Genomic DNA, 230686 nt, shown 5'->3' with positions numbered 1-230686 from the left:
TGGTGGTCGTCTCGCGTCGGGCGGTGCCCCGACACCAGCTTCGGTCGGCACGACGCCGGCCGCAGGCAGGGGAAGCCCAGTAATGCGCGGAATGCCGGTTGGTGGAATGGTCCCCGGAGCCGGTGCTGGTCAACGTCGTGACGACGACAGCGAGCACAAGACGCCGAGCTATCTCATCAACGAGGAGAACGGCAATGAACTGATCGGGGCTATCCCGAAGACCGCGCCGCCCGTCATCGGAGTGTGGGACGACCGCAGGTGAAGTGGGTCTTCACCGCCGACGAGTTTGCGCACGTTTGGCGTGAGACCGGCCTCGATCGGTATCCGGCGCCGCTCCGAATCGTGGAAACTGCACCCACGGCCGACGCTGCTGCCCTGATCCGCGCCGAGTTCGATCGTCGAATGCCGTTGCGCGCCAATCCCGAACTGTCCGTCGCACTGCGGATAGCCGCGCAACCATCGTCGCGGGTCAAGGTGATCGCCGACCCGATTCGGGCACTCGGCTGCGTGGTCGGTACTGCTGGCGTCATCATTACGCAAGCACAGACGGTGAGCGTCGCGCTGGTCAAACCGAACGCATTGGCACGGACGATTGTCGCAGCGCTGCCGGTTACGAGACCGGGACGGCGTCCGCCGATGTCAGCCTCGGTCGAGGAACTCCGTGGCGACGGACCGACAGAAATCATGCGCGACCCTTCGCATCGTCCCGTCGTAGAACCGGTCCGAAAGTTACTTGCCGCCAGTCGAAGCCGAACGGGCCACGTTGGGATCGAATACGGCCTGACGCGGGATCACGCGGCGGTACCCAAGTTCTTCAGTTGGATCGACGTCATCGACGACGGTCGCTATCTGGTCCGAAATGGCCAGAACGTCGACATCACACCTATCGACGACGCCACGTTGGTCGGTGAACTCGAACGCGGCCTGCGCGTCCAACGCGAGACAGGCTTGCGCGATGGACCTACTTTAGCCAAATAGCTTGTGGCAGTGAATTATTAACCGTTTCGACGAACTTGTTGCCAGGCTGGAAAAGGTGGCGTAGTGTCGAAACTATGTTCGAGTCGGGGGGAACGGCTGAGGTCGCAGAGCGCATCGGTGCAGTCGTAATCGGGTTGGCGGGGATCGCGCGAGACCTGTCTGATGCGGCGCGGATCGACGTGCTGGGTGCCTTGGAGGATCTGAAATCTGCCTGCGCCGCGGCACAAGCGAAGGTGACAGCGGATTTCGATCGGTCGCGCAAAGCAGACCGCGCGAGTCGGGGCGTTCCGGTCGCTCAACAATGCCGCGGGATTGCCGCGGAAGTCGGTTTGGCGCGGCGAGATTCGCCGAAACTGGGTGGACGGCATCTTGGATTCGCGCGAGCGTTGACCGAGGAGATGCCGCACACGCTGGCGTTGCTGGAACGAGGACAGCTGACCGAATGGCGTGCGACGGTGCTGGTGCGGGAGACGGCTTGTCTGACAAGGGAAGACCGGGAGGCGATCGATCGGAACCTATGCGCGGACCCGAAGAGGTTGGCTGGGTTCGGTGACCGCGCGATCGCGGCAGCAGCGCGCAGGGAAGCGGCTTCGCTTGATCCGGAGGCGATGGTCCGTCGGGCGGGCAAGGCGGTCGCTGATCGTCGGGTCACCTCGCGGCCCGCACCGGACACTATGGCGTACGTGAGCGCGTTGCTTCCGATGAAAGACGCCGTCACCGTACATGCGACGTTGCTGCGGGACGCGGCAGCGATTGTGGCGGTCGGGGACGAGCGGACGAAGTCGCAGATCATGGCTGATCTGCTGGTACAACGCGTGACCGGTGTGGCGACCGCGACGGAGGCTCCGGTAACGGTGAATGTGGTGTTGTCCGACGAAGCGCTGCTCGCTGGCGGCGCGGAGCCCGCTGAGGTGGTCGGCTACGGACCTGTGCCGGCGGGTGTGGCGCGGCAGTGGATCCACGACGCCGCCGATCGGGAAGCGGTGGTCGAGCTGCGTCGCATCTACGCCAAACCTGGGACCGGGGCGTTGACTGCCATGGAGTCGAAGTCGCGCTACTTTCCAAAGACTCTGGCGCGATTGATCGATGCGCGGGATAGGACGTGTCGGACGCCGTGGTGCGATGCCCCGATCCGGCACCGCGACCACATCAAGTCACACGAAAGCGGCGGCAAGACAACGATCGAGAACGGCGCCGGCCTCTGCGAAGCGTGCAACTACGCCAAACAAGGCGCCGACTGGACGGCGGAACCGGAATCTCGAGCCCCAGGCCAGCGGCACCGCTATACCTTCACCACGCCGACCGGACACGTGCATCGGTCGACGGCACCGCCTTTGCCGAGACCACTGCCGTGCTTTAGGTCTTCGGCTTGGCAAGCGGGAAAGCGAGCGTCTCTCGAATGCTGCCGCCCGTGATGAGCATGACGACTCGGTCTACGCCCATGCCGAGTCCGCCGGTGGGTGGCATGGCATGTTCGAGTGCCTGGAGGAAGTCCTCGTCCAGTGACATGGCTTCCTCGTCGCCACCGGCCGCGAGCAGCGACTGCTCGGTGAGGCGTTGCCGCTGGTCGACTGGGTCGGTGAGTTCGCTGTACGCCGTCCCGAGCTCTATTCCCCATGCGACGAGGTCCCACTTCGCCGCGACGCCGGGGATCGTCGGATGAGGTCGGGTCAGGGGCGACATCGAGGTGGGGAAGTTGGTGTAGAACGTCGGAAACTCCGTGTAGTCCTCCACGAGGTGCTCGTACATTTCCTGCGCGATAGCGCCCGTGTCCCAAGCTGTCTGATACGGAATCTCGTTCTCGTCGCACAGGCGGCGCAGCTCGTCGAGCGACGTTTCCGGAGTGACATCGACGCCGAGTTTCTCGGCGACAGCGCCGTGCATGGTCTTCACCGGCCACTCGCCGGAGATATCGATCTCGACCATGGTGCCGTCCGGACCAGGCCGGTGGATGATCTCCCGACCGTGCGCCGCTACCGCCGCAGCCTGAATCAATTTGCGGCACAGGACCATCATGCGTTCGTAGTCACTGTGGGCCTCGTACGCCTCGAGGATCGTGAACTCGGGATTGTGTTTGAAGTCGACGCCTTCGTTGCGGAACACGCGACCGATCTCGAACACTTTCTCCATGCCTGCAACGCACAGCCGCTTCAAGTACAACTCCGGCGCGATCCGCAGGTAGAGGTCGAGGTTGTAGGCATTGATGTGAGTCACGAACGGCGCGGCGTTGGCACCGCCGTGGACTTGCTGCAGGATCGGCGTCTCGACCTCCAAGAAACCCTGCGCTCCAAGCGAATCGCGCAACGACTTCACGACGGCGCTGCGTTGAACGAGCAGTCGCCGGGCGTCCTTGTTGATCGCCATGTCGACATAGCGCTGGCGAACGCGAGCTTCCGGGTCGGAGAGGCCCTTCCACTTGTCGGGCAGCGGGTGCAGGCACTTTCCGGTCATGCGCCAATCGGCGGCAAGCAGCGACAGCTCGCCTTTGCGGCTGCGTCCGATGGTTCCACTGACTTCGATGAGGTCGCCGAGATCGAAGAAAGACGCGAACTGGTCGAGCTTCTCCGCTCCGGCGTGTTCGCGATCGATCAGGAGCTGGATGTCGTCCGTCCAGTCACGCAGAACCGCGAACGTCACGCCGCCATAGTCGCGGATTCGCAAGATGCGACCAGCGAGGCGAACTTTGGTCCCTACGGGGCACTCCCGTGCTTCGGCAACGGTGTGGGTCGGGGGATAAGCGACCGGGTAGGCGTCGATCCCCGCCTCCGTGAGCCGATCGAGCTTGGCAAGCCGCACCCGGACCTGATCGGGACGGCGCGGACCCACTGCGACTGGCACTGGCGGGAGGTCCGGGGCGCTGCCGTCGGAGTGGAGGAGTCCGCTGGAGGCGAAGTGGTCGGGTACGGATTCGTGAGTTCCCGTGTGCTTCTTGGTTTCTCGACCGAGTCGCGGCAGGAACCCCTCGGCGAGCGCCGACGCGATACCGGCCTTCGGGAGGGTGCGACTGTCTTCGAAACACATGAAGCGCGGCACCCAGTCGGGTTGGTACTTCACGTTGGAACGGTACAGCGCCTCGAGTTGCCAGAAGCGCGAAAAGAACAGCAGCACAGCGCGCCACGTCCGCAGCACCGGGCCCGCGCCGATGCGCTCGCCTTCCTCGAATACCGAGCGGAAGACCGCGAAGTTCAGCGAGATCTTGGTGATGCCGAACTGGTCGGACTGCAGGGCAAGTTCGGAGACCATGAACTCCATGACACCGTTGGGGCCCTTCGGGTCCCGCCGCATGAGGTCGAGCGACGCACCGGACCGCCCCCATGGCACCAGGGACAACATCGCAAGGACGTTTTCTTCGGAGTCGAGGCATTCGACGAGAAGGCATTCGCCGTCGAGACTGTCACCGAGCCGGTCCAACGCCATCGAGAACCCGCGTTCGGTCTCGGTTCCGCGCCAGTCTTCGGCCCGCCGGATGACCTGCTTCATCTCGTCCGCGGGGATGTCACGGTGGCGCCGGATTCGGGTGGTGTAGTTCAACTTCCGCAACCGGTTGACCGCCTGGCGGACCGGTTTCATATCGCTGCCGTTGAGGTTGAACTTGCGCGGGTAGAGGATCGCCTCGTCGCCGAGTTGCAGGACCGACAGCCCCGCGCGGTTGTAGGCCGTCGCACCCAGTTCGCTCGCGCCCATCACGGCAGGAGACCAGCCGTAATGCTCGGCCAGTTCCAGCCAGGCATCGATGGCGTGGGGCCACGCTTCCTTCATACCAATGGGGTCGCCGCTGGCTAGGCACACACCGACTTCGACGCGGTATGTGACCGCGGCCTTACCGCTCGGCGCGAACACGACGGCCTTGTCGCGGCGCGTCGCGAAGTAGCCGAGTGAGTCTTCGACGTCCGAGCGCTCGAGCAAACCGCGCAGCGCGGACTCGTCGTTACCGGTCAGGGCGTTCGTCGAACGCTGTGAACGGAACAGCGTGATGACCGCTCCGAGCAGGGCCAACGCCCCGAACAGGCCGAGCAGGGTGTTGACGAAACCGTGTGGGCGTCCATCGAACTGCTCGTTGTCGACGACGACGAGGGCAGTGACCCGGTTCAACGCCCACAGGCCACGTTGGGACTGTTCGAGGGTGCCGGGGAACAGCTCGACCAGACCCCAACCGAGCAGGGTCCCAGCGGCAAGCCCGGCGATGAGGACGCCGAGCGCCTTCCAGCCGGCCCCGCTGCGGACCCGTGTGTAGAACTCGGGCCGGGCGGCGATCAAGATGGCGACCACAGCGACGTGCACAGCGAGAGCGATCATTGCGTGGACGCTCTTGGTATCGATGATCTCTGCGACGTTTACGACGCCGTACACGGTCAGATAGGCGGTGAAGAGCCACCACGCGATCCGTTTCCGGCTGGCGAGGGCAGCCGCGAGCAGACCGAGGACGAGTGCCCACGCGAAGCTGGTGTCCGGCGCGTCGAAGTAATAGGTGTCGATATATTCGCGTGGCTTCTGCGTGACGCTCCGGATCACCGGCGAGATGCTCCAGGCCAGGCAGAGCAGGGTGAAGATGCCGACGATCAGTCCCGCAATATGGGGAACCTCGGACAGCTTGGTGCGCTTGCGTTTACGCGGCTGTTCGCGGTGCGGCTCGGCAACTTCGATGGCATCCGCCACGCTGCTGGTCACGATGTCGACCCTCCCTCAGGCAATGATGGTTAGACGGTAGTCCCCATGTGCCTGCAAAATCAGTGCCATGCCGCGCCGAAACGAAAAGGTCGACGAAGTACCCATACGAGACGAGGTAATTCGACTCGGTCAGTTCCTCAAACTTGCGAACTTGATCGAGAGTGGCGCCGAAGCGAAAGGTGTCATCGCGGACGGTCTTGTCGCGGTAAACGGCGAAGTCGAACTGCGCCGCGGTCGGCAACTACGCGCCGGCGACCTCGTTGAGGTCGGCGGTGTAAAGGTCCGTGTGGCCAGTCAGCGCACCACGACGCCGTCGTCGTCGGAGTAGACGGTCTCGCCGGGGTTGAACGTCACGCCACCGAATTCGACGGGCACATTCTTTTCGCCCGACCCGGTTTGCGTGCTCTTGCGCGGGTTGGTGCCGAGTGCTTTGATGCCGATTTCGAGCGTGCGCAGGATCGCCGAATCGCGAACCGCACCATTGACAATTACACCGGCCCAACCGTTGTCGACGCCCCGACCTGCAATGATGTCGCCCACGAGTGCGGTGTGCACGCTGGCGCCGCCGTCGACGACTAGGACGCCGCCGTTTCCGGGCTCGCTGAGGGTCTGCTTGACGAGCAAGTTGTCTTGGTGGCACTTGATCGTCGTGATGGTGCCCGAGAACACTGCACGTCCGCCGTACTGGGTGAACTGGGTGTCGCAGCTACGGATGTCTGGACCGATCTCGTCGGCGAGGTCGGCGGTTGCAATCGGCTCACTCATGCGCCCAGTAAATCAGCCACGCGCTGCAGAATAGAGGCGTGGTCTGGGAATGCCCGGAATGCGGCCGCCGCTTCGCCCGCCGCGCGCAGGGGCACGAGTGTGCGCCGGCGATGACATTGGCGGAGTACTTCTCGGTCGGTCCCGAACGGGAACGACCGATTTTCGACGCCGTCCACGCTCACGTCGAATCCCTCGGACCCGTGCACGTGGAGCCGCTGTCGGTCGGCATCTTTCTCAAGCACGAGGACGGAGCGAAGTTCGCGGAGTTGCGTCCGATGCAGCGTTGGGTCGCGCTGTCGTTCGCTCTGCGCCGCACGGTCGATCACCGACAGATCAGCCGCAAGCCGATCGCATACTCGGGGCTCTACTACCACGTCGTCAATTTGCGTTCTGCGGCCGACTTCGACGAAGAGGTCCGCGGCTGGCTCACCGAGGCATACCTCGGGTGAGTTGTCCATAGTTCTCTTCACGACAATTGGAAGAATTGTTAACGGCGTATTCCGATGCTTTCCTATTCGCGTTTCTTTGGCGGTGGGGAGTCGTACATTCGCCGTTAATTTTCGTTCACGCGGCGTTCACTTAGAAAATGGATGTCCGATTTATTCGTTGCACGTCCGAGATGTGACGGTGCTCACCGGATGGGTGTCAACTCGACCAGCTTGCGCCACGAAAGGCCAGCTCAGGGTGGGTTTAAATCACGATGAAAAAAAGAACTCACAGTTCGTCTGCTGACGATGTTAGTGAATGTAAATCAACCTGATACCTTCTCGTTGCTATCACGACTCGTTTCAATCGTTAGATCATCACGTCGAAGGCGGCAACCCCTTACGGGCTGTCGCATGCCATTCGAATCCGTCTAGCGAACGGGCCTTAGGTCACACAACGTAAAGGAAATCCGCACCATGAAGATCAGGAAACTTGCCGCTGTGTCGGCTCTGACCATCGGCGCACTGGGTGTCGCCGGCGGCACCGCCTACGCCGAGCCCGCAGTTGCCGACCCGTCACCAGTCGTGGCCCCGGCCGGCGATCCGTCCGCGTTCGTCAACTTCGTTGCCGCGCAGATCCTCAGCCCGTCCGAAAACTCTGCGACCGTGAACACGCCCCTCGGCTCGCTGACTGTCGTCGATGGCCAGATCCAGGCAAGCACGCCGACCGGTGAAGTTCTGGGAAGCGCCTCGTTGGCACCGGCCACCGACATCGCACGGACCTTGGGTCAGAGCCAGATACTCGACCAGGCATCCGACGCGCTGGTTACCGATCCGGTCGCGGCGACCCGTCCGGTTCCCGTCACCCCCGTGCTCGACTACGGCTGGAAGACCGAGGGTGAGCGCGAGCAGTGGGCGTTCAAGCGCGCCCAGGACACGATTGCCCTGACCGCAACGGTGTCGTCTTCGCTCGGCGCAGTCGGTGGCGCGGGCATCGGCTGCCTCGTCGGCGGCGCTGTCGGCGCTGGTGGCGGCGCCATCGCGCTTCCCGTCTTCGGCCTGCTCCCGGGTGCCCTCGCCGGCTGCCTCGTCGGTGCTCCGGTCGGTGCGGTCCTCGGTGGCTTCGTCACCGGTGCAGTCGTGACCATCCCGGTCGCAATCGCTTCGGGTGTCGGCTACTTCAACACGATCAACTCCCCGTTCGTCGCGCCGAAGTCCTCGCCGCAGAAGGTTCAGATCGTCGAGTGATCAACCTCCCGTACTGCTAGGGAACCTGAAGGGCCCGCCCTACCTGGGCGGGCCCTTTCGGCGCAATAACGATCGTGATTCGGCGAAGGTGCCGGGAAGTCGGAGAAACACGGATGGCAAAGCACAGCAACGACGTATTGGATCCGCCAGATAGCGAAGCTGTCGACGACTTGGCTTCTGACTCGACGGAGCCTGCCACGAAATCGAAGCTGCGGGCTCGGCTCCTCCCCGCGGTTGGAGTGCTGCTCCTCGCCGCGTCGACCGCGAGCGCTGTGTACTTCTATCTGCAGTACGACGAGAAACGCGACATCGTCGACGCTTCGGCCGCGGCCAGCGCTGCGGCGTGCGACTACGCGCAGGAGCTCGCAAACTTCGACTTCAACACCCTGGATCCGTACTTCGCCGGCGTTCTCGCAGGTGCGACCGGTGAATGGAAGACGCAGTTCGAAACGAGGCAGAACGACCTGCGGAATCTGTACACGCAGGGTCAGGTCACGTCGAAGGTGACAGAAGTCCAGTGCGCGACCGTATCCGGCGATTCGGACACCGCCCAGGCGCTCGTCGTGATCGGCGAGACGATCTCGAGCGTGGCAACGGAAGGTAAGCCGCAGGCCGGCCAACTGACGATGAAGGTAACCCTCGACAACGTCGATGGCCGCTGGCTTGTGAGCAAACTCAGCGCACCGCAGATGCTCTGATTCAGGCTGTACCGGCGAGGGCGGCAGCGAGCCCGAAAGCTGTTGCCATCAGCATTGTTTCGACTATCGCGCGTTGCAGGGAGGCGGCAGCGGTCATGCGATGACCGCTCGCCTCTCGTACCCAGGTCCGCCGCCAATACCAACCGAGGCCGACGAGCCCGGCGAGAACGACCGTCTTGGCAACGACGATTCGTCCGTACCCGGAGTCGAAAAACGGTGTGATGCCTTGGAGTCGGACGAAGGCATTCACGATGCCGCTGCCGGTGAGAATGACGACGCACCACAGCGCCCAGTTCGAGAACCGGGGTAACAGTTCGGCCCAACCGCCACGCGACTGGACGATCAGTCCCATGGCGACCAACAAGCCGAACCACAGTCCCGCCGCCAGCGCGTGCACGGCGCCGAGCAGCGGACCCAAAGTCTGCTGTGACATGTGACCCGTGATCGGCCGCAACACAAGTGCGAGTGCGGCAACGGCGAGCACCGGATCGGTGGACCAGTCGGCTCGTTGCCGGAACGCGACGCTCGCGTAGCCGACGACTGCCAGCGCACAGGCCACGGCCGCGAGGCCGACCTGGCCGTTGCTCGTTTCCAGGACGAAGGTCCGCAGCGCATCTGTTCCGACCTTCGCGACCGTCCGGCCGGACGCGCTCGAAGCCTCGAAAAGAAGCAGCGCGACCTCGGCGATCACCCACACGCCTGCGGCGGCGGCGATGGGTCGCCACAGATCGAGCGCCTTGATCGAACGCCGGCTACCCGGGCCTTGCAGCCGTAGCAGAGCCGCGAGGCCGAGGACCAGCGCAGCCATGCAGTCGGCGATGACGCGGACGAGTGCGGATAGGTCTGGATTCGCGGGATCGGACAGATTCCACGCGAGGCTTACACCAAGCGCTGCGGTGAGTACGGCCAGCAGCAGGGCCCACCTGCTCGCGGTGCCACCGGCCGTACTCGCCAACTCAGCGCTTCTTCGAGTTGGGATTACGCAGCGCGAACGCCAGACCCGCCGCGAACAGAACTGCCGCGCCGACTATGAAGACCCACGGCGGCACTCCGTCGCCGCCGTCGGAGGACGATTCGGCATCTGCCGGTGGTCCCGGCGTTCCGTTCCCCTGCTTTGTGAGCGTGAACGTGCGTGTGCCGGTCACGGTATGGCCGTCAGCCGACGTCACTCGGTAGGCGATCGTGTAATCGCCGGTCGGGCCCAACTCGCCTAGTTCAACGCTGACGGTGTCACCCTTGACTGTCGCGTCGCCCTTGGACCACAGATTCCCATCAGGCCCAACGACTTTCAACGATGGCGAATAGTCCTGCAGAGCCTCGTTGAAGGTGACGCTCGCGCGCGCCGGGCCCGCGTCGAGCGACGACCCGTCGGCGGGCGTGCTCGAGACCGGTTCCGAATGTGCCGCAGCCGAACCCGTGCTGAGCAGTACGAACAGGAGGACCGCCGCAGCGATTCCGAGCAGCCTCCTGATCACGAACGCCGGCTTCGGATGACAGCGCCGAGACCGAGCGCTGCGCCCAATGCACCGAGTGCGAGCCCGATTCCGCCGAGCCAGCGCGCAGTCGTGTCCTTCTCCGACGCGCTGCCCTCGTGGTTGTCTGCCTCGTGGTTGTTTGCAGTTGCGACGCTGTGGCCGTGGCCGCCCTCTTCGCTCGCTTCGGCGAGCATGATCGCCGGTGCGGGGTGTTCGGGCTCTTCGCCGTTCTCGGGAGTGGGCTGATCCCAGTTGACGACCTCGCCGTCGCTGTAGGTCTGAGTCGCGTTGAACGAGAGTTCCGCCTCGTCCGGCAACGGTCCGACCGACAGTGCGAAGCGCTGGAATTGCCCGGGCGGGACGGAAACGCCGGGATCGGCTGTCCACGTCACCGACGTCACTTCCGCGTCCTGATTCTTGACGACTTCGGACTTCCAGCCCGCGATCGGTTCTGTGCGAGCCGATTTGAAGCCGGGCAGGGTGACCGTGAGCTTTGTCGTTCCGGCAGTGTCCGACTCGGTCGGCACTTTGAAGGTGAGCACCGCGTAGCCGCCCTGCTGGGCCCCCGGCGCATCGACGGTGACGTGCGCCGCCGCAACTCCGCTCGCGAGTAGGGCGGCACCGGCAGTTGCGCCAACTGTGACGAAGGCGCGCGTGATGAAGCTGGTCATGATTGGTCCTGTATTCGTGTGTGCGGAAGGTGGTTTCAGAGAACACACAGAACAGGTGGGCCGCGTCGCGAAATGGGTTCGTGCGTGCGGTGGGTTGCCCGCAGCTCCGGCTCGCAGAACGGCGTGGCAAAGTCCTGCCACATCGGCCGATGGCTGATCCATTCCAGTGCCCGTAGCGTCGAGGCCGCGATGGCCATGAGCCGGTCCACCGCGACGATGAGAACCGCACAGAGCACGGTCGCGACCGAGTGCGCGAGGGTCATCAACCAGGGATCGGTTGCCGCATGCGCATGCTCGGCTCCGGCGGCGAGGGCGAAATGGCCCGCGAGCTGGGCTGCCGCAAGTAATCCGAGAACCGCGAGCGGTCCGCGGCCACGCACAGCACCGCAACCGAGCACTGCCGACATCGCGACGAGCAGAGTGAGAGCAGCCGCCGACGGCATTACGCCACCTGCGACACCGTGCGCAGCGATCGCAAGAACCGCCGCCGCCGCCCCGACCAGGCAGCCGCGTATGCGGTCTGTGGTCGGCCTCGTGAACACGAAGGGTCAGCGTACTCCGAGGCGTGCGAGGAGGTCTGCCTCGATGCCGGTGAGCTCGGTCGATATGGCCTGATGAGCGGTTCGGCGCCGCGGGGGTGGCATCTGTTCGGCAGCGTGGATGGCCGTGCTGAGGTCGTTGAGGCGACTGCGGGTCGCCGCCGCGAACTTCTCGGTTTCGGCGTCGTTCGCGTGCTGTGTGAGTGCTTCTGCGACCGAGTTTTCCGCGTTCGCGACACGAGCGCTCAGCTTTGCGCCATGACCGGTGAACTCGCCGAGCTGCTCGACGCCGACACCCAGCTGGGCCGCGCGCCGGCTGTCGATCTTCTCGCGTGCAAATGTCGCACCGCGATAGGCGAGGGGGGCAAGGACGGGAGTCAGCACACGCGCGACGCCGATGTACTTCTTGACCTCACTGACACTGAACCGATCCTTGGACGCCTTCTCGGCGACCTTCGCAGCAGCTTTCTCCTGCGCCTTGAAGGCGGAGACCTGTGCCTTCTCGACCTTCCGAAGCGACCGCTTCTCGGCTCGGAGACGCTTGTTGTCGGTCTTCGCGCCAAGCTTCGCTTCGAGTTTCGCCTTGTGCTTCAGCGCTTTGGCCTCGGCTTTTCGCGTGGAACGTCGCTTGCGCTTCTTGAACAACCCCATCGAGAAGGCCTCTCCGCATCACTGTTCGGGTTATCGCGTCCTAGCACTGAGGGCTCACCCTACTACGGGTGGTCAGCCCAGCCTGGCGAGATCCGTCGGTGGGCACATTTACTCTCATGGTGTGAACATCGACCAGGGCGAGCGGACTCGATCCGTCCTGATCGATGCCCGGACACTGCTCAGTTGCCGGCATCGCCTGCACCTGGATATCTCGAATCCGGCCTTGATCGAGGGGATTCCCGAGGACCCGGGTGTGCGGCAACGGCGCGACGCTGCGGCCGCACATCGCGAGTACGTCCGCACAACCCTGACCGGGCGGGGGACGGGCTGGGTCGACATCGATCCGCTGGGTTCCACCCGGGAGCGTGCCGAGGCAACGTTGGCTGCGTGCGAGTCGGGAGCGCAACGTATCTGGGGTGCCGTGCTGCCGTCGGAGATCGATACCGGGCGACGCGGCAAGGCGGAGCTGCTGATTCGCGACGAAGATCGTGGTGGCTACATCCCCGTCATCGTCGTCAATCACAAGGTGAGCGATCCACGCAACGGCGACATCGAGGGTGGCGCACTGACCTCCGATCTCGATGTGTGGGCGCCGCGCGACGACCCGACCCGGAAGGTCCGCCCGCAACCCCGGGACCAGATGCGATTGGCGCATCTGTACCGGATGCTGCAGCGGCACGGTTTGGCCAGCCCCGCCGTCGTCGGAGGTGCCATCGGGTTCGCGTTCGATTGCATCGTCGTCCACGACCTCACCGCTGTGCTCGACGAGTACGACCTCCGCTTCGCCGATCGCATCGCGGTGGCCCGCGGCGAATTGCCGACCGTTCCGTCGCAGGTTCCGGAATGCCGATCCTGCCCGTGGTGGACGCAGTGCAAGGAGTGGCTGACGGAAACGCGGGATGTGAGCCTGGTTGCGCCGGGTTCCCGCGCCGAAGTGCTGCGCCTCGCCGGGGTCGACACCATCGACGAGCTGTCACGCTGGACCGGCGACGCACCGGAGGATTGGCAGCACGGCGATTTCGCCGATGCAGTCGTCACCGCGCTTGCGTGGCTCCAGGACGTGCCGCTGGTCCGCCGCCGCGAAGAGGTCACAGTGCAGCGCGCAGACGTCGAGGTCGATGTCGACCTGGAAAGTTTTCAAGAGCACGGCGCATACCTCTGGGGAACACTGCTGGACGGTCGGTACCGGGCGTTCGCCACCTGGGATCCGCTGCCGACGCTGGACGAAGGCCGGTCCTTCGCCGAGTTCTGGACCTGGTTGATGGAGGTGCGCGCGAAAGCGGCGGCTGACGGCAAAACCTTTGCTGCATACTGCTATTCGCGACAGGCAGAAGACAAGTGGCTGCTCGATTCCGCACGCCGGTTCGCGGGGCACCCGAATGTGCCCCGGATCGAAGAGATCCGCGAGTTCATCAACGGACCGCAGTGGGTCGACATCTACCAGGCCGTCAGCGATCAGTTCATCTGCCCGAACGGCAAGGGGCTGAAGAAGATTGCCCCCGTCGCCGGGTTCGGCTGGCGCGATCCCGAGGCAGGCGGTGAAGCCTCGATGGGGTGGTACCGCGAGGCGGTCGGATACGACGGCGAGCCTGACGGAAGTCAGCGGACCCGGATCCTCGAATACAACGAGGACGACGTTCTCGCCACGAAGGCCCTACGGGAATGGATGACCTACCGAGCCGAGTCCGAGGTGCCTGACATTGCTTCCCTTCGCGGCACAAGGACCGCCGTAAACGGTTCGAACGAATATCGTTGACCTGTGAGTGTCGCGATCGTGGTCCTGCTGTCCGTCAACTTGATTGTGCTCGTGGTGCTGCTGTGGCGGGTGAGACGATTGCGGCAGCGCAACGCCGAATTGGCCGCTGTAGTCGCCGATACGACCGCCAAGGCTCTGCAGTCCGTCCCCGCCGAGCCTGCGTTCGTCGTACCGAAGAGCCGAATCATCACGATCGAGATCTTGAACCCCACCGAGCTTGCGGCGACACAGAGCAGGTTTTCCGGGTTCGCCGGAGCCGTGGCGCCCAACATGCTGCGCAAGATCGTGTACGACAAGGCCGTCGAGATCTTGCGCGAACAGTTGCGGCAGCAGGGAGTCGAAGCCGAGGTAGCGATCCGTGTCGGTGCTTGAGCTGTTGGTGGCGCTGCTGCTTCTGGCAGCGTCCGGAGGGCTGGCTTTCGCGCTCTACCTTTCATCGCGGCATATGACAGAGATCGACGACGCGAGCGATCGGCTGCTCGTCATCGCCCGGGAGAATGCGCGAATGGCGAAGGCTGCCCGCGACGTCACCCGGGCCGTCAACACGACAACTGCCGCCGTCGACATCGGCACCAATATCGTGCGCGCGAGCCACCAGGCGATCGCGGCGATTCCGTTCGGTGTCCTCGATTCCATCGCGGCAACGCGTGGCACGAGTCGCGTCGTCAGAGAGATCCACGATGGCACCGCTGCGGGCGTGTACCGCGCGATCTCGCAGGTCAACAAGGCGCTCGGCAATGCGGCGCGCAACTCGGTGAAGCCGCGTCCGCCACGGGTGGAGTCGGCAGTCACGCCACCGCTCGTCGAACCCCAGCCGCAGATCGCATTACCCAATCCGGTGGTCGAGGCCGAAGTGGTCGAGCCGGTGGACCTGGTCAAGCCCAAACCGGTCGATCTTGTGAAGCCGAGCAAGGTCGTGGACGCTGAGCTCGTCGTCGATCTTGTGAAGCCGGAAGCCGAGCAGGCGGGACAGGGCGAATGAACGAGGAGAAGACGACCGCGACCACGTTGCGCTTTGCGCTGGTGCTCACAGTCTCGAGTGGTTTTCTCGATTCCTACACATACATCTGCCGCGGCGGGGTGTTCGCGAACGCGCAGACGGGGAACGTGATCCTGCTCGGTGTCGACGTGTCGGAGCAGAAGTGGCATGCCGCGTTGGCACATTTGTGGCCGATCATCGCTTTCGTTGTCGGCATAGCCCTCGCCAATTACTTGAAGAGTCCGCGTGCGGAGCGATTCGTCTCCAGGCCGATTCGATGGGCGATGGTCCTACAGGTCGTGGTGCTCGTGGTCGTGGGATTCGTGCCGCTGAGCGTCCCCAACTTTTTCGTCACCATTCCCATCTCTTTCGTCGCGGCAATCCAGATGGGCCTCTTCCGGACCGTCAGATCGCTGTCCTACATCGCGATCGCGACCACGGGCAACCTCATGCGATTCACCGAAAGCGGATACGCGGGCTTCGTCGAACGCGATTCCGAAGCCCGCAGGAACATGGCCATCTACGCCGCGATCATCAGTTCGTTCGCGGGCGGTGCGATCATCGGGTCGATCGTGACGCGTCTGCTCGATGGTCCCGCGGCCTGGGTTCCCGCCGGCCTGCTGGCCATCACGTTCGTGCTGTTCTACCTGGACGAACGCTAGGCCGTCGGAGCCTCGGCCTATCATGTGCCGGATCGAAAAGTTTGCTGTGCTGAGAAAGGGATCGTGGTGACATCGCAAGTCGAGCAGTTGGAGTTCCAGGCGGAAACCCGTCAGCTGTTGGAGCTGATGATTCATTCCGTCTATTCGGAAAAGGACATCTTCCTGCGCGAGCTGATCTCCAACGCGTCTGATGCGCTGGACAAGCTGCGGCTGGAGGCCTTCCGCGACAAAGACCTGAACGTCGATACCTCGGATCTCCACATCGATATCGATGTGGACAAGGACGCACGCACGCTCACCGTGCGGGACAACGGCATCGGAATGTCGCGCGCCGAGGTGATCGATTTGATCGGCACGCTTGCGAAGTCGGGCACCGCTGATGTCCGCCGCAGGTTGGCCGAGGCCAAGGAGTCCGCAGCACCAGAAGAGCTGATCGGGCAATTCGGCATCGGTTTCTATTCGACGTTCATGGTTGCCGACCGTGTCACGCTGCTCACCCGGCGTGCAGGCGAAACCGAAGCCACCCGCTGGGAGTCGAGCGGCGAAGCGACGTACACGATCGAGACCGTCGAAGACGCACCACAGGGCACGTCGATCACGCTGCACCTCAAGCCCGCCGACACCGATGACGCCCTCTACGACTACACGCAGCCGTGGAAGATCAAGCAGATCGTGAAGCGGTATTCCGACTTCATCTCGTTCCCGATTCGCATGGAGGTTCCGCCCCCACCCGCGGAAGAGGGCGCGGAAGAAGAAGTGACTCGGCAGATCGAGACCGAGACGATCAACTCGATGAAAGCGCTGTGGACGCGACCACGCAGCGACGTCACCGACGAGGAGTACAAGGAGTTCTACAAGCACGTCAGCCACGCGTGGGACGATCCGCTCGAGATCATCTCGCTCAAGGCGGAAGGCACGTTCGAATACCAGGCGCTGCTGTTCATTCCGTCGCAGGCGCCGTTCGACACCTTCATGCGCGAGCACAAGCGCGGCGTTCAGCTCTACGTCAAACGCGTCTTCATCATGGAGGACTGCGAAGAGCTGATGCCGGAGTACCTGCGTTTCGTCAAGGGCGTGGTCGACGCACAAGACCTCTCGCTCAACGTCTCTCGTGAGATTCTGCAGCAGGATCGCCAGCTGAAGATGATCCAGAAGCGCTTGGTCAAGAAGGTGCTCTCGACGATTCAGAAGATCCAGTCCGACGAGGCCGAGAAGTACAAGACCCTGTGGGGCGAGTTCGGCAAGGTGCTGAAGGAAGGTCTGCTCGGCGATTTCGAGAATCGCGACGCGCTCCTCAAGCTTTCGTCGTTCGCTTCGACAGCGTCCGAGGACGAACTCACGACGTTGGCCGGGTATGTCGAGCGCATGCACGAAGGTCAAGAGCAGATCTACTACATGACCGGCGAAACCCGCCAGATGATCGAAAGCTCGCCGCATATGGAGGCTTTCAAGGCGAAGGGCCTCGAGGTTCTGCTGCTCACCGATCCGGTCGACGAGATGTGGGTCGGTTCGGTGCCCGAGTTCGACGGCAAGAAGTTCCAGTCGATCGCCAAGGGTGAGGTCGACCTCGACTCGCAAGAGGACAAGGACGCGACCGAAGCGCTGCGGACCGAGCAGGAAAAGGAATTCACCGACCTGCTCTCGTGGCTGACGACGTCGCTGGACGAGCACGTGAAGCAGGTCCGTTTGTCGACTCGACTGACGACCTCACCGGCGTGCATCGTCGGCGATACGAACGACTTCACGCCGATGCTCGAACGGATGTATCGCGCATCCGGCCAGGAACTGCCGACGGTCAAACGGATCCTCGAGCTGAACCCGACCCACCCGCTGGTCACCGGCCTCCGCGAAGCGCACGCGGCGCGCCCGGACGACGCCGGGCTGGTGGACACAGCCGAATTGCTCTATGGCACAGCGGTTCTGGCAGAGGGTGGCGAGCTGAGCGATCCGGCGAAGTTCGCGAAACTGCTCGCCGATCGGTTGGCAAAGACGCTCTGATTGCGGAGAAACGGCTGTCACGGGGAAACGGCTGTTACGGAGAAACGGCTGTTACGGAGATACGGCGACGCCCAAGGAATCCGCTGCGAGGAACTTGGGCGCGCCGTCTTCGTAGAAGACGTCGAGGTCGCGAATATCGAAGCCCGCGTTCGAGACCAGTGTGGTTATTTGGCGATTGAGGTTGCAACCACCGAAGAGGACGTTCTGCACCGGATTGAGCCGGTTCTGCCACTTGGCGACTCCGGCGTCCGGGGCCAGACCGTGCTCGACGAAATGAAATGTTCCCCCGGGCTTCAACACTCGCCGCACTTCGTGGAGCGCCGCCTCGACGTCGGGGATCGTGCACAGCGTCCAGGTGGAGATTGCGGAATCGAAGGTGTCGTCGTCGAAAGGCAGCTTCTGCCCGTCGAGGCCGGACCGTTCGACAGGAATGGGCGATGCGCCTACGCGCTTTGCCGCTAGCTTCCACCCGAGGTCGGCAGGCTCGACAGCGCTGACCTTCTCGACGACCGGCGGATAGAACGGGACGTTCAGGCCGGAACCGAAACCGATCTCGACGACCTGGCCGTGCAAGCCAGCACAGGTTCTTTGCCGCAGCGGGTCGGAGATCTTCATCCCGCAGACCACGTTGATGATGCGGGGAAGAACCTGGTCACCGTATAACCCCATGTCAGCAAGCTACCCGTGCGCGGTTGGAGAGTCTATGGACTCGCTGACCGCGCACGGGGCGCGAAGCGCCTTCTTACCTCGGCGCCATACGCAGCGCGCCGTCCATGCGGATGGTCTCGCCGTTGAGGTAGTCGTGCTCGACGATCATCTGGGCGAGCTGCGCGTACTCGGCCGGCTGGGCAAGGCGCGACGGGAACGGCACGCCGGCCTCGAGGCCCTTGCGGTACTCGGGGGTGACACCGGCGAGCATCGGGGTGTCGACGATTCCCGGCGCAATGGTGTTGACGCGGATACCGAACTGCGCGAGGTCACGCGCGGCAGGAATTGTCATACCGTGCACGCCGCCCTTGGACGCGGAGTATGCAATCTGGCCGATCTGGCCTTCGAACGCGGCGACGGATGCGGTGTTGATGATGACGCCGCGCTGGCCGGAGTCGTCGACGGTGTCGGTCTTCGAGATCGCATCGGCGGCGAGGCGCATGACGTTGAACGTGCCGAGCAGGTTGACCGTGATGACGGTCCGGAACAGCTCGAGGTCGTGCGGTCCGTTCTTCGACAGAATGCGCCCGGCCCAGCCCACGCCCGCACAGTTGACGACGATGCGCAGCGGCACACCCGATTCGACGATCTTCGCGATTGCCGCGGTGACTTCTTCGCCGTTTGTGACATCGGTCGGCAGCAGGGTCACACCGTCGGGCACGCTGTCGCCCGCGCGCTCGATCGACTGCGGAAGGTCGAGGCCGAACACCGTCGCACCGGCATCGGCGAGACGCTTCGCAGTTGCAGCGCCGAGGCCCGAGGCGCCTCCGGTGACAAGTGCAGCGCTTCCAGAGATTTCCACGTTTGCAACCTCTCTTCTGGCGACCCGTGTGGTCGCCGTTGGTCGCTAGCACCATAACGTCGTGAAGAGAAGGCCTGGTCGGCCGGTTCTTGTTACTCGGCGGTATGGCAGGCGCCTAGCGCACGACATCCAGTGGTTCGGCATAGACGGTTCTGCGGCTGCGGCCGCGCAATGTGGTCCGGCCACGAGACTTCCAGTGCGCGGCCTCGGCCGGATTTGCGGCCGAAACCACCTGTGCGGCGACAAGAATCCGGCTTCTGCGTGACTTCGCCAGTTCGGTCAGGCGCGCGGCCTCGTTCACGGGATCGCCGATGACCGTGTATTCGTACCGCTGCTCGGCACCGATGTTGCCTGCGAAAACCGGTCCGTACGAGACACCGATCCCGAAGTCGACCAGATCCAGCGAACTGAGGGACGAACGAAGTGTGCGTGCCGTCGCCAGCGCGGCGGCCGCGGGGTCGGTCACCGCCTCGGGTGCGCCGAAGATCGCAAGTGCAGCGTCACCGGTGAACTTGTTGATCAGCCCGCCGTGGTCGTCGACGGCGGTGACGACGATCCGGAAGAAGTCGTTGAGAACGGTTGCCACCTCGGTCGGCGGTCGGGTCGCGGCGAGGTTTGTCGACCCGACGAGGTCGATGAACAGAACCGCGACATAGCGGACGTCGCCGCCCAGTTCACCGTCTTGCTCCATCGCCCGGCTGGCGACGTCATGCCCGACGTGCCGGCCGAAGAGATCTTGCAGGCGCTCGCGTTCCGCGACACCGGCGACCATGCGATTGAAACCCATCTGCAGGCGCCCGATTTCCGATGAATCGTGCACCTCGACTCGCACATCGGTGTTTCCGCGTTCGACCTCTCCCATGGCCCTGCCGACGTCCTGAACCGGGTCGGACACCGACTTCGACACCAGAATCGTGCCGAGCAGACCGGTGCCGAGCGAGGTCATCGCGAGCAATAGAACCGGTGCCTGCACATTCGTGTCCTCCGGGATGACGAGCCTCGTGTACTGGTCGACGACGATGCCGCAGATGGCGGCGGTCGGAATCGCGGTACAGAGCATCCAGGTGAAAACGAGTCGCTGCATGACGCCGGGCGCTGGGCGCTCGACCGGCTCGGCGGCCATCGCCGCCGCAATGATCGGCCGGAGCGTGGCCTCGCTGACGAGATAGCCGATACACGCCATCGCCGCACCGCCGAACCCGACGGCGAGCGCGATCAGCAGGAGGGTCTTCTTGTTCTCGGTGATATTCAGAAGTACGAGAACGCAGCCGCCGACCGTCCACAAGCCGACGTGCACCAGGGTCTGGCGTCTGGTTATGTCGAGTGCCGACTGTTGCTGGTCGGGCGTCGGTACGTCCTGGCGTGCATACCAATCGAACGCGGGCTTGACGAACTTCGTCGTCGATACAGCTGCGATACACAGCGCGACGCCCAGCATGATGAAGCCTGCGGAAATGTTCTCGACGGTGAGCAGGCTCGGCGCATCGCGGTTGTTGCTCCGGCCGAGCAACGCAATGATGACGATGACCTCGACGCCGCCGATCGTGTAGGCGGTGATCAAGCCTGCCGAGTAGCGGACGCGCAGCAGAATTGCTGTGCGTTTCCAGTCGGCGGGCGAGGTCATAGCTCTGTCTAGCACTTGGATAGGCACCGAGAGTCGAGTCGGTCGAGCGAATGTGACTTTCGTAGCCATACTGCCGGATTCCCGTGTCGTGGTGGACACGAACGGCTCCCGCCTAGGCAACTTCGTTGTGACGTGGCACGATCGCGAAAGTGACCAGTAGCCCCGCCGACCAGCGCCTGGCCGACCTCGCACGGTTGCGCCGGGTCCGTGACCGCATCGACAGGGAGTACGCACAGCCGCTCGACGTCGAGGCGCTCGCTCGGGACGTCCACATGTCGGCCGGGCACCTCAGTAGACAGTTCCGTGCTGCCTACGGTGAGCCGCCCTACGCGTATCTGATGACGCGGCGCATCGAACGCGCCATGGCGCTGCTGCGGCGCGGCGATCTCAGCGTGACCGAGGTCTGCTTCGAGGTCGGCTGTTCGTCACTCGGCACCTTCAGTACCCGCTTCACCGAGTTGGTCGGCGTACCGCCGAGCGTCTACCGCCAGGAGTCAGCGGAGTCGACGGCAGGGATGCCCGCATGTGTGGCGAAACAAGTCACCAGACCGGTCAGGAATCGAGAAGCGCAGCCGACCGAGTCGCAATTAGCGTGAGCTCCATGACCATCACAATTCAAGCAAGCTTCCTTCCGCAGAACGACCCTGAAGCCGCACTCGCCTTCTACCGCGACACTCTCGGCTTCGAGGTCCGCAACGATGTCGGCTACAACGGCATGCGCTGGATCACGGTCGGCCCTGCCGACCAGCCCAGCATCTCGATCGTGCTGTACCCGCCGGCTGCTTCCCCCGGACTCACCGACGATGAGCGGAAGACCATCGACGAGATGATGGCCAAGGGGACATTCGGCAGCATCCTCCTGGCCACAAAGAACGTCGACGGGGAGTTCGAGCGATTGCAGGCAAGCGACGCCGAAGTCGTCCAAGAACCGACAGACCAGCCATACGGCGTGCGCGACTGCGCATTCCGAGATCCGGCGGGCAACATGGTCCGCCTTCAGGAAGTGCCCTGAGGGTCCCGCAACCGAACAACTGTGCAAGCCGAGTGAAGGGGAGACACACGATGAGCAGGGCCACGGGGAAGAACGCACGTACCGCGCAGGGACACCGGGCAGACAGCCACGATCTGATCCGGGTGCAGGGTGCGCGCGAGAACAACCTCAAGGACGTCAGCGTCGAGCTGCCCAAGCGGCGCCTGACGGTGTTCACCGGTGTCTCCGGCTCGGGCAAGAGCTCGCTGGTCTTCAGCACGATCGCCGCGGAGTCGCAGCGAATGATCAACGAGACCTACAGCGCGTTCGTCCAGGGCTTCATGCCGAACCTGGCGCGGCCCGAAGTCGACTATATGGACGGGCTGACGACCGCCATCATCGTCGATCAGGAGCGGATGGGCGCCAACCCCCGGTCCACGGTCGGTACCGCAACAGACGCCAATGCGATGCTGCGGATCCTCTACAGCCGACTCGGCAAGCCACACGTCGGTCCGCCGACGGCGTTCTCGTTCAACGTCCCGACGCGCAAGGCGAGCGGGGTGATGAGCACCGAGAAGGCCGCCGGCCGGGTCGAGAAGGCCGTCGTCCAGAACGTGGTCTACCTCGGCGGCATGTGCCCGCGATGCGAGGGCATGGGCTCGGTCAGCGATTTCGACCTGACGGCGCTGTACGACGAGGAGAAGACCCTCAACGAGGGTGCGCTCACGGTCCCCGGCTACAGCATGGAGGGCTGGTACGGCCGCATCTTCGCCGGCTTCGGCTTCGATATGGACAAGCCGATCAAGAAGTTTACCAAGAAGGAACTGGACAATCTCCTGTACAAGGAACCGACCAAGATCAAGGTCGAAGGAATCAACCTCACGTACGAGGGCGTGATCCCGAAGATCCAGAAGTCGATGCTCTCCAAGGACGTCGAGGCGATGCAGCCGCACATTCGTGCGTTCGTCGAGCGGGCTATCACCTTCCAGCGCTGTCCCGAGTGCGAGGGAACCAGACTCGCGAAAGAGGCGCTGGCGTCGAAGATCAAGGGCAAGAACATCGCCGACCTCTGCGCGATGCAGATCACGGACCTCGCGGACTGGATCAGGAATCTCGACGAGCCGTCGGTAGCGCCGCTGCTCGCCGGGCTGCAGCACCTGCTCGACTCCTTCGCCGAGATCGGGTTGGGCTACCTCTCGCTCGACCGGCCCGCGGGCACGCTGTCGGGTGGAGAGGCACAGCGCACCAAGATGATTCGTCACCTCGGGTCGGCGCTCACGGATGTCACCTACGTCTTCGACGAGCCGACCATCGGGCTTCATCCACACGACATCGCGCGGATGAACGAGCTACTGCTGCAACTGCGGGACAAGGGCAACACCGTGCTCGTCGTCGAGCACAAGCCCGAGGCAATCGCGATCGCCGACCACATCGTCGACCTCGGTCCCGGCGCGGGCACTGCCGGCGGCACCGTCTGTTTCGAGGGCACTGTCGAGGGGCTGCGGGCAAGTGACACCATCACCGGTCGGCATCTCGACGACCGGGCAACCGTCAAGGACTCGGTGCGAAAGTCCGCGGGCGCACTCGAAGTTCGCGGTGCATCGACCCACAACCTGCGGAAGGTGAACGTCGACATCCCGCTCGGTGTGCTCTGCGTGATCACCGGTGTCGCCGGGTCCGGCAAGAGTTCGCTGATCCACGGGTCGGTGGCCGGCCGCGACGGCGTGGTCGTGATCGACCAGTCCGGCATTCGTGGCTCACGCCGCAGCAACCCGGCAACCTACACCGGCCTGCTCGAACCGATCCGCAAGGCGTTCGCGAAGGTCAACGGCGTCAAGCCAGCGCTGTTCAGTTCCAACTCCGAGGGCGCCTGCCCGACATGCAACGGCGCGGGAGTCATCTACACGGAGCTCGGCGTGATGGCGACGGTCGAATCGACCTGCGAGGAATGCGAGGGCCGACGGTTTCAGGCCGCGGTCCTCGAATACACCCTCGGCGGTAAGAACATCGCCGAGGTCCTCGCGATGTCAGCGACCGAGGCCGAGGACTTTTTCGAACAGGGCGAAGCGAAAACGCCTGCCGCGCACAAGATCCTCGACCGGCTCGTCGACGTCGGGCTCGGCTACCTCTCGCTCGGTCAGCCGCTGACCACACTGTCCGGCGGCGAGCGGCAGCGCCTGAAGCTGGCGACCCAGATGGGCGACAAGGGCGACATCTACATCCTCGACGAGCCGACGACCGGCTTGCACCTTGCCGACGTCGAACAGTTGCTCGGTCTGCTCGACCGCCTCGTCGACTCCGGCAAGTCCGTCATCGTCATCGAGCACCACCAAGCCGTGATGGCGCACGCCGACTGGATCATCGACCTCGGACCGGGCGCCGGCCATGACGGCGGCAAGGTCGTCTTCGAAGGCACACCCGCGGCCCTCGTCCAGGACCGCAAGACCCTCACCGGCAAGCACTTGGCGGAGTACGTCGGCTAAACGTCGACGCCGAGGTTGATGGCGCCGAGGTAGCCGTTGGGTCCCTTCGCGAGGGTGACCAGTCCTGTCGGGTCGTAGATGTTGTCGTTCGAGTTCTGGACGTTCGATGCCCAACCCGCGTGGTCGCTGTAGGGGGAGTTCGCATAGATCTCGCCGACAGTCGTGGGGTCGAAGAAGAGTTGACTGGTGAGGACGGTCTTCTTGTCGATGTGCACTTTGAGGTGGATGTGCACGGCCCTGCCCATGTACCAGCCGGGGAAAATGGTCGTGAACGCGACGATGCCGGCGGCGTCCGTCGTCTGGGCGCCGCGCAGGTAGGTGCCGTCGTCGGTCGTGGTGGCCTCCTGGTCTCCGACGCTGTAGGTGCCGTCGGAGGTCTCGCCGCTACCGGCCGAACCTGGTCTTCCAGGTGGGCCACCGTTGCCCGACGACCCCGATTCGAAGCCGGAGTAGGACCCGCCCGCGTCGCAATGCCAGATCTCGACCACCGCATTCGCGATGCCGCCGCTCGTGCAATCGCCGACGTCCTGCACACGCAGCGCGAGATCGAACTGCAGGCCCGGCCGGTCCTCGCGGATGTCGCTGCGGATCGAGTCGACGTCGAACCAGTACGGACCCTGAGTTTCCTCCTTACTCAGGACGCACTGCGGAGCGGCGTCGAGGAGGGAAACCGCGTCACTTGCGACGGTCGATCCCGATGTTGTTCCGGCAGAGACCGCCGTCGAGGTGCTACTCGTGGAATTGCCTGAGCACGCTGCCAACACACCGCCCAACCCGACCGTTCCGCCGACGGCCAGCGCCCGGCGGCGACTGATGCGGAGCCTGCTGAATTCGATGTCCTTGTTCACGGTATCCATCGTCTGGGACTCAGCTGGGCGGGTGCCGGGTACGAGCTGTGTGGTTGCTGTGAACCTCGGTCAGGTTCGGCGCCGGCGAAAGAGTTTTCTGCGGGGCGGCGGTGGACCCGTCAGCTGGATCGTCGCGGTGCGGCGCAGGCCCTGTACGCCGTTGTCGACGCATGCGTGGTCGACCTCGACCTGCGCGTCGCGGCCGCGGATCACTACCGTCATCACGCCGTTCTCGAACCACGGTCCGTTGTCGATGTCCCAGTCGATGTCGACATCCTCGACGCGTGCGGACCGGGCAAGCAAGTGCATGAACCCCCGAACGCCCCGGGCCTTGAGCGCGCGATTGGCAAACCGGATCTGCGGCTCGAGCGGGTTGCGGAACGGCGACATCGTGAGCTGGTGCAGGGCCGGAACCGCGGGGTCTATCCCCGGCAACGTAGCTCGCGCTGTGTAGGAACAATGCACGTCGCCCGACAGGACAAGAACGCTTGCAGGCGTGTGTTCGAACTTCGCAATCGTGCGTAGGAGGTCGACGACGATGCCGAAGGATTTGCGGAAGGCCGGCCAGTGTTCGAGATCGACCTCCTGGCGGACCCACTCGCCGAAACGTTTGCCGCGGTTGGGGCCCCAGGCGCCGCCCGCGACAGCTTCGTTCCACCCTTCCATGTGGTGAATTCCCTTGGCGACCAGAAACGGCAGCGGTGAGGCGACGATGAGGTGGTCGAAGTTCTGCCCTTCCGCCGGATGAGTTGCCTTTTCCTGCAACCACTCCCGTTCGACGTGATCGACGATGCCCCGGTCGTCGGGATCCAGACGACGCGAACAGCGAGAGTCGATGGCAAGCATCCGGATACCGAGCTTTTCGCTTCCGAAGTCGCGGTAGTAACTCCAGCGCGCGCTGTCGGGTTCCGCATCAGATCGCCAGGCGAACGCGTCGAGGCGTTCCGACCGTTCGGCGTCAGAGATGTCCATCCGCACCATCGCCCAGGTGGTGTCGAGTTCGAGTTCGGACGGGGACAGATTGCCCAAATGCTGGTAGATCCAATACGACGCGAAAGCGCCCCGCACCCTGTCCGGCCACCACGCCTGCTTCGTGACCCAGTCACGCCACGTCTGCGAGGTGTTCCAGTCGTCGCGTAGGTCGTGGTCGTCGAGGAGCATGCAGGTCGGCACGGTCGAAAGGAGCCAGCGAATCGGCTCGGGCGTCCAGCTCTCGGAGTACAGCCAGGTGTACTCCTCGAAGTTGCCGATCTCGTCGCGGACCTCGTCCCAGTCCTCCGGTTTGCCTTCGTGCGCCGTCCGGATCCGTTCGAGCAACGCCTCCGACGGCGTATCGGCGTATACCTGGTCGCCGCCGAGGAAAATCGCATCCGGCCATTCCTCGATGGGCGCGTCGCGCATCTTGTTCGCCAGCCCTACCAGCGCGTCGGCGCCGAACTGCTTCAACCCGGCCTCGTCGAAAGGTGCTGAGCGTCTGCATGATCCGAATGCCAGCCGGAATTCGTCGTCGTCGCGGAACGTGCGCATCACGCTCGGGGGGAAAGTGGTGGCCGGCTCGGGCCAGACCTGGGTGTCGTCGAGCGCGACCGTGTACGGAATCACGCTGCCCGGCTGCAGTCCCTCGATCACCACGAGCGCGTAATGGTGACCGTGCACCGTCCACGTCGGAGCGTCTTGACCAAGAATTCGGACGGTGCATGGACGGTCGGTTTCGACCCAGACGGTTGCGCGCGTCGTGTCGACATAACGCAGCAACGGGCCGACGACCAACGACGCGGTTGTCATACCTCGCAGGTTAGCGGACTACGTCGATTTGCCCAGTGTGTCTCGGTAGGGTTGCTTATGGCATTCAGAGGACTTATGGGTGGCGGGGCGAAAGTCGACACTGTGCTGAGCAGTCCCCGGGTGTACCCCGGTGGAAACCTGCAGGGGACGGTCAACGTCGCGGGCGGCACCAAAGACGTCGAAGTCAACTTCATCGAACTGGCGCTCACCGCACGCGTCGAAGTGGAAACCGAAGACTCCGAATACAATTCGACGGTCGTGTTCAACAAGCGTCGAGTGAGTGGGCCGTTCCGGTTGCAAGCTGGAGCGAGATTCCCGGTCCCGTTCGCAATCGACATTCCGTGGGAGGCGCCCTTCAACGAGGTCGCTGGGACGAGCCTGCACGGCGTCCGGCTCGGGGTGCGGACCGAACTGGATATCGCGCGTTCGATCGACAAGGGCGACGTCGACCCGATCCAGATCCTCGCTCTGCCCGCGCAGGAGCGGGTAGTCGCGGGCTTCGCGCAAATCGGGTTCAGGCTCAAGGGATCCGACCTCGAGCGCGGCCGCCTGAGTGGCTCGCCGCTGCCGTTCTACCAGGAGGTCGAGTTCTACCCGGCCGACCATTTCCGCAGCAAGATGCAGGAGCTCGAGGTCAAGTTCGTGACTCGGGCAGGCAGCATGGACGTCGTTCTCGAGATAGACCGGCGGTCGGTGTTCGGCGGGAGCAGCGACAAGACGAACCGTTTCACCGTCGACTTCGCGACTGCCGATCACCAGGATTGGCCGACCGTCCTCAACGACCACCTGTCGCGAATCCTCGGCGGTGGTGGTCTTTTCGGTGGTGGAGTGGATCGGCACGCGTCGCCGTTGCTCAGCGCGCCACCTGCGCAGCATTACCCGCCGGCGCCGCCGGCGTACAACCCGCAGCCGACCTATCCGCCGCAGGCACCCGCTTACCAGCCGCCACCTGCAGCTCCTGCCTGGACCCCGCCGCCTGCGCCGCCCGCGTATTCGCCACCCGCGCAGGCGGCTCGGCCGGGTCATGGCGGCGGCATCAACCTCACCAAGGGCGGAAACGTCAACCTGAGTCAGCAGGCCCAAGGCTTGACGGCGGTGTCCGTCGGACTCGGTTGGGACGTGAGCGCTTTCGGCGGGGGCATCGATATCGATGCGTCGGCGCTGGTCATCGCGGCCTCGGGACGAATTCTGTCCGATCAGCACTTCGTGTTCTTCAACAATCTGAGCAGCCCCGACGGTGCTGTTCAGCACGCGGGCGACAACTCGACCGGCGCGGGCGCGGGGGATGACGAGCAGATTTTGGTCGATCTGAATCGGCTTGGGCCGGAAGCGGATCGGATTGCGTTCGCAGTATCGATCCACGATGGGGGACCGAAGGGCCAGAACTTCGGGCAGGTCCGCAACGCGTACATCAGGGTCGCGAACCGAGCGGACGGGCGCGAAATCGCGAGGTACGACCTGTCCCAGCAGGCCTACAGCGAAACAGCGATGATCTTCGGCGAGCTGTACCGGCACGGTGGTGACTGGAAGTTCCGCGCTGTCGGTCAGGGCTTCGCCGACGGACTTGCGGGCATCGCTCGAAGCTTCGGGCTGACGGTATAGCTGCTGTGCGCGGTTAGGGAGTCCAGTGACTCGCTAACCGCGCGCAGGGGCTAGGAACTGAAGAGCATCTTCGCGAAGCTCTTCTGCTTGTAATGCCCGTGGCTGCCGTAATGGCCACCGTGCACCGGTGCGCCCCATGCGGGCTGCGCGGGATACACGGGCTGTGCCGGGTAGACGGGTTGCGCGGGCGGGGCATAACCGGGCGCGGGCGGAGCCGGCGGGGGCGCGGCAGGCGTCGACCACTGGGACTCGGCGCGATTGACCTGCTCGAGCTCGCCGTAGTCCAGGAAGATCCCGCGGCAGTTGTCGCACTGTTCGATCTGAACTCCGGCACGGGTGTAGGTCCGCATGTAACCGGGGCACTTCGGACACTTGAATTGCTGACTCACGTGCGTCTCCCACCATCGTCGCATTTCGGTACTCAGGGGAGCTTACCCACGCGTGCTATGCCCCGGCAGCATTCGATCAACAGCTGCTCGACCTCGTCGAGCTCGCGTTCTTCCCGTGCGGCGGTGGTGATTGCGCGCGCCGCGGCCTGGACGGTGCAGGCGCGAGCTGGTCCGTCGAGTAGTAGCCACGGATCGACTCCCGTCGGAAGGGCGCTACCGCCCGCCACACGGTAGGCGTCAAGGAACTCGCCCCAGGTCTGTGGTGCCAGCATCCCGACCGCGAACCACGCCGCTGGCCGAGCCAGGTCCCACACCTGGGGTCCGGCGCCCAGCTCGTCGATGTCGATCAGCCGCCACCGCTCGCCGATCCGAACCATTTGCCCCAGATGCCAGTCACCGTGTGCGAGGCCATGTTTCAGAGTCGACGGCGCAGCCCCGTCGCCGACCGTCCACGGCGGCAGCTCTGCGCGAGCGCGCAATACGACATCGGCCGCGTCGGAGCGGATTGCCGAGAGCCTGTCGATCGCACCGGCGATGCGGGCGGGTCCACCGATGTAGGGGAGCGGGTCGCTGTGCACAACAGTGTTGTGCAACTGGGCGAGCAGGTGCGCGGCATGCAGCCAGGGCGCGCGGTCGGGATCTGTGGGATCCACGGGATCGCCGACCGGCCACACGGTCGCCAACCGGTCGGCAACCGGAACGGGGAACCCGGCCATGGGGGTCAGCAGAATTTCCGCAACCTCGGGAGCCGAGGCCATTGCGATCCGTGTGGCGAGTTCGCGGGGGTCGGTGCCGGGTGCGTGCAACTTGACCACGAGGTCCCCGACTCGCAGTACCGTCACATCGCGGCGGTCCGCGAGCAGCTCGGTGTCGGCGGTGGCGGCCGCTCCAGCAGTGCGGGCGATCGCGAGCAGGGCAGCTGTGCGATCGCTCATTTGCGACATTCTCGCAGACCAATTTTCGGGCCATCTGCGATGAACTTTCGATGTATCGACAAGACTGTGGCAATGGCTAAACGTGGGACCGGCTCGCTGCTCGTCGACAACGAACTCGCGGAACCGACCGGTCCGCTGCCGGATATCGCGGAGGCGCCGGAAGATTCGAGTCTGCCCCGGCGCAATCCGGTTCTGGCGCTGCAGCATCTCGAGGCCGCCCTTACCCGCGCGGATCTTGCGCATCCGGACGTCCTGACGCGCCAGGAATTCAGGCGCCTGCGCTACCTGATCAGTTTCGCGCGGCTCACCGTTTTCGAGCCGGGTGCCGCGGGTCCGGGTGGTACCCGAGGGCGTGGCGACGTCGACGTCTCCGGGGAGCTCGAAGATTTCCGCGTGCAGGTGGTCGCGGCATTGCACGGTCCGCTGCGGGAAGAGCAGGACCTGAAGCAGCGTCTGGTCGCGGCGAAGGCCGTTCTCGAGCAGTTCGTCGAACCGCTCGAGGAGTTGCGGCAGCAAATAGCGGAGCGCCATGCGAACGATTTCTCGCTCGACGAACTCGACGCCGAAGTTTGCTACAAGTCGCTGGTCTGCGTCCTCGGCGGTGGCGGCGGCGCAGGGTTCGTCTACGTCGGCGGCATCCAACGGCTGGTCGAAGAGGGGATGGTTCCCGACTACTTCATCACCTCGTCGATCGGCTCCGTCGTCGGCAGTGTCATCGCCCGCACCAATCCGATTCCGGTCGAGGACTACATCGACTGGGTCAAAACGGTCACCTACCGGGGGATCCTCGGACCCGAACTGCTGCGCCGCAAACACGGCCTGACGGGCGTGTTTTCACTGCGGTTCAACGTCTTCGCCGAAGAGATGTTCCGGCGGGAAGACGGCGAGCAGATGCGGATGACGGATATGGCGATCCCCTACGAAACCGTCGTGGCCGGCGTCCGCAAGCAGTCGTTCGACCGGCTGCCCGGACGATTCCGGCGTTCCGAGCTGGTCGGCTTGGGTATGCGCGCGTTGCCGAACATTCGGCTCGGGACCGGAACCGCGCTTGCGACGCGGTTATGGCAGGTCAGCGCCTTCATCGACACCCGGGTCGTGAAACCCATGGTCATCGGTGGCGACCCGCTGACCGAGCAGTTCAACGTGGTGGACGCGGCCAGCTTCTCGTCGGCGATACCGGGGGTGCTGCACCACGAGAGCACGGATCCGCGCATGCATCCGCTGCTCGACGAACTGATGGACCAGACCCAGGTAGCCGCCCTCGTCGACGGTGGAGCGGTCAGCAATGTGCCCGCCGAGCTCGCATGGCGGCGGATTCACGACGGCAAACTCGGCACCCGAAATGCCTGTTACTACGCGTGGGATTGCTTCCACCCGCAATGGAATCCGAAGCATCTGTGGTTGCAGCCGATCACGCAGGCAATTTCGGTGCAGATGGTTGCCAACGCACCCTTTGCCGACCGGATCGTCCGCTTCAGCCCGACACTCGCGGCGACGAACCTCGCACCCTCGGCGGCTTCGGTCGACAGCGCCGTCGAATGGGGGAGGGCATCCGTCGAGGAGTCGCTTCCGATCATGAAGCACCTGCTGGAACCGGTGTGGTGGGACGGCGACGGTCCGCCGCAGCGTCCGGTCGTCGTACCGCCGAAGAGTTCGTTCGTGCCCGAGTCGATGAGTGCGATCGTCGAAGCTGCTCGAGCCGCGGCGGAGTACGTGCCTGCGTGGAAGCAAGTGGCGCGACGGTTACCCCGGGTCAAGCGTTAGATCGGCGGACTTCGGCTTCGAACCGAGCCTGCCCAGGCCAACGGCGACAGCGCCGGAGACAAGAACGATCGGCGCGATCACGAGCAGTGCCGGCGCAGTCGGTGCTGCAATGTGCACTAGCATCCAGGCACCGAACGCGAGGAACAGCGCAGCCGCCGAGATGCGGATGAAGTTCTCCGGCAAATGCTTGCCGGCGATCGCTCCCACGACGATCGCGAGTGCGTCGGCCGCGACCATGCCGATCGTCGAGCCGATCCAGACGCCGACCCAATCGTTGTCCGCAGCCAGGGTGACCGTGGCGAGCATCGTCTTGTCGCCCAGTTCCGCCAACAGAAACGCCGACATGACCGCAAAGAATGCCGGCGCTTTGTTCTGCTCGGCGCGTGTGGTCTCGTCCTCGGTCAGCGAGTCGCCGCGCAGTGTCCACAGCCCGAAACCGATGAACGCAATGCCGCCGACGATGGCGATCGCAGTGGCCGGAAGCGCAGCTCCGGCATAGTGACCGACGCCGACGGACACGATGTGCACGAGCGTCGTAGCTGCGGTGATGCCGCCGAGGACGATCCACCACTTGTGGCGCAACGCGAACGTCATCGCCATCAACTGGGATTTGTCGCCCAACTCGGCAACGAAAATGACTCCGAAACTCAGGAGCAGGGCGGATATCACAGAAACCTCCGGTCAAGTCGACTGACCGAAGGTCTCGCCCACCGGCACGATCCGGTCCGGGAGCCGGGCTCGCGCATCTGTGCGCTGGCCAGTATGTCGACTCCGCGATTGTGGGCTACTCCCCTTCGCTACCGGTAACCATACGCCGCGCGGCTCGGCCACGCAAAGTCGGTGTAAGCCAAATCGCAATGCGCGCAATAAGTTTGGCGAAACTAGCGCGATTCTTCGGGTTCCCTCATGCCGCCAGGAGCATCGCCAAAACTGCGGTATCGGGGTCTCTTATCGGGTCGACACCGACCCTGCTGATCATGGACGTGACTGTGCCGTCCGCTTCGGTCTCCACCCATGCGGCCCGGTGCTCCAGTCCCAGGTGTGGCAGGCCTGGGAGCAATAGGCAACCCGACGCAGCGCCCACGCACTCAGGTAGCGAGGGGCGCGTCTCCGATGGCGGGTGCAGCATCAGGAGCGCTGGCGGCAGACAACCAGCAAATCGGCCCGGGCCCACAGCGGACGCGCCGATGACCGGTCCCTCGGCCACGACCAGCCCGACGGTCCCCGGTTCCGGGTCCTCCGGCAGCTCTTCGCGCGCACCGAACACCGTGGAAGTCGACAGCAACCCTGGCACGGTTGCGACGCGAACAGCCAGTACGAGCAGGTGGGCCCATTCCTTGGTCGTGTTCGGCCACCGACCGGAAATCACGAACCCGTGCAGCGTTCCCCCGGAATGGAACGGCGCAATGCCGATGTAGTCGTTTCCGTTCATCGTTGCCTCCTCTGCGGAGGGCCACGTTGCCCATGACTTGCTACTTATGCAGCTGATACAGAGGATGCGTCAAAGATGGGCTGGCACACAAGAGAGGTCGAGTGCCAGAAATGGCTGTGCGCGGTCAGTGAGTCCAGGGACTCGCTGACCGCGCACAGGGCACGAAGCCGGCTATCTCAGAAGATCAGGCCGTTCGCCTGCGTTGTGGCCTTCGCGAAGCGATCCTGCACATCGGCCCAGTTGACGACGTTCCAGAATGCCTTCACGTAGTCCGCCTTGACGTTCTTGTACTGCAGGTAGAAGGCGTGCTCCCACATGTCGACCTGCAGCAGCGGGATGATGCCGAGGGGGACGTTGGCCTGCTGGTCGTACAGCTGGAAGGTCAGCAGCTTCTTGCCGAGGGTGTCGTAACCCAAGACCGCCCAGCCCGAACCCTGCAGGCCGTTCGCGGCCGCGGTGAACTGCGCGCGGAACTTGTCGAACGAACCGAACTGGTCGTCGATTGCGGCCGCGAGGTCGCCTTCGGGCTTGTCGCCACCGTTGGGGGAGAGGTTCTTCCACCAGATCGAGTGGTTGACGTGGCCGCCGAGATGGAAGGCGAGGTTCTTCTCGTTCAGGAAGATGGCGCCGTGGTCTTCGGCTTCGCGCGCGGCGGCGAGCTTCTCGAGCGCCGTGTTCACGCCGGCGACGTACGCGGCGTGGTGCTTGGAGTGATGGATTTCGTTGATCTGGCCCGAGATGTGCGGCTCGAGAGCGGCATAGTCGTAGTCGAGATCCGGCAGGGTGTATTCAGACACGGATGTCCCTTCCTCCTGGGCTTTCCTGCCCATATAGATGTTGCCGTCAATGGGAGCGTTTCGTAGGTATAGCCACCTGTTTACATTCGTACACCCCCACCCCTGACGATGATCATGGAGGCCCGACAACAGGTGTGATAGGTGTAACCTCGTGAACTTTCGATTCGCGGTATCGGTGAACAGCGCCTTAACATAAGACGGCGTGGGGGTACTCCAGCGATTACTCAGAGGCTCCGCCGGGGTCGACGCGCCGCGTGTCGACGTTCCTGGCGTAGATGCGCTGCGCACATTCGCTGTTCTCGCCGTCCTCTACTGTCACATTTCGTATTACCTGGTAGATGCCCTGCAGGCGTCCTGGGTGCCGATCGGCCTGGTCGACGCAGTGCTCGTGGAAGGCGCCCGGCTCAATCGTCACCTCACCTTCATCGGTGTCGCGACCTTCATGATGATCACCGGTTTGCTGATCACCAGATCGGCTATCACCAACAGCCGCAGGCGCTTTTTGATCAACCGGATCGGAAGGTTGCTGCCCTCACTCTGGGTGGCGGTGTTCGTGGCGATCGTCCTGGTCCGCATCGGCGTCAACCACATGTTCACCGGCCAGGACGGCATCAGCAATTTCGAGGCCATTTCGAGCTTCTTCCTCGGCGGCTTCTGGGTGAAGCCGGAAGTCGCGGTCCTGCAGGTGACGTGGACGCTGGTTGTCCAGGTCCTCTTCTACTTCTTCTGTGTCGCCGCTCGTCCGCTGCTGCGCAGCACGCCGGTCGCAGTGCCGATTCTCGGCGCGCTGCTGTGTGAAGGGATGCTGCTCTACAACCAACTGGTTCCCGCGGACGCGACCGTGCCGATGCTGTCGAAGATCGCTGCGACGATGCCGGCCATTCTCCTCGGCCAAGTCTTCTACCTGTACTGGGCGCGGCTCGCGCCGTGGCCGTGGTTGGTCATCGCCGGATTGGCCCAGCTCGAAGTCCTGACGATGGCACAGGACATGCACGCCTACGGTCTCGACAAGCACTACGTGCGGACGATGATCCTCGTTGCGGTCTGCGTCGCCGTGCTAGCGAAGCGGAACGGCCCGGTCGCGCGGTCTGCTGTGGTCCGCTGGATCGGCACCCGCAGCTACGCGATCTACCTCGTCCACACCCTGATCCTGTACCGGACCTACGAGCTCACGGTCGGAAAACTCGGGACAACGGGTGCAATCGTGGCGTTCCTGATCGTCACTGCCGTGGTGTCGGAGATTCTGTATCGCTGGGTCGAACTGCCTGGCGGGCGGTGGATCTCACGGACGTTCCTCACCAAGGAGCGCATGATCGACGGCGTAACATCGAAACATGTCGTGGTACGAGGAACTGCTGGGGCGGGTCAGCCTGAAATCGACGATGGTCACGCCCGAACAGGCCCTGTCGGGCCGAACCGACCCGATTCGGCTACCTGACACCCATTACGTCAACGGACATCCGATCAAGCCACCGTTCCCGGACGGTCTGGCACGGGCGGTCGTCGCGATGGGGTGTTTCTGGGGCGCGGAGAAGGAATTCTGGGAGCTCGACGGCGTGTATACGACCGCGGTCGGATACGTCGGCGGCTTCACGCCGAACCCGAGCTACGAGGAAGTCTGCTCGGGCCGGACCGGTCACACCGAGGCGGTGCTCGTCGTTTTCGATCCCGCGGTGATCAGCTACGCCGAGGTGCTGCGCCACTTCTGGGAGAATCACGACCCGACGCAGGGGATGCGGCAGGGTAACGATCAAGGGACGCAGTACCGGTCTGCGATCTTCACGACCGACGACGAGCAGGCGCTCGTCGCCGCGGACACGGCGGCGTCGTTCGCTGAGAAACTCGGCGCGGCCGGCTACGGCAAGATCACGACCGAAATTGCGCCATTGCACGAATTCTTCTACGCCGAGGGCTACCACCAGCAGTACCTTGCGAAGAACCCGAACGGCTACTGCCCCATCCATGCGACTGGAGTAGTGCTCAACTAACGCGGGCTAGAGCGGCGGCGCGATGTCGTCGGCGAGGTGGTCGGCCTGCGTGCGCGGATCTCCGGCGTCGTGCGCGGTCCACCACCGCAGGCCACCCGCGATGAACTCTTCCAGCGCAATCGGGTCGCCGCTGGGGCTCGTGATCTCGATCGCGGTGAACCAGATCCGCAGGTCGAGTTCTCGTGGCGACGTGCCTTCCTCCTGAGAGAACTCGAGGACGTGCGGCGCTTCGTCGTTGCTCAACCGGGTATCGAGGCTGAGCAGGTGTCCCCACTGGGTCCAGCTGCTCTCCGGCAGGTCGAGGAACTCCCAGCCGTGCAGGTGACAGCCGCCGAAGCTTTCTACCGCGGTGCTCAGATCCTCCAGAGCCAGCTTTTCGACGGTGGGTGCGATCTGGTCCCAGCGCTGACTGCGCAGCGATGCCGCGAGTCTTGCAACGCCGGCAAGCGCGAGTACGACGGTCGGGTTCGGCGTGGGCTGTTCGGCCTCGCCTGGCAGTGCCAGCACGTCGAGGGTCAGCGACACTTTCCCACCGCGATCGTCCACCGTGATGCCCCGGCACGTCGCTTCCGAAAGTGCCGTATTCAGGCCGTGAAGTTGCCCCGCGCTCAAGTCCACGAAGTCAGGCTATCCGATACCCGTGGTTCCGGCCTCGCGTCGATGAATTTGGCTCGGCGACCCGGCCGGCCCGGCGAACGGTGGCCGGCGTTTGCTCGCAGGGCCGACACCTGTGGATTTGTGACCGTTGATAGGGCCGATCTGTGGATCAGCCTGTGGATACTGTGGATAACACACCCCCATGCCGTGATACGCATCACATTATTGTGACGAATATGGCGTATGCCATCGGAAACAAACCGTGGGTCCGAGTTCGCTGAAAGTTATCCGCATCGCGGATTAGGGACGGTTTGCACAACTTTGTGGCCGTGACAGGATCGAAGTGTGTCTGCCACCTCCACGACTGACAGGATCGAATCGTGAGCGTCGACGCTGAATCGGTTTCGGTGGCGGCCGTGCCCGCCGAGTCGAGTGAATCCGCCGTCCTGCTCGATGTGCGGGAGGACGACGAATGGGCGCTCGGGCACGCTCCCGGCGCACTGCACATTCCCATGGGTGATGTGCCCGCGCGCATGGACGAGATCGACTTGGACGCCGATTTGTACGTGATATGCCGCCAAGGTGGGCGGTCGATCCGCGTTGTCCAGTACCTTCGGCGAGTGGGATACGAGGCTGTCAATGTGTCGGGCGGAATGGTCGCCTGGCAGAAGGCAGGTCGGCCACTGGTACGCGATGGCGAGGGCGAGGCGAAAATCTACTGATGGACGGAACGGCGGCCCCGCGGACCACAATCCAGGTCTGCGGTCAGTGTGGGGTGCGGTGGCAGGTGCCGCGGCCCCCCGCGCAGCGGTGCCCGAAATGTCACGGCGCGCTCCTTCCGCCCTACACCGTCGACCCGCCCCGCCGCACGTTCCGCTGGGTTGCTCGCAAACCGAGCCGGGGCGACGGGCATGTGCTCCAGCCGCCGCAGGCAGCGACGCCCACGCCGCGCTACACGGAGACGCCCAGGTGGGGTCTGCACGATCCGGCGCCGGTGCCGACTCCCGTGCGCCAGGAAGGTATTTCCACGCTCGCCAGGCTCGCCGCCCCGACGCTCGCCGCGACAGCGATCATGTTCGGTCTTGCATCGATCGCCGAAATCGCACGGTACTGCGTGCTGTTGCGCAACCGCACCAGACTGATCGATCCCGCGCTGCTGGCCGGATCGGATTCGGCCGTCTGGTCCACGTCGCTGCTCGGCGCGCTGCTCCTCATCTCGTCGGCGATCGCGACAACAGGTTGGCTCATCGCGGCTCGTAGGAGAGCTTTTGCCAAGCAAGGCCGCCGGGATCCGCGCCGTCCTTGGACCATAGCGATCGGTTGCCTGGTCCCGATCGTCAACTGGGTTTATCCAGGTGTGTTTCTCACCGAGGTCGCCGCGGCCGAATTCGACGGCTCGCCGCCGGTACGGATTCGCAGGCTCGTCGTCGCGTGGTGGTGCGCCTGGGTGTTCTCGGTGGGGTTCGCGATCTTCAATGGGCTCTGGTGGCTGCGCGACTCGTTGCAGGACGAAGCGAACGGTGTTCTCTACAGTGCGACCGGCGATCTGATCGCCGCAGGTGTCGCCGTTCTGACAATCCTGGTCATCCGCACGCTCGACGGGGATGATGTGCTCGGACGTCAGCGAGTTCCGCGGCGATGGGTGGTTGCCACAGGACCGGTGACGCCGGTGATCGAGCCGATCAGGCCCATACCGCAGCCCGAGCCGCAGGAGGTAGTGGCCAAGTGAGCCCGGACAACCGCGCGCCCTTCGTGGTCGCGCATCGGGGCGCATCTGCCGCCAGGCAGGAGCACACGCTCGCCGCCTACGAGTTGGCGCTGGAAGAAGGCGCCGACGGACTCGAATGTGACGTCAGGCTGACTCGGGACGGCCACCTCGTCTGTGTCCACGACCGGACAGTCGACCGGACATCGTCGGGAACCGGACTCGTCAGCGAGTTGACGCTCGACGAACTGCGCGCGCTCGATTTCGGGCGCGACGAGGAACCTGCACAGGTCCTCACACTCGCCGAGCTGATCCAGCTGGTCCTGGACTGGAAGAGCCGGCCGATCAAGCTGTTCGTCGAGACAAAGCACCCGGTCCGCTACGGCGGGCTTGTCGAAAACAAAGTGCTCGCCGAGTTCCAGCGGTTCGGAATTGCGGCGCCGCCGTCCCCCGCACATTCGCGGGCAGTCGTCATGTCCTTTGCCGCAACCGCGGTGTGGCGGATCAGGCGGTCCGCGCCGCTGCTGCCGACCGTTCTGCTCGGCGACTCGTCTGTCTACCTCGGCGGCGGAGCTGCGACGACCGTCGGCGCAACAGCGGTCGGACCGTCGATCAAGACTCTTCGAGAGCATCCCGATTTCGTCGATCGCGCCGCGGCGGCAGGCCGCGCAACGTACTGCTGGACGGTCGACGATGCCGACGACGTCAAGCTGTGCCGCGAGCTGGGGGTCAGCTGGTTGGCGACCAACTATCCAGGCCGCACGAAAGAGCTACTCGCCGACTCGTCGGCTTAACAGTCGCAGCAGGCGTCCCCGGCGCAGCAACCGCAGCACGCGACTTCGCAGCAGCAGTCGTTGGAATTGCTGGAGCTGCTTTGACCTCGGCACCAGCCCTGCTTCTTCTTCCGGTCCCACGCGCCTTCGTAGGGGTCCCGGCAGCACAGCTGGCAGGTGCAGCACTGCCACGACCAGATGCCGCAACCGGTGAAGAAGTTGCGGCGTGGCGGGTCCGGCGGCTCGGGCGGCTGGCTGCCGGGTGCGGTCTGCGGATACTGGCCCTGGGCGCCCCCGAACGGTTGTTGCTCGATCGGCGGTGCTTCGTAGGGGCTGTTCTTGTCCCAGGGCTGGTTGGGATCCCACGGTGGCTGATTCGTCGCGCCGATCTCGTGACCGTGCGTACCGAATGCGCGGTCGACGGAGTGCTGCAGCTCGTGAGCGAGGAGCAGGTGGGTCAACCGCGGATCGACGAACTCGACGTCGCGCAGGGCCAGCGTGATGCCGGTCGTCGCGTCGTCGCACAGGCGGCGTGCCTCGGCGAGATCCGCGCCGGTTGCGGTGATCGGATTCCACGCGCCCGATGCGGCGTCGGCGCGGCGATCTTCGACGGCGTCGAGCAGATGTGCCAGCCGACCGAACAAGCGCCCCGCCTCTTGGAGCGGTCCGATGTTTCCAGGCCTGCCCGCGAGAATCGCCGTGTGCCCGAACGCGGCGGCGGTCGCGGTCTCGGTGGGCTCGGTGATCGTCAGAAGCGACGTGCCGACGCGCGCCGAGCTTTCGAGCACCGTTTGCCGGTCGACCGCATCGACCAGGACCGCGGTGTCGAAGCCCAGGTCAGAGCCGATACGTCCACCGGCGCGGTTCCAGTTCGTCGCAACGCGGCGTGCAGCAGCGGCGACCGGCTTGCGGCCGAGGATGCCGTCGTGATCGGCGATGTGGTCGCGCACCTTTGCCGACGCCAGGACGAGCGACACCGCAGCGGCCAAGCGCGCGCCCTCGCCCTGTGCGACCGAAGCAGTCCGCATGCCGCGCAACGGGCACGGTCCGGCCTTACGGCGCCACGCACCGGACTGTTCGGACTGCGCCTCCACGAGGAGCGAGATGATGAGCCCGTCGTAGTTGGTGGCCACTCGCGCGAACTGGCCGTGGTCATCCCGTAGTGCCAGACAGAGCCCGCACAGGTGGGACATCCACTGGGTCCGGAGGCCCTCGGACAGTCTGTGCCGACACGGCCGAACGATTCCGAACATTTGCCACCGCCACTTCGTGGTATCTACAGGTGCTGCACAGGAGGATATGGCCCATACCGGGACGAACGGAGTCGAACCGCGGGAGTTCGGAGAAACGACATGGGAATCCACGATGTGCGGGCCGGATCGGATCCGACGAACTCCGCGCCTAGCAGTCGCAGCCGCACCCGTCGCAGCAGCAGCCGTCGCAACTACAGCAGTCGCATTCACAGCATTCGCAACAATCCGAGCAGTCGCACTGGTGGCACCAACCCTGCTTCGGCTCACCGGTCCACGGGCTGTGATACGGGTCCCCGCAACAGATTTGGCAGGTGCAGCACAGTCCTAGCCAAACCCCGCAGCCGGCGACCACGCCGCGCCTGACGGGGGGAGTGCCGAAGTTGAGGTCCGGCGGCGGCGCCCACTGGGGTGGTTGCCGATTGGCGGTCGCGTGGTCGTGTCCGGTCCCGAAGACGCGGTCGACGGACTGCTGCAGCTCGTGTGCAAGCAGGACGTGCGCAAGTTTGCCGTCGACGAACTGCGCGTCTTTCAGCGCCAAGCGCACACCGCGGACCGCGTCGTCACAGAGTCGCCGAGCCTCGGTGAGGTCGGCGCCGGTCGCGGTGAGCGGGTTCCACGCGCCGGATGCGGTGTCTCTGCGCAGGTCCTCGACCGCGTCGAGCAGGTGTGCAAGGCGCCCGAACAACTGACCTGCTTCGGCCAGCGGCGCGACGTTCTGCGGCTTGCCCGCCAGCACCGCAGTGTGTGCGAATGCCGCGGCGGTGGCCGATTCGGTGGGCTCGGTGATCGTCAGAAGCGAGGTGCCGAAATGCGCCGAGCTTTCGAGCGCAGTCTGCCGGTCGACCGCGTCGACCAGCACCGCGGTATCGAATCCCAGATCGAGACCGGTCAGTGCGCCGCCACGATCCCAGTTGGCGGCGACCCGGCGCGCGGCGGCCGCCACCGGCTTGCGGCCGAGGATGCCGTCGCGGTCCGCGATGTGGTCGCGGACCTTCGCCGAGGCCAGCACCAGCGACACCGCTGCGGCGAGCCGTGCGCCCTCACCATCGGCGACAGACGCAGTTCGCATACCGCGCAACGGACACGGACCAGCCTTGCGCCGCCAGTCCGCCGACCGGGCCGATTGGGCTTCGACCAGGACCGACACGATAAGACCGTCGTAATTGGTTGCCACGCGTGCGAATTGGCCGTGGTCGTTGCGCAACGCGAGGCACAACCCGCAGAGGTGCGCCATCCATTCGGTCCGCATGCCCTCGGACAGCCTGTGCCGGCACGGCCGCACGATTCCGAACATCACATCTCCCTGCAGGTCGGGTCGACCGGAGCATCCTAACCGCGAGCGCGCCCTTCGGCGCGGTAGCTCGGCGCGCGGAGTGTAGGTTCTGGCGTCGTGGGCAAAAGCAAACGGAATACCCCGAAGCCAGGCAGTAATCGCGCGGAGCGGATCGCGGAACGTCGCGCGGCGGTGGCGGCGCCACCCGAGGAACATGTCCGGCCTTTCGCCGGGCTCGCGGCGGAGTGCGACCTGGTCGCGTTGCGTGAATTCGTGCCGTCAGCGACGGCGAAACTTCCCGTCACCGGGGATGCGACCGTCGTTCTCGCTACGGTGCTACCGGGAGCGGTTGCGGCGCTCGTGCGGGACGAGGACGGCGTCAAGACCGGATACGTCGGTGTCCAGGTTCAGGTGCAGTCCGAGGACCCTGCTGCCGACATCGGAGTCGCGGTCCGCTGGGCGATCGGTGCCGAACCGGGCGATTCGCTGCAGTCCGCTGAAATAACCGCGGACTCACCACGATTGGCCGATGTCATCGATCCTGCGGTGAACCTCGAGATCGCGGTGCACCGCGACTTCAATTGGTGGATTCCCGAAGGTGCCGAACCCGCCCCCGAGGTTGCCGCGACGGTCGCGAAAGCGAACGACGCGATCATGCCGTCGGCGAGGTTGGCCGGATTGCACGCGGCATGGTGGGTCGACGCCGGCGACAAAGCGCACCTGCGCTGGGTACGCCCCGAATCCGAAGACGACTTGATGCATGCCCTCTCGCGAGTCCACGCGGCCGGTGGCCTGCATCTGGGCGACGGTTCGCGGTTTGCGGGATCGTTCCGGACCCACGGGCTGCTCGTGCCTGTGTTCGATCTGGATCCGGAACGCCATCCCGACGAATGGGTCGCCGCCGCAACCGAGTTGGGCGAGCGCCTCGATGACGCACTGGCTGTCGATGGTCCCCTGACGTCCGCCGAGCGACGCGCGCGCGACGGCATCCGCGGTCGTCAGGTGACCTTGCGCTGACGTTCCTGCTGAGCGAGCCTTCTTAAACGCTGCCGCCTGCTGAGGGGGGTGCGCCCGTCGTGTCGGCTGGCGCACTCATCTCGCGGGCGACGAACTCCTCGAGGTCGAACAGGTTGCTTCCTGCGCGGTCGGCGATGGTCAGCAGGGTCGTCATGCTCGCGACTTCCTCGACCTGCTCCTTGAGGAACCACTGCATGAACTGCTCGCCGAGGTACTCGCCCTCCTCGCGTGCCGTGCTTGCGAGCTGCACGATCTGCTCGGTCACCGTCTTCTCCTGTGCCAACGCGAGCGCAATCGGCTCGCGGGCGTCCGCGAACTGCGTCTTGGCGCCGTCGACACCGGTGAGCTCGATGGACATATCGCGATCCAGGAAATATTGGACGATCATCATCGCGTGATTGCGCTCTTCGACCGACTGCTTGTAGAAGTGTTTGGCCAGTTGCGGGAGGTCGGCGTTGTCGAACCACACGGCGGTCGCGATGTATTGATGTTCGGCATTGAATTCGTGCCGAATCTGGTCGTGAAGTAATCCGTGAAATTTGCTCCGCTGTGCTTCAGTCGTCGTCATGAAACCAAAGATATCGCTGGTCAGAGGCCTTGTCATCCAAGTCCAACCTAATTAAGGGAATGGTGCCCTAATTAAGTCGACGCTAATTGCGAGTTGCATTTCAGCGGCGTGAAACTATTGCCTCGCAGCACCGGCAATGCGTGGTGCTGGTGCTGCGGCACGGGTCGGAGTGCGAAGTTCACGGGCGACGAATTCCTCGATATCGAACGTGTTTCCTGCCGCACGATCGATGACCGCGAGCAACGTATTCATGCTCGCGACCTCCTGAACCTGGGCCTCGAGGAACCAGCCCATGAATTGTTCGCCCAGGTAGTCGCCTGTCTCGCGGGCGGTGCGGGTCAGTTCGGTGATCTTGTCCGTTACGTCCTGTTCCTGGCTCCGCGCATGCTCGACCGCACCGCGAATGGACTCGAAGCTCGGCGTCACCTCGTCCAGTCCGCCGACGCTGACCTCGAGATCCCGGTCCAGAAGGTACTGCACCATCATCAGCGCATGCTCGCGCTCCTCGGTCGCCTGCAGGTAAAAGCGCTGCGCGAGTTGAGGGAGCCGACTCGTGTCGAAGTACACCGCGATGGCCACGTATTGCTGCGAAGCGGTGAACTCGTGGCGAATCTGCTCACGCAGAAGCTTGTGGAAAGCGCTGTCGCTCTGAGTAACCCGGTTCGGCATGGTTCGAAGGCTACTAGGCGAGCCAACGGGTGGGGTCAGTAGTAGTGAACTCGCGGACCGACCGGCCGACCCATCCTGCCGAGGGCCATCGTCGCGAGCCCTGCCAGAACGAGCACGATTCCGATCGCCCACAGAATGGCCGACTCGAAAAGCCAAGCACCCAGCATGAGGAGAATTCCAACGGCAATCATGAGCACGTGATTACCCGGCGAACGGGCAGGTCAAACCGCCGGGCGTGCTGGCGTGTTCTCCTCGCTGCGCGCCGAGGAGGCGGTTGGTGAGGTCCCTTCTCGGGCGATGGTCGGGCATCAGCCTGTTCGGCAGGCGAACCGGCGTGTTCTGCGGTGTGTCGCGTCGAGTGGGCCTGTGGGGCGGAATTCTTCGCCGAACCCCGCCCAGTAAGCCCGGCGGGTGGACTTGGGCGGGATTCTGCATGGCCCACCGAGGGGGCGGTTGTTGAGGTCCCTTCTCGGGCGATGGTCGGGCATCAGCCTGTTCGGCAGGCGTACCGGCGTGTTCGGCGGTGTGTCGCGTCGAGTGGGCCTGTGGGGCGGAATTCTTCGCCGAACCCCGCCCAGTAAGCCCGGCGGGTGGACTTGGGCGGGATTCTGCATGGCCCACCGAGGAGGCAGTTGTTGGGGTCCCTTCTCGGGCGATTGTCGGGCAACAGCCTGTTCGGCAGGCGAACCGGCGTGTCCGGCGGGTGTGTCGCGTCGAGTGGGCTTGTGGGGCGGGATTCTTCGCCGAATCCCGCCCAGTAAGCCCACTGGGCGGGCGGAGCCGGGCGGGATCCTGCACTGCCCACCGAGGAGGCAGTTGTTGAGGTCCTGACTCGCCAAATGCTCCGGCATCAGCCTGTTCGGCAGGCGTACCGGCGTGTCCGGCGGGAGTGTCGCGACGAGTGGGCTAACGCGGCATGGCCCACCGAGGAGGCGGTTGTTGAGGTCCTGACTCGCCAAATGCTCCGGCAACAGCCTGTTCGGCAGGCGAACCGGCGTGCCAGGCTCCGGTCGGGAAAGGCGGAATCAAGGTGTGGACGTGATCAGCGACTCGGGGATCTGTTCGTCCGCAGCCAGGGCCCCGAAGAATTCGGCGGACCGCTCGTCGTCCCAGATCACGACGTTTCCGACGTCGAGGTCCTGGGTGCTGCCGATCGGAATGGTCGTGGTGACCAGGTCGCCGCGTAGCGCCCAGCCGAGTAGTGCGATGTCCCAGACGTGGTCGCCGTTGTCGACTCGCATGGATTTGACGGCGTCGCGGGCCAGCGGCCACATCTTGAATGGATTGACGAGAGTCCCGAACGTTGTGGCCTGCTTCAGCAGTGCGCTGAGGAACAGTCGCTGATTCCGGATTCGGCCGAGGTCGTCGATTCCTTCGCGCGTGCGGACGAAGCCGAGTGCCTGTGCGCCGTCGAGCTTCTGGCAGCCCGGCTCGAGTTTGAGGCCCGCCTTCGGGTCGTCGATCGGTTGTTCCACGCAGATGTCGACGCCGCCGATCGAATCGACGAGTCCGGCGAACCCGCCGAACCCGATCTCGCCGTAATGGTCGATGTGCAAACCCGTCGCCTGTTCGATGGTCTCGACGAGCAACTGCGCGCCGCGCGCTTTGGAGACGGTCTCGTCTTGCTGGGACTCCTCGAGGCCGAAGGCGTAGGCCGCATTCACCTTGTCCTCGCCGTAGCCCGGAATCGGCAGGTAGGAATCGCGCGGAATGCTGATCATCGTCGACTTACCCGATTTCGGGATGTGGATCAGGATGATCGTGTCCGTCCGGCCATTACCGGAATCGCCGCCGGTCGCGAGTGTTTCCTGCTCCTCGGGGGTCAGGTCCTCGCGGCTGTCCGACCCGACGAGCAGCCAGTTCGTGCCCGGTGTGTCACCGACACGGCCGACGTAATCGGTGAGGGCGTCGATGCGATTGAGCTTGTTGTCCAGATAGAAGACGGCTCCGACTATCAGCAGGATCAGTATCAGCGGAAGCGACAGCGCTCGCCGGACCCATCGCCACGGGCTCTTGCGGCGCCGAACCCTGGGTGGTTTCGGCGGTCGCGAAGGTGGCGGTGGCGGTTGCTGACGGTAACCGCGCGGCGGGGGTGGCGGCGGCGGCGCGGACACGAAGCGCTGCTGGCGGTGCGGCTGGGGCGGCGGCGTGAATCGTTCCGGCTGCTGCGGGGGTGCGTGCTGAATGCCCTGATATTGCGGGGGTGGGCTCGGCCGCCGACCCTGCGGCGGCGGGCGATAGACAGGCGGTTGCGGCACTCGCGACCACGCCTGTTCGGGTTCGCCGGGTTTGGGTCGGCGCAGGATCTGAGTGCCTTCGGGTCCCTCGGGCGGCGGGGGCAGGGGTCTGTTACGCGGCGGCACGGGCGGTGGCGGAAGCGGCCGGCGCGGTGGCCGCCGACCGGCCTCGTCGTCTCCGAAATCGCCGTTCACGAGACACGACTTTACGCACTAGGGAAGCCAACCGACGTGGTCGTGGATCAGCGCGTATCCGATGTATGCGACGACGTCGATCGTCGCGTGCGCGATGAGGAGCGGCCACAGGCGGTTCGTACGCTGCCAGTAGCGGCCGAACACGAGTCCCATGACGAGGTTGCCGACCCCGCCGCCGAGGCCTTGATACAGGTGATAACTCCCGCGCAGGACCGCGGATGCGGCGAGCGACGCGTTCTCCGACCAGCCGAGTCGGCGCAGCCTCGTGATCAGATAGCCGACGACCAGAACCTCTTCGGCGACGGCGTTCGCGATTGCCGCGAGGACGAGTGTCGGGAATCGCCACCAGTGGTCGGCAAGCGCGCTCGCCGCGATGGTGACGTTCAGCCCGAGAGCATGCGCCCCGAGGTACAACGCGAGCCCCGGCAGACCGATCAACGCGGCCAGGCCGAGTCCGGGTACCACGTCGCCGCGCAGCACCGGCCGCGCAAGCCCGACCAGTCGCGGACCGATCCCACTGCGCCACAACAGATATAGGCCGAGTGCTGCCCAGCCGCACAGGCGCAGGATGCGAAGCAGTTGGTAGCAGAGGTCGATCAGCGAAATCGTCGACGCCGACCGGTTCAGCGCGATGGTCTGATCGGCCAGACTCCCCGGTGAAAGCTGCGCCTCGACCAACGAGATCGCCGCGCTCAACCCGCTCAACCCGAAGGTCACGATCAGGACGATGAGGATTTCGAGCTGAATTCCTCGTCGTTCACGCGCGTCGAGCGGTTCAGTCGTTACGGACACCCCGCGATTGTGCCTGTAACCGACTCAGGACCGGCTGCGCAGCCCGTTCAGAAAGGGGCATCCGACGAGCACGCGGACCGCTTTGGTCAGCGCCGGGAAATCGGAGACCGGCTCGTTGAACGACAGCCGGACGTCACGATCGCCGTCGGCGAGCTCGACTCGCAGGGTGATTCCGTAGCGATCGATGGCGAGGGGCCGCACGCGACCGCGCCGCAGCAGCGGCGGCAGCCGGCGGGCGAGGAGGTCGACCACGTCGGGGTGGTCGTCGGCCAGATGTTGCAACCAGGCGCCCTCGAGCTGCCAGAACGGGTCCGGACCTGCGAGCCGGAGTTCGTCGACATCCACCGGTTCGGCGCCTGAGGAGTCGGCGACAACGGCCGAACTCAGGCGGAGCCGCACGAGAGACAACGAGTGCCCGACATCGAGCAGTGCCTCCTGCGGGGATTCGGCAGCGACTTCCGCGGCGAGTGCGCGTTCGGCACTGGCCGGGACCGGATGCACCGTCCCGCGGAGCCAGACCAGCGATCGCACCCGTTCACGCAGCGGCAGCGGCGCGAGGTCGGTGAGCTCGAGCACCGCGGGCACACCGCCGTGCCCCGCCTGCCAGGCAAGCGCGAGCACCCGCGAGTCGTTGGGAACTCCGATGACGACGTCGCCGCAGGTCCGCACATGGTGCAGCGCGGTCTGGATGGGGTCGCTGGCGGGAATCGCCAGCACCGCATCCCCCGAGCGCGCAGAGGCGCTACGGACGCGTTCCGCCGTCGTCGGGCCCTGCTGTGTGGTCGCTCGCGCCATCCGTCGCCTCCATCGCTGTACTAAGGTAATCATTACTAAGGTAAACCTAAGCTAAATGATGGCGGCCGCGTTCGCAACACAATGGTCGAATACGGTTGGGTTGTGCCGATTCCGTTGACCCTGGGCGTACCGCGGCGCCGCGACGCGAAGCCCTTGCTTGCCGGCCTGCTCAACCCGCGGTGTACCGACATCGGGGCAGCACGCAGCGTTGTCCAGAACGACGCGATCGGTCCGGCAGTGCTGCTGGACGGCGAGAACGGGCTTTTGTCAGCCGTTAGTCCGACCTCGCTGCAGCCCGTGCGATTCCATCTCGACTGTGCGGGCAGTGACCTGCCGGAAGTCCTCTCGACACGCCTTGCGGCACCGCTCGTCGTGTTCGTCGACAGCATGACCCCCGACGTAACTCGTGAACTCGCCACCGCGGGCCACAGCGTGGGGTTGCGCTTGTCGGATCCGATCGACAACCTCGCCGATTGCCTCGCCGTCCTGGCGCACACCGACGTGGGTTTCGTAGCGCGAACAGACGACGGCGCCGGTGTGGTCGCGGCGCTTGCCGCAACGGTCGCTGCACTGTCCGGCGCCGACATTCGCGTGGCCTTGCGCGCACCTGACGTCGCGGCGCTGCTGTCCCTTCACCCCGACGCCGCAGATGCGGTTCGGCAGGTTCTGCTCGGTGTCGAGGTCACCGATCCAGCCGCGGTCATCGAGTACCTCGTTGGCGTAGGACTTCGCTGAGAGTCAACCGTTCGGTGGACGGGAAGTTCAACCGTCAGGGTGTTTCGGTCGACCGCGAAAGGGCGAACCATTCGAGGTATGACCACGACGGCTATTCGTAAGGATCAGGGCGAGCCCGAAATTCACAATCCCTACCTCGAAGGCAACTACGCACCGGTTGACCGTGAGGTGACGGCAACCCAGCTCGACGTCACAGGAACCATCCCCGACTACCTGGACGGCCGCTACCTGCGCAACGGTCCGAACCCGATCACCGTCGACCGGTCCACCTACGAGTGGTTCACGGGTGCCGGCATGGTGCACGGCCTGCGGATCCGGGATGGCAAGGCGGAGTGGTACCGGAACCGATGGGTCCGGTCGGGCGCGGTCGCGCGCGATTTCGGCGAGAAATGGCCCGGCGGACCGTTGCAGGGCGGGCTCGACTTCGCGTCCAACACCAACGTCATCGGCCATGCGGGTCGCACCCTCGCGATCACCGAAGCAGGCGTCACGCCCTACGAGTTGAACGACGAACTCGAGACCGTCGGACCGTTCGATTTCTGTGGCACCTTGCGCGGCGGCTACACCGCGCACCCGAAGCGCGATCCCGTCAGCGGCGAATTGCACGCCGTTTCCTACAGCCCTTTCCATGGGAACCGGGTGCAGTACACGGTGACCGGCACCGACGGACTCATCAAGCGCGCCATCGAGATTCCGCTCGGCCAGAGCCCGATGATGCACGACTTCTCGCTCACGGAGCGGTACGTGGTCCTCTACGATCTGCCGGTCGTCCTCGATCTCGCTGCCGTCTTCAAGGGCAAGACGATGCGCACGATCGCAACGCAATTGACCAAGTTCGCCACGAAATACCCAATGCCCGGGCCGATGGAGAGCGCGGTCCAGCGAGCTTCTCGGCTGCGGGCGCCCGATGTCCCGCTGCCGTACCACTGGGACCCGAAACATCGCGCACGGGTCGGCGTGCTGCCGCGCGACGGCGTTGCGAGCGATATTCGGTGGTTCGACGTCGGGCAGTGCTACGTCTACCACCCGCTTAATGCCTACGACGACGGTGACCGGATCGTGCTCGACGTTGTACGGCACACCAAGGTTTTCGACGGCACGGGTCCCATCGGCGGCCCGACCACGCTCGATCGCTGGACCGTGGACCTGACCGCCGGACAGGTGCGCGAGGAGCGCCTCGACGACCGGGTGCAAGAGTTTCCGCGGGTCGACGAGCGGCTCGTCGGCAAACGCCATCGGTACGGGTACGCAGTAGGCCACGATCGCGATCAAGAGGGCTTCCCGACCCCGGATTCGATCCTCAAGCACGACCTGACCACCCAGTCGACCGAGACGGTTCGTTTCGGCCGGAATTCGCAGCCGGGCGAATTCGTCTTTGCGCCGCGCACTGCTGACGCAGCGGAGGACGACGGTGTGCTCATGGGCTTCGTCTACAACGCCGACGCCGGCAAGAGCGATCTCGTCTTCCTCGACGCGGCAAGCCTCGAGACCGTCGCGACTGTGCACCTGCCGGCTCGCGTGCCCAACGGATTTCACGGTAACTGGATCGAATCCTGACCTATGGTCGTCCGATGAGCGGTCGGGCAGCGGATCGGCGGTGGGACAGTTCGTTCTGGTTGTGGGACCTCTACGTGGTCGGCGGCTGTGCAGCCATCGCAATCGGGTTGTTCTTCGTCGGTGATCCCGCCGCCCCGCACCCGCTCTGGGGAGCTCTCGCGCTGTGCGGCATAGCGGCCTGCCACCTGGTCGTCGGACGGCGGGTCATTCTTTCCCGCGAGCGCGGCTGGCGCGCGCAAGCCTTCGTTGCGGCGATCCTGGTGCTGTTCGTTGCGGCCGTGCTCTTCGCGCCTGCGAGCATGTCGGCGATTGTCGTGCTGTATCCGCTGACGTTCATGTCGCTGCCGTTGGGCAAAGCGCTGGCGGTCACGACTCTGGTCACTGCGATTCCGGTTGTCACGGTGGTCGTGAAGTTCGGGTGGGACGCAGCGCAAACGCGGATGGTGCTCAGCGTCGGGCTGATGGCGTTCGTCGTTGCGCCGTTGATCGGAACCTGGATCACCCGCACGGTGCTGCAGAGCGAGGAGCGCGCCGACCTCCTCGATGAACTCGCGGCGCGCAGAGCGGACGTCGAGCGACTCTCGCGAGACGCCGGCACCGCGGCCGAGCGCGCGCGGTTGGCGCGCGAAATACACGACACCCTCGCGCAGGGTTTCACCAGCATCGTGGCGCTCGCCCAAGCCATCGAATCAGAACTGGATAGTGCTCCTGAGCAGGCAAAACGGCACCTTGCGCTGGTCGCGTCGACTGCGCGGGAGAACCTCGTCGAAGCGCGGGCAATGGTCGCGACGCTGACACCGTCCGCGCTCGGCGCGGGAACGCTGGTCGACGCGGTCCGTAGGCAAGCGCAGCGGTTGGCGCTCGAGTCGGGCATCGCGGTCGAGGTCGAAGCGCCAGCGGACCTGCGCCGCCTGCCGACCGCGGCCGAGGTGGTGCTGCTGCGCTCGGCACAGGAAGCGTTGGCGAACGTCGGACGGCATGCGCATGCCACCAGGGTGACCGTGCACATCGAGGAAACGGCTGATGGGGTTCTGCTGCGAACCGTCGACGACGGGGCAGGTTTCGATGTCACCAGCGTCGAGGGCTACGGGCTCAGCGGTATGCGCGCCCGCGCCGAAGAAGCCGGCGGCAGTTGCAGGGTGTCGAGCACACCGGGTGCGGGGACAGCTGTGGAAGTGGAGGTTCCCGCATGATCACCGTCCTGCTCGTCGACGATCATCCGGTCGTTCGCGAAGGTCTGCGCGGAATGCTGGACGCGGAGCCCGACCTGCAGGTGGTCGGCCAGGCGGGATCGGGTGCCGAGGCGATCGCGCTTGCCGCGGCGCTACAACCCGACGTCACGATGATGGATCTGCGGATGCCCGGCATGGACGGCGTCGAGGCGACAGAGCTAATTCTTGCGCAGCGGCGTGATGCCAAGGTCGTCGTCGTCACGACGTACGAGACCGATGCCGACATCCTGCGCGCGGTCGAGGCCGGCGCGGCGGGCTACCTGCTGAAAGACGCGACCCGCACCGAACTGGCAGACGCGGTTCGTGCGGCCGTTCGGGGCGAAACGGTATTGGCACCGTCGGTCGCAACTCGACTGGTCCGCCGGGTGAGGACACCCCCGTCGGCCACTCTGACCGGTCGCGAAGTCGAAGTGCTCGGTCTCGTCGCGAAAGGTATGACGAACGTCGATATCGGTGCAGCCCTGCACATCGGGGAAGCCACGGTGAAGACGCACCTACTGCGCGCGTTCGCGAAGCTGGACGTATCGGACCGGACTGCCGCTGTCACCACGGCGATGGCACGCGGCCTGCTGGCCTAGTTCTTCAGCTGAATCCGGATCACGTTGCCGCGTGCCTGGTCGACAACCCACAATTCGTCGTCGACGACCGCCATGTCCGAAATGTCCTGCGCACTGCCGAGTCCGCCGATCGGTTTGCCAGTTTCTGCGCCGGTCGCAAGGTCGTACCTGCGAACCTCGCTGGTTATCGCGTCGACGACGAAGGCGTATTCGTCGGTCAGGGTTGCCGCGGTGAACTTCCCGACCTGCAACGGCGGCAACGGATCACCGTCGTCCGAATCGAAGCGCAGGATCTTGTCGAGCGAACTGTTCCAGGTGTAGATGACGCCGTCCCGGACGTCGATGATGCCGGCCGTCCCGCGGACCTCGAAGGGATCGCCGAGTGTTGTGCCCGTTGCGGTGTGGATCTTGACGATCTGCTCGCTGTCCTGCAGCAGCACGTAGACGGCACGGTCGTAGTAGGCGATCGAGGAAGGCTTCTCGCCAACCGTGATCGGGCTTCCGACGATGGTGCCGTCGGTCGCCTGGAAACGGGTAACTGTGCCCTCGGCGAGGTGGCTGGACCACACGATGTCGTCGCCGTAGATGAAGGCGGCAACGTTGCTCGTGAATTCGTGCGGCGGGCCGACGACCTTGGTATCCACATTGACGGGTGTGAGCCAGTTGGCGTAGTTCTGCACCCAGGCCTGCCCGCTGCCGACCGCGATGTTGCTCGGGCTGCCCTCGGGGAGCTTTATCTCCTCCGGCACACGCGTCGTCGGATCGATCCGGTAGACAGCACCGCCATCGAAGTCGGCGATCCAGGCGTACCGGTCGTCGAAGATCAGATCCCGCGGTGATAGGCCGACCTCCAACGGATCGCCCTCGATGGCACCGATGACCGGCTGTTCCGGCGGTGTGGGGTCCACCGGTTTGTCGTCGCGACCGAAGAACATCAGAGCGCCGACGACGACGGCGATCGAGACGACAGCTGCCGCGCCGCCGAGCCACCACTTCTTGCCGCGCCCGGTCGTCGGACTGGGGGTCGACGGTGGTGCGCCACCAGGGTCGGAGAAACCACCGGCGCCGGGTGGGAGCGACGGATGCTGTCCGGGGCCTGTGGGTGGCCAGCTGTGGGGTCCAGCAGGATTCGTGCCGGGTGGTAGCGACGTGACGACAGTGCGGGGCGCTGGTGCCGGCAGCGCGCGCTTGGCCGCGAATGCGAATTCGCCGGTCGAACCGAATCGATTCTCCGGTTGCAACGCCATCGACCGTTTCACGACGCGGTCCAGTTGCTCCGGCAGACCTGGGACGAGTGTCCTGATCGACGGCGAGTTCGTCGACATGTGGCCCCACATCTTGGCGGTGATTGTGTCCGTGGGGTATGGGACTTGACCGGTCAGGGTGTGGAACAGCACGCAACCGAGTTCGTACACATCGCAGCGGGCGTCGACACTGTAGCCCTGGATCTGCTCCGGAGCGATGTAGTCCATGCTGCCCATGACGATCCCGGTCTGGGTCAGGCCCGGTCCGTTGGCGGTGGTCGATTTGGTGAGGCCGAAATCGGTCAGATAGGCACGCGGTGTGCCTTGTACGTCCGCGATCAGAATGTTGGCCGGTTTCACATCTCGGTGGACGAGCCCGTGGGCGTGCGCCGCATCCAATGCGCTGCCGATTTGCGAGATGATCTCTATCGCGAGCTGCGCAGGCAGGCGCCCGCGCGTTTCCAGTAGGCGGCCGAGATCGGTGCCGTTGATGTAGCGCATCGTCACGTAGAGCAGATCGCCCTCTTGGCCGGCGTGATAGATCGGCACGATGTTGGGGTGCTCGAGCGCTGCCGCCAGCTCGGACTCGCGCTTGAAGCGTTCGCGGAAGGTGTACTCCCGCGCGAAATCCGGGGCGATCACCTTCATCGCGACCGGGCGGTTCAGGGCGAGATGCCGGGCGCGGTAGACCACACCCATTCCGCCTTGCCCTGCGATGCCTTCGATCCTGTGACCGGCGACGACAGAGCCGATCTCCAGTCCGCTCATCCTGCGATTGTCGCAGGACAGCGACTGCCCGGGAAACAGAATGTGAATCGCGCACGCCTCTCGGGCGTGACCCGAGTTGTGTTGCGTAACCTCGTTGTCGTGCCGCGTATCGCGTACTTCGGGCCATCCGGAACCTTCACCGAGATGGCACTTGCGAAGTTGGAATCCGAGGGTGCATTCGACGAACCCGTGGAACGGGTGTCGGCCCCGAGCCAGACCGCCGCGCTGGAGCTGGTCCGGGCAGGGGCGGTGCACGGCGCCGTCGTGCCGATCGAAAGTTCGGTCGAGGGCGGAATTCCCTCGACGCTCGACTCGCTGGCGCTGGGTTCGCGGTTGCAGATCATCGCCGAGGCAGAGCTCGACGTGACGTTCACGATCCTCGCGAGCGGGCCCATGGCGCTCGGCGACGTGCGGACGATCCGTGCGTATCCGGTCGCGGCCGCTCAGGTGCGGATGTGGTTGGAGGAGCACCTGCCGCAAGCGGAGGTCGCTGTCGCTGCATCGAATTCGGCTGCGGCGGTTGATGTCTCGAAAGGACTTGCCGACGCGGCCGTATCGACCAAGCTCGCCGGCGAGCGGCTCGGCTTGACCGAGCTTGCCGACGGTGTCGCCGATGTCGAGGGCGCCCGCACCCGCTTCGTCTTGGTGACTGCGCCGGGTCGAGCGCCGGAGCGGACGGGTGCGGACCGCACGTCGGTGGTTTTTGCATTGTCGAACGAGCCCGGTGCGCTGATGCGTGCGTTTGCCGAATTCGCAACGCGTGGAATCGATTTGACGCGCATCGAGTCGCGGCCGATGCGCACGCAGATGGGGACCTACCGCTTCTTCCTCGATTGCGTCGGGCACATCGACGACGTTGCCGTCGCAGAAGCGTTGAAGGCGCTGCACCGGACCACGTCGCTGCGGTTCCTCGGATCGTGGCCTGCGGCAACGCCGACCGGCACCCCGCCGCCCTCCGATGCGGAAGCCACGCAGTGGCTGCGCGACGTACGCGACGGGACCGCACGTTCATGAGCGGCAAGCTGATTCTCGTACGGCATGGCGAGACGGAAGGAAACGTCGCAAAGCGGCTCGACACCCGGCTGCCGGGCGCCCCGCTGACCGAACGCGGGATTTCGCAGGCACAGGCACTGAGCCGACGGCTCGCGGCGTCCGCGCCCGCCGCGTTGGTCTCGTCGCACGCCCTACGCGCGCGGCAGACAGCGAGCTACGTCGAGACGGCCACCGGTGTGGAGTTGCAGGTTCGGGACGGTCTGCACGAGGCGCAGGCAGGCGACCTCGAGGATCGGACCGACCAGGAAGCGCACGAGACCTTCAAGAAGGTCTTCCACTCGTGGCACATCGGTGACCTCGCCGTGCGCGTGCCCGGTGGGGAATCGGGCGAGGACGTGCTTGCGCGGTATCTCCCGGTCGTGGCGCAATTGCGGGCCGAGTACCTGGAGAGCGGTGACGGGGGTGACGTGATCGTGGTCAGCCACGGCGCAGCGATCAGGTTGGTCGGTCGGCACCTTGCGCAGGTGCCCGGCCTGTTCGCATCGAACAACCATCTGGACAACACGCAGACCGTGGAGTTGGCGCCCGTCGCGGACGGCTGGGAGTGCACGCGCTGGGGGAGGTTCGCGCCGCCGTTCACCAACGACGTAAGCCCCGTTCCCGACGACCCGATGGGCTGAAGTCAGTCGCTCACGCGGTGGTCTCGCCCGCGTACGCAGTCGCGACAGACGAAAGCCGCCGACGGCGCTCGTAGTCTAGGGAGCCGGATCGAACGCCGACCGGTCCGGCAGTCCCGCGATCAATCCGTTGAATGCCTGCCGCAGCCGCGGCACGGTTCCTGAGCTGAGCGCGGACCACTTGGTGCCGTCTGCGGCCACGCTCGCGGTTGCGATGACCCGGCCATCGCGAGTGTCGAAGACAGCGATGTGGTTCTCGGCCTGTTGTCTTGTGCCGTCGCCGTAGACGAGCGCAACGATTTCCGTGTGCGCGTAGCAGTGCAGCATCGCCGACACGATGACGTTCGAATCACGTTTGGGGACAGCGATTTCGGCGAGGCGGCGCATGCTCGCCGCCGCGTCACCGACGTTGTCGAAGACTTCGCCCAACTGTTGGGTCGGGGCGCTGAAGCCATCGAACACCAGCGGATCGGCCGCACCGAGGGCCGTGACGAGAATACCCGCCAGGTCGGCGCCGGCGTCATCGACGACATACGACTCAGGACCACGTAGCGCCAGCACAACGGTGTCGTCGCCTTTTGCAAGGCAGAGCCGAGACACTGTGTCGCCCACGAACAACCGCAGCGCGACCACCCAGTGCGGACGCCGCAAGATCTGCAACCGCTCGGCGAGGCCCCGGTGGACCTCGCCGTCCTCGATCAAGCCACGACCGGTCAGCGTTGTTTCGGCACTGTCGAATGCGGCGTTGCGAGCGGTCACGTCGTCGAATCTCGGAAATTGGTCGAGCACAACCGGAAGTTCGTCGATCTCGAGCCGGTCCAGCAGCAGGTCCATTTCGTCGGTCGAGAGCGTGACCCGCTCGATGGCGGCAGGTCCGCGATCGGTGCCGAGATCGATCACCGCACTGGCTCAGGTTCTGCACCGATCACCGATGGGATGACCGTCCGGCCGTCGGCGAAATGCTCGAACTTCTTGAGATAGGCGGGCGTTTCGTGCTGTTCGTCGGAATCCGACGAGCCGGCGCGTGGTTGCCCGACCATCGGGCCGAGCGCGCCGCGGTTCGGATCCACGGTGACGGGTGTCCCGACACCGGCAGACTGAGTGGCTACACCGCCGCCAGGAACGCCTGCCGCCACATTGTTGCCGGACCCGATCTGCGCGTTCTGGCCCCACCCCTCCGGCAGGAGGACACCGCCCGCGTTGCCGCCTGCGCCGCCGCCGTAGCCGACGGACCGGGTCGCGTAACTCGAATCGGGCCGGCCGGCCAGCATGGGCGCACCGATGAACGGCGCGCCCGAGGAGACGGAACCGCCTGTGCCGGCGCCGATCACGGACGTTCCGACGTTCACAGCGGTCGATGCGGCGGTCGAAACGACGGCTCCGGCGACCTGTCCGACCTGCGCGGCAGCAGTTTGTACGGCTGGGTTTTGGACGAAAGCGGCGGCTGCCATTCCAGCGGCGCGCACCGGATCTACGACGGCTTGCTCACCCGAGCGACCGGCCTGCGCCGCATCGCCGGCTTCGGGTGCACCGGCACCGTTGGCGAGCGGCGGTGGCGGTACGAATTCGGTCGGCGTCACGACGACCGTCGTCGTCGCTGCCTCGTAGGCTTCCATCACGATTGCTGCGCGAATGTCCATCGCTCGATCGGCCGCCTCGGCGGCTTCCGCTGTCCCATTGAGGACGCCACCGGTGGAGTACGCGACGACCTTCGCCGTCTGCACGGCTGCGATCTCCGGAAGGCTCGGCATGACGACTCGGGCCGTGGTCGACGCGACCGAATTAGCGGCGGTTTTCGTCGCCAGCGTTGCGGCGGTTGCGGCTGCCTGGTCGGCCCAGACTTTGAACTGCCCGAATCGGGTGAGAGCGGCTGCGGCGGTCACGCCCTGCCAACCCACCGCCAGTTCGGCCATCACGCGAGTGAGCGTGAGCGAGGCGTCGGCGTAGGCGGCGGAGATCTGCGTCCACGCAGGTGCCGCCGCGGACAGCGGAACCGGCCCGGCCCCTGCCCACAGAGTTGTGGAGTTCACGGTTGCGGTACGTGGCAGCCAGACGACGCCAGTGATGCCAAGAGTCATGATCGAAGTCCCCTCGATTTCGATGAATGTGGTGGCGAGAGCCTGGTCAGACGCCGCTCGCGGCGACCGACACCGCGTTCGTCAGGTCCTGTCCGACATAGCCCGCGACGTTCATGCGCAGCGTGTTCGCGGCGAAATGCAACTCGGCAATCGTCTTCGCGATCGCCGTGTCGTGAGTTGCGGCAGCGCGGTTGAAGTAGGACGCGGAGAGCACCGAGACTTCTTCGGTGCCGGCGGGCGCGACATGGGTCAGCGGACCACTGAGTCCGGCGGTTGCCTCGAGGCGAGCTGCCAAGGCATCCAGTTCCGCCGCGGCGGCGAGAACGACTTCTGGAACGACGGCAACGATCATGGCTATCAGGCCCCTTCCCGAACAGCGCTTCTTAGATCGATGCCCTACGGCGGCATCGACCCGCTATGGCGGAACCACCGAGAATTCCCCCTCGATCGGTTGGACGTCACGGTTGCCGAATCGGTTCCGTAGAACGCCAAGAAAATCCCCCGCCAGAAATCCCCCGCGGACAGACTAGCCCCAACCCAATCGGTGTAAGCGATCCTCGTCTATGCCGAAATAGTGAGCTATCTCATGTATGACCGTGACTGCGACCTCGTGTATTACTTCGGCCTCGGTCGAACAGATCGAGAGGATCGTGTCGCGGTAGATCGTGACCGTGTCCGGCAGTGAACCGCCGTAGTTGCTGTCCCGCTCGGTCAGCGCGATGCCGTGATAGAGCCCGAGGAGGTCGGGTTCCTCCTCGTTCTGCGCCTCGACCAGGACGACGACGTTGTCGATCGCCGCAGCCAGCTCGCGCGGAATGAGGTCGAGTGCTTCGCCGACCAATTCTTCGAATCGGTCGGCGTCCATCGAAACCGGCATCTGCGCGACTAGCCCGGGGGCTGCGGGAGCGGTGCGGCGCCCGGTAGCGGTGTCGGCAGTGCGCGACCCTCCGGCTCCGGCGGCGGGGGAACAGGCGCCTGACCGTCGATCAGGATGTCGCCCTTGGCGCTGCCGACGATCGGTGCAAACCCGTCGGCGTTGCTCTTACCGACGTGGCAATTGACCTTGCGGCTGCCGGACAGCCAGCTCATCGCGTTGAGCGGTTCGCCCGCGAACGCGGTCAGCGTCTTGTTGCGCAGTGCATCCGGTGAGCCGAGGTAGTCGTCGACGACCTTGCCGCAGGCTTCGTTGAGGAACTTCTGCTGATCCTCTTCCGACGGCGGGCCGCCGGGGAACTGCGTGCTGAGATCGACAAAGCCGGCGACCTCGAAGGCGTGCGGTTGCTTGCAATCGACCATGTCGGTCGCCTGGCTCTGACTGATTCCGAAGCACGTCCCGGTGTCCCAGATCTTCGATTGGTCCTGCCCGAGAACCGGCCCGCCCATCGGCATGAACACGCCGCTCGGCTTGACCAACTTGATACCGCAGAGCAGTGTGCGTTCGCCGGCATTCCAGCCGTCCTGGCCCGGGTTGATCGACCCGACCTCGTACTTGCCGTTCGGGTCGAACTTCATGCGCATGTAGTCGTTGACCGCACCGTCACAGTGCTCCTGCTGCAGTTCGGTGAACCGCAGCACGTCGGGATACGTCGAGCCGGGAGCGAACTCGGTGCCGGGGTACTGACTGAGGTCGATGACTGCCGCGACCTCGAACTTGTGCGGCTCGGCGCAGTCGATCTCACCGATGTCGGCGCCGTCGTTGGTCCACGTGAAGCACGAGCCGCTGCTCGCGCCGAGGAAGGTCTGGCCCTCCGCGCGGCCCGCACTTTCGCCCGGCGGAGTCACCGCGAGGTCGTTGTCCTTCTTGAAGCCGCCCGCGATGAAGATGGTGGCGATGGCCGCGACGATCGCACCGATGGCGACCGCGGCGAGCACTCGCCGTGTCGTTGCCGCAGACATGTGGCGCTTGGCGGCCGTCGGTCCGGCTGCCGGTTTCGCGTCCTTTTCGAGGCTGACCGGGGGATCCGGGATGACCGCGGGCTCCTCCGCCGGTGTCGGCTCGGGGACGGGAACCGGCTCGTCGGGCGTCTTGTCGTCGACGACCTCGACGGGCTCGTCGGCAGGCTTCGACTGTGGTGACTTGTGGTAGAACCGCGCGCCCAGGAAGCGACCGAGGACGGTGGGGGTCTCTGGTTTGGGCTCGTCGGGTGTGTCGTTGGTGCGCATCGGCTCCCATCATGCCCGGTCTCTGCCGCCATGTGGAGCGGACTTTTACAACACATGGGTGACGGACGTGTGCGGCCCCACGTATAACGGTGGTATCGAGAGTGACGGGGGCAACAGTGACGGATGTGCGCGCGATAGGGACGACCAGCGGTCCGAGCGCACGTGAGCGCATCCGCAGCTGGCGATCTCAGGACCGCGTTCGGGTTCCGTCGTCGACGGCCGGGTTGCCCCCGGGCCCGCGCACACCGCTCCCGCTGCAGACGTTCCGGTACTGGTCAGCCAGGGAAAAGTACCTGCCCGGGCTGCACGAACGCTACGGCGACACGTTCACGCTGCGGGTGGCGCCCGCCGGCTGCGTGATCGTCCTGCGCAACCCAGACCACATTCGGGAGATCTTTCGCGGTGATCCCGATGTCTTCCATGCAGGCGAAGGCAATGCGCTGCCGAAGCCTTTGGTCGGTGCGCGGTCTGTTCTCACCCTGGATGCGCCCGATCACAAAGCCGAGCGCCGCCGCATGATGCCGCCGTTCCACGGCGAGCGCATCGCCGCGGTCGCATCGCTGATGGCCGAGGCAGCCGAACGGGAGGTCGCCGGGTGGCCGTTGGATCGCGAGTTCCCGCTGTTGGAGCGAACCCATCAGCTCACGCTCGACATCATCGTGCGAGTTGTCCTCGGCGTCGACGATGCCGGTCGCGCGGCAGAACTCGGCCAGGCGCTGCGCACCGTGCTCGCGTTTCCGCTGCATCAGCTGGCGATGTGGTTGTGGCCGGACCTCGACCGGTTCGGGCCGTGGCGCCGCGCGGTTCGCGATCTGGACCGCGCCGACGCACTCATCTACGCCGAGATCGAACGTCGGCGGCGGGATCCGAACCGCGGGGAGCGGCCGGACGTGTTGTCGATGTTGCTCGCGGGCGATCCAGATTCGAACCTCGTCCGTGACGAGCTGGTCACCTTGCTGGTCGCGGGACACGAAACGACGGCGGTCGGGCTGGCGTGGACGTTCGAGCGGCTACTTCGCCATCCGGCGGCGCTCGCTCGCACGCGCGACGGACTCGACGATCCGGCAGACCCGTACCTGACCGCTGTCGTGAAGGAATCACTTCGCGTTCGGCCGGTGATCTTCAATATCGCACGGCGGCTCACCCAACCCGTCGACCTCGCCGGCTACCACCTGCCCGCGGGTCTGCTGCTTCTGCCTTCGATCGGTGCGGTCCATTCGGATCCGAGAATCTGGGGTGCCGATGTCGCAGACTTCCGGCCGCAGCGGTGGCTCGAATCGACGCCTCCGCCCAACCACGCTTGGCTGCCGTTCGGCGGTGGCACACGGCGTTGCCTGGGCGCGGCGTTCGCGCAGACCGAGATGGAGACCGTTGTCCGGACCGTGCTGCAGCACGTCGACCTCGTCGCGGACCGCCGCGAGGACGAAGGAACCAAAATGCACGGCGTGACGGTCAATCCTGCTCGCGGTGCTCGAGTCCGGGTACTCCGTCGGCTCCGGTAAGGGCGTCGAAGTAGGGTTTGTCACGTGATCGACCTCAAGTTTCTGCGCGAAAACCCTGATGCGGTCCGGACTTCCCAGCGCATGCGGGGTGAAGACCCGGCGCTGGTAGACGCATTGCTCGAGGCCGATGCCGCGCGGCGCAGTGCAGTCGCGACCGCCGACAACCTGCGCGCGGAGCAGAAAGTGCTCGGCAAATCGGTCGGCAAGGCGAGCCCGGAAGAACGGCCTGTGCTGCTCGCGGGTGCCCAGGAACTCGCGGCCAAAGTCAAGGAAGCCGAGGCGGTGCAGACTGCGGCCGACACCGCGATGGACGGCGCGCACCGCGCGATTTCGAATGTGGTCCAGGACGGTGCCCCCGCGGGTGGCGAAGCCGACTTCGTCGTGCTCGAGACGGTCGGCGACGTTCCGTCGTTCGATTTCGAGCCGAAGGACCACCTGGCGCTGAGCGAGGCCCTGAACCTCATCGATATGGAGCGCGGTGCCAAGGTCTCGGGCGCGCGGTTCTATTTCATGACCGGCTACGGCGCGTTGCTCCAGCTCGGGCTGTTGCAGCTGGCGGCGCAGCGCGCGGTTGCCAACGGCTTCCAGATGATGATCCCGCCGGTCTTGGTGCGGCCGGAGATCATGGCCGGTACAGGCTTCCTCGGCGCCCATTCCGACGAGATCTACCACCTCGAAGACGACGACCTCTATCTTGTCGGCACCTCGGAAGTTCCCCTTGCGGGCTACCATTCGGGCGAGATCATCGACCTCACCGCGGGGCCGAAGCGCTACGCGGGCTGGTCGTCCTGCTTCCGCCGCGAGGCCGGCAGCTATGGCAAGGACACGCGTGGCATCATCCGCGTCCACCAGTTCGACAAGGTCGAGATGTTCAGCTACTGCAAGCCGGAGGATGCCGACGCCGAGCATCAGCGCCTGCTCGGCTGGGAACGCGAGATGCTCGCAGCGATCGAGGTGCCGTACCGCGTGATCGATGTCGCCGCAGGCGATCTCGGCTCCTCCGCCGCGCGCAAGTTCGATTGCGAGGCATGGGTTCCCACGCAGCAGACCTATCGGGAGCTGACCTCGACGTCGAACTGCACGACGTTCCAGGCACGGCGTTTGTCGGTCCGGTACCGCGACGAGAACGGCAAGCCGCAGATCGCCGCCACACTGAACGGCACTTTGGCCACGACCCGCTGGATCGTCGCGATCCTGGAGAACCATCAGCAGGCCGACGGGTCAGTGCGCGTGCCGGCAGCGCTCGTGCCGTTCGTCGGCACCGACGTGCTGCGCGTTTAGGTCTTCGGTTCGTCCGAGAAGTCGAACGCCGTGCCCTCGATCCAGGGCTCCAGCGTCTCGACGCTGAACTCCCGGCCGTCGGCTTCGAGTCGGTCGAGGTGGTCTAGGTAGGCGCGCATCGCCTCGCGGGCCGACTTGGTGGACAGCGTCGACAGGAACGCCGACCGTTCGGCATGTAGGCCCTTCGCCAGCGCGGGGTCGCCGTTGACGGACCGTTTGACGGCCGCGACCGCGGCAGCTGAGCGGCGCGAAAGGCGGTGTGCGGTTTCGGTGACGAAGCCGTCGAACTCGGCAACGGGCACAACATGATTCACATAACCCATGTGCAGCGCGTCGGCCGGTGAGAGCGCGGTGCCGTCGAGCATCAATTCGAGTGCGCGCGCGGCGCCGACGGCGCGCGGGAGTCGCTGGGTGCCGCCGCCGCCCGGGATGATCCCGATCAGGATCTCGGGCTGCCCGATCTGGAACGGTCCGTCGGCCATGATCCGGATGTCACACGCGAGCGCGAGCTCGGAACCGCCGCCGAGCGAGCGGCCGTTGATCGCCGCGATGAGCACCTTGTCCATCCGCTGCATGAGCGCGCAGGTTTCGTGGAAGCGCAGCAGCCCGGACACTCCGCTGATCGGCGTTTTTCCGAGCGCAGCCCGCGCACCGGGTACGGCCTCGAGTGCGCTCTGCACACGCAGCGTGCCGCTGGCGAGCGCTTGCGGGAAGGCGATTCCGGCGAGTCCGTCTGTGCTGCCGACCAATTCGCTGACGTCGAAGTGCGAGATGAAGATGCCGTCGAGTGCGCTGGTGAGCACGATCGCGCCGACAGTTCTGTCGTCTTGCACCGAAACGAGCACGTCGTGCCACTCGTCCATGATGTCGGTGGTGAGGAAGTTGTGGGGCGGGTTGTCGATTGTGACTGTGAGAACGCGGCCATCTTGTTCGGTCCGGAGTTTCGGCACCCGTTTTGCTCCTCGGCTAGCCAGTCGGTCGTGCGGTCGCGCATGCGCGTTCCTACTATTCCACCCAAAGCGGGCGCGCCGGGTAATTCCCTTGACGGATGAACGGGCGAGTTGGAAGAGTTGGTGGCATGCGCTTCTCAGCCGGAGAGACTTGACAGTCCACTAATCGGTCGCTTGCCCTTCGCGCCATCGCCTATTCAGGTGTTGGCGACCTCATGCCGCTATACGCGTTGTACGCCTTGCTGTTCGCCGATCATGGGCTGAACACGGCCGAGATCTCGTCGCTGCTCTTCTTCTGGTCGGTGACCGCGTTCGTCTTCGAGGTCCCGTCGGGCGCGTGGGCCGACACGGTGTCGCGGCGCAAGCTGTTGATTCTCGGCCCGGTGCTGATTGCATTGGGCTTCGCGACGTGGACGGTGTTTCCCTCCTACGAAGGATTCGCGCTCGGCTTCGTGCTGTGGGGCATCGGCGGCTCGTTGCAGTCGGGGACGTTCCAGGCGTTGGTTTACGACGAACTCGCGGCTCGGTCCGCGGCCCGCGAATATCCGCGCATCATCGGTTTCGCCACCTCTGCTTCCGAGTTGGGCGCGCTACTCGGCATTCTGTCTGCGGCGCCGCTGTATGCATGGGGCGGATACGTTCTGGTCGGCTGGGTGAGCGTCGGCGTCGCGATTGTGCAGGCGCTGCTCGCGATCTCCCTGCCCGCGGCACCGAAGGCGGCATCAGTCGCGGCGGTTGCGGATATCGATGACGAGGAAGACCTCGAGGACGTCGAGGATGTGCCGAGCGGCGTCACAACCTATCTTCGGATGCTGCGGACGGGAATCTCGGAAGCCCTGCGGCACAAGACGGTCCGTCGCGGCGTGCTGCTGAGTTCGGTGCTGTTCGGCTTCACTGCGTTCGACGAGTACTTCGGGCTGCTGGCGGAGGAGAACGGCGCGGAAACCGGATTCATCCCGATCCTTATCGGTTTGACGGTTGCAGGTTCGCTCGTGGGTTCGGCGATTGCGGGCCGGACCGCCTCGATGAGTGCTCGCACGATGGCGTGGGCGCTGGTCGTGTCGGGTGCGGCCCTCGCGATCGGTGCGTCGATCGGCGGGTCCGGTTGGGCAGGTATTGCGGGTTTCGCGGCAATCGGCGTCGGCTACGGCATCATCAGCAACGCGATCGTCGTGAGCGACGCACGTCTGCAGGACGCGATCGACGGTCCGGCCCGCGCGACGGTGACGTCGGCATCGGGCCTCATGTCCGAGGTGGTCGGCCTGGCGATCTTCGGCTTCTTCGCGCTCGGTTCGGTGTGGCTGTCGGTCGCACCGTTGGTCGCCCTGTGCGGTGTTCCGGTCGTGCTTGCCGCGTTGGTTGTGCCGAGGTGGCTCCCCGCCGTGCGCACGGAACCTGTCGACGCGCGTCGATAGCGTCCCTTAGGCTGTCGGCGTTGCTGCACCGAGCGGTTCGATCCAACAGAGGTTTGACGGGCTTTGAAGAAAATCGACCACAGGCCATCGGTTGTGCTGACGGGTGCGCTGCTGGCGGTTATCGCGCTCGCGGGTTTGATCACGATTGCGCGGCTCTCCACCGATTCCGTCGGTGACCAGACGCCGACCGGTCAGCAGACACCACTGACGGACACCGTGCCCGCGGTGCAACTGCCCGGAACCGCCGCGCCGGCACAGGCGAATCCCGCGCCGATGGAAGATCCGCTGCTGTCGGCCGGCACGGTGACTCGACAGGATTGCCAACTGCCGGCGTGGTCGGACAATCCGAACTACGTGAAGGTGTTCGTGCTCGTCGCGCTGGGTTGCCTCAACAATGCGTGGCAGCCCGTCCTGACCGGATTGCACGTCCCGTTCGAACCCGCGCAGGTCGAGCTGACCGGCGATGTCACGACGATGGACTGTGGCCGTCCACCCGAGCGCAACAGCTTCTACTGCGACGGCACGATCTTCCTCGTGCCGGAAAGCTATCTCGGTACGAGCGCGGGTCCCGCGAGCATCCCGGCGGCAGCGGTCAGCATGCTCGCCCACGAATACGGTCATCACCTGCAACATTTGGCGGGGACGCTCGCGGAGTCGACGACGCGGATCACTGCCGCCGGCCGCCGCTCCGCGGCGGGGTTGGAGCTGGCGCGTCGAGTCGAGTTGCAGGCGCAATGTTTGTCGGGAATGTTCATGGGCGCGGCGTTCGACCCGCCGAGTATCGAACTCGCTCGGCAGGACAATTTCCTGCGGGGAGATTCGGCCGGTGCCGATCCCGATCATGGCACGCCGCAGAACTTCGGCACCTGGTTCATGACGGGTGTGACGCGAAACGTGTTGCAGGAGTGCGATACCTGGACGGCGTCGCCGGAGGCGGTGCGTTAGACGGGGTCGAATGTCCCGGCGCCGATTTCGCGCAGCACTTCCTTCATGGTGTCGTAGCGCTGCGGCCCGACCTCGGCACGCCACGCGTGCTCGACCGCCGCGATCTGGCGGTCGGCGGCCTCGACGAGGTTGTGGCCCAACGGCGTTCGGACGACGAGCCGAACCCGCCGGTCCGTCGCCAAACGCCGACTCGTCACCATCCCCTCGGTTTCCATCGCATCGACGAACTCGCCGAGGGATTGTTTGGTCATGCCGGAGAGCGCCGCGAAGTCGGTGATCCGAATGCCTTCCTCGGGGATCAATTGCAACAGGCGGACGTGGCTGCCCCGTGGCTGCGGTGCCGCCGAAAGGGCGGAGAGGTCCCGGCGCAGGCGCCGTCGCACTCCTTCGACCAGCGCGAACATGTGATCGGGTAGGAACTCGGAGGCCTTGCGCATATTTATCAGGTTACCTTACTATTCTCGAAAGGGAAGGTAACCTGACCTTTCTGTGGAGAAGGATGGTGCGATGAGTGCCGACTTGTTTTCGATTGCAGCACTCGAGCCGGACGAGTTGACCCGCGTCGTGTCGACCGCCGTGGGACGCACCGTCGCTGTGCGGTCTGTGCGCACGCAGTCCTTTCCGTATCAGTGGGGTTCGATCCCGACGGCTGGACTCTGGCGCGTCGACGTCGCGCACGATTCCGGCGAGTACAGCTTCTTCGTCAAACTGCTGCGCAATCCGCGACTGTGGCCTTTCGCGGACCGGATTCCCGAGCACCTGCGCGAGGAATTTATGGACTATCTGCCGTGGCGGTTCGAGCTCGACATGTACGACGCCGGTATTGCCGACGTACTGCCGGCCGGAATGCGGATGCCCACGCTGCACCACGTTCGGCGCGTCGCAGACGACTACGTAGTCCTGTGGTGGGAATTCGTCGAAACGTCCCAGCAGCCTTGGGTAATCGCAGATTTCGAGCGAACAGCATTTCTCCTCGGCGAGCTCGCTGCCCGGCGCCGCGTCGGCAATCCGGTCAACGATCGGTTGCCGCTGATCTGCCGAAGTTCCGAATATCAAGGGGCGCTTCGCTATTACACGGAGGGCCGGGTGCTGCACGGCGCCGTTTCCGAAATCCGTGACGACCAAATCTGGCGGTCGCCGTTGCTGGCGGAGGCGGTCGAGTACGTCGACGATCGGGACCTCCGCAACGACATGCTCGCAGTTGCCGACCGCATCCCGAAGATTCTGGATCGGCTCGAGGAACTACCGCAGACCTACGCGCACGGTGACGCGAGCCCGCAGAACCTGCTGATTCCTGCGGCCGACTCTTCCGAGCGGATCGTGATCGACTGGGGCTTCGGCACGCCCCTCGCGATCGGGTTCGACCTCGGGCAACTTCTGGTTGGCTTGGCGCACGCCGGTGAACTCGACCCGGAAGCCCTGGCGGGCATCGAAGCGGCGATCCTGCCCGCGTACTGCGCAGGTCTGACAGCGCAGGGATACGACCACGATGTCGCCGATGTGCGATACGGATTCGCCGGATCGCTGGTTGCGCGGTCCGCGCTGTGCGCGATTCCCACCGAAATGCTCGAGCAACCCGTCGACGACGCCGCCCGTGCGGTCATGATCGCGCGTCTGCGGCTAACTCGAAAACTCGTCGACATGGCACAGTCTCTGGAGTGATTGCGCAGCGTCGGCACCGAATCGGAGTGCTCGCCGCTATCGCGGTCGGGATGTCGGTTTCCGGTCAGGCGCGCATCAACGGTGCCCTTGGGCATGCGCTCGACGACGGTGTCGCGGCAGCGGCGCTCAGCTTCGGACTGGGGCTTGTACTGCTCAGCATCGGACTTGCCGCCAGCGCGCGTATGCGAGCCCAACTCTCCGCAGTCCGCGTCGCACTGCGGACACGAACGCTCGCGCCCTGGCAGTGTCTCGGTGGGTTGTGCGGCGCCTTCTACGTTGCCTGTCAGGGAATCACGATCGCTTTGATCGGCGTCGCAGTCTTCACGGTCGCAGTGGTCGGCGGGCAGTTGCTCAGCAGCCTGTGGGTCGACCGCGCCGGAATCGGCCCAGGTGCGCCCAGCCCGGTGACGTCGAACAGAATCTTCGGGGCCGTACTTGCCCTCGTCGCGGTTGCGATCGCGAGCTCGGGCCGGTTCGACGCGGGGTGGTCGGCGATCGGCTGGGCGATTCTGCCTGCGGTCGCAGGCGTCGGGCTGGCGTGGCAGCAGGCCGTGAACGGCCGGGTTGCGGCAGCGAGTGGACCGATGATGGCGACGTGGGTCAATTTCGTCGTCGGCACCGCGGCATTGCTCGCGATTCTTGTCGGCAAGGGCCTCGTCGCCGATTTCCCGGACGACCTCCCGACCGAGCCGTGGCTCTATGTCGGTGGTGCGCTGGGAGTTGCGCACATCGCCGCCGCAGCCGTGGTGGTTCGGTGGATCGGCGTTCTGCTGCTCGGCCTCGGCGCAATCGCAGGGCAATTGCTCGGCGCCGTTGCCCTCGACCTCCTGGCGCCAGCGGGCGCCGGGCTGTCTGCGACCGTCCTTGCCGGTTCGGTGCTGACGTTGGTCGCCGTCGCGATAGCAAGCGTGTCACGGCGTCCGATCGGTACGCCGAAGTAACTCGCGGTTTGCTGCGCGACGCGACGGGGTACAGGGATCCGGAGCGTCTGTGAACTGGCAGCGCACGGAGTACGAAAGAGCAGCTGATGGACGAGTTGAACACACGGGGTGGTCGCCGGCAGCAGGCATTCGGGCGGCGCATGAACGATTGGCTGAGCGCGACGGCTCCCCAGCTCGCGGTGGTCGGCACTATAGCGCTGACGATGTTCGTTTCGGTGGTGCCGATGCGGTGACACGCCGGAAACTCCGGATTTCCCCCAGATCAAGATCGCCGTTTGGTCACGGAACGGCTTCTGGTTCGGATACGATTTTTTTTCGGCATCCGCGGGGCTTTGCCGACCGTGGATGAATGGAGCGAAAAATGAAGCGATCGGCAGCACTGCTGGTCTCTATCTTGATCAGTGGCCTGATGTGGGCAAGCACGCCGACCGTGTCGGCCGCCCTGACGCCCGAGGCAGATCTCATCGCCCGCATCAACGAGTTCAGGGCCGGCGGCGGCGTACCCGACCTCGCACTCGATCCGGGGCTCAGCGCGGTCGCGCAATCTTGGGCAGAAACAATGGCGCGCAACGGCGCCGGCAGTCATAACCCGGCACTGTCGCAGGTCGTTCCGCCCGGCTGGCGGGCCATCGGCGAGAACGTCGGGTGGGGCGGCGATATCGCTGCCATCGACAACTTTCTCCGGAACTCCCCGGTGCATGCCGCCAACATGCTCAATGCCCAGTTCAATCGAATCGGCATCGGCGTCGTGAACGCCGGCGGCAAGCTCTGGGTCGTCGAGGACTTCGGGGCCTATTAGCCGAGCTTGCGCGACCGGAGTTCGTGACCTTTCGACGTCAGGCAGCGTCCCGTAGGCAGGTCCCACTGCCAACCGTGCAGGTTGCACGTCAGCTTCTCGCCTTCGACCACACCGAACTTGGAGAGGTCCGCCTTCAGGTGCGGGCAACGCCGCTGGACCTCCCAACCGGCAAGCTCGGCTGATGCGGAGTCGTCATGCGACTCGGAGAACCAGCCGTCGGCGTACGCGATCCGCTCGTCGGTGAGGCACTTGAAGAACGTGTACAAGAACTCGTTGTAGCCGCCGATGCGCCAGGCCTCGAAACGAGTCGACAGGAAGATGCTGTTGACCCAGTCGGGTTCGTTGTCGCGCAACACGGTTCGGACGAGCTCGGGCGCGATGCGGAATCCGTAGCGGTATTTTCCGTCGCCTTCGGCCTTCGCGCGGACGGTCCGAGCCGGAAAGTCGAGTACGACGGTCTCCTCGCCCATGACCAGCCCGACCGGATAGCCGATGCCGTCACAGATCAGATCGCTCTGCGCCATCAACGGCTCGAAGAACGCCTTCAAGGGTTCGAGTAGCGGTTCGCCTCCGGCGGGTGCCCACGAGGCTTTCTCTGCTGCGAGGACCGGCTCCATCCGCTGCGCCATGTCCTCGATGTAGGCAGCCTTGTTGTCGAAGATCGTCATCGGATCGACCGGATGCGTGAGCGTCAGCTCGGCGCCCTTCAGATCGGCCGTCGAGCCGGGGATCATCATGACGCCGCGATCGTTGCCGTGGATCCGCATCTGCTCGAGGAACACGATCTGATCCGGGAAGATGTTGCCCTCGTCGCCGTGATCGTCGTTGAGGTAGCGCAGCGCGGGATCGAGGAACACCGGCGGACCGGCGGACGGCACCACCCACGTCGCGTCGACCTGCTCGATGTAGCTGCGGCACCTGTCCATCCCGCGCTGGCGCTTCTGCTTGCCGAAGTTGGCCTTGGTGCGCTTGGGGATGTCGTAGACCATCGGGTACCAGATCGCGCCCGAGTACTGCAGGAGATGAATGTCGATCTTGCCGAACTGGTCGTGGAGCACGTCCATGTCGACCGGGCGAGCGTCGTTCATGTTGAAGCACGTCGTCTCGCCGTCGGAGACGACGAGACCCGAGTCACCGATGGGTCCGTCGGCGGGTGCGCGTAGCGCGATGATCATGATGTCCAGACCACCGACCGTGTGCTTCACGGAGTCTTCGGTCTCGAAGAACTTGGTGAAGCCCAGCGCCTCGAGCTCACGCTTCAGGTCTGGCACCGGGTAGTCCGGCAGCAGAACCGTCGCATCCTTGTTGACATGCTTGGCGAGATTGACGGGATCGAAGTGGTCTTTGTGCAGGTGGCTGACGTAGAGGTAATCGCAGTTGCCGAGGGTGTCCCAATCGAGCTGGGAGTTGTCCGGAAACGGGAACCAAGACGCGAAGTAGGCAGGATTCACCCAGGGGTCACAGAGGATCGACCCCGCTTCCGTCTGGATATGAAATCCCGCGTGCCCGACGCTGGTGACCTGCACAGTGCCTAACCTCCTGAGTATTCCGCGGGTACCAGCGTAGGCGGTGGGCGCTGACTACCAGAATCGATCGCCCCCAAAACGGGTCCTGTCGGCGTCGGTGGTCCTGTTAAGATCCCCGGGATTGAACCTAGGCGCGAAGGTGGCCATGCCGAACGTTGCGGGAATTCAGTTCATGCGTGGCATCGCGGCACTCGGGGTGGTCGTCTACCACGCCTGTTTCCTCAGCGTCGACTACGCGGCCGGCAGCGTCTACTACGTCGGTATGAGCGTCGGCATGGCCGGTGTCGACCTGTTCTTCGTCATCAGCGGCTTCGTCATGGTGATCAGTACGTACAGGGAATTCGACAATCCCAGCGAACCGAGCAGGTTCGCGGCCTATCGACTCAGCCGAATACTGCCGCCGTACTGGATTCTGACCACCGTCGTGCTCGCGTATTACCTGTACAACCCGGGTGGCGTGAATGCCGAACACGGCGGAGTCGACGTGGTCGCGTCGTACTTGCTGTTACCGAGCAACCTGTTGCCGCTCGTGCCGGTGGCCTGGACGCTCGTGTACGAGATGATGTTCTACGGAATCTTCTTCCTCCTGATCCTCTTCGTTGCTCGCAAGTACCTCGGTCCGGCGCTTCTAGCGTGGGCGCTTGCAATCGTCGCGAACGGAATCCTGCTCAGCTACACCACTTTCGGGCTGGACACGCTGCCACTGCACCCGTTCAATCTCGAATTCATCGGCGGTGCGCTCGTGGGCCTGCTGTTCATGACGAAGGGCATCCAGTCGGTCCGCTGGTCGGTCGCGGCGTTGACGGCCGGGGTGTGCGGGTACGTGGGCCTGGCGTTGCTGTTCCAGTTCGTCCACGCGGCCGACCTCAGTTCGTACTACGTTCGGATCGGCTTGTTCGGCATTCCGGCACTCTGCTTGGTATACGGCTGTGTCGCACCGGCATTCGCCGACCGTGGACCCGTCGGCTGGATTCTTCTCGTCGGCGAATTCTCGTACTCGCTGTACCTCGTCCACATCATCGTCATTCATGTCGGGTACCGCGTATTCACCAAAGTGCTCGGCGCCGATCTGGGGCTGGCCGCAAACGCCGCCCTTGCAGCTGTTCTCATCGCGAGTTCCGTAGCCGCGGGCTGGATCTTCTACCGACTGGTCGAACGCCCGAGTTGCGTTGCAGCCAAACGCTTACTGCTCAACCTGCGCGCGCGAAAGCACCTGGCCTTCCAGCAGACCTAGCTGCCTACTGCTCCCGCACGCACGCATCGACACCGTTGATGACGCCGTCGCGGTACGCCTCGACTCGCGTGAATCCTGCGCCCTGGCGGTCCGCGTCACCTGCGGCCCGGAAGATCAGCAGCGCCTTGATCGCTTCGTCGAGATCGCCTGGAGAGATGGTGTACGTGCTCGACTCGGCCCTGTTGCGCAGGACGACGCTCGCCGTCCAACTTCCGGCGAAGCAGTCCGCGCGAAGCGAGGCGATCTGTTCCTCCGATGTGTCACCCGCTCGCGACAGAGCTGCGAGTCCGTACTGGGTTGCGAGCAACGTTGCAACGGCGAAATCGCCGCCCTGGCGGTAGAAGCCGGGCATGGCGTCGACGTTGTCGAATCCGATGTAGTCGTCGGGCACGCAGTAGAACAGCACGTAGTCGGCGGTCGACTCGTCGCCGCACTTCGGCGCGCGATCGGGGTCGAACGCCTCGATTCCGCGCAAGGGCGTCCACGGCTTCCCGGTCAGCTCGGGGAACACCTTCGACCAGTAGTCCTCGAGGTCGTACGGCACGCCGTTGATGATTTGGTCGTACGGGGCGTCGCCGCCACGCTCGGCGTCGAGAGAGTCGGTGAACGGCAGCTCGATCACGGCGGGGGACCCGTCGCTGTAGTCCTTGCATGCCTCCACGCCGTTGTCGTAACCGGTCTGGAACGAGGAGACGCGGTCGAAACCGCTGCCGTGTGCAGAGGGGTCGTCAGCAGAGGTACCCGGTACGTCACGCAACTCGAGAATGCCGGCCAGGGCATCGTCGAGATCGGCCTCGCTGACGTCGAAGACCTTGTCCTCGACCGCGTGTGCGGCCCAGGCTCCCGCAAAGCAGTCGGCCTGGATCTCCCGCGTGACGGTGATCCCCTCGAACTGGGCTCGAGCCTGGACGGCGTGGCCCCATTCGTGCGCGAGCACGACCGGGATGACGAAGTCGCCGAACCGTTCTCGAAGACTCGGGAGCAGTCCTTCGACGTCCCATGCGACGACATCCTTGTTCGGGCAGTAGAAAGCGTTGCCGGAGATGTCCTGAGCCGAAGTCGCACACGGCGGAAGGTCGCCCGACGACGGTGTCACGGCATAGAAACCGCCGGTCACCGGTTCGTACGGGCTGCCGTACAGGGCGGGGTATTCGGTATCCCACCAGTCCTGCAGGTCGGAGATCGCGCTCACCACGATGTCGTTGACCGGGTCCGACGCGTCGCCGTTGATCTGAACATCCGACGCCGTCGGTTTGTCTGCGGAGCTGTCGTCCTGCGAATTTCCGCTCACGTCGTCCTTGCCGCTGCTGCACCCTGCGAGCAGTAGGACAGCCGCTACCGCAAGAACTTTCATCGTCCGCATCAGTGGATCGTACGGACTGCGCGCGGTCGATTCAGCGCGACACACGAAACCTCGGAGAGGCAGGGGACCTATGCGCTCATGTCGCCGATGCAGTAACCCTCGGAGCCGATGCGCAGGGTGAAGTCTTTCGTGGCAGTGACGCCTGCGGCGTTCGTGATCGGCACGGTGACAGAGAGGTAGTCGAGCTGTAGCGGAGTCGACTCGATGTCGTCGCCGGCGAACGCCTTCGTGCCGGTCAAGAGGTTGGAGTTCGTCGCGAACGGGGGTGCGATCGGGTTGCCCGTGCCCTCGGGATCCCAGGTCTGAGCTGCGGAACAGACGAGTGGGTACGCGCCCTCGACGTCGTCGGGGCTCAGCGGTGTGCCGACCAACCGCGACAGATAGCGGCGTACGACGTGCCGCGCGTCTGCGGGAGTGAAGTCGCCGTTCGACCCTGTCGCGTAGACCCGGGGGCAGGCGTAGCCAGATGCGATCTCGCTGCGTTTCACAGCGACGGTCACACCCGCACCCGTCCACGTGACCGCGTACTGACCGTCCACGCCCGGCTCGGCGAGCGCCGCCAGAACCGAATCCTTGTCGCCGTACATGGTCGGGATCTCGAGCGGCGGAACGGTCCAGCACTTGCGAGTCAGGACCTCGAGGTCCCCGGTGACGAGGTCGGCGGCCCAAGGTTGGAGGGCGGGCGCTGCGGCCGGGTTGGACGGCACCACGCCGATCGGAACCTGGGGTGCTGGCGTCGCAGCCGGGCTTTGCGACTGGGCGGGAGGCGGTGATGCCGTGGCGGATCGGGTCGTCGGCGCCTGGGTCGGAATCCCCGACTGACCATCGTCGGGAAGGCAGGATGCCAAGGTCAGGACCGATGCGGCGCCGGTCAGGCAGGCAAGGAGCGCTCTCCGGTGTCGGTACACGCTTGCAGCACCTTCCTGTTGACGACCAGTAACACTAAGTGTGCCCGGCAAACACGCACCGACTACGCTAGCCGACTGTGGAACCCGTCTATAAGACCATCATCGGTATCGCGCGAACGGTGTTCGCCGTCCAGGGCCTGAAGTTCACAGTCAAGGGCGACGAGAAAGTTCCCGCCGAGGGTGGCGCGGTAATTGCCGTCAACCACACCGGATACATGGATTTCACGTACGCCGGGCTGCCCGTGCGCACGCCCAAGCGGTACATCCGCTTCATGGCGAAGAAGGAAGTCTTCGACAACAAGATCTCCGGGCCGATCATGCGCACGCTGCGGCATATCCCGGTCGACCGTGTAGCCGGTGCGGAGTCCTACAAGTCGGCGGTGGACTCGCTGCGCCGCGGCGAACTGGTCGGCGTGTATCCGGAAGCGACGATCAGCCGCAGCTTCGAGATCAAGGAGTTCAAATCCGGCGCCGCGCGGATGGCGATCGAAGCCGATGTTCCCATCGTGCCGATCGTGATCTGGGGCGCACAGCGCGTCTGGACCAAGGGATTCCCCAAGCGCATGGGCCGGACCAACACTCCGATCTCGATCATCGTGGGCGATCCAATTCAGCCATTCGAGCCCGCGGTCGAACTGACGAACCTCCTCCGCAAGACCATGCAGGACCTGCTCCTGGAGATTCAGGAGAACTACGAGCACCCCGCGGGCGAGTATTGGGTTCCCAAGCGCCTGGGTGGCGGCGCGCCGACACTGGAGGAAGCAACCGCGCTCGACGACGCCGAGGCGCAAGCTCGGGTCGCGGCGCGCAAGAAGGAACAAGGCGACTCATAGGAGGCAGCTGTGCGGCGGGAGCCTGTCTACGACGTTCTGAATGCGCTGGCGCGCGGCATGCTGGCTGCGCAGGGACTTCGGATCGTGATCGCCGGCCAAGACAACATCCCCCGCTCCGGTGGTGCGGTGCTCGCCGTCAACCACACCGGCTACCTCGACTTCGTCGAAGTCGGCTTGATCGGCCGCAACAGGGGACGCAACGTCCGCTACATGATGAAGGCCGAGTTGCAGCAGAACCGGATCGTCGCGTTTCTCATGAAACATTGCAAGGCAATTCCGGTGGACCGATCAGCAGGCTCGGAGGCGTACAAGCTGGCAGTCGACGCGCTTCGCAACGGGGAAATCGTCGTGGTGTATCCCGAAGCGACGATAAGCCGGAGCTTCGAACTCAAGGAGTTCAAATCGGGCGCTGCGCGCATGGCTCTCGACGGCGACGTGCCGATCATTCCGGTCGCGATCTGGGGTATCCATCGCGTGTGGACGAAGGGATTCCCCCGCCGGCTGGGTCGGCACAGGTTCCCGGTGAATATTCGGATCGGTGAACCGATTCCGCCGACCGGCTCGCGTGATGAACTGACCGCGACGATGCGTTCGGCGATGGAGCTACTGCTGGCTCGTGCGCAGGAGGGTTACGCACACCCGGCCGGCGAACCGTGGGTCCCGGCGCGCCTCGGTGGCAGCGCGCCCGACCTCGCCGAGGCGCACCGGCTCGAGGAAGAAGAGCTGGCCGCGCGCCGCGCCAAGGCTGCGCGCGGCAAGTAGTCAGAAGGGTCGATTGGTCGGCACGTTGACGAAGCTCGGCACGTTGGGATCGAGCTGGATATGTTGCGGACGCAAGCCACTTTCGTTGAGCAGCGGACGCAGGGGGAGACCGCGCGGGATGTTGCTTGCGAACACGTCGACCCGGAGTCGGTGGCCCGGCTGGAGTACGGCGTCTGTTGCGGTGAGTCCGACGTCGAGGACGGTCGGCACGCCGGGGACCAAGGCCTGGCGCGTGGCGAGTGAGAGGTTCGGGTACGGATCGGTGTAGTCGCCGTTCGCGGACGTCGTCGCGCGTGAATCGTCGACGGCGCGCAGCGATGCGGTGAGCTGCCCCGAGGTCAGGACCGTCGACTTGCCGTCGGGTGCAACGTCGTTCAGCGTCGCGGTCCAGTAGCCGTCGGTCGCGTCGAGCACGGTGTTGAGATGCAGGTTCACTGGACCGGAAATTTCGGTCGGCACGCCGACCGGTGCGCTCGTGAATGTCAGACCGTTGAGTTCGTGTGCGCGAGCGTCTTCCGCGCAGAAGTCGAGACCGAGTACCCCGATTCCGGCAGTGATCTGAGAATTGTCGCGCGAGCAGAGGCTCATCACGCCGGGGCCGACGGTCAAGCGGGCAGGACCGCCCGGCTGGGTTGTGAGACTGCCGTCGTGCACGCTGAACATCGACGTTCCGCTGGGCGCTGCGTTGAGGTACAGCCGCTGGTAGTCCATGCCCGGACGCGGGAATGCGCTTGTCGTCGTCCAGGTTCCGCCCTGCTGGAAGAGAGTCACGGGACCGTAGGAATCGATACCGTTGTCGATTCCCTTGAGCCACTTGTCGAACCACGCGCGCTGCAGTACGTCGATGCGCGGCGGCTGTCCGGGCCGGCCGTAATCGCTTGCCGGCGTTGCGTGATAGGTGTCGCCCATGACGAGCTGCTTCTGCCCGGGCGGCAGGGGGATTGCGTTGTAGATGCGGGGCTCGGAGTAGGTGAAGATGTCGTGCCAGCCCCCGACGACGAACGTCGGGATCCGGATCTGGCTCGGGTCACCGCGCCAGGCTTCGCGTAGCGGGCTGCCTTCGTCGAGAACCGCATAGAGGTCCGGGGGTATCTCCGGGACCGATTGCACGGTGAACGCTTCGATGATCGTTTGGACGAAGACCATGGGGTTGGCCGCGCGGTCGGCGAGCCATTGCCAGTCGAAGTTGCCTGTGACGATCGACTGGACATCCGGAACCAACTTGAGCAGGTTGACGCCGAGCAGCCAGGGCGGGATGAAGCCGACGCCTATCGCGCCGCCCGTCGCGAGCACGTCGCGAGTCAGGTCACTGCCGGGTTCGACCGGAAAGATCGCTTTCAATGCCGGTGGGCGGTGCTCGGCCGCGTGTACCTGATTGATCGCCGAGTACGAGATGCCGTTCATCCCGATATCGCCGGTGGACCACGGCTGCCGGCTTGCCCAGTCGATGACTTCGACCGTGTCTGTCTGCTCGCGCTCCTGGAAGACCTGCCATTCACCTTGCGAGAACCCTGTGCCGCGCACATCGACCACGACCTGGGTGTAGCCGCTCTGGATCAGCTTGCGGTCGACCGCGAACGACCGCGCGATACCGCCCGGAAGTGTTCTGGTGAGGTCTGTCAGTCCGCCGAGGCCGATGCCGGACAGGTCGAAATCGCGGAAGAAGTTGATGAGGAAATCGGAGAGGACCGGGATGTTGGTTGCCGAGTCCGCGAAGACGGACGCGAGCTTCGTGTACGGCGTCATGTTGATGACGGTCGGCGTGGGGGTTTCGACCAGGCGGCCCGCGGCATCGACCGGGCGGTAGACATTCGCCTTCAGGACGGTGCCGTCGCTCATCACGATCGGTACGTCCCAGTCGATGTGGACCTGGCCGGGATAGAGCGGCGCGCCGTCCTGGGTTGCTGTCCACTGTCCGCCGAGTCCGCCGCCGTCCGGTGCCGCGGATGCCTGCGGCACGACGAGCGATGCCGTCACGACGAGAGCACAAGTGGCCGCGACCACGATCCGGCGCAGTCTCCTGGCGTAGACCTTCATACGACTCGACCCTCTCGTCCCGCAACGATGCGAACACACCCCGGCAACGAACGTATTACGCCGTACGAGCGAATGTGCCGGAATGTACAGAACGAGGGGTCGTGTCCAATCAGCTAGCTACCGATTGCGTGCAGGTTCTTCGCTGTCGGCGAGCTCGGGACGTCTTCGGGCTTCGGGCAGGTGCCAAGCACGCGGTCCGCGGTGCCGGAGCTGGTGACCGTGAACCAGTAGTGCTCGTTCTTGTAGTGGTGGTTGCGGTGATTGCGCCAAATTGCCTTGTAGATACGGCCTTTCGGCTTGTAGTCGCTGTGGATGAGGTAGTGGGTCCACTCGTAGACGATGCCGAGCGTCGCGACGAACGTGAGGTACGTCAGGCCGAGTCCGATGCGCGGGAACGCGAAGACCGAAATGGCCAGTGCCACCGGAAGAATCCAGAACAGCGCTTTCCACGGGATGAAGATCAGCGGTATGTCGCGCGGATTCACGTGGTGCTCGCGATGCTTTCGGGACAGTAAGGGATCCACGGTGAGCCCGGCGACGTGCCGCGGCTTCCAGTGCAGGATCGTCACGTGCACAACCCATTCGAAGAACGGGAACACCGCGAGCATGACGAGTGGCACGAGTGCATCGCTGATCTGCCAGTCGCCCACGATGATTCGTGCTGTGAGAGCTGCGACGAGTGTTCCGGAGATCATCCACGGCGAGGGATGGCGCCAGAATTCGCGGCGCGCGTCCTGCAGCGAGAAATTCTTTCGGATCGGTGTACGGGTGCTCATCGTTGAACCTCCAGGGCTGAAATTGCGGTGATCAAAGCCGAGGTCGCGGGTTCGAGCAACTGGTGCGCGGCGCGTCCTGCGGCCTGGGGTTTGCCGGCCGAGATGGCATCGGCAAGTTTTTGATAGGCCTCGGGGTGGCCCACTTCTTCGGACATGACGGTTGCCAATGCGGTGATCGCCGGCTCGTAGGCGGCGCGCAGAGTGTTGTACATCAGCCGGAAGGCAATGGAATCGGCGCCGTCGACGATGTCGTCCCAGAAGGTCATCGCGATCATTTGCAGCTCGACGGGATCGTTCTCGGTACGCAGCCGATCGATCGAATTCTGCAGCGGCGTCTTCAGTTTCGGGCCGCTGCGCTGCGCGGCTAGCTCGGCGATCTTGGGACCGTTGTGCAGCCGCGTCTCGAGGATGCTGCGCGCGACGTGCACGTCCAGCTCGCCTGCGCGGAGCAAAAGGCGCGGGAGGAGGTCGAGGCCGGCGGTCTTCTTGTAGTCGCGGACAGTCGTGGCGTCGCCCTGGCGTACCTCGACCAGGCCGGCGGCGGCAACGCGTTTGAGCGCTTCGCGGACGGCAGGTCGCGATACGCCGAGGACTTCCGCCAGCCGGCGTTCGCTCGGTAACGACTCGCCGGGGCTCAGCTCACCGCTGATTACATCCGCGAGAATCTGCTCGAAGACGTCTTCGGGTACCGAGCGCCGCGCGACGGGTGAGAGGGCCATGTATCCCAGGATGCGCCAGCAGATGGCCAGACGTCAAGTGGTCAGACCAGTTTGGTTGCCTCCCCGCCCCCGCCGAGAGTGCACTTGCTGTCGCAAACTTCGAGTGCGGGCGACGATAAGTGCACAGTCGCGGAGGGGGCGGGCTGGGTGGAGTGCCCCGACCTAGCTTTCGCATCCGACCCCGTCGTTGTCCGCATCGAAGCGGTGCGGATCGGGCGACTCGACGCGGAAGCCGCGCTCTGAGATCTCGCCGCAATCCAGGTCCGGACCCGACGGGATGCAGACGGTCGGATAAGCAGGGTCGCAACTGTCGGCCTGTGCCGCCGCTGTCGGCGCGGCGACGCCAAATCCCATGAGCGCGAATGCAATTGCGGGGACGATGGCACAAGCCTGCGTACGACGCAGGACACGGTTGGACATGATTTCGATTCCTCACAGTGGACGTCATTGTCGACTGCTCATGCCCGACTCACTTGCAGCTAGATAGGTTTATCACGGAGCGGTAACGGAAAGGAATCATTCATTCGAATGACCCCGCTAGGGAAACCAGCGGCTCCGGATCGTCCGCGTGAACGTCGCGTAGTGACCGGTCGCTTCGTCCAGGTAGAAGATCGGGCGCTTGCTTGTCGACGCAGGAATCGGTTTGTCGCGCAACGGCCCCGCGATCGGTCGGTGCCATTCCGTCATCGGAATCTCCTTGACGGTTCCCACGAGCTTGGGACGCTGGTCGATGTCGAGCCCCCCGAGCGCGCCGTCGAGGTCGGCGGCGGTCAACGTTGCGTCGGGTACGAGTGCCACAGCGGTCACCGCCATGTCAGCCCCTTCCGGCGCAGGCATCGAGTAGGTGAGCGCGAGGTCGACCGCCGGAATCTTGCCGACCGCTGCCGTGATCGGCAGTGAGAAGACGACGCCGCTGACAGTGCGGATGATCGTGCTGAGCGAATCGATCAGCCAGTAGTCGCCGTCACCGTCGCGTCTTGCGAGGCTCTCGCTCGAGAACCACCGATCGCCCCGCTCGAAGAGATTGCGTAGCGGCGGTGCCGATATCGCGGTTGCCGGGCCGATCTTCGCGAGCAGTAGACCGATCTCGTCGACGTCAGCCTCGATTGCATAACCGTCGTCACCCTCGCGGATCGTGCCCGTCGAACGGTCCCAGCGAACGACGCGAACCTCCGCACTGCCAGGCAACGGCCGGCCGAGGGAGCCAGGTTTCGTGGCGTCGATGTTCGCGAGGATCGCTTCGCCCTCGCTGGTTGCCCAGAAGTCGAGGACGGTTGCGGGTGCGAAGCGCTCGACGACCCGCCGCCACAGGCTGCGCGGCATACCGGATCCGACGAACAGCCGAATCGGATGGCTGATCTCGTTCGGGTGTGGATCGGCATTGACAACGTCACGCAGCTGCGCCCAGCTGTAGGAGACGATCGTGACGCCGTAGCGACGGACCTCCGACCAGAAGGTGTCCGGATCGAGCGTGCTCGCCATTGCGAGTCGAGCGCCACCGGCCACCGCGCCGCCGATGCTGGTCAGCAGGCCGGAGGGGTGGTAGATGGGATTGATGCTATAGACGGTGTCGGTCTTGGTGATCTGCCCCGAGGTCGCCGTGCCGAAGGCAGACAGCGCGTAGCGGCCGTTGGTGATCCGAATGAGCCGGGGGTTGTCGTAGTCGCCGCCGAAGAGGATGAACGCGAGATCGCTCGCCCTTCCCGGGTTCGGTTCGTACCAGTCCGGTAGTCGCTCGGAGCCGTCGGACGGTGGGAGGAAGCCGCCCTCCGGGTCGTTCCATGGCCGGAGCAGCAGCAACTCCTGGACCGGTCGCCCGCCGGCGTCGATGTCCGCATGATCGGGGTCGACGACCACGCGAGTGACCTCGCCGAGTTCGAGCTCGCGGGCGAGCGTCGCGCCGGGGCGCAGCAAAACCGCGACGGCGCCGATCCGGTTGAGCGCGGCCAGCACCGCGAGTGCAGTCGGTCGCGTGTGCATCAGCACGCCGACGTGCTCGCCGATCCGAACCTTCGACGCGAGCAGTTCGCCGACGGCTGCGTCGATGCCCTTCTTGGCGTCGGCATAGGTCACCACGTGATCTTCGAAGAGGAAGAAGGCGTTCTGCGGGGCGTGGCGTGCCTGTTCGTCGATCAGCAATGCCATCGACAGTCGGGTGTCGGCGTCGATCCGGCGGATTCGGCGCAGGCGGGGCGACTGTGTCCCAGTGACTTTCGCGAGTCGGCCGAGGTTGCGGGCCGAGCGTGCGGTCGAGTTCGCGAGTGACCGGATTGCCGCGCTACCTGCGGAAACGACCAGGTCGACCCGTTCTGCGGCGGCCGGTGGCTCCGGGTCGCTCGCTTCGCCCACGAGCGTCATCGCCTCGGGTTTGGGCGCTTCTTCATCGAGCCAGTGCATCCAGTCGGCGACGACGGGCCATGTCTTGGTCATGGCGGTCCGGCCGACGACAAGCCCGAAATGTCCTGCGGGCAAGGGAACTTCGTAGATCTCCGGACGCGGCGCGGCTTGGCGAATCGGGCGCACCGCCGCAGGCGGTGCGATGTCGTCGGATTCGCCGACGAACGTCAGGATCGGCGAGTCGATATCGGCCAGCGAGACCGACCGATCACCAACGGTGAACCCGCCCTTGAGCATCCGGTTGTGAATCAGGAACTGCTTGAGGAACTCGGCCAGTGCCGGGCCGGGCCAGGCTACCCAGCCGTCGCTCATGAGGTAACGCCGCTGACCCTCGCGCGGCAGGAGTGCCTCGCGGTCGTGCAACGCCATGAGGAAGTCCGCGCGTTGCTGCAGTGACTTCACCGGGTCGAGCATCCGGAAACCGGCCTTGGTCGCCCAGCCGGGGACCGATGTCTTCTTGAGGACCCGATCAGCAATCAGGCCAACACCTTTCACGGCAACGTCTTCGGGAATCCCGAGTGGAATCGCGCCGCGTAGGTCGACGGGGCTACCGAAAGTGATGAGGCTGGCGATGCCTGCACTTCGCCGGTACGCGGCGGTCTGGTAGCAGAACATGCCGCCCTGCGAGTACCCGGCGAGGTGGACGTCGTTGCCCGTCGCGTTGCAGACGAAGTCGACAGCTTCGTTCACGGCGAGGACGTGGTCGGTGAGGTTGCGCTCCAAGCCGCCCGGTTCGTGTTCGGGAGACCCGAAATCGACGAGCCAGGCATCGACGCCCAGTTCGTGCAGCGTGCGGACCGCACTGGTCTGGGGCGACACGTCGTAGACGTCCGCGGTCAGCATCAGCGGCGGAACGAGGAGTACCGGTCGCCCGGGTGTGTCGTCGCTGGGGAAATAGTGCCGCAGCCGGAAGATCCGGCCCTGCGTGGCCACGTCGAACGGCGCGGGTTTCTCGCCGGTTTCCAGGCCGCCGAGCCGCGCCACCTCGAGCGAGTTCTGTACGGTTCTGCCGATTCGGCGGGAGATCTTCTTGACTGGTTTCGCTGTCACTGTCCACTCACTCCTGGAACGACGGGGCCGACTCGCAACTGTGTAATCCCTGCGGAACGACTACATGCCATGCCGGCTCTTTCGACGTATGCCGCGACTGTGTCGTTCGGCGGATATACCCGAATCCCGTCATACTTTCCGTCCACGACCGTCAAAGTACGCCACGGTGAACTGCGCAAACCAGGGTTTCGGCGGATCGTCGGCCGCCTAGGTGTGCAGTGCGAAGAATCCGACCATCTCGTACCTATCGCTGGGTAGTCGATAGAGAATCTTGCCCAGATACGCGCCGGGAACGACTTGGACCAACTCGTCCCGGATACTCCTGATGACCAGTCCGGGGTTGTCCTCGACGTCCGCGTAGTCGATGACCATGACCTGCACGTCCGGATCGGCCTTGCCTGCCTCGTTGTAGGTTTTGAAGTCGAAGGCGAGCTTTCCGCCGACGGCATCCTTCATCTTGTACAGCGGCCAGAGCAGCTTCGACGGCAGCGCCGCACTCGAGACCATTCGGTTGTCGCCGGTCCCCGCGTCGGCGTCGAAACGCTTGCCCTGCCATGGCATCCAGAGGTTGGTGATCGCTCGGACCGCCGGATCGAGAACTGCGTTCGTGGTGGTCGTGACGAGAATGCCGTCGGTCGGTCCGTCGAGTTCGGTCGGTATTTCGCCCAGTCGGAACAGGGCGTCGAGTTCGGCTTCTGCGGCTTTACGGTCGGCGCCGGCCCGCTCTTTCAAACTCGAGATCCAATCCCACGCCTCGTTCTTCGCAACCTCGGCATCGGTGCGTGCCCGCAATTGCGCGACTCGTTCTTCGACGGATTTCGGCGCGGCTTCGGTGGACATGAACAGTCCTTTCACGGGGCGAGTCCTCAATGTAACGCAGGTCACACTTGGGCCGTGGGCAGTCCGCGGCTGAGCCTTGCCGACGGTGTGATCGAAAGCTTCGTCATTCCTGCTGTGCAGCAAGCTTGCTGCCTTCGATGTCGAGGTCGGGCATCGCCCGATCCAGCCACTTCGGCAGCCACCACGCGGAATGACCCAACAGCTTGAGACCCGCCGGAACAAGCGTCATCCGGACGATGAACGCGTCGATCGCGACGCCGACAGCCAGTGCGAGTCCGATTGATTTGATGACGGCGTCGTCGGCGAAGATGAACGATCCGAAGACGGAGATCATGATCAACGCCGCAGCCGTGACCACTCGCGCGCTGTGCGACATACCGTCCTCGATCGAGCCCGTCGGATCGTTGGTATGGACGTACTCCTCACGAATGCGCGTAACGAGGAAGACCTCGTAGTCCATCGCCAGTCCGAACAGGATGCCGACCAGCAAGACAGGTAGGAAGCTGACGATCGGCCCAGGCGTCTCCACTTTGAACAGCCAATCCAGATGTCCCCACTGGAAGACTGCGACGGTGAGGCCCATCGAGCCGCCGATCGACAAGAGGAAGCCGGCAATTGCCTTGGCGGGCACCAATATCGAGCGAAAAACCAGCGTCAGCAGCACGAGTGCGAGTCCGACGATCAGCACCAGAAACACGGGCAGTGCCGCACCGAGCTTGTCGGAAACGTCGATGTTCGACGCGGTCGGACCCGTCACGTACACCTGGGCGTCGCTCTGGTCGCGCACTTCCGCCGCAAGTTTGCGGAGGTCGTGGACGAGGTCGCTCGTTGCTTCCGTAGCGGGGCCCGAGCTCGGCACAACAGACACGATCGCGACGTCACCGGCCTGGTTCGGGACCGGGGGCGTGATCGCCGCGATGCCTTTGATTTCCTCCTTTGTCTGATCGATGCCCTGCTGCGTGAGTTGCGCGACGTCCGTTCGTCCCGGCACGTACACGACCAGGGTGAGCGGTCCGTTGAATCCTGGTCCGAAACCTTCGGCAAGGAGGTCGTATGCGCGCCGCTCGGTCGTGTCGGTGGATTTGCTGCTGTCGTCGGGGAGACCGAGTTCGAGGTCGAGCGCCGGGTAGGCGAGCGCGCCGACGGCGGCAACGCAGAGTAGTGCTGTGACAAGCGGTTTCGCTGTGACCCATTCAGCCCAGCGTCGGCCGAACCCCGCGGCCGGGTCCGCCTTGTCCTGCCGGCGCGCGAGCGGTCCTATGCGGCCGCTGTTGATGCGCGGTCCGAGCAGCGCAAGCAGAGCCGGGACCAGCGTGATCGAAATCAGCACCGCCACTGCGACGGTGCCCGCAGCCGCCACACCCATTGCCGTGAGGAACGGAATGCCGACGACCGACAGACCCGCCAACGCGATGACAACAGTGAGGCCGGCGAACACAACCGCGCCGCCGGCTGTCGCGGTCGCCATCTTGATCGACTCGGCGACGGGCATACCGTCGCGCAGCTGCTGGCGATGCCTGGAAACGATGAACAGCGCATAGTCGATACCGACGGCGAGCCCGAGCATGAGGGCGAGAGTGGGTGTAGTCGAGTTCACCTCGACGACGCTGCTCAGCGCTTGGATACCGAGTAGCCCGATGCCGACGCCGACGGCCGCGGTCAGCAGCGGCATCCCTGCCGCCACCAGTGCGCCGAAAGTGATTGCCAGGACGACGAACGCGATCACGATGCCGTAGAGCTCGCTGCTGTGTCCAGCCGCTTCGGTCGTCGAGATGACGCCGCCCGAGAACTCGACCTGAAGGCCCGCCGCCCGCGCCGGCTCGGCAGCGTCCTGCAGGGCGGCTTTGGCTTCGTCGCTGATCTTGTCGACCGTGACGGCATATTTGATGTCGCCGAACAGAATTCGCTTGTCGGGACTCAGCGTGCCCTGATCGAAACCGGTCACGGCAATGACCTGCGGTGCAGTCTTGGCCTGCTCCAACGCTTTCTGGCCGACATCGCGATACGCGGGCTCGTCGAGCGTGTGCCCGGGCGGGGCAGCGACAACGACCCGGGCGCTCGCACCGCCGGTGCCGGGGAACTTTTCCGAAAGGAGGTCGATGGCCTGCTGCGATTCCGTGCCCGGAATGGTGAACGAATTGCTGACGGGCCCCGAGAACGCGGCGGCCGATGCGCCGACCGCGACGAGAATCAGGAGCCAAATCGCCGTCACGGTCAACCGCCGACGAACGATCAGATTGCTCAACCTGTACAGAAAGTTCGCCACGCTGGACTCCTAGGTAGTCCCGGACCGATTCGGCCAATGCTAATCCGAGTGGGTGGTTGTCGGGGCGTTGTGCGAGTGGCCACCGCAAGATCAGCCTGGTCGGCGGGCGGGCAGGATGACACACCGTTGACACGCCGAGCGGCACGGTTTGGCAACCTCAGCTCGGATCCGACCCCCGAATCGCGGCCAACCACATGGCTACTGCTGCTGCGACGCAGGTTGCGCCTACGAACGCGGCAATCCCGCCACCGTCGATGTAGACCCAGAGCAACCCGACGAGGGGAGCTGCGACCGTTTGCTGCGCATCCAGGGTCAAGCGCCGCAACGGCCGCCCGACCTCGACGCCCACGGCAGCCGCATCGACGTCGGGCATGGACGGACTGTCGACCAGCCGCCCGACCGGTTCCGTATGCCGCACGGGCCCAGACGCATACAACCGATGGCCCTCCCACACGACCTGCGGACCCGCCACGACCGCAACGGTCGGCGCCGGCATCGACAGCAGCACAGGATCGAAAAAGACCGGCACCCAATATGTTCCGGAAGGAACCTGGACCTCGATCCACGACCTGCTCGTCAGGCGATGAACCTGGCGCACTCGCCGAACCCCGACGGGGACACCTTCGCCGCGCTTGCGGAACGCGGTGAACAATGTGTAGGCCGTGAACGCGTCGACGCCGATGAAGACGAGCGCAAGCGCGCTGATCTGGTCGAGTGCACGATCGCTGGATCCGGCAGCGGCGGCGATGCCGAACCCGACACACGCCGCCAGCACCACACCCGTCAGCGCGATCGGATACGCGAGCGGCGCGCTACTTCGTGAAGCCAATGGCGGTGTAGTCGTAGGACGCAAGGCCGGGCGCACCGAAGTTCGCAACGCTCGCACGGATTCCGACGTTTCCGGGCGACTGAACGAGCGGAATCGAGAAGCCCTCTTCGAAGACCAAGCGATCGACCTTGTTTGCGAGTTCGTTCGCTTTCACCGGGTCGAGTTCGGCGATTGCCTGCTCGATCAGCGCATTGATCTCGGGCGAACCGATGCGGCCGAAATTGCTCTGCAGGTCGTCCGGGTTGTACGCGTAGATCTGGGGCAGGGACGCCAGTGGGAACGCGTCACCGACCCACCGGAAGTTCGCCAAGTCGAAGCGACCCGGAATGACGACGTCCGGGAAGAAGCCTTCGCCCGGGAACGGGTCGATGATCAGGCGCACGCCGATGTCTGCGAGGTCCTGCTGAACGATCGACGAAACCTGTTGCCAGTAGTCCGATTTGTACATGACATTCCGGATCTCCAGCTGCCGCCCGTCTTTCTCGCGGACGTCACCGACGAGTTTCCAGCCGAGCTCGTCGAGTTCCGTCCGGGCTTGCTCGGGGTCGAATGCGATGGGTTGTGCGTTGTCCTCGTAGCCGACCTGACCTTCGAGGAAGATGTGATTGTTCAGCAGGGTGGGATCTTCGACGATGCCGTGGTGCACCGAGTCGGCGACCTCCTGTCGGTTGATCCCCTTCGAAATCGCCACGCGCAGTTTCGGATCGTTCAGAATCGACCCCGGCGCACCGTTGAACGTGATGTGCGTGAACTCGTTCTCGAGCGCGCATCTGACCTCGAGACCGGAGACGTCTTGCGTACCGCGCAGGTCGTCGACGGTGCGCAGGTCGGCCGCATCGATCTCGTCGTTCTGCAGCGACTGAACCAGCGCCGAGTCTTCGAGGACGATGAAGGTGATCGAGTCGAGCTTCGGCGTCGCGCCCCACCAGAGGGGGTTGCGGCCCAACGTGATCCGATTCTGCGTCTTGTCGATGTTCTTGACCACGAAAGGTCCCGCGGTGAGCGGAATGTCGTTGAGCAGCGACGTGTTGAACGCCTCGGGCGTCGCAGTGACGGCCTTCGGATACAGCATCGCGTTGCCGGAGAACTGGCCCCGCCACTCGGCGTAATGCTGCTTGAACGTGATGATCGCCTGCCGGTCGTCGACGCCGCGTTCGATCTTCTCCACGCGGTCGAAACCGTTGGTCGTCGCGAACCTGTATCCCTCGGTCGCGCCACTCAGCGCGGCACCTTGCGATTGCAGGTCTTCCCACGTGATCGGCGTCCCGTCGGACCACACCGCTTTCGGGTTGATCGTGTACGTGACCTGCTGCGGATTCTCGTTCGTCAGCGCAATGTCGGTGAAGTAGTCGGTATTGATCGTCAGTGCGGCGGTCGCGTCCACGCTGTATGCGCGCGGCATGATCGCCCACAGAATCTTGGCGATCTCGGCGTTGTTTCCGTCGACGTTGAGCGCATTGAAATTCTCTGGAAAGCCCGTCAGCGAGAGCCGCAGGTTTCCTCCGTCACGGATCTCGCTCCTGTCGAGGGGATTGATGTCGTTCTGACCGGCGACGACGTCGCAGCCGATCGTGTCATCGTTCGCGCTGCACGCTGGTAACAGCATGCAGAGCACCACAAGCGGTAGGGCGAGCCGCAGTCTCATTTCTCGAATCCGATCGACGTGTAGTCGAGCGATGCCAAACCCGCCGCGCCGTAGTTCGCCAGATTGCTACGGACGCCGACGATGCCCGTGGACTGCAGCAACGGCAGCGAGAAGCCTTCCGCGAAGACCAACTTGTCGATTTGGTTCGCCATCGCACGCGACTTCTCCTGGTCGAGTTCGGAGATGGTCTGTTCGATCAATGCGTTGATTTCGTCGCTGCCGATCCGGCCGTAGTTGCCCTCGACCTCTGGTTTCAACGCGTAGATCTGCGGCAACCCGGCGAGTGGGAACGCATTGCCGGCCCACGCGAAATTCGCGAGATCGAACCGTCCGGGATTGATCACGTCCTTGAACAAACCTTGTCCCGCTGTGGGTTCGACGATGAGCTTCACGCCGATCTGCTGCAGGTTGTCGAGCATGATCGCCGAGATCTGGTCCCACGATTGCGATTTGTACATGACGTTGCGGAGTTCGAGTCGACGGCCGTCCTTGACCCTAACGTCCCCTTCGAGCTTCCAGCCGAGTTCGTCGAGTTCCTTGTTGGCCTGGTCGGGGTCGTACGCGACGACGCCGGAGTTGTCCTGATACCCGAGCTGACCGTTGAGGTAGATGTGGTTGTTCAGCGGCTGCGGGTCGTCGACGAGCTGATTGAGGATCGCGTCGGCGATCTCCTGCCGATCGATACCTTTCGCGACTGCCACTCGCAGCTTCGGATCGGCCAGCAGCGAACCCTCGGCACCGTTGAACGTCACGTGCGAGAAGGAAAGCCCTGGGGCGCACCGGATCGAGATTCCCTCGTTGTCGTACACCACTTTGACGTCTTCGATCGTGCCGAGGCCGACGGCGTCGATTTCGTTGTTCTGCAGCCCCTGGACGCGTGCGGCATCGTCGAGAACGGAGTAGGTCACCGTGTCCAGCTTCGGAGCATCGCCCCACCACAGTGGATTTCGGCCCAGGGTGATGCGATTCTGCGCCTTGTCGATCGACGTGATCTTGAACGGTCCCGCGGTGACCGGGATGTTGTCGCGAAGCGAATCGTTGAAGGCAGCGGGGTCTGCGGTGACAGACTTCGGATAGAGCGGTCCGGCGAACTGGCCCTGCCATTCCGCGTACGGGCGGCTGAACGTGAACACGACCTGCTTGTCGTCGACACCGCGCTCGATCTTCTCGACGCGATCGAAACCGTCCTTGCCTGCGATCTTGAAATCGGGGTTGACGCCGCTCAGCGACTCGGCCTGGGACTTGACGTCCGCCCAGGTGATCGGCGAACCGTCCGACCACACCGCCGCAGGATTGAGCGTGTACGTGACGATCTGCGGATCGGTGCTGGTCAGCTGGACGTCGGTGAAGAAGTTCTTGTCGATAGTCAGCGCGCCCTTGGCGTCGGTGACGAACGCCCGGGGCATCATCCACCGCAACATGGACGTGGTTTCCCCGAGGTTCCCGTCCGCGTTCAGGTTGTTGAAGTTCTCCGGGAACGCGGACATCATCAGCCGCAGGTTGCCACCGTCGCGGACCTCGTCGCGAGGTTTCGCATTGAGGTCGCTCTCACCGCCGAGACTTGGGCAGCCGAGATCGATGTCTCCGCTGGAACCGCAGGCGGGCAACAACAATCCCACCGCTGCGACCGGCACGACGAGTAGCTTCGAGAACCGCATGGGCCAAGCCTTTCCGGAGAACAACCACACCGCGTTGGGGCAGCCTAGTTCACCGGAGGGCTCGACAGCTCACTTCAGAAACCCGATCTTGGTGTAGTCGTAGGACGCGAGCCCGGTCGCACCGTAGTTCGCAAGACTGTCCCGGACACCGACGTTGCCCGGAGACTGCATCAGTGGCAGCGAGTGCCCGATCGCGAAGACCTTTTTGTCGATCTCGTTCGCAATTTCGATGGCCTTCTGCGGATCCAGCTCCGCAATGTCCTGCTCGATGAGCGCGTTGATTTCGGGTGACCCGACCCGACCGTAGTTGCCCTGCTTGTCATCTGGGTTCAGGTAGTAGATCTGCGGCAGGCCCGAGAGCGGGAATGGATCGCCGACCCACGACCACAGTCCGAGATCGAAGTTTCCGGGGATGATGACGTCGTCGAAGTAGCCCTGCGACGGCTTCGCCTCGATGATGACGTTGACGCCGATTTCGCCGAGGTCGCCCTGGATGATCTTCGCGATGTCTTCGCCGGTGTTTGTCTGCGACGTGATCAGGCGGACGTCGAGCTTGCGCCCGTCCTTCTCACGGACGTTGCCGTTGAGCTTCCAGCCGAGGTCGTCGAGTTCCTGCCGGGCCTTGTCGGGGTCGTATGCGACGACAGCGGAGTTGTCCTGGTAGCCGTCCTGCCCCTTCAGATAGACGTGGTTGTTCAGCGGTTCCGGATTGTCGACGACGCCGTTCTGAATCGCATCGGCGACTTCCTGCCTGTCGATGCCCTTGCCGATCGCAAGGCGCAATGCGGGGTCGCTGAGAATCGCCCCCTCGGCTCCGTTGAACGTCACGTGTGAGAACTGGTAGCCGGGTGCACACCGGATGACGACGCCGGGTGATTCCGAGGCGGTCTGCAGTTCGTCGATGGTGCCCAGGCCGACAGCGTCGATTTCGTTGTTCTGCAGCGCCTGCACGCGCGCCGAATCGTCGAGCACGAGGTAGGTGACGGTATCGAGCTTCGGCTTGTCGCCCCACCACAATGGGTTGCGAGCCAGGGTAATTCGGTTCTGGCCCTTGTCGATCGACTGAATCAAGAACGGGCCGGCGGTAATGGGCAGGCCTTCGAGGAGTGAATTGTTGAACGCCTCGGGATTCTCGGTAGCCGACTTCGGGAACAGAAACGAGTTGCCCGCGAACTGCCCCTTCCATTCCGCATAATTGGACTTGAACGTCAGCACGGCCTGCTTGTCGTCGACACCGCGCTCGACCTTCTCGACGCGGTCGAAACCGTTGCTGATGGCGATCCGGAAATCGGGGTTCTGCGTGTTCAGCGCGTCGGCCTCCGACCGGATGTCTTCCCAGGTGATCGGCGTTCCGTCCGACCACACCGCTTCGGGCCGAATCGTGTATGTGACCTGCTGGGGGTTCTCGCCGGTCAACTCGACGTTCGTGAAGTAGTCCTTGTTGACGGAAGGTTCGCCGGCGGAGTTGGTCGTGAACGCGCGCGGCATCATCCAGCGCAGCATTCCGGCTGCTTCGGCTTCGTTTCCGTCGATGTGCAGAGCGTTGTAGTTCGCCGGGAGGCTGCCGAGCGACAGTCGTAGGTTCCCGCCGTCCTGTACCTCGCTCGGATCCTTCGGGTTGATGTCGTTCGCGCCGCCCAAGACGTCGCAGCCGACGCTCACGTCGCTATTGGAACTGCACGCGGGCAGCAGCAGCCCTAATGCAACGACCGGCACGACAAGCAGCTTCGTGAACCTCAAAGGACTTCGCCTCTCCGGAGAACAACGACCAACCGTTGCCAGCAGACTAGTTCAACTCAGCTCCGCGGTGGCGCAGGCGTGGGAATCGCTTCCAGCAGCGCCTGCGTATAGGAATGCTTCGGAGCGTTGAATACCTCACGCGCAGTGCCGGTTTCGACGATCATCCCGCGGTACATCACGGCGACGTCGTGTGCCAGGTTTCGGACGACGGACAGGTCGTGCGACACGAACAGATACGACAACTTGCTCTGGTCCTGCAGATCGCGCAACAGATTGAGGACGCCTGCCTGGATCGAGACGTCCAGCGACGAGACGGGTTCGTCGAGAACGAGCAACTCGGGCTGCAGCGCGAGCGCGCGGGCGATGCTGATGCGCTGCTTCTGGCCGCCGGAGAAATCGGCGGGGTAGCGGTCGGCATGCTCAGGGCGCAACCCGACGAGTTCGAGCAACTCGGGCACCCGCCGCCGGACCTCGGCGCGGGACCTCCCGTCGATACGCAGCGGCTCTGCGATGACGTCGAAAATCGGCAGCCGCGGATCCAGCGACGCCGTCGGGTCCTGGAAAACGATCTGCATCTTGCGCCGGATCGCGCGCCGCTGATGTTTCGTCAGGCCGGCGGCGTCGTGGCCCAGCACCTCGATCGAACCGGACTCCGGCTTCACGAGGTTCAAGATCTGCGTCAGCGCAGTCGACTTGCCGGAACCGGACTCGCCGACCAGTGCGAGCGTGCGTCCCGCACGCAGTTCGAAGCTGATGCCGTCGACCGCACGGACCTCGCCGTGCTTACGGCGGAAGACGACGCCACTCGTGAGCGGGTACGTCTTCACCAGATCGGTCACCTTCAAGACGACATCCGAGGTCGCCCGAACTTCCTCGGCGATCTCGATAGTGGTCTCCTGCTCCCGAAACGCATCGAGCAACGTGTCGCGCGTGACGTCGAGAGCGCGGATGCAGGCCGCGCTGTGTGCGGGCCCGATCGTCAGCAGCGCGGGCTCGGCTGTGTGGCAGTCGTCGATGGCGACCGGGCACCGCGGCGCGAACGAGCAGCCCGGTGGCAGGGCGTGCATTGCCGGCGGAGAGCCCATGATCGGAACGAGCGGCGCCCGGAACGGTCCGTCCATGCGCGGAATCGAGCCGAGCAGGCCGGCCGTGTAGGGCATCCGAGGCTTTGCGAAAAGCTCTGCCACGGGGGCAGATTCGACGATCCGGCCCGCGTACATGACGACCACGCGATTCGCCAGCGTCGCTGCGATGCCCATGTCGTGGGTGATCATCACGACGCCGGCGCCGGTGATGTCGCGCGCCTTGCGGAGCAAATTCAGGATCTGGGCCTGGACGGTGACGTCGAGTGCGGTCGTCGGCTCGTCGCAGATGATCAGCGCCGGATCGTTGGCGATCGCAATCGCGATGACGACGCGCTGCCGCATGCCGCCGGAGAACTCGTGCGGGAACGCCTTGGAGCGCGTTCGTGCGTCGGGGATGCCGACCAGATCGAGCAGGTCGATCGCGCGCTCGGTGGCTTCCTTGCGGTCCTTCGCAGTGCCGTGGACGAGCAGTGCCTCGGCGATCTGATCGCCGACCCGATAGACGGGCGTCAGCGCGGAGAGCGGGTCCTGGAACACCATGCTGATCGACTTGCCGCGCAGCTTCGACAATTCCTTGTCGCCCTTGCCGATCAGTTCCTGCCCGCGCAGTTTGATCGAACCCGTGACGCGTGCGTGGTCGGGCAGTAGTCCCATGATGGCAAGGGAGGCAACAGATTTGCCGGATCCCGACTCGCCGACCACACCGAGCACCTCCCCGTCGGTGACGCCGTAGGAGATTCCGCGGACCGCATCGATGCGGCCCTCCTCGCTGGCGAAACTTACTGTGAGGTCCGATATTTCGAGGAGCGGGTGCGAAGTGCCCGAGTCCTTGCTCAGGTCGGTCGTTGCCACTTACTTGACCTTCCGCTTCTTGCGGGCACGCTTGGAGCTCGGATCGAATGCGTCGCGCAGGCCGTCGCCGACGAGGTTCGCCGAGAGCACCGTGAGGACGAGCAGACCGCCGGCGAACAGGAACAGCCACGGGTAGGTCAACGCGGATTTGGTGCCGACGTCGATCAGCGAACCGAGGGAGACGTCCGGTGGCTGCACGCCGAAGCCGAGGTAGCTGAGTCCGGTTTCGGCGAGCACCGCGCTACCTACGCTCAGCGTTGCGTCGATGATCAGGATCGATGCGATGTTCGGAATGATGTGGCTGAGGATGATCTTCCAGGTCGGCGCACCCATGTACCGCGCCGCCTGGACGAACTCGCGATCTCGCAAGCTGAGCGTCATGCCGCGCACGATGCGGGCGGTGATCATCCAGCCGAAGACGGCGAGCAGCACGATGAGCAACACGATCGAGTCACTCGACTTCAGTCGCGGCGTGAAGATGGCGATGATGATCAGGCTCGGCACCACGAGCAGTAGGTCGACCACCCACATGATCGTCCGGTCGGTCCAGCCGCCGAGGTAGCCCGCGACCGAACCGACGATCGCGGCGATGGAGGTCGAAATCAAGGCGACCGCGAAGCCGATCAGCAGCGACTTCTGCAGTCCGCGAAGAGTCTGCGCGAGTACGTCCTGCCCGATCAGGGTGGTGCCGAAGGGATGTTCCGCGCTCGGCGGCTGCAGGCGCGCCCGGGGATCGCGCATCTGGTGATCCCACTCGAGGAAGTGCGGCAACACGAACGCGGCCACGAACAGGAGAATCAGAATTGTCAGCCCGACGATCGCCGGCTTGTTTCGGAGGAAGCGGCGCAGAATCAGCGAGCGCCGGCCCATGGGTGCAGTCGTGATGTCGACCTTCGTCGCAAGTTCGAATTCGGTCATCCGACACGCACCCTCGGGTCCAGGGCGGCGTAGACGATGTCGGACAAAAGGCCCGACAGCAGCACGACCATTCCGGTGAAGGTCGTGATCGCAACGACGATGTTGGTGTCCTGGGACTGGATGCCGATGATCGCCCATTCGCCGATGCCGTGCCAGCCGAAGATCTTCTCCGTGAACACGGCGCCGGTGACCAGCGCCCCGAAGCCGTAGGCGAAGAACGTCGCCATCGGAATCAGGGCCGTACGCAAGCCGTGTTTGAACAGGGCTTTGCGCCGGGTGAGACCTTTCGCGCGCGCAGTACGGATGAAGTCGCTCTGCAGGACGTCGAGCATCGCGTTGCGCTGGTACCGGCTGTACGCGGCGATTCCACCGAGAGCGAGCGAAAGGGTCGGCAGGACCAGATGCTGAGCGCGGTCGACCAGTTGTGGCCACAAGCCGTCGATCGCCGTCGCAGACGTCTGCCCGGTGAACAGAAATATCTGTTCACCCGTCGCGGAATTGACCTCGATCGCGCCGAACTTGAGAAGCGTCGCGAGCAGGAAGACAGGTGTACTGAGGATCAGTAGCGACAACGCGGTCGTGAAGTAATCGCTGAATTTGTATTGTCGGATCGCGCCCGCCGCCCCGACGAGTACGCCGACGACAGCGCCGATTATCGAGCCGAGTACGAGTAATTGCAGGCTCACGCCGATTCGGCGGCCGAGCTCCTCGGACACGGGATGGTTGGTGATCGTGTTCCCGAAGTCTCCGTGAATCGCGCCGCTGAACCACTTCACGTACCGCTCGGGAATCGGATCGTTCAGGTTGAGTTCGTCGGCGGTCGCGTCGATGACCGATTGCGGGGGCCGGGGATTCGTCTGCTCGAACCGTTCGAGCGGCCGGAACGTCAGTGAGGTGAGGCTGAACGTCAGAAACGACGCGAGCAGCAGGAGCACCAGATAGTTCAGCGCCCGCCGCAACAGGAAACCCGCCACCTGAGTCCCTTCGTCGTCGGAGTTTGCCGGGGAAGGCAGTTAGCCGGGAATGCTACGACAAACCGATCACGGTCACCGACTAAGTCCGACCTGACGTTTACGGCGCCGGGCTGGTGACGCTGACCAGGAGCGAAATGACCGTCTAGTTGGGGCGCGTCGTGTTGCGTCGGGCAGTATTGACCAGGTGATCAGCAGCCGACCCGACCGCAGTTCGATCAAGCCGCGTCTTGTCGCGAGTGATGTCGACGGCACGCTGATCGACCCCGACGAACACGTCAGCGCGCGCACCAGGGCTGTCGTCCAAGCGCTCGTCGCAGACGGGGTTACGTTCGTCCTGGCCACCGGTCGGCCACCGCGCTGGATTCCACCCATCGTCGACGGGCTCGGTTTCGCACCACTCGCAGTGTGCGGAAACGGCGCGGTGATCTACGACAGCGGTACGGATCGAGTGCTGAGCGCGCACTCACTCGACGTCGACACCCTGACCTGGGTGGCCGAACTGGCGACCGACATCCTGCCCGGCTGCGGACTGGCCGCCGAGCGAGTCGGTGCGACCGCGCACGATGCCGCGACTCCGCAATTCGTCAGCTCGCCGGGTTACGAGCATGCGTGGCTCAATCCGGACAACACCGAAACATCGCTCATCGACGTGCTGGCCGCGCCGGCGATCAAGTTGTTGATCCGGTTGTCCACGGCAACAAGCGAATCCATGCGCGCGGCGTTGGTGCCGATCGTCGGCGACCGCGCCGACATCACCTACTCGACCAACAATGGCCTGATCGAGGTTTCCGCACCGGGCGTCACCAAGGCAGCCGGTCTGGCGATGCTCGCGGAACGGTTGTCGACCCACCCCGACGACATCATGGCGTTCGGCGACATGCCCAACGACATTTCGATGCTGAAGATGGCAGGCCACGGCGTCGCAATGAAGAACGCGCACCCGCAAGCCCTCGCCGCTGCCGACGAAATTACGGCATCGAACAGCGAGGACGGCGTGGCGCGCGTTCTCGAACGCTGGTGGAGCTAGCCGGTATACGCCTCTTCGTAGGAGTTGTTGTACGTCTTCAGCATCGTCGTCACGAAGCCGGTCGCCTTGTTGAAGACCATGTAGCCGAGTTCGAAGTCGGCGCGCATGCCCTCAGGAACAGGGAACTCGTCCGTCAACGGCAGGCCGAGCAACCCGCTGTCGAGACCGGTCGCGACGAACTGCTGCATGATCTTGCCGAGAACGGTGACCACCTTGCCGCCGGGAGCGGTGTAGATGAAGCCGTTGGTGAACTTCACGAACTCGAAGCCGTCCTTGGCCCGGCTGATCGGCGTAAGCGGTGTGCCGACGTTGCTGTTCTCGCCGCCGTCGGCAAGCCACTTGTCGGAGATCGGGTGATTGACGCCGAGCCGGACCATCTCGGTGACCAGTCGGCGCAGGTCCTCGTTGGTTGCCGGTTCCGGGCGCGACTCGACCGGCGGGATGACCGCGGGCGCAGGCTCGGCGGGCACGACGTCGACCTGCAGTTCGGTGGCGGGGGGCTCGTCGGCAGGCGGTTCGGTTGCAGGCAACGCGTCCGCAGGAGCAGACGTTCCCGGATCGATCGGCTGCGATTGTCCTGATTCGCCGGAATCACCTGCGAGAGTGGCCGTCTCACCGTTCGAGGTGGCCTCCGCGATCTCGCGGATCGTGTCCAACTCGGCATACGCGGCATCGCCCGGGCATTCGGTGTTCCCGACGTCTCGATGCGCGAAGATCACCGGCAGGTCGACCTCTTCGCCCTCGGCGTAGGGCGTGAACTCGGTGCCCTCCGAGTACATCGTCGTCTCCGACAGTGGGTCGATTCCCGCGATCTTCAGGCGCCAGCCGATGAATTTGCCGATCGCCTCGAGCGTCGCATTCGTCGGTGCTTCCTCTTCGAAATTGCCCATCATCGCGACGCCGACGGTGTTCTCGTTGAAGCCGCCCGCGTGCGCACCCTGGACAGGTTCGTCCAGGCCGCCGTAACGACCCTCGAAGATCTGCCCGTACTTGTCGACGAGTGCGTTGTAGCCGATGTCGCACCAATCGAGTGTCTCCGCGTGGTACGCGTAGATCGCGCGCACAATCTCCGCAGATTCGGACCGGCTGTAGTCGTTGTTACCCGCGGTGTGGTGAACCGTTGCGCCACTGACGAAGTCGTCGTATTCCGGATCCTGGCAACGGATGTCTTCGTCGGCTCCCCACTTCGCCCTGCTGATCACCTTCGGGCCGCCGTCCGGTAGCGCGGACGCGACATCGGACAGGTTGGCGTCGTTGGGATTCGAGCCTGGGTCGATGAGGACGACCGACATGTCGTCGGACTGCGCCGGCGTCTCGTGCAACGGACGCGACATCGATGCGGGCGTGTAGCCCAGCGGCTGGCCGGCGTCTGCCGCGGGCGCATCGGGCACGGGAACGTGCGCAGGGTCGCTGCCCGGGACAGGTGCGGCGAGCGTCTTTCGCGCTATCAGAACCTGCGCGGCGTTGGTGTTGCCGACGTAGACCGGTTCGGTACCGCTCTTTCCGCCCGCGGGTGTTGCGTCGGTCTTGCGCGTATCGATCTGCTCGGTGGACCACCACGGACCCCACTCGCCGTTCGGCAGCTTGACGCGAACCTTCGCGTCCGCGTTCGCGAGGTCGCTCGCGGTGATCGCGATCATGCTGAACGGGGTGTCTCGGGACACCTCTTTGACTGTGGTGCCGTAGGTGTCGATGACGCCCGGCGGCAGTTGATCCGGCAGTAGTGAGCCCGGTCCGGTGAGCGCGTCGAGGTCTGGAATCGGCAGGCTCGGAAGGCCGTTGGGCAACGGGATCTCAGCCGGAATCGGCAGCTTCTTCAGATCGCCGAGATGCAGGTCGGGCAGGTCGAGGCCGGTCAATTGGCGGAGCGGGATGACGATGTCCGGTAGTGCTGCGAGCACGACGGAGGCGATCTGGGTGGGGATTGCGTCCGTCGTATCGTTCGTCTCGGTGACCCCGGACGGCGAAGATCCCAGCGTATAGGCCGCGAACGGACTCGCCACTGCAAGCGCTGCCACGGCGCCCAGAACGATCGAAGGCTTCGGTCGGCGGTGCGGCAAGAGAATCTCCCTGGTCTAGAGCGTCTGGTGCGGCGAACTGTTGTGTGTCGAACGATCTGCGTTTTCGGCTGACAGCAGTGCGTCGTCGTCGGCTGTTTTTCAGGACAACCGCCGTCAAGAACGACTGTGCGATCGGGGTCGGGCGCTGCTCGTGATGCAGTTGTTACGCGTATGACGATTGCTTTCGAATCGCCACATAAGTAACACTAGCCTCAATAACCCCAAGACTCAACCTCAACTAGAGAGTTATGTCGGGATCGTAGCGGTATCGGGGGCCGGTCGTGCGGCGACATGCCGAGCGGCCAAAATGGGCGCGATTCGTGCCCATGTCAGACCATGCGGGATCAGGGCAACAGCCTTGCCTCGCAACGAAATCCGGGTACCGAACGCCCCGAATGGCAAGGAGCATAGCTGATGCGGAGAGTCCCGCCACGCAACGCAACGCGGCAAAAATCGAATCGATGCACAGCGGTTTCGCTGACGCCCGTCCTGTTCATCGCCGGCGCCGTCGCGGCAGGTGCCTACTGGGCCTCCGGCGCCGATCCCGAGCTTGCGGCGCGGGGTGACGGGCACGGGCGTGGTCTCGGCCAGAACGGCGCATACGACTACGCCAAAGCCGGCTGGACCGTCGAACAAATTCTTGTGCACTACTACCCGGGCACGACGCTTGGCGCGCTGCCGCCGACGAAAATCAGTGTGCGGCTGCAAGATCGCGACGACGACACATTGGACGTCTATTCGAGCACCGGCCTGACTGTCGCGGGCAGGCAGGCGTCCGCGGGCGAAGCGGCCCACCTCACGCCGATCCCTGGCGGTGCAAAGGTCACGATCACGTCCGGCTGCAGCGGCAACGTCCTGTGGGAAGGCGAGACGGACAACGCGTGGGTCGACCCCGTCGACGCCGGCCCGGCGCGGCCTGGCGAAGAGCACTTGACGATGTGCGACGGCGACGACACCTACCGCGGATCGCTCGGTGTCGCACTGGAAGGCGACCGGTACCGAACCGTCAACTACGTCGACATAGAGGACTACCTGCTCGGCGTCGTTCCGCACGAGATGACGCCGAATTGGGCCGACGACGGCGGTGCGGAAGCCCTGCGGGCACAGGCGATCGCTGCGCGGTCCTACGCGGCGACCGAGGATCGCACCGATTACGCGCAGACCTGCGACACGACCGACTGCCAGATGTACGGCGGCTCGGCGGACGAAGACGAGCGAACAAACGAAGCGGTGCGGTCGACAGCGGGTTCGGTGTTGATGATGGACGGCAAGATCGTCCACTCCGAATACTCCGCATCGAGTGACCGCGACGGCGACGGTGAGGACGCACTTGCGACCCGTCCGCCCGAGACAGGCGCTCCGATCCTCGCGGCGCCTGCGCCCGATGCGACCGCCCCCGGCACGGAAGCGGCGCCCGACGGCGGTCTGTCGCTCGAGATCCCCATTGATCTGGATCCGAATGTCGTCGTCGCCGGGGCTTCCCCGATCGACGCGAAGTACCGGCAGCTCGGCGGGATGGCCAGCAGCATCGGGGCACCGATCGGCCCGGAGATGCGACTGCCGACAGGTGAGGGTACGTTCCGCGTCTTCAGCAACGGGGCAATAATCCACACCGAGGATCTCGGGGCGCAGGTCGTCGACTTGAGTTTCCTCGACGAAATTGTTGCGGCAGCCGAGGAGAACTGACCCCGTGCGCGGAGCACCATGAACGCTGAGAACCGAGGCGCCCGAACCGACGTCGACAAGGCGCTGCTCGGGCACGCGACCTACCGAAGTCTCGGCGAGCAGCAGCTCTCGCCGGCCGAAGAGCGGTTCGAGAAGGGCCGCCGCACAATCGGGCTGTTTCTCGCGCCGCTGCTCGCGATAATCTTCCTCGCCCTGCCCCTCGGCATACCGCCGCAACAGCAGACGTTGGCCGGCATCCTGATCGGCGTCATTGTCCTGTGGATTACCGAGGCGCTCCCGATTCCGATCGGCGGACTGCTCGGTGTGGCCGTCGTGGTGTTCATGGGAGTGGCACCGGCCGACGAGGTCCTCGCTGCCTTCGGGTCGTCGACGATCTTCACGTTCATCGGGGCGTTCATCCTCGCGCAGGCGATGCTCAAGCACGGTGTTGCCCGGCGGTTCGCATTCAGGATTCTGACCCTGCCGCGCGTCGGCGAGTCCACCACCGGCGTGATCATCGCGTTCGGCGCAATCACCTGCCTGCTGTCGGCATTCGTGTCGAACACGGCAACCGTCGCCATGCTGCTTCCGACAGCGCTCGGGATCCTCGGCGTCATCGCGAAAGTGATGCAGCACCGCGGGGTCGTCGAGGAGGATTTCGACCCGTTGCGGCTGCGCGTGGGCGCCGCGATCATGCTGATGCTCGCGTATGCAGCGAGCGTGGGCGGTCTGTTGACCCCGGTCGGGAGTCCGCCGAACCTGATCGGACGCGGTCTGATCGAGGAGGCAACGGGGGAGCGGATCAGCTTCGGTCAGTGGATGGTGATGGCCGTCCCGATCTGCCTACTGATGTTCATCTCCCTCTCCTTCATTCTGTTGCGCCTCAACAGGCCCGAGATCAAGCGCATCGAAGGCGTCTCGGAGTACCTCGCGCGTGAGCGGGAAGAGATGGGCTCGCTGTCGCGAGCGGAGAAGAACACGCTCGTCGCGTTCGGTGTCACAGTCACGCTGTGGATCCTTCCCGGCGTAGTCGCGGTGGTTGCCGGCAACGATTCCGATATCTACGCGACGGTCAGCGACCGGCTCGACGAGGGCATGGTCGCGGTCTTCGGTGCAGCGCTGCTATATCTCCTGCCGACCGATTGGGAAAGCCGCGAATTCACGCTGCGCTGGAAGGATGCCGCCGACATCGACTGGGGCACGATCGTGCTTTTCGGCAGCGGCATCATCTTCGGCGCTCTACTCGCTGACACCGGCCTCGCGGAGACGATCGGCCAATCGGTCGCCGACTCACTGGGCATGACCAGCGTCGTTCCGATTACGATCTTCGCTGTCTTGCTGGCGATCGTCGTTTCCGAGACGACGAGCAACACCGCCTCGGCCGCAGTGGTGGTGCCGATCGTGATTCCGGTGGCAGTGGCGGCCGGAATCAATCCGTTCGTGCCCGCGTTGGCAGCCACTTTCGCGGCGTCGTTCGGCTTCATGCTGCCGGTGTCGACACCGCAAAATGCGGTGGTGTACGGCTCCGGTGCGGTCCGGATCACCACCATGATTCGCAGCGGCCTGACCTTCGACGTCATCGGCGCGATCCTGATCATCGTCTTCCTGCCACTGATGATCGCAGTAGTCGGGCTTGGTGGCTGAGCGCGATTTCTTCCGCGATCCTGGTCAGCAGCGCACCGGTCAGTATCGGGTCGGCAGCGGTGTCACGCTCGGTGTAATCGTCGAGCGCATGGACGCTGGTGAATCCGGCCTGCTCCCAACGTGAGCGCGGGAGGGTGCTCCGACCTGCGACTGCAACGACCGGCACCGGGTGCGAACGGTGGGCGAGGACCGCGAGCAGTTTGCCATGTTCGGTCTGTTCGTCGATGCTGCCTTCGCCGGTGATGACCAGGTCCGTGCCCGCGAGAAAGCTGTCGAAGTCGACGAGATCCAGGAAGTACTCGGCGCCGGACACTACGCGGGCGCCGAGCAGCATCGCTGCGAAACCGATGCCGCCGGCACTGCCTGCGCCTGCCGAGTCCGCCAACGCCCTGGCCTGCGGGAACCCGCTGCGGGTGAACGCGTCGACCAGGTTCTCCAAGCCTGCATCGAGGTAGCGCACGGCGGCGGCGTCGGCGCCCTTTTGGGGTCCGTACACCGCCGCCGCGCCGCTCTGGCCGGTCAGCGGGTTTGTGACATCGCCGGCGACCACGATCTCGATTCCGGACAGGTCCACTGCGTGGGAGGATTCGATTCGGACGATCTGCGGGAGGGTGCGCCCACACGGCCTGACTCGACGGCCGCGCGAGTTGTAGAAGGTAAAGCCAAGTGCTGCAAGCATTCCCGTGCCGCCGTCGGTGCTCGCGCTACCGCCGAGGGCGAGCACCAACCGTGTCGGCCGGTGCCGGAGAGCACTACCGATCGCCTGGCCGAAGCCGAGGCTCGACGAATCGAGCGGGTAGAAGCGGCCTTTGGGGAGGGTGGCCAGCCCGCATGTACTGGCGACCTCGACGACGGCTGTGGTGGCGTCGACAGCGATTCGTGCGCGTTGCGGGGTGCCGGTCGCGCCGGCGACGGTCACTGCGTGGGGAGTGAAGCCGGCGGCGACGGCAGCAGCGACACTGCCGTCACCACCGTCGGCCAGCGGGAGTCCTGTGCTTTCGATGCCGGCGGAGGCCAAGCCGACGGCGAGGTGGTCGACGACGTCCGCCGCGGAGAGCGATCCCTTGAACTTGTCGGGCGCAACCAGAATCTTCATCGGATCAATGCCGTTTCGGGCTGTGCGATCTGCTCGTGCTCGAGGACCTCCATGTCGAAATCGTTCTCGACCGCTCCCTCCGGTGGCGGCAGCACCTCACCGGCGAAGATGCGACGGGCCCGGTCGACGTCGAGTTCGTGATTCCACTTCGCGACGAACAGCGTTGCTACGGCGTTACCGATGAAGTTCACGAGAGCACGGCACTCGGACATGAACTTGTCGATGCCGAAGATGAGCATGATGCCCGCCGCTGGAATGGTGCCGAGGGTGCTCAAAGTTGCTGTCAGAGCGATGAATCCACCGCCCGCCACGCCTGCTGCACCCTTGGAGGTCAGCAACATGACGCCGAGCAGTCCGAGCTGTTGGGGAATCGTCAGGTCGGTGTTCGTGGCCTGTGCGATATAGAGCGCGGCCAGGGAAAGGTAGATGGCAGCGCCGTCGAGATTGAAGCTGTAACCGGTCGGAACGACGAGTCCGACGGTGGTCTTCTTGACGCCGGCATATTCGAGTTTGCGCATCAATCCGGGCAGCGCGGGCTCGGCGGTGGAGGTGCCCAAGATGAGGAGAAGCTCTTCTTTGAAGAAGCCGAGCATGCGGAAGATGTTGAGCCGCAGGTACGCCATCACCGAGCCGAGTACCACGAAGACGAAGAACGCGGACGTCACGTAGAAGAGCAGGATCAAGCTGCCGAGGCTGGTCAGCGTCGAGACGCCGTACTTACCGATGGCGAACGCCATGGCACCGAACGCGCCGAGCGGTGCGAGCTTCATGATGAAGCCGAGGACCTTGAAGATCACCGCTGTCAGGCGCTCCACGCTGCCTTTGATCGGCTCGGCCACCTGCCCGACTGCGTTGATCGCAACGCCGAAGATCACGGCGAGGAAGATGACTTGCAGAATGTCGCCTTCGACGAATGGACCGAACACGCTGTCCGGGACCAGATGGGTGATGAACTCCCACCACTTCTTCTCTTCGCCGGCTTGAATGAGTTTGCTTGCGGATTCGGTTGTTTCGATGGCCGACGCGTCGGCGTTCACGCCGTCCCCGAGTCGGAAGATGTTGATGGCGACGAGGCCGGTGGTCATCGCGAGAATCGTGCCGACTTGGAAGTAGCTCAGCGCTTTGATCCCGGTCAACCCGACCTTCTTGAGGTCGGCGACGCTCGCGATGCCGCCGACGATCGTCAGGAAGACGATCGGCCCGATGAGCATCTTCATCGCGGTAATGAAGGTCGTGCCGATCGGCTCCATCGCCTCGCCGGTATCCGGCCAGAGCCAGCCGACGAGGACGCCGAGCACGATGGCGACGAGAACCCAGAAGTACAGTTGCCTGTACCACGGCTTTTTCACGGTCAACGGTACGAAACCTGCTGCGCTGCTGGGTGTTTGCATGACATCTACCTTTTGGGTTAGGCGGGGAGGAGGGCGGGCTGGAGTGCGTGCACGATTGCTTCTGTGACGGCGGCGGTGTCGGCCGTGCCGCCGATGTCGCGGGTCAGGACTCCGCTCGCGGTTGCCGCCTCGATTGCAGCTTCGACGCGACGGGCCTCGTCGTGCAGGCCGAAGTGGTCGAGCATCAGTGCCGCACTTGCGATTGCACCGATCGGGTTGCTGATGCCCTTGCCCGCGATATCGGGAGCGGAGCCGTGGACCGGTTCGAACATGCTGGGGAAGCGGCGCTCCGGATTGAGGTTCGCGCTTGCCGCGATGCCGAGGCTGCCTGCGAGCGCGGAGCCGAGGTCGGACAGGATGTCGGCGTTGAGGTTCGAGGCGACGACCACGGAGAGGTCTTCGGGACGCAGGATGAACTTCGCGCTCATCGCATCGACCAGAACGCTCTCGGTTGCCACATCCGGGTAGTCGAGTGAGACGCGCTTGAAGACGTCGTCCCACAGCACCATTCCGTACTGCTGGGCGTTGGACTTGGTGACGCTCGAGACCTTCTTCACGGTGCGGGTGCGGGCCAGCTCGAACGCGAATCGCATGATCCGCTCACAACCCTTTTCCGTGAAAAGCGCGGTCTGCAACGCGACCTCGTTGCCCGGGCCGCGCCCGCTCAGATTGCGGCCACCGAGCCCGGCGTACTCGCCTTCACTGTTCTCCCGGACCACGACCCAGTCGAGTTCGGTGTGGTCGGCCTTGCGCAACGGGGACTGCACGCCCGGCAAGAACTTCACAGGGCGCACGTTGGCCCACTGATCGAAGTTCTGCGTGACGTTCAGCCGCAGACCCCACAGGCTGATGTGGTCGGGGACGTTTTCCCAGCCGACCGCACCGAAGTAGATCGCGTCGAACGACTTCAAGGTCTCGAGGCCGTCGTCGGCCATCATCTTCCCGGTCTGCGCGTAGTACTCGCAGCCCCACGGGAATTCTTCCCACTCGAACGCAAACTGACCGCCGGACTGCGCTGCGAGCACGTCGAGCACGCGCCGACCGGCCGCGACGACCTCCTTGCCGACGCCATCGGCCGGGATCGATGCGATTTTGAATGTCTGCGGTGCCATCTGAGGTCCTCCATCGTGTTGTGCGGGTCACACTTCGTGATGGCTCTATTAGGGCGGTCAGGTGCGGTCGGCGTCCAAGACGAAGAGTCGATTCGCCTTATAGGTTCTGCCTAATCGAGGCGTATATTCGCAGGTAAGGCCAGTCTGGAGAGAGCATGGACGCGCGACAGTTGCGGTATTTCCTGGCGGTTGTCGACCAGGGCGGGATCAATCGCGCCGCCGAAACCCTGCTCATCGCCCAACCGTCGCTGTCGCAATCGATCGCTGCGCTGGAGCGGGAGCTGGGGGTGCCGCTCTTTCACCGAATCGGTCGCCGACTGGTCCTCAGCGAAGCCGGTGAAACGCTCGTCGGTCCCGCGCGGGTGGTGCTGCGCGACCTCGAGGATGCGAAAGCATCGGTCAAAGCGCTGAAAGGACTCCGTGCGGGCCGGGTGGATCTGATCACCATGCCCTCGCCGGGGATCGAGCCACTTACGACGATCCTCACCCGCTTCGGCCGGGCCTATCCGGCAGTGACCGTCAACGCCGAAGCGGCCTTCACCCCGGAGGAGGTTCTGCACGCGGTTCGGACGGGCGTGTGCGAGATCGGGATTCTCGGCTCGCCCGCAGTGGTTCGCGCCGCTGAGCTGGAGGTCGTCGCGCTCGAAAGTCAGCCGCTGATCCTCCTTTCCGGTCCGGATTCGGACACCCCCGCCGGCCCCGAGATTCAGCGTTCAGAGCTCAGTGGATTCCGTCTGATCGTTTCGCAGCGCGGGTCGCTGATGCGGACACTTGTCGACGAGGTATTGGCCAGCGGTGTCGACGCGACGATCGTCGCTGAGGTCGCGCACCGCACGTCGATCCTGCCGATGGTGCTCAGTGGTTTCGGCCAGGCGGTGATGCCCTCGTCGTGGGCACCGTCGGCGCGGCAGGCCGGTGCGACAGTGCACAGGATCGTTCCGGAGTCCTACCTCCACGTCGCCGCCGTCTGCAGGCAAGACCACCTCACGCCGCCGGCGCGGACCCTCATGGACGAGGCCCGGCGCTACGCCGAGCGGACCCCCGTCGCGTGGGACTAGATCTGGTGTCGTGCGTTCGGTGGATATTCGGCACTCTCTCCAAATGGCAACATCGAATTCGTTGAATCAGCCCGCCAACGAATTTCGAGGAAATGCGATGACCAAGTCGAATGCGCGGAATTCCTTCATTCGTAATATCGCGGCACTCGTCGCAACGGTGGGCGCGGTGACCGGTATTGCGCCGATTGACTGAGCGCCGAATAGGCGGTTGCGGGGGAGTCTTCTCGCGCGATGCCGCGGCAGCAGCCTGCTCGGCGGGTGTGGTCGCGGTTGCGGGGAGCCCACTCGGCGAGTGCTGGGATCAATCCCCGCCCAGTAGCTGGGTCGCTTCCAGCTGCCGCTTGGCGGCACCACTCAAATAGGTTGCGATGGTTCGGAGTTGATCGTCGTCGTACTCGTCGAGTTGCTCGCGCAGGAGGCGGAGGAGGCCGTCGAATCTGGGCAGGTTGTCGATCGCGAACTGGGGGTCGAACTCGACGAGAACTTTCCGCCCGTCGTCCGGGTGCGGGACGCGCCGGGCGGCGCCGACCGCTTCGAGGCGACCGATGAGCCCGGTGACGGACGCAGGCGCAAGGCCCGAGAGTTCGGACAGTTCGCCCGCCGTCAACGGACCTCGCCGGACGATGAGGTCGAGTGCCTTCGTGTCGGACGGATTGAGACCCTGTAGATTTGCCAGCCGCGTGTGGAAAAGCACTGCCGCCGTGCTCAATTCGCGACCGCCCAGCAGTACCTGCTGGATCAGGCCCTCCCGTGGGTCGTCGGCTTGCACGGCCCAACCCTAGCGTCAGGTTTTCTTTCGCCGCATCGAAAGAAGTGTGAAAATAACAACAAGACCGGTAGGTTTCTGACATGGTTGCGCACATGCGTCGCGCGTTCGCTTTGCTCCCGCTCGCGGCAGTGCTCGTTCTCGGCAGTGTTGCCGCCTCGACTGGCGTCGCTGCCGCCGACCTGTACTACCCGCAACCCAGTGGACCGTATTCGGTGGGCTCGACCCGTGCGGGCTTCGAAGATACCGGCCGGCCGAACCTCCTGTTCGGCGATCCGAACCGCAGCATCGAGACGACTGTGTGGTATCCGACATCGGCAACGAGCGGCCCACGCGCAAAATACCTGTCCGAGAACCCGTTCAACGACGCGATCATGGCAGCACGGATCGCGGAGATGTGGCGGCAACCGGCTCTTGCTGCGGAGATCGCCAATCAGGACACCTCGTCGTTTCGGAACGCGCCGATACGGACGGACCTCGGCAGGCTGCCCGTCGTGATCTGGCAGCCTGGCCTCGGAAACACTCGCGCCATGGGAACGTCGGTCGCGGAAGACCTTGCCTCCCACGGCTACATCGTGATCGCCGTCGATCCGCCGGACTCCACCATTGTCGAGTACCCGAACGGGCTGATCAACGGTATGCCGGTGCATTCGATGAACGACGCGGACTGGATGAACAGGACGCTGAACACGCGGGTGGGCGATACGCAGAAGGTGATCGGAAGCCTGTCCGAGCTCCCGCTGGGCATCGGAGCCGTCGCCGATCCCGAGCGGATCGGCGTGACCGGCCACAGCTACGGCGGGTATTCGGCGATGGCTGCCGCGTTCGAGGACGACCGCGTCGATGCGGCGATGGCCATCGACGGCGTCGCGGCGTGGCCGGGGACGGACACCCCGAAACCGGGCAGCGTCGTCGAGAACGGTCTGTCGATCCCGTCGATGATCTTCGGTGCGCTCGATGGCGGCGTCGGAATTTCGCAGGAGTCGTGGGACCAGTTCCGGCAGGTCACGCAGTCCTGGTTCGGCAACATCCGAATTTCCGGAGCGCTGCACCACGCGTTCACGGACGCGCGCATGCTCCTTCGCGACGTCTGCGGAGCGATTGCCCCCGACCTGGTCTTCACATTGACGACGCAGTACGTGAGGGCATTCTTCGACCAGTTTCTGCAGGGTTCGACGCAGCCGATCCTCGATCCGCCGACTCAGACCCTGCGGGCCGACTAGGCGTTTTCGCATTGCTCGGATACCGCGAACGTAGCGGTCCGTGCATCCTTGTCGAACCGTGACTTTCGTTATGGCGCGACTGTGATGACGACCTTCGCCGTCGCATGCTCGCTTTCCAGGTAGGCCATGGCTGCCGGCGTCTCCGCGAGCGGATAGGTGCGGTCGATGATCGGTGCGATCTGGCCTGCCTCTATAAGGTCGCGCAGCTCGGCCAACGCTTCCCTGCTCGGCTTGGCGAGCGGTGCTCGAATCGACTGCCGGACGAAGAGCCCGCGGATCTGACCGCCGACAATGAGCCGGACCGGACCGAGGACGCTGCCGCCGTCGTATGTCCCACCTCCGGACAGCAGGAGTGTTCCCTTCGGCTCGAGCAGTCGCCGCAGGTCCCGCAGCCGACGGTTGCCGACGAGGTCGAGCACGGTATCGAAGCGGCCGACCACCTCCTCGCGGGTGTAGTCGACGACGTGCTTCGCGCCGAGCGACCGAACCAGCTCCACGTTCCGTGTGCTGCACACCCCGGTCACCTCGGCCCCTGTGGCTGCTGCTATTTGCACGGCGAACGTGCCGACACCGCCTGACGCGCCGTTGATCAGCACCCGCTGACCTGCCGTTGTCCCACGCAGGCACGTCATCGCCGTCACCGCCGCCAGCGGTACGGCCGCTGCCTGCTCGAAGGTCAGGTTCGCGGGCTTCCGATCGAGTGCAGACCGCGGCGCGCACACGTAGTCGGCGAACGCGCCCGCGGACACTTCGCCGTACACGGCGTCACCGGGCGCGAGGTCGCGGACGCCGGAACCGACTGCCTCGACGGTTCCGGCGAAGTCGGCGCCATGGATCGGCTGCTTGGGTCCCCGCCGCCCGAAGATCTTTCGATCCATCCAGCGGGCAATTCGCGGGTCGCCGCGCATCACGTGCCAGTCGCGCGCGTTGAGCGATGCCGCGTGTACTCGCACCAACACTTCGTCCACCCCGGGCACCGGCTTCTCGACTTCCTGCATCGTCAGGGAATCCGGTGCTCCGTAGAGGGTTTGAACGATTGCTCTCATAGACATGGACAGTAGGGCGGTCTTGGGTCGGCCACATCGGGGACAACCCTGATTTCGATTCAGCTAGTCGAACACGTACCCCTGGCTGCCGACCGCATCGCGTATTCACGCTTTCTCGCAGCGTCGCTCTTGACGGGCCGAAGCCGGTCCAATAATGTTTCGTTCGTCCGAACGAAATAAATTGGAGGCTGGCGGGATGACTAAGGCGCTGATCATCGGAGGTGGGGTAGCAGGTCCGACCGCGGCAATGGCATTGCACCGCGCGGGCGTGGAATCGACTGTCTACGAACGGTATCCGCACGCGGCTGCGGATATCGGTGCGTTCCTGACCTTCGCCGTGAACGGGATGGATGCCTTGCGGGCAATCGAGGCGAACGGTGCGGTGATCGGGCTCGGCCACCCGACGCCGACGCTTGTCTTCCGGAGTGGGACGGGCCGGGTGCTCGGCGAAATACCCCTCGGCGGCAGCCTCTCCGACGGCACGGTCACGCACACGATCAAGCGCGCCGAGCTGTACGGCGCCCTCCAGGACGCAGCTGCCGGCCGCGGTATCCCCGTCGAGTACGGCAAGAATCTGATTGGCGTACAACACCTTTCCGGTGGTGGCGTGCGGGCGCTGTTCGACGACGACACCCACGCGGACGGCGACCTGCTCATCGGCGCCGACGGCATCCGGTCCACCGTTAGAACGCTCATCGACCCGAATGCCCCAGAGCCGCGCTACGTGCCGGTGCTCAACGTAGGCGGCTACGCCAAAGCAGCGGACGTCCCGAACGTGCCCGTCGGCCCCGGAACGTTCGAAATGACCTTCGGCAATAAGTGCTTCTTCGGCTACACGGTCCTCGCGAACGGCGAGATCTGGTGGTTCGCCAATCCGCCTCGGCGGAAGGGGCAAACGAGTCCGTCGACCGACACGGAGTGGCGGGCCGAACTGCGCGCGCTCTTCGCGCGCGACAACACGCCTGCGAACGACATCATCGACGCTACCCCGGGCGCGATCAGCGCCTGGTCGACCTTCGACATGCCGAGAGTGCCTGTCTGGCATAGGGATTCGATGATCATCATCGGCGACGCCGCACACGCGACTTCGCCGGCCTCGGGTCAGGGTGCGTCGATGGCGATCGAAGATGCTGTCATTCTCGCGAAGTGCATTCGCGACGGACGTGACATTCCTTCTTCATTCGAAACATTCGAGCGGCTTCGCCGCGACCGAGTCGAGAAGATCGTTGCGGCAGGCGCGCGGTCGAGCAACAGCAAAGCCGCCGGAGTCGTCGGCCGCGTCCTGCGTGACGCCTTTATGCCCATGTTTCTGAAGAAGATGGCAAAGGGCGGCGACAAGTCGGCGGGGTTCATGTTCGACCACCACATCGAGTGGGACGAGCGAGTCGCCGTCTAGCGGTCAGGCAGTCGGCTGGATCAACACGCGCTTGAGGATCTTCCCAGTTGCGTTGCGGGGCAACGCCGTCAGGAATGTCACGTCCCGCGGTACGGAGAAGCGGCTGAGCCGGTGATGGATGTAGGAGCGCACCATGTCCTGGTCGAGCCGCGCGCCTTCGCGGGGCACGACGAACGCCACGAGCCGCTGACCGTATTCGACGTCCGGGACGCCCACAACCGCGACCTCACTGACCTGCGGCAGATGCGCGAGTGCCTCTTCGACCGGCCGCGGGAAGACGTTCTCACCGCCCGAGATGATCATCTCGTCGTCACGACCGGAGACGAAGAGCCGTCCGTCCGCGTCGATATAGCCGAGGTCGCCGGTGTCCATCAGCTGACCGGCGATCGGTGGCGGCGCGGCGTCGGTGTAGCCGTCGAAAAGCATGTCGTTGCCGACGAAAATTCGTCCCACCGCGCCACACGGCAGCGGCGAACCGTGCTCGTCGAGAACGCTGATGCGAGTACCGAGCGGCGGCCGGCCCGCGGTCGTCGGCGCTGCACGGAGGTCGGTGGGGTCGGCGATCGTGCCCCACGAGACTTCGGTCGAACCGTAGAAGTTGTAGAGAATGTCCCCGAAGGTGTCCATGAAACTCGTGACGAGCTGACCGGACATCGGCGACCCGCTGCAGGCGACCACGCGCAGGCTGGAGGTGTCGTATCGGGCGCGGACCGCAGGCGGCAGGTCGAGAATTCGCTGGATCATCACGGGCACCGCGATCAGCGAGGTGCACCTGTGGACAGAGATGGCGCGCAGGCAATCCTCGGCGTCGAACCGGTCGGCGAGCACGACGGTCGACCGAATCGGTGTGCTGATTTGGAGTGCCGCGAGCCCCCAGCTGTGGAACAGCGGTGCGGCGATCAGCATCTTCTCGCCCATTTGCAGCGGCATCCGGCTGAGCATCGCCGCAACCGCCTGAAACCCCTTCGGGGTGGGCCGCTTGGCGCTCTTCGGGCTGCCGTTGGTGCCCGAGGTCAAGACGATGAGCCTGCCCGGCTCGGTCGCCTTCACGACGGTGCTCGGCGCGCCGAGGATGAGTCCTTCCAGCGTCGGCCGGTCGTTCGGCGCCGGTGCGGTGCTGATCCGCATGACGTTCGGGCGCAGGTACTGGATCACCGAGTCGAACTCGTCGTCGAGGAACACGACCTGCGGGTTGTGCCGCACCAGGAGCTCTTCGACCTGCCGGGCGCCCAGGCCGGTGTTGAGCAGCAGAAGGTGCGCGCCCAACTTTCCGCAGGCGACCATGCACTCGACCATCGCCGCGTGGTTGCGGGCCATGATCGCGACCGTCGAGCCGGGCGTGACGCCGACACCCGGCAGTGCCGCCGCGAGCCGGTTCGTACGCTCGTGCAGTTCGGCGAAGGTCAGGGATCCACGCCGGTCGGCGAGCGCGATCGTCTTGGGTTCCCGAGCTGCAGCGGCAGCAAAGCCGCCTGCCAGCGTGAAGCCCCACTTCGCGAGCGAGTTCAACTGCTTGATGCCGCGGTCGGGGCGGGCGGCTCGCACCACACCGGTCTTCACCATCGTCTTCGCGACACTTAGTTGGACCGAGCGATAGTCGCCGGAGTTCGACACAATCGACGTCGGTTTTCCGGTCAGAAAGTCTTCGATTCGCTGCAAGCCCTCGCGTGTCCACGCCGTCAAAGCAGCATTTTCGTTTTTCATCAGCGCGGGATGAATCTGGGCGGCCTTGAAGAATGTCGCGACGATTCGCGTCATGTTCTCGTTGACCTCGAAAAGGCGGACCGAGACAAAGCTGCTGCCATCGACGCTCTCGAGCGTGAAGTCGGAACCGTTGCGGCCGATTACCGCACGTAGACCTAGGTTGACGGCCTCGGCGTGCGGTGGTGCGACGCGGACCGCGTAGACGGCCGGCCGGTCGGGCTCGGCTTCGGTGAGTCGCTCGCAGGTACCCATTCCGCGGAAGAAGCGCGGATACCATTCGGGATCACTCAAGTATTCCCATATTGCGTGGCGTGGAAGTTCGAGAAGAACATCCACGTCTATTACGTCGGATAACACTCTGAGTTGTTCCCGTCAGGCTTGGCCCCCGGTTTGCGTTGGCATGTGTGAGTATTTGTACTGACTACGCTCACCCGGGGTCAAGAACTGTTGGTAACAGTTAGGTTGGCAATCGTGCGGGTACGGATTGTCGGCACGAAGTTGCCGGGGCGGAAGTTCGGCGCCGCCGAGAACGTCCATGTCGGCGTGCAGCGTGGTCGTGAGGTCGTGGATCAGGTGCCGGGGGACGCGGACTCGGCGGTGTTCGAGTTCGACGTGACGGTTGCCGAAACTGCGACCGGTCCCGATTTTCGGGGTCCGTACGTTCACGGCCGCAGGGGAGCCCGGTTCTTGTACCTGAGCTGGGGAAACCTGGAAGCCGACGGCAGTTGGTCGATGTTTCGGCGGGCGAAACTGCACATCTGCGAACTCCCGTCCGACATGGTCGGATGCGACACCGTGGAGGCCCAGCTCACATTGACCGACGAATGCGGCGGGCCGCGATGTGCGTCGGTTCGACCGCCGCTTCTGACGTGGGTCGCCGGAACGTAGCGCGGGCCTAGTCCGCGTACCGCGAGCGCGCGCCCGAGTGTGGCGAGGCTCTCACGATCGTCGGCACGATTCGACGCTCCAGCGCGTACAGTGTCGCGCCCGCGCGAGTGCCGACGCCGATGGTCGGGTAGATGCTCGCGAGCATGCCGTCGACCTGTTTCGCGGCGAGCCCCAGTGTGCGCCCGATCTCCTTGTTGTCGCGTCCGCGACCGACTTCGATCAAGACGCCGACCTCCGCGGCGGTCAGGCCGGGGATTGTCGGAAGGTCGGTCGGCACGGGATTGGCCACCGCTTCGAGCACTGCATCGACCGCGTTGCCGTCGAGGTGTCGAGCGCCGACTTCGGCGTGCAATTGGGTCGCCGCCGCCTGCGGGGTGAGAGCGGGGCGGTGTGGCCGACGTTCGCGCATCGCGTGGTAGACGTCGGCCGCGGCAAGAATGCGGGCCGGCTTCGGCATGCGCTCGATGCCCCGCGAGTAACCGCTGCCGTCGAGCCGCTCGTGGTGTTGCGAGGCGACCGCGGAAAGCTCGCGCAGAAACGGTGTCCGGTCGAGGACGCGGTCTGTGTAGTACGGGTGCAGCCGGACGAGCTCCCACTCGTCCGGTCGCAGTGGGCCCGGCCGTCCCCAAATGCTCGCGCTGATGCCGATTCGGCCGATGTCGTGCACGTACCCCGCACGGCGCAACAGGCACATGTATTCCGGTTCGAGCCCCGCAACTACCGCTGCGTGCGCCGCGAGTTCCGCGACGCCGGACGAATGACCGATCAGGTACGGCGATTTGAGGTCGGTGAAATCCGCGATTGCCCGCAGCGCGTCGTCGACCTCGTCGGGGGCCATCGGAGCGACCTCCGGCGCCGCCGCGACCACCGCGTCCCAGAGCGAACCGACCACCTGAATCGGTGCGAGGACCATGTCGGGGTCGGCGAGGAAGGCGACCGAGACGCTCGGGTCGAGGCCGCGCCCGGACCGTTCCCTGACCAGATCGGCGCCACCTCGAACCCCGCCGTGCCGGTGACCCGCGACGGCAAGCGAAGCCACTTGCACGACCCGCACCGGGAGTGGGATCGCCTCGCCCGCGGCTTTACCCGGGAAGCCGGAACCGTCCCAGTTCTCGTAGCTGCTCGCGAGGTCCGTGAGATGGTCCGGGTCGTACCCGCAGCGGCGGCCGAGAATTTGCGCGGCCTCGCATACGTCTTTGGAGATATCGCCGTATGCGCGGCCGAGCACGAGCAGTCGGGCGAGCGCCGCGGGCCGGGCGAGGGGTGCGTTGGTGCGGGCGACATGGCTCAACATGAACCGTAGTAATTGTCGTTGATCGCTGAAATCGAGCGTCGCAGAATGTTGGCGCATCACCATTTCGTCGCCGAGCACTGTCGCCATTTCTGCCGACGCCGCCGTGCAGCCGATGTGTTGCAGCAACGACAGGTAGTACACACGGCGTCGGACGTCCGGCGAAAGTGCCAATTGCGCACTCAATCGGTCGGCGACCAAACACGTCGCCAAGCCGCTTTCCAGTGGTTGTGCCATACCGGTATCGGCCGCGAGAGAAATTGCGGCCGCAAGCTCTGGCCAGGTCACCGCCGATGGCATGCCCGCATTGTGGCACTGCTTTCGAGCAAACTGGGGGTTTGTTTGTTTTGGCGTGTTGACATTGACGCAACGTCAAGATGCATCCTTGGAACATCGACGAGATCGAGACGAAAAGAGCAGGACGTGCAGAGCCGAACGCATCAGAGCCGGGTCGAGTGGTCGATCCAGGACCTGGCCAAAGCCGCAGGTACGACGAGTAGAACGCTGCGCCACTACGGGCACGTCGGGCTGCTGGCACCGGCCCGCATCGGCAGCAACGGTTATCGGTACTACGACCAGAACTCACTGGTGCGGCTGCAGCGAATTCTGTTGCTGCGCGAATTGGGGCTGGGGTTGCCGGTGATCGCCGATGTTCTGGAAGGCGAGAAGGACACGGCAACTGCTCTCCGGATTCACCTGGCACTGCTCGAACAGGAACAGGATCGAATTCGGCGGCAGATCGAATCGGTGAAAACGACACTACGAAAAACGAAAGGAGGTGAAGAACTGATGGCATCGGAAGTTTTCGACGGCTTCGATCACACGCAATACAAGGACGAGGTGATCGAGCGGTGGGGTAAGGACGCCTACGAAAGCGGCGACCGGTGGTGGCGCGGACTGAGTGCCGCGGAGAAAGCGGATTTCCAGCAGCGCCAGGTCGACATTGCAACCGCGTTCGCCGACGCGCACAAGGCGGGCCTGGATCCCGGCAGCGCCGAGGTTCAGGCGATCACCAGTCGCCACTACGCGTGGATGACGGGTGGCTGGCAGGGGCGCCGGCCGACGGCCGAAGCTTTTGCCGGGATCGGGCAGATGTACGTCGACGATCCGCGGTTCACTGCGAACTATGACGGGCACGGAGTCGGCACGGCTGTGTTCGTTCGTGACGCGATGAAGGTCTTCGCGGACCGGATGTAAGCAGGTGGGTGCGGTGCTGTGCGAGCAGCGCTGCACTCATCTTTCGTCAGGTGTGACGAAGATGATCGAGACGCTCGCGGACAGGTTCGGCACACGCGAGGAACTTCGCGAGAAGCAGCCCGATGAGAGTCGCGGTTACGGCGATGTAGAGCCTGCGGCGGTGCTGGTGGTGGGAAGGCATGCCAAGCCCCTTGACCTGCAACGAGATCGACGAGCGCCGCCAGCCTTCCGGCACGTTGGCGGCGCGGTGCGGATAATCACAGAATCATATCGATTCGATGGCGATTCGGCATCGGAGTTCGGCGCAGAAGTTTTCGTCGCAAACCCGGCACGGCCTTGCGCGGTAATCGCCGGGTCCGCGTCGGATACCCTGAGTTCCCGTGACCGCTGCTACTCCCGAAAGCCCGTCCCCGCGCACGTACGACCTGATCATCGTCGGTTCCGGATTCTTCGGGCTGACCATCGCGGAGCGCGCGGCGACGCAACTCGGCAAGCGGGTCCTCGTACTGGACCGCCGCCACCACATCGGCGGAAACGCCTACTCCGAGGCCGAGCCACAGACCGGCATCGAGGTGCACAAATACGGTGCGCACCTATTTCACACGTCCAACAAGCGGGTCTGGGACTACGTCACCCAGTTCACCGAGTTCACCGGTTACCAGCACCGCGTCTATGCGATGTACCAGGGCCAGTCCTACCAGTTCCCGATGGGCCTCGGTCTTATCTCGCAGTTCTTCGGCAAGTTCTACAGCCCGGACGACGCGCGTGCGCTCATCGCCGAGCAGGCGAGCGAGTTCGAATCCCAGGACGCGGCCAACCTGGAAGAGAAGGCGATCTCGCTGATCGGCCGACCGCTGTACGAGGCTTTCGTGCGCGGCTACACGGCCAAGCAGTGGCAGACCGATCCGTCCGAACTCCCGGCCGACATCATCAAGCGCCTGCCCGTTCGCTACAACTTCGACAACCGGTACTTCAACGACACCTACGAAGGCCTGCCCGTCGACGGTTACACCAAGTGGCTGGAAAACATGGCGGCCAACGAGCTCATCGAGGTCCGGCTCGAGACCGACTACTTCGACGTTCGTGACGAACTGCGCGCGACCTCGCCCGATGCTCCCGTTGTCTACACCGGACCGGTCGACCGCTACTTCGAGTACAGCGAAGGCGAACTCGGCTGGCGCACACTCGATTTCGAGACCGAAGTGCTCGATACCGGCGATTTCCAGGGCACTCCGGTGATGAACTACAACGACGCCGAGGTGCCGTTCACGCGCATTCACGAGTTCCGGCATTTTCATCCCGAGCGGTCGTACCCGACGGACAAGACGGTCATCATGCGGGAGTTCTCGCGGTTCGCCGAGTCCGGTGACGAGCCGTACTACCCCATCAACACGGGGGAGGACCGCGCGAAGCTGACTGCCTACCGCCGGCTCGCCAAGCAGGAAACCGCCGACGCGAAGGTGCTGTTCGGTGGTCGCCTCGGCACGTATCAGTACCTCGACATGCATATGGCAATTGCGAGCGCGCTCTCGATGTACGACAACGTGCTGCGTCCGTACTTCGAAGAGGGCGAGCCGCTGCATGAAGAGGCGCAAGCGTGAGCCCCAAACATCTGCTGGACGGCGTAGAGACGATCGAGGAACTCGCACCGCGCGGAAAGTCGTTGCTGCAGCGCATTCTGCTGCCGCGACCGGGTGAACCACTCGACGTCCGCACCCTGTATCTGGAAGAAGCTGCGACGAATGCCCGTCGGGCACATGCGACTTCGCGCACCTCGCTGCAGGTCGGCGCCGAGTCCGAAGTGTCGTTCTGTACCTATTTCAACGCGTTCCCCGCGAGCTACTGGCGGCGCTGGAGCGTTCTGCAGGCAGTCGTTCTACGTCTCGATCTCACGGGTCACGGCCGCGTCGACGTCTACCGCTCCAAGGCTGACGGCTCGCGAATTCACGTGTCGGGTCAGGAATTTCGAGACGAGGGCCTCGAGTTCGAAGTCGACCTCGGACCGTTCGAGGACGGCGGTTGGATCTGGTTCGACATCACGACCGACACAGATGTCGACCTGAGCGCAGCGGGTTGGTTCGCGCCCGTGGAAGCGCCGGGCGAAGGCAGCATCGCGGTCGGGATCCCGACGTTCAACCGGCCGACCGATTGTGTGAAGGCGCTCGCCGCGCTCGCGTCGGATCCGTTGGTGCTCGACAAGATCAAAGCCGTCATCGTCCCGGATCAGGGTACGAACAAGGCCCGCAACGATCCCGGCTTCGCGCCCGCGGCGGCAGCACTGGGTGACCGCCTCGTGGTCCACGACCAGCCGAACCTCGGTGGGTCCGGTGGCTACAGCCGGATCATGTACGAGGCGCTGAAGACGACCGACTGTCAGTTCATTCTTTTCATGGACGACGACATCGAGATCGAACCCGATTCGATTCTGCGAGCACTCGCCATGGCGCGGTTCGCGAAGAAGCCGACGCTGGTCGGTGGGCAGATGCTCAACCTGCAGGAGCGTTCGCACCTGCACACCATGGGTGAGGTCGTCAACCGCGGCATCTTCATGTGGACCGGCGCGCCGAACACCGAGTACGACCACGACTTCTCGAAATACCCACTCAGCGACCGCGACAATTCCAAACAGCTGCATCGCCGCATCGACGTCGATTTCAACGGCTGGTGGATGTGCATGATCCCGCGTGTGGTCGCCGAAGAACTCGGCCAGCCGCTGCCGCTGTTCATCAAATGGGACGACGCCGAGTACGGGCTGCGTGCCCGCGAAGCCGGCTACCCGACGATCACGATGCCTGGTGCCGCGATCTGGCACATGGCGTGGAGTGACAAGGACGACGCCATCGATTGGCAGGCGTACTTCCACCTCCGCAACCGCCTGGTGGTTGCCGCTCTGCACATGCCGGGCAACGGTCGCGGCCTGGTCGTGAATTCGATCAAGGCGACGCTCAAGCACATCCTCTGCCTCGAGTACTCGACGGTCGCCATTCAGAATCAGGCGATCCGGGACTTCATGGCAGGACCGTCGAAGCTGTTCGAGCTGCTGCCTACCGCGTTGGGCTCGGTGCATGCGATGCGCAAGGAATACCCGGACGCTGTCGTCGTACCGTCCTCGACCGAGCTGCCGCTCGCGTCGTACGCCGCAGTCGGTGCCGTCGGCGAGCCGGCGAATCCCGTCGCGAAGGTCGCTCGGCTCGGCAAGGGCATCCTGCACAACTTCCGTAAAGCAGACAGCAGCCATCACGAGCGGCCGCAGCTGAACGTTCCGACGCTCGACGCGCGCTGGTATCTGCTCTCGCAGGTCGACGGCGTGACCGTGACGACCGCAGACGGACGCGGCGTCGTCTATCGCAAGCGGGACCCACGCAAGGCGAAAGAGTTGCTCGACGAAGCAATGCGCCTGCGGCGTGAACTCGCGCGCCGCTTCCCGGAGCTCAAAGCCGAATACCAGGCAGCGCACGCGGAACTGACCAGCAAAGCGAGGTGGGAGCGTGTCTTCGGCATCGAGTCCTGACGAGCACGATCACACCGTCACCATCCCGGCGGCTCCGCCGGAGGTGGCGATCCTCGAAGCGATCCAGTCCGGCGCCGGTTCGCATCCGTCGGTGATTGCCACTGCGCGCGGCATGTCCCACTTCGGCGAGCACGCGCTCGGCTGGATCGGTTGCGCTGCAGTCGGCTATGCACTGGACAAGCCGCGGCGCCGCCAGTGGGCGGGTGTGGCGGTCGGTGCGGTCGGTGCGCACGCTGCTTCGATCGTGATCAAGCGGGTCGTCCGACGCCCGCGCCCCGACCACCCGAATGTGGCAATCAACGTTTCGACACCCAGTAAATTGAGCTTTCCGTCATCGCACGCGACGTCGACAACGGCAGCGGCGGTATTGATGGGCAGGTTGACCGGACTACCCTTGCCTGCGTTACTTGTGCCGCCGATGCTGCTCTCGCGAATGGTGCTCGGCGTCCACTACCCGACCGACGTGCTTGCCGGTGCTGCGCTGGGCGCTGCGTCGGCCGCTGCAGTCCTTGCGGCGGAGAAACAACTGGGAGAACGATGAGCTGCGCCAATGAGTGAAGAGCCGACGGGCCACGATCTCGAAGAAGCCGTCGTCAAGGGTCCGCCCAAGACGCTCGCAGGCGGCATCGTCAAAGCAATCCGCCCGCGCCAGTGGGTCAAGAACGTGCTCGTTCTCGCTGCACCGCTCGCAGCGGGGTCGGCCAACGAGGTAGAAGTCCTCGGGCCGGTCGGCATCGCTTTCGTCGCATTCTGTCTCGCAGCGTCCGGCATCTACCTGGTCAACGACGCGATGGACGTCGAAGCCGACCGCGCGCATCCGACGAAACGGTTCCGGCCGATCGCCGCGGGTGTACTCCCGGTCAACCTCGCCTTCGCGCTGTCGGTCGTGTTTCTAGTCGGCTCGATCGCACTCTCGTTCACCGCCAACTGGCATCTCGCCGTGGTGATGGCCGTATATATCGGCGTGCAGCTCGCCTACTGCTTCGGACTGAAGCACCAGCCCGTTCTCGACATCTGCATTGTCTCGTCCGGCTTCCTCCTGCGCGCGATCGCAGGCGGCGCGGCCGCAGACATCCCACTGTCGAAGTGGTTCCTCTTGATCATGGCCTTCGGGTCGTTGTTCATGGCCGCGGGCAAGCGGTATGCGGAGTTGCAGCTCGCGCTCGGGACGGGCGCGAAGATCCGAAAGTCGCTCGAGTACTACACCCCGACCTATCTACGCTTCGTGTGGACGCTTTCCGCGACCGCCGTCGTCATCTGCTACGGCCTGTGGGCCTTCGAGCAGGATGCCGAAAAGGGCTCGAACTGGTACGCCATATCGATGGTGCCGTTCACCGTCGCGATCCTCCGCTACGCGGTCGACGTCGACGGCGGCGAGGCAGGTGAGCCGGAGGAGATTGCACTCGGCGATCGGGTGCTGCAATTCCTGGCGGTGGCTTGGATCGGAGTGGTGGGTGTCGCTGTCTACCTCGTTTGATGAGGCGTCCTCGGCGCACAGGGCTCGGCGATCCGACGCGAAAGCGGTCGAACGCTCACGCGCCGCCGCGGACCGGACCCTGTACCGCGCGGTGTTCCCTGCGGGCATCGTCGTCACCGCGCTGTTCTTCCTCTGGGGTGGCTGGGAGCGGCGGTGGATCGCCGACGACGGACTCATCGTGCTGCGCACGGTCCGCAATTTGCTCGCCGGGAACGGTCCGGTGTTCAACATGGGCGAACGGGTCGAGACGAACACGAGTGCAGCCTGGACCTACATCGTTTATGCCTTCAGCTGGCTGAGCCAGGCGCGCCTCGAGTACGTCGTCCTTACGATTTCGCTGACCCTTTCGGTTGCCGCAATCGTGATCGGGATGATCGCGTCCGCAACGCTGTATCGCGCGCGGCTGTCGGGAAGCGGCGGTTTGCTTCTGGTTCCGGCGGGCGCGCTCGTCTACATCGCGCTGCCGCCCGCGCGTGACTATGCCTCGTCGGGCCTCGAAAGCTGTCTGGTCATCTTCTGGCTCGCGCTGATCTTCCTTTTGCTCGTCCGTTGGTCGGTGCGGCCGACTCCCAGCGTCGCATCGACACTGATACTTGCTTTCTTCGCCGGCCTGGGTCCGCTCGTCCGGCCCGAACTGGTGTTGATCTCGGTTCTCGCCCTCGGACTCGTATTCCTCTCGCCGCAGGACCGCTGGACCGTGCGCGCCGCGATGGTGGTCGTCGCCGGTGCGGTGCCGGTCGGGTACCAGATCTGGCGGATGGGCTACTACGCGCTGCCGTATCCGAACACCGCCGTCGCGAAGGATGCGGCGGGATCGAAATGGTCGCAAGGCTTCGCGTATCTGTGGAACCTCGTGTTGCCCTACCACCTGTATTTCGGCGTGCTGGTCGTCGCCATCGGCGGCGCCGCGGTCGTGTGGGGATCCGCGTCGCGCAAATCGGGCCGAAGGGCTGCGGCTCCTGCCGGAATTCGGGAGCGGGCACAGCGGGTGCAGTCCCGTTTGCGGGCACCCGGCACGGTCGTCGGGCTGATCCTGTTCAGCGGAGCGCTATTGCTGGTCTATTCGCTGCGCGTCGGCGGCGACTTCATGCACGGGCGAATGCTGCTGCCCGTCGTCTTCTGCTTTCTGTTGCCGGTGGCCGTCTTGCCGCTTCGGGTGCCGGAACGCCGATCGGCGTGGTCGTCGCGGGAGAAAACCAGCGCCCTCGTCGTCGCTGTCGCGTGGGTGGCGACCCTCGCCTGGGCATTCACCATCGTCACGATGACAGGCAGTGCTGCAGGCACGACGATCGGCAAGACGGGAATTGTCGACGAGCGCGCCTACTACGTGCTCAACACCGGTCACGAGCACCCGATTCTTGCGGAGGACTACCTCGACTATCCGCGGATGCGCCCGATGGTCGAAGCCATCGAGGAGACTCCCAACGGCGGCCTGCTGCTGAACACGCCTTCGTTCATGTACTGGGACGTCGTACCCCCGCCCTTGCCCATCCCGGAGGGTGGCGCCGGGCACACCGTCTATTTTCTGAACTTGGGAATGACGAGCATGAACGTGCCGCTCGATGTGCGCGTTCTCGACCCGATGGGCCTGGCGTATCCACTGGCAGCGCACAGCGACCGCCTGACGGACGGCCGCATCGGACACGACAAGAGTCTGTATCCGGACTGGGTGATCGCGGATCTCGGACTGGTCGGTATGCATCCCTGGTTGCCGTCCTACTTGGACGAAGACTGGATCGAGCAGGCACGGGTCGCGCTCACATGCCAGGAAACGCGAGACCTGCTCACTTCCTACCGATCGGAGCTGACATTCGATCGCTGGAAACAGAATTTGAAACGGGCGCTGCATTTCGCCGATTATCGATTCGACCGGGTGCCGCGGTACGAGATCGAGCGCTGTGAACTGATTCCGCCGCCGAAGGTGGTTGGCGGAAGCTGAGCGTTGCTAGTACGTTGCACAGGTTGGTGTAGACGTTTCAAGCGGGTCGAATTGGCCAGTTGTTTCCGAGTCGCAGCGGATCGGTATCGGTTCGCGTTACTTTGGTCACGGTTCGGTAACTGAAGACGCCAAATGGACGATCTACCTTGAAGATATGCCCCAGCGAGTCACATCAGTCACACAGGTCTCGGGAGCCTCAGTGATCGATGCAGTAACGCTGCGGACAAAGCGGCGACCGGCCGTGTGACAGGAAAGGCCGCCAGATGAGAGAGGCAGGGACGATGCGAGTAATCGCGCCCCGCAGGGAAAGAAAAACGGAAACGAGTCACCGGAGAAGCACGTCGTGGGTAAAGCGGGTCGCTGTAGCGCTCGCATTGTCGCTTCTGCTTCCGCTCGGTGTCGCGGTCACCAGTAACACGGCGCCCGCGTCTGCGGCCTTCAACCCCCGCGGCTTCGACTTCTGGGTAAACGATGCGAACGGCGTTCCGCTCAAGTCGCGCGTGTTCCGCGCCAACGACGGAAACACCAACCGGGTCGTCTACGCCCTGGACGGTTTGCGCGCTCGCAACGACCTCAACGGCTGGGAGATCGACACCAACGTCGTCCAGGCGCTGATGGACTGGAACATCAACGTTGTCATGCCGGTCGGCGGCGAGAACAGCTTCTACTCCGACTGGATCGCACCGAGCACGTTCTTCGGCACGGGATCCGCGGGTTCGTCGACGGGTTCGTCGCAGCGCTTCCCGTACCGCTGGGAATCGTTCATCACGAACCAGCTGCCGAGCGCACTGCAGGATCGCCTCGGCTTCAGCCGTACCCGTAACGGCATCTTCGGACTCTCCATGGGTGGCAGCGCGGCCCTGATGTTCGCTGCCTACTACCCGCAGCAGTTCTCCTACGCCGGTTCGTTCTCGGGCTACCTGAACGTCTCTGCGCCGGGCATGAAAGAGGGCATGCGACTCGCGATGCTGAGCCAGAACGGCTACAACATCGACGCCATGTGGGGACCCCCGTGGGATCCGCGCTGGCTGCGCAACGACCCGTTCGTCTTCGCACCGCGTCTGCGTGACAACGGCACCAGGCTCTACATCGCATCCGGCAGCGGCATTCCGGGCGTCTACGACCAGCCTCGCTCGTTCGTGGATCTCTACAACACCGCCAATGGCATGGGCCTCGAAGCGATCGCCCTCGTCAACACCAGGGCGTTCCAGGTGCGGCTCGCGACGCTCGGCTACAACAACGTCGTCTACGACTTCCCGCCGGTCGGAACGCACAGCTGGCCGTGGTGGGCGGACAACGTCTACCGCATGATTCCGGATATGAGCGCCAATATCGGATGACCTGTCAGGTCTCCCCCAGGTAACGAGAAATCTTTACACCTGGGGGAGACAACACGGGACGGACAAGATAGGGTCACCAACCAATAACGGGCCTAGCTCGATGTGAGCTGGGCCACTTATTTGCCACGATGGACCGGAGTCGAATATGGTCCAGCGAGCGAGTGTGACCTAGTCGTAATTGCACTGCAGCCTCGGGGCTCCGAGGCTGCAGTCTCTGTTTGTATGTGTCCGTTTTCAGGGTTGCGGGGCCCCGTTAAGTGGAAAGTGAGCCGTGTTGATGCGTCTTGGCAACACAACGTCGTCCGTCAGGGCTTCGTCCCGCAGCTGGCGGAAGCGGGTGCTGGCGCTCGGAGCGACGGCCCTTTTGCTCCCCATAGCGGCCGGCCTGACCGGTGGCACCGTCGCCGAGGCGGCACCGCTGAGCGGTCCCCTGCACGCCACTCCTGCCGGGGGCTTCGAGGATCTGATGGTCCCGTCGAGCATGGGCCCCATCAAGGTGCAGGTGCAGTGGGCCAAGCGCGGCGGTAATGCGGCGCTCTACCTGCTCGACGGCCTGCGTGCCCGAAGCGACCGCAACGCCTGGACTTTCGAGACCAACGCCCTCCAGCAGTTCGCTGACGACAACATCACCCTGGTGATGCCCGTCGGCGGGCAGTCCAGCTTCTACAGCGACTGGTACGGCCCGAGCAACTTCAACGGTCAGCGGTCGACGTACAAGTGGGAAACCTTCCTGACGTCCGAGCTGCCCGCGTTCCTCGAGAACTACGGCATCTCGCGCACGAACAATGCGATTGCCGGTCTCTCGATGGGCGGCAGCGCCGCCCTGACGCTGGCCGCCTACCACCGCGACCAGTTCAAGCAGGCCTCGGCGTTCTCCGGTTACCTGAACATCTCGGCACCCGGCATGCGTGAGGCCATCCGCGTCGCGATGCTCGATGCCGGGCGCTTCAACGTCGATTCCATGTGGGGTCCGCCGTGGAGCCCCGCGTGGCTGCGTAACGATCCGTTCGTGTTTGCTCCGCGCTTGCGCGACCTGCCGATGTACATCTCGGCGGCGAACGGCATCCCCGGACCGTACGACCGGCCCAACTCGGCGATCGGCGTCTACAACACCGCGAACGGTATGGCGCTCGAGGCGTTGTCACTCGCCAACACCCGTGCGTTCCAGGCCCGGTTGGCGACTCTCGGCATTGCGGCGAAGTTCGAGTTCCCGGCCGCTGGCACCCACTCGTGGCGCTACTGGGAGACCGAGCTCTGGAAAGCTCGCCCGATGATCTTGGATGCGCTCAACGCGCACTGATTGCACCTGCTTCCAACGCACCGCCCCGCGTGTCCTCGATGGCACGCGGGGCGGTGCTTTTTATTGGCCAGAACGCACCAATTGCAACATCAGTCACAATAGAATCTTGCGCCTCCCGCGCGTCGCCCAGAGGTTGCCCGACCGTCCGTGTAGAAAAGAGCGTGCACAGGGGCGCTTGTTGTCCGCACGCCCTGGAACGAAAGGCAGGCAATCGATGCTTCGCGCACCAGGATCACGGTCCCGAAGGCTCGGGCTGTGCGCAGCCCTGTTGGTGGTGCCGCTCGCTGCCGGACTGACGACGGCAACCGCTTCCGCAGTCCCCGCCCCGCACACCGCGCCCGGCTTCCACGCCGCACCCGCCGGTGGCGCAACGATCACCAGGGTCGATTGGCTCGACGACCGCCGCGTTGCGCTGTGGATCAACTCACCGTCCATGGCGACGCCCGTGCAGGTTCAGCTGCTGCTCGCGCGCGACTGGAACACCCGCCCCGATGCGAAGTTCCCCGCGCTGATCATGCTCGACGGACTGCGTGCCCAGGACGGCGAAAGCGGCTGGACGCTCGATGCCAAGGCGCAGCCCTTCTATGCGGACAAGAACGTCAACGTCGTCCTGCCGATCGGCGGGCAGTCCAGCTTCTACTCGGACTGGTTGCAGCCGGACAACGGCAAGAACTACAAGTGGGAGACCTTCCTGACTCAGGAGCTGCCGCCGCTCCTCGAAGGCCAATGGCGGACGACCGACGTGCGCGGAGTCGCGGGTCTCTCGATGGGCGGCACGTCCGCGATGTTCCTCGCCGCGCGAAACCCGGGTTTCGTGAAGTATGCGGCTTCCTACTCGGGCTTCCTGACGACCACGTCTCTGGGCATGCCGCAAGCGATCCAGTACGCGATGAACGACGCCGGCGGGTTCAACTCGGGCGCGATGTGGGGTCCGCCGACCAGTCCGCAGTGGGCTGCGCACGACCCGTTCCAGCTCGCCGAGAAACTGCGCGGCCTCAGCATCTATGTGTCGAGCGGCAGCGGCAGCACCGGACCGTACGACGCGCCGTCGGCAGTCCCGGGCATCAGCACCAATTTCGCCGGCATGGGGCTCGAAATTCTGTCCCGCCTCACCTCGCAGAACTTCGCGACCAAACTGAACAAGCTGTCGATTCCCGCGCAGATCAACTACCGGCCGTCGGGCACGCACTCGTGGCCGTACTGGGACTTCGAGATGCGGCAGTCCTGGCCGCAAGCGGCAACCGCGCTCGGCACCGAGGTCGAGAAGCCCGCGTGCGGTCAAGCGGGTGCGATCGGCGGTGTCGTCGGAGCCAACGGCTGGATCGGCGACTGCCTGACCGGTGAATACAGCGTCGCAGGCGGTATTGCCCAGGACTTCCGCTTCGGCCGAGTGTTCTTCTCGCAGGCGACCGGTCCGCAGATCGTTTCCGGGCGGATCGGTGGTGCCTATCAGGCCAACGGCGGACCGGCGGGTCCGTTGGGGTTGCCGGTCAGTGCCGAGCAGGGTGCGCCCGATGGCCGTGGCCGCTTCCAGCTCTTCCAGCACGGCTCTATCTATTGGACCCCGCAAACCGGTGCGCATGCGATCCGCGGCGCGATCCTCGACGAGTGGGGTAAGCAGGGCTTCGAAGCGGGACCGCTCGGCTACCCCGTCGCGGAAGAGGTCAAGACGCCGAACAAGGACGGCATCGTCCAGGGGTTCGAGATCGGTGCGATGTACTTCAATCAGGCGACCGGCGCAAAACGCGTGCAGGGCTTGATCTTCCAGAAGTACGGATCGCTCGGCTACGAGGACAGCTGGCTCGGGTTCCCGAAGTCGAACGAGGTCGCGGTCAAGGACTTCGGCAAGTTCAACGAATTCGAGGGCGGCAATATCTATTGGAGCCCGCTGTCGGGTGCGTGGTCGATCAAGAACGGCCCGATCTTCGAGGCCTGGAAGAGCGTCGGATACGAAAACGGCCGACTCGGCTTCCCGACCGGTGACCAGTTCGACATTCCCGGTGGCGTGCAACAGAACTTCCAGCTCGGCTACATCACGTTCAAGGACGGAAAAGCCGAGGTGCACTGAGGCGTGCCGCGGGCAGCTTTCGAATCGCTGAGCACATGACCGTCGTATGTAGCCTGGAGACAGGCCCGACAAGTAGGAAGAAGCCAATGCCGCGTCAGTACCTTGCCCGCGCCGCGTTCGTCTTGACCGCAGCGACTCTCTTCGGAGGGTTTGTCTCGGGCTGCGGGGACGACGATGCGACGGCATCGAGCACGCCTTCGACGGCCGAGGCGACCACCGCCGTGGACGGCACGCCCGTGCCGGGCGCGGGTGACAACCCGGTGAATCCGACGACCGAACCGGGCGCGGCAGCGACTGCGCCACCCGAGGTTCCGCAGACCGTGCCGCCGGGATTCCCCGGTCCGCAGACGCAGGCGCAGACCAACCCGCGCGATCAGGCCCTGGTCGCCGAGTTGGGTCGTGGTGGCATCACGCAGACGCCGGAAAGCGCGTCGGCCATCGGTGGCGCGATCTGCCGCGGGATTCAGGAAGGCACACCGGTCGAGGAGATCAACACGATCGTTCTCGCGGCCGTCGGAACCGACCCCGAGAGCACCAGGCTGTCGCCGGAAGACACTGTCCGCGTGTACGTAGACGCGGCGAAGAAGACATACTGCTGAAGGATATGTATTTGCCAACGGACACAGCATGATTGGACGCACGTCACGGCGACCGGCGCGTAGGAGGGTTCTTCCACTACTGGCGGCGGTCGTCGCGGCTGTCCTGGTTCTGATCGTCGCTGTGCTGGCGTGGATGATCTTCAAGGGCCGACCCGGTCCAGGTCCGGGACCCGGTCCGGGCGGTCCGGAAACCCGGCCCGATACGCAGAGCGCGTCGTGTCCCGATGTCCAGGTGGTCGCCGTCCCCGGAACGTGGGAATCGAGTTCCGGCGACGACCCGTACAACCCGCAGCCGCCGACGGGCGATTCGTTGTTGCTGCACGTGACGGGTCCGTTGGCGGCACAGTTCCCTGCTGAACGCGCCGATATCTACACGGTTCCGTATTTGGCGCAGTTCGCGCGCTTCCCACCCAACGGTGAACGGTCCTACGACGAAAGTCGCGCAGACGGCACAGCGCGGACGACGAAGATCCTGGCCGACCGGCATGCCGAATGCCCGCTGACGACCTACATAATCGCCGGCTTCTCGCAGGGGGCAGTGATCGCGGGAGACGTCGCGGCACAGATCGCGGCCGGCAACGGACCGGTGCCCGAAGACGAGGTGCTCGGCGTCATGCTCATCGCCGACGGGCGTCGAGCTTCCGAACAGTCGGTGCCGATCGGGCCGAACCCGGGCGGTGTCGGTGCCGAGGTAGCGCTGAGTGGGCTACGGGTGCCGGGCATCTCGATGACGGGGGTTCGCGGCGGATTCGGGCCGCTCGCGGACCGCACCTTTTCTATCTGTAGTCCGGGCGACATGATTTGCGATGCGCCCCGCGACGCGATGAAACCCGTCAACATGATCGGTAGCGCGATGACCCTCGTCGCGTCGATCGGTAATCCGGTTCACATGCTGTACAACGACTTCATCGTCGAGCCGGGTGTCACAGCCACACAGTGGACGGCGAACTGGGCTGCAGGACTCGTCAACGGTGCGCCACATCCCGCGCACCCCCCGAGCTGAGCGCCGAGTTGAGTGTAAGCCGCACTACAGGGCGGTAACGCAGATAGGTTCTGTAGGGGTATACCGGCTAGAGTGGCGCACTGGCCGACCGACCGAGACGGTATTCGAACTACGGACGTAGGAGAACGCGATCGATGAATGCTGCAGTCGAACCAGGGCAGCTTCGTAAGTTCCGATTCGCCGCTGGTGCCGAGGGAAACGCCGAAGAGGGCGGTGCACGCAAATTCATCAAGGTCGCACAGCAGGCCGAGGAGTACGGCTTCGACAGCGTCATGATTCCCGACCACCTGGGCAACCAGGTCGGACCGATCGCGGCGCTCGGCGCTCTTGCGGTTGCGACCGATCGGATTCGCCTCGGAACGGCCGTGTTGGCGAACGGCTTCCGGCACCCAGCGGTACTCGCGAAGGATGCGGCAACGATCGACGTGCTGTCGCGCGGTCGCCTCGAACTCGGTATCGGTGCCGGTTGGATGAAAGAAGAATTCGACAAGGGCGGCATCGCGTACGACAAGCCCTCGGTCCGCATCGAGAAACTGGACGAAACCCTCACCATCCTCGACGTGCTGCTGCGCGGCCAGGAATGCAACTTCGAGGGCAAGCACTACCAAATCAAGGGTCTGAAGGGCAGTCCGCGGCCACGCCAGGGTCCGCGTCCGCCGCTCGCCGTCGGCGGTGGCGGTCCGAAGATGCTTGCTCTCGCGGCCAAACATGCCGACATCATTTCGGTGGTTCCTGTCACAACCAAAGAGGGCAAGCTCCTGCTCTCCGGAATCACGATGGAGAAGACCGTCGAACGAATCGATCTGATTCGTAAGGCAGCGGGCGACCGTTTCTCCAGCATCGAGCTCAACTGGGCGATCACGACCATCGTCATCACCGACGATCGCGAGAAGATCGCCGAAATGGCGTTGCAGGCCTTGGACAAAGGCTTCCCGCCGAACATGGAGGTCGACGTCAAGCTCGGCGTCGAGGACATCCTGAACTCGCCGTACATCGCGATCGGGACTTTCGAGGAGATCGCCGACCAGATCCGCAACACGCGGGCGAAAACGACGATGTCCTACGTGGGAATTTTCCCGACACAGATGGATGCGTTCGCTCCTATCATTCCGCTGCTGCGGGATGAGTAGCATCAATGCGTCTGTAACATATTTCTGGTTTCCAAACATGTAGCCGATACCGCGGGCGCTGCGTCGCTTTACCGAACACAGCGTCCGTTAGCCAAATACATTGCATGACGAGAGAACACCCGCGGGCGAAGCAAAACGGGCAGCCGCTCTCAGTGAGAGTGGTTACGCAGGCGCTTCGGAGGAGAAGGAATGGACGACACTTTCGATGACTACCTCGACGACGAGGGGAACATCTTCATTCCCGAAGGGCGAACGCTTGTAGATCACGTCGAGAAGCACACCCGCAACGACGCGAACGACCTTGCGTACAGATATATCGACTATTCACGTGAGCGCGATGGCGAAGCTCACGAGCTGACCTGGAAAGAGTTCGGCAATCGGCTGCGCGCCGTCGCCGCTCGGCTGCAACAGGTCACCAAGCCCGGCGACCGCGTCGCCGTCCTCGCGCCGCAGGGTCTCGACTACGTCATCTCGTTCTTTGCTGCTATCTATGCAGGCACGATCGCGGTTCCGCTGTTCGATCCCGACGAGCCCGGCCATACGGACCGGCTGTATGCGGTTCTCGGCGACTGCGAACCGGCCGCGATCCTGACGGCGACGTCCTCTGCCGCGGGTGTCCGCCAGTTCTTCCGTTCGTTGCCTGCTGCGCAGCGCCCCCGCATCATCGCGGTCGACGCAATTCCCGACAGTGTCGGTGAGACGTGGGTCAGGCCCGATGTGCAGGTCGACGACATCGCCTACCTGCAGTACACGTCGGGATCGACCCGTACCCCTGCCGGCGTCGAGATCACGCACCGCGCGGTAGGCACCAACATCCTGCAGATGATCAATGCGCTCGAACTGACCGAGGATTCGCGCGGCGTCACCTGGCTACCTCTGTTCCACGACATGGGCCTGCTCACGGTGATCGTGCCTGCCGTCGGTGGCAAATACATCACGATCATGTCGCCGAGTGCCTTTGTGCGGCGGCCCTATCGGTGGATCAAAGAGCTTGCCGCAGTCTCCGACGGCGCAGGCACATTCGCCGCGGCCCCGAACTTTGCGTTCGAGCACGCCGCTGCGCGCGGCCTGCCGAAGAACGGCGAGTCGCTCGATCTGAGCAATGTGATCGGCCTGATCAACGGTAGCGAGCCGGTCACGACGTCGTCGATGAAGAAGTTCAACGAGGCGTTCGCGCCGTACGGACTCCCGAAGACTGCCATCAAGCCGTGCTACGGCATGGCCGAGGCAACGCTTTTCGTGTCGGCGACAAAGCACGAGGACGAAGCGAAGGTCATCTACGTCGACCGCAAAGAGCTCAACGCGGGCCGGATGGTCAAGGTCGATCAGAGCGCGGAGAATGCAATCCCGCAGGTCGCGTGCGGTTACGTCGGCCTGAGTCAGTGGGCCGCCATCGTCGATCCCGAGACCCGCGCGGAACAGCCGGACGAGCACGTCGGCGAGATCTGGTTGCACGGTGCCAACATGGGCATCGGCTATTGGGGTCGCGAAGAAGAAACGATCGAGACCTTCCGGAACAAGATCGCGGAAAAGCTTCCGACGGGCAGCCACACTGCCGGCGCGCCGGACGACGGTGTGTGGATGCGGACCGGCGATTACGGCGTGTATGTCGACGGCGAGCTGTACATCACCGGTCGCGTCAAGGACCTCGTGATCGTCGACGGCCGCAATCACTACCCGCAGGATCTGGAGTTCTCGGCGCAGGAAGCGAGCACCGCCTTGCGGCCAGGATTCGTCGCCGCTTTCGCTGTCCCCGCGAACGAATTGCCGCCGGAAGTTTTCGAGCACACAAGCCATTCCGGCCTGAAGTTCGACGCCGACGATTCGTCCGAGCAACTTGTCATCGTCGCCGAGCGTGGTCCGGGAGCGGGCAAGGCCGATCCGCAGCCCATTGCCGACACGGTTCGGGCGGCGATTTCGACTCGCCACGGCGTGACCGTGCGTGACGTCCTGCTGGTTCCGGCGGGTTCCATTCCGCGTACGTCGAGCGGCAAGATCGCGCGTCGTGCCTGCAAGGCGGCCTATCTCGAAGGCACACTCCGTGGTGGCTACACCCAGACCGCATTCCCGGACGCAGCCGTCAACTGAATAGCTGGACCATCCCTGCCCTCCTGGATGCCGCCGTCTGACCAGCTCCTACGGGCGAGTAACTTGGAGAACGATGACTGAACATGCAGAGACGCAGGCCAGCAGCACCGAGACAGCGGCTGCGACGGAATCCGGCGCGACCGAGCTGACCGTTGCGGAGCTTCGTGCCTGGTTGCGCAAATGGGTTGCCGACGCGACCGGGCAACCGGTGGAGAACATCTCCGACGATCGTCCGATGGAAGAGTTCGGGCTTTCGTCGCGCGACGCTATTGCGTTGAGCGGCGATGTCGAAGAGCTGACCGGCGTGATGCTGACGGCGACGGTTGCCTACCAGCATCCGACGATCGCCTCGCTCGCCGAACGCATCATCGAAGGCGAGCCGGAGACGCCGGAGGACACTGCTGACGACTCCTTCTATACCGACGAGCTCCCGGTGGGCGTGTCGCACGACATCGCCATCGTCGGCCTGTCGACTCGGTTCCCCGGGGCAGGCACGACGCCGACGGAGACGTGGGACTTCCTGATCGGCGGCGGCGACGGTATATCCGACCTGCCGCCGGGTCGCTGGGACGAATTCTTGTCCGACCCCGTGGCCGCCGCGGCGGTCGCTGCCGCGAATACCCGCGGCGGTTACCTCGACGACGTCAAGGGCTTCGACGCCGAGTTCTTCGCAATGTCGCCGACCGAGGTCGAGCGCGTGGACCCGCAGCAGCGTCTTGCGATGGAACTGACGTGGGAGGCGTTGGAGCACGCCCGCATCCCAGCGAGTTCACTGAAGGGTGCGCAGGTCGGTGTCTTCATCGGCACGTCGAGCCATGACTTCACGTTGCTTTCGGCTTTGGACCCGAAGAAGGGCGAAACTCCGTACGCCCTGACCGGTGCGGCAACGTCGATCGTTGCCAACCGGGTGTCCTACTTCTACGACTTCCGTGGTCCGTCGGTTGCGGTCGATACGGCGTGCTCGTCGTCGCTCGTCGCGGTGCACCAGGCGGTTCGTGCGCTGCGCGGCCATGAGGCCGATGTCGCTCTTGCCGGTGGCGTGAACATGTTGCTTGCTCCGCTCGTCACGTTGGGCTTCGACGGCGTGGGCGCGGTTGCGAAGGACGGCCACATCAAGGCCTTCTCATCCGATGCCGATGGCATGGTCCGTTCCGAAGGTGGCGGTCTCGTCGTGCTCAAGCGACTCGAGGATGCCGAGCGGGACGGTGACACAGTGCTCGCGGTGATCGCGGGAACCGCTGTCAACTCCGACGGCCGAAGCAACGGCATCTTTGCGCCGAACCCCGATGCGCAGGCAGACGTGCTGCGGCAGGCCTATCGCGATGCCCGACTCGTCCCGTCGACCGTCGACTACATCGAGGCGCACGGCACGGGCACGATCCTTGGTGACCCGATCGAGGCCGACGCGCTCGCGCGTGTGGTCGGTCGCGGTCGCGGTGAGGAAAACCCCGCGCTGCTCGGCTCGGCGAAGACGAACTTCGGTCACCTGGAGTCCGCCGCCGGTGCCGCCAGCCTCGCGAAGGTCGTGCTGGCGATGCAGGAGAACAAGCTGCCGCCGTCGATCAACTACGCAGGTCCGAACCCATACATCCCGTTCGACAAGGCCCACCTGAAGGTCATTCCGGAGGCGACGGATTGGCCGCGCTATTCCGGCCAGGCGACGGCCGGAGTGTCGGGCTTCGGCTTCGGCGGCACCAACGCGCACGTCGTGTTGCGTGAGGCACCGGTCCGTGAAGCCGTGGTCGAGGAGACCGAACCGTCTCACCTGCCGGTGCTGCTCGCCGTATCTGCCTACATGCCGTCGCGGCGCCGGCGCGCGGCAGCGGACCTCGCCGACTGGCTCGAATCCGAAGCCGGCCAGAACACTCCGCTCGCCGACGTCGGCAGGGCGCTCGCGAAACGCAACCACGGTCGTACTCGCTCGGTGATCCTTGCGACGACGCACGACGAGGCGATCACTGGATTGCGTGCGGTCGCCGCGGGCAAGCCCGCGCAGGGCGTCTTCAGCGCGGATTCCCCGTCGCCGCAGGGTGCGGTCTGGGTGCTGTCGGGATTCGGTGCGCAGCATCGCAAAATGGCCAAGCAGCTGTACGAGAACAACAAGGTATTTGCCGACGCGATCGACAACGTCGACGAGCTGATCCTCGACGAGGCCGGCTACTCGATCAAGGAAATGATCCTCGACGACGCGCAGGACTACGACGTCGGCACGTCGCAGGTCGGCATCTTCGCGATCCAGATCGGCCTGAACGCGTTGCTGCGCCACCACGGTGCCGAGCCGTCCGCGGTCGTCGGTCATTCGATGGGTGAGGTTGCGGGAGCCTTTATTTCGGGTGGTCTGCCGCTCGAAGACGCGGTGCGGGTCATCTGCTCGCGTTCGCGCCTGATGGGCGAGGGCGAGTCCATGCTGTCGGGCGACTCGATCCGCCTGATGGCGCTCGTCGAGTACAGCTCCGAGGACATCAAGGGCGTCCTCGTCGACTACCCGAACCTCGAGGAAGCCGTATACGCGGCGCCGAACCTCACGGTCATCGGCGGACCCGAGCCAGAGGTCAACGCGATCGTCGCGCGGGCCGAGGCGGAGGGCAAGATTGCCCGCGTACTTCAGACCAAGGGCGCGGGCCACACGTCGCAGATGGATCCGCTGCTCGGCGAGCTGGCCGCGGAACTGGCCGGTATCGAGCCGAAGAAACTGCAACACGGCCTGTACTCCACGGTCGACAAGGAGGAGTACTACCGGGCCGGTCATGCGCCGATCCACGACGTCGATTACTGGGTGAAGAACATGCGGCACAGCGTGTACTTCACGAACGCGATCAAGAAGGCAGTCGAAACCGGCCACACGACGTTCATCGAGCTCGCGCCCAACCCGGTCGCGTTGATGCAGGTTGCGGCAACGACTTTCGCCGCCGGTCTGCACGATGCTGCCCTCATCCCGACGCTGAAGCGCAAGGAAGACGAAGAACTCGGCGTCCTCACCGCGCTCGCGCAGCTGTACGTGCACGGCCACAAGGTCGACATCGCGTCGCTGTTCGAACCCGGCGGCTACGCGGAGATTCCGCGGACCGCGTTTCTGCGGAAGCCGCACTGGATCGATGCCCGCATCGACTCGGCAGGTAATACCCGTATTCCCGGTGCCCACGTTGCGCTGCCCGACGGCAAGCACGTGTGGGAGGTCCAGGCGAGTGCTGCTCCGGATCTGAACGCGCTCGTCGCCGCGGCCGCAGCGCAGGTTCTCGCAGATTCGTCTGTCGCGGCGTCTGTCGCTCATGGCGGCGCCGCAACGTCGGGGACTTTGACCACGACGCTCAGCCCGCATCTGGGCGGTGCATCCGTGCAGGTCCACGCGAAGGAGGGCGCGCAGTTCCGGCTCCTCTTCGACGCGGTCGTCGTCTCGGGCGCCGCACTGCCGGAGCTCGTTCCGACTCCTGTGCCCGAGGTCGTGGTCGACGAGACGGTCGGTCCGCATCTTCCGGAAATCGTCGAATCCTTCGGCGACAAATGGGACCCGAACGGCACTCAGACGCTCGAAGATCGGCTGTCCTACATCATCGCGGACTCCATGGGTTACGCCCAGGAAGATCTGCCGCTCGAGATTCCGCTGATCGAACTCGGTCTCGACTCGCTGATGGGTATGCGGATCAAGAACCGTGTCGAGTACGAATTCGACATTCCAACAGTGCAACTGCAGGCGGTGAAGGACGCGAGCGTCATCGACGTCGCGAAGTTCCTGCAATACGCCGTCGAGCACCGCGACGAGGTCGAAGCGCTTGCCGAGCAGCAAGAGGCCGAGCGCGCCGCCGGTGAGGGCGACGCAGAGGCACCGACTGCTGTCGAAGACACCACCGTGGTTGCCGAAGCCGAGGCGATCGTCGAGGAAGCCGCTGTCCATGAACCGGTGCTTGCCGATGGGCCGGTCGCTGAGCCTGCCGCGCCTGTGCTCGGCGACCAGCAGGCTTTCGCCGAGGCCGCGGGCTCCGACGTTCCGCCGCGCGACAACCCCGAGCGGTTGACGTACGCGGCCTGGACGACGATCACCGGGCAGTCTCCGAAGGGCATCTTCAACGTGCTGCCTGTGCTCGAAGAGGAGGTCGCCGAGAAATTGGCGGCACGCCTCACCGAGCGCGCCAAGGGCGAGATCACGGTCGACGACGTCCTCGATTGCGAAACGATCGAGGAGTTGGCGAACGTTGTCCGTGAGCACCTCGAGGGCGGATCGCTCGACGGGTTCGTACGCGTTCTGCGACCGCGTCCCGAGGGCTCGACAGCGATCCCGGTCTTCGTGTTCCACCCGTCGGGTGGCTCGACGATGGCCTACGAGCCGCTGATCAGGCGCATCCCAGCCGACACCCCGGTGTTCGGTATCGAACGCGTCGAAGGACAGATCGACGAGCGTGCGGCGCAATACATCCCGGAGCTGCGCAAGATTCAGGGTGACGGTCCGTACGTGCTGTACGGCTGGTCGCTGGGTGCGGTCCTCGCGTTCGCGGTCGCCAAGCAGCTGCGCGCCGAGGGTGCCGACGTGCGACTGGTCGGCATGATCGACCTCGCGCTCCCACTCGAGCGGCCAAAGGAAGGGCCCGAGGAAGCTCAGGCCCGGATCGAGCGGTACGCGGCGTTCGCCAAGAAGACCTACGGCGTCGACGCACCACTACCGGTCGAGCAACTCAAGGACGCCACCGAAGAAGAGCAGATCCAGATCATCATGGATCTGGTCAAGGTCAGCGGCGCCAAGATCCCCGGCGGCATCATCGAGCACCAGCGGACCTCCTGGATCGACGGTCGTGCGCTCGCCAACGCCGAGGCCTCGGAGTACGAGGGTGACGTCGTGCTCTATCTGGCCGATCGCTACCACGACGGCATGATCGAACTCGAGCCGGTGTACAAGCACCGCGCGCCGGAAGGTGGCTGGGGCGAATACGTTCCGAATCTCGAGGTCATCCACGTCGGTGGCGATCACCTGCAGATCATCGATGAACCGTATGTCGCGAAGATCGGGGCCGACTTGACGGCCAAACTGAAGGCAATGGCATGAGCGAGCAAAGTAAGCGGCGAAGCGAGGAGTCTGCATGACGACGACGGCGGAGAAGCTTGCGGAATTGCGCAGGCGGATGGCGCTGTCGCAGGAGCCGGGCGGTGACGCAGCGATCGCCAAGCGCGCGAAGAAGGGCATTCCGAGTGCGCGCGAGCGCATTCACATGCTGCTAGATCCGGGCAGCTTCATCGAGGTAGGCGCACTGGTTCGGCTGTCCAGCGACCCGAAGGCGTTGTACGGCGACGGAGTTGTGACGGGCCACGGCACCGTCGGCGGGCGTCCCGTCGCAGTGTTCTCGCACGATCAGACCGTGCACGGCGGCTCGGTCGGCGAGATGTTCGGCCGCAAGGTCGCAGCCCTGCTCGACTTCGCCGCGAAGGTCGGCATTCCGATCGTCGGCATCAACGACTCGGGCGGCGCCCGTATTCAGGACGCCGTCACCTCGCTGGCGTGGTATGCGGAGATGAGTCGCCGCCACGAGCCGCTGCTCGGAGTGGTCCCGCAGGTGTCGATGATCCTCGGCAAGTGCGCGGGTGGCGCGGTCTATGCACCCGTCACCGGGACCGAAACCCTTGTGGCAACCAAAGATTCGTATATGTTCGTGACGGGTCCGCAGGTGATCGCGGACGTCATGGGCGAAGATGTGACGCTCGAAGAACTCGGCAGCGCAACCAACCAGGCGCAGTACGGCAACCTGCAGCACGTCGCCGACGACGAGGCAGCCGCCTTTGCGTGGGTCCGCAATCACCTGAGCTTCCTGCCGTCGAGCTGCCAGGAAGTGGCGCCTGTCGTGAACCCGGGTCTCGAACCCGAGGTGACCGCGAGCGACCTCGAGCTGGACTCGTTCATTCCGGACGCCGACAACGCCGGCTACGACATGCACGACCTCCTGCTGCGGATCTTCGACGACGGCGACTTCCACGAGATTGCCTCGCAGTACGCGCAGAACATCATCACCGGCTTTGCCCGGGTCGACGGCCGGACGGTCGGCGTGGTCGCCAACCAGCCGCTCGTCCTGAGCGGTGCGATCGATGCGCGTTGCTCCGACAAGGCGTCGCGCTTCATCCGCATCTGCAACGCCTTCGAGATTCCGCTGGTCTTCGTCGTCGACACGCCGGGTGTGTTGCCGGGTGTCGAAGAGGAGAAGATCGGCGTCATTCGACGCGGTGGCCGCTTCTTCTTCGCGGTCGTCGAGGCGACGGTTCCCGTCGTCACCGTGATCGTCCGTAAGGCCTACGGCGGCGCGTACGCGGTCATGGGCTGCAAGCAGCTGGGCGCCGACATCAACCTCGCCTGGCCCACCGCCCGCATTGCCGTGATGGGCGCCGAGAGTGCGGTCAGCATTCTGTTCCGCAAGGCCGTCGAAGACGCGGGCGAGAACGGTCCGGCGGTGCGCAAGTACCTGATCGACCAGTACAACGCCACCGTCCCCTCACCCTGGGTCGCGGCCGAGCGTGGCTATATCGACGCGGTCATCGAGCCGTCCGCAACCCGCCTTGAACTGCGCAAAGCCCTGCACCTTCTGCGGGACAAGAAAGTCCTCCGCGTGACCCGGAAGCATCACCTGATCCCGATCTAGGTGCACTTGCGCCTCGGTTGCAACACGGCGCTCGGGGTTTTGCGCCGCGCTCGCGCAATAACGTGAGCGGGGCGCAAAGAGGCGAGCAAAACAGAGGCGAGCAAATCGGCATCGAGCCCGGTCCCACAAACAAAACACCCGCCCTGCGTGCGCAGGGCGGGTGCCTTGTTTCGGGTCTACTCGGCTTCGCAGTGGGGCGGGCAGTAGACGCGCAACTTTCCGGGCGTCCACCAGCCCCACCTGACGGCTTCACCGGTTTGGAGCTCGGCAGGCACCGCATTTGCGAAGTACTGGTCGTAGCGCTCGAGTGAGCCCCAGTCGCGTGCCCAGTCGTCCTTCAGGTAAGTCGGGACGGTGACCGCTTCGGCGAGCATCTCGGAGAAGCCGAGCGGTCCGCCGTTTTCGGCCGACTGCCAGGTGTCGGTCGAGCTGACGGCAAGTGGACGGTCGGGCAGGATCCGGTAGTTCGGGACGTCTGCAACACCGTAGCGGTGCAGGAACGGCTGCTGGCAGGGGAACTGCAAGCCGACGGCCCAGTCGAGAAGCACCGGCTGCTCGGTTCCGATTGCCTTGTTCAGCGTCTCGACCACCGGAACCCGAGGCGGAGTGAACGCGAGCCACTGCTCACCGGTGAGGTTCGGGTCGTTCGCGACGATCCGAACCGCGTCGGCGTCGCCCGGTAGCGCGCTGAACGGGATTCGCAAGTTGCGCCACGACGGCGCCGGACCGATGTCGCGCGGCAGGAAGGTGCCCTGCGCGACGACCGTGCCGTCGGGCTGACGCTTGCCGTACTCGAGCAGGAGCGACTGGCCGTAGTTGAAGTCACCCACGTCGTCGACCGACCAGATGCGGCCGGCGGCGGTGACCACGATCAGCGGCGAGTCGTCGCTGCGCGGTGGCAAGGCGTACCAGCTCGACTTGACGCTGGCCTGCCCCTGGCTGCCGGGCTGGTAGCTGCCGAGGACCGGGGTGGTCTTCGGATCGAGGCCGAACGGCAGTTTCGCGTTGCTGCCATTGGCGCCGCGCTCACCGATGCCGCCGCCGGTGCCTGCGCTCTCGCCCGTCTCGAAGGCGGGACCGACCGTCTGCGTGTCGGTGTTGCCCTGGCCGGGTTTCACTTCGACCGCGTCGGCGGACAGGTCGGACGGGATGCCGTCCGGCGTAAAGCCGTCCGGATCGGACCCGGCCAGCGGGTCTGCGGGATTCTTCAGCGGCGCCGACGGGTCGACGATCGGCTCGAGCCGTCCGGCGTTGACGTCGTTTTCGACGAGCACGTCGTTTGCAAGTCCGCAGGTCTTCCCTGTGAGCGCTTCGATGTTCGACCGCGCCAGCGAGTACGCGGGGTATTGCGACACCGCACCCTTGACCAATGACAGGACTTCGAACAGCACCATGAAGCCGGCGATGACGGTGAGCGGTATCGCGGCAAACTTGCGGATTCGTCTGCCGCGCTTCGTATTCGGGTCAGCCTGCGGCTGTGCATAGCCTTCGCGCAGATAGTGCCAGCCGACGACGAGCAAGGCCAGACCGAACAGGAGCAGGAAGGCCGTGTTGGACTGCGTTCCGGCAAGCGTGACGCGCTTGTCGAACCACGGCACACCGTAACTCGAGACGTACCAGTAGCCGTTGTAACCCGAGAACGCGAGTGCGAGGACGAACAACAGCGCAGCCGAGAATATCGTCCGGTTTCGCCGGGAACGTAGTGCGCTCGCAGACACCGCGACCGCCGTCAACGCCGCCAGTGAACCGGCGATGCCGGCGTAGGCGCCGAAGTGGTGGGTCCACTTGGTCGGGTTGAACATCATGAAGAAGATGGTTCCGAACACGACACCCATGAGCCGCCATGCCGGACCGTTCGGCACGCCCGGAATATGCCTGCGACGCAACAGGATCAGCATCGTCGTGACTAGGCAGAGCACCATCACGAGGAAGGCGAACCGGCGGGCTACCGAGCCGTCGACCGTTTGGACGAACAGGTAGTAGTAGCGCAGGAAGTCCTTGTACCACTGCAGGTTCGGGCCGATGAGCTGACGGACACGGTTGGCTTCCTGAATGCCCGCGAACGTCTGGTCGGAGTAGACGACGGTCAGGACGAGCGCTCCCGCCGCACCAATCGGCGCCAGCAGCGGCAACGTGCCGACCTCGCGGTGGCGCTTGACGACGATTCGGGTCAGGGGCCGGACGCCCGCGATCAGGGCGGCAACACACATGAGGCCGGTCGGTGCGGCGGCGAGGGTGAAGGCACCGACGAGACAGGCGATCGCGGCCGGGAGCAAGCGTCCCGTAGCGATGGCGCGCTCGATCGAGCACCAGGTCAGCAGGGCGCCGAGCGCAACGATCGGCTCCGAACGCAGACCGTTGTCGAACGGCATCCAGAAGGCGAGGAAGACGAAGCCGCCGGTCCACAGCGCGATCCGGTTGTTGCGGACCGCTCGGCCGAGACGAGGCACGACCTCGCGGCTGATGACGATCCAGCACAGGATTCCGCAGATCAGCGCCGGCAACCTGACCCACGGGCTGGCGGTGGAGACCCGCGCAAACAGTTCGATGACGTCGTAGTACCAGCCGAACGGTGCCTCGGGGACGCCGTACCAGCGGAAGTAGTTCGCCATGTAGCCGGCGTGGTCGGCGACGCGCGCCATGTTGAGTAGGTAGCCGTCGTCGGAGGTGTTCGCTCCGATGAAGTGCCAGACCACGAGCGTCCCGATGATCACCCCGTCGACCGGCGTGGGACGCAACCAGTGCGACGGCAGGAACCGGCGATGCCCGCGACCGTCGCTGCCGTCCAAAAGGGCGAGCGCAACGAGCGCGACGATCGTGCACAGAACGGCCGCGATCATGGAAAAGAGCTTGAGGAGAGTCGGTTTGGACGAGAACCGGGTGTCGACGGTGATCTGTACGGACAGACCTTCGGGGCTGGGTCCGCTCAGGTCGCTGAACACGCCGACCACCTGTGGCCGCAGATCGCCGCCCAGCTCGCCCCGCACGGGGTCGCCGGTCGGGTAGGTCAAGCCGGTGAAATCGACGGCCGTCCGGTTGATGTCCGAGTCGATCGTGATCGCGGAGCATTTCGACATGTCCGCCCGGTCGGCCGCTGCGACGACCACGTTTCTGTCGAGCACCTCGACGCGTGTCTCGGAGACGCGGATGATCATCGCTTCGAGCGGCGCACCTTCGCCCTGCGGCGGTGCCGTTGCAAACAGAATTCCGCCGCGCGGCGGCAACTTGTCGACCGTTGCGCAGGGGATCGTCGCATGCAGGTCGATCGGCGCCTGCGACATCAACGGCGCGTCGATGTTCTGCAGCATTCCGTTCTGTGGCCAGTTGACCACAGCTGTGGTTTGTACCACGGGCAGGAACGGCGTCGCGATGGCGAAAAGGACACCGAGGGTGCCCGCGATGAGCGCTATCCAGCGTGGATTACGCAGGGTAGAGCGCAGATCTTCACCGGCACGCTTGTGCCGCTTATCCGGGGGCGGAGGTGGCGGCAGGACGGCGTCCGGGGCTTCAACGAGGTCGGGCACGGTTGTGAATGCTATACGGCAAAGCTGTGCTGCCAGACCTGATGCGCCCTGCCTGTGTGTTGTGCGTCTCTCGTGTCGCTACCGCTCACGGATCGGTCCGGGGTTCCACATTCCGGATCGAACGCTTTCGGTCACCTCGACTTCGGCAGGCACGGCCGACTCGACATACGGTTCGAGTTTCTCCAATGCTCCCCAGTCGCGATCCCAGTCGTCCTTCAGGTAGGTAGCGACCGTGTCGGCCTGCAGCAGCAGGCCGGTCCACCCGAGCGGGCCACCGCCGTTGTCGTCCTGCCACTTGTTGGTCGAATCGGCACCGATGCGGTCGGGCAGGATGCGGTATTTCGGCACTTCCGCGACGCCGTAGCGGTGGTCGAACGGACGCTGGCAGGGGAACGCCAAGCCGACCGACCAGTCGAGCAGCGCCGGATCCGACGACCCGACGACGGTGTCGAGGGTCTGCAACTGCGGCACCCGCGGCGGTGTGACGGCGAGCCACTGGTTCTGGGTGATGTTGTTGTCCGTTGCCACGATGCGGACCGCGTTTGCGTCGGCCGGGAGGTCCTGCAGCGGCACGCGCATGTTGCGCCACGACGGAGCAGGTCCGATGTCGAGGGGGAGCACCGAACCGAGCGGGGTCACGTTGTCGCCGTCACGCTTGCCGTATTCGATGACGAGATCTTGGCCATAGGTTGCGATGCCGTCGGAATCGATCGACCGGATGCGACCGGCGGCCGTGACGACGAGGATGTCGTTGTTCTCGTCCTGCGGTGCTGTGCTGGCGGTCCTGTCGAGTCCATACCACTGGGAGGTCAGCTTCGACTGCTTCTGCTCGCCGCCGTCTTGATAACTGCCGAGGACCGGCGTGGTCTTCGGATCCAGTCCGAACGGCAGCGAGACGGTGCTGCCGTTGATGCCGGCATTCTCTTCGGATCCGCCCGCGGTACCCGAACTCGTCGTTTCGCTGGTCTTGTTCGTATCGGTGCGGATCGTGTTCGCCGCGCCGACGGTGGATTCCTCTTCGTCGGCGGTGAGGTCCTCGGCGACGCCGTTCGGCGTGAAGCCGGTGTCCTCGGCCGCGAGACCGTCGGCAACCGACCCGACCAGCGGCTTCAGCATCGACGCGTTCGGATCGGATTCGACGAGGACTTCGTCACCGAGCGCACACGGATTTCCGGCGAGGGATTCCATGTTCGACTTCGCCAACGAGTACGACGGCCATTGCGACAGGGCACCCTTCGCGAACGAGGCAACTTCGAAGAGCACGACGAATGCTGCCGCGATGGTCAGCGGAGCCGGCGTGAACCGTCGCAGCCGACCGTTCTCGGCCTTCACATACGGTTCGCGGAAGTGGTACCAGATCGCCAGGATCAGTAGTAGGACGGTCACTCCGAGGAACAGGGTCGCAAAGCCCTTACCTGCGATGGAGGGCGGCTTGTCCCACCACGGGATGCCGTAGCTCGAGACGTACCACCAGCCGTTCGAACTGGTGAATGCGAGGGCTGTGATGAACGTGACGGCCGCCGCGAACAAAGTCCGGTTTCGTGCGCCGCGCATGTTCTCGGCTCCGACGGCCACCGCGGCCAGCGCCGCGAGTGATCCGGCCAGGCCCGCGTACACGCCGAAGTGATGGGTCCACTTGGTCGGCGTGAACATCATCAGTAGCAGGGCGCCGAAGATGATGCCGAGGACGCGAGCCGACGGACCACGCGCGGTGCCCTGGATGCGACCACCCTTCCGGAGGACCTGCATCACGCAGACGATCAGGCAGAGCAACATCACGAACATGCCGAAACGCCTGGCCAGCGACCCGTCCGGCGAGATCGCGAGCAGCGAGTCCCAGCGGTAGTGCTCGTCGAACCACTTGACGTTCGGTCCGATCGAGGTGCGGACGCGCGTCGATTCGCGGACCGATGCCAGCGTCTGGTCGGCGAACATGGCGACGAGCACCAGCGTGCCCGCGGCCATGCCAGGTGCGAGCAGGCTGGTGTACCCGGCCCAGCCCTTGCCGCGCTTGACGATGATCTGCAGTACCGGGCGCGACCCCGCGATGAGCGCCGCGATGCAGATGAGGCCGGACGGACCTGCGGCGAGCGAGAAGGCCGCCACGAGGACGGCGACGGCTGCGGGCAACAGGCGTCCCGTCGCGATCGCACGTTCGATCGAGCACCAGGTGAGCAGTGCGCCGAGCGCGATGATCGGCTCCGGGCGCAGACCGTTGTTGTAGGGGAGCCAGAAGGCGAGGAAGACCAGGCCGGCGGTCCACAGCGCGATCTTGTGTCGCCGGACCAATACGCCCAACCGGGGGAGTACCTCGCGGCTGATCAGGAGCCAGCACAGAATTCCGGCGATAAGAGCAGGTAGGCGCATCCACGGGCTCGCGGTCGAGACCTTCGCGAACGCGGCGAGGACGTCGTAGTACCAGCCGAAGGGTGCTTCCGGTACGCCGAACCAGCGGAAGTAGTTCGCCATGTAGCCGGCATGGTCGGAGACCCTGGCCATGTTGAGCAGATAGCCGTCGTCGGACGTGTTGGCACCGATGATGTGCCAGAGAACGAGCGTGCCGATGACGACGCCGTCGACGATCGACACCTTCCACCACGACGACGGGAAGAAGCGCCGGGCCTTGCGGCCGTCGGTGCCGTCCAGGACGTGCAGCGCGATCAGCGCAACCACCGTCGAGATGATCGCGAGAATCATCACGATCAGCTTCAGCAACGTGGGGCTCGACGAGAAGCGCGAGTCCAGAGCCATATGGACGTGCAGACCCGCCGGTGCGGTCTTCAGGTCGGTGAAGAGCCCGACCACCTGCGGCCGGACATCGCCGCCGACCTCGTTGTGGTGCGTACTCCCGGCGTCGGCGATCGTGCGGGTCGCGGTCGACGACACCGTGATCGCGTCGCATTGCAGATCGCTCAGGGGGATCGAAAGCATCGGGATGTTGCGCAGCCGAACTTCGACAGGGCCGCCCTTGCCGACCTTTATTTCCAGGCCGACGTCGGTGGCCCGGCCGGATTGGCGCGGGATCGTCGAAACGAGGTCGCCGCCCTCGGCGCCCAGTTCGGTCGCCGCGCTGCACGGCACGGTCGCGTCGAGACTCTGCGGGGTGTAGGAAACAAGCGGTGCGGTAACGCTTTCCACGCCGGATTGCGGCCAATCGATGCTCGCCGAATCCTGCTCGACAGGAAGCAGCGGCGTCGCGAGGGCGAGGAGGAATCCGAGGAGTCCCGCGACAATCGCGATCAGTCGTGCTATTCGGAACCGAGAAACGTCAGCTGGCACACCGGCGATCGTATTGGACGGCACCGGGAGGTAGTCGTGCTGCCACGCGGTCGGCGCACAGTGTTAGCACGGTAAGGACCGTTCAGTGCAAGCACTGTGGCGCAGAAGGGGTTGCGCCAGGGATCCTGAATCCGATACCGGTACAGGAGGTCCAAGGTGAGCAGAGCCAGCGTTTTCGCAGTCGTGTCGACGACTGCTGCGCTCACCGCGGCAGTCGCGGGTCTGGTCGATTGGCCGGCGTTCACGTCTGTCAAGAACCCCTTGGAGTTCGTGCTGTTCGCAGCGGTCGGCTGGGCGTTCGCTGCCGCGGGGATCGCGGCGTGGCGGACACGCCCGCACGACAACACAGGCCGGTTGATGGTGCTGGCCGGTCAGCTGTGGCTGGTCCGCGGCCTGAACTTCTCGTCGAATCCGCTCGCGTTCACGATCGGCTGGGCGCTGATCGTGACCTACTTCGCGGTCCTCATCCACATCATTTTCGGTTTCCCGCTCGGCAGGCTGCGCAGCACGTGGGAGAAGTGGTTCGTCGGTGGTCTGTACTTCTACTACATCGGTTCTGCGATGGCGGAGTTGGCGTTCTCCGATCCCGGTCATGTGGGCGGCGAACGTGCGGCACCGATCAACCTGCTGCTGATTCGCGACGATCCCGCCGTCACCGAGACGCTTCAGACCATTTTCGGAGCAGTCGATCTATTGATCGGCATCGTCGTGATCGGCGTGCTGGCGCGGCGTTGGCGAAAGGGCACCGCGGCCTACCGTGCAGCGTTTCTCCCGCTGTGGATCGTGAGTCTGCTCGGGACGGCCGTCGTCGCAATTCTCTACTCGATCGACGTGAAATCCCCAGGTTCGCTGGAGCAATGGGGACCGGCGATCGGTTATGCGGCGACCGCGATGTCCCCGCTGGCGGTCGTCATCGGACTGTGGCGCTATCGCGTGGCTCGCGGTGCGGTCAGCGACGTGATGGTCGAGGTCGGTGCGGCACCGCTCGGCGACAGCTTCACGACCGCGCTGCGGCGGGCGTTGCGCGATCCCAGCCTCGTCCTGTGGTCGTGGGCACCGGAGTTGCAGGGATACGTCGACGGCGACGGGAGAGTGCAGGCGCTACCCGCCGACCACGAGGACCCGCGTGCGGCGACCGTGCTCGAGCGCGACGGACTGCCCGTCGGCGCGCTCGTCTACGACCGTTCGCTTCGCGATCAGCCGCAGTTGATCGCGGCCGTGCGCAGTGCGGCAACGGTCGCGTTGGACAACCACCGGTTGCAAGCCGAGTTGGAGGCCCAGCTCGACGAGGTCCGGCAGTCGCGCGGGCGCATCGTCGCTGCTGGGGATGCGCAGCGGCAGCGGCTCGAACGAGATCTGCACGACGGAGCGCAGCAGCGCCTTGTCGCGGCCGCGATTCTGTTGCGGCGGGCGCAGCGCACACCCAACGAGCAGCTCATGCGCGACCTCCTGGGACAGGGCGCGAAGGAACTCGACGCCGCGCTGGTCGAACTGCGTGAGCTTGCGCGCGGCGTGTATCCGCCTGTCCTGCAGGAGCGTGGACTCGGTTCGGCGTTGACTTCTCTTGCGGAGCGATCGCCGTTGCCGGTCGAGATCGACGACCAGTTGCCGATGCGGCCACCACCGCAGATCGAGCTGGCCGCGTACTTCATTGCAGCGGAAGCGGTCACGAACGCGTCGAAGCACGCAGACGCGACGCTCATCGAGATTGTGCTGCGGCGCAGCGGCGAAAACCTGGAACTTGTCGTGACGGACGACGGCTGCGGCGGGGCGACGATGAGTCCCGGCGGCGGCCTGAGTGGTCTGCGCGACCGTGCGTCGGCGCTCGCAGGCGACATGGCGCTGATCAGTCCGCGCGGTCACGGAACGGTCATCACCGTGACTTTGCCCTGGTGAACCCCCGTGCGCGGTCGGCGAGTCTATAGACTCTCTAAGCGCGCACAGGCGCGAAGCGCAAAGGCGGGTGACCATGGGGGCATACGACCTCGAGCCAGGTGCCGTCTTCGCCGGGTACACGATCGAGCGTGGTGTCGGCGTCGGCGGGATGGGGACGATTTACGTTGCCCGCCACCCGAATCTGCCGCGTCGCGTCGCGTTGAAACTGCTGCACGACAACCTCACGTCTGACGACTACGTCCGCTCGCGCTTCGAATACGAGGCCGACCACGCGGCGCGTCTCGAGCACCCGAACATCGTGGCGGTGTTCGACCGTGGCCGCGACGCGGATCAACTGTGGATCGCAATGCAGTTCGTCCAGGGAACCGATGCGTCGGAGATCGTTCGCGGCGGTCCGCTCGCCGTGGAGCGGGCGCTGCACATCGCGGGCGAGGTTGCGAAGGGCCTCGACTACGCCCACCATGCCGGGGTTTTCCATCGCGACGTCAAACCGGCGAACATCCTGCTTGCCGACCCGGGCGTACCCGGCGAGCGGGAACGGGTGCTGCTGACCGACTTCGGAATCGCCAAGGCGCTCGACGACACGGTTGCCCTCACCCAGGCGGGCATGATGGTCGCGACCCTGCGCTACGGTGCGCCGGAACAGATCGACGGCCGCGAGATCGATCACCGCGCGGACCAGTACTCGTTGGCCTGCACGCTCTTTCACTTCCTGACGGGCGAACCGCCCTATCCGGGACCGCACGCATCGACGATCATGAACGGCCATCTGAACGGCCCGATCCCACGCGTCACGTCGAAACGGCGGGAGCTTCCGAACGCCCTCGACTCGGTTTTCATGCGTGCGCTCGCGAAGCGGCGTGAGGACAGGTACGACTCCTGCGTCGACATGATCGAAGCGGCGCGCAGCGCGTTCATCGCGCCACCCGAAGACTTCGACATAACGATGCCCGGGGCCGTGGCAACATCGACGGGGCTGCGTGTGGTGCTCACCGACGACTCGGTTCTGCTGCGCGAGGGAATCGCGCGCTTGCTGCGCGACGAAGGAATCGACGTGGTCGGGCAAGCCGGCGACGCCGACGGACTGCTGCGGTTGGTCGCGAAGCACCGACCTGACGTCGCGGTCGTCGATATCCGTATGCCACCGACGCACACCATCGAAGGCATCGAAGCCGCGGTCGCAATTCGGCGTGATTACCCGGACACCGGAGTGCTGCTGCTGTCGCAGTACGTCGAGACCGAGAACGTCATGAACTTGCTCGGCGGCGGCGCGAAAAGCCTTGGCTACTTGTTGAAAGATCGCGTTGCCGACGTGGATGAGTTTGTCGACGCGCTGAACCGCGTCGCGGCGGGCGGATCAGCGATCGATCCGGATCTGGTGGGACGCTTGGTTTCCCGGCCGCACCGCGGTCGGCGCCCGCTCGACGAGCTGTCGGCACGTGAGCGAGAAGTGTTGCAGCTCATGGCAGAAGGTCGATCCAACAAGGCGATCGGCGCGGCGCTGTTCCTCGGTGAGCGGACGGTGGAAGCCCACGTCCGCAGCATCTTCGGCAAGCTCGGACTCGCGCCCGAACCCGAAGATCATCGACGTGTGCTGGCGGTTCTGACACACCTGCGCGAGACGTCGACGGCCTAGTCTCCTTCGGGTTCGCCTGCACCTTCCTTTTCGTCGCGGTCCGCCCATTCGAGAAGCTGAGAAATATCGAAGACGGCTTTGTCGATGTCTGCGTGCAGATCGCCGAGTTTCGCGAACCGATCGGGAACTGTCGCCATCGTGAAGTCCTGTGGCTCCACGTCGGCGACCTCATCCCAGGTGATGGGCGTCGAGACCGTCCCGGTCGGGTTGCCGCGCACCGAATACGCACTCGCAATCGTGTGATCGCGCGCGTTCTGGTTGTAGTCGACGAACAGCTTCTCGGGGGCGCGGTCCTTGCGCCACCACGTGGTCGTCACGTCGTCGGGTGCGCGCCGCTCGACCTCGCGCGCGAAAGCCAAAGCGGCCCTGCGCACGTCGGTGAACCCGTGCTCCGGCTTGATCCGAACGTAGATGTGAATGCCCTTGCCGCCGCTCGTCTTCGGCCAGCCGATCGCACCGAGGTCGTCGAGAACCTCGTGGGTAACCTCGGCCACGCGGCGTACACGGTCGAAAGAGCAGTCCGGCATCGGGTCCAGGTCGATGCGCCACTCGTCCGGAAATTCGACGGCTGTCCTGCGGGTATTCCAAGGATGAAACTCGACCGTCGACATCTGCACCGCCCAAATCACATGGGCGACTTCGGTAACGCACAGTTCGTCCGCATCACGGTTGTAGCGCGGGAAGTGCACCTTGACGGTCTCGAGCCACGGCGGCGCACCGTGCGGCACGCGCTTCTGGTGCACCTTGTCGCCGCTCAAACCCTCCGGGAAGCGGTGCATCATGCACGGTCGCTCGCGGAGCGCGTTGACGATGCCGTCTCCGACGGAGAGGTAGTAGTTGACGAGGTCCAACTTGGTCGCGCCCGTTTCGGGGAAGTACACACGGTCGGGGTTGGACACCCGAACTGTCCGGTCGCCGACTTCGAGCTCGATCGCGGGCGACTTCGACTTACCGGAGGTAGCCATGGTGGCCAAACTACCCGCGCGACTACCTAGCCGACCTGATACTCCTCGAGTGTGCGACGCAGCAGTTTGCCTGTGGCGTTACGGGGGAGGTCCTCGAGGAAGACGACGTCGCGCGGGACCTTGTAGCGCGCAAGGTTTCCCTTGATGTGCTGCTTGATTTCTTCGGGATCGAGCGTCACGCCGGGCTCGGGAACGACGAAGGCGCGCAGACGCTTTCCGAACTCGACGTCTGCTACGCCGACGACCGCCGCGTCGAAAATGTCGGTCCGTTCGAGCAGCAGGTTCTCGACCTCCTGCGGAAAGACGTTCTCGCCGCCGGAGACGATCATGTCGTCGTCGCGGCCGTCGACGAACAGCAGCCCCTCGTCGTCGAAGTGACCGGTATCGCCGCTGGACATGTAGCCGTCGATGATCTGTTTGTGCCGACCGTCGGTGTAGCCCTTGAAGGGCGCGCCACTGCGGATGAAGATGCGGCCCTGCTTGTTGTTGCCATAGAGCCGCTTGTCGTTCTCGTCGAAGAGGACGACCTCGCAGGTGATCGGTGACCTGCCCGCGGTACCGGGCGCGCGCAGCAGTTCTTCCGGTTGCGCGACTGTGGCGACGGCGCATTCGGTCGACCCGTAGAGGTTGTAGAGCACCGGCCCGAACGCCTCGTGCGTGCGAATGCACAGCTCGGGAGAAAGCGCGGACCCTGCAACGACGATCGCCTTCAAGGACGACGTGTCGTACTTCGCGCGAGTTTCGGCAGGTAGTTCGACCATGCGATGCAGCATCGTGGGAACGGCCACGAGCATGTCGGCCTTGTTGTCTGCGATCAGCTTCAGAGTGCCTTCTGCGCTGAAGCGACGCGCGACGACAGTCCTGGTGGCAAGCGCCGTACAGACCAACCACGTCCCCAGCCCGGTGCTGTGGAAGATCGGCGACACGATGACCGCAGTTCCCTTCTGCGGGAAGGGAATTCGGTCGACCAGCTGTGCCGTCGCGAGCGGGGACACCTTATCGCGGGGCGCACCCTTCGGAAGGCCCGTCGTGCCGCTGGTGAGGATCACGAAGCCACCGGCCTTCTTCGGCGCCGGCAGCTTTTTCGTCGAGCGACCCTCGATGAGGGACTCGATAGTCTTCGCACCTTCCGGCACCTGGTGGTCGTCGTCGACCCAGCTCAGAAAGCGTGGCAAGTCTGCGGGAAGGGCATCGAGCAGACCGAGGAACTCGCTGTCGTGCAGCACAGCCTTGACTTGCTCGCGCTTGCAGACCTCTGCGAACTGCGGCTTCGCGAATCCCGTGTTCATCAGAACGAGTCGAATGCCGGCTTTACCGGCCGCCGCCATCGACAGGATGAGGCCGCGGTGATCGCGTGCCAGAATGCCGGCTGCAGACCCCTCTGCCAGCCCTATCTCCTGCAGACCCCGCGCCAGAGCATTGGACTGCTCGTCGAGCTGGCGGAAGGTGAGCTCGCCGCGCTCGTCGACCAGTCCGCCGGAATCGGGCGCCCGCCCGACCGCCGACATGATCAGCGTTGCCGCCGGACCGAACTTGCCGACGCGCACCGCGTTTCGGACCGATTCGTCCAGGCGGCGCGGGTTCGACACCCCGCTCTCGCGAAGGGTGCCGAGCGCCTTGGCGACCTCGCCGATGTGTTCGAGACGCTTACGCAAGCTCATGATGCTTCCTCCGGGCGAGCGGCGACGATCGATGTCGATCGCACGGTAACAGCCGATCCGCGTTTTGCGCCACGAACGGGACAAAGCGGACGCAGAAACTCGCTCTACTTTCAGCGGCCGGTTGGAACATCGTCCTCTGGTCTGAGGCACAAGATGCGACCGGAGGAGGATGCGCGACCACGCCGGTGTCACTACCTTCGAAGGTGAACCGAGGTTCCCGACGACTGGGAGTAGTAATGGAGACGCGGAGTTGGCTGCGGTGGGTGGCGTTGCATGCGATTCCGCGTTTCTATCTGAAGGCGCAGGCGCGCAAGGGTGCGCCGCTGTCTCAGGTGTTGATGACCGAGCAGGGGCGAGTCGATCCGCGGCCGTTCGTCGAACAGATTCGGGGGCACGGTCCACTCGTCCACACGTCGCTCGCATGGATCAGCGCCGACCATCGGATCTGCCGGGACATCCTGCGCAACACAAGCTTCGGCGTGGCCAACGTGGATGCCATCACTCCCGACGGACTCGTCAAGCGGTTCGTCCAGGCAACGGACCTGAAACTTGCGGCAAACCCGGTGGAGCCGCCGTCGATGTTGATGGTCGATCCGCCCGACCACGATAGGTACCGCAAACCGGTTGCGCGGACGTTTACCCCCCGCGCAATCGGGAAGTTGCGCGACCGCGTGATCGACGTGACCGATGGCCTGCTCGACGATCTCGATGGCCGCTCGCGGGCCGACCTCGTCGACACGTTCGCCTCGCGGCTGCCCGTCGACATCATCGGCACGATCCTCGGGATGCCGGAGGAGATGCGCGGGGCCGCGCTCCAGTGGGGCGACAGCGGTGCAGCACTGCTGGACCTCGGGATCCCGTGGAAAGCGTTCCGGCGCGCGATCGTCGATATCCGGGCCGCCGACGCATTCTTGACCGGCCATATCGAGGAGTTGCGGCACAATCCGACCGATGACATCTTCAGCCGGCTGGTGTCGTCCGGCGACCTCACCGACTACGAGTTGCGTGCGACCGCCGCGCTGCTCCTGGGAGCGGGGTTCGAGACGACCGTCAACTTGATCGGGAACGGCATCGCGCTGCTGCTCGAGCACGACGATCAGCGGGAGCTGCTGCGCGCCGACCCGACCCTGTGGGCCAGCCCCGTTCAGCAGACCGCGCGGGTGGCATTGGCGGACGTCGAGGTGGGCGGCGAGACGATCAGGGCGGGCAACATCGTGGTCCTGCTGCTCGGCGGCGCCAACTACGACCCCGAGGTCTTCGCCGATCCGTTCACGTTCGACGTGACGAGAGCCAATGCTCGCGAACACCTTTCGTTCAGCAACGGCATACACGCCTGCCTGGGTGCGAGTCTGGCGAGAATGGAAGGCGAGATCGCGCTCAGGTCGCTTTTCGAGCGCTTTCCTGACCTGCGTCTCGATGGGAAACCCGCGCGCCGCGACCAAGTGATTCTCCGCGGTTACGAGACCATGCCCGTCGCGCTCGGCAAGTCTGTTGCCGAGAATCCGAGCCTGAGCGTCAGTTCCGGGTAACGAGGACGAACGGACCGATTTCGGTCACGGTGAAGCGAGGATCGTCGAACAGCGCCTCGGGGAAGGCGACTGTGTAGCGGCGCACATTCGGATCGTTCGGGTAGACGTCCTCCGCGAGGCGCAGCGAGTAGCCCTCGGTTCCGTGGCGGAACAGGAACGCGTCCGGTGCACGCCATGGGCTCGTGTCCATCGCCGCGATCAATTCGTCGGGCGTGGACAGCTCGCTCCAGGACTTGATCGCCGCAGCCCGACCGTTGAAGTCGGCGAGCGGGTTCGCGTAGTGCGAGGTCAGCGCTTGAAATCCGAGGTACGGGTAGTAGCTCAGGAAGCTGGTGTCGGCGGTGAGGACGACTGTGTCACCGGCCGGTCGCGGAACCAGCTCGGAAAGCTTGGAATCGATCTCGCCGTAGAACGCGGGCGCACCCGGCGGGCGTTTGTCGGCGCGTACCCCGTTGCCGTCGGTGTCGGTATACGCGACGTTGATCTCGGGGGCCAGCACGTCCGGGATGTCCTGCGCGAACGCGACTGCGCCGGCCACACCGACGGCGAGCACGCCGTAGCGGAAGGCACGTGGTTCGCCGAAATTCTGGTAGATCGCGCGGGCGCCCTCGACGACCCCGAAGAAGCCGGCCGCCGTCAGCAACAGCAGCAGGATGACTTCCAGCCGGAAGGACAACAGCGTGCTGCCGAGTGCCGTGAACGCCATCGAGGCCAGCGACCAGAGATAGATCGCGACAACGCCCAGCCCGAGCGACTGTGCCCTGCGCGACGAAGCGGCGCGGACGGCCAGCCAGATCGTGCCGACCAGGCATAGCGCGCCGAGCATAGAGAAGTGCAGCATCGGAAACGGCAGTTGTGAACCCGAGTCCGGGAGGTAGTGGAAGGCCGTTCCCGAGCTGGCAGGTCGGCCGTGGCGCAACTGCAGCAGATACGGCAGCCACACGACGAGTGCGATCACTACCGCGATACCACCCGCAACCGCCAGCCGCTGCGCTACGTAAACCGCAGCACGGACCGTGCGGCTCCGACGAAACGCAAGAAAAGCGGCGACCACGGCCATGCCCGTCACGGTGAACGCGCCGAGCGCCAAATAGAGGGTGTAGAACGTCGCCGCGAAACCGAGGAACAAGCCGGTGCCGACGATCGCGCCCCAGCCGCCGTGGTCGTCAGGCCTGTGCAGACCGCCCCATGCCAGCAGCAGCACCGGCGGCAGCAGGATTGCGATGACCGCGCCGTAAGGCTCGGGGGAGCCGTACGCGACGAGCACCGCTGTCGTCGCGAGCGTGACAACGACGGCCCAGTCGTCGCGAATCAGCTTGCTCCACAATACGAATGCGATTACCGCCGCCACTGCGATCGACCCGATCGCGTACGGCTTGAAGACTTCCCAGCCCTCCATGCCCGCAAGATTCGCGACGCGACCGCCGATCCAGAACCAGCCCGCGGGATAGAACGGCGGCAGATCGGCGTAGGTCATGTCGTGCAGCCCAGCCGAGTCGGTCAGCCGCGTGAGGTACTCGGTCCGAAATTCCTGGTCCACAGAAATGCCGAACAGATACAGCTTCGTCGCCGCCAGCGGCATGCCGAGAGTGACGGTCACGAAGGCGCTGAGACCTGCTCCGGAAAGCAACTTCGCCACGAGTGGAAAACGGCCCGAGCGAAACAGATACACCGCGAGTGCGAGCGCCGCCAGCGAGGCGAACTGGCCGACCGTCGTCAGCGCGCGCGTCACATTCGATGCGTTGAACGCGGGCCAATCGACCTGTGCGAAGGCGAACAGTCCAATGGTCGCGACAACCGCAGCAAGCAGTGCGGCCACCAGCATCTCGACGAGCGCCTGCGCCGCCCGCCGCGTCGAGGACGCCACCGCTTAGATCGGCAGTTTGCGGAAGATCGGTCGCGGTACGTGCCGCAGCGCAGACATCACGTACCGGAACTGCCCGGGTACCCAGATCAGATCCTTGCCCTTGCCGGACGCCTTCACGACGACGGTGGCGATGTAGTCCTTGTCGACCGTCATCGGGGCTTCCTTGACGTGCGCGCTGAACTTGGTGCGCACCATGCCCGGGCGGACGACGAGAACCCGGACGCCATATTCGCGAAGGGCTTCGCCGAGGCCGAGGTAGAAGCCGTCGAGTCCCGCTTTGGTCGAGCCGTAGACGAAGTTCGATCGACGGACCCGTTCGCCGGCGACCGACGACATCGCGATGATCCGGCCGAAGCCCTGCTCACGCATCTTCGTGCCGACGAGTACGCCGACCGAGACGGAGGCGGTGTAGTTCACCTCGGCGACTCGCACAGCCTTGCGCTGGTCGGTCCATAGTTCCTCGGGATCGCCGTCGAGCGCGAAGGCGACGATCGCCACGTCGACGTCGCCGTTCGCCCACGCCTGGTCGATGACCGCGGGGTGACTGTCGGTGTCGAGACCGTCGAAGTCGATAACGTCGACCTCGCTCGCGCCGGCGTCCTTCATCGCGGCGACGGACGCGTCGCGCAACGGGTCGTTCGGGAGGGCCGCGAGGATGACGCGAGCCGGGGCTTTGCTCAAGTACTCGGCACAGATCGCGAGGCCGATCTCGGACGTGCCTCCCAGCAGGAGAATCGTCTGGGGATTACCGACCGCATTGATCACTGGAGTTCCAACCTTCGGGCCATATCGGACATGAACACACCGTTCGGATCGACAGATCGTCGTATCTTGATCCACTCGTCGATCCGGGGGTACATCGCGTGGAAGGTCTCGGCGGTGGTCCGCGAGTCCTTGCCGGTGTACAGACGACCGCCGAATTCGAGTACGCGCTTGTCGAGTTCGGTCACGAACTCGTGCAGGCCCGGCTTGATCGGGAAGTCGACGCAGATGTTCCAACCCGGGATCGGGAAGCTCAACGGTGCCTTGTTGCCCTCACCGAACAGCTTGAACACATTGAGGAACGAGTAGTGACCGCTCGACTGAATGTCGACGATGATCTTCTTGAACTCGTCGACCGACTCGGGCGGTACGACGAACTGATACTGCAGGAAGCCCGCGGGACCGTAGCCGCGGTTCCACTCACCGAAGAGATCGAGCGGGTGATAGAACTGCGTCAAGTTCTGGACCTTGCCGCGGTAGTTCCCCGACTTCTTGTACCAAACCTCGCCGAGCAGGCTGAAGTTGAACTTGTTCGCCAGGCCGTTCGGGAAGATGTCCGGCAGGGTGAGCAGTGTCGGCGCATCGAACTTCAGCGGGTTCTTCTGCAGTTTCTTCGGCAGCTGATCGAGCTTGGCGAGCGACCCGCGAGATACCGCGGCCCGGCCGAGCTTCGGCAGCGGCGCGATCGCGTCGAACCACGCGGAGCTGTAGTCGTACTTGTCTTCGCTGCCGTCGCTGTGCAGCGCGATCGTCTCGTCGAGCGTTGCCGTGACATCACCGTCGGCGATGAAGTATGCCGTCTCGGTCGGCGTCATCTCGATGGTTGCCTCGAGGATGATGCCGGTCAGGCCGCAGCCGCCGACAGTCGCCCAGAACAGCTTCGAGTTCTTGCCCGCGGGGGTCAGCGTCTTCACGTCTCCGTCAGCGGTCAGCAACTGCATCGACCGGACGTGGTTACCGAAGCTGCCCGCGCTGTGATGGTTCTTGCCGTGGATGTCCGACCCGATCGCGCCACCGACGGTGACCTGCCGCGTGCCTGGGAGGACAGGCACCCACAGTCCGAAGGGGAGTGCGGCGCGCATCAGCTGGTCGAGGTTGACCCCTGCGTCGACCGTCACCATGCGGGAATCGGCGTCGATCTTGTGGATACGGCTGAGCGCAGTCATATCGACGACGAGACCGCCGGCGTTCTGCGCGTTGTCGCCGTAGGAGCGACCCAACCCACGCGCAATGACACCGCGCCGGAGGTGGGACGGCTTCGACTCGTTCTGCTCGGCAACCTGAGCGACCGCGCTCGCGATCAACTCCTTGTCCGGGGTCGACAGCACCTGTGCCGTCGTCGGAGCGGTGCGCGACCAGCCGGTCAATGAGCGGGGCTCTGTAGGAAGCGGCCCTGTGGGTATCGGTGTTGTCGTGGACATCGGTGTAGAGGCTACCGGAGCGATCCTACGTTCCCACTGATCATGGGCTTTCTCACGCAGCGGACGGCACACCCAAAAAGTTTTCGAAAAACTTCTGTCGAGCTTGTCGAAATCCGTCGAACTCGGGCGACGCGTTGGTGAGGCCGCAGACAGCGGCGATCAGAAACCGAGGAGACCGAGATGACCGCCACCATCGCCCACAACGCACACCGCACCGCTGCCGCTGCCGCGATCTCGACCAAGGCCCGCAACGCGGGACGAATCGTCAGCGGCCTTGTTGTTGCGTTCCTCCTGTTCGACGCGCTGTCGAAGCTCGCCGGCGTGCAAGCCGTGCGTGATGCGAGCGCCGAACTGGGCATTCCTTCCGGCCAGACTTCTGTCATCGGCGCCGTACTGCTCGCCTGCACCGCGCTCTATGTCTGGAAGCGCACTGCCGTCCTCGGCGCTGTGTTCCTGACCGGTTACCTCGGCGGCGCGGTCACGATCAACATGATCAACGAGAAGCCGCTGGTCAGCACCACCCTCTTTGCCGTCTACTTCGGCGTGGTGGTGTGGCTCGGCCTGTGGCTGCGCGACGCCCGCGTTCGTAACTTGGTCGACGACATCCTGGGGCGGTAGGGGCGGTGCCCCCGTGCGCGGTTGGAGAGTCCGTAGACTCTCCAACCGCGCACAGGCGCGTAGCGCTATCGTTTCGATTCGTGGCCGAATCAGCGCACCCGCAACCGCATCTGCCGTTGCCAGTCGAGTTGCCGCTGGTCGACGAGCCGGGTGGCACCGATGTAGACCTCAAAACCCAGATCGTCCGATTCGTTCTGACGGGCGGTCTTTCGGCAGTCGTGGACTTCGGTCTGTACGTGCTCATGCTCGCCATCGGCGTTCAGGTGAACATCGCGAAATCGCTCAGCTTTATCGCCGGTACAACCACGGCCTATCTGATCAATCGCCGGTGGACCTTCAACGCGCCGCCGAGCCGCAAACGATTCGTGGCCGTCATCGCGCTCTACGCCGTCACGTTTGCCGTGCAGGTCGGTATCAACTGGGTGCTCTATCACGCTCTGCCGCAGGAGTGGTGGCGCGTTCCGCTTGCATTCGTCATCGCGCAGGGAACCGCGACGGTGATCAACTTCGTGGTACAGCGCGGCGTTATCTTCCGGATTCAATAGCGATCGGGCGCGCTTGCGCCTTTGCGCCGAAGAAGTCGCCACCCTTGCTGGTGACGTTGTCCGTACCCCAGGACCGCACCCGATCGGCGGGGATCATGCGCGGGATGTGCTTGCGGCAGTGGATGTAGGCCTCTTCGATATCGACGACGACCCAGCGTTCCGGCTTACGACCCCGGACCTGTTCGTCGGGAAGATCTTTCACACTCGCGCGAATGACGTCGTCGTCGATAATTCGTGCGGATCCGTTGATGTGCAGGCCGATCAAATTTTCGACGAAGTCGATCAGCAAGATCCCGATGTGCGGGTTCTCCGACATGTTTCCCAGGCTGGCCAGCACGCCGTTCCCGCGGTATTCGGGATAGGCAACTGTGCGTTCGTCGATCACGTGGATGAATCCCGGACCGCCCGCCCGGAAGCTCGAATCGCATTCGCCGTGGCTGTCGGACGTGGCGATGAACGCCATGTCCTGCTCGCGGACGAACTCGATCATCGCGGCGTTCAGACGGTCGAGAACCTGATCCTCGTAGAACCGATCCGCCCGGTCCTCGGTCCCGAATGCATGTTGAAGCCGGTGCTCTCCGGCACTGCCCGGGCGCTTGTGCTCGGGCCGCTCCTGTTCGGGCCGCTCCTGCTCGGACATGGACCGCCTTAACGTCGTCGGAGCCGGTTTACTCGTGCACCGACTTGATTCATACCTCACAAACGGGACCTGTGGCGCATCCCATTAAAACGGAATTCTATCCGGCCAAAACGGTTCGAGCAGGCGAATCGCAGCGGCGCAGGTGAGGGCGCTTTGTCGTATTCGAGCTAATGTCTGGCAAGTTTTGCCAGCTTGGGCCTGTCGAGGACGGTAATCGTGCCGCGGCCGAGCGTCAGGATCCGCTTGTCTTCCAACTCGCGCAGGATCTTGTTCGCCGTCGCGCGGGTGGTTCCGGCCATCGATGCGAGATCATCCTGGGTCAGTTTGATCTCGGCAACACCGCCAGCGCCGGCGTAAACGTCGGCAAGTCGTGCGAGCCGCCGCACCACTCGCTCATCGACCGGTAGGTACAGCGCTTCGAGCACCATCGCGGAAAGTCGACGGACCTGAGCGGCGAGCGTGTCGGTGAGGATCCGGTCGATGTGCGGGTATCTCTGCCGCAGCCTCGTGAGCTGCTCGCGGCTCAGAGTCAGCGTCTCGGCGTTTTCGACCGCGACCACGGTCGCCGTCCGGCGTGCGTCGGGACCTAGCAAGGCCAGCTCGCCGAAGGTATCGCCCGCGCCCATGATCGACAGCGTCGCTTCGTGTCCGAGGGGCGTCGTCACGCGCACGATCAGCCGACCCGACTTGATGAGGTGCAGGCAGTCGCCGGGATCACCTTCGTGGCACACGATGTCGCGACGTTTGAAGCGCCGCGGCGTGCAGGTGGCCAGCAGTTGCCTGCGTTCGGTCTCGTCCAGGCCTTTCAGTAATTCGAAATCTGTCACAGCAGCCCCTCGAGGACGTAGCAGACCACCGGTTCGCGCCTGCCTTTCACTTGTATCTCACCGCGGCTGCGCACACGGGCGCGGTCGCCGAGTTGTGCGCGGGTCAGCGGCCCGATCACGACGGTTCCAGGTTCGGCGAGGCCCTCCAGCCGCGCGGCGAGGTTCGTCGTGTCGCCGATCGCGGTGAAGTTTCGCATCTGCGCGGAACCGACGTTGCCGACGAGCGCCGGACCGGTGTTGACCCCGACCCGGAAGCGCGGCCATTCGGCGCTCGTTGCCACCTGTTCGATCGCGCGGTGCAGGCCGAGCCCGGCGCGCGCGGCGCGCAGTGCGTGGTCGGGCTGGCGGGTCGGTGCGTTGAAGAGCGCCATTACGGCGTCGCCGACAAACTGCACGACCGTCCCGCCCTCGGCCAGAATCACCGGCACGATGGCGCCGTAGTACGTGTTCAACATGGCAACGACCTGGTCCGGCGTGGACCGCTCCGAAAACGGTGTGAACCCGCGCAAGTCGGCGAAAAGGATGCTGACCTCGGTGATCTCGCCACCGAGGCCGGCTTGCGACGGGTCGGCGAGCAGCGCTGTAGCGACCGCGGGTGACATGTACGAACGGAACAGGCCGTCGAGCTGCTGGTACAGGCGCGCATTCTCCAGCGCGACCGACGTCTGCGACGCGAACGAACGCAGCAGCGCCACTTCGGCATCGGTGAATTGGCCTGTGCGGCGGTGCACTTCGAGCACGCCCGCAGGCTTTCCCTTGACCAGGAGCGGAAGATGCAGTGCTGCGGGGTAGAACTTCATGGCGTCGTCGAATTCCATTCGCCCACTGCGAAGTACGCCGATTCGGACGATGTCGGGTTCGAATGCGGCTGCTGCGAGTCGGCGGATCTCCGCAAGAAGATCGGCTTCCCGCGCGATCACGCTCGACCGCTCGCCGACCGCGACGAGTGCACCCAGCCGGCGGACCTGCTCTCGCTCGTTCCCGAGCGCCCGACCGCTCTGGGCGAGAACAGCAACCTGTCTTTCGGTGAGCCCGAAGCGCTTCGACAATTCGACGCCGACCGCACCGAGCGGCTCCGACGCGGACACTCCGCCATCGGCACGTTGCCGCAACGCGTCGACCACCGCTTCGAGCGCGTGCGCATAATCGCGCTCCAGGGCCGCGACGGTCTGCCGCAACGTAACCGAGTCGAACAGGCCGAGAGCCGAACCCTCGCGCCGAAATTGCGTGTGGGCGCTCACGACGATCAACGTGAATGCCGCGACCATGAGAAGGTGCCATTCCCACCAGGAAGCCCGCCAACTGCGGCCGAAACCGACGGCGAACAAGGCCTCCGACAGCAGCACGAACGCAGTGAGCACGCTGAGCAGGACGATCCCGCGAGTTCGGATGTAGTTGCGCAGATAGCGGACGGCCGCAGTCAAATACAACGCTGACCCGACGAATGCGGCGACGACGAGCGGTCCGTGCGCTTCGGTTGGATCCGGCGCCCGGTCCAACGGTGGCAGTTGCGCCAGCGAAGTGATCGCCCACGCTGTGAGTGCAAGGAACGGAAGCGCCGCAATTGCCCAGTCGAAACGGTGAATTCGGCGTGCGGCGACCGGACCGTAATCGATCGCCGAGGCCAGCGCGGCAACACCGCCGAGGACGAGCCCAACCGGCGTTGCCGCAACGAAACCCGCGTTCGGAGTCTGCAAGATAATTCCGGGGGTCGCGAGCGCATGCAATGCGAGAAATCCCGCGTTGAACTGAAAGACCAGCGACACCAGGATCAATCGCGCGTCCGCACGGAGCCGCGCCGCCCGCAGCAGAATGATGCCCAGCACCATCGCTATCGACGCCGTCGCGAGCACGAGCCAGAAGTGGACGCCGTGGTGCTCGTAATGCGCATCGAGGGTGGGGTGGGAAACCAACAGCCACAATCCGATCGCAGGAAGTGTTACGTGCACGAGCCAAACGACGATACGGATCGCAGCACCCACTCCCATTCGTTCAGTCTGAAGCGTTATGGGTAGTTCGGCGCAATGAATTGGGTAGACGCTCCTGATGCGAGCGGTTGGGAACAGGCGTCCAATGGAGGTAGTTCGAGAAAGGAAGTCCGATGGCAGCAGATTTCGACCGCCGTTGTAACCAGCTTGCGCGCTTGCTGATCGAGCACGGCGTCGGCCCAGGGGTCTCTGTTGTGCTCGCGCTGGGTGGGTCGGGCGAGTCCGTTCTCGCGTACCGAGCGGTGGCACTCGTCGGTGCAGACGTCGTTCCTGTCGATCCGAGACTGCCGCGGGCGGCCATCATCGACCGGATCTCGCGTTCCCGTGCGGATCTCGGGCTGACGCTGGCCGAATTCTCGGCACCCTTGCCGGGCTCGGTGCACTGGATCGAACTCGACAACCCGGACGTCATCGCGGAGTGGTCGCAGGAATGGCCGGGTCCACTCACCGTCCGCGATCGCAGCGGTGCGTTGTGGGCGCGGTCGATGAACGAGTTGCGCCACACCGGCGCCTAGGGGGTCTATCCAACGGCGACCGGCGTAAGCGTGACCGGGACGCCATTGAAGACCGCGTTGCCGGACAAGGCATCAACCAGCGAATCGTCGGTCAGGATATTTGCGTTCACCCCGGCGTGCGCGGCCGCGACGGACTGAGTCGAGTCCTTGTGTCCCCAGCCGTGCGGCAGGCTGACTACCCCCGGCATGATCGTGTCGGTGGGCTCCAGCGGAACCACAAGCTCGCCGGCGGCCGACTTGATGATCGCCGACCCGTCCAGCCCAAGGCGCTCCGCATCAGCGGGGTTGATCAGCAAGGTGCACTTGTTCGATCCACCGACCAGCGCCGACACGTTGTGCATCCAGCTGTTGTTGGATCGCAGTTGCCGTCGACCGATCAGCACGACCTCCGCGGGTGCCTCCGCCAGACCTGCGCGCAGTCTTTCGACATCTTCCAGCAGCGGCTTGGGCGCGAGTTCGACCTTTCCCGACGCCGTGATGAGCCGTTCGTGAAGCCGCGGTTCGAGCGGTCCGAGATCGATTCCGTGCGGGTTGTCGAGGAGCTTCTGCAGCGAGAGTGCCTGCGTGTGACCGGTCCATTCGCCGAACGGTCCGAGTCGGACCATCATGTCCAGCCGCAGTTCCATCCCGTTCGCGCCTTGCAACTCTGCGCGCAGTTCATCAGGATTTCTGCCGGTCACGGGCAAGCCGGGCGTCGCGACTGCTTTTCGCAGGGCGTCGCTGATGATGAGTTCGTCGAGGAAGGCCGGATCCGCGTCTTGCCCCGACGCGATCACCGCAAGCGTGGCAAGGATTTCGGCTTCGGACGGGCGGTCGCCGAGCGGCACCACCGGCGGCGAGTACCGGGCGTAGTTGCGGACCGCGAAGCCGAGCAACGCGAAGTCGTAGTGGCCCGATTGCAACGAGGGTGGCGGCGGCAGGATGACGTCGGCATGCCGGGTCGTCTCGTTCAGATACCGGTCGACGCTCACCATGAAGTCCAGCGACGCGAACGCCGAATCCAGCCGCGAACCGCTCGGCGCCGACAACACCGGATTGCCCGCAACGGTGACCAGCGCCTTGACCTGGCCTTCACCCGGCGTTTCGATTTCGTCGGCGAGAGTGGCCACGGGCAGTTCGCCCATGGCTTCGGGCAATTCGCGGACCCGGCTGGTCCACCGGCCGACCGAGAACGGTCTACTCCGTTTCGGAGCAGGTGCCGCGGGGTTCGCGAACATCGCACCGCCACGACTGTCCAGATTGCCGGTCAGCACGTTGATGACGTCGACCAACCATTGGGCCAAGGTGCCGAATTCGGCGGTGCACGTCCCTATTCGGCCGTACACGGCTGCCGTGGGCGCTGCTGCAAGCTCGCGCGCAATCCGAACGATCACGTCGGCGTCGATCCCTGTGCGTTCCGCGACGGCGGCAGGACCGAAGGGCGCAGACGCGATCCGGATGTCGTCGAGTCCGTTTGCATCGACGTCGACGGTGTACAGGTTCTCGGCGAACAACGTGTGGACGATCGCGAACAGCAGGTACGCGTCTGAGCCGGGCCGGATGAAGATGTGCTCGTCGGCAAGTCCGGCGGTGCGCGTCCGACGGGGGTCGACAACGACGAATTTGCCGCCGCGCTTGCGGATCGCCTTCAATCGGCCGGGGAAATCCGGTGCCGTGCAGAGCGATCCGTTCGATTCCAGCGGGTTCGCGCCGAGCATCAGGAGGTAATCGGTGCGGTCGAGGTCGGGTACCGGAACCGCCAGCGGATCACCGAACAGCAGACCGCTGGACACATGCTTCGGCATCTGGTCGGCCGTACTCGCCGAGAAGACGTTCCGGGTTCCGAGCGCCCGGATCAACGGGACGCTGTACAGCGCACCAGCGACGCTGTGGGCGCTGGGATTGCCGAGGTAGATCGCGAGCGACTTACGTGTGTGTTCGGCGATCACGGCTCCCAAGCCCTCGCGCACCCGGGCGAAGGCCTCGTCCCACGTTGCCTCCCGCCAATTCTCGCCCTCGCGGATCATCGGCACCGTCAACCGGTCCGGGTCCTCGTCGAGCTTGCCGAAACTGGCGCCCTTGGGGCAGATGAAACCCTTGCTGAACGGGTCGTCGCGATCGCCTTTCACGGTTGTCACCAGGTTCTCGGCGTCGAGCGTGAGGGTCAGTCCGCAGACCGCTTCGCAAAGCGGGCAGGTGCGCAGCGCTGTCGTCATGCCTTTCATCATGCGCCTAGTTATATGTCGGCGTACCGACACTTCTGCTGTCGGCGCCGTGACAGACAGATGTCGCAGGGAGCGGGCATGCTTGATGCGGCGGACGAGGAAGGGGAACCGATGAACTCGACGGGCAGGCTGCTCGAGCGCACGCAGGTGCTCGCGGTCCTCGCCTCGGCCTGGGACGACGCGATCAAGGGCAACGGTTCGGTCGTCCTCGTGACCGGCGAAGCAGGTATTGGAAAGACGTCCGTCACAAAGGCTTTTCGTGAGTCGGCCGAACAGGGTTCGGCACGGGTCCTCGCCGGTGCCTGCGACGATCTGCACACCGCCCGCGCCTTCGGACCGCTTCGCGACGCCGCCACCGAAACGCGTGGGCCGCTGGCGGAAGCGCTCGCGGCAGGCGGCGGCGAAGGGGTCTTCGATGCCGCGCTCGCCGAACTCCACACTGCGCCGCCCACCTTGCTGCTGATCGAAGACCTGCACTGGTCCGACGACGCCACGCTGGACGTGCTCGCCTTCCTCGCCCGGCGAATCGAGAACGCAGAGGCGCTGATCGTCGTCACCATCAGAGACGGCGGCGCGCCCGCGTCCCATCCGGTCCATCGCTGGCTGGGCAGCCTCGCGGGCTTGCCCGTCCGGAAGTTGCAACTGCAGCCCCTGACCGCCGCCGCCGTCGCGCAGCTTGCCGAAGGCAGTGGGCGCGATGCCGCCGCGGTGTATCGGCTGACCGGTGGGAACCCCTTCTACGTCTCCGAGGCGCTTGCGTCGGCCGGGGACGACGTTCCCGCGACGGTTGCCGATGCAGTTCTCGCCAGGGTTCGCATGCTCGAACCACAGTGCCTCGACGCGATCGAACGGCTGTCCGTGGTGCCGAAGGTCGTCGAATTCGAGCTGGCCGACGCGCTGCTCGAGGCAGGTATCGGAGTGCTGGCCGGCGCTGAAGAGAGTGGCATCATCGACGTCAGCGACGACGGTCTGGCGTTTCGGCACGAGCTCGCGCGCCGGGCCGTCGAAGCGAGCCTCTCGGGTCTGCGTCGGAGGTCTTTGCACCGCAACGTGATCACAGCGCTGCAAGCCCATCCGCGCCCGGACCTCGCGAGGCTCGTGCACCACGGTTTGGCGGGCAACGACTCGGCGACGGTGTTGCGCTACGCGGCGCAGGCCGGTCGCGAATCCGCGGCAGCGGGATCTCACCGGCAGGCACTCGCGCACTTCGACGCGGCGCTGCGCTACCGCGAGTCGCTCGACGCCGTCGAGTCGGCGCGGCTGCTCGACAACTACGCATGGGAGCTCTATAACGCGCACCGCTTCGACGAAGCGGTCCAGGCGGGCACAGACGCTGTCACACGATTCGTCGCAATCGGGGATCCGGTGCTGCTCGGTGAAGCGCGAGTCAGGCTGTCGCGACATCTCTACATGCGGGGCAACACCGCACAGGCGACCCAGGTTGCGCGACACGCGCTCGCCGGACTGGAGCAAACCGGTTCGCCAACTTCGACTGCATATGCGGTGATGAACTACGGCGCGGTCCTGGCTCTGGCGGGAGACAGCGACGAGGCGGTCGACGTGCTGGCGCGCGCGATGCGGCTGGCGTCGGACTCCGACCGTGTGGACCTGATCGAACTCTGCCTCAATTACCAGGCCCTCGCACAGCCCGACCGCACGGAGGACGAACGAATCGCGACTCTGCGCGAAAGCCTGCGGTTGGCCCTTCACCACGGTCACTTCGAACACGCGGCGCGCGCGTATACAAACCTCACCGAAGTGCTCTATCGCAATTCGCGGCTCGACGAGTTGGATCGATGCCTCGCCGAGGCCCTACCGTTCGCCGCCGAACGTGGATTCGGTTCGCACGCGTACAACCTGGATGTGCATTCGGCGCTGCTACGGATGCGCCGCGGCGACTGGACGACGGCGCTCGGCGCGCTGACCGAGATCGTCGAGCGACCCGAGAACCCAGGCATGCTCCACGTCTACAGCGTCCCCACCCGCGCTCGGCTCCTCGCGCGCTGCGGCGCCGCGCTGCCCGCGGAGACCTTCCTTGCTGCATGGCAGTCGGCGGTCGAACAAGGATCGTTGCCGGCCGTGTCTTTCGCCGGTGCGGCTCTGGCCGAATACGCCTGGCTGACGCGGCGTACGGACCTCGCCGAGCTGGCCCTTGCCGGCTGGCTGAAGCACGCGCGGCGCCCAGGCGCGGGACCAGCATGGGGCGAGGTCCTGCGCTATTGCGCGCGGGCAGGTATCGACATCTCCGCGATCGACCACGACAACGTGCCGCAGCTGTGGGCCGCGGGTTTGCGAGGCGATTGGGAGACTGCCACCGAGACCTGGGAACTGATCGGCGACCCCTACGAACGGGCGCTCGAACTATCCGAGTCCGGCGTTCCCGAGAAAGCCCGGGAGGGTCTCGCGATACTCGACAGCCTCGGTGCGGAAGCAGCGAGCGCGGCGGTTCGCGCACAGTTGAAGGATCGAGGCGTCACCGCAGTGCCGCGCGGTCCGCAATCGTCCACGCGTGCCCATCCCGCAGGTTTGACCGCCCGGCAAGCCGACGTGCTGGACCTCGTTGCCGAAGGCCTGACCAACGCCGAGATTGCCGAGCGGCTGTTCCTGTCAGTGCGAACCGTCGACCACCACGTGTCGTCCATCCTCGGCAAGCTCGGTGTCGCCACTCGCCGTGACGCCGGCCTGGTCGCCCGTTCCTTCGTCGCCGCGCGGTAGCGGGGTCTCGAGGGTGGTGAGGTCGCCGGAAGCTTCCGCCGCCGTGAGGCGAGAGCGCCGCCACGCGACCGTGATCAGGGCGGCCCACAGCGCGAAGATCGTCACGTAAGCCACGGCGGTGACCGCACCGCGGATCTCGAACGACCTGAACAGCGTCCGTGCGTTGGTGAGGATGATGATGCCGCCGACCGCGGTGCCGAGAAGCGTTGCGGCGATTCGGCTCACCAGCCACGCGGCGACCGGTGCGGCGAGGATGCCGCCGATGGCGAGACCCGCAATGACCAGCAAGTTGTTGAAGAAGTCGCTGCCAAGGCCGAACAGGAAGCCGACGCTCGCCGATGCTGCCACCAGGAACTCCGACGCGCCGACCGAGCCGATCACGGTGCGGGGCGCAGTTTTGCCGCGCGAGAGCAGCGTGCTGGTCGAGACGGGTCCCCAACCGCCACCGCCGCTGGCATCGATGAACCCGCCGAAAAGTCCCAGCGGAGCGAGGAACTTCGCCGTGTGCGGCGAGGTCCGCGCCTCTGCGACCGCCGGGGGACGGATCGAGAACCGCAGCAGCACATAGATGCCGATGGCCAGGAGGATGCCGGCCGTGACGGGCGCCGCGGACTCGGTCGACAGGCTCGACAGCACGGTGGCACCGGCGAACGCACCGATCGCACCGGGGACGCCGAGCCGCAGCACGAGCTTCCAGTCGACGTTGCCGAACTTCCAGTGCGAGATACCGGACGCCAGCGTCGTTCCTACTTCGGCAAAGTGCACGGCGGCGCTGGCATGCGCCGGACCGACACCGCTGAAGACGAGCAACGTGGTCGCGGTGACGCCGAATGCCATACCGAGGGCGCCGTCGACAAGCTGCGCGCCGAATCCGACCAGCGAGAAAATGACGAGGTTGAACATCGGAGAACTCCAAGCAGGGGTGGGTTGGGGGTAGTCAGCGCAGAGCTACTGACAACAACACCTGAACGCCACCGACGACTGCATGCGCGGAACTATAGCTCACAACCGCGGATCGACGGGTTCCGACTCCAGTGCCAACACCGCGAACACCGGCTCGTGCACGCGCCACAGCGGGTCGCCGGCGGCCAATCTACTCAGCGCTTCCAGTCCCAACGCATGCTCGCGAAGTGCGAGTGAGCGCTTCCTGCCCAGCGATCGATTGCGCAACGCATCGAGGCTCGACGTGTAGTCGGGTCCGTAGATGATTCGTAAGTACTCCCTTCCGCGGACCTTCACTGCAGGTTGAATCCGACGCTCGGCGCACATGGTCGGCGTAACTCCGAGTGGTTTGACGACCATTCCTTCGCCGCCGTCTGTTGTCAGGTCGAGCCACCACGCCGTCGCCGCATCGCGGGCGGCGTCGGACGTGAGATCGACACGGATGTTGCGAGTCGGAGCGATCATCGGATCGTCGAGCAGTCCGAGTTTTTCGAGGTGCCATGTGTGCGGTTCGGCAACCGCGGGCGCTCGACCTTCGCTGGCCAGAATCTGGAACGGCGCGATCTGAATCCCTTCGAGACCGTCGACCGGCCAGCAATATCGGCGGTACGCGTCGCGGAACTTTCGCGCATTGTGGAGCCTGCCGCGCGTCGCTCGGAGCAGCGAATCGACGGGAAGACCTCGTGCAGTTGCCTTTTCGAGGACCTCGATCACGTCTGGCAGTGCTGCTTCGGCGGCGGCGCCGACGGATGCGTATTGGTGGCGGATCAGCGCGTCCGCCTTTGCCGACCACGGCAGGAGCTCGCAATCCAGCGCGAGCCAGTCGGAACCGAGGTCGTCGAGCAGCGGACCGCACACCTCGCGCAGCTTGCTGACCAGTTCGTTCGTCGTGTCGGCGGCAGCGAAGAAAGGTCGCCCCGTGCGGGTGTAAATCATGCCGGCGCTGCCGTCGGTGACTCCGAAACGCTGTGCGGCACTTCGTTCGTCGCGGGCGATCACAACAATTGCGCGCGAACCCATGTGCTTTTCTTCGCAGACGACCTCGGTGACACCCGCACCTGCGTACTCCGCGAAGGCCTTGTCCGGATACTCGAGAAAGTCTTCGCGAGTAGAGGTCGCACACGGCGACATCGTCGGCGGGAGGTACACGAGCCAGCGCGGATCGACGGCGAAGCGGCTCATGATCTCGAGTGCAGCGGCGCTGTTCTCTTCGCGAATCTTGATCTTGCCGTCGCCGTGGCGGACGTCGATGTGGCGCGTTCCGCTGACATCGTCGATCGAGAGCAATGCAGGGTCGCGTTCCTGAACCGGTGTATCGAGGAATGGGCGCGTCGACTCGTACCAGACTTGCTCCGCCTCGACGGACACGATGTCCTTACTCGGATAGCGGAGCGCAGTCAGTTTCCCGCCGAATACGACGCCCGTGTCGAGGCAGATCGTGTTGTTGACCCACTCGACGTCGGGTATCGGCGTATGGCCGTAGACAACCATCGCCTGGCCGCGGTAGTCGACTGCCCACGGATACCGAACCGGCAGGCCGTACTCGTCCGTCTCGCCGGTCGTGTCACCGAACAGCGCGAAGGAACGCACGCGGCCGGAGGCTCGCCCATGGTAGGCCTCCTTCAAGCCCGCGTGTGCGACAACAAGTTTGCCGTCATCGAACTGGTAATGGCTGATCAGGCCGGCCATGAATTCGAGCGCGGCCTTCCTGAAGTCCTCGGGCTCGGCAGCCAGTTGATCCAGCGACTCGCGAAGGCCGTTGGCTACCTTCACCTTCCGGCCGAGCAGTGCGCGCGACAGTTTCTGCTCGTGATTGCCGCAGACACACAGCGCCGTGCCCGCAGCGACCATCCCCATCACCAGGCGGAGTACGCCAGGAGTATCGGGGCCACGGTCGACGAGGTCGCCGACGAACACCGCTGTCCTGCCCTCCGGATGCTGCGCGCTGTCCTCACCCACCTGCCAGCCGAGCTTCTCCAGGAGTGCGACCAGTTCGGACTTGCAACCGTGCACGTCACCGATGATGTCGAACGGGCCTGTCAGATCCCGCCTATCGGTCCACGCCTTCTCTGTGCCGATAGTCGCGGAGTCGATCGCGTCGACGCCGCGCAGGATGTGGACCCGCCGGAAACCCTCACGCTCGATCGTTCCGACCGTGCGACGCAGATCCCTGTGCTGCCGGCCGATCACGTGGGTACCGAAATCGCGGTCCGGCCGGGTTTTGTTGCGTTCCAGCGCTACTCGCTCGGGAACTTCGAGGACTATCGCATCGACGAGCACGTCGCACGATTTGGCCAAGTCGACGAGCGATTTTCGGGCGTCGCGTTGGACGTTCGTTGCGTCGATCACGGTCAGCAGGCCGCGTTCGAGTCGTGTCTTCGCGATGTAGTGCAGAACGTCGAACGCGTCCGATGTGGCGGACTGATCGTTCTGGTCGTCGGAGACCAAGCCGCGGCAGAAATCCGACGAGAGGACCTGCGTCGGCGCAAAGTGCTTCGCTGCGAAGGACGATTTCCCGCTGCCGGAGATGCCGACCAACACGACCAACGACAGTGCGGGTACCGAAATTTCAGACATCGGCTCCTCGCTTCGTGAAAACCGCCATCTGAGTGGGTGATCCGAGGTCAGGGTCGTTGTCCCCAACGGCGCGGATATCCAGGCAATACCCGTATCTTTCCCCGACTCGGGTCGCCCACTGCTGGAACTCGGCACGATCCCATTCGAAGCGGTGGTCGGTGTGCCGCATTCCGTCGAGTCCTTCGTAGCGAATGTTGTACTCGCAGTTCGGTGTTGTGACGATGACGTGTTGCGGCGTGGCCCTACCGAAGACCACCTGTTCGAGCGCGGCCAGGCGTGGCGGGTCGATGTGTTCGATGACCTCCATGAGGACGGCCGCGTCGTAACCGCGAAATCGATCGTCTGTGTAGGTGAGCGAGCCCTGGAACAGTTCGGCCCGCTCTTTCACGCGGCGACCGGCAAGCGTGAGCGCCCGAGCGGACACGTCGACACCCGCCACCTTCGTGATCGCGGGGCGGTCGAGCAACGCCGAAATCAGCTGCCCCGAACCGCATCCGAGGTCGATCACCGTCGCCGCGCCGATCTCGTCGAGGGCGCCGACCACAGCCTCGCGCCGCAGCGCGTTCAGTGGAACCCTCGTCGGCTCTTCGTCCACGGCGGGGTCGAGCGCGGTTTCGAGGTCGTCGCCGAGCTCCGCGAGTCGTTCGAATGCCGCCCGTGTCAAGACCGACCGGTGCCGCAGGAAGCGGCGCGTGATCAGTTCCTTCTCCGGGTGTTCGGCGAGCCATGACGCACCCGCTCGGATGAGCTTGTCGACCTCGTCGGATGCGACCCAGTAGTGCTTGGCATCGTCGAGAACCGGTAGCAGAACGTATAAGTGGTTCAGCGCGTCGGCGAGCCTGATGTCGCCCCGCAACGTCAGTCGGAGGTATCGCGAGTCGCCCCACTCAGGGAACGTCTCGTCGAGCGTTATCGTGGCGGTGTCGACTGCCCAACCCATCGGTTCGAAGAGGCGACGGGCGAGGTCGGGCCCACCGCGACACGGTAGAGCGGGCAAGGTGATCTCGAGTGGGATCCGTGCTGCCGCGAGTTGGGGTCTGTTGTCGCACTTGCCTGTTCGAGCCGTCCGGAATACCGAGCCAATCGCAACGGCGAGCAGCGACGACGCCGCGTACGGGCGATCGTTGACGTACTGACCTAGGGCGTAATCGGGTGCGGACCGGTCGCGGGTCCGAGCGAGTTGCACGGAGTCGACGTCCAGCAGCAAGGCTGCGGTGCAACGGGTTTCGTCGGCCTCGGGATACACGACGCGGGCGATGCCGAACGACTGTCCGAAGTCCTGCACCCGGTCGGGATGCTTGTGCAGCAGGTAGCCGAGGTCGGTTGCCGGATTCGCTGTCGTCGATATGGTCAGCATCACCGGATTCAGTCTGCCGCAGCCTGACCCACCGGTCGATCGATTTTCGGCGCGTCTCGGGTCTTGGGCGTGTCACGGCCCTTGGCGTGGGCCACGCAACTTCGCACAAGTTCCCGTGACCTCACACAGGCTGCAGCCAGCTGTACCTTGTGCGAAGTCTCGAGAAGTTGTGCGAAGTACCCCACACCGCAGGGACGGGTGCGACCTACCGCCCATGCCGGTTGCGTCGAACGATTTCGATCTCGTGCTCACTGATTTCACGATCGAGGTCGGCGAGAGCGGTGGCATCGTAGGTGCGGACCGTGTCCGGCCGCCGTGCGCGGAGCGCGGGGAGGTCGCCCATCAACTGCAGGTAGTTCTTCTCGCTGGCTTTGGCCATCACTAACCGTACCCGCGATTGGCTATCCCTAGGGATAGAGAGGATGCTGCGTCTATGTCCTCAGAAAATGCAGGAGCAGGCGCGTTGTTCAGCCATAAGGATGCTCCGCTCGAAACCGATTCCACGGCGGCGAGCACCGAACCCGATAAGCACCCCGTATTCAGTCGCGCAGACGATAACTCGCAGACCAACTACGACAACTAGGACCCGCCGCCGGTTTCGTGTCGCTTGGGGGCAATGACCAACGGGGCGAAGATGAATGCCACGAGCCAGACTTGCGGCGTTGTCACATTCAAGACGAACAATGTGGCGAAAGCAGCGGCGATGACGGCTAGCAGCGGCCAACTCAGCCGGTACTGCGCAGGTGCGCGGTCAGTGGTGATTGTCGACATTTCTATACCGCCTCTATGCAGATGACGATCATTCGTTCGGAGTAGACGCCGCCGTCGGAGGCGCAGTGGCTAGTGTCGGTGCCTGTCGAGATGCTTGCGACGCGGACCGTGTCGGCGGGTGGGGCTGCGCAATCGACGCGGGTCGGCCAGTCGCCGCTGGTCTGGAAGCAATCGCCCGCGACCCAGTCGATGTCCAGGCAGAACGCCTCGGTTTCGGAGCCGTTGCGCGTGTTGGCGTACCACGCGTCGGCATCGGACACGCAGTCCAAGTGGTTGCCCGTCTTCTCGACGACCTTGAAATTCGCCGCTGCGGTCCCGCACGGTGCGTGCGCGATGGACGGTGCTCCGGCGTCGCCGCCGAGTTGCACGCAATCGCCGACCTCCGCGTCGAACGACCCCGCCGGCGCTGTCGTCGGACGTGCAACGGTTGTGCGCGGGGTCGTCGTTCGTGGTGCGATCCGCGTCGGTTCGGCTGCTGTCGTCGTCCGATCGGTCGTTCCGTTGTCGCCTGTTGCTGCGACGGCGGCGCCTGTCACGGCTGTTCCGCACGCAGACAGTAGGCCGACTGCGACAAGTGCTCCGAACGTCGATGCGCTCACTCGGCGACGGCGTCGTGCAATCGGGTCGGACATGGGTGCTCCTGCGGTTCGGGTTCGAGTCGGTATCACCAACTTTCGGGCCGAATCGTCGTCGGGCAAAGACACCCTGGGGTGTGAGGTCGACACCCCCGCCGTTACGAACTCAGGGAAAGCCCTGCTGCGTTGCGAGCGCCTGCAGCAGTTCGGCGACGACGTTTCCCGAGACAGAAGGGTCTGCCGCCCGTTGGAGTCCGACGCCGAGGCTGAGTCCGAGAAGCCCGATGGCCAGAACTTCGTGCGACACCGGGAGCGTGATTCCGGCTGCGTCTGCGGTCGATTCGATGAGTCGGCCCCAACGCTGCCTGATCCGCGTGTAGCGATCGGCCGTTGCCGCGCGTAGTTTGCCGTCGTCGGTGCTGAACGCAGCGACCTCGGTTTCCAGTCGCGCCCAACCGACGTCGCCGAGACTGCCGGTCCGCGTCCACTCGAGGATCGCGTCCTGCCAGCCGCGACCGTGCGCGACCGCGTTCGTGAACAGTTCCAGCAAGCGGCGTTCTTCGTCGTCGTACATCTGGTCGATGACGGCGATGCCGATCTCGGACTTGTTCCGGAAGTTCGAGTACACCGCACCCTGGGTATATCCGGCTTCCTGCGCAATCTGTTCCAGGGAAGTAGAGCGGAAACCGTTGCGTAAGAACAATTTATGTGCGGCCGAAAGAATGGCAGCTCGCGTGCGCAGCTGCGACTCCGCCCGGCTCAAACGTTGCACGATCCGATCGTATCAAGATAGTCTGAATTTTCGAATAGTTTGACTATCTCACTCAACGAGGAGTGGTGGCATGAGCACGTCGGTTTCGCCCGACCACGAAGTGATCATCGTCGGCGCCGGATTCTCCGGAATCGGGCTGGCGATCAAGCTTCAGGAGAACGGCTTCACGGACTATCTGATCGTCGACGAGGCAAGTGGCGTCGGCGGTACGTGGCACTGGAACACCTACCCCGGTGTCGCGGTGGATATCCCGTCGTTCAGCTACCAGTTCTCTTTCGAAAAGCTGCCCGACTGGACGCGGACCTACGCGCCCGGCCGAGAGCTCAAGGCCTATGCCGAGCATTGCGTCGACAAGTACGGCCTGCGCCGCCGAATCCGCTTCGGGACCACGATCGATGCCGCTGTCTACGACGAGGACGCGAACGTCTGGCGGTTGACCACGTCCGAAGGCGAAGAACTGACCGCTCGCTACGTCCTCAACGCCTCGGGCGCCCTGACCAGGCCGAAAGCGCCGGAGATTCCTGGTGTCGAGAACTTCCGGGGTGCAACGATGCACACCGCCCGCTGGGATCACACCCAGGATCTGAGTGGCAAGCGCGTCGGCATCATCGGTACGGGCGCGTCCGCCGTCCAGATCATTCCCGCGATCGCAGACAACGTCGACCACCTGACCGTCTTCCAGCGGACACCGATCTGGTGCCTGCCGAAGCTGGATCTGGCGCTGCCCGGTCCGGCCCGTTGGCTGATGGGCAGAATTCCGGGGGCGCAGTCCGTTACGCGGCTGCTCAGTCAGACCTTCGTCGAACTGACCTTCCCGATCTCGGCGCACTATCACGGCGTCGTGCCGACGGTCTCGCTCGCCGAGAAGGCCGTGCTGTCCTACCTCCGCTCGCAGGTCAAAGACCCCGTGGTGCAGGAGAAGCTGACGCCGCGTTATGCACTGGGCTGCAAGCGGCCGAGCTTCCACAACGAGTACCTCGCAACGTTCAATCGCGACAACGTCTACCTCGAAACCGATGCAATCAGCCATGTGACCGAGAATGCCGTCCACACCGCGGACGGCGCGGTCCACGAGATCGACGTGCTGATTCTGGCGACCGGATTCAAGGTGATGGAATCGGGCAGCATGCCGACCTACGCGCTGCGCGGCGTCGGCGGGCTGCTCCTCGAAGAATGGTGGGACGAGAACCGGCTGCAGGCCTTCCAGGGCGTCAGCGTTCCGAAGTTTCCCAATCACTTCAACGTGATGGGTCCGTACGGTTACAACGGGTCGTCGTACTTCGCGCTCATCGAATCACAGGCCGCGCACATCCTGCGTTGCCTCAAGCGCGCGCGGTCGCAAGGTGCGAACTACGTCGAGGTCACCAAGGAAGCGAACGACGCCTTCTTTGCCGAGGTGCTTTCGCGTCGCACGCACCAGGTGTTCTGGCAGGACAGTTGCGCCAACGCGAACAGCTACTACTTCGACAAGCACGGCGACGTGCCACTTCTGCCTACGACGACGATCGAGTCTGCCTTGCGTAGCAGACGATTCGATTTGGGCGCCTACAACTTCGAGAAGCGCGTAGCGAAGGTCCCCGTCGGCTAGGAGGCTGCGACCAGCGGACGCCGGACGGGTGTGTGCGTACGCAGCGCGGCCGACACGGCAACCAGCGGAGGCAGATGCGTGGCGACCGATCCCGGCGCCCAGCGGACCGGTCCGGTGAGCAGGTAGGTCGGCGGGAGCGGGATTCTTGCTCCCGCCGTATGCACGATCGCACCGAGGGACCGCAGCGCGACCACAGCGTTGGATCCCGACTTCGCGGTCGAGGCGAGGAAGACGTGCCTACCTGTGCCGGGCACTTCGAGCACCGGACCGGCCAGCATGTGAACCCGTAGGAACTGCTGAATTCGGGACGCGGTCCCGGCCGGCAGTTCGACGCCGCAGACGGTTGCGCTTGCGACGAGTTCCAGACCGATCGCAGTGGACTCGACGGTCCAGCCGCGGCTCGCGTATTCCTGGGCGAGAATTGCGCCGACGTTCGGCAGGTGGGTGACGGTGCCCATGTCGTGTCTCCTCGGTCGAATCGATTTCGTCAATCGTCGCCGGGATTGCAGTCCCCGTCTGTCGTCGCGCAGACGTTCGGTATGTGTCCACGCCGACACAACCGACGCACGACAAAAAGAACTGCCTCCCGTCACGAAACGTGGCGGGAGGCAGGTTAGAGAAAAGTTGGTGAAGAACCTCAGCAGGCTACAGCCGCCGGGCGCTGGGCCGGACGAGCCGTACGGATTGCGCGAACCGCGGCACCGAGAGCGACGACCGGGGGAACCCAGCGGACCTCGTCGGGGCTGATGGCCCAGCGAGCCGAACCGGCGCTCAGCTGGGTCGGCGGAAGCGGGATGCCTGCGCCGTCCATGTGGACGATCGCGCCGGCAGCCTTCAACGCGGTGATGGCCATCGATGCCTTGCGGACGCCGGTCAGCAGGTGGATCTGGCGACGCTCTGCACCGGGCAGCTCGACGACCGGACCGGTCAGGTTGTTGGCGCGCATGAATGCGTGCACACCTTCTGCAAGTTCGGCAGGAACCTCGACACCGCAAACGACGTCGTCAGTGATCAGCGTGATGCCGTTCGCTGTCGTCGAGACCATCCATCCGCGCTGGCCATAGCCATTTGCCGTGGCAGCCAAAACGCTAGGGGAGAGGGATGAGCCGGCGGTCGTGCGCACGTGTCGTCTCCTTGATCGAGTAGGGCAGTTGTCCAAGTTTGGCGGAGTTCGAAAGCTCTGCTGACTGACTCCACAGGGCGTATCGGCAGAAGATGGGGATTAGTTACAACAATCTTTGTGTGACCGGGGTCATTTTTTGTAGGGGTTGTGATAACCCCAGGTGCCGATGGCCTCGGACCACTCCGCGCCGGCTTCGGCGATGACATCGTTGTGCCCCACACCGTCGATCAGGTGCAGTTGCTTGGGCTCGGGGGCCGCAGCAAACAGCTGGCGTGCCTGTTCGACGGGGACGAGCTCGTCCTGCACCCCGTGGATCACCAACAGCGGCGACCGAAGCTGCGGAATCCGGCGAATCGTTGGGTAGGCGTCGGGGACCGCCAGGCGTGGGACGACCGGAAGCTGGCTTTGCGCGACGGCCCGGACGCTCGTGAACGTGGACGTCAGCACCACGCCAGCCGGGGGATGCTCGAGCGCCAACTCGACGACGACCGCGCCGCCGAGCGATTCGCCGAGATAGAAGATGCGTCCGGGGTCGACGCCGGCCTGGTCCAGCAGTACCGTGCGCGCTGCCCGCGCGTCGAGATAGGTGCCGGCCTCGTTGGGTCGACCTTGGCTGCGGCCGAAGCCGCGATAGTCGAACAGCAGGACGTCGAATCCGGCGGCGGTCAGCAGCCGCGCGTGGGCGACACGATCGCCGATGTTTCCCGCGTTCCCGTGCGCGAGCAGGACGTGGCCGATGCTGGGCTTCGGCGTCGGTATCCACCAGGCGTGCAGCGCGACCCCGTCGGTAGCGACGAAATCCAGGTCGGTGAAATCGAGTCCGGAAGCCGATGGCGTCCAAAGAAATTCGCGAGTCGGGTAGTAGAGCATGGCATTGAGCAGGCGGCGGCGCATGGTGTGAGACACCATACCGGCGACGCGCCGAATGGGTTCGCAAATCTGGCGCCGGAGGGGGAGGATGCCGTGGTGGCCGAGTCATACGACGAGTGGGACGAGTACGCGGAATTCTGGCAAGAGGAGGAACCCTCCCCGAGCCGGTTCGACGTCGTGCAGCGAGTCTTTGCATGGGTGAGCGCGGCCGCGAAGGGGTTGCTCGACGTCCGTTTCAAGCGGATCGCCACGAAGGACCTCCTGCCGATCGTTTACGTCGTCGCGTTGTTCGTTGCGGTCGTGATTCCGATCGCGCTGACCGTTGTCGCGTTCCAGTCGTCGGCCGCCGCGGGCGTCATCGCACTCGTCCTTGCGCCGGTCATCGCGCTGACCCTCGCCGCCACCGTCCGGCTGGTCTTCGAGTTGATTCTCAGCATGGCCAGGCTCGCCGGCAAGGTCGTCTTCCTGACCGAGATCGCGAGCGATATACATAAATCCATGGAGGAATTGTCCGAACCGATGCAACAGGTGTCCGCTGACCTGCGCTCGGTCCAATTCTGGCGGTTCAAAGACCGGCGCCAAGCGGTCGCACAACGGGCCGCGCGCCGCTGATTCGATCGGCTAGGCGCGCGGTAGCAAACCCTCTTCGCGGGCACGCGCGAAACTCGGAGCCATCGAGTCCTTGGCCGAAAGAACGTACTCGAGCGACTCGCCGTTTCGGCCCGTGGTCGGCCAGTCGATGCGGAGGTCGGGGTCCAGCGGGTTCACGTCGTGGTCGAACTCCGGCGTGTACTCGAGCGAGCACAGATACATCACCGTCGAACCGTCCTCCAGGGACAGGATCGCGTGACCGAGGCCTGCCGATAAATACACGGCCCGCCGGTCGACGTCGTCGATGAGTACCGAATCCCACGTACCGAACGTCGGCGATCCGACGCGGAGGTCCACGATCACGTCGAGAAACGCGCCCTTCACACAGGTCACGTACTTGGCCTGCCCGGGCGGGTTCGCGGTGTAGTGGATTCCACGCAATACGCCGGCGGCGGACACCGAACAGTTGGCCTGCGCGAGTTGCAGCGGCGCGCCGACGGCCGCCTCGAACTCCGAGGACTTGAACCACTCGAGGAAAACTCCGCGGTCGTCGCCGAATTGCTTGGGGGTGAACTCCCAGGCACCGGACATCGCCAGCTCGCGAACCTGCATCATCACCAATCCTTGCCGCGCTCGAGCAAGCCGAGCAGGTAAGTGCCGTAGCCGGACTTCACCAGCAACTCCGCGCGCTCGCGCAGTTCGTCGTCGGTGATGAAGCCATGCCGCCAGGAGACTTCTTCGGGAACGCCGATCTTCAGACCTTGACGTTCTTCGATCGTACGGACGTAGTTGGACGCGTCGAGCAGCGAATCGAACGTGCCGGTGTCGAGCCAGGCGGTGCCGCGCGGCAGCACCTCGACCTGCAACCGGCCGGCATCGAGGTAGACGCGGTTGACATCGGTGATCTCGAGCTCGCCACGATCGGACGGCGTCAAGTCGCGCGCGATCGCCACCACGTCGTTGTCGTAGAAGTACAGGCCGGGGATCGCGAAGTTCGACCGCGGCTTCTTCGGCTTCTCTGCCAGCGAGATCGCGCGACCGTCTCGGTCGAACTCGATGACGCCGTACGCGGTCGGGTCCGCAACCCAGTAGGCGAAGACGGCGCCACCCTGGATGTCGCGGAACCGCTTCAACCGCGAACCGAGACCGGGCCCGTAGAAAATGTTGTCGCCGAGAACCAGGGCCACCGATTCGTTGCCGATGTGCTCGGCGCCGAGGACGAACGCCTGCGCCAGTCCGTCCGGCGAAGGCTGCTGGGTATAGGTGATCGACACGCCGAAGCGGGAGCCGTCACCGAGCAGCCGCTCGAACGGTTCCGCATCACCCGGTGTGGTGATGACCAGGATGTCGCGAATACCCGCGAGGATCAGCGTGGACAACGGGTAGTAGATCATCGGCTTGTCGTAGACGGGAACGAGTTGCTTGCTCACACCGAGGGTGATGGGGTGCAGCCGCGACCCGGTTCCGCCCGCCAGAATGATTCCGCGCATGATCAGAAGTTTCCGGGGGGATCACTCCGGAAGCAAATTGACCCAGCTCGTAATAGCGCCGGATCCGAAGCCGACAACTGTAGGGTCGGGCCTGGCAGACGGAGGTAAGGGATGCGGTTGCTCGTGACCGGTGGCGCTGGCTTCATCGGTGCGAATTTCGTCCATCGCACTATCGCCGACCATCCGGAATCGACGATTACCGTGCTCGACTCGCTGACGTACGCGGGCGACCGAACGTCCCTGGATCCGGTCGCCGACAGGATCGACTTCGTGCACGGCGATATCGCCGACCTCGATCTGGTCGACGAGTTGGTCAGCGGCGTCGACGCGGTCGTCCACTTTGCAGCCGAATCCCACAACGACAATTCGCTCAACGACCCGTGGCCGTTCGTGCAGACCAACATCGTCGGGACGTTCTCGCTGCTCCAGGCGGTCCGTCGTTACGACGTGCGGTACCACCACATTTCGACCGACGAGGTCTACGGCGATCTCTCGCTGACCGATCCGGAACGCTTTCACGAGCAGACCCCGTACAACCCGTCGAGTCCGTACTCGGCGACCAAGGCGTCCAGCGACATGCTGGTCCGCGCCTGGACCCGCTCCTTCGGTGTCCGCGCCACCATTTCCAATTGCTCGAACAATTACGGCCCCTACCAGCACGTCGAGAAGTTCATCCCGCGTCAGATCACCAACCTCATCGACGGAATCCGCCCGCGGCTCTACGGCGAAGGCCGCAATGTGCGCGACTGGATCCACGTCGACGATCACAACACCGCCGTGTGGGCGATCCTCGAACGCGGTCGCATCGGTCAGACCTACCTCATCGGTGCAGACGGCGAACTCGACAACCGGACGGTCGTCGGTCTACTCCTCGAGGAATTCGGTCGACCCGCCGACGACTTCGACTTCGTCACCGACCGCGCAGGCCACGACCTGCGATACGCGATCGATTCGACGCTGTTACGAACCGAACTCGGCTGGACGCCGCAGTACGGAGACTTCCGGTCCGGCCTGGCCGCGACCGTGCAGTGGTATCGCGACAACGAGTCGTGGTGGCGCCCACGCAAAGCCGCTACCGAGCAGATGTACGTGTCGCAGGGGGAAAAGCGGTTGTAGTTATCCGTAGACGACGACGTTGTACTTCCACACCGCGCAGAGCAGCGAGATCAGGGTCGCGACGACGATGGCGATGGCAGGTCCGCGCATGTTCAGCTGACCGGTCGGGGCCTGCAGGCGCAGCGGCATCCAGCGCAGCAGAGCCGCGAAGAACAGGATCGCGAGCGGCACGAAGTACCGGCCCTGCACGCCGTCGATGATGTAGAAGTCGACGGGGGAGAAGGACAGATACAGGGTCACGTAGATCATCGCGACGGTGGCTGCGATCACGACGGCAACGATCGCGGTCCGCCGATGGGTGGCAACCATCTGCTCGGCCGTGCCGACAGCGATCGCGAGCGCGAGCAGGCAGGCGACGATCGAGGTAGCGGGCACGTTGATATATGCGAAGCCGAGTTCGCCGAAGAACTCGGTGAACCACTCCTGATCGCGGCGCATCACGCTGTCGCCGAACACATCGATGAAGCCGATCGGATTCGTCAGGATGCCGCGCAACTGGTCGCCGGGGACAACGGAGTGCCACTGCGAGGGCTTACGCATCAGACCCATGCCTGCGGTCGTCGGCGAAGAGATTTTGGTCCAGATCAGGAACAGCACGCCACCGACACCTGCGAAGGCCCATGGCACGAGTCGGAATCGTGCCGGCAACCCGTAGCGCGCGATGGGGACGACCACCACGAGCATCGCAAGTAACACATAGGTCGGTTTGCAGAGCGGCAGCACGATCGCCGACGCGAGCAGAGCCGCGCTTTCCGGCCTGCTGAGGTCCTTACCGAGGAACAGGGCTTTGACCAGCAGCGCAGAGACCATGATTGCCAGAGCGTTGGTCAAGGTGTCGGCCGTGATCGTCCCGGCTTGGAAGACGGCTATCGGTAGCAACGCCACCGTGAAGGCAAGCCATTGCACACGGCTGTCCCGTAAGGCACGGAGTCCGAAGAACACGACTCCGACATATGCGACGAGTCCCGCCAGGCGGGTCAGCAGCAGCAGGTTGCCGACGTCCAAGTTGAGGACCGTCGCGACTCTGATGCCGATCGCCGCTGGGATGTAGGGGACGGGCGAGTACGCAGCGGTGTTGGTGAACCAGACGACGTGATGATTCTCGGTGAGCGGTTTGTCGAGCAGTTGGTCGTAGTGCTTTTCCGACGCGACCATCGGCGCAGGCTCTTGGGGATTGTTGACGTAGTCACGCATCGCGTAACCCATGACGCTGTCGATGGTCTGCGGCACAGTTCCGCCGTACGCAACACCGCGGTCGTCCTTGATCTTCAGCGGCAGTATGCCGCCGTGCGCGACCTGGTACGCCCGCCCGAACTGCGTGATCTCGTCGTGGCCCCAGAAGGGCGGAGTGGCGACCGCGAAGATCCCGCCGAAGACCGTGGCCAGGATCGCGAATGCGACCGCCGCAACGCCGACCCGCGCAACGCCCGACGTGATCCGCTGTGTCTTTTTCGGTCCGGTGGGGACGTCCTCGACGGGTTCGGTGACAGCTGTTGTGGAACTCATGTCGACTTTCCGGCGGCGGAGTAGCGGAGATAGACGAGTCGGGCGGCCTCGTGTCGCGAGCGCCGGATGCCGTCGAGGATGAGGCCCGCGGTCCACGCGAGACAGCCGAGCAGGATGAGTGTGAATGCAAGAAAGAGCGTGGGAAAGCGCGGAACCAGATGCGTCTCGTAGAACTCGACGATGATCGGAACAGTGAGAATCACTGCGATCAGCCAGCTCAGTCCGCCCAGCAGACCGTAGAACGCGACCGGACGTTCGTGGCGCGCGAGGCCGAGAATCAGCCACAGGATCTTGAAGCCGTCGTGGTAGGTCCGCAGCTTGGACTCGCTCCCGGCGGGCCGATCCCGGAAGCCGACCTCCACTGAGGACTGCGGAACCCGCAGGTGCAGCGAGTGCACGGTGAGTTCCGTCTCGATCTCGAACTCACGCGAGACGGCGGGGAAGCTCTTGACGAAGCGGCGCGAGAACACGCGGAAGCCGCTGAGCATGTCTTGGACGTTCTCGCCGAAGACCCTGCCGACCAGGTCGTTGAGCACCCTGTTGCCGGTCTCGTGGCCCGCGCGATAGGCGGAATCGGCCGTGTCGATCTGGTTTCGGACGCCCAGAATGTGGTCGTACGGACCGTCGAGCAGCTTCGCGATCATCTCGGGGGCTGCGGCGGCTTCGTAGGTGTCGTCGCCGTCGATCATCACGTAGACGTCGGCGTCGATATCGGCGAACGCGCGGCGCACGACGTTGCCCTTGCCTTTTGCCAACTCGCGACGCACGATCGCACCGGCTTCCGCCGCGCGCTCTGCCGTGGCATCGGTGCTGAGGTTGTCGTAGACGTACACGTCGATGCCGGGCACCGCTGCTTTGAGGTCCGTCACGACCTTCGCGACCGCGGCTTCCTCGTTATGGCAGGGCACCACCGCTGCAATGCGAAGCTCGGTGAAATCCACCCCGGAAGGTCCTCGGTGTTTAGGTGCGAATAGGTGCACAGGCAGGGTACAGGCTTTCTGTAGCCTCACCGTGTGAGGGATACAGGACAGGATGCCCGTGACTGCTGCTGATTCCTTGGTTACCAAGGCGACCACAGCACTGCGACGGGGAAGCGCATTCCTCGTTGTCGGTGGCATCGGGTTTCTCGTCGATGCTGGTCTGTACAACATTCTGGTCTTCTGGGGCGGCGAGGGCCCGCTGTTCCACGCGCCCCTGCCGGCCAAGATCATTGCCATCGTCGGTGCGACAGCCGTGACGTACTTCGGCAACAAATGGTGGACCTTCGGCCACAAGCCGCGCGGCAACGCGATGCGTGAATTCGCCGTTTACGTAGTAGTCAACGTCATAGCGATCGGTCTGCAGCTGTCGTGCCTGGCTTTCTCGCGGTACGTGCTGGATCTGTCCACTCCCATGTCGGACAACATTTCTGGAACGCTCGTCGGTCAAATCGTCGCGATCGGCTTCCGCTACTGGGCCTACGACAAGTTCGTATTCACCGGCAGGGAGCGTTAGTGGAAGCGTTTTCGTTGGTATCCTCGCCGCAGTCGCGGCCTGACTCTGCGTACGGTCGCTGCACTCGACCGTCGCCTATCGCCTGAGGAATTCATGGACCAGCCTGCAGCCCAGGCCGCCACGACCGACACCGCGACCGAAGACGCTCCGACAAGTCTCTTGTCGGACCATCGGCCGCCGGACCGGTTGGTCGTTGCGCGCGGAGTGTTCACCGGACCGTCGGCGATCATCAACGACAATTTGTACGCCGTCGCCAAGGGTGAAGCCTCGCGCACCCGGGGATCGTTGCAGCTCGCAAAGGGTGGCAAGGCGAATCTGAACACCTACTTCGGGCGCTTCGCTGCGAGCTACTGGCAGCGGTGGACGACTGCGAAAGCGGTCCGGGTGAGCGTCGCACTCGATGTGGAGAAGCGTGCCCGCGTCCGGCTCGTCGCGTCCGATATCGCAGGCCACCACCGGACCGTCCACACCGCCGAAGTGACCGCATCGGGCACGCTTGCGATCGACACCGCGCTCGACCGGTTCGTCGACGGCGGTGCGCTGTGGCTCGAGGTCGACGCGCGCGGCGGTGCCGTGGGCATTTCCAATCTCGAATGGACCGTCGACGCGCCCGACCATGTCCGGCCCGTTGCGATCGCGATCTGCACGTTCAACCGCGCCGACGACTGCGCGAACACAGTCGCCGCGCTCGCCTCCGACCCAACCGTGCTTGCCTCGATCGATGCGGTCTTCGTCGTGGATCAGGGCACCGATCTGGTCCGTGATCGAGAGGTCTACCAGGCCACTGCGGCGACACTCGGCGACAAGTTGCGCTACATCCAGCAGCCGAATCTCGGCGGTGCGGGTGGGTTCACCCGTGGCCTGTACGAGGTGTCGCTCGTGAACGAGCACGCCGACGTGATCCTGATGGACGACGACATTCTGTGCGAGCCCGAGACGGTCCTGCGGCTCAACGCGTTTGCGAACATGACGGTGGAACCGACGCTCGTCGGTGCGCAGATGATGTTCCTGCTCAATCCGGATTACCTGAACGTCGGCGCCGAGTACGTCAACCTCAACGAGTTGACGCACGGCCAGAAAGTCCCGAAGGCCTTACGTAACACCAGCATGCTGACGCGTAAGCAGGAGCGTCGCGTCGACGCCGGCTACAACGCGTGGTGGACGTGTCTGATCCCCGCCGAAGTCACCGCGAAGATCGGGCTGCCCCTGCCGATCTTCTTCCAGTGGGACGACGTCGAGTACGGCGTGCGTGCGCGCGAGGCTGGCTTCGTGACCGTCACGCTGCCGAATGCCGCTGTGTGGCATGCCGACTTCTATTGGAAGGACTTCGACGATTGGGCGCGCTACTTCAGCACGCGCAACTCGTTGATCGTCGGTTCGCTTCACACCGAGCTCGACGGCAAGGCGTTGTCGAAGACGTTCTTCAGGCAGCTGTCCGAGCATTTGGTCGCGATGCAGTACGGCTTGGTGCACACGACATTGCAGGGCATCGAGGACTTCCTGGAAGGCCCGAAGATTCTCGCGGACGGTGGGATCGAGGCGATGGCCGAGATTCGCCGGACCCGTGCCGAGTACCCGGAGACGATCAAACACGAAGCCGCGACCGCTCCTGTGCCGTCGGCGCACATGCACACCCGCCGGGCGTCCGGCGAACCGAGCCACATGAAGCTGATCCTGATCAAACGTGCGATCGGGCAGTGGTTCGGGCGGACTCAGCACGGCCTCATCGGAGTTACTCGCGAGGACGCACATTGGTGGCACGTCTCGCTGTTCGACCACGTTGTCGTCACCGATGCATCGCAGTCCGGAGTGCGAATTCGTCAGCGAGACAAGGCAACTGCCCGTGCTCTGCTGCTTCGTACGGTCAAGGTGCTGCGCCGGCTGCGCACGGAACTGCCCGAGGTTTCACGCGCATACCGGGAAGCTGTGCCTGCCCTGACTAGCCGGGAGAACTGGGATCGGTTGTATGGCGGCAAGCCGCACTCGCGGGATCGGTAGCGCCCTCTCTGTCGGCTTACTAGCAGCCCTCCTGGGCTCGGCTTTCTCGTGGCGGCCCTCGTACTGGTACGACGAGGCAGCAACGGTTTTCGCTTCGCAGCGCCGACTGCCCGATCTGTGGCGTCTGCTCGATCACCAAGACGCGGTACATGGCCTGTACTACCTCGGGATGCATCTCTGGTTCCGGCTCGTCGGCGAGTCGGAGTTCACCGCGCGCCTGCCCAGTGCCATTGCGGTCGGGGCCGCTGCCGCGGGGGTGGTGGTCCTCGGGCGGGAACTCGCGAATCCCCGTGTCGGCCTACTCGCCGGTCTCGCCTTCGCGATTCTGCCTCGCGTCACGTGGGCCGCCGTCGAGGTTCGATCGTTCGCAGCGACGACGACCGCGGCGGTGTGGCTGACCGTCGCCATGCTTGTTGCGGTGCGGCGTGGTCGGTGGTGGTGGCTGCTGTACGCGGTCGGTGTTGCGCTGTCGCTCCTGTTGTTCCTCGACCTCGCCGCGCTGGTCGCCGCGCACGGCGTGACCGTTGCGCTGATTGCGCGCAGGGCTTCGATCATGTGGGCGGTCGCCGCGCTGGGTGGTGCGATCGTGGCGCTGCCGGCCGTGCGTCTGATCACCAGCCAGTCCGGTCAGGTGGCGTGGATTCCACCGCTCGACCGCCACTTCGTCAGGGCGCTCGCCGAATATCAGTGGTTCGTAGGCGCACCGCTGTTCGCACTTTCTGCCGCGATCCTCTTGGTCGGCGCGGTCTATGTCGCACGTAGTGTCCGCAGCGACTTGGTCGCGGTGGCGCTTCCGTGGGCGCTGGTCCCGACAGCCCTGATCGCGTGCTATTCGCTGTTCGTCGAGCCGATCTATCTCGACCGGTATCTGACATTCACGGCACCCGCGGTCGCCCTCCTGCTCGGGTCGGCGATCGCGGTGCTCGCCCGTGCCCGATGGGTCGCGCCAGCGGTGCTCGCCGTCTTGGTCGCCACCGCCGCACCGGCGTACGTCGCGCAGCGCGGCGAATGGTCGAAACCGAGCCAGATGGATTTCAGCGCCGTGCTCAGGTTCTTCGAGGAGCACGGTGAACCCGGTGATTGCGTGCTGTTCGCGAACCGCGTCGATTGGAATCCGACGTCGGCGCGGGTCCCGCTCAACATTCGGCCGGCCGCATTCGCCGGGCTGCGCGATCCCGGTGCCGGTCGCTCGGCAACGGCGAACGGGTGGTTATGGGATGAGAACCTGCCGGTCGCGCTGGTGCGGCTCGACGATTGCGACGTGGTGTGGTTCGTCGGCGACGGGGAACGAGAGTCCGCAAGTACGGTCCGTCATACATCGAACGAGGTCTGGCACCTCGATCCATACCATTTCGAATCCTCGGCGGACGGCCGGCTGCTCGCTGCCGCAGGATTCGTCGTCGACGAGCGCTGGCAGCTGCATGTCTCGCAGGTGGTCCGGCTCACCCGCGCGGTGCCCTGAGCAAAATCCTCGCGTCCTCGGCGACCGCGTCGACCAGCCAATCCGGCACGTACATGCCGTAGCGCCGGACCGCTGAGTACGGCAGGTCGATGATCGCGCGCAGGACAATATCGACGTGCTGGGCTTCGCGGTCGCCGAACAGTCCCTCGGTGACTCGGAACATCTGCGCGAAGACTGGCTCGTTCATGTGCGCGCGCTGCGTGGTGAACGATTCTTCGGGCTCGCCGTCGAGCAGGTGCGCCGGCCGGAAGTTGAGGAGCTGGGCGTCTTCGGGAACTTCGCGCGCGAACAACACGACGGCCTTGGCCATCGTGGCGCCCGCTTCCACCGGGTCTTCGACGTCGACTGCCGCGAGCGCCCTGGAATGAAATCGCTCCAGCGACCGTAGCCAGGCGGCAGCGAGTATGCCGTTGCGGTTGCCGAAGCGGTGGTAGAGAGTCCCGGCGGGTGCGCCACTTGCGGCCGAAATGGCGGCGACGCTGGCAGCGCGGGGTCCTTCACTCAAAACCAATGTGCGGGCAGCGTCGAGGATCACGTCGCTGGCGTGCTTGCGGGGCGGAGCCATGATCTAGTACAGTCCTTCTATATGGAACGTTTACCCTATATCGATGAGCATGCCACAACTGTCAACTCCGACCGGCAACGGGCATGGGCTGCGGTCGTGAAAACGGTGTGTAGAAATCCGGCCGACCCGAGCACTGTTCCGCCCGGATTCGTGCTGGATATCGCAACGCCGCCAGAACGGTTCGCGCTCAAAGGACGGCATCCGTTTTCCCGGTATGCATTGATCTTCGAACTCGACGAGGACGGACCGGGCAGGACGGTCGTCCGCGCCCAGACCTGGGCAGAGTTCCCGGGAATCCACGGTCGCATCTACAAGGCGCTGGTCATCGGCAGCGGCGGACACAAGATCGTCGTCCGGCGAATGCTGCGCCGAATCGCAGCGGTGGCGTGATGTTCGGAGCGAACTGGCGCGCAACCGCAACGGAGTGCGTCACGGAACAACCGTGTGACGCGCTGTTTCCCGACGGCCTGAGCGTCGATCGCGCAATCTCGATCGCCGCACCGCCGGCCACCGTGTTCGGCTGGTTCTGCCAGTTGCGAGTCGCGCCGTACAGCTATGACCTGCTCGACAATTGGGGCAAATCGAGCCCGCGCGAACGCGACCGAGCGCTCGCCGACCTCGCCGTCGGACAGCGGTTCATGAACCTGTTCACCCTGCAGTCCTACGTCGCCGATCGGCACATCACGCTCCGCACGCCGTCCGTATCGGTGACGTATGCGGTGGCGCCGGAAGCGGCGGGATCCCGGGTTCACGTCCGTGTGCGGTTCGGTGGACCGAGACTTGTGGGCCACCTCATCGCAATCGGCGACCTGGTCATGATGCGCAAGCAGTTACTGACGCTCAAAGAGTTGGCCGAGGGGGAGCACTCGGCACAGCGAATCGGTTAGAACGTGCCGACCAGCGCAACAGCATGTTGCTGGGGCATAGGTTTCGCGAAGTGCCAGCCCTGCCCGTAGCGGCAGCCGAGTGCGCGCAACGCTGCCAATTGCTCGGCGTCCTCGATGCCTTCCGCGACGGCGTACACGCCGAGTGAATTGGTCATCGTGACGAACATCGTCAACAGCGTTTTCGCGCGGTCGGTGGGCAGGTCGGCGACGAAGGTCTGGTCGATCTTGACGCCGTCGAGGATGCCGGCGGTCGACAGATCGCCGAGACGTGCCATGTTCGAGTAGCCGACGCCGTAGTCGTCGATGACGACCCCACGCCCGCGTCGCGCAGCACGCTCAGCAGCGTCGTCGTTCGCTCGGAATCTTCCATCAGTGCAGTCTCCGTGAGCTCGAGGACGATGCATGACGGCGGCAGCCCCGCGGATTCTGCAGCGCTGATGATGCGGGTCGGCAGTACCGGATCGCGTAGCTGGCGGGCAGCGACGTTGATGCTGACCGTCAAGAGGTCGCCGCCATGGCTGCGCGGAGTCGACGACGACGAGGTTCGCCGGATGCCGGCGTTGCATGCCACCGCCATATCGATGGCCTGCGAAAGGACGAGTTCGAAGAGGTCGTCGATCAGCGGTGAATTCTCTGCGAACGCAATGAATTCACCGGGACTGACCGAGCCGAGTTCGGCGTCGTTCCAGCGCGCGAGCGCTTCGAAGCCGACGATGGACGAGTCGCGCAAGTCGATCACCGGTTGATACTCGACTTCGATCGCCCGGGCGTTGATCGCACCCCGCAGCCGGGTCGAGACCTTGAGGCGGCGGCTTGCACGGTCGGCGTCCGCTCGATAGAACCGATGCGACGCGCGGCCGGATCGCTTCGCTGCATACATCGCGCTGTCGGCACGGGTCATCAGCACGGACGTCGTGACGCCGTCTTCCGGCGCGACCGCGATACCGATGCTCGCCGTCACACAGATGTCGAGGTCGAGTGCGTCCCGTGCGTCCGAACCGCGGATACGCATCGGTTTGGAGACCGCTTTCAATATGGCATCGGCAATTCGCGACGCGTATTCGACGTTCCCGCTGGACAGCCCGACGACCAACTCGTCGCCACCGAGGCGGCCGACGATCGCACCGGCCGGAACGGCCCGCCGCAGGCGCTTTCCGATGCGCGCGAGGACGAGGTCCCCGATGGCGTGGCCGTGCGAGTCGTTGATGTCCTTGAAGTCGTCGAGATCGATCAGCATCAGGGCCAGCGGATCGTTCGCTGCGAGAATGCGGGCAAGGCAGGCGTCGGTATGTCGGCGGCTTGCCAGACCCGTCACCGTATCGGTCTCGGCCAAGAGTCGCAGGGCCTGTTCGCTGACGATCTGCGCGGTCACGTCGACGCTGACACCCAGAGAGCCGATGACTTCCCTGTCCGGCCCGAGCATCGGCTGGAATTGCGTATCCCACACCGAACCGTCGAGCTCCACGAAGGCGCGAAACTTCTCGCCGGCAACGGCGCGCGCAAAGATTCTTCTGAGGTCGGGCCGGTTCGGTCGGAGTGCGTAGATACTGCGTCCGACCAGTTCGGACTGCTGGACGCCGATCCGGGCGAGCCCGCCACCGAGTGAAACCTCGATGTTTCCTTCATGATCGAGCGCGAAAACGATCAAGGGCGCGGACACGAGCAGTTCGGCAACCTGCTCAGGTGAGCCGGGAACGCCCTGAATACGTGCATCCAGGTGGGGGACAGTTGCTTGGTCCGCGACCGGCGACGGCGATCGCGCACGGATGAACGAGACCGCGAGGTCCGACCCTCGACCGGTATCGGGGGTACACAGCGCGATGTCCAGTGGAATTGCCGACCCGTCCGCATGCAGGCCCAACGTGCCGAAACGCATCGAGCCGGACATCGGCACCGGACGGGCACGTTGCCGGGCTATTCCAGCGAGGTGGGCATCGCGCAGAGGTGGTGGGACGAGGATGTCGACCATTTTCTGGCCGACAACCTCAGCCCGAGACCGTCCGAAGATCTTTTCGGCGACGACATTGAACTCGAGAATCGTGCCGTCGGCATCGGAAACGATGACACCGTCTGTCGCCGCGCGAGAGATCGCTTCGAGAATATTCAGATCGTGACGCCGCGAGTCGTCGTTCACCGCGTCCTCCTCGATCAGACGCCCAAACACTACCGATCTCTAGTCGAGGAAGAGGTCCAACTGGAGTTCTGTATTGGGGTCGCCTGCGCGGTACTGCTCCAGGTCCGTGACGCCCGCGGCGGCGAGCACCTCGTCGTCGAGGTAGAAGTTTCCGGTCGCGGTCGTGCCCGGCGAGGTCAACACGGCGTATGCGGCATCCGCGTAGATGGCCGGCGTACGCGAGGAGTTCATTACCTGATCGCCACCGAGCAGATTCTGTACGGCAGCGGTCGCAATCGTGGTGCGCGGCCACAGCGAGTTGACGCCGATGCCGTCCTTCTTCAGCTCCTCGGCGAGGCCGAGGGTCGTCATGCTCATGCCGTACTTGGCGATGGTGTACGCCAAGCTCGCACCGGCCCAGCGCGGGTTCAGGTTCAGCGGCGGCGACAGAGTGAGGATGTGCGGGTTGCGACCGGCCTTCGCCGATTCGCGCAGCGAGGGGATCGACAACTTGGACAGCAGGAAACTGCCGCGGCAGTTGATGTCCTGCATCAGGTCGTACTTCTTCATCGAGATGGTGTCGGTCGGCGAGAGGTCGATCGCGCTCGCATTGTTGACGACGATGTCGATACCGCCGAACTTTGCGATGGTCTGCGCGACCGCCTCTGCAACGGAGTCGTCGTTGCGAACGTCACCGAGGAACGGCAGCACCTGACCGCCCGCCGCTTCCAATTCAGCTGCGGCAGTGTGGATCGTGCCGGGCAGCTTGGGATGCGGCTGGTCGGTCTTGGCGATCAGGGTGATGTTCGCGCCGTCAGCGGCAGCCTTGAGGGCGATCGCGAGACCGATCCCGCGGCTGCCGCCCGACATGATCATCGTCCTACCGGCAAGCGGCTTTTCTCCAGGTCCCGTCATCGCGGCTCCTTATCGATAGCTGTGTGTACGGGACACGCTAGTCCCGTGCTACCGACGGCTGCGATAGACCTCCCGCATCGCCCTGGTCTGCACCTTGAACTCGCGAGTGCGCTCAGCGCGCATGCGAGCGTCGGTACGAGACGCGACCCATTCGTTTTCGCGGACGAGCTTGCGGTAGCTCTCGAGCCGGCGCGGCGCGAGCAGTCCACGATCGATGGCATCGACGACCGCGCAGCCGGGTTCGGCGTTGTGCGCGCAGTCGTTGAAACGGCAGAGTTCCGCGAAACCCTCGACATCGCTGAAGACCTTCTCGATGCCGGCTGTCGCGTCCCACAGCCCGACGCCCCGCAGTCCCGGAGTGTCGATCAGCGTGCCACCGGAAGGCAATGGGAACAGCTCGCGATGGACCGTCGTATGCCGGCCCTTGCCGTCGACGTCACGAACCGCGTTGGTTGCCAACCGATCCTCGCCGAGCAGTGCGTTGGCCAGTGTCGACTTGCCCGCGCCGGACGGTCCGATCAGCACGACGGTGCCGTCGAGAACAGCGGTCAGTATCTCGAGGCCTTCGCCGGTTGCCGCGCTGACGGCGAGGACGGTCGCACCTGGTGCGACCGAACGGACATCGACGAGCGCGTCGTCGATGTCCTCGGCCGCGTCCGCCTTGGTCAGTACGACGACAGGTTGTGCGCCGCCTTCCCAGGCCAGAGCCAGCATGCGCTCGATGCGACCGAGGTCGACGTCGCCGTCGAGAGCGGTCACGACAAGGACGGTGTCGACGTTTGCGGCCAGCACCTGCGCCTCCGAGCGAGCCGAAGCTGAGGACCGCGTAATTGCCGTGTGCCGCGGGACAAGCTGTACGACGGTCGGGGCGCCGCCGCGGTCACCGATGGTGACCCAGTCGCCGGTGCACAGTTGGAGGTCGAGCACGCGGGCACGGACCTGACCGGTCGGGGTGATTGCGTCGCACTCGCCACGGTCGACGCGGAGCACGCGTGCGGGGACGAGTTCGTCGTGGAGGAGGTGGATGAAGCGAGTAGAAACAGCATCGGTCCAGCCGTAGCGGCCGAGCTGGTTTGTTTCCAGCACTTGGGGGTTCCTTCGTCGAGGATATTGCCGACCTCGACGCGGATACAGGCGTGAGAGTCAGCTGGGAATGGAGGTGGAATGCGGCAGGCGCACAACAAAGACAGCCACGAACTCCACCTCCTTTCAGATCTCTTCGAACGACTGCAATGACGATGACATGCGAGCGCGAAACCGCGCAACTGATTTAAATGCCGTTGCGCCTACGGCCTGACAAAAAGCTCCTTGCGCCCCAACTTGCGCAAGCGAAGCCATTCCCGCAGGCCGGCGGGGTCGCGGCGGGTGATGAGGAAAAACCAGCCGAAGCGGATCCACTCCTGGGGCAGCAGTCGCCGCATCCCGGGCTGCGACATCACGTAGCCGCGGTTGCGGTATGTGAAGTAGCGCTTGGTCTCGTCGTCGGGATATTGCGTGTGCATTCGGCCACCGAGGATCGGCTTGAATTCCGCCGCGCCGTTCGGGTGCAGGTAGGCGGTCTGCAGGCAGGTGCCGAACGGCAATCCCGAGCGGACGAGCCTCCGGTGGATTTCGACTTCGTCGCCGCGGACGAACAGCCGGAGGTCCGGGACACCGATGGCGTCGATGGCCTTCGACGACACAAGCGCGCCGTTGAAGAGGGACGCGATGCCGGGCAGGAAGTCCTCGTCGCCCAGCTCGGACCGATGCCGCCGCCAGACGACCCCGCGGCGGAGCGGGAAGGCCAGGTCGTCCGGAGAGTCGATATCGCACACGACCGGCGACACTTCTGCCAGCCCGTGGCGCTGCGCGCAATCCAGCAGGGTTGCCAGCACTTCCGGACCGTCGGGTCGACCGTCGTCGTCGGCCAACCACACCCAGTCGGCACCCAGCGAAAGCGCGTACAGCATGCCGAGCGCGAATCCGCCTGCGCCGCCGAGGTTATGGCGAGAACCGAGGTACGTCGTCGCCACGGGTTGGCTCGTCACCACCTGGCGAACGTCCGGTTCGTTGCCGTTGTCGACGACGATCAGGTGGTCGACCGGTCGCGACTGCGAGGAGACCGCCCGTAGCGACTCGACGAGCAGCTCGCGGCGCTTGTGTGTCACCACCACCGCAATTACCGAGTCAGCCTTCACGGGCTTTTTCCGCTTCGAGTTCGAGCAGGGTCCGTGCGACGTGCTGGCCGGCTTCCGGACCCTCGTATGCGGTCACGACGTCTTCGATTTCGCCGTGCATCCGAATCGTGCCGTGATCAATCCACATCGCGGTGTCGCAGAGTTGGGCGAGGAACTCGTTGGAGTGGCTGGCGAAGACCAGAATTCCGGATCGCGCCACGAGCGCCTGCAGCCGTTTGCGCGCCTTCTTCATGAACTCGGCGTCGACGGCACCGATGCCTTCGTCGAGCAGCAGGATCTCGGGATCGATACTGGTCACCACGCCCATGGCGAGACGAACCCGCATGCCGGTCGAGTAGGTCCGCAGGGGCATCTCGAGGTAGTCGCCGAGTTCGGTGAAATCGGCGATCTCGTCGATCTTGCTGAGCATCTGCTTGCGCGTCTGACCGAGAAACAGGCCACGGATCAGGATGTTCTCGTACCCGGAGATCTCGGGGTCCATGCCGACGCCGAGGTCGAAGACCGGTGCGACGCGACCGCGGATCTGGGCGCTGCCGCGCGAGGGTTCGTAAATTCCGGAGAGCAGGCGCAGCAGCGTGGACTTGCCCGCACCGTTGTGGCCCACCAACCCGATCCGGTCGCCCTCTTTGAGGTTCAGCGATATGTCGCGCAATGCTTCGACGACGACGACCTTCGAGCTGTTGCGCCCGATCGCGCCGCCGGCCTTGCCGAGGAACGCCTTCTTGAGCGACCGCGATTTCGCGTCGAAGATCGGGAATTCGACCCACGCGCCGTGTGTCTCGATGCTGACAGTCATGTGTGGCAGGCCCCTAAACCCAGTAAGGCACGCGTGAGCGGAACTTGCGCAGCGACAGTATGGCCACGATCCAGCCGACGACGGTGATGCCGATGACGATGTACCAGTGATAGGCCTGTTGGTCCTCGCCGAGCAACGGCGCGCGCACGATGTCGAGGTAGTGGAACGTCGGAATCAGCTCGGCCAGCTTTGCGCGCTCGGCGACGTTGCCGCCCTGGGCTTCCAGCGTTTTGGTCGTCCACATCACCGGTGTGAGCACGAACAGCATCAGCGTCATGCTGCCGAGGATCGGTGCGATGTCGCGATAACGGGTGGAGAAGATGCCGAACACGATCGACACCCACATCGCGTTGAGCATCAGCAGGACCAGCGCCGGAATCGCGAAGACGGCCGTCCAGTGCAGGTCGCGCCACACCCCGAACGCCACGAGCATCACAACGTAGATGAGGCAGTTGTGGGCGAAGAACAGCATCTGCCGCCAGACCAGGCGGTAGACGTGCACGCTCAACGCCGACGGCAACTGCTTGATCAGGCCTTCGTTGGCGATGAAGACCTCGGAGCCCTCGAGGATGCTCGCACTGATCAGGTTCCACACGATCAGCCCGACCGTGACGTACGGCAGGAACTCGGTCAGCGGAATATCGAGCAGCGCCGAGTACAGGACACCCATCGCGGCGGCTTGCAGGCCGGTCGCGATGGTGATCCAGAACGGGCCGAGCACCGAGCGGCGGTAGCGCTGCTTGATGTCCTGCCAGCCCAGCGACAACCACAGTTCGCGTTGGTGAAACCCGTCGCGGAGGTCTTTGAACGCTCGCCGGAACGTTTGCGAGTCGGAGACAGGCACGATCGCATCGTCGGTATCCGGGGAAGCAGTTGACACGGGGGTCGAGCCTACCTGTGTCGCGGGGCCCCGCGGGCCAGGTGCCTGTTCCGGTCGCTATAGGTACTGACCGGTTCCGCCGGTGAGGTTGGTGCCGTGCTGGCGTGCTTCCGCCGCATGTATTCCTGGCGGCAGCGCGCCCTGTCGCATTTGCTCGAGCTGCGCGCGGGCGGCCATCTGCTGCGCGAACAGCGCCGTCTGGATGCCGTGGAACAGTCCTTCGAGCCAGCCGACGAGTTGCGCCTGCGCGATGCGGAGTTCGGCATCCGACGGCACAGAGTCGTTGTTGAAGGGCAAAGTCAGCCGTTCGAGTTCCTCGCGCAGCTCTGGTGCGAGTCCCGCTTCGAGCTCGGTGATCGACGAGCGATGAATCTCCTTGAGCCGCGCGCGACTTGCGTCGTCGAGCGGGGCGGCGCGGACTTCCTCGAGCAATTGTTTGATCATCGTGCCGATACGCATGACCTTTGCGGGCTGCTCGACCATGTCCGCGAGCGATTCGCTGGAATCGCCGTCACCTTGCGTCCCGTCGCTGGGCGGGGCAATGTTCAGTGCAAGCGGCTGCCCGTCGGGGCCGATTACGACAACTTGTTCATTGTCCGATTGCGTCATAACCCCTATCTTGTCGGTTCGCACGGGATTGCGCTAAAGGTGCCCGGAACTATCGTCGTCCGGGCGAGCAGGTACTGCACGGTGACCGAGCGGTCACTCGTTCGAGGAGAGGGATCTGCGTCACTATGGCGTACGAGGACCATTTAGAGTGTCGGGCATGACTTACGACGTCGCCCGGGTTCGGGGTTTGATCCCGTCCCTGGGCGATGGTTGGACGCACCTGGATCCGCAGGCCGGCATGCTCGTTCCGGACTCCGTTTCACGCTCCGTTTCCACTGGATTTCGGACGTCGTCGTTCTCTCATGCCGGGCGCCACGTGTCCGCTCAGCGCAGTGCCGCGATCCTGGAGCGCGCCCGCGAAGCCGTTGCGGATCTCGTCGGCGGCGATCCCGCGGGTGTCGTGCTCGGGCCCGATCGTGCGCTGCTGCTCGCGTGGCTGGCAGAGTCCCTGAGCTCGCGCCTCGGGCTCGGTACCGGCATCGTATTGTCGCGCCTGGACGACGAGGCCAACGTCGCGCCGTGGCTGCGGATCGCGAATCGGTACGGCGCACACGTGCGTTGGGCCGAGGTCGAGATCGATACCTGCGAGCTGCCGTCGTGGCAGTTCGAGGAGTTGATCGGTCCGACGGCTCGCCTGGTGGCGCTCACTGCCGCATCGCCGATCGTCGGTTCGGCGCCGGACGTGCGTGTCGCTGCCGACCGGGTCCACGAGGTCGGCGGCCTGCTGGTCGTCGACGCCATCGGTGCGGCACCGTACGCACATATCGACATCGACGAACTCGGGGCCGATGTCGTCGCGGTCAGTGGTCCGTCGTGGGGCGGTCCACAGGTCGGCGCGCTCGTCTTCCGCGACCCGGCGTTTCTCGACCGGATTCCCGCGATGTCGCTGAACCCGTACGCCAAGGGTGCCGAGCGCCTCGAGGTCGGCGGCCATTCCTACGCGATGCTCGCGGGCTTGACCACGTCGATCGACTATCTAGCCTCGCTCGACGAATCGGCGACGGGCACGCGCCGCGAGCGGCTGGAAGCTTCGATCAGTTCGCTGCAGGCCTACCACGACGAGCTGTTCGACTACCTGATGGAAACGCTTCAGCAAATCCCGAACGTCACCGTCATCGGCAAGGCTTCGACGCGCATTCCGACCGTGAGCTTCACCGTCGGCGGAATGCAGTCCGACAGGGTCGCGGGGAAGCTCGCCGATGACCGAATCGGCACGCTGAGCGGCAGCCACGGTGGTAGCCGTCTACTCGACGCGCTCGGTGTCAACGACGAGGGCGGCGCGGTCACGATCGGGCTCGCGCCGTACACGATCAAATACGACATCGACCAGCTCGGCCGGTCGCTCGTCCGGATTCAGCAGACCGAGCTGGCCGACACCCCGTAACGCTGCCTATCCGTGCTTGGTGAACCGGTCGAGTATCGAATGCGCTGACCGGATGACCGTGCGGTGCTCGTAGGAGACGACGTACTCGAATTCGCGGTTGCGTTCCGGGTTCCCACGGTGGAGGTCGCGAGCGCTGAGGACAGCACCGAACAGCGGCGCGATGACTACGACGCTCCATTCGTGCACGAGCCGGTCGCCGGCATCCAGCGGTGCGAAATGGATGCCGCTCGAGGTATTCGCCCCTGGTACCAGGCCGACGCCGGAAACGCCGGCGTATGCGGCGCGTTCGGCAAGGGCCTCCCACACGACGCGCGTTGCTGCGGTGAACTGGTGCGCCTGTTGAAAAGTACCGAGCACAATTGCTTCCGGACCCGCCGTCATGGCGTGGGCCTCGAGCATCCGGCTCATCATGACGAGCAAATCCTTGCGGGTGATCGTCGGCCGGCGGCGTGCGGCGACGATTTCGAACGGAGTTGCCGATCGCAAGTATTCGGCACGCGGTCCACGGGTGGCGGGCGCGAGAGATTCGGCGGGCCAGTCGTCGTGGTCCTGCTCTAGCGGCGCGTTTGCTGCGAAGAGCTGGCCCTGCCCGAATTGTGCGCCGATGGCCAACGCGCGTCTACGCGCCTGTTCGGAGTCGACGCCGGTGGCGACGACTGCGGCCAGCGTGCGTTCCACGTGCGCGTTCACCGCGTGTACCACACGCGCCGTTTCGGGGTTCGCCGGTCGTGCGAGCAGATGCGGCGCAAGGAAGATGATGTCGGGTTCGATCAGCGGCAGCATCGCCAGGGCTTCCGGGCGCGCGCCGATGTGGTCGATCGCGATGAGGTGTCCGTCCCGCCGAACCTGGCGGATCGTCCGCAGCGTCGCCGCGGGCTCGCCGGCGATCGGGTCGATACCGAGTAGCACCACGTGGCGGCGCTGGTCTGTCGAATGTCCGATGCCGGCGGGCAAGCCTGTGACGGCATCCATTTCGAGCACAACCAACACTGGGCTCGTCCCGTAGCCGGTGACCGAGTGTCCGCTGACCGCGTCATCGACCACGTTCGGTGGTTGGCCGCCGTTCGCGTCGATCGCGGTTCCGGTGACCACGGTCTGAACCTCGCTGACACCGCGCAGCCTGACCTCGAGCGCGACCATTCGGCCGGTGTCGAGCCGGCAGATCGGTACTACGAGCGGATCGATCGCGCGCCACCTCTCTCTGGGTGCAGGTCTCTGGGTGCAGGCCGTCGCTGGAACTCATTATCTACCGAATGCGCAGGACAACCTTTCCGACCGTCTCTGCTGAATCGAGCAGGCCGTGCGCCTGTGCCGCATCGGTGATCGGAAGTTCCGCGTGCACCACCGGGCGGACGGTGCCATCGGCGACGAGCGGCCACAGATGCTCACGGACGTCGGCGACGATCGCCGCTTTGCTCGAGCGTCCGGTCGCGGGGCGTCCACGCAGGCTTGCCGCATGCACGGTTCCGCGCTTCATGAGCAGCTTCCCGAGCTCCAGTTCGCCCTTCATGCCGCCCTGCATGCCTATGACGATCAGCCGGCCGTCGTTGGCGAGCGCATCGACGTTGCGGCTCAGGTACTTCGCGCCCATGTTGTCGAGAATGATGTCTGCGCCTTTGTGATTCGGCGCGTTCCGGACAGCTTCGACGAAGTCGTCGTTGTGGTAGTCGACGAGAATCGACGCGCCGAGTTCGCGGCAGCGATCCAGCTTGAACTCGGAACCCGCGGTCACCGCGACCGTTGCGCCCCGCGCGACCGCGACCTGAATTGCGTGGGTGCCGATGCCGCTGCCGCCGCCGTGCACAAGCAACAGCTGGCCGGAGTGCAGTCCGCCGTTCATCACGACGTTCGACCAGACTGTGCACGCGACCTCGGGCAACGATGCGGCCGCGTACAGGTCGAGAGACTCCGGCACGGGCAGCAGTTGAGTTGCCGGCGCAACGACTTCTTCGGCGTAGCCGCCGCCGGAGAGCAGAGCACACACGCGGTCGCCGACCTGCCAGCCCGTCACGCCGTCACCGATTTCGGAGATCACACCGGAGCACTCGAGCCCGATGACGTCGCTCGCGCCGGGTGGTGGCGGGTAGTGGCCCTGGCGTTGCAGGAGGTCGGCGCGATTGACCCCGGCTGCGACCGTGTCGATGAGTACTTCGCCGTGCCCGGGTCGCAGGCTCGGAACCTCGGTCCACGCCATGACATCGGGTCCGCCGAATTCGGTCAGAGTGATCGCGCGCATGACCTGACGCTACCGCTAGCGGACGCTGCGACCCGGCACCGTGAACGGGAGCTTCGCACCGGCTTCCTGCGCGGCCAGCGAACCGCAGTATGCGAGCACCGCAGCTGCGATCAACGCGATGTAGATCCCGAACGACGGACCCCACGCAATCGGTGCTTCCTTCGGAATTTCCGACAGGTCGACGCCGTCGAACGTGTTCTTCAGCAGTGTATGGACAAGTGCCAGCAACGTGACGACAAAGGTCGCCAGGCTTGCATATGCGACAACGAGCGGGAGCGGAACGTCGACCTTGAACTCGACGACTTCGAAGACGATCAATGCGTACGCGACGGCGGCGACTACCGCCAATACGACTCCGATCCACCAGAACGCGAACCAACCGCTCTCGGACCTGGATTCGCCTGGCGTTTCGATGGTCCACCATGGCAGGAAACTCACGACGAGCAGAAGTCCGGCCGAGCCGAGCAGACCCCACCCTGCGAGGGTGATGTTCTGCACAGGACTCGCCTGTGAATTCGACATGCGAATTACCTTTCTCGAGTTCGACCGAGCGCGGTCCGAGCGATAAGGACCACCGTGCTGATTACGACCGCAATTCCACCAGCTGAAGAAACGCGGATGCGGTTCGCTGCTGCGCAAATGTTGCGCCGGGAACGACATTACGGGCTCACATTCTGTTGCCGCATGGTGAGAGGGGCGTGAAGTGCGAATGGGGTTGCTCGTCGCCGAATACGATGGCGTTGTGCAGCAGAATTTGTCGGATGAGCCGGTAGCGCCCCCGCGCTGGCTCAGCGCTGAGGAACAGCGAGCGTGGCGCGCCTACGTTGCCGGCGATCATCTGCTGCTGGAAGCCCTGAACCGGGACCTCCAAATCCATCACGATCTGTCGCTCGCGGAGTACCGGATTCTCGTGCTGCTGTCCGAGGCTCCCGAAAACTCGATGCGAATGAGCGATCTCGCCGACGGTGTCCTTTCCTCCCGCAGTCGGCTGACCCATCAGATCAGGCGCATGGAATCCCAGGGCATGGTGCGCCGGAGTACGTGCGTCGACGACGGCCGCGGCGTGCTGGCCGTGCTCACCGACGAGGGCCGTCGTAGACATACCGAGGCGGCGCCTACGCATGTCGAAGGCGTGCGGCGAAACTTCATCGATCTGCTGACCCCGGAACAGGTTCGGGCATTCGGCGAAATCTTCGCGAAGGTGGAGAAAGCGATCCTCGAAGGCAACGAGGGTGAGGCCTGCGACGAACCTGCCGTCGATTACGACTAGTATCTGCGACGGAAGCGTGGCAGAGCGGCCGAATGCACTCGCCTTGAAAGCGAGCGTCGTGAGAACGACCGGGGGTTCAAATCCCTCCGCTTCCGCCAAACTTCGGGAAGTCGACTCGGAGGCCGGCTGTGGGAACTGACGTTCTGACCGTCCAGCTCGCGGATGGGTCAACCGTGGGCTATTGCGCCTACGGCGATCCCCGGGGCCGCCCCGTATTCGCTTTGCATGGCGTTCCGGCCTGCGGCGCTGGGTTCGCGTGGGCAGACGAACCAGCGGCGGCTCGCAACATTCGAGTTCTTGCGCCGAATCGACCCGGCATCGGCTTCTCTAGTCCGCGTCCCGGCGGGTGGACCGTCGCCGAATACGCCCGCAGCCTTGCGGCTTTCGCCGACGCCATGGACATCGACAGGTTCGGCGTGTGGGGCTATTCCGGCGGCGGACCGTACGCGCTGGCAAGCGCGGCCGTATCGCCGGACCGCGTCGACGGTGTCGTGGTCGCCGCGGGCATGGGCCAGATCGGGGTCTGGGCCACGCGTGAGCAATTCGAGAAGACCGACCGTCAGATGCTCGACCTCGCCGTCCGGCGTCCGTGGCTCGCGCGCAGGATCATGGGCATCACCGGTTTCGCAGCGCGGGTTGCGCCGAGCCGTGCGGTCGATTCCTTCGCCGGCGAGCTGGCCGAGTCGGATCGCGAAGTGATCGCTGACCTCGGCACCCCTGCCGACGCGATGCTGATGTTCACGGGCGCGTTCGTGACCGGTCCGGGCGGCGTGGTCGACGACTATGCTGCGCTTGCGCGGCCATGGGGTTTCGACGTTGCGGGCATCACGAAGTCCGTCGAGGTCATGCACGGTTCCGACGACACGATGGTTCCGCTCGCGCAGGCTCGATCGCTCATCGAACTATTGCCGAATGCCACTCTCACGGTGTGGCCCGGTGCCGGTCACCTGGGTACGATCCGGCACGTCGGCGAGGTCCTCGACCGGTTCGTCTAGCTCGAACCGAACAGGCACGAGGATCCCGAGCACTGCCCGTTGCCGGAAACTCCGCGAGCAACCAACCCGACCGGGGTGTCCCAGTCCTGGCCGATCGTGGTCTGCGCGCTGCCGTCACCCGGGACTTCCACGATCCGGTGATTGCCGGTATCGGCTATGTACACATTGTTCGCGCTGTCGATCGTCACGCCGCTCGGGTGATTGAGTCCGACGCCGACGACCGTCTGTACGCTGCCGTCGGCCGGCACCTTCACGACGCGGTGGTTGCCGCTGTCGGCTATATAGACGTTGCCTGCGGAATCGACGCCGAGGCCGAGCGGTACGTTCAGGCCTGTCGCTGCGATCGGCGTCCCCGTCGTCGAACCGGTGGTGACTTTGAAGACCTGGTGGTTGTAGGCGTCGGCGAAATACACGTTGCCGCCGGAATCGACCGCGACGCCGGTCGGGTAGATGACGCCGGGTGCGGCGAGGGTGGACTGCGTCCCACCGGCGATTTTGAGGACGCGGTGGTTGCCGCTGTCGGCTATGTAGAGGTTGCCCGACCCGTCGACTGCGACGCCTTTGGGGCTGTTGAGCGCGAACCCGATGTCGACCTGTTCGCTGCCGTCGGCAGGAACCTTGAGGATGCGGTGATTGCCGCTGTCGGCGATGTAGACGTTTCCTTTGCCGTCGACCGCGACACCTTCGGGGTCTTTGACGCCCTTGGTGAATACCGCTTCCTGCTTGCCGGTGCCGGCCTCGGACTTGATCACCTTGTCGAGGGCGAGGTCGGCAACCCAGAGGTTGACCGGGGCGGGTACAGCGACCGATGGTCCGGTGCCCAGGAATGCAAAGCTCACTGCGATCCCGATTGCGAGTGTGACGGTGAGCGCGCGGCCGCGACGTTGGGAACGAACACACGTCGATGCTCTGGGCGGCGCACTGCTGCGCAGGTCTGCCAGCACTGTCGGAGCTCCTTTCGAGCCATGATCACGAAAATCGGTGCGCACAACAGGAGTTCTCGCGGTGCAACCGCGCGGACCGTGCCCGACCGATTTGCAGCATGTCATCATCGCTGTGGCGAAAGTTGCCAATGTTGCAATTGTTACTCGATGGATTAGCTGTCGTTATTTCCGAGTCTCGGCGATCCTTCGCGCTCGACTGGTACGGTCGCGCCATGATTCTGGCGCCGGAAGAGCACGTCGACGTCGATACGCCAACCGGCCCGATGCGGACCTACATCCTCCGGCCCGCGGGCGAAAAACGGTACCCGGGCGTCGTGTTCTATTCCGAGATCTTCCAGGTCACAGGCCCGATCCGGCGCGTCGCCGCGTACCTCGCGGGCCACGGCTACGTGGTCGCCGTTCCGGAGATCTTCCACGAGTTGGAAGGTGAACCCGGCGTGGTCCTCGAGTACGACCAAGCGGGTGCCGACAGGGGGAACGCACACAAGTTCACGAAAACGCTGGCGTCCTACGACGCCGATGTGCGCGCCGCCCTCGACCTCCTCGCTGGGCATTCGGCGTGCAACGGTGCCCTGGGATCGATGGGTATCTGTATCGGCGGGCACCTCGCGTGGCGGACAGCGTTTCAACCGGACGTGCAGGCCACCGCGAGCTTCTACGCGACCGATATTCATTCGCGCACGCTCGGCGAAGGCAAGAACGACGACACCATCACTCGCTTCGGCGACATTCGCGGCGAGCTGCTCGCGATCTGGGGGCGGCAGGACCCGCACGTGCCGCAGGAAGGCCGCGACGAAATTCGCGCGGCGCTGGTAGCGGCGGACACGAACTTCACCTGGCTGGAGGTCAACGGCCAGCACGCGTTCCTGCGTGACGAGGGTGCCCGTTACGACGCCGAACTCGCCGACCAGTGCCTAGGCCTTGCCCTCGATCTGTTCCACAGGGCGCTGCGCTGACCCAGGGTGGCTGACCCAGGGTGCGAGTTACTCGCCCGATGCCATGCCCATGGGAGGCGCAACGGCGGTCTGCGGTGTTGCTGTCGTCATTGCGACGTCGACGACGGCCTCGACTCCCGCTGCCGCGAGCTCCTGGCGCATCATCTTTGCGGCGGTGTCGTAGACCGTCTTCGTGACCAGGGACGGCGCAAGGCTGCTCGCGATTCCAGCGAACCAGCTCTGGCCCGAAGCGACCTCGAGGGGGTTCAGAATTTCGATCGTGATGATGCGACCGCGGCCGATATTTCGCGCGCTCTGCACAATGGCAGGCGAAGGTCTGGGCGTCGCGCGCTGCGCCGATTGCCGCACCGAAACGATCAGGACGCCGAGTGCGCCGAGGATCGCCAACGCAAGGATGAGCAACAGAACCAGTATGGCTAGTTCCACTGTCGAAGTCCTCCTGTTGTCGGGTGCACCCGTCTATTGTGCCTGCGGAAGTGTTGTCCACTCCGAAAGTGTGAGGTCCGGCGCGTTCCCCAGGTTCCCGATTGCGGCGGACCATCATTGGGCATACCACTTGCGCAACGTTGGGATACGCGACAGCTTTGTCGCAGAGGAGTTGAGTGTATGCGCTGGCACGTAACAGTTGCCGCAAGCCTGGCGCTGGCGGTGGCACTGGCCTGCGGTGAAACGGCCGTCGCCGATCCACCACCGGTGCCACGGGAGGCTGCTGCGCGCGTGGTCTCGACAAACGTGATCAGTGCAAGTCAGACCAATATTTTCGTGGAGTCGCCTGCGATGCAGCGGGTGGTCCAGATCCAGATCCTGCACCCGGCGGGCGGTGGCCCGCGCCCGTCGTATTACCTGCTCGATGGAGTCGACAGCGAGAACGACAACAGCGACTGGCTGCAGAAGACCGATGCGGCGCAGTTCTTCGCGAACAAGAACGTGAACGTCGTGATGCCGGTCGGCGGCAAGGCGAGCTACTACACCGACTGGCAGAAGCCCGATCCGGTGCTCGGCATCAATATGTGGGAGACGTTCCTGACGCGCGAACTTCCGCCGATCATCGACGGTCAGTTCGACGGCAACGGCGTCAACGCGATCGGCGGCCTCTCGATGGGCGGTCAGGCCGCGCTGATTCTCGCCGCGCGCAATCCGGAGTTGTATCGCGCGATATCGGCGTTCAGCGCGTGCCCGGACACCGGTCGCGAGGAAGCCAAGCAGTTGGTCCGCGTCACCGTCGCCTCGCGCGGCGGCGACGCGACGAACATGTGGGGACCGGACAGCGATCCCGATTGGCGCGAGCACGACCCGGGAACTCTCGCCGAGAACCTGCGCGGGAAGGCGATGTACATCTCGGTCGGCAACGGGGTCCTCGGACCGCCCGATTTCGTGCTCGGAAACGATTTCGGCACGTTGTTGTCCACCGGTGCACCTTTGGAAATCGGTGCGAACATGTGCACGAGCGACTTTCAGACCAGGCTCGATTCTTTGAGCATTCCAGCCCAGTTCGTCTATCGGTTCTACGGCACGCACTCGTGGCCCTACTGGCAGGGCGACCTGCACGATTCGTGGCCGACGTTGGCGGCCGCCCTCGGCACTGCCTAATCGAGCACGCGGATCCGGTCGGTAGCAGGCGGGCCGACCGGACCGTTCGCTGCCAAGTAGGCGACCAGGGCGTCGATGTCCGTGCCCGCATCCACCGGGTCCTGACCGTTCCGGAAGGCCGCGAAGCCGTCGCCGCCGTCCGCCAGAGACGAATTGACCGCAACGCGATACGCCGCGGCGTCGTCGACGGGTACGCCGTCGATCGTCAGGTCCACGATGCGCTCCCCGGGCGGAGCGCTGCCTCGCATTGCGTAACGGAGGTTGCCGGACGGCGCGAGGATCTCGCGCCGAACAGTGCCGTCGCCCGGCTGGAACTGCTGCTCGAGGACCTCGCGTACCTGCTGACCGGTCAGCGACACGACGCGGACCTGGTTTCCGAACGGCTGGGTGGCGAAGGCATCGGCGTAGGTCAGGAACCCGTCGGCGGACCCCAGATCACCGCGTAGGCCGCCCGGATTGGTGAAAGCGACCTGCGCTCCGGCGGATCGTGCGAAGGCCAGCTGGGCGTCGGCGACCAGGTTGCCCAGCGGAGATTCACCACTTGGCGCCTTGTCGCGAACGATGTCTGAAACGGCCGTTCCGACGACGGGTTCGCCGATCGCGGACGCCGCCGAACGAGCGCGGTCGACAAGTTGCTCGACCTCACGGTCCGGCGCGATGTCACGGGTGACGACTTGATTGAACGTGCTCGTCTGGTCGCGAACGACGTCCCGCGTGTTGCGATCGATGACGACGTCCGCAACTGCCACCGCACGACCGTCCGACGCGCCCTGCATGAAGACGCGCGGTTTACCCATCGGGTCGGTGACGGTGCAGTCGTACTGGCGGTTGCCTGCGGCGGTGAAGACGACGTCGATCTTCGCGTCGGCACGCTCGGCGATCCGCCGCGCAGAGCCGGTCGTCAGATTGCATGCGTCCGGTCCGCCGGGTCCCGAGTCGTCGCCCTTGTGCAGGAGTACGGCGATGGCTTTGACGCCGAAGAAGTCGAGGAGGTCGGCAGTTCTGTCGATAGCTTCGAGTTCGTCGCCGAAGGACAGGCCGGCGCTGCGATCCGCGGCGATGGTTCGCCCGGCGTCGCTGGGCAGTACGCCGATGACGCCGATCGGGATGCCGTCGACGAAATCGACATCGAACGGGACGGTCGCCGGGACGCCGTCGACCATGAGGTTCGACGCCAGCAGAGGAAATTCGGCGCCGCCGTACGTGGTGTCGAACGTGCAGCCGTCGACCGGATGGCAGCCGCCTCGTTCCAGTCGTTGCAGCTCGGCGAGGCCGCCGGCAAGCTCGAGGTTGCCGATACCGGACGCGGCGACACCCATGTGGTTGAGCAGGTCGACGACGGGTTCGCCGTGGAAGAGAGTCGATTCCAGCGACGACGGTCCCCAGTTGTCGCCGACCGAGTACAGCAGCGAGTGCTGCGCCTGCCCGCGCATTTGCTTGACGTATGCGGCGAGAAAGGCTGCACCGCCCGCGGGCACCGAGTTGCCGTCGACCTGTTCGACGACGCCGGCCCGACCCTCCGGTGGGGTGAGGTTGCCGCGAAAGTCGTTGAGCGCGAGCAGCCGTACGTCGATCGTGTCGTCGTTGTCTGCGGCCGCCATCGGCAGGCCGACCGTTCCGCAGGCCAGGAGGACGCAGGCGAGCGTCAGCGCCCGGACCGGCTGACGACGTCCGGTCGGCCTCCGTGCGAGCACAGCCACCACCTTTCCAACCGATCGAAGTCTGCCAACGAACGAGCCGTCAGTGAACGGCGCGGCAGTTACGTTTGGGTTTCCGACCGAGTTGCCGCGGCGAAACCGGCACTGCCGGGCCCGGTGGTCGCGAACTCGAGGAACGCGTCGTTTTCGTGCGGGTCCGCGACGGTCACGCGCACGCCGTCGACGCCGTACGGGCGGACCAGGACGCCCGCCTCGGCGGACTCGGTGCTGAACCGAGCCGCTTGGGTGCCCAACGGGAGCCAGACGAAGTTTGCCTGAGACTCCGGAACCGCGTACCCCGCTGCCAACAGACCGTCCCGCACGCGGGCACGCTCGCCGATGATCGCGTCTGTTCGGTCCAGCAGTTCGGCCTGCGCGTCGAGCGATGCGATTGCGGCAGCTTGCGCAGCGACGTTGACACTGAAGGGCACGTGAACCTTCCCCAGCACGCTGATGACGGATGGATCCCCGACCGCGTATCCCACGCGCAGGCCCGCCAGTCCGTACGCTTTCGAGAACGTCCGCAGCACGACCACGTTGGGCCGGGTGCGCCCGATGGCGACGCCGTCCGGAAAGTCGTCGGCGGGGAATCGCATGTACTCGAAGTAGGCCTCGTCCAGCACGACGAGGATGTGTGCGGGCACCGCGTCCAGGAACTTTTCGAGCGCGCGGCGACCCACTGCCGTGCCTGTCGGGTTGTTCGGGTTGCAGACGAAGATGAGCCGCGTCCGGTCCGTGACGGCCGCGGCCAGCGCGTCGAGGTCGTGGACGTGCCCGCTCGTGAGCGGAGCAGTAACGGCAACCGCGCCGGAGACCTGCGTGACGATCGGATACATCTCGAACGAACGCCACGCGTACAGGACCTCGTCACCCGCGTTGCACGTGATCTGCGCCAGCTCCTGGCACAGTGCGACGCTGCCGCAGCCGACGGCAACGTGGTCGGCCGCTACGCCGACCGAGGCCGCAAGCGCAGCAACAAGTTCCGTCGAGCGGTTGTCGGGGTAGCGGTGGGCCAGTTCGACGGCCTCGGCGACGGCCTTCGCGACGGACGGCAACGGTCCGAGAGTGGTTTCGTTGCTCGCGAGCTTGATCGCACCCGGAAAGTTCCGACCGGGGACATAGGTCGGGATCGATTCGAGGTCAGGACGGGTGCGTGCGGTCACCGTTCAAGTATGCGGCGGAAACAATGTCGAGCACGCGGCGGGCTTGGCCCCTACGCTTGTTTCTATGTCGGGATTCTTCGAGGACTTTGCACGTCTGCGGGATGCGGACGGCGGTTCCACCACATCGGATGGGGATGTTCCAGTCCGGGCGATCGAGCCCGACGGCCACGCGCGCGGCGGGATCGTGGTTCTGCACGAGGCGCGTGAATTCACCGGCGCGCTCGTCGGTTTGATGCGTGCCCTGTCCGACGAGGGTTGGATTGCCGTTGCGCCCAACCTGTTCCATCGGTCTACGACCGAAACCACCGCGGAGGTGTTCGGCGACAACCTCTTTGCCGACTTCGATGCCTGCTTCGACTGGCTGGTCGGCCGCGGGGTGCTGGCGGATTGCGTGGGGGTTCTCGGATTCGACGATGCCGGCACAGCTGCGATGCTCGTCGCGACCAACCGTCCGATCGGCGCTGCGGTGAGCGTGGCCGCGCGCGGCATCGTCTCGCCGATCACCGACGACGCGCCACGACTTCTCGATGCGGCGCCCAACCTGCAGGCGCCGTGGCTGGGGTTGTACGGCGTCGACGACCCCGAAACGCCGCACGACCATGTCGAGCAGCTCAGCGACGCCGTCGCCAAGGCGGTGGTCGCGACCAACGTCGTCAGTTATGAGGGTCTGGGGCATCGTCCGGACGCCGCATCGGCGTCCGGTGACGACGGTGCAGACGTGCTGATCGATGCCCAGACGAGGATCTTCGACTGGTTCGACAGCAACCTCCGATAGGGCGTTTTGCGTCGCGGGGAGTGGCTGTGTAACCTTTCCCCTCGGCGGTTCGAAAGGACCGGCTCCTCTTCAAGGAAGCTCGGGAGGCGTGCCAGAGCGGCCGAATGGGACTCACTGCTAATGAGTTGTCCCCTTTACGGGGGACCGGAGGTTCAAATCCTCTCGCCTCCGCCAAATTTGAATAGTTTTACTTGCGCCCGTAGCTCAACGGATAGAGCACCTGACTACGGATCAGGAGGTTAGGGGTTCGAATCCCTTCGGGCGCACACCACGAAAGGCCCCGACCGTCAGGTCGGGGCCTTTCGCTATGTGTTCGAACGCCGCACCGGACGGTGCGTTGCGTGGGTCTTGCGCGCCATTGCCGCTAGTGGTACAAAAAATCTATGGCAGACCACACAGGTTTTCTGCCCTCACATAGAAAGATTGGAGTGTTCGGAGGTGGCCACAATGTTGATGCGTACTGATCCGTTCCGCGACCTGGACCGCCTTACGCAGCATGCGTTCGGCACTGCTGCGCGACCGGCGGTGATGCCGATGGATGCCTGGCGTGACGGTGACAGATTTGTTGTCGAGCTCGATCTGCCTGGTATCGATGCGGATTCGCTGGATCTCGACATCGAGCGAAACGTCATCACGGTGCGCGCGCAGCGTCCGGGAGTAGATTCGAGTCGGGAGATGTTGGCGTCGGAGCGTCCCGCCGGAGTGTTCAGCCGACAGCTGTTCCTCGGCGAGAATCTCGACACCGACCGGATCGAAGCCGAGTACACCGACGGCGTGCTGCGGTTGACGATCCCGGTCGCGGAGAAGGCGAAGCCACGCAAGATCGAAATCGGGCGTGGCAACGGCCATCGATCGATCGACGTCTGACGGAGCCCGAACCGGTGGGTGCCGGGCGGCGCCCACCGGAACTCACGAACATGCACCGATCAGATCGCCACAGTCGAGGAGTGCGCCTGATGACCGAAACCTTTCCGAACGCCGACGACGCCGATCGCGCCGAACAGTCGATTCTGATCGACGACGATGTGCCGACCGTTGTGGTCGATCACAAATGGGACGCCGACGACGCCGATCTGCTCGAACAAGCTGTTCCGGTGCCGATTTCGCACGACGAGTACCCTTCGGGCTGACCAGCGCAATGACGGCGGCAATGATGACTCGTGACGGCCGCGACGATGCGGCGCTACTACGGTGCGGGCACTGTGAGCGACGGTTCAGCTCAGCGGCGGTGGGCGGGGACCCGATCGGTGCTGCGCGAGTGAACGGCTGGCACGTCAGCCACGATTCCGTCCTCTGTCCCAGCTGCGCGAATGCGCGTTCGGCGCGCTCGTAGAGCGGTCCGGTTATCGATTCGGGCCTCGCGTCCGATATGAACGTTGGGGGCCTTTCCTTCAGGCCTCGATCTACGACGCGCAAAGGATGGCTCATGACGGCACGGCTTTCGGAACTACCGACCGCTCCCGGTCGATTGCCGTTGCTCGGTCACAGCTTGTCGATTCTCCGAAATCCGCTCGAGTTCATCGGCTCACTGTCCGGGTGCGGGGAGGTCGTACGGATCTATCTGGGGCCCAAGCCTGCCTACCTGGTGACGACCGCTGAGCTGATTCGATACGTCAGCCTCAACGAGGACCTCTGGCGCCGCGACGAGCTCGCCGAGTCCATCAAAGAGATCTGCTTGAACTCGGTGAACATTCTCACCGGCAAGGAGCACGAGCTGCGCCGGCGAATGATCGCGCCGGCATTCAAGCAGGCCAGGCTTGCCGATTACGCGGTCGTTACCGCCGAGATCGCGAACAAGTGGGCCGCTGAACTGCCAGGTGGGCAGGACGTCAACCTGATGGAGTCGATCCACGGACTTGTGCTCGAGACCGTCTCCTCGACGCTTTTTCGCGGCGACTTCACCGAGCACGCCAAGGAGCAGATCCGCATCGACATCCCGTGGTTGCTCACCGAGGTGGTGCGCCGTGGGTCACTGCCGGCGGCGGTGCGCAAGAGCAGGCTGATCGCGAACTCGCGGTTCGCCCGCAGGTCACGACGGCTTCGCGCGGCAATTCGTGAGGTCGTCGTGCAGTACCGGCTCGACGATCAGGACCGCGGCGACGTGCTGTCTGCCCTGATCCGGCATACCGACAAGGAGACCGGGGCCACTCTGTCGGACGAGGAGATCATCGACGAGCTGATCCTCGTGATGGCGGGCGGAGTTGGTTCGCAGGCCTCGTTGCTCGGCTGGATCATCTACGAGACGCTCGCGAACCCGGCTGTTGCGGCCCAGGTGTACGAGGAGATCGATGCTGTCGTCGGCTTCGATGCCGTTCGCGCAGAACATGTTCCGGAGCTGCCATACCTGCGGACGGTGCTGCTGGAGACGCTGCGAATGTGGGCGCCGTGGGTCAGCACGCGTACCGCGAACGGTCCGGTGTCGCTCGGCGGCTTCACGCTTCCGGACGGCGCGACCATCGCCTACAGCCCGTACATGATTCACCGCGACGACACGTACTACGAGAACGCGAACCGCCACGATCCCGAACGGTGGTCGCCCGAGAACATCGCGCGCGTCGAGAAGCGCACGTCGCTGACGTTCGGGATCGGTCCCCGTCGGTGCCCGGGCAATCACTACTCGGTATTGGCGATCACGCTGCAGGCCGCCGCGTTCTTCGCTTACTGGCGGCCAGAACTCGATACCACTGCCACCGTCAGCCCGTCGAACAAGGACTTCGTGCTGTCGCCGTCGCAGGTTCCGCTGCACCTCGTGCGGCGTTGATCGGCGCGCGGTCGAATGATGTGGCTCGACGCTCACACGAGCGCGCGGTCGAACCGGATTCGCAGCCGCAGGTCGGTCAGGTACAGGTTGAACGGAAACCGGCGCAGGGGTCCGGGCAGCCGACGGTTGACCGCACCGATCACGCGTAGGAGTCGATCGAAGCGCCGCTGGTCGCTTTCGGAAAACGTCAGGTGCATTTCGTCGCGGAAGCGCTGCGGCAGGAATCCGGTCACGATGAAGGTCTGCGGTTTTCCGAAGAGTTTGTGAATCGGCCACGGCATGAACTCGAGGGTCATCAGTGCGGTGAGGTACTTGCGCACGGTCGGGTCGATGGACACCTCGTCGAGTGAGCGCTCCCATGCGACGTCGAAGGCTGCGCGGTTGGGCGGCCACATGTACGCGGGCACCTGCAACGTGGTCCCGAGCCGTTCGCAGTGTGCGTACAGGGCATCGGCCGTTGCGTCGTCGAGCGGGCCGTCCATCGCCTCCAGTGTGTCGACGACGCCCCGGTACAGGCACATCGCGACCCACAGTTGGAGCTTCTTGTCGAAGGCGTTGTATTTGACAGGGCTGTCCGGGCCCGAGTGAACGGGCCGATGCGAGACGTTCACCGCCTCGCGGTAGCGAATGCGTTCCTCTTCGGAACCCATCAGCGCCACCGCGAGGTAGGTCAACGTCGTCCGCATCCGTTTGATCGGGTGCTTGGTGACCTTGCCGCTGTCGACCGTGCTCTCGACAACGCCGTAGCCCACCGGCGCCTGGCTGAGCTGCATGATCACGTTCGCCGTGCCGCCGAGGAATGCAGTAATGCCGTAGACGTAATCGGCTATCTGAAAGTCGACGTGCGTAGAAGCGTCGGGAACGACCTGGACGGGAGCGGCCATCGTTGTCCTATTCCTGGACGCGCGCACGCGCAACGCCCGCATCGGCGGTGATGCAATGATACACAAACACTCTCAATGACTGCAGGGTTTGTCAATGCCCGCCGACGCGCTGGACTCAGGCTGTCTTGGACGCCGCGTACTTCGCTTCGATCTTTTTGCGCAGCGTGTTGTCGGAATGGCGAACGGCGATCGCGACGAAGGGTTCGATGATCTTGCCGAGGGCGCGGCCCGCCATGCCGCCCGGCAAGACGTATTCGAGGTTGAGTTCGAGCTCCGAAACTTCGTCGCCGATCGCGCGGAACTCCCACAGCGAGCGGACTTCGAAGCCCGACACGTAATCGAAGTGGAACACGTTCGGCGGTTCGAACCGGTCCATGTTGAACACGGCGCCAAGTGTCTTCGGTCCGAGCTTCATGCCACCCTCGTACACCGTGCCGAGGCCGTATTCGATCTCGCTCTTCAGTTCGAGCTTCGTGATCCCGAACAGCCACTCGGTGGCGTTGCGGAAGTCGGAGACGTAGTCGAACAGATACTGCTGTGGAACGGCTGCCTCGCCCTTGTGGTGGATGTGGACCATCGCACTTCCTCTCGATCGCTATGACGACTGCACAGATTGTGGTCGATCTGCATACGCTGAGCGAATTACGAGTGGGGAGGGACCGTGAAACGCTCGACGCAGAGAGTTCGCGACGAGGACGTTGCGTCGATCCAACAGACAATCGCCGAGTTGGCGCGGATCTTTCATGCGCGAGACGTCGCCGGGATCATGTCGCACTTCCGCGAGGACGCGGTGTACGTCGACATTTTCGGCGTTCCCAACGTCGGATCCGATTCCATCTTGGCCGCAGCGACCCTCTACCTGATCGAGGCACCCGAGGACGCGGCGTTGCGATTCGACGTCGTCAACATCGCCTTTGTTCGCAATGACGTTGCGGCGGTGACGGTTCGCCACGATCCGATCACTACGGACGGCGAAATCCTCGTCGGGGAGCCGGTCGGTCAGTCGATGTTCGTCATGAGCCACGAGAAGGCGGACTGGAAGATCGCGGTATGGCAATTGACCGTCATCGGTCGTCGCTGACGCTCTTCCACACGGCGAATCCCAACGTCACGACCCACAGTGACATCGTGCCGACCTGAATGCGCTGGGCAATCCCGAGGGCGTATTCACCGGGCAGGTTGTCCGCGATCAGCATCCACACTGTGGTTGCGGACGCGACGACGAAGAGCGCCAGACCGATCGCGCGCACGACGGGCAGAATTCGGTAGCGGAACGCCGCCCAGGTGAACGCGATCATTGCCACGAAGATCGCGTTGACCGCAATGGTGCTGGTCAGCGCGTGAATGTGATGCAGTTGCGGGAACAGTCCGCTCGGCGAGCTGGGGCACGGGTGCATCGGCGTCGGCACGCAACTGATGGGCAGTTGCGCGTCGGCGATGGTCGCGGCACCGAAAACGAAGAGCGCGCTCCAGCCGACGGTGGTCAGGCGACGACGCCGTAATCCGAACAGCGCAATGACGGCGGCGACAGCGAGGACGGTCCCGGATGCGGTGTCCGCCGTCGAGAAGACATCGCGATACCGCTGCCCGACCGCGTCGAGCTCGCTGAGAAACGTTTCACTCGGGTCGAGGCCGGTGTGGAGGACGTTTTCCAGTACCCACGAGGAGTACGCGACACCGCCGATCATGATCGCCAGTGCGAGGGCACGGCGTGCAGACGCGGTCATCGCGGTTCAGCGTAGTAGTTGGGCCACCCTGTCAGCCGCAACGGTCGGTAACTCGTGTTCCCACACCCGGACGACCTGCCAGCCGGCTTCGGCGAGCCTGGCGTCGGTATCGCGGTCGCGGCGCACATTCGTGGCCAGTTTCGTGGCCCACCATTCGGCGTTGTTCTTCGGATCGGTCGCGTGGATCGGGCAGCGATGCCAGAAGCAACCGTCCACATAGACGGCCACTCGGCGCCGCGGGAACACCAGATCGGCACGGCGCCGCAAGCCAGGCAGGGGAGCGCGGTCGACGAAGAAACGCAGTCCGCGCCGGTGCAGCTCGCGCCGCAGCGCGATCTCCGGGGCCGTGTCACGCCGGCGCTGCTTACTGAGCCGCGCGCTGGTGACCGGATCGGTAGCGGGCACACTGCAACGTTAGTCGTCCTCTTCGTCGGACCACGTCGGAGCGAACCGGTTGCGGCGTTCGACCTCGCCATGGACGGCGGCGACGAATTCGTCGAAAGACAGGGTTCGAGAATCCGGCGGCCGGCCGTTGCGCGGCGGTGCCTCCTCGACGTCGAAGAAGCGGACCGACCCGTCCTCGTCGTACAGCCCGATGAAGACCTTCTCGAACAGGTCGTACCTGGTGTCTTCGGCGCCGAGATCCACCCACAGTCGTTCCGGACCACCGTGCACCGGTCGTTTACCGCGGCCGGTCCGCTTTGCCAGAGTCGTAACATGGTGTGCGAAAGACGATTTCGCGATGTCGCTCGTCTTGGTCGGGTCGCCGTCGTCGCACGTCGCGATCGGCTCGAACATCACCGCGACCAGCACGCTGTAGGGCTGACGCTGATGCACGACCATCGCTTCGCCGCGCAGTTCGTGGTCGTTGCGGACGATGTTCTTGGTCCACCGGCCAAGCCGTCCAGTGGTCGGGCTGTAGTCCTGAAAGCTGTACGTCTTGATCGACACGCAGAGGATCAGCCCGAGCATCGGGTCGATTGCCTTGACGTCCAACCGCTTTCGACCTTTGGCGACGTCGATCGCAGCTTCCTGCCCGGCGCCGCTGGCCGTTGGTGTGATGTCCGGATACAGCGTGCGGAGGGAATCGGCGACTGTCTGGGCGAGGTGATTCGACAGGCGCTGGGCGTAGTTCTTCTTGTCGCCGCGTTCTGCGTCGGGCGTCGGTTTGGCGCCACTCAGCATGAGGGCGCGCGCCAGCGGTGGAGGCGGTGCGGGCAGGGGAAAGAGCGCGTCCGTCATGCCGCCACGTCGGGGTAGCCACCCATGCGATCGAGATGGTTCTCGATGTCGTCGAGGAAGCCGGGTGGAAAACGCAAGTTGCCCAACCGAGTTCGACGCAAGAATCCGGCTGTTGCCCTGGCCGACAGCAGCCTGCTGTCGTCCAGGAAGCCTGCGAGATCTTCGTACGGTTCCTGCACCGGCCAGGTCGACAGCGGCACGGCATGCGTGACTCGGTTGCGGCCCCACGCCGCGGTCGGCCAGCGCTGGCCGGGTAGCAACAGCGTTTCCTGATCGTTCGAGTACGACTGCGGGTTCGCGAGCTTGTGACCGACCCACGACGCCATCCGCACGCTCACGGCATTGCCGACCAGCTTCCAGCGGTGGCCGGGGCGGACACCGGGGGCGTTGATCGCCGGGGCTGTCCAATCCGGATCGAACCCCTGGAGTCGTTCGGCACCAACGATTCCCGGGGTCACGATCTCGCCCGACGGCAGGCGAACCGCCGGGGGACTCGCGATACCGATCGTCGAACCGCCCTTCAACGTCGGCACGGCATTGACTGCCCAGCCGAGACCGCGGACCCCCTCAGTCCAGTAGAAACCGCACGGGTGCAATGCGGGGTCTCCGGATTCGTCAGGTCCGGCGTCGTCGGTGAACAGCACCTCGCGCGGATCTTCCGTTCGCGAAGCGAGCATGAGGACGCGCTGGCGGCGCTGTGGCAGGCCGAACGCGCGGGCGTCGACAACCCGATATGCCCACGTGTAGCCCATGTCTTCGAGTGCGTCGGTGATGTGGCGCATCGCCGCCCCGCGTCCGAGTTGCAGCATGAAGGGCACGTTCTCGATGAGCAACCAGCGCGGACCGCGTTTGCGCTTCACGAGTCGGAACACTTCGTCGACCAAACCTGAACGTGCACCGGTGATTCCGGCCGTCCGTCCGGCTTGTGACAGGTCCTGGCAGGGGAAGCCGGCGGCGACCAGTTCGGTACCCGCCGGGATACCGCGCAACGCCGTCACGTCCGCTGTGATGGGGACGTCGCCGAACCTCGCTCTGAGCACTGCCTGTGCGCCGGTGTCTATTTCGCAGAGCAGTTCGGTCCGCCAACCGTGTTCGCTCAAGCCGAGTTCCAACCCGCCGATTCCGGCGAACAGCCCGGCCATGCTTCCGCCAGCGGTCACTGTTCCCCTTCTTCTTTCGCGCGTCCTCGATGACGCGGCCCGATCGTGCACTCTCGCAAGGGAACGTTACTCGAGTTCACCGACAGGTTTTGCGATCGACGCAAAGCGAAGTTGTGTGCTACCGCTCGTGCCACCGATCTGCGCGTCGCATAACGTAGACGGGTGACATCCCCAGCCTCCGGATCCGCCGGGTCAGCGGACGTTCCGGCTTCGCCGTGGCCAGCGATGCTTACCTGGCGTGCGCACAATGCGCCACGCATGGAATCGGTACGGGTGCAGCTCAATGGCAACCGGATCAAGGCAACCGGCCGAATCGTCGGCGGTGATTGTCCCGAGCATGCGGCGTTCAGCACGTGGTACTCGTTGCTGACCGACGAGAACGGTGCGACGCGCAGACTTTCGCTGTTGACCCAGGTCGCCGCAGGCGAACGGCAGCTGTCGATCGTCCGCGACGAAGAGGGCTACTGGATGGTCGAGAGCGCGAGCACGCACGTCCGATCGTTGTTCGGTGGCGCGCTGGATGTCGACGTGGTCCTCAGCCCGTTCTTCAACACGCTCCCGATCCGCCGGTTCGGACTGCAGACGGAGTCGGAAGATCTCCAGATTCCGGTCGTCTACGTGAGCTTGCCCGATCTCACGGTCCAAGAGGCCGGCCTGACCTACAGCAGCGGTGCCGATGGAATTCACGTGCTGTCGCCGGTGTCGAGTTCGACGCTGAAGGTCGACGCCGAGGGTTTCGTGCTCGACTACCCGGGCTTGGCCGAGAGAATCTGACCCCTCACAACGCGCGCAGTACACCGCCGCGCCGGCCGGCATCGCGGAGCCGCTCGACCCAGTCGGGACTACCCGGCTCGATACCCGTGATTTCCCACCGCTCGACGTTCTCGTAGCGGAGGCGGGCGTCGTAGCCGGCCTCGACGAGTTCCGCGGTGGACGCGAAGTCGGCCAAAGCGGTCCGGGCCGTGCTCAATACGGTCAACGTCTCGTCCAAAGCGGCGAGCAAGGCGTCCGCGTTCGCCTCACACATCGCGCGGACCAGCGCAGGCGCCGATCCGGCAACCCGGGTGCCGTCGCGGAAGGAGCCGGCGGCGAGCCCGAGGGCGAGGTCGCCACCTGCTGCGCCCGACAACGCGAGAGCTTCGGCCAGCAGATGCGGCAGGTGCGAGATGCGGGCGACCGCACCGTCGTGTTCGACGGACTCGGCGGGCACGACGACCGAACCGCAAGCCAGCGCCAGCCGGGCGACCGCCGACCAGATGGCGGGATCGACACCGTTGTCGGTCGCGACGACCCATACAGCGTCTCGGAAGAGGTTCGCGTCGGACGCGGTCCAGCCGGATTCGGCAGTGCCTGCCATCGGATGCCCACCGACGTACCTGGCGGCGAGTCCATGTGCGGCGACCGCTGCCGACACCGGCGCTTTGACGCTCACCACGTCGGTCAGCGGACAGCCTGGCGCGAACTCGGCGACCGCCGCGAGTACGCCGTCGACAGCGGGCATCGGCACACCGACCACGACGAGGGCGCGTCGTGCCTGGGCTTTTCCGAGGACTTCGGCGAGGTCCGCACTGGCGTCGAAGCCGTCGGCGCGGGCCTGTTCGACGGCCGAAACGGAACGGTTGTAACCCCACGCTTCGCGTCCCGCAGCCACGGCGGCACGCAGAAGCGATCCGCCGATCAAACCGAGACCGAGCACGCACACTGGCGGTTCGACATGTGCTGACACATGCTCAGGGTGGCACACGGCGGGCGAATGCCTACCGCGACTTCAACAAAACGGGAGCGGCGGACTACCGTTGCGCGCATGGCTGCACAGGGTTCGCGCAACAGCAGTTCGAGCACAAACCGCGCTACCTCGGACGACTACGACGATCTGGAGGGATTCGGCGTCGCCGTTGTTCGCGAAGAGGGCAAATGGCGTTGTACGCCGATGACGAGTGCGGCGCTCACGAGTTTGTCGGTCGCGGAGACCGAGCTCCGGGAACTGCGCAGCGCGGGCGCCGTCTTCGGGCTGCTCGACGTCGACGACGAGTTTTTCGTCGTCCTGCGTCCCGCCCCCTCCGGCACGCGGCTGCTGATTTCGGACGCAACCGCAGCGATCGATTACGACATTGCCGCCGAGGTCCTCGACGCGATCAACGTCGAAATTCCCGACATCGACCCTGACGAACTAGACGACGTCGAACCGTGGGAAGAGGGCGACCTCGGCGTGCTCGCCGACCTCGGACTGCCAGAGCCGGTCCTCGCTGTCATCGTCGCGGAGACCGATCTGTACCCGGACGAGCAACTCGGCATGATCGCCGCGCGGCTCGGTTTCGCGAACGAGCTTTCGGCAGTTCTCGACAAGCTGCCGCGGTAATTGAACGACGAGGCCCTCATGCGGGCGGCGATCGCGGCCGCGGGGCTTGCCGGGGCAGACGATGTGCCGGTCGGCGCTGTTGTCGTCGCAGCCGACGGCACAGTGCTTGCACGAGCGGCCAACGCGCGGGAAGCCACCGGTGATCCGACCGCCCACGCCGAGATTCTCGCCCTCCGCGAAGCGGCCCGCGTGCACGGCGACGGTTGGCGCCTCGAAGGCGCAACGCTCGTCGTCACTCTGGAACCCTGCACGATGTGCGCCGGCGCCCTGGTCCTCGCTCGGGTGGGCCGGGTCGTGTTCGGGGCGTGGGAACCGAAGACGGGCGCGGTCGGTTCGCTGTGGGATGTGGTCCGCGACCGGCGGCTCAATCACCGGCCCGACGTTGTCGGCGGGGTGCTCGCCGACGAGTGCGCGGCGCTACTGGATGACTTCTTCGGACCAAGACGCTGACTTCTGTTGTTTCCCGCATCGATAACCCCAGGTGGTGCGAACATTAGGCCGTGCGCCGGACGGTCGGCGTAAACACTTCGAGGGAGGAACCTCATGGGTATTGCTGACGACGCGAAAGCCACCGCAGAAAACGTCGCGGGCCAAGCCAAAGACGCCGCCGAGGCTGCACTCGGGAAGGCCGAGGAACTCGCCAACGCGGCCAAGGACGCGTTGCAACCGGTCATCGACAAGGCCGTCGACGCTGCTACGGACCTCAAGGACAAGGTAACCGGCGGCTCATAGCTTCCTGTGCAGGCGATTTAGCACCGCCGCAGATCTCCGGTAGAGTCTGCGGCGGTGGCGTGTCCGAGCGGCCTAAGGAGCACGCCTCGAAAGCGTGTGACGGGTAACCCCCGTCCGAGGGTTCAAATCCCTCCGCCACCGCCAAAAACTCCCCGCCTGATCAGTCAGGCGGGGAGTTTTTTTGTGCGAGGAGTCGACGACGGCGGGCAGCGAGCACGAGACCGCCACCGATAAGCGCGTAACCCAGCGCCGCGCCGATCAGGGTGAACTTCACGACCGCCGCACCGAAGGCGACCTGCGGGTAAGGGCTGTCGGGTCCGTCGTAGACGATCGCGAGCAGGTTGGCGTTCTCGATGCAGTCGGCGGCGGCGGCGATGACGGCGCCCGAAGCGAAGATTTGCCCGAGTCGTGCGAATTGTGGCCGCGTTGTCGCGAGCGCGTTGCGAACGGTCAGGCAGGCCAGGACCGCGAACGTTGTATAGGCAACGATGAACGCGAAGTCGCCCCACAGCGACCACAGCACCGCTTGCCGACCTTCGTCGCCCCAATCGGCAAGGATTCGTGCGGCGGTCTCGGGCGTTCGCGCAAGTTCGAAGTCGAGAATTCCAGCGCCCAGCCTTTGCATCGTGAGCTCAGGGATCCCGAGAATCACCATGATCGACAAGGCGGCGGCTGCCGAGATTGCGAGCGTGCGTCCTGATATCGCAGGTGTCCTGGTCACGGTGCGGAGCCTAGCCGGGGCGCGGTGCGTCGCCGGCCGAGTGGGCCGTGCCGGGGGGTGTCGGCGCGTCCTGCCGCTCAGATAGCCCACTCACCGGACCCGCCGGGCCGAAACTCGCCTCGAACCCCTTCAGTCGCACCGACTTTAGGGATCCGCACCGAAATTTTGGCCCTATTTTCGGTGCGACGCCCGAGCCGGGGTGCGACGAAAAGTGCGGTGGGAGCAGTGACCGCCGTCACAGCCAAGGAACCACTGTGTCGAACATCGCAAACTTGCATTTGTCTGCAAACTTGCAGACCTCTGCAATTTTCTGCCACTCTTGAACGCATGACCAGTTCGACCGGACTTCGGGAACGTAAGAAGGCCGCCACCAAAGAGGCGCTCAGCAAAGCGGCCATCAAGTTGGCTTCTGCCAACGGCCTCGCTGCTGCTACTGCCGACGCAATTGCCGCGGAGGTAGGGGTCTCGACCCGCACGTTCCACAACTACTTTCCATCCAAGGAAGACGCGATCTTGTACGGCGCGGAGTCCTCGGTGGATGTGTGGGTGGCAGCGCTGCGGGCGCGACCGGCCGACGAGCCGATCTGGGAATCGCTCCAAAACCTTGCCGTCGCTTATGTCTCGGATCCGGCAAACGATCCGCACGAGATGAGCGCAGTGTCTCGACTCATCGAGGAGTCGCCGGCGTTGATGGCGAAGACGCACCGCATGCACGAAAACATCGGGCGCCATCTCGGCGTCGCGATCGCCGAGCGGACCGGGACCGACGTGGATTCCGACCTTTATCCCAACCTGCTCCAGATGGTCGTCGGCTGTGCCATCAAGACCTCTCTGGAGCTCTGGCTGAGCGGTAACGCAGCCGGACGGGCACCGCATGAGCTGGTGTCCGAGGCGTTCGACCTCCTTCGCCGCGGCTTGCCCCAGCCCGGCTGCAACTGACCCACACCGATCCCACAAGGAGTTCTCGTGGCCACCTATCTGTACCGAATCGGAAGATTCGCGTATCGGCGAAAAGGCGTCGTCCTTTCCGCCTGGTTGATCTTGCTCGTCCTGTTCGGCGTCGGCGCCGCAACGCTTTCCGGACCTACGTCGGAATCGTTCTCGATTCCGGGTACGCCTGCTCAGCAGGCGCAGGACCTCATGGCCGAGCGTTTCCCCGGCGCAGCCGATCCGATGAACTCGCTCTCCGCGCGGATCGTCTTTGCTGCGCCGGACGGCCAAACGCTCGACACGCCGCCAAACGAGGCGGCAATGGATGCCGTCATCGACAAGCTGAAGACCATGTCGCAGGTCAAGGAAGAGGCGAAGGCGAACCTCGCCGACCCGGTCGCTGCTAATCAGCAGATGATCGCCGCTGCATCCGAGCGCGGCGGTACCGCCGTCGCCGACACGCAGGCCGTGTCGCCGCTCAGCCCGGACAAGACCGTGGGCTACGTGGAGGTGCCGTTCAGCGGTGGCTTCAGCGACGTGACGGACGAGTTGCGCAGCGAGATCAACGCCGCGGCGGATCTCGGTCGTGACGCCGGCTTGACCGTCGAGGTCAGCGGTAGCGCAGCGTCCGAGCAGGAGCCCCCGGGTGGGGCCACTGAGTTGGTCGGCATCGCCGTTGCGGCGATCGTTCTGATGATCACGTTCGGTTCGCTTGTTGCAGCTGGACTTCCGCTGATCACCGCGATCATCGGCATCGCGATCGGCAGCATGGGCATCACGATCGCGACCGGATTCATCGACCTCAGTTCGATGACGCCGACGCTCGCCATCATGATCGGTTTGGCGGTCGCAATCGACTATTCGTTGTTCATCGTCTCGCGTTATCGCCATGAGCTGACGAAGACGGAAGATCGTTCCGAGGCTGCCGGACGCGCTGTCGGCACCGCGGGATCGGCAGTCGTGTTCGCCGGTCTGACAGTGATCATCGCCCTGGTCGCGCTGCGCGTCGTCGGAATTCCTTTCCTCTCCGACATGGGTGCTGCGGCGGCCTTTACCGTCCTGATCGCGGTACTGATCGCCCTGACGTTGCTGCCGGCCATTCTCGGTCTGTTCGGCGCAAAGGCTTTCGCAGGCAAGGTGCCGTTCCTGAAATCGGGTGACACCGAGGACGGAAAGGCAACGCGGGCAGAGCGTTTCGCCCAGTTCATCACGCGGATGCCTGCGGTCACGCTGGTCGGCGGCGTCCTGCTGCTCGGCCTGCTGGCGATCCCGGCCGCAAACCTGGCGTTGTCGCTGCCCAACGAAGGGACCGGCGATCCGGCGACGAGTGCTCGCAAGGCATACGACCTGGTCAACGACAGCTTCGGCCCGGGTAAGAACGGACCGCTCCTTGTCGTGGTCGACGCCCAAACGGCAACGGTTGCACCGGAAGAGGCATTCGGCGAGGTCGTCAAGACGATCGAAGCCCAGTCCGACGTTGCAAATGCCCAGGTCGTGGGTGTGAATGAAGCGGGCGATACCGCGCAGATTCTGGTCACGCCGAAGAGTTCACCGAGTAGCGACGCGACCAAGGCTCTCGTCGAGAACCTGCGCAATGCAGAGAGTGATCTGACGGCGAGCATCGGCGTCGACTACGGCGTCACCGGTCAGACCGCGCTGGAGAACGACGTGTCAGACCGACTGCAGAGCGCGCTGATTCCGTACCTCGCGGTGGTCGTCGGCCTGGCATTCGTGCTGCTGATGCTCGTGTTCCGGTCGATTCTGGTGCCGCTCACGGCAACATTGGGCTTCCTGCTCAGCGTCGCTGCGACCTTCGGTGCAACGGTCGCCATCTTCCAGGAGGGCTGGGGCGGAATCATCGCAAACCCGCAGCCGATCGTCAGCTTCATGCCGATCTTCCTGATCGGCGTCGTGTTCGGGCTCGCGATGGACTACCAGGTGTTCCTGGTGACCCGGATGCGTGAGGAATACATGCACGGTGCGTCCGCGAAGGAAGCGATCGTGAGCGGCTTCAACCACGGCGCACGGGTCGTGACAGCCGCGGCGATCATCATGATCTCGGTGTTCGCGGCCTTCATGGCAGAGCCCGGAACCTTCATCAAGGCAATGGGATTCGCCCTTGCGGTGGCTGTATTCTTCGACGCCTTCGTGGTGCGAATGGTGATCATCCCATCGGTCATGGCGCTCCTCGGTGACAAGGCCTGGTACCTGCCCAAGTGGCTGGACCGGATCCTGCCGAACGTCGACATCGAGGGTGCGAAGCTCGAGCGCGAATTGCCTCGCTCGGAGGACAAGGAGCTGGTGACAGTTTCCTAACAGGACAGTCACAGCCCGTCATCTGCATTTACGCAGGTGGCGGGCTTGTTCTACGTTGGGCCACGGTCATACTTCCAAACTGATGGGTCGACTATGCGGCTGAAAAGATCGGCAACAGTAGTTGTGACGGCAGGAATAATCGCAATTGTGCACCCCGGAACTGCCTCGGCAGCGGGACTCGATATCAACGCGGTCGACAACGGCGCCTGCAAGGTGACGTTCTCGATGGAAAATCGCACGAACACAACCGCGTACACCATGGACTACTGGATCGACGACGAACCGCTGACCGGGCAGGACTACGGTACCGGTCCGACCGGTCGTCGCCCACCGCTGACGTCCGGCGTGGATCCCAGCGTTCCGCAATGGCCAGGGAATCTGTATCGCAACAACGTAGAACCGCCGTTTCACACGGAGCAGCAGGTCAACCTGGCCGAAGTCGCCAACCTGCCGAACCCGGGTGCTGCCACCCACGAGGTGCACTACCGAGTGATTCTCGGACCGGAGGCGAACGATCGCATACCGGTCGCGAAGACGACGACCGTTACCGGTTGTGGTGGCGGCGGTACGGGTTCGGCGGGATCGTCCAACTTCCCACCGTTGTTCGGTAGCTGAGCGGGGCTGTTGCTCCACGAATCGCGATTCCTGATCGGATCCCCGCGGAAACGTTGATTTGTGGCGGTTGAGCCCCATATGTTCGGGCGATGATCATCGTCACGAGCAACGACATCCCCGGCTACCAGATCGTCCACACCTTCGGCGAGTGCTTCGGCCTCACCGTGCGGTCGCGCAACATCGGGTCGAACATCGGCGCGGGGTTCAAGGCGATGGCGGGTGGTGAGCTCAAGGGCATCACGCAACTGTTGCACGATTGTCGCCAGGAAGCGTTGCAGCGCTTGGCAACCGAGGCGACGAACCGCGGCGCGAATGCCGTTGTTGCATTCCGATTCGAGACGACGGAGTTCGGCGGCACCGGTATCGAGGTGTGCGCCTATGGCACTGCCGTAGGCATCCAGCCGAACCCGAGCTAGAAACGACGAAGGGACACCCGCAGCGGGTGTCCCTTCGCCAGTTCCGGGTCAGCTGACGCTGACGGGTTCCAAATCTTCCTTCACCGGATGGCGGGGGCCCAGTTTCTCGCCCTCGACATCGATGTTGGGCACGATCCGGTCGAGCCACTTCGGGATCCACCACGCCTTCTCGCCCAGCAACGCGAGCAGCGCCGGGATGATCACCATTCGAACGATGAACGCATCCAGGAAGACACCCGCAGCGAGGGCGAAGCCCATCGTCTTCGCTGTCGGGTCGGATTCCAGCATGAATGCGCTGAACACCGAGATCATGATGATCGCCGCCGACGTCACGACGCGAGCACCGTGGTGATAGCCCTTCACCATCGCATCGAGCGGCGTCGCCCCGTGGACGTATTCCTCCCGCATACGGGTCACCAGGAAGACCTGGTAGTCCATCGCGAGTCCGAACACCAAGCCGATCAACATGATCGGCAAGAAGCTCACAATCGGGTGCGGATCACTGATCAGCCCGAACGTCCCTTCCTGGAAGATCAGCACCGTCGCGCCGAAGGTTGCACCCATCGACAGCAGGAAGCCGAGTGCACCGATCAGCGGAACCAGGATCGACCGGAACACCAGGATCAGCAGGATGAACGCGGCACCTGCGACGATCGCCATGTAGGGCACGATCGATCGCAACAGCACGTTGTCGACATCCGCATAGATCGCGGTCGTGCCGGTGATGCCGTATTCGATGCCGTACTCGCTCTTGAGCTTGTCCTCGGCCTGGCGGGCTTCCTTGACCAGCTCCTTGGTCTCCTGATTGTTCGGACCTGACTTCGGCACGGCCTCGAATGTGGCGCCTGCGCCGTCGTCGCTCTTCGTCGGTCCGACCACGTAATCCATGTCGGAGTACGACTGCAGCTCGGTCTTCAATGCATCGAGCGCAGCATCGCGGCGATCCGGTGCAACGCTCGCGAGGTCGACGGCCACCGAGAGTGTGCCGTTGCTGCCTTCGCCGAAGCCGTCGGTGCGCAGCTCGTAGGCCTTGCGAACGGTCGACGTGGTCGGCAGGCTGTCCTCGCCCGGCAGGCCGAGGTTCAGGTTGACCGCCGGGATAGCAAGCAGGCCGAGCACGATGACGCCGGCAGCCAGTGTGATCGCCGGGTACCGACCGATGACCTTCGCAACCCGCATGCCGTTGGTGACGTGTGTGTCGTCCTCGGGGTCGTACTTGGCGATGCCGGGAATCTTCGGCTTGAACAGGAACCTGCCGAACGCTCCGAGCAGGGCCGGCATGAGCGTCAGCGCGACAAGCACGGCGAACGCTGCGGCCAGTGCGCCGCCCAAGCCCATCCAGGTCAGGAACGACACGCCGACGACGCTCAGCCCGGTCAGCGCGATGATCACCGTCAGACCGGCGAACACGACGGCCGATCCGGCGGTACCGAGCGCTCTACCTGCAGCTTCTTCGGGTGAGGACGAGACGGAGAGCTCGTGTTTGTACCGCGAGACGATGAACAGGGCGTAGTCGATCGACAACGCGATACCGATCATCGAGGCGAGGAACGTCGTGAAGGTCGGAATAGACGTGATCGCCGTACCCGCCATGATCAGCATCGTTGCGGCGCTCAGGCCCACGACGGCTGTCACGATCGGGACGAACGCCGCGACGATGGCGCCGAAAGCGACGATCATGACGATGAGCGCGACGCCCATACCGATCAGCTCGGCCGACCCACCGGGGCCTTCGTTCTCTTGCGCAATCGAGCCGCTCAGTTCGACCTCGAGACCTGCGGCGCGGGCCTCGTCAGCGACGTCGTATGCCTGCGTGCGGTCTTCCTCGGTGATGTCCTGCCACTTCTCGATGCTGAACTTGACCGGCAGGATCGCGACTGAATCAGGCGTTTCCTTGTTGAGCACGTTCACGGGCGCACCACTGCAGTCGGACGTGAAGTTGGGTCCGCTCCGATCGGGAATCAGGCAGCCCTGCTCGTCGGCCGTCTTGATCGGGCTCTCGAGTGGCTTCTCGTGATCGACGATGCCGAGGTTGTTCAACTTGGCCACGAGCGCGTCGACCGACGCCTGGTTCTTCGGATCGGTGAGCTTCGTGCCCGCCGGTGCACCGATCACGTAGGTCCCGGTGACGGCGTCGAAGTTGAATGCATCCGAGGCGCCCGGGAAGTGCTTGTCCAGGATCTCGGTCGCCCTCTCCGAGGGCAAGTTGGGCATGGTGAAGTCGTCTTCCATCGGCTTCGAGATCGCCTGGGAGACGGATCCGAGGATGACGAGCAACAGCAGCCAGACGGGTAGAACGAACCACTTTCGACGGAACGCGAACTTCCCCCACCGATAGAGGTATACCGACACAGTTTCTCCTTGATTCGAAGCTGGTTGTAGACCACGAAATTCGCAGGCGTTGCGACACCGGTCCCTCCAAACCGGATGTGCCTGCCTAGTGGTGAGTAGACTACCTACCGCACGGTAGGCGGACAATCGAGATTTATGTGGGTTCGACGACAGTTCACGTGAGGTCTGACCAACTGTGAGAACGAGAGATACGAAATCGGAGATTCGCGATACCGCGATCCGGCTGATCGCCGCAAAAGGCTTCGATCAGACGAGCCTGCGCGAAGTTGCCGACGAAGTCGGCATCACCAAGGCGTCCCTCTACTACCACTACGCGTCGAAGGTAGACCTTCTCGTTGCGATCGTCTCGCCCATTTTCGACGAGATGCGCTCGGTAGCAAGCGATTTGAATACGACTCCGTTCTCCGAAGGTGCTGTGCGGGTATTGCTTCGCGACTACATCGCCGCCCTCGTCGCGCATCGCCACGAAGGCGCGCTGTTCGTCCGTGATGCAGTCGCGATCGTGAACGCGCTCGGCGACCGGTTTCCGGAAATTCTCCGGATCAACGAACAGTTGCGCATCTGGCTCGCCGGTCCGGATCCGACGGTCGAAGCGCAATTGCGTGCTGCGGCCACGATCGAAGTTTTGGGTGTTGCCCTGACTGCGAACGAAATGGTCGAGGCCGCCTCCCCTGCGGAAATCGAACACGTTCTGCTCAAAGTGGCGATGTCTGTTCTGGGTTGCGAGTCTGCCTCGTAAGCAATTAAAAGACGAATTATTCGAATTGTTCGGTGCGATTCGGAAAGCCGAATTCGGCTCGCTCTAGTGTCGGGAATTCTGATACGTCCGTACCGTTCCGGGTGCCCGAAGAGTGCCACATACGTCACATGTGTCGCTTTCACAACATTGGTAACGAACCAGCCAAGGTTGCGTATCGGTTCGGATGGATTGTCGCGCGGGCGTTTTGGGTCGTGCGACTCTCGATCCTCGTCAGGGATTTGTCCGGACGCGCGTGACGCCAAACTCACGCCAATTCGAAATGGAGTTTTCTATGTCTCGGTCTCGATTCACCCGTTCTGTGGCAATAGCAGGCGCGGGAATTACATTGGTGTTATCCACTGCTCTATTGACGCCAGGTACCGCGAGCGCGGGCACCGGCAAATGCATTTCTGTCGACGGAACCACGTCCTGCATGGTGATCGACGAGCCCGAAGTGGGCGAAGGCCTCTGCCTCTTCGGGTCCCTGTGCGGCCTGTTCGGTTCTAGCTAGCGGTCACGACAAATCCCTTGCGGATTCGGGTGGCGCGAGCTGTGTCTGTGGCTCGCGCACCCGACTCCCAACCGACCAAACCTCGAGAGGCAACAGTGATCGACCCGAAACCCGGCCGCTGGGTGTGCATGACTGCGCTGGTCGCCGCCGCGCTTGCGGTCGGACCGATGACTGTTGGATCTATCGCGAACGCTGAACCGAACGACGTCGTCTCTACGCTCGAAATGACCGAGGAGATCGACGCGCGTCACGTGAACTTGTATGTCCACTCGGCTTCGATGGATCGAAACATCAAGATCCAGGTCCTTCGTCCCGCGGACACCTCGGTGCCCCGCCCGGTCCTCTATCTGCTCCACGGCGCCGGTGGCGGCGTCGACGGCGCGAACTGGACCGCACAGACCGATGTCGATTCGTTCTTCGCAGACAAGAACGTCAACGTCGTGATCCCGCTCGGGGGCGCCTTCAGCTACTACACGGACTGGAAACGCGACGATCCCAAGCTCGGTCGCGTCAAATGGGCGACCTTCTTGACGAAGGAACTGCCGCCGATCATCGATCAGGCTCTCGGTGCGAACGGTGTCAATGCGATCGCCGGCGTCTCGATGTCGGGCAGTTCGGCGCTTGCGCTGGCGCAGGAGGCTCCCGATCTGTACCGCGCAGTCGGCGCATACAGCGGATGTGCTGAAACCAGTACGCCCATCGGGCGGCAGCTGGTGAAGCTCGTGGTGGAAACACGCGGTGGCGGCAAAACGGCCAACATGTGGGGACCGACTGGTGATCCCGCGTGGTCGGCGGCCGACCCGTACGTCAACGCGGAGAAGTTGCGCGGAAAGTTCCTCTACATCACGACCGGTACGGGCCTACCGGGTGAGCACGAGTCGCTGGACAACCCCAGGCTCGACGGGAACCCCACCGCACTGCTGAACCAGACGATGACCGGTGGGGTCATCGAGGCTGCGACCAACGCCTGCACCATCCATCTGGCTCAGCGCCTCGGCGAGCTGGATATCCCGGCGACGTTCGATTTCCGGTCCACGGGCACGCACTCGTGGGGCTACTGGCAGGACGATCTGCACAAATCCTGGCCGGGGATCGCGACCGCCATCGGTGCCTAGTGCTCGAGGCCTGTCCGTCGCGCCCGCATAATCAGCAGGGCGGATTCGACGGACTGGGACGGAGCGAGCAGTGCACATCACCGCGAAGGTGGACTACGCAGTGCGCGCCCTGCTGGAGCTGGCACATAGCCCCGACGCGCCGGCCAAGGCTGAGCCGCTCGCGGCATCGCAGGCAATTCCGCCGAAGTTTCTCGAGTCGGTTCTCGCCGATCTGCGTCGTGGCGGACTGGTCAGCAGCCGCCGCGGCCCGGACGGCGGTTACTGGCTGACCC

206 protein-coding genes, 4 tRNA genes and 2 pseudogenes (2 of these 212 only partly in view) are annotated in these 230686 nt (G+C 64.7%); 103 read left to right on the top strand and 109 right to left on the bottom strand.

Annotation, left to right across the window (positions count from 1 at the left end):
- The 3 genes from JGU72_RS16930 to JGU72_RS16920 all read left to right on the top strand — a co-directional run.
- A protein-coding gene (locus JGU72_RS16930; RefSeq protein WP_199685104.1) for a hypothetical protein crosses the window boundary here: on the top strand, positions 1 to 262 show its end. Its footprint begins 1016 nt before the window's first position; only the last 262 of its 1278 coding nucleotides appear in the window; its start codon lies beyond the left edge, outside the window; it ends in the stop codon at positions 260 to 262.
- Positions 244 to 978, top strand: a complete 735-nt coding sequence (locus JGU72_RS16925) for an ESX secretion-associated protein EspG (RefSeq protein WP_199685103.1) — start codon at positions 244 to 246, stop codon at positions 976 to 978. The genes JGU72_RS16930 and JGU72_RS16925 overlap by 19 nt, the downstream gene beginning before the upstream one ends.
- A 74-nt stretch (positions 979 to 1052) precedes the next feature.
- On the top strand, positions 1053 to 2393 hold the full coding sequence (locus JGU72_RS16920) for an HNH endonuclease (RefSeq protein WP_199685102.1): 1341 nt from the start codon (positions 1053 to 1055) through the stop codon (positions 2391 to 2393).
- Here the strand turns inward: JGU72_RS16920 and lysX are convergent.
- Entirely contained in the window at positions 2335 to 5646 is a 3312-nt protein-coding gene (gene lysX / locus JGU72_RS16915) for a bifunctional lysylphosphatidylglycerol synthetase/lysine--tRNA ligase LysX (RefSeq protein ID WP_374101122.1), read from the bottom strand. The genes JGU72_RS16920 and lysX overlap by 59 nt on opposite strands.
- A 67-nt stretch (positions 5647 to 5713) precedes the next feature.
- Here lysX and JGU72_RS16910 point away from each other — a divergent pair, with 67 nt between their 5' ends.
- Entirely contained in the window at positions 5714 to 5974 is a 261-nt protein-coding gene (locus tag JGU72_RS16910) for an RNA-binding S4 domain-containing protein (protein ID WP_199685101.1), read from the top strand.
- Here JGU72_RS16910 and rraA read toward each other — a convergent pair.
- The gene (gene rraA, locus JGU72_RS16905; RefSeq protein ID WP_199685100.1) at positions 5941 to 6411 is read right to left on the bottom strand and encodes a ribonuclease E activity regulator RraA; all 471 of its coding nucleotides are present in this window, start codon (positions 6409 to 6411) and stop codon (positions 5941 to 5943) included. The two genes, JGU72_RS16910 and rraA, sit on opposite strands and share 34 nt — an antisense overlap.
- A 38-nt stretch (positions 6412 to 6449) precedes the next feature.
- Here rraA and JGU72_RS16900 point away from each other — a divergent pair, with 38 nt between their 5' ends.
- The 3 genes from JGU72_RS16900 to JGU72_RS16890 all read left to right on the top strand — a co-directional run bounded on the left by JGU72_RS16900 (position 6450) and on the right by JGU72_RS16890 (position 8782).
- A complete protein-coding gene (locus JGU72_RS16900) occupies positions 6450 to 6860 on the top strand; it encodes a DUF5655 domain-containing protein (protein WP_199685099.1) in 411 nt (136 codons plus the stop codon).
- A gap of 453 nt (positions 6861 to 7313) precedes the next feature.
- A complete protein-coding gene (locus JGU72_RS16895) occupies positions 7314 to 8084 on the top strand; it encodes a hypothetical protein (RefSeq protein WP_199685098.1) in 771 nt (256 codons plus the stop codon).
- Between the two features lie 113 nt (positions 8085 to 8197).
- Positions 8198 to 8782: a hypothetical protein gene (locus JGU72_RS16890; protein WP_199685097.1), complete on the top strand. Its 585-nt coding sequence runs from the start codon at positions 8198 to 8200 to the stop codon at positions 8780 to 8782.
- A gap of 1 nt (position 8783) precedes the next feature.
- Here JGU72_RS16890 and JGU72_RS16885 read toward each other — a convergent pair whose 3' ends face one another.
- The 5 genes from JGU72_RS16885 to JGU72_RS16865 are packed head-to-tail and all read right to left on the bottom strand — an operon-like array spanning position 8784 to position 12118.
- On the bottom strand, positions 8784 to 9737 hold the full coding sequence (locus JGU72_RS16885; RefSeq protein ID WP_199685096.1) for a copper resistance D family protein: 954 nt from the start codon (positions 9735 to 9737) through the stop codon (positions 8784 to 8786).
- 1 nt (position 9738) lies between these two features.
- Complete coding sequence (locus JGU72_RS16880; protein ID WP_307828479.1) at positions 9739 to 10257, bottom strand: copper resistance CopC family protein; 519 nt, start codon at positions 10255 to 10257, stop codon at positions 9739 to 9741.
- Positions 10254 to 10928 carry a YcnI family copper-binding membrane protein gene (locus tag JGU72_RS16875; RefSeq protein WP_199685095.1) on the bottom strand — a complete coding sequence of 225 codons (675 nt, stop codon included), beginning with the start codon at positions 10926 to 10928 and terminating at the stop codon, positions 10254 to 10256. Before JGU72_RS16875 ends, JGU72_RS16880 begins: the two co-directional genes overlap by 4 nt.
- Before the next feature lie 35 nt (positions 10929 to 10963).
- Positions 10964 to 11470, bottom strand: a complete 507-nt coding sequence (locus tag JGU72_RS16870; RefSeq protein WP_199685094.1) for a hypothetical protein — start codon at positions 11468 to 11470, stop codon at positions 10964 to 10966.
- Positions 11471 to 11476: 6 nt separating this feature from the next.
- Positions 11477 to 12118 carry a DUF6474 family protein gene (locus JGU72_RS16865; RefSeq protein WP_199685093.1) on the bottom strand — a complete coding sequence of 214 codons (642 nt, stop codon included), beginning with the start codon at positions 12116 to 12118 and terminating at the stop codon, positions 11477 to 11479.
- 157 nt (positions 12119 to 12275) lie between these two features.
- On the opposite strand from JGU72_RS16865, the gene JGU72_RS16860 reads away from it, so the two are divergent.
- The 5 genes from JGU72_RS16860 to htpG all read left to right on the top strand — a co-directional run bounded on the left by JGU72_RS16860 (position 12276) and on the right by htpG (position 17513).
- Positions 12276 to 13874, top strand: a complete 1599-nt coding sequence (locus tag JGU72_RS16860) for a TM0106 family RecB-like putative nuclease (RefSeq protein WP_199685385.1) — start codon at positions 12276 to 12278, stop codon at positions 13872 to 13874.
- 3 nt (positions 13875 to 13877) lie between these two features.
- Positions 13878 to 14246: a hypothetical protein gene (locus JGU72_RS16855; protein ID WP_199685092.1), complete on the top strand. Its 369-nt coding sequence runs from the start codon at positions 13878 to 13880 to the stop codon at positions 14244 to 14246.
- Positions 14233 to 14856: a hypothetical protein gene (locus JGU72_RS16850; RefSeq protein ID WP_199685091.1), complete on the top strand. Its 624-nt coding sequence runs from the start codon at positions 14233 to 14235 to the stop codon at positions 14854 to 14856. Before JGU72_RS16855 ends, JGU72_RS16850 begins: the two co-directional genes overlap by 14 nt.
- Positions 14853 to 15515, top strand: coding sequence for a YoaK family protein (locus tag JGU72_RS16845; protein WP_199685090.1), 663 nt, complete (start codon positions 14853 to 14855; stop codon positions 15513 to 15515). The genes JGU72_RS16850 and JGU72_RS16845 overlap by 4 nt, the downstream gene beginning before the upstream one ends.
- Positions 15516 to 15581: 66 nt before the next feature.
- Complete coding sequence (gene htpG, locus JGU72_RS16840; RefSeq protein WP_199685089.1) at positions 15582 to 17513, top strand: molecular chaperone HtpG; 1932 nt, start codon at positions 15582 to 15584, stop codon at positions 17511 to 17513.
- A gap of 51 nt (positions 17514 to 17564) precedes the next feature.
- On the opposite strand, the gene JGU72_RS16835 is transcribed toward htpG, so the two are convergent.
- From JGU72_RS16835 to JGU72_RS16825, 3 genes are all read right to left on the bottom strand, one after another.
- On the bottom strand, positions 17565 to 18182 hold the full coding sequence (locus tag JGU72_RS16835) for a class I SAM-dependent methyltransferase (protein ID WP_199685088.1): 618 nt from the start codon (positions 18180 to 18182) through the stop codon (positions 17565 to 17567).
- Positions 18183 to 18255: 73 nt separating this feature from the next.
- On the bottom strand, positions 18256 to 19023 hold the full coding sequence (locus JGU72_RS16830) for an SDR family NAD(P)-dependent oxidoreductase (protein ID WP_199685087.1): 768 nt from the start codon (positions 19021 to 19023) through the stop codon (positions 18256 to 18258).
- A 115-nt stretch (positions 19024 to 19138) separates the two neighbouring features.
- Entirely contained in the window at positions 19139 to 20647 is a 1509-nt protein-coding gene (locus JGU72_RS16825) for an adenylate/guanylate cyclase domain-containing protein (protein WP_199685086.1), read from the bottom strand.
- Between the two features lie 149 nt (positions 20648 to 20796).
- On the opposite strand from JGU72_RS16825, the gene JGU72_RS16820 reads away from it, so the two are divergent.
- Genes JGU72_RS16820 through JGU72_RS16810 form a run of 3 tightly spaced genes read left to right on the top strand, consistent with a single transcriptional unit; the run spans position 20797 to position 24100 of the window.
- Positions 20797 to 21243, top strand: a complete 447-nt coding sequence (locus JGU72_RS16820) for a helix-turn-helix transcriptional regulator (protein ID WP_199685085.1) — start codon at positions 20797 to 20799, stop codon at positions 21241 to 21243.
- A gap of 5 nt (positions 21244 to 21248) precedes the next feature.
- Positions 21249 to 21659, top strand: coding sequence for a VOC family protein (locus JGU72_RS16815; protein ID WP_199685084.1), 411 nt, complete (start codon positions 21249 to 21251; stop codon positions 21657 to 21659).
- A 50-nt stretch (positions 21660 to 21709) separates the two neighbouring features.
- Positions 21710 to 24100 (top strand): ATP-binding cassette domain-containing protein, encoded by a 2391-nt coding sequence (locus JGU72_RS16810; RefSeq protein ID WP_199685083.1) that lies wholly within the window; start codon positions 21710 to 21712, stop codon positions 24098 to 24100.
- Here JGU72_RS16810 and JGU72_RS16805 read toward each other — a convergent pair.
- Together JGU72_RS16805 and JGU72_RS16800 are read right to left on the bottom strand one after the other, a co-directional pair.
- Entirely contained in the window at positions 24097 to 24948 is an 852-nt protein-coding gene (locus JGU72_RS16805; protein WP_199685082.1) for a peptidase associated/transthyretin-like domain-containing protein, read from the bottom strand. The two genes, JGU72_RS16810 and JGU72_RS16805, sit on opposite strands and share 4 nt — an antisense overlap.
- Positions 24949 to 25017: 69 nt before the next feature.
- Complete coding sequence (locus JGU72_RS16800; protein ID WP_233532502.1) at positions 25018 to 26733, bottom strand: DUF7800 domain-containing protein; 1716 nt, start codon at positions 26731 to 26733, stop codon at positions 25018 to 25020.
- 57 nt (positions 26734 to 26790) lie between these two features.
- Here JGU72_RS16800 and JGU72_RS30740 point away from each other — a divergent pair.
- Together JGU72_RS30740 and JGU72_RS30735 are read left to right on the top strand one after the other, a co-directional pair.
- Positions 26791 to 27411, top strand: a pseudogene (locus tag JGU72_RS30740) (sporulation protein); the annotation flags it as partial.
- 357 nt (positions 27412 to 27768) lie between these two features.
- Positions 27769 to 28335 carry a TerD family protein gene (locus JGU72_RS30735; RefSeq protein ID WP_307828500.1) on the top strand — a complete coding sequence of 189 codons (567 nt, stop codon included), beginning with the start codon at positions 27769 to 27771 and terminating at the stop codon, positions 28333 to 28335.
- Positions 28336 to 28385: 50 nt separating this feature from the next.
- On the opposite strand, the gene JGU72_RS16790 is transcribed toward JGU72_RS30735, so the two are convergent.
- Together JGU72_RS16790 and JGU72_RS16785 are read right to left on the bottom strand one after the other, a co-directional pair.
- On the bottom strand, positions 28386 to 28724 hold the full coding sequence (locus JGU72_RS16790; RefSeq protein WP_307828478.1) for a TFIIB-type zinc ribbon-containing protein: 339 nt from the start codon (positions 28722 to 28724) through the stop codon (positions 28386 to 28388).
- Between the two features lie 32 nt (positions 28725 to 28756).
- Positions 28757 to 29659 (bottom strand): aminoglycoside phosphotransferase family protein, encoded by a 903-nt coding sequence (locus JGU72_RS16785; RefSeq protein WP_199685079.1) that lies wholly within the window; start codon positions 29657 to 29659, stop codon positions 28757 to 28759.
- A 72-nt stretch (positions 29660 to 29731) separates the two neighbouring features.
- Between JGU72_RS16785 and JGU72_RS16780 the strand changes: the two genes are divergently transcribed.
- Positions 29732 to 31423 (top strand): patatin-like phospholipase family protein, encoded by a 1692-nt coding sequence (locus tag JGU72_RS16780; RefSeq protein WP_199685078.1) that lies wholly within the window; start codon positions 29732 to 29734, stop codon positions 31421 to 31423.
- On the opposite strand, the gene JGU72_RS16775 is transcribed toward JGU72_RS16780, so the two are convergent.
- From JGU72_RS16775 to JGU72_RS16765, 3 genes are all read right to left on the bottom strand, one after another.
- The gene (locus tag JGU72_RS16775; protein ID WP_199685077.1) at positions 31403 to 32092 is read right to left on the bottom strand and encodes a TMEM165/GDT1 family protein; all 690 of its coding nucleotides are present in this window, start codon (positions 32090 to 32092) and stop codon (positions 31403 to 31405) included. The two genes, JGU72_RS16780 and JGU72_RS16775, sit on opposite strands and share 21 nt — an antisense overlap.
- A gap of 235 nt (positions 32093 to 32327) precedes the next feature.
- Positions 32328 to 32855 carry a peptidase gene (locus tag JGU72_RS16770; protein ID WP_199685076.1) on the bottom strand — a complete coding sequence of 176 codons (528 nt, stop codon included), beginning with the start codon at positions 32853 to 32855 and terminating at the stop codon, positions 32328 to 32330.
- A gap of 176 nt (positions 32856 to 33031) precedes the next feature.
- Complete coding sequence (locus JGU72_RS16765) at positions 33032 to 33652, bottom strand: superoxide dismutase (protein ID WP_199685075.1); 621 nt, start codon at positions 33650 to 33652, stop codon at positions 33032 to 33034.
- Positions 33653 to 33854: 202 nt separating this feature from the next.
- Here JGU72_RS16765 and JGU72_RS16760 point away from each other — a divergent pair, with 202 nt between their 5' ends.
- The gene (locus JGU72_RS16760; RefSeq protein WP_199685074.1) at positions 33855 to 35090 is read left to right on the top strand and encodes an acyltransferase family protein; all 1236 of its coding nucleotides are present in this window, start codon (positions 33855 to 33857) and stop codon (positions 35088 to 35090) included.
- Positions 34987 to 35640 carry a peptide-methionine (S)-S-oxide reductase MsrA gene (gene msrA, locus JGU72_RS16755; RefSeq protein ID WP_199685073.1) on the top strand — a complete coding sequence of 218 codons (654 nt, stop codon included), beginning with the start codon at positions 34987 to 34989 and terminating at the stop codon, positions 35638 to 35640. Before JGU72_RS16760 ends, msrA begins: the two co-directional genes overlap by 104 nt.
- Before the next feature lie 6 nt (positions 35641 to 35646).
- Here the strand turns inward: msrA and JGU72_RS16750 are convergent, their stop codons facing one another.
- The gene (locus JGU72_RS16750; RefSeq protein WP_199685072.1) at positions 35647 to 36258 is read right to left on the bottom strand and encodes a hypothetical protein; all 612 of its coding nucleotides are present in this window, start codon (positions 36256 to 36258) and stop codon (positions 35647 to 35649) included.
- A gap of 359 nt (positions 36259 to 36617) precedes the next feature.
- Between JGU72_RS16750 and JGU72_RS16745 the strand changes: the two genes are divergently transcribed.
- From JGU72_RS16745 to JGU72_RS16735, 3 genes are read left to right on the top strand one after another with little or no spacing between them, the layout of a single operon-like run.
- Positions 36618 to 36959 (top strand): rhodanese-like domain-containing protein, encoded by a 342-nt coding sequence (locus tag JGU72_RS16745; protein ID WP_199685071.1) that lies wholly within the window; start codon positions 36618 to 36620, stop codon positions 36957 to 36959.
- Positions 36959 to 37966, top strand: a complete 1008-nt coding sequence (locus tag JGU72_RS16740; RefSeq protein ID WP_199685070.1) for a DUF4328 domain-containing protein — start codon at positions 36959 to 36961, stop codon at positions 37964 to 37966. Before JGU72_RS16745 ends, JGU72_RS16740 begins: the two co-directional genes overlap by 1 nt.
- Positions 37963 to 38736: a glycerophosphodiester phosphodiesterase gene (locus JGU72_RS16735; protein WP_199685069.1), complete on the top strand. Its 774-nt coding sequence runs from the start codon at positions 37963 to 37965 to the stop codon at positions 38734 to 38736. The genes JGU72_RS16740 and JGU72_RS16735 overlap by 4 nt, the downstream gene beginning before the upstream one ends.
- On the opposite strand, the gene JGU72_RS16730 is transcribed toward JGU72_RS16735, so the two are convergent.
- Both JGU72_RS16730 and JGU72_RS16725 read right to left on the bottom strand, forming a co-directional pair.
- Entirely contained in the window at positions 38733 to 39968 is a 1236-nt protein-coding gene (locus tag JGU72_RS16730) for a DUF5685 family protein (protein WP_199685068.1), read from the bottom strand. The two genes, JGU72_RS16735 and JGU72_RS16730, sit on opposite strands and share 4 nt — an antisense overlap.
- 148 nt (positions 39969 to 40116) lie before the next feature.
- Positions 40117 to 41262 carry a DUF5685 family protein gene (locus JGU72_RS16725; RefSeq protein ID WP_199685067.1) on the bottom strand — a complete coding sequence of 382 codons (1146 nt, stop codon included), beginning with the start codon at positions 41260 to 41262 and terminating at the stop codon, positions 40117 to 40119.
- A gap of 96 nt (positions 41263 to 41358) precedes the next feature.
- Here JGU72_RS16725 and JGU72_RS16720 point away from each other — a divergent pair, with 96 nt between their 5' ends.
- Positions 41359 to 42258 (top strand): DUF5926 family protein, encoded by a 900-nt coding sequence (locus JGU72_RS16720; RefSeq protein WP_199685066.1) that lies wholly within the window; start codon positions 41359 to 41361, stop codon positions 42256 to 42258.
- 22 nt (positions 42259 to 42280) lie between these two features.
- Here the strand turns inward: JGU72_RS16720 and JGU72_RS16715 are convergent, their stop codons facing one another.
- The 6 genes from JGU72_RS16715 to JGU72_RS16690 form a co-directional block, all read right to left on the bottom strand.
- Entirely contained in the window at positions 42281 to 42826 is a 546-nt protein-coding gene (locus JGU72_RS16715; RefSeq protein ID WP_199685065.1) for a ferritin, read from the bottom strand.
- 114 nt (positions 42827 to 42940) lie between these two features.
- Positions 42941 to 43495, bottom strand: coding sequence for a ferritin (locus JGU72_RS16710; protein ID WP_199685064.1), 555 nt, complete (start codon positions 43493 to 43495; stop codon positions 42941 to 42943).
- A gap of 35 nt (positions 43496 to 43530) precedes the next feature.
- Positions 43531 to 43686, bottom strand: a complete 156-nt coding sequence (locus tag JGU72_RS16705) for a DUF6131 family protein (RefSeq protein WP_199685063.1) — start codon at positions 43684 to 43686, stop codon at positions 43531 to 43533.
- An 834-nt stretch (positions 43687 to 44520) separates the two neighbouring features.
- Complete coding sequence (locus tag JGU72_RS16700) at positions 44521 to 45801, bottom strand: LCP family protein (RefSeq protein ID WP_199685383.1); 1281 nt, start codon at positions 45799 to 45801, stop codon at positions 44521 to 44523.
- A gap of 144 nt (positions 45802 to 45945) precedes the next feature.
- Positions 45946 to 46719 carry a CPBP family intramembrane glutamic endopeptidase gene (locus tag JGU72_RS16695; RefSeq protein WP_199685062.1) on the bottom strand — a complete coding sequence of 258 codons (774 nt, stop codon included), beginning with the start codon at positions 46717 to 46719 and terminating at the stop codon, positions 45946 to 45948.
- A 24-nt stretch (positions 46720 to 46743) separates the two neighbouring features.
- Complete coding sequence (locus JGU72_RS16690) at positions 46744 to 47514, bottom strand: DUF2470 domain-containing protein (RefSeq protein ID WP_199685061.1); 771 nt, start codon at positions 47512 to 47514, stop codon at positions 46744 to 46746.
- A 102-nt stretch (positions 47515 to 47616) separates the two neighbouring features.
- Here JGU72_RS16690 and JGU72_RS16685 point away from each other — a divergent pair, with 102 nt between their 5' ends.
- The 4 genes from JGU72_RS16685 (at position 47617) to JGU72_RS16670 (ending at position 51616) form a co-directional block, all read left to right on the top strand.
- A complete protein-coding gene (locus JGU72_RS16685) occupies positions 47617 to 48249 on the top strand; it encodes a hypothetical protein (protein ID WP_199685060.1) in 633 nt (210 codons plus the stop codon).
- Positions 48250 to 48327: 78 nt separating this feature from the next.
- Positions 48328 to 49806: a carotenoid oxygenase family protein gene (locus JGU72_RS16680; protein WP_199685059.1), complete on the top strand. Its 1479-nt coding sequence runs from the start codon at positions 48328 to 48330 to the stop codon at positions 49804 to 49806.
- Between the two features lie 14 nt (positions 49807 to 49820).
- Positions 49821 to 50999 carry a sensor histidine kinase gene (locus JGU72_RS16675; protein ID WP_199685058.1) on the top strand — a complete coding sequence of 393 codons (1179 nt, stop codon included), beginning with the start codon at positions 49821 to 49823 and terminating at the stop codon, positions 50997 to 50999.
- Positions 50996 to 51616, top strand: coding sequence for a response regulator (locus tag JGU72_RS16670; RefSeq protein ID WP_199685057.1), 621 nt, complete (start codon positions 50996 to 50998; stop codon positions 51614 to 51616). Before JGU72_RS16675 ends, JGU72_RS16670 begins: the two co-directional genes overlap by 4 nt.
- On the opposite strand, the gene JGU72_RS16665 is transcribed toward JGU72_RS16670, so the two are convergent.
- Positions 51613 to 53607 carry a serine/threonine-protein kinase gene (locus JGU72_RS16665; protein WP_199685056.1) on the bottom strand — a complete coding sequence of 665 codons (1995 nt, stop codon included), beginning with the start codon at positions 53605 to 53607 and terminating at the stop codon, positions 51613 to 51615. The genes JGU72_RS16670 and JGU72_RS16665 overlap by 4 nt on opposite strands.
- 99 nt (positions 53608 to 53706) lie before the next feature.
- Here JGU72_RS16665 and pheA point away from each other — a divergent pair, with 99 nt between their 5' ends.
- Positions 53707 to 54621, top strand: coding sequence for a prephenate dehydratase (gene pheA, locus JGU72_RS16660; protein WP_199685382.1), 915 nt, complete (start codon positions 53707 to 53709; stop codon positions 54619 to 54621).
- Positions 54618 to 55280: a histidine phosphatase family protein gene (locus tag JGU72_RS16655; RefSeq protein ID WP_199685055.1), complete on the top strand. Its 663-nt coding sequence runs from the start codon at positions 54618 to 54620 to the stop codon at positions 55278 to 55280. Before pheA ends, JGU72_RS16655 begins: the two co-directional genes overlap by 4 nt.
- Before the next feature lie 75 nt (positions 55281 to 55355).
- Here the strand turns inward: JGU72_RS16655 and JGU72_RS16650 are convergent, their stop codons facing one another.
- The 5 genes from JGU72_RS16650 to JGU72_RS16630 form a co-directional block, all read right to left on the bottom strand.
- Positions 55356 to 56177, bottom strand: coding sequence for an ESX secretion-associated protein EspG (locus JGU72_RS16650; protein WP_199685054.1), 822 nt, complete (start codon positions 56175 to 56177; stop codon positions 55356 to 55358).
- Positions 56174 to 57355 carry a PPE domain-containing protein gene (locus JGU72_RS16645; protein WP_199685053.1) on the bottom strand — a complete coding sequence of 394 codons (1182 nt, stop codon included), beginning with the start codon at positions 57353 to 57355 and terminating at the stop codon, positions 56174 to 56176. The genes JGU72_RS16650 and JGU72_RS16645 overlap by 4 nt, the downstream gene beginning before the upstream one ends.
- A gap of 46 nt (positions 57356 to 57401) precedes the next feature.
- Positions 57402 to 57707, bottom strand: coding sequence for a PE domain-containing protein (locus tag JGU72_RS16640; protein ID WP_199685052.1), 306 nt, complete (start codon positions 57705 to 57707; stop codon positions 57402 to 57404).
- A 174-nt stretch (positions 57708 to 57881) separates the two neighbouring features.
- Positions 57882 to 58232 carry a metallopeptidase family protein gene (locus JGU72_RS16635; protein ID WP_199685051.1) on the bottom strand — a complete coding sequence of 117 codons (351 nt, stop codon included), beginning with the start codon at positions 58230 to 58232 and terminating at the stop codon, positions 57882 to 57884.
- 8 nt (positions 58233 to 58240) lie between these two features.
- The gene (locus JGU72_RS16630) at positions 58241 to 59251 is read right to left on the bottom strand and encodes a septum formation family protein (RefSeq protein ID WP_199685380.1); all 1011 of its coding nucleotides are present in this window, start codon (positions 59249 to 59251) and stop codon (positions 58241 to 58243) included.
- Positions 59252 to 59619: 368 nt separating this feature from the next.
- Between JGU72_RS16630 and JGU72_RS16625 the strand changes: the two genes are divergently transcribed.
- Complete coding sequence (locus tag JGU72_RS16625) at positions 59620 to 61020, top strand: cytochrome P450 (protein WP_199685050.1); 1401 nt, start codon at positions 59620 to 59622, stop codon at positions 61018 to 61020.
- A gap of 24 nt (positions 61021 to 61044) precedes the next feature.
- Positions 61045 to 62301 (top strand): serine--tRNA ligase, encoded by a 1257-nt coding sequence (serS, locus tag JGU72_RS16620; RefSeq protein ID WP_199685049.1) that lies wholly within the window; start codon positions 61045 to 61047, stop codon positions 62299 to 62301.
- On the opposite strand, the gene JGU72_RS16615 is transcribed toward serS, so the two are convergent.
- Positions 62298 to 63251, bottom strand: a complete 954-nt coding sequence (locus JGU72_RS16615) for an enoyl-CoA hydratase/isomerase family protein (protein WP_199685048.1) — start codon at positions 63249 to 63251, stop codon at positions 62298 to 62300. The two genes, serS and JGU72_RS16615, sit on opposite strands and share 4 nt — an antisense overlap.
- A gap of 215 nt (positions 63252 to 63466) precedes the next feature.
- Between JGU72_RS16615 and JGU72_RS16610 the strand changes: the two genes are divergently transcribed.
- Positions 63467 to 64666: an MFS transporter gene (locus JGU72_RS16610; RefSeq protein WP_199685047.1), complete on the top strand. Its 1200-nt coding sequence runs from the start codon at positions 63467 to 63469 to the stop codon at positions 64664 to 64666.
- Positions 64667 to 64729: 63 nt separating this feature from the next.
- Positions 64730 to 65611: a neutral zinc metallopeptidase gene (locus tag JGU72_RS16605; RefSeq protein WP_199685046.1), complete on the top strand. Its 882-nt coding sequence runs from the start codon at positions 64730 to 64732 to the stop codon at positions 65609 to 65611.
- Here the strand turns inward: JGU72_RS16605 and JGU72_RS16600 are convergent.
- Positions 65608 to 66048 (bottom strand): MarR family winged helix-turn-helix transcriptional regulator, encoded by a 441-nt coding sequence (locus JGU72_RS16600; protein ID WP_199685045.1) that lies wholly within the window; start codon positions 66046 to 66048, stop codon positions 65608 to 65610. The two genes, JGU72_RS16605 and JGU72_RS16600, sit on opposite strands and share 4 nt — an antisense overlap.
- A gap of 70 nt (positions 66049 to 66118) precedes the next feature.
- Between JGU72_RS16600 and JGU72_RS16595 the strand changes: the two genes are divergently transcribed.
- The 4 genes from JGU72_RS16595 (at position 66119) to JGU72_RS16580 (ending at position 69013) form a co-directional block, all read left to right on the top strand.
- Positions 66119 to 67273 (top strand): phosphotransferase, encoded by a 1155-nt coding sequence (locus tag JGU72_RS16595; RefSeq protein ID WP_199685044.1) that lies wholly within the window; start codon positions 66119 to 66121, stop codon positions 67271 to 67273.
- Complete coding sequence (locus tag JGU72_RS31250; protein ID WP_307828476.1) at positions 67270 to 68214, top strand: DMT family transporter; 945 nt, start codon at positions 67270 to 67272, stop codon at positions 68212 to 68214. Before JGU72_RS16595 ends, JGU72_RS31250 begins: the two co-directional genes overlap by 4 nt.
- 86 nt (positions 68215 to 68300) lie before the next feature.
- Positions 68301 to 68447: a hypothetical protein gene (locus JGU72_RS16585; protein ID WP_199685043.1), complete on the top strand. Its 147-nt coding sequence runs from the start codon at positions 68301 to 68303 to the stop codon at positions 68445 to 68447.
- A 128-nt stretch (positions 68448 to 68575) separates the two neighbouring features.
- Entirely contained in the window at positions 68576 to 69013 is a 438-nt protein-coding gene (locus JGU72_RS16580) for a CAP domain-containing protein (protein WP_199685042.1), read from the top strand.
- On the opposite strand, the gene JGU72_RS16575 is transcribed toward JGU72_RS16580, so the two are convergent.
- On the bottom strand, positions 69010 to 70539 hold the full coding sequence (locus tag JGU72_RS16575; RefSeq protein WP_199685041.1) for a Rieske 2Fe-2S domain-containing protein: 1530 nt from the start codon (positions 70537 to 70539) through the stop codon (positions 69010 to 69012). The two genes, JGU72_RS16580 and JGU72_RS16575, sit on opposite strands and share 4 nt — an antisense overlap.
- 145 nt (positions 70540 to 70684) lie before the next feature.
- Between JGU72_RS16575 and JGU72_RS16570 the strand changes: the two genes are divergently transcribed.
- On the top strand, positions 70685 to 71773 hold the full coding sequence (locus JGU72_RS16570; protein WP_199685040.1) for an acyltransferase family protein: 1089 nt from the start codon (positions 70685 to 70687) through the stop codon (positions 71771 to 71773).
- A gap of 4 nt (positions 71774 to 71777) precedes the next feature.
- On the opposite strand, the gene JGU72_RS16565 is transcribed toward JGU72_RS16570, so the two are convergent.
- Positions 71778 to 73136, bottom strand: coding sequence for a neutral zinc metallopeptidase (locus tag JGU72_RS16565; RefSeq protein WP_199685039.1), 1359 nt, complete (start codon positions 73134 to 73136; stop codon positions 71778 to 71780).
- 68 nt (positions 73137 to 73204) lie between these two features.
- The gene (locus tag JGU72_RS16560; RefSeq protein ID WP_233532499.1) at positions 73205 to 73843 is read right to left on the bottom strand and encodes a hypothetical protein; all 639 of its coding nucleotides are present in this window, start codon (positions 73841 to 73843) and stop codon (positions 73205 to 73207) included.
- Positions 73844 to 74121: 278 nt separating this feature from the next.
- Here JGU72_RS16560 and JGU72_RS16555 point away from each other — a divergent pair, with 278 nt between their 5' ends.
- A complete protein-coding gene (locus JGU72_RS16555; protein ID WP_199685037.1) occupies positions 74122 to 74877 on the top strand; it encodes a lysophospholipid acyltransferase family protein in 756 nt (251 codons plus the stop codon).
- A 9-nt stretch (positions 74878 to 74886) separates the two neighbouring features.
- Complete coding sequence (locus JGU72_RS16550; protein ID WP_199685036.1) at positions 74887 to 75639, top strand: lysophospholipid acyltransferase family protein; 753 nt, start codon at positions 74887 to 74889, stop codon at positions 75637 to 75639.
- Here the strand turns inward: JGU72_RS16550 and JGU72_RS16545 are convergent, their stop codons facing one another.
- The 14 genes from JGU72_RS16545 to JGU72_RS16480 form a co-directional block, all read right to left on the bottom strand.
- Complete coding sequence (locus JGU72_RS16545; protein ID WP_199685035.1) at positions 75640 to 77676, bottom strand: CocE/NonD family hydrolase; 2037 nt, start codon at positions 77674 to 77676, stop codon at positions 75640 to 75642.
- 113 nt (positions 77677 to 77789) lie between these two features.
- Positions 77790 to 78452: a sterol desaturase family protein gene (locus tag JGU72_RS16540; protein WP_199685034.1), complete on the bottom strand. Its 663-nt coding sequence runs from the start codon at positions 78450 to 78452 to the stop codon at positions 77790 to 77792.
- On the bottom strand, positions 78449 to 79171 hold the full coding sequence (locus JGU72_RS16535) for a FadR/GntR family transcriptional regulator (protein WP_199685033.1): 723 nt from the start codon (positions 79169 to 79171) through the stop codon (positions 78449 to 78451). The genes JGU72_RS16540 and JGU72_RS16535 overlap by 4 nt, the downstream gene beginning before the upstream one ends.
- Before the next feature lie 162 nt (positions 79172 to 79333).
- Positions 79334 to 79591, bottom strand: coding sequence for an excalibur calcium-binding domain-containing protein (locus JGU72_RS16530; RefSeq protein ID WP_199685032.1), 258 nt, complete (start codon positions 79589 to 79591; stop codon positions 79334 to 79336).
- 117 nt (positions 79592 to 79708) lie between these two features.
- On the bottom strand, positions 79709 to 82618 hold the full coding sequence (locus JGU72_RS16525; protein ID WP_199685031.1) for an alpha/beta fold hydrolase: 2910 nt from the start codon (positions 82616 to 82618) through the stop codon (positions 79709 to 79711).
- 207 nt (positions 82619 to 82825) lie between these two features.
- Positions 82826 to 83458 (bottom strand): hypothetical protein, encoded by a 633-nt coding sequence (locus tag JGU72_RS16520; protein WP_199685030.1) that lies wholly within the window; start codon positions 83456 to 83458, stop codon positions 82826 to 82828.
- A 103-nt stretch (positions 83459 to 83561) separates the two neighbouring features.
- Positions 83562 to 85724: an MMPL family transporter gene (locus JGU72_RS16515; protein ID WP_199685029.1), complete on the bottom strand. Its 2163-nt coding sequence runs from the start codon at positions 85722 to 85724 to the stop codon at positions 83562 to 83564.
- Between the two features lie 157 nt (positions 85725 to 85881).
- Positions 85882 to 86553: a hypothetical protein gene (locus JGU72_RS16510; protein WP_233532498.1), complete on the bottom strand. Its 672-nt coding sequence runs from the start codon at positions 86551 to 86553 to the stop codon at positions 85882 to 85884.
- On the bottom strand, positions 86537 to 88198 hold the full coding sequence (locus tag JGU72_RS16505) for an ABC transporter family substrate-binding protein (protein WP_199685028.1): 1662 nt from the start codon (positions 88196 to 88198) through the stop codon (positions 86537 to 86539). The genes JGU72_RS16510 and JGU72_RS16505 overlap by 17 nt, the downstream gene beginning before the upstream one ends.
- Positions 88195 to 89856 (bottom strand): ABC transporter family substrate-binding protein, encoded by a 1662-nt coding sequence (locus JGU72_RS16500; protein WP_199685027.1) that lies wholly within the window; start codon positions 89854 to 89856, stop codon positions 88195 to 88197. The genes JGU72_RS16505 and JGU72_RS16500 overlap by 4 nt, the downstream gene beginning before the upstream one ends.
- Positions 89857 to 89925: 69 nt before the next feature.
- The gene (locus tag JGU72_RS16495) at positions 89926 to 91596 is read right to left on the bottom strand and encodes an ABC transporter family substrate-binding protein (protein ID WP_199685026.1); all 1671 of its coding nucleotides are present in this window, start codon (positions 91594 to 91596) and stop codon (positions 89926 to 89928) included.
- A gap of 56 nt (positions 91597 to 91652) precedes the next feature.
- Positions 91653 to 93533 carry an ABC transporter ATP-binding protein gene (locus JGU72_RS16490; protein ID WP_307828475.1) on the bottom strand — a complete coding sequence of 627 codons (1881 nt, stop codon included), beginning with the start codon at positions 93531 to 93533 and terminating at the stop codon, positions 91653 to 91655.
- Complete coding sequence (locus tag JGU72_RS16485) at positions 93534 to 94451, bottom strand: ABC transporter permease (RefSeq protein ID WP_199685025.1); 918 nt, start codon at positions 94449 to 94451, stop codon at positions 93534 to 93536.
- Positions 94448 to 95425 (bottom strand): ABC transporter permease, encoded by a 978-nt coding sequence (locus tag JGU72_RS16480; RefSeq protein WP_199685024.1) that lies wholly within the window; start codon positions 95423 to 95425, stop codon positions 94448 to 94450. The genes JGU72_RS16485 and JGU72_RS16480 overlap by 4 nt, the downstream gene beginning before the upstream one ends.
- 184 nt (positions 95426 to 95609) lie before the next feature.
- Between JGU72_RS16480 and JGU72_RS16475 the strand changes: the two genes are divergently transcribed.
- A complete protein-coding gene (locus JGU72_RS16475; protein WP_374101121.1) occupies positions 95610 to 96452 on the top strand; it encodes an HAD family hydrolase in 843 nt (280 codons plus the stop codon).
- Here JGU72_RS16475 and JGU72_RS16470 read toward each other — a convergent pair.
- A complete protein-coding gene (locus JGU72_RS16470) occupies positions 96449 to 98512 on the bottom strand; it encodes an N-acetylmuramoyl-L-alanine amidase (protein ID WP_199685023.1) in 2064 nt (687 codons plus the stop codon). The genes JGU72_RS16475 and JGU72_RS16470 overlap by 4 nt on opposite strands.
- Before the next feature lie 414 nt (positions 98513 to 98926).
- Between JGU72_RS16470 and JGU72_RS16465 the strand changes: the two genes are divergently transcribed.
- Complete coding sequence (locus tag JGU72_RS16465; RefSeq protein WP_199685022.1) at positions 98927 to 100198, top strand: SpoIID/LytB domain-containing protein; 1272 nt, start codon at positions 98927 to 98929, stop codon at positions 100196 to 100198.
- Positions 100199 to 100216: 18 nt separating this feature from the next.
- A complete protein-coding gene (locus JGU72_RS16460) occupies positions 100217 to 101821 on the top strand; it encodes an SLC13 family permease (RefSeq protein ID WP_199685021.1) in 1605 nt (534 codons plus the stop codon).
- Here JGU72_RS16460 and JGU72_RS16455 read toward each other — a convergent pair.
- Genes JGU72_RS16455 through JGU72_RS16445 form a run of 3 tightly spaced genes read right to left on the bottom strand, consistent with a single transcriptional unit; the run spans position 101772 to position 105420 of the window.
- Positions 101772 to 102917, bottom strand: coding sequence for a glycerate kinase (locus JGU72_RS16455; RefSeq protein ID WP_199685020.1), 1146 nt, complete (start codon positions 102915 to 102917; stop codon positions 101772 to 101774). The genes JGU72_RS16460 and JGU72_RS16455 overlap by 50 nt on opposite strands.
- Positions 102914 to 104308 (bottom strand): C4-dicarboxylate transporter DctA, encoded by a 1395-nt coding sequence (dctA, locus tag JGU72_RS16450; RefSeq protein ID WP_199685019.1) that lies wholly within the window; start codon positions 104306 to 104308, stop codon positions 102914 to 102916. The genes JGU72_RS16455 and dctA overlap by 4 nt, the downstream gene beginning before the upstream one ends.
- A gap of 17 nt (positions 104309 to 104325) precedes the next feature.
- Positions 104326 to 105420, bottom strand: coding sequence for a tartrate dehydrogenase (locus JGU72_RS16445; RefSeq protein ID WP_199685018.1), 1095 nt, complete (start codon positions 105418 to 105420; stop codon positions 104326 to 104328).
- Between the two features lie 155 nt (positions 105421 to 105575).
- Between JGU72_RS16445 and JGU72_RS16440 the strand changes: the two genes are divergently transcribed.
- Positions 105576 to 106478, top strand: a complete 903-nt coding sequence (locus JGU72_RS16440; RefSeq protein WP_199685017.1) for a LysR family transcriptional regulator — start codon at positions 105576 to 105578, stop codon at positions 106476 to 106478.
- Positions 106479 to 106779: 301 nt separating this feature from the next.
- On the opposite strand, the gene JGU72_RS16435 is transcribed toward JGU72_RS16440, so the two are convergent.
- Entirely contained in the window at positions 106780 to 107247 is a 468-nt protein-coding gene (locus JGU72_RS16435; RefSeq protein WP_199685016.1) for a MarR family transcriptional regulator, read from the bottom strand.
- A gap of 80 nt (positions 107248 to 107327) precedes the next feature.
- Between JGU72_RS16435 and JGU72_RS16430 the strand changes: the two genes are divergently transcribed.
- Positions 107328 to 108467: an alpha/beta hydrolase family protein gene (locus JGU72_RS16430; RefSeq protein WP_199685015.1), complete on the top strand. Its 1140-nt coding sequence runs from the start codon at positions 107328 to 107330 to the stop codon at positions 108465 to 108467.
- A 68-nt stretch (positions 108468 to 108535) separates the two neighbouring features.
- On the opposite strand, the gene JGU72_RS16425 is transcribed toward JGU72_RS16430, so the two are convergent.
- Positions 108536 to 109513: an NAD(P)-dependent alcohol dehydrogenase gene (locus JGU72_RS16425; protein WP_199685014.1), complete on the bottom strand. Its 978-nt coding sequence runs from the start codon at positions 109511 to 109513 to the stop codon at positions 108536 to 108538.
- 196 nt (positions 109514 to 109709) lie between these two features.
- Between JGU72_RS16425 and JGU72_RS16420 the strand changes: the two genes are divergently transcribed.
- Positions 109710 to 110909 (top strand): FAD-dependent oxidoreductase, encoded by a 1200-nt coding sequence (locus JGU72_RS16420; RefSeq protein ID WP_199685013.1) that lies wholly within the window; start codon positions 109710 to 109712, stop codon positions 110907 to 110909.
- 3 nt (positions 110910 to 110912) lie between these two features.
- On the opposite strand, the gene JGU72_RS16415 is transcribed toward JGU72_RS16420, so the two are convergent.
- Entirely contained in the window at positions 110913 to 112970 is a 2058-nt protein-coding gene (locus tag JGU72_RS16415) for an AMP-binding protein (RefSeq protein ID WP_199685012.1), read from the bottom strand.
- A gap of 114 nt (positions 112971 to 113084) precedes the next feature.
- On the opposite strand from JGU72_RS16415, the gene JGU72_RS16410 reads away from it, so the two are divergent.
- Positions 113085 to 113501 carry a DUF5990 family protein gene (locus tag JGU72_RS16410; RefSeq protein WP_199685011.1) on the top strand — a complete coding sequence of 139 codons (417 nt, stop codon included), beginning with the start codon at positions 113085 to 113087 and terminating at the stop codon, positions 113499 to 113501.
- Positions 113502 to 113508: 7 nt separating this feature from the next.
- Here JGU72_RS16410 and JGU72_RS16405 read toward each other — a convergent pair whose 3' ends face one another.
- Entirely contained in the window at positions 113509 to 115092 is a 1584-nt protein-coding gene (locus JGU72_RS16405; protein WP_233532497.1) for an HD domain-containing phosphohydrolase, read from the bottom strand.
- 123 nt (positions 115093 to 115215) lie between these two features.
- Between JGU72_RS16405 and JGU72_RS30730 the strand changes: the two genes are divergently transcribed.
- Positions 115216 to 115989, top strand: coding sequence for a MerR family transcriptional regulator (locus JGU72_RS30730; RefSeq protein WP_307828474.1), 774 nt, complete (start codon positions 115216 to 115218; stop codon positions 115987 to 115989).
- A gap of 46 nt (positions 115990 to 116035) precedes the next feature.
- Here the strand turns inward: JGU72_RS30730 and JGU72_RS31055 are convergent, their stop codons facing one another.
- A complete protein-coding gene (locus tag JGU72_RS31055; protein WP_267909226.1) occupies positions 116036 to 116170 on the bottom strand; it encodes a hypothetical protein in 135 nt (44 codons plus the stop codon).
- Positions 116171 to 116369: 199 nt separating this feature from the next.
- On the opposite strand from JGU72_RS31055, the gene glf reads away from it, so the two are divergent.
- From glf to JGU72_RS16330, 14 genes are all read left to right on the top strand, one after another.
- Entirely contained in the window at positions 116370 to 117590 is a 1221-nt protein-coding gene (gene glf, locus JGU72_RS16395) for a UDP-galactopyranose mutase (protein ID WP_199685008.1), read from the top strand.
- Positions 117587 to 119500, top strand: a complete 1914-nt coding sequence (locus JGU72_RS16390) for a glycosyltransferase (protein WP_199685007.1) — start codon at positions 117587 to 117589, stop codon at positions 119498 to 119500. Before glf ends, JGU72_RS16390 begins: the two co-directional genes overlap by 4 nt.
- A gap of 22 nt (positions 119501 to 119522) precedes the next feature.
- On the top strand, positions 119523 to 120041 hold the full coding sequence (locus JGU72_RS16385; protein ID WP_199685372.1) for a phosphatase PAP2 family protein: 519 nt from the start codon (positions 119523 to 119525) through the stop codon (positions 120039 to 120041).
- 9 nt (positions 120042 to 120050) lie between these two features.
- Positions 120051 to 120977: a decaprenyl-phosphate phosphoribosyltransferase gene (locus tag JGU72_RS16380; protein ID WP_199685006.1), complete on the top strand. Its 927-nt coding sequence runs from the start codon at positions 120051 to 120053 to the stop codon at positions 120975 to 120977.
- Positions 120955 to 122916, top strand: coding sequence for a flagellar motor control protein ZomB (zomB, locus tag JGU72_RS16375; RefSeq protein WP_307828473.1), 1962 nt, complete (start codon positions 120955 to 120957; stop codon positions 122914 to 122916). Before JGU72_RS16380 ends, zomB begins: the two co-directional genes overlap by 23 nt.
- Positions 122917 to 123197: 281 nt before the next feature.
- Positions 123198 to 124256, top strand: a complete 1059-nt coding sequence (locus JGU72_RS16370; RefSeq protein WP_199685368.1) for an alpha/beta hydrolase — start codon at positions 123198 to 123200, stop codon at positions 124254 to 124256.
- A 277-nt stretch (positions 124257 to 124533) separates the two neighbouring features.
- Complete coding sequence (locus JGU72_RS16365) at positions 124534 to 125556, top strand: alpha/beta hydrolase (RefSeq protein ID WP_199685367.1); 1023 nt, start codon at positions 124534 to 124536, stop codon at positions 125554 to 125556.
- Positions 125557 to 125770: 214 nt separating this feature from the next.
- Positions 125771 to 127624: an alpha/beta hydrolase-fold protein gene (locus tag JGU72_RS16360; protein ID WP_199685005.1), complete on the top strand. Its 1854-nt coding sequence runs from the start codon at positions 125771 to 125773 to the stop codon at positions 127622 to 127624.
- Positions 127625 to 127710: 86 nt separating this feature from the next.
- On the top strand, positions 127711 to 128223 hold the full coding sequence (locus JGU72_RS16355; protein ID WP_199685004.1) for a DUF732 domain-containing protein: 513 nt from the start codon (positions 127711 to 127713) through the stop codon (positions 128221 to 128223).
- A 28-nt stretch (positions 128224 to 128251) separates the two neighbouring features.
- Positions 128252 to 129226, top strand: coding sequence for a cutinase family protein (locus JGU72_RS16350; protein ID WP_233532495.1), 975 nt, complete (start codon positions 128252 to 128254; stop codon positions 129224 to 129226).
- Between the two features lie 134 nt (positions 129227 to 129360).
- On the top strand, positions 129361 to 130356 hold the full coding sequence (locus JGU72_RS16345) for an LLM class F420-dependent oxidoreductase (protein ID WP_199685003.1): 996 nt from the start codon (positions 129361 to 129363) through the stop codon (positions 130354 to 130356).
- 189 nt (positions 130357 to 130545) lie between these two features.
- On the top strand, positions 130546 to 132444 hold the full coding sequence (gene fadD32 / locus JGU72_RS16340; protein ID WP_199685002.1) for a long-chain-fatty-acid--AMP ligase FadD32: 1899 nt from the start codon (positions 130546 to 130548) through the stop codon (positions 132442 to 132444).
- A gap of 73 nt (positions 132445 to 132517) precedes the next feature.
- Complete coding sequence (gene pks13 / locus JGU72_RS16335; RefSeq protein WP_199685001.1) at positions 132518 to 137479, top strand: polyketide synthase Pks13; 4962 nt, start codon at positions 132518 to 132520, stop codon at positions 137477 to 137479.
- A 34-nt stretch (positions 137480 to 137513) separates the two neighbouring features.
- Positions 137514 to 139058: an acyl-CoA carboxylase subunit beta gene (locus tag JGU72_RS16330; protein ID WP_199685000.1), complete on the top strand. Its 1545-nt coding sequence runs from the start codon at positions 137514 to 137516 to the stop codon at positions 139056 to 139058.
- Positions 139059 to 139234: 176 nt separating this feature from the next.
- Here the strand turns inward: JGU72_RS16330 and JGU72_RS16325 are convergent, their stop codons facing one another.
- A complete protein-coding gene (locus tag JGU72_RS16325; protein WP_463315441.1) occupies positions 139235 to 142582 on the bottom strand; it encodes an arabinosyltransferase domain-containing protein in 3348 nt (1115 codons plus the stop codon).
- A 78-nt stretch (positions 142583 to 142660) separates the two neighbouring features.
- The gene (locus tag JGU72_RS16320) at positions 142661 to 145861 is read right to left on the bottom strand and encodes an arabinosyltransferase domain-containing protein (protein WP_307828472.1); all 3201 of its coding nucleotides are present in this window, start codon (positions 145859 to 145861) and stop codon (positions 142661 to 142663) included.
- 156 nt (positions 145862 to 146017) lie between these two features.
- Here JGU72_RS16320 and JGU72_RS16315 point away from each other — a divergent pair, with 156 nt between their 5' ends.
- Both JGU72_RS16315 and JGU72_RS16310 read left to right on the top strand, forming a co-directional pair.
- Positions 146018 to 147757, top strand: coding sequence for a sensor histidine kinase (locus JGU72_RS16315; RefSeq protein WP_199684999.1), 1740 nt, complete (start codon positions 146018 to 146020; stop codon positions 147755 to 147757).
- A 73-nt stretch (positions 147758 to 147830) separates the two neighbouring features.
- Positions 147831 to 149393 (top strand): protein kinase domain-containing protein, encoded by a 1563-nt coding sequence (locus tag JGU72_RS16310; RefSeq protein WP_199684998.1) that lies wholly within the window; start codon positions 147831 to 147833, stop codon positions 149391 to 149393.
- Here JGU72_RS16310 and ligD read toward each other — a convergent pair.
- A complete protein-coding gene (gene ligD, locus JGU72_RS16305; protein WP_199684997.1) occupies positions 149390 to 150358 on the bottom strand; it encodes a non-homologous end-joining DNA ligase in 969 nt (322 codons plus the stop codon). The two genes, JGU72_RS16310 and ligD, sit on opposite strands and share 4 nt — an antisense overlap.
- Positions 150359 to 150384: 26 nt before the next feature.
- Entirely contained in the window at positions 150385 to 152019 is a 1635-nt protein-coding gene (locus tag JGU72_RS16300; RefSeq protein WP_199684996.1) for an acyl-CoA synthetase, read from the bottom strand.
- A 236-nt stretch (positions 152020 to 152255) separates the two neighbouring features.
- On the opposite strand from JGU72_RS16300, the gene JGU72_RS16295 reads away from it, so the two are divergent.
- The gene (locus JGU72_RS16295) at positions 152256 to 153548 is read left to right on the top strand and encodes a cytochrome P450 (protein WP_199684995.1); all 1293 of its coding nucleotides are present in this window, start codon (positions 152256 to 152258) and stop codon (positions 153546 to 153548) included.
- Here the strand turns inward: JGU72_RS16295 and JGU72_RS16290 are convergent.
- From JGU72_RS16290 to JGU72_RS16280, 3 genes are read right to left on the bottom strand one after another with little or no spacing between them, the layout of a single operon-like run.
- Positions 153535 to 155373, bottom strand: a complete 1839-nt coding sequence (locus JGU72_RS16290) for a galactan 5-O-arabinofuranosyltransferase (RefSeq protein WP_199685358.1) — start codon at positions 155371 to 155373, stop codon at positions 153535 to 153537. The two genes, JGU72_RS16295 and JGU72_RS16290, sit on opposite strands and share 14 nt — an antisense overlap.
- 45 nt (positions 155374 to 155418) lie before the next feature.
- The gene (locus JGU72_RS16285) at positions 155419 to 156180 is read right to left on the bottom strand and encodes a decaprenylphospho-beta-D-erythro-pentofuranosid-2-ulose 2-reductase (RefSeq protein ID WP_199684994.1); all 762 of its coding nucleotides are present in this window, start codon (positions 156178 to 156180) and stop codon (positions 155419 to 155421) included.
- Positions 156177 to 157598, bottom strand: coding sequence for an FAD-binding oxidoreductase (locus tag JGU72_RS16280; protein ID WP_199684993.1), 1422 nt, complete (start codon positions 157596 to 157598; stop codon positions 156177 to 156179). The genes JGU72_RS16285 and JGU72_RS16280 overlap by 4 nt, the downstream gene beginning before the upstream one ends.
- A gap of 180 nt (positions 157599 to 157778) precedes the next feature.
- On the opposite strand from JGU72_RS16280, the gene JGU72_RS16275 reads away from it, so the two are divergent.
- Both JGU72_RS16275 and JGU72_RS16270 read left to right on the top strand, forming a co-directional pair.
- Entirely contained in the window at positions 157779 to 158216 is a 438-nt protein-coding gene (locus JGU72_RS16275) for a DoxX family protein (RefSeq protein WP_199684992.1), read from the top strand.
- 80 nt (positions 158217 to 158296) lie between these two features.
- Entirely contained in the window at positions 158297 to 158761 is a 465-nt protein-coding gene (locus tag JGU72_RS16270; RefSeq protein ID WP_307828471.1) for a GtrA family protein, read from the top strand.
- On the opposite strand, the gene JGU72_RS16265 is transcribed toward JGU72_RS16270, so the two are convergent.
- From JGU72_RS16265 to JGU72_RS16255, 3 genes are all read right to left on the bottom strand, one after another.
- A complete protein-coding gene (locus JGU72_RS16265; RefSeq protein WP_199684991.1) occupies positions 158742 to 159401 on the bottom strand; it encodes a pyridoxamine 5'-phosphate oxidase family protein in 660 nt (219 codons plus the stop codon). The two genes, JGU72_RS16270 and JGU72_RS16265, sit on opposite strands and share 20 nt — an antisense overlap.
- Positions 159402 to 159568: 167 nt before the next feature.
- Entirely contained in the window at positions 159569 to 160228 is a 660-nt protein-coding gene (locus tag JGU72_RS16260; RefSeq protein ID WP_199684990.1) for a Crp/Fnr family transcriptional regulator, read from the bottom strand.
- Positions 160225 to 162216, bottom strand: a complete 1992-nt coding sequence (locus tag JGU72_RS16255; protein WP_199684989.1) for an adenylate/guanylate cyclase domain-containing protein — start codon at positions 162214 to 162216, stop codon at positions 160225 to 160227. Before JGU72_RS16255 ends, JGU72_RS16260 begins: the two co-directional genes overlap by 4 nt.
- Positions 162217 to 162329: 113 nt before the next feature.
- Between JGU72_RS16255 and JGU72_RS16250 the strand changes: the two genes are divergently transcribed.
- On the top strand, positions 162330 to 162731 hold the full coding sequence (locus JGU72_RS16250) for an AMP-binding protein (RefSeq protein WP_199684988.1): 402 nt from the start codon (positions 162330 to 162332) through the stop codon (positions 162729 to 162731).
- Positions 162732 to 162736: 5 nt separating this feature from the next.
- Here JGU72_RS16250 and JGU72_RS16245 read toward each other — a convergent pair whose 3' ends face one another.
- Positions 162737 to 164926 carry a molybdopterin-dependent oxidoreductase gene (locus JGU72_RS16245; RefSeq protein WP_233532494.1) on the bottom strand — a complete coding sequence of 730 codons (2190 nt, stop codon included), beginning with the start codon at positions 164924 to 164926 and terminating at the stop codon, positions 162737 to 162739.
- A gap of 87 nt (positions 164927 to 165013) precedes the next feature.
- Here JGU72_RS16245 and JGU72_RS16240 point away from each other — a divergent pair, with 87 nt between their 5' ends.
- Positions 165014 to 167650, top strand: coding sequence for an ATP-binding protein (locus JGU72_RS16240; RefSeq protein ID WP_199684986.1), 2637 nt, complete (start codon positions 165014 to 165016; stop codon positions 167648 to 167650).
- On the opposite strand, the gene JGU72_RS16235 is transcribed toward JGU72_RS16240, so the two are convergent.
- The 7 genes from JGU72_RS16235 to JGU72_RS16205 all read right to left on the bottom strand — a co-directional run bounded on the left by JGU72_RS16235 (position 167543) and on the right by JGU72_RS16205 (position 174644).
- Positions 167543 to 168553 carry a sulfite exporter TauE/SafE family protein gene (locus JGU72_RS16235; protein WP_199684985.1) on the bottom strand — a complete coding sequence of 337 codons (1011 nt, stop codon included), beginning with the start codon at positions 168551 to 168553 and terminating at the stop codon, positions 167543 to 167545. The two genes, JGU72_RS16240 and JGU72_RS16235, sit on opposite strands and share 108 nt — an antisense overlap.
- Before the next feature lie 99 nt (positions 168554 to 168652).
- A complete protein-coding gene (locus tag JGU72_RS16230) occupies positions 168653 to 171169 on the bottom strand; it encodes a polynucleotide kinase-phosphatase (protein WP_199684984.1) in 2517 nt (838 codons plus the stop codon).
- Positions 171162 to 172529 carry a 3' terminal RNA ribose 2'-O-methyltransferase Hen1 gene (locus JGU72_RS16225; protein ID WP_374101120.1) on the bottom strand — a complete coding sequence of 456 codons (1368 nt, stop codon included), beginning with the start codon at positions 172527 to 172529 and terminating at the stop codon, positions 171162 to 171164. The genes JGU72_RS16230 and JGU72_RS16225 overlap by 8 nt, the downstream gene beginning before the upstream one ends.
- A 202-nt stretch (positions 172530 to 172731) precedes the next feature.
- Positions 172732 to 172905 (bottom strand): hypothetical protein, encoded by a 174-nt coding sequence (locus JGU72_RS16220; protein WP_199684983.1) that lies wholly within the window; start codon positions 172903 to 172905, stop codon positions 172732 to 172734.
- 200 nt (positions 172906 to 173105) lie between these two features.
- Positions 173106 to 173297 carry a hypothetical protein gene (locus JGU72_RS16215; protein WP_199684982.1) on the bottom strand — a complete coding sequence of 64 codons (192 nt, stop codon included), beginning with the start codon at positions 173295 to 173297 and terminating at the stop codon, positions 173106 to 173108.
- A 2-nt stretch (positions 173298 to 173299) separates the two neighbouring features.
- Positions 173300 to 173929, bottom strand: a complete 630-nt coding sequence (gene lppU / locus JGU72_RS16210) for an LppU family putative lipoprotein (RefSeq protein ID WP_199684981.1) — start codon at positions 173927 to 173929, stop codon at positions 173300 to 173302.
- 109 nt (positions 173930 to 174038) lie between these two features.
- Positions 174039 to 174644 carry a TetR/AcrR family transcriptional regulator gene (locus JGU72_RS16205; RefSeq protein ID WP_199684980.1) on the bottom strand — a complete coding sequence of 202 codons (606 nt, stop codon included), beginning with the start codon at positions 174642 to 174644 and terminating at the stop codon, positions 174039 to 174041.
- A 70-nt stretch (positions 174645 to 174714) separates the two neighbouring features.
- Between JGU72_RS16205 and JGU72_RS16200 the strand changes: the two genes are divergently transcribed.
- The gene (locus tag JGU72_RS16200; RefSeq protein WP_199684979.1) at positions 174715 to 176232 is read left to right on the top strand and encodes a flavin-containing monooxygenase; all 1518 of its coding nucleotides are present in this window, start codon (positions 174715 to 174717) and stop codon (positions 176230 to 176232) included.
- Here JGU72_RS16200 and JGU72_RS16195 read toward each other — a convergent pair.
- The 3 genes from JGU72_RS16195 to JGU72_RS16185 form a co-directional block, all read right to left on the bottom strand.
- On the bottom strand, positions 176229 to 176690 hold the full coding sequence (locus tag JGU72_RS16195) for a hypothetical protein (protein ID WP_199684978.1): 462 nt from the start codon (positions 176688 to 176690) through the stop codon (positions 176229 to 176231). The genes JGU72_RS16200 and JGU72_RS16195 overlap by 4 nt on opposite strands.
- Before the next feature lie 179 nt (positions 176691 to 176869).
- The gene (locus tag JGU72_RS16190) at positions 176870 to 177277 is read right to left on the bottom strand and encodes a hypothetical protein (RefSeq protein WP_233532493.1); all 408 of its coding nucleotides are present in this window, start codon (positions 177275 to 177277) and stop codon (positions 176870 to 176872) included.
- Positions 177278 to 177484: 207 nt separating this feature from the next.
- On the bottom strand, positions 177485 to 178249 hold the full coding sequence (locus JGU72_RS16185; RefSeq protein ID WP_199684976.1) for an alpha/beta hydrolase: 765 nt from the start codon (positions 178247 to 178249) through the stop codon (positions 177485 to 177487).
- Positions 178250 to 178321: 72 nt separating this feature from the next.
- On the opposite strand from JGU72_RS16185, the gene JGU72_RS16180 reads away from it, so the two are divergent.
- A complete protein-coding gene (locus JGU72_RS16180) occupies positions 178322 to 178837 on the top strand; it encodes a DUF4282 domain-containing protein (RefSeq protein WP_199684975.1) in 516 nt (171 codons plus the stop codon).
- A 9-nt stretch (positions 178838 to 178846) separates the two neighbouring features.
- Here JGU72_RS16180 and JGU72_RS16175 read toward each other — a convergent pair whose 3' ends face one another.
- Positions 178847 to 179428, bottom strand: a complete 582-nt coding sequence (locus tag JGU72_RS16175; RefSeq protein WP_199685355.1) for a dTDP-4-dehydrorhamnose 3,5-epimerase family protein — start codon at positions 179426 to 179428, stop codon at positions 178847 to 178849.
- A gap of 2 nt (positions 179429 to 179430) precedes the next feature.
- Positions 179431 to 180306: a glucose-1-phosphate thymidylyltransferase RfbA gene (gene rfbA, locus JGU72_RS16170; RefSeq protein WP_199684974.1), complete on the bottom strand. Its 876-nt coding sequence runs from the start codon at positions 180304 to 180306 to the stop codon at positions 179431 to 179433.
- A 111-nt stretch (positions 180307 to 180417) separates the two neighbouring features.
- On the opposite strand from rfbA, the gene rfbB reads away from it, so the two are divergent.
- Positions 180418 to 181422 (top strand): dTDP-glucose 4,6-dehydratase, encoded by a 1005-nt coding sequence (rfbB, locus tag JGU72_RS16165; RefSeq protein ID WP_199684973.1) that lies wholly within the window; start codon positions 180418 to 180420, stop codon positions 181420 to 181422.
- Here the strand turns inward: rfbB and JGU72_RS16160 are convergent, their stop codons facing one another.
- Positions 181423 to 182928, bottom strand: coding sequence for a DUF2142 domain-containing protein (locus JGU72_RS16160; RefSeq protein WP_199684972.1), 1506 nt, complete (start codon positions 182926 to 182928; stop codon positions 181423 to 181425). It abuts the gene before it with no gap.
- A complete protein-coding gene (locus JGU72_RS16155) occupies positions 182925 to 183869 on the bottom strand; it encodes a glycosyltransferase family 2 protein (RefSeq protein ID WP_199684971.1) in 945 nt (314 codons plus the stop codon). The genes JGU72_RS16160 and JGU72_RS16155 overlap by 4 nt, the downstream gene beginning before the upstream one ends.
- Positions 183870 to 183960: 91 nt before the next feature.
- On the opposite strand from JGU72_RS16155, the gene JGU72_RS16150 reads away from it, so the two are divergent.
- From JGU72_RS16150 to JGU72_RS16140, 3 genes are all read left to right on the top strand, one after another.
- Positions 183961 to 184422 carry a GtrA family protein gene (locus JGU72_RS16150; protein WP_199684970.1) on the top strand — a complete coding sequence of 154 codons (462 nt, stop codon included), beginning with the start codon at positions 183961 to 183963 and terminating at the stop codon, positions 184420 to 184422.
- Between the two features lie 93 nt (positions 184423 to 184515).
- The gene (locus JGU72_RS16145) at positions 184516 to 186420 is read left to right on the top strand and encodes a glycosyltransferase (RefSeq protein ID WP_199684969.1); all 1905 of its coding nucleotides are present in this window, start codon (positions 184516 to 184518) and stop codon (positions 186418 to 186420) included.
- Positions 186389 to 187882, top strand: a complete 1494-nt coding sequence (locus JGU72_RS16140) for a glycosyltransferase family 39 protein (RefSeq protein ID WP_199684968.1) — start codon at positions 186389 to 186391, stop codon at positions 187880 to 187882. The genes JGU72_RS16145 and JGU72_RS16140 overlap by 32 nt, the downstream gene beginning before the upstream one ends.
- On the opposite strand, the gene JGU72_RS16135 is transcribed toward JGU72_RS16140, so the two are convergent.
- Positions 187863 to 188447 (bottom strand): TetR/AcrR family transcriptional regulator, encoded by a 585-nt coding sequence (locus JGU72_RS16135; RefSeq protein ID WP_199684967.1) that lies wholly within the window; start codon positions 188445 to 188447, stop codon positions 187863 to 187865. The two genes, JGU72_RS16140 and JGU72_RS16135, sit on opposite strands and share 20 nt — an antisense overlap.
- Positions 188448 to 188468: 21 nt before the next feature.
- Between JGU72_RS16135 and JGU72_RS16130 the strand changes: the two genes are divergently transcribed.
- On the top strand, positions 188469 to 188837 hold the full coding sequence (locus tag JGU72_RS16130) for a hypothetical protein (protein ID WP_199684966.1): 369 nt from the start codon (positions 188469 to 188471) through the stop codon (positions 188835 to 188837).
- Positions 188837 to 189334 carry an SRPBCC family protein gene (locus JGU72_RS16125; RefSeq protein WP_199684965.1) on the top strand — a complete coding sequence of 166 codons (498 nt, stop codon included), beginning with the start codon at positions 188837 to 188839 and terminating at the stop codon, positions 189332 to 189334. Before JGU72_RS16130 ends, JGU72_RS16125 begins: the two co-directional genes overlap by 1 nt.
- Here JGU72_RS16125 and JGU72_RS16115 read toward each other — a convergent pair.
- The 7 genes and pseudogenes from JGU72_RS16115 to JGU72_RS16085 all read right to left on the bottom strand — a co-directional run bounded on the left by JGU72_RS16115 (position 189331) and on the right by JGU72_RS16085 (position 196824).
- Positions 189331 to 191468, bottom strand: a pseudogene (locus JGU72_RS16115) (putative bifunctional diguanylate cyclase/phosphodiesterase). The gene JGU72_RS16125 and the pseudogene JGU72_RS16115 sit on opposite strands and share 4 nt — an antisense overlap.
- A gap of 39 nt (positions 191469 to 191507) precedes the next feature.
- Positions 191508 to 192362 carry an SDR family oxidoreductase gene (locus JGU72_RS16110; RefSeq protein ID WP_199684962.1) on the bottom strand — a complete coding sequence of 285 codons (855 nt, stop codon included), beginning with the start codon at positions 192360 to 192362 and terminating at the stop codon, positions 191508 to 191510.
- A gap of 48 nt (positions 192363 to 192410) precedes the next feature.
- The gene (rsgA, locus tag JGU72_RS16105) at positions 192411 to 193448 is read right to left on the bottom strand and encodes a ribosome small subunit-dependent GTPase A (protein ID WP_199684961.1); all 1038 of its coding nucleotides are present in this window, start codon (positions 193446 to 193448) and stop codon (positions 192411 to 192413) included.
- 200 nt (positions 193449 to 193648) lie between these two features.
- The gene (glfT1, locus tag JGU72_RS16100; protein WP_199684960.1) at positions 193649 to 194539 is read right to left on the bottom strand and encodes a galactofuranosyltransferase GlfT1; all 891 of its coding nucleotides are present in this window, start codon (positions 194537 to 194539) and stop codon (positions 193649 to 193651) included.
- Positions 194529 to 195335, bottom strand: a complete 807-nt coding sequence (gene wzt, locus JGU72_RS16095; RefSeq protein ID WP_199684959.1) for a galactan export ABC transporter ATP-binding subunit Wzt/RfbE — start codon at positions 195333 to 195335, stop codon at positions 194529 to 194531. The genes glfT1 and wzt overlap by 11 nt, the downstream gene beginning before the upstream one ends.
- 13 nt (positions 195336 to 195348) lie before the next feature.
- Positions 195349 to 196215, bottom strand: a complete 867-nt coding sequence (gene wzm, locus JGU72_RS16090; RefSeq protein ID WP_199684958.1) for a galactan export ABC transporter permease subunit Wzm/RfbD — start codon at positions 196213 to 196215, stop codon at positions 195349 to 195351.
- A 57-nt stretch (positions 196216 to 196272) separates the two neighbouring features.
- Positions 196273 to 196824, bottom strand: a complete 552-nt coding sequence (locus JGU72_RS16085; RefSeq protein WP_199684957.1) for a bacterial proteasome activator family protein — start codon at positions 196822 to 196824, stop codon at positions 196273 to 196275.
- 157 nt (positions 196825 to 196981) lie between these two features.
- Here JGU72_RS16085 and JGU72_RS16080 point away from each other — a divergent pair, with 157 nt between their 5' ends.
- The gene (locus tag JGU72_RS16080; protein ID WP_199684956.1) at positions 196982 to 198208 is read left to right on the top strand and encodes a cysteine desulfurase-like protein; all 1227 of its coding nucleotides are present in this window, start codon (positions 196982 to 196984) and stop codon (positions 198206 to 198208) included.
- Positions 198209 to 198214: 6 nt separating this feature from the next.
- Here JGU72_RS16080 and JGU72_RS16075 read toward each other — a convergent pair whose 3' ends face one another.
- The 3 genes from JGU72_RS16075 to JGU72_RS16065 all read right to left on the bottom strand — a co-directional run bounded on the left by JGU72_RS16075 (position 198215) and on the right by JGU72_RS16065 (position 200966).
- Complete coding sequence (locus JGU72_RS16075; RefSeq protein ID WP_199684955.1) at positions 198215 to 199348, bottom strand: EAL domain-containing protein; 1134 nt, start codon at positions 199346 to 199348, stop codon at positions 198215 to 198217.
- 106 nt (positions 199349 to 199454) lie between these two features.
- On the bottom strand, positions 199455 to 200444 hold the full coding sequence (locus JGU72_RS16070) for an NAD(P)H-quinone oxidoreductase (RefSeq protein WP_199684954.1): 990 nt from the start codon (positions 200442 to 200444) through the stop codon (positions 199455 to 199457).
- Between the two features lie 15 nt (positions 200445 to 200459).
- Positions 200460 to 200966 (bottom strand): hypothetical protein, encoded by a 507-nt coding sequence (locus tag JGU72_RS16065; RefSeq protein ID WP_199684953.1) that lies wholly within the window; start codon positions 200964 to 200966, stop codon positions 200460 to 200462.
- A gap of 232 nt (positions 200967 to 201198) precedes the next feature.
- Here JGU72_RS16065 and JGU72_RS16060 point away from each other — a divergent pair, with 232 nt between their 5' ends.
- From JGU72_RS16060 to JGU72_RS16050, 3 genes are all read left to right on the top strand, one after another.
- Positions 201199 to 201714 (top strand): MarR family winged helix-turn-helix transcriptional regulator, encoded by a 516-nt coding sequence (locus JGU72_RS16060; RefSeq protein WP_233532591.1) that lies wholly within the window; start codon positions 201199 to 201201, stop codon positions 201712 to 201714.
- A gap of 10 nt (positions 201715 to 201724) precedes the next feature.
- Positions 201725 to 201812 (top strand) — tRNA-Ser (locus JGU72_RS16055).
- 30 nt (positions 201813 to 201842) lie between these two features.
- Positions 201843 to 202709 (top strand): alpha/beta fold hydrolase, encoded by an 867-nt coding sequence (locus JGU72_RS16050; protein WP_199684952.1) that lies wholly within the window; start codon positions 201843 to 201845, stop codon positions 202707 to 202709.
- Here JGU72_RS16050 and JGU72_RS16045 read toward each other — a convergent pair.
- Complete coding sequence (locus tag JGU72_RS16045; RefSeq protein WP_199684951.1) at positions 202706 to 203653, bottom strand: NHL repeat-containing protein; 948 nt, start codon at positions 203651 to 203653, stop codon at positions 202706 to 202708. The two genes, JGU72_RS16050 and JGU72_RS16045, sit on opposite strands and share 4 nt — an antisense overlap.
- Positions 203654 to 203865: 212 nt before the next feature.
- Between JGU72_RS16045 and JGU72_RS16040 the strand changes: the two genes are divergently transcribed.
- A complete protein-coding gene (locus JGU72_RS16040) occupies positions 203866 to 204609 on the top strand; it encodes a dienelactone hydrolase family protein (RefSeq protein ID WP_199684950.1) in 744 nt (247 codons plus the stop codon).
- Positions 204610 to 204636: 27 nt separating this feature from the next.
- Here the strand turns inward: JGU72_RS16040 and JGU72_RS16035 are convergent, their stop codons facing one another.
- The gene (locus tag JGU72_RS16035; RefSeq protein ID WP_199684949.1) at positions 204637 to 205035 is read right to left on the bottom strand and encodes a hypothetical protein; all 399 of its coding nucleotides are present in this window, start codon (positions 205033 to 205035) and stop codon (positions 204637 to 204639) included.
- A 180-nt stretch (positions 205036 to 205215) separates the two neighbouring features.
- On the opposite strand from JGU72_RS16035, the gene JGU72_RS16030 reads away from it, so the two are divergent.
- Complete coding sequence (locus tag JGU72_RS16030; protein WP_199684948.1) at positions 205216 to 206199, top strand: alpha/beta hydrolase; 984 nt, start codon at positions 205216 to 205218, stop codon at positions 206197 to 206199.
- On the opposite strand, the gene JGU72_RS16025 is transcribed toward JGU72_RS16030, so the two are convergent.
- Together JGU72_RS16025 and hisC are read right to left on the bottom strand one after the other, a co-directional pair.
- Positions 206196 to 207800 (bottom strand): bifunctional metallophosphatase/5'-nucleotidase, encoded by a 1605-nt coding sequence (locus JGU72_RS16025; RefSeq protein WP_199685353.1) that lies wholly within the window; start codon positions 207798 to 207800, stop codon positions 206196 to 206198. The two genes, JGU72_RS16030 and JGU72_RS16025, sit on opposite strands and share 4 nt — an antisense overlap.
- A 158-nt stretch (positions 207801 to 207958) precedes the next feature.
- Positions 207959 to 209059, bottom strand: coding sequence for a histidinol-phosphate transaminase (gene hisC, locus JGU72_RS16020; protein ID WP_199684947.1), 1101 nt, complete (start codon positions 209057 to 209059; stop codon positions 207959 to 207961).
- A gap of 64 nt (positions 209060 to 209123) precedes the next feature.
- Here hisC and JGU72_RS16015 point away from each other — a divergent pair, with 64 nt between their 5' ends.
- The 6 genes from JGU72_RS16015 (at position 209124) to JGU72_RS15990 (ending at position 212595) form a co-directional block, all read left to right on the top strand.
- Positions 209124 to 209834: a dienelactone hydrolase family protein gene (locus JGU72_RS16015; protein WP_199684946.1), complete on the top strand. Its 711-nt coding sequence runs from the start codon at positions 209124 to 209126 to the stop codon at positions 209832 to 209834.
- A gap of 82 nt (positions 209835 to 209916) precedes the next feature.
- A tRNA-Ser gene (locus tag JGU72_RS16010) sits at positions 209917 to 210008 on the top strand.
- Positions 210009 to 210027: 19 nt separating this feature from the next.
- Positions 210028 to 210100: transfer RNA gene (locus JGU72_RS16005), tRNA-Arg, on the top strand.
- Between the two features lie 181 nt (positions 210101 to 210281).
- Entirely contained in the window at positions 210282 to 210701 is a 420-nt protein-coding gene (locus tag JGU72_RS16000) for an Hsp20/alpha crystallin family protein (protein WP_199684945.1), read from the top strand.
- An 89-nt stretch (positions 210702 to 210790) separates the two neighbouring features.
- Positions 210791 to 210964, top strand: a complete 174-nt coding sequence (locus JGU72_RS15995) for a hypothetical protein (protein ID WP_233532491.1) — start codon at positions 210791 to 210793, stop codon at positions 210962 to 210964.
- 296 nt (positions 210965 to 211260) lie between these two features.
- On the top strand, positions 211261 to 212595 hold the full coding sequence (locus JGU72_RS15990) for a cytochrome P450 (RefSeq protein WP_199684943.1): 1335 nt from the start codon (positions 211261 to 211263) through the stop codon (positions 212593 to 212595).
- 32 nt (positions 212596 to 212627) lie between these two features.
- Here the strand turns inward: JGU72_RS15990 and JGU72_RS15985 are convergent, their stop codons facing one another.
- Both JGU72_RS15985 and JGU72_RS15980 read right to left on the bottom strand, forming a co-directional pair.
- Positions 212628 to 213479: an oxygenase MpaB family protein gene (locus JGU72_RS15985; protein ID WP_199684942.1), complete on the bottom strand. Its 852-nt coding sequence runs from the start codon at positions 213477 to 213479 to the stop codon at positions 212628 to 212630.
- A 115-nt stretch (positions 213480 to 213594) separates the two neighbouring features.
- Positions 213595 to 214056, bottom strand: a complete 462-nt coding sequence (locus JGU72_RS15980; protein WP_199684941.1) for an SRPBCC family protein — start codon at positions 214054 to 214056, stop codon at positions 213595 to 213597.
- Between the two features lie 84 nt (positions 214057 to 214140).
- On the opposite strand from JGU72_RS15980, the gene JGU72_RS15975 reads away from it, so the two are divergent.
- Positions 214141 to 214560, top strand: a complete 420-nt coding sequence (locus tag JGU72_RS15975; RefSeq protein ID WP_199684940.1) for an SgcJ/EcaC family oxidoreductase — start codon at positions 214141 to 214143, stop codon at positions 214558 to 214560.
- Here the strand turns inward: JGU72_RS15975 and JGU72_RS15970 are convergent.
- The 4 genes from JGU72_RS15970 to JGU72_RS15955 are packed head-to-tail and all read right to left on the bottom strand — an operon-like array spanning position 214544 to position 217590.
- Positions 214544 to 215206 (bottom strand): DUF998 domain-containing protein, encoded by a 663-nt coding sequence (locus tag JGU72_RS15970; protein WP_199684939.1) that lies wholly within the window; start codon positions 215204 to 215206, stop codon positions 214544 to 214546. The genes JGU72_RS15975 and JGU72_RS15970 overlap by 17 nt on opposite strands.
- Positions 215207 to 215212: 6 nt before the next feature.
- Positions 215213 to 215611 (bottom strand): very short patch repair endonuclease, encoded by a 399-nt coding sequence (locus tag JGU72_RS15965; protein ID WP_199684938.1) that lies wholly within the window; start codon positions 215609 to 215611, stop codon positions 215213 to 215215.
- A 9-nt stretch (positions 215612 to 215620) separates the two neighbouring features.
- Positions 215621 to 216448 carry a hypothetical protein gene (locus JGU72_RS15960; RefSeq protein WP_199684937.1) on the bottom strand — a complete coding sequence of 276 codons (828 nt, stop codon included), beginning with the start codon at positions 216446 to 216448 and terminating at the stop codon, positions 215621 to 215623.
- Positions 216445 to 217590 carry a DNA cytosine methyltransferase gene (locus JGU72_RS15955; protein ID WP_199685352.1) on the bottom strand — a complete coding sequence of 382 codons (1146 nt, stop codon included), beginning with the start codon at positions 217588 to 217590 and terminating at the stop codon, positions 216445 to 216447. Before JGU72_RS15955 ends, JGU72_RS15960 begins: the two co-directional genes overlap by 4 nt.
- 243 nt (positions 217591 to 217833) lie before the next feature.
- On the opposite strand from JGU72_RS15955, the gene JGU72_RS15950 reads away from it, so the two are divergent.
- Positions 217834 to 218382: a putative glycolipid-binding domain-containing protein gene (locus tag JGU72_RS15950; RefSeq protein WP_199685351.1), complete on the top strand. Its 549-nt coding sequence runs from the start codon at positions 217834 to 217836 to the stop codon at positions 218380 to 218382.
- Positions 218383 to 218386: 4 nt separating this feature from the next.
- On the opposite strand, the gene JGU72_RS15945 is transcribed toward JGU72_RS15950, so the two are convergent.
- A complete protein-coding gene (locus JGU72_RS15945) occupies positions 218387 to 219352 on the bottom strand; it encodes a prephenate dehydrogenase (RefSeq protein WP_199684936.1) in 966 nt (321 codons plus the stop codon).
- 60 nt (positions 219353 to 219412) lie between these two features.
- On the opposite strand from JGU72_RS15945, the gene JGU72_RS15940 reads away from it, so the two are divergent.
- The 4 genes from JGU72_RS15940 to JGU72_RS15925 all read left to right on the top strand — a co-directional run bounded on the left by JGU72_RS15940 (position 219413) and on the right by JGU72_RS15925 (position 220843).
- Positions 219413 to 219967 (top strand): tRNA adenosine deaminase-associated protein, encoded by a 555-nt coding sequence (locus tag JGU72_RS15940; RefSeq protein ID WP_199684935.1) that lies wholly within the window; start codon positions 219413 to 219415, stop codon positions 219965 to 219967.
- A complete protein-coding gene (tadA, locus tag JGU72_RS15935; protein ID WP_267909225.1) occupies positions 219968 to 220417 on the top strand; it encodes a tRNA adenosine(34) deaminase TadA in 450 nt (149 codons plus the stop codon).
- Positions 220418 to 220510: 93 nt separating this feature from the next.
- Positions 220511 to 220699 carry a CsbD family protein gene (locus tag JGU72_RS15930; protein WP_199684933.1) on the top strand — a complete coding sequence of 63 codons (189 nt, stop codon included), beginning with the start codon at positions 220511 to 220513 and terminating at the stop codon, positions 220697 to 220699.
- Positions 220700 to 220752: 53 nt separating this feature from the next.
- Positions 220753 to 220843: transfer RNA gene (locus tag JGU72_RS15925), tRNA-Ser, on the top strand.
- Positions 220844 to 220859: 16 nt separating this feature from the next.
- On the opposite strand, the gene JGU72_RS15920 is transcribed toward JGU72_RS15925, so the two are convergent.
- On the bottom strand, positions 220860 to 221420 hold the full coding sequence (locus JGU72_RS15920; protein ID WP_199684932.1) for a hypothetical protein: 561 nt from the start codon (positions 221418 to 221420) through the stop codon (positions 220860 to 220862).
- Between the two features lie 327 nt (positions 221421 to 221747).
- Here JGU72_RS15920 and JGU72_RS15915 point away from each other — a divergent pair, with 327 nt between their 5' ends.
- The 4 genes from JGU72_RS15915 (at position 221748) to JGU72_RS15900 (ending at position 225697) form a co-directional block, all read left to right on the top strand.
- Positions 221748 to 222359, top strand: a complete 612-nt coding sequence (locus JGU72_RS15915; protein WP_199684931.1) for an acyl-CoA-like ligand-binding transcription factor — start codon at positions 221748 to 221750, stop codon at positions 222357 to 222359.
- Between the two features lie 27 nt (positions 222360 to 222386).
- Entirely contained in the window at positions 222387 to 224666 is a 2280-nt protein-coding gene (locus JGU72_RS15910; protein WP_199684930.1) for an MMPL family transporter, read from the top strand.
- 123 nt (positions 224667 to 224789) lie between these two features.
- Positions 224790 to 225281, top strand: coding sequence for a hypothetical protein (locus JGU72_RS15905; RefSeq protein WP_199684929.1), 492 nt, complete (start codon positions 224790 to 224792; stop codon positions 225279 to 225281).
- Between the two features lie 89 nt (positions 225282 to 225370).
- Positions 225371 to 225697, top strand: a complete 327-nt coding sequence (locus JGU72_RS15900) for a YbjQ family protein (RefSeq protein ID WP_199684928.1) — start codon at positions 225371 to 225373, stop codon at positions 225695 to 225697.
- Between the two features lie 48 nt (positions 225698 to 225745).
- Here JGU72_RS15900 and JGU72_RS15895 read toward each other — a convergent pair whose 3' ends face one another.
- Positions 225746 to 228049 (bottom strand): MMPL family transporter, encoded by a 2304-nt coding sequence (locus JGU72_RS15895; RefSeq protein WP_199684927.1) that lies wholly within the window; start codon positions 228047 to 228049, stop codon positions 225746 to 225748.
- A 175-nt stretch (positions 228050 to 228224) separates the two neighbouring features.
- Between JGU72_RS15895 and JGU72_RS15890 the strand changes: the two genes are divergently transcribed.
- The 3 genes from JGU72_RS15890 to JGU72_RS15880 all read left to right on the top strand — a co-directional run.
- Positions 228225 to 228788 carry a TetR/AcrR family transcriptional regulator gene (locus JGU72_RS15890; protein ID WP_199684926.1) on the top strand — a complete coding sequence of 188 codons (564 nt, stop codon included), beginning with the start codon at positions 228225 to 228227 and terminating at the stop codon, positions 228786 to 228788.
- A 639-nt stretch (positions 228789 to 229427) separates the two neighbouring features.
- The gene (locus tag JGU72_RS15885) at positions 229428 to 230414 is read left to right on the top strand and encodes an alpha/beta hydrolase (RefSeq protein WP_199685350.1); all 987 of its coding nucleotides are present in this window, start codon (positions 229428 to 229430) and stop codon (positions 230412 to 230414) included.
- A 70-nt stretch (positions 230415 to 230484) separates the two neighbouring features.
- Positions 230485 to 230686: the 5' end (the start) of an RrF2 family transcriptional regulator gene (locus JGU72_RS15880; RefSeq protein WP_199684925.1), read on the top strand. The gene runs 254 nt beyond the window's last position; 202 of the gene's 456 nt are visible here — the first part of the coding sequence; its start codon is at positions 230485 to 230487; the stop codon falls past the right edge of the window.

Origin of the sequence: Antrihabitans auranticaus (assembly GCF_016481275.1) — a bacterium.
In the GTDB taxonomy this organism is placed as follows: domain Bacteria; phylum Actinomycetota; class Actinomycetes; order Mycobacteriales; family Mycobacteriaceae; genus Antrihabitans.
This window is presented reverse-complemented; position numbering and strand designations above follow the sequence as displayed.

Bases quoted from the DNA above. Each gene is read 5' to 3' on its own strand.
- JGU72_RS16600 (WP_199685045.1), bottom strand. From the start codon at position 66,048: ATGCGCAAGGCCTCCGAGTTCCTACCCGATCACATGTTCGCGCTGGTC.
- JGU72_RS16295 (WP_199684995.1), top strand. From the start codon at position 152,256: ATGGAGACGCGGAGTTGGCTGCGGTGGGTGGCGTTGCATGCGATTCCG.
- JGU72_RS16185 (WP_199684976.1), bottom strand. From the start codon at position 178,249: ATGCGCCGCCGCCTGCTCAATGCCATGCTCTACTACCCGACTCGCGAA.
- JGU72_RS15985 (WP_199684942.1), bottom strand. From the start codon at position 213,479: ATGGCCGCTCCCGTCCAGGTCGTTCCCGACGCTTCTACGCACGTCGAC.
- JGU72_RS16710 (WP_199685064.1), bottom strand. From the start codon at position 43,495: ATGCCGAACCGGGTTACTCAGAGCGACAGCGCTTTCCACAAGCTTCTG.
- JGU72_RS15915 (WP_199684931.1), top strand. From the start codon at position 221,748: ATGACCAGTTCGACCGGACTTCGGGAACGTAAGAAGGCCGCCACCAAA.
- JGU72_RS15885 (WP_199685350.1), top strand. From the start codon at position 229,428: ATGACTGCGCTGGTCGCCGCCGCGCTTGCGGTCGGACCGATGACTGTT.
- JGU72_RS16135 (WP_199684967.1), bottom strand. From the start codon at position 188,447: ATGGCTCCGCCCCGCAAGCACGCCAGCGACGTGATCCTCGACGCTGCC.
- JGU72_RS16250 (WP_199684988.1), top strand. From the start codon at position 162,330: ATGGCAGCAGATTTCGACCGCCGTTGTAACCAGCTTGCGCGCTTGCTG.
- JGU72_RS16255 (WP_199684989.1), bottom strand. From the start codon at position 162,216: ATGGGAGTGGGTGCTGCGATCCGTATCGTCGTTTGGCTCGTGCACGTA.
- JGU72_RS16570 (WP_199685040.1), top strand. From the start codon at position 70,685: ATGCCGAACGTTGCGGGAATTCAGTTCATGCGTGGCATCGCGGCACTC.
- JGU72_RS16740 (WP_199685070.1), top strand. From the start codon at position 36,959: ATGGACGGAACGGCGGCCCCGCGGACCACAATCCAGGTCTGCGGTCAG.
- JGU72_RS16630 (WP_199685380.1), bottom strand. From the start codon at position 59,251: ATGTCTGCGGCAACGACACGGCGAGTGCTCGCCGCGGTCGCCATCGGT.
- JGU72_RS16725 (WP_199685067.1), bottom strand. From the start codon at position 41,262: ATGTTCGGAATCGTGCGGCCGTGCCGGCACAGGCTGTCCGAGGGCATG.
- JGU72_RS15930 (WP_199684933.1), top strand. From the start codon at position 220,511: ATGGGTATTGCTGACGACGCGAAAGCCACCGCAGAAAACGTCGCGGGC.
- JGU72_RS16845 (WP_199685090.1), top strand. From the start codon at position 14,853: ATGAACGAGGAGAAGACGACCGCGACCACGTTGCGCTTTGCGCTGGTG.
- JGU72_RS16430 (WP_199685015.1), top strand. From the start codon at position 107,328: ATGGTTGCGCACATGCGTCGCGCGTTCGCTTTGCTCCCGCTCGCGGCA.
- JGU72_RS16675 (WP_199685058.1), top strand. From the start codon at position 49,821: ATGAGCGGTCGGGCAGCGGATCGGCGGTGGGACAGTTCGTTCTGGTTG.
- JGU72_RS16635 (WP_199685051.1), bottom strand. From the start codon at position 58,232: ATGCCGGTTTCGATGGACGCCGACCGATTCGAAGAATTGGTCGGCGAA.
- JGU72_RS16530 (WP_199685032.1), bottom strand. From the start codon at position 79,591: ATGTCCAACCGTGTCCTGCGTCGTACGCAGGCTTGTGCCATCGTCCCC.
- JGU72_RS16640 (WP_199685052.1), bottom strand. From the start codon at position 57,707: ATGATCGTTGCCGTCGTTCCAGAAGTCGTTCTCGCCGCCGCGGCGGAA.
- JGU72_RS16195 (WP_199684978.1), bottom strand. From the start codon at position 176,690: ATGGGCACCGTCACCCACCTGCCGAACGTCGGCGCAATTCTCGCCCAG.
- JGU72_RS16535 (WP_199685033.1), bottom strand. From the start codon at position 79,171: ATGGCCCTCTCACCCGTCGCGCGGCGCTCGGTACCCGAAGACGTCTTC.
- fadD32 (WP_199685002.1), top strand. From the start codon at position 130,546: ATGGACGACACTTTCGATGACTACCTCGACGACGAGGGGAACATCTTC.
- JGU72_RS15940 (WP_199684935.1), top strand. From the start codon at position 219,413: ATGGCTGCACAGGGTTCGCGCAACAGCAGTTCGAGCACAAACCGCGCT.
- JGU72_RS16910 (WP_199685101.1), top strand. From the start codon at position 5,714: ATGCCGCGCCGAAACGAAAAGGTCGACGAAGTACCCATACGAGACGAG.
- JGU72_RS16540 (WP_199685034.1), bottom strand. From the start codon at position 78,452: ATGAGCACCCGTACACCGATCCGAAAGAATTTCTCGCTGCAGGACGCG.
- pks13 (WP_199685001.1), top strand. From the start codon at position 132,518: ATGACTGAACATGCAGAGACGCAGGCCAGCAGCACCGAGACAGCGGCT.
- JGU72_RS15960 (WP_199684937.1), bottom strand. From the start codon at position 216,448: ATGACGGACGCGCTCTTTCCCCTGCCCGCACCGCCTCCACCGCTGGCG.
- JGU72_RS16145 (WP_199684969.1), top strand. From the start codon at position 184,516: ATGGACCAGCCTGCAGCCCAGGCCGCCACGACCGACACCGCGACCGAA.
- rfbB (WP_199684973.1), top strand. From the start codon at position 180,418: ATGCGGTTGCTCGTGACCGGTGGCGCTGGCTTCATCGGTGCGAATTTC.
- JGU72_RS15970 (WP_199684939.1), bottom strand. From the start codon at position 215,206: ATGACCGCGTCTGCACGCCGTGCCCTCGCACTGGCGATCATGATCGGC.
- JGU72_RS16235 (WP_199684985.1), bottom strand. From the start codon at position 168,553: ATGTTCAACCTCGTCATTTTCTCGCTGGTCGGATTCGGCGCGCAGCTT.
- dctA (WP_199685019.1), bottom strand. From the start codon at position 104,308: ATGCAAACACCCAGCAGCGCAGCAGGTTTCGTACCGTTGACCGTGAAA.
- JGU72_RS16585 (WP_199685043.1), top strand. From the start codon at position 68,301: ATGGACGAGTTGAACACACGGGGTGGTCGCCGGCAGCAGGCATTCGGG.
- JGU72_RS16065 (WP_199684953.1), bottom strand. From the start codon at position 200,966: ATGTCGAATTCACAGGCGAGTCCTGTGCAGAACATCACCCTCGCAGGG.
- JGU72_RS16350 (WP_233532495.1), top strand. From the start codon at position 128,252: ATGATTGGACGCACGTCACGGCGACCGGCGCGTAGGAGGGTTCTTCCA.
- JGU72_RS15955 (WP_199685352.1), bottom strand. From the start codon at position 217,590: ATGGCCGGGCTGTTCGCCGGAATCGGCGGGTTGGAACTCGGCTTGAGC.
- JGU72_RS16085 (WP_199684957.1), bottom strand. From the start codon at position 196,824: ATGACGCAATCGGACAATGAACAAGTTGTCGTAATCGGCCCCGACGGG.
- JGU72_RS16505 (WP_199685028.1), bottom strand. From the start codon at position 88,198: ATGAGACTGCGGCTCGCCCTACCGCTTGTGGTGCTCTGCATGCTGTTA.
- JGU72_RS16030 (WP_199684948.1), top strand. From the start codon at position 205,216: ATGCGCTGGCACGTAACAGTTGCCGCAAGCCTGGCGCTGGCGGTGGCA.
- JGU72_RS16215 (WP_199684982.1), bottom strand. From the start codon at position 173,297: ATGTCGACAATCACCACTGACCGCGCACCTGCGCAGTACCGGCTGAGT.
- JGU72_RS16245 (WP_233532494.1), bottom strand. From the start codon at position 164,926: ATGACGACAGCGCTGCGCACCTGCCCGCTTTGCGAAGCGGTCTGCGGA.
- JGU72_RS16360 (WP_199685005.1), top strand. From the start codon at position 125,771: ATGCTTCGCGCACCAGGATCACGGTCCCGAAGGCTCGGGCTGTGCGCA.
- JGU72_RS16595 (WP_199685044.1), top strand. From the start codon at position 66,119: ATGAGTGCCGACTTGTTTTCGATTGCAGCACTCGAGCCGGACGAGTTG.
- JGU72_RS16500 (WP_199685027.1), bottom strand. From the start codon at position 89,856: ATGCGGTTCTCGAAGCTACTCGTCGTGCCGGTCGCAGCGGTGGGATTG.
- JGU72_RS16130 (WP_199684966.1), top strand. From the start codon at position 188,469: ATGGAACGTTTACCCTATATCGATGAGCATGCCACAACTGTCAACTCC.
- JGU72_RS16545 (WP_199685035.1), bottom strand. From the start codon at position 77,676: ATGAAGGTCTACGCCAGGAGACTGCGCCGGATCGTGGTCGCGGCCACT.
- JGU72_RS16715 (WP_199685065.1), bottom strand. From the start codon at position 42,826: ATGACGACGACTGAAGCACAGCGGAGCAAATTTCACGGATTACTTCAC.
- JGU72_RS16015 (WP_199684946.1), top strand. From the start codon at position 209,124: ATGTCGGGATTCTTCGAGGACTTTGCACGTCTGCGGGATGCGGACGGC.
- JGU72_RS16890 (WP_199685097.1), top strand. From the start codon at position 8,198: ATGGCAAAGCACAGCAACGACGTATTGGATCCGCCAGATAGCGAAGCT.
- JGU72_RS15995 (WP_233532491.1), top strand. From the start codon at position 210,791: ATGACCGAAACCTTTCCGAACGCCGACGACGCCGATCGCGCCGAACAG.
- JGU72_RS16920 (WP_199685102.1), top strand. From the start codon at position 1,053: ATGTTCGAGTCGGGGGGAACGGCTGAGGTCGCAGAGCGCATCGGTGCA.
- JGU72_RS31055 (WP_267909226.1), bottom strand. From the start codon at position 116,170: ATGCCTTCCCACCACCAGCACCGCCGCAGGCTCTACATCGCCGTAACC.
- JGU72_RS16370 (WP_199685368.1), top strand. From the start codon at position 123,198: ATGCGAGTAATCGCGCCCCGCAGGGAAAGAAAAACGGAAACGAGTCAC.
- JGU72_RS16355 (WP_199685004.1), top strand. From the start codon at position 127,711: ATGCCGCGTCAGTACCTTGCCCGCGCCGCGTTCGTCTTGACCGCAGCG.
- JGU72_RS16220 (WP_199684983.1), bottom strand. From the start codon at position 172,905: ATGGCCAAAGCCAGCGAGAAGAACTACCTGCAGTTGATGGGCGACCTC.
- JGU72_RS16665 (WP_199685056.1), bottom strand. From the start codon at position 53,607: ATGAGCGGACTGGAGATCGGCTCTGTCGTCGCCGGTCACAGGATCGAA.
- JGU72_RS16420 (WP_199685013.1), top strand. From the start codon at position 109,710: ATGACTAAGGCGCTGATCATCGGAGGTGGGGTAGCAGGTCCGACCGCG.
- JGU72_RS16455 (WP_199685020.1), bottom strand. From the start codon at position 102,917: ATGAAGATTCTGGTTGCGCCCGACAAGTTCAAGGGATCGCTCTCCGCG.
- JGU72_RS16365 (WP_199685367.1), top strand. From the start codon at position 124,534: ATGCGTCTTGGCAACACAACGTCGTCCGTCAGGGCTTCGTCCCGCAGC.
- JGU72_RS16875 (WP_199685095.1), bottom strand. From the start codon at position 10,928: ATGACCAGCTTCATCACGCGCGCCTTCGTCACAGTTGGCGCAACTGCC.
- JGU72_RS16680 (WP_199685059.1), top strand. From the start codon at position 48,328: ATGACCACGACGGCTATTCGTAAGGATCAGGGCGAGCCCGAAATTCAC.
- JGU72_RS16140 (WP_199684968.1), top strand. From the start codon at position 186,389: ATGGCGGCAAGCCGCACTCGCGGGATCGGTAGCGCCCTCTCTGTCGGC.
- JGU72_RS16785 (WP_199685079.1), bottom strand. From the start codon at position 29,659: ATGAGCGATCGCACAGCTGCCCTGCTCGCGATCGCCCGCACTGCTGGA.
- JGU72_RS16190 (WP_233532493.1), bottom strand. From the start codon at position 177,277: ATGGTCTCGACGACAGCGAACGGCATCACGCTGATCACTGACGACGTC.
- JGU72_RS16125 (WP_199684965.1), top strand. From the start codon at position 188,837: ATGTTCGGAGCGAACTGGCGCGCAACCGCAACGGAGTGCGTCACGGAA.
- JGU72_RS16865 (WP_199685093.1), bottom strand. From the start codon at position 12,118: ATGGGGTTGTTCAAGAAGCGCAAGCGACGTTCCACGCGAAAAGCCGAG.
- JGU72_RS16780 (WP_199685078.1), top strand. From the start codon at position 29,732: ATGGCTAAACGTGGGACCGGCTCGCTGCTCGTCGACAACGAACTCGCG.
- JGU72_RS16610 (WP_199685047.1), top strand. From the start codon at position 63,467: ATGCCGCTATACGCGTTGTACGCCTTGCTGTTCGCCGATCATGGGCTG.
- JGU72_RS16460 (WP_199685021.1), top strand. From the start codon at position 100,217: ATGAACGCTGAGAACCGAGGCGCCCGAACCGACGTCGACAAGGCGCTG.
- wzt (WP_199684959.1), bottom strand. From the start codon at position 195,335: ATGACTGTCAGCATCGAGACACACGGCGCGTGGGTCGAATTCCCGATC.
- JGU72_RS16330 (WP_199685000.1), top strand. From the start codon at position 137,514: ATGACGACGACGGCGGAGAAGCTTGCGGAATTGCGCAGGCGGATGGCG.
- rraA (WP_199685100.1), bottom strand. From the start codon at position 6,411: ATGAGTGAGCCGATTGCAACCGCCGACCTCGCCGACGAGATCGGTCCA.
- JGU72_RS16800 (WP_233532502.1), bottom strand. From the start codon at position 26,733: ATGACAACCGCGTCGTTGGTCGTCGGCCCGTTGCTGCGTTATGTCGAC.
- ligD (WP_199684997.1), bottom strand. From the start codon at position 150,358: ATGGCTACCTCCGGTAAGTCGAAGTCGCCCGCGATCGAGCTCGAAGTC.
- JGU72_RS16815 (WP_199685084.1), top strand. From the start codon at position 21,249: ATGACCATCACAATTCAAGCAAGCTTCCTTCCGCAGAACGACCCTGAA.
- JGU72_RS16175 (WP_199685355.1), bottom strand. From the start codon at position 179,428: ATGCAGGTTCGCGAGCTGGCGATGTCCGGTGCCTGGGAGTTCACCCCC.
- JGU72_RS16770 (WP_199685076.1), bottom strand. From the start codon at position 32,855: ATGAACGGAAACGACTACATCGGCATTGCGCCGTTCCATTCCGGGGGA.
- JGU72_RS16160 (WP_199684972.1), bottom strand. From the start codon at position 182,928: ATGAGTTCCACAACAGCTGTCACCGAACCCGTCGAGGACGTCCCCACC.
- JGU72_RS16265 (WP_199684991.1), bottom strand. From the start codon at position 159,401: ATGTCCGAGCAGGAGCGGCCCGAACAGGAGCGGCCCGAGCACAAGCGC.
- JGU72_RS16520 (WP_199685030.1), bottom strand. From the start codon at position 83,458: ATGTCCACCGAAGCCGCGCCGAAATCCGTCGAAGAACGAGTCGCGCAA.
- JGU72_RS16380 (WP_199685006.1), top strand. From the start codon at position 120,051: ATGAGTGAAGAGCCGACGGGCCACGATCTCGAAGAAGCCGTCGTCAAG.
- JGU72_RS16000 (WP_199684945.1), top strand. From the start codon at position 210,282: ATGTTGATGCGTACTGATCCGTTCCGCGACCTGGACCGCCTTACGCAG.
- JGU72_RS16080 (WP_199684956.1), top strand. From the start codon at position 196,982: ATGACTTACGACGTCGCCCGGGTTCGGGGTTTGATCCCGTCCCTGGGC.
- rfbA (WP_199684974.1), bottom strand. From the start codon at position 180,306: ATGCGCGGAATCATTCTGGCGGGCGGAACCGGGTCGCGGCTGCACCCC.
- JGU72_RS16150 (WP_199684970.1), top strand. From the start codon at position 183,961: ATGCCCGTGACTGCTGCTGATTCCTTGGTTACCAAGGCGACCACAGCA.
- JGU72_RS16425 (WP_199685014.1), bottom strand. From the start codon at position 109,513: ATGAGAGCAATCGTTCAAACCCTCTACGGAGCACCGGATTCCCTGACG.
- JGU72_RS16070 (WP_199684954.1), bottom strand. From the start codon at position 200,444: ATGCGCGCGATCACTCTGACCGAATTCGGCGGACCCGATGTCATGGCG.
- JGU72_RS16230 (WP_199684984.1), bottom strand. From the start codon at position 171,169: ATGTCTGAAATTTCGGTACCCGCACTGTCGTTGGTCGTGTTGGTCGGC.
- JGU72_RS15900 (WP_199684928.1), top strand. From the start codon at position 225,371: ATGATCATCGTCACGAGCAACGACATCCCCGGCTACCAGATCGTCCAC.
- JGU72_RS16705 (WP_199685063.1), bottom strand. From the start codon at position 43,686: ATGATTGCCGTTGGAATTCTCCTCATGCTGGGTGCTTGGCTTTTCGAG.
- JGU72_RS16025 (WP_199685353.1), bottom strand. From the start codon at position 207,800: ATGGCGGCCGCAGACAACGACGACACGATCGACGTACGGCTGCTCGCG.
- JGU72_RS16040 (WP_199684950.1), top strand. From the start codon at position 203,866: ATGATTCTGGCGCCGGAAGAGCACGTCGACGTCGATACGCCAACCGGC.
- JGU72_RS16670 (WP_199685057.1), top strand. From the start codon at position 50,996: ATGATCACCGTCCTGCTCGTCGACGATCATCCGGTCGTTCGCGAAGGT.
- JGU72_RS15990 (WP_199684943.1), top strand. From the start codon at position 211,261: ATGACGGCACGGCTTTCGGAACTACCGACCGCTCCCGGTCGATTGCCG.
- JGU72_RS16405 (WP_233532497.1), bottom strand. From the start codon at position 115,092: ATGCCATCGGCGGTGACCTGGCCAGAGCTTGCGGCCGCAATTTCTCTC.
- JGU72_RS15980 (WP_199684941.1), bottom strand. From the start codon at position 214,056: ATGGTCCACATCCACCACAAGGGCGAGGCAGCCGTTCCACAGCAGTAT.
- JGU72_RS16580 (WP_199685042.1), top strand. From the start codon at position 68,576: ATGAAGCGATCGGCAGCACTGCTGGTCTCTATCTTGATCAGTGGCCTG.
- JGU72_RS16445 (WP_199685018.1), bottom strand. From the start codon at position 105,420: ATGGCACCGCAGACATTCAAAATCGCATCGATCCCGGCCGATGGCGTC.
- JGU72_RS16485 (WP_199685025.1), bottom strand. From the start codon at position 94,451: ATGACCGAATTCGAACTTGCGACGAAGGTCGACATCACGACTGCACCC.
- JGU72_RS16110 (WP_199684962.1), bottom strand. From the start codon at position 192,362: ATGACGGGACCTGGAGAAAAGCCGCTTGCCGGTAGGACGATGATCATG.
- JGU72_RS16465 (WP_199685022.1), top strand. From the start codon at position 98,927: ATGCGGAGAGTCCCGCCACGCAACGCAACGCGGCAAAAATCGAATCGA.
- JGU72_RS16345 (WP_199685003.1), top strand. From the start codon at position 129,361: ATGAATGCTGCAGTCGAACCAGGGCAGCTTCGTAAGTTCCGATTCGCC.
- JGU72_RS16075 (WP_199684955.1), bottom strand. From the start codon at position 199,348: ATGGTCGCGCTCGAGGTCAGGCTGCGCGGTGTCAGCGAGGTTCAGACC.
- JGU72_RS16645 (WP_199685053.1), bottom strand. From the start codon at position 57,355: ATGACTCTTGGCATCACTGGCGTCGTCTGGCTGCCACGTACCGCAACC.
- JGU72_RS16280 (WP_199684993.1), bottom strand. From the start codon at position 157,598: ATGTCCACGACAACACCGATACCCACAGGGCCGCTTCCTACAGAGCCC.
- JGU72_RS16810 (WP_199685083.1), top strand. From the start codon at position 21,710: ATGAGCAGGGCCACGGGGAAGAACGCACGTACCGCGCAGGGACACCGG.
- JGU72_RS16240 (WP_199684986.1), top strand. From the start codon at position 165,014: ATGCTTGATGCGGCGGACGAGGAAGGGGAACCGATGAACTCGACGGGC.
- lppU (WP_199684981.1), bottom strand. From the start codon at position 173,929: ATGTCCGACCCGATTGCACGACGCCGTCGCCGAGTGAGCGCATCGACG.
- JGU72_RS16730 (WP_199685068.1), bottom strand. From the start codon at position 39,968: ATGTTCGGAATCGTTCGGCCGTGTCGGCACAGACTGTCCGAGGGCCTC.
- JGU72_RS15950 (WP_199685351.1), top strand. From the start codon at position 217,834: ATGCTTACCTGGCGTGCGCACAATGCGCCACGCATGGAATCGGTACGG.
- JGU72_RS16655 (WP_199685055.1), top strand. From the start codon at position 54,618: ATGAGCGGCAAGCTGATTCTCGTACGGCATGGCGAGACGGAAGGAAAC.
- JGU72_RS16440 (WP_199685017.1), top strand. From the start codon at position 105,576: ATGGACGCGCGACAGTTGCGGTATTTCCTGGCGGTTGTCGACCAGGGC.
- JGU72_RS16825 (WP_199685086.1), bottom strand. From the start codon at position 20,647: ATGACCTCGCCCGCCGACTGGAAACGCACAGCAATTCTGCTGCGCGTC.
- JGU72_RS16200 (WP_199684979.1), top strand. From the start codon at position 174,715: ATGAGCACGTCGGTTTCGCCCGACCACGAAGTGATCATCGTCGGCGCC.
- JGU72_RS16565 (WP_199685039.1), bottom strand. From the start codon at position 73,136: ATGCGGACGATGAAAGTTCTTGCGGTAGCGGCTGTCCTACTGCTCGCA.
- JGU72_RS16690 (WP_199685061.1), bottom strand. From the start codon at position 47,514: ATGGCGCGAGCGACCACACAGCAGGGCCCGACGACGGCGGAACGCGTC.
- msrA (WP_199685073.1), top strand. From the start codon at position 34,987: ATGTCGTGGTACGAGGAACTGCTGGGGCGGGTCAGCCTGAAATCGACG.
- JGU72_RS16895 (WP_199685098.1), top strand. From the start codon at position 7,314: ATGAAGATCAGGAAACTTGCCGCTGTGTCGGCTCTGACCATCGGCGCA.
- JGU72_RS16835 (WP_199685088.1), bottom strand. From the start codon at position 18,182: ATGGGGTTATACGGTGACCAGGTTCTTCCCCGCATCATCAACGTGGTC.
- JGU72_RS16310 (WP_199684998.1), top strand. From the start codon at position 147,831: ATGGGGGCATACGACCTCGAGCCAGGTGCCGTCTTCGCCGGGTACACG.
- JGU72_RS16275 (WP_199684992.1), top strand. From the start codon at position 157,779: ATGACCGCCACCATCGCCCACAACGCACACCGCACCGCTGCCGCTGCC.
- JGU72_RS16300 (WP_199684996.1), bottom strand. From the start codon at position 152,019: ATGAGCTTGCGTAAGCGTCTCGAACACATCGGCGAGGTCGCCAAGGCG.
- JGU72_RS16290 (WP_199685358.1), bottom strand. From the start codon at position 155,373: ATGCTGGTGGCCGCACTGCTTGCTGCGGTTGTCGCGACCATTGGACTG.